Origin of the sequence: Pseudomonas sp. BIGb0278, from assembly GCF_024809895.1 — a bacterium.
GTDB classification, from domain to species: domain Bacteria; phylum Pseudomonadota; class Gammaproteobacteria; order Pseudomonadales; family Pseudomonadaceae; genus Aquipseudomonas; species Aquipseudomonas shirazensis.
Genome location: NZ_JANUEL010000004.1, coordinates 171666 through 378989, shown reverse-complemented (window position 1 = coordinate 378989; position 207324 = coordinate 171666). Strand labels below are relative to the sequence as shown.

At 61.9% G+C, this 207324-nt stretch carries 189 protein-coding genes, 1 tRNA gene and 2 pseudogenes (1 of these 192 cut by a window edge); 105 read left to right on the top strand and 87 right to left on the bottom strand.

Annotation, left to right across the window (positions count from 1 at the left end; all coding sequences use genetic code 11):
• The first annotated feature begins 289 nt into the window (after window positions 1-289).
• Window positions 290-1183, top strand: a complete 894-nt coding sequence (locus M2396_RS17125) for a formate/nitrite transporter family protein (protein ID WP_101321787.1) — start codon at window positions 290-292, stop codon at window positions 1181-1183.
• Window positions 1184-1186: 3 nt separating this feature from the next.
• Here the strand turns inward: M2396_RS17125 and M2396_RS17120 are convergent, their stop codons facing one another.
• Window positions 1187-2281, bottom strand: coding sequence for an MBL fold metallo-hydrolase (locus tag M2396_RS17120; RefSeq protein ID WP_188035411.1), 1095 nt, complete (start codon window positions 2279-2281; stop codon window positions 1187-1189).
• 125 nt (window positions 2282-2406) lie between these two features.
• On the opposite strand from M2396_RS17120, the gene M2396_RS17115 reads away from it, so the two are divergent.
• Window positions 2407-3483 carry a diguanylate cyclase gene (locus M2396_RS17115; RefSeq protein WP_150573607.1) on the top strand — a complete coding sequence of 359 codons (1077 nt, stop codon included), beginning with the start codon at window positions 2407-2409 and terminating at the stop codon, window positions 3481-3483.
• Between the two features lie 12 nt (window positions 3484-3495).
• Here M2396_RS17115 and M2396_RS17110 read toward each other — a convergent pair whose 3' ends face one another.
• Window positions 3496-3816 (bottom strand): DUF2025 family protein, encoded by a 321-nt coding sequence (locus tag M2396_RS17110; RefSeq protein WP_101321790.1) that lies wholly within the window; start codon window positions 3814-3816, stop codon window positions 3496-3498.
• A 185-nt stretch (window positions 3817-4001) separates the two neighbouring features.
• Here M2396_RS17110 and M2396_RS17105 point away from each other — a divergent pair, with 185 nt between their 5' ends.
• On the top strand, window positions 4002-5219 hold the full coding sequence (locus tag M2396_RS17105) for an ATP-binding protein (RefSeq protein ID WP_188035410.1): 1218 nt from the start codon (window positions 4002-4004) through the stop codon (window positions 5217-5219).
• Between the two features lie 89 nt (window positions 5220-5308).
• Here the strand turns inward: M2396_RS17105 and ccoM are convergent, their stop codons facing one another.
• From ccoM to M2396_RS17090, 4 genes are all read right to left on the bottom strand, one after another.
• The gene (ccoM, locus tag M2396_RS24195) at window positions 5309-5425 is read right to left on the bottom strand and encodes a cytochrome c oxidase subunit CcoM (protein ID WP_275967712.1); all 117 of its coding nucleotides are present in this window, start codon (window positions 5423-5425) and stop codon (window positions 5309-5311) included.
• A 136-nt stretch (window positions 5426-5561) separates the two neighbouring features.
• The gene (locus tag M2396_RS17100) at window positions 5562-5723 is read right to left on the bottom strand and encodes a hypothetical protein (protein ID WP_188035409.1); all 162 of its coding nucleotides are present in this window, start codon (window positions 5721-5723) and stop codon (window positions 5562-5564) included.
• A gap of 60 nt (window positions 5724-5783) precedes the next feature.
• On the bottom strand, window positions 5784-6110 hold the full coding sequence (locus M2396_RS17095; RefSeq protein WP_101321792.1) for an aspartate-semialdehyde dehydrogenase: 327 nt from the start codon (window positions 6108-6110) through the stop codon (window positions 5784-5786).
• Between the two features lie 89 nt (window positions 6111-6199).
• Window positions 6200-6895: a M949_RS01915 family surface polysaccharide biosynthesis protein gene (locus M2396_RS17090; RefSeq protein WP_259076204.1), complete on the bottom strand. Its 696-nt coding sequence runs from the start codon at window positions 6893-6895 to the stop codon at window positions 6200-6202.
• 122 nt (window positions 6896-7017) lie between these two features.
• Here M2396_RS17090 and rapA point away from each other — a divergent pair, with 122 nt between their 5' ends.
• Window positions 7018-9864 carry an RNA polymerase-associated protein RapA gene (rapA, locus tag M2396_RS17085; protein WP_101321794.1) on the top strand — a complete coding sequence of 949 codons (2847 nt, stop codon included), beginning with the start codon at window positions 7018-7020 and terminating at the stop codon, window positions 9862-9864.
• A gap of 199 nt (window positions 9865-10063) precedes the next feature.
• Entirely contained in the window at window positions 10064-12328 is a 2265-nt protein-coding gene (locus M2396_RS17080) for a bifunctional diguanylate cyclase/phosphodiesterase (RefSeq protein WP_259076201.1), read from the top strand.
• Here M2396_RS17080 and M2396_RS17075 read toward each other — a convergent pair.
• Both M2396_RS17075 and M2396_RS17070 read right to left on the bottom strand, forming a co-directional pair.
• Window positions 12228-13115 (bottom strand): NAD(P)-dependent oxidoreductase, encoded by an 888-nt coding sequence (locus M2396_RS17075; RefSeq protein ID WP_259076198.1) that lies wholly within the window; start codon window positions 13113-13115, stop codon window positions 12228-12230. The two genes, M2396_RS17080 and M2396_RS17075, sit on opposite strands and share 101 nt — an antisense overlap.
• Before the next feature lie 222 nt (window positions 13116-13337).
• On the bottom strand, window positions 13338-13649 hold the full coding sequence (locus M2396_RS17070) for a DUF2288 domain-containing protein (RefSeq protein WP_101321797.1): 312 nt from the start codon (window positions 13647-13649) through the stop codon (window positions 13338-13340).
• A 356-nt stretch (window positions 13650-14005) separates the two neighbouring features.
• Here M2396_RS17070 and M2396_RS17065 point away from each other — a divergent pair, with 356 nt between their 5' ends.
• The 7 genes from M2396_RS17065 (at window position 14006) to M2396_RS17035 (ending at window position 21496) form a co-directional block, all read left to right on the top strand.
• Window positions 14006-15121 carry a branched-chain amino acid ABC transporter substrate-binding protein gene (locus tag M2396_RS17065; protein WP_150571553.1) on the top strand — a complete coding sequence of 372 codons (1116 nt, stop codon included), beginning with the start codon at window positions 14006-14008 and terminating at the stop codon, window positions 15119-15121.
• Window positions 15122-15345: 224 nt separating this feature from the next.
• Window positions 15346-16269, top strand: a complete 924-nt coding sequence (gene livH, locus M2396_RS17060) for a high-affinity branched-chain amino acid ABC transporter permease LivH (RefSeq protein ID WP_101321800.1) — start codon at window positions 15346-15348, stop codon at window positions 16267-16269.
• On the top strand, window positions 16266-17522 hold the full coding sequence (locus tag M2396_RS17055) for a high-affinity branched-chain amino acid ABC transporter permease LivM (protein ID WP_101321801.1): 1257 nt from the start codon (window positions 16266-16268) through the stop codon (window positions 17520-17522). Before livH ends, M2396_RS17055 begins: the two co-directional genes overlap by 4 nt.
• The gene (gene livG / locus M2396_RS17050; RefSeq protein WP_259076194.1) at window positions 17519-18286 is read left to right on the top strand and encodes a high-affinity branched-chain amino acid ABC transporter ATP-binding protein LivG; all 768 of its coding nucleotides are present in this window, start codon (window positions 17519-17521) and stop codon (window positions 18284-18286) included. The genes M2396_RS17055 and livG overlap by 4 nt, the downstream gene beginning before the upstream one ends.
• Window positions 18286-18987: an ABC transporter ATP-binding protein gene (locus M2396_RS17045; protein ID WP_101321803.1), complete on the top strand. Its 702-nt coding sequence runs from the start codon at window positions 18286-18288 to the stop codon at window positions 18985-18987. Before livG ends, M2396_RS17045 begins: the two co-directional genes overlap by 1 nt.
• A gap of 119 nt (window positions 18988-19106) precedes the next feature.
• Complete coding sequence (locus M2396_RS17040; RefSeq protein ID WP_101321804.1) at window positions 19107-19781, top strand: COG3650 family protein; 675 nt, start codon at window positions 19107-19109, stop codon at window positions 19779-19781.
• A gap of 104 nt (window positions 19782-19885) precedes the next feature.
• Complete coding sequence (locus M2396_RS17035) at window positions 19886-21496, top strand: NAD(P)/FAD-dependent oxidoreductase (RefSeq protein WP_259076191.1); 1611 nt, start codon at window positions 19886-19888, stop codon at window positions 21494-21496.
• 69 nt (window positions 21497-21565) lie between these two features.
• Here M2396_RS17035 and M2396_RS17030 read toward each other — a convergent pair whose 3' ends face one another.
• From M2396_RS17030 to dinG, 6 genes are all read right to left on the bottom strand, one after another.
• Window positions 21566-22027: a glycine zipper 2TM domain-containing protein gene (locus M2396_RS17030; protein ID WP_150573613.1), complete on the bottom strand. Its 462-nt coding sequence runs from the start codon at window positions 22025-22027 to the stop codon at window positions 21566-21568.
• 975 nt (window positions 22028-23002) lie between these two features.
• A complete protein-coding gene (gene pdxH, locus M2396_RS17025) occupies window positions 23003-23650 on the bottom strand; it encodes a pyridoxamine 5'-phosphate oxidase (protein ID WP_259076188.1) in 648 nt (215 codons plus the stop codon).
• 19 nt (window positions 23651-23669) lie between these two features.
• Entirely contained in the window at window positions 23670-24659 is a 990-nt protein-coding gene (locus M2396_RS17020) for an OmpA family protein (protein WP_150570555.1), read from the bottom strand.
• Window positions 24660-24757: 98 nt separating this feature from the next.
• Complete coding sequence (locus M2396_RS17015; RefSeq protein WP_259076186.1) at window positions 24758-25903, bottom strand: serine hydrolase domain-containing protein; 1146 nt, start codon at window positions 25901-25903, stop codon at window positions 24758-24760.
• A 133-nt stretch (window positions 25904-26036) separates the two neighbouring features.
• A complete protein-coding gene (locus M2396_RS17010) occupies window positions 26037-28274 on the bottom strand; it encodes a beta-agarase (RefSeq protein WP_259076184.1) in 2238 nt (745 codons plus the stop codon).
• Window positions 28275-28355: 81 nt separating this feature from the next.
• The gene (gene dinG / locus M2396_RS17005) at window positions 28356-30500 is read right to left on the bottom strand and encodes an ATP-dependent DNA helicase DinG (protein ID WP_101321811.1); all 2145 of its coding nucleotides are present in this window, start codon (window positions 30498-30500) and stop codon (window positions 28356-28358) included.
• A gap of 97 nt (window positions 30501-30597) precedes the next feature.
• Here dinG and M2396_RS17000 point away from each other — a divergent pair, with 97 nt between their 5' ends.
• Window positions 30598-31062, top strand: a complete 465-nt coding sequence (locus M2396_RS17000; protein WP_101321812.1) for a CopD family protein — start codon at window positions 30598-30600, stop codon at window positions 31060-31062.
• 41 nt (window positions 31063-31103) lie between these two features.
• On the opposite strand, the gene M2396_RS16995 is transcribed toward M2396_RS17000, so the two are convergent.
• From M2396_RS16995 to M2396_RS16985, 3 genes are all read right to left on the bottom strand, one after another.
• Window positions 31104-31862 (bottom strand): collagen-like protein, encoded by a 759-nt coding sequence (locus M2396_RS16995; RefSeq protein ID WP_259076180.1) that lies wholly within the window; start codon window positions 31860-31862, stop codon window positions 31104-31106.
• Window positions 31855-32130 (bottom strand): DUF1145 domain-containing protein, encoded by a 276-nt coding sequence (locus tag M2396_RS16990; protein ID WP_101321814.1) that lies wholly within the window; start codon window positions 32128-32130, stop codon window positions 31855-31857. Before M2396_RS16990 ends, M2396_RS16995 begins: the two co-directional genes overlap by 8 nt.
• A gap of 228 nt (window positions 32131-32358) precedes the next feature.
• Window positions 32359-33051: an OmpA family protein gene (locus M2396_RS16985; RefSeq protein WP_103438335.1), complete on the bottom strand. Its 693-nt coding sequence runs from the start codon at window positions 33049-33051 to the stop codon at window positions 32359-32361.
• Between the two features lie 158 nt (window positions 33052-33209).
• On the opposite strand from M2396_RS16985, the gene M2396_RS16980 reads away from it, so the two are divergent.
• The 10 genes from M2396_RS16980 to pdeM all read left to right on the top strand — a co-directional run bounded on the left by M2396_RS16980 (window position 33210) and on the right by pdeM (window position 44646).
• Window positions 33210-33704, top strand: a complete 495-nt coding sequence (locus M2396_RS16980; protein WP_101321816.1) for a DUF6231 family protein — start codon at window positions 33210-33212, stop codon at window positions 33702-33704.
• Between the two features lie 4 nt (window positions 33705-33708).
• A complete protein-coding gene (locus tag M2396_RS16975) occupies window positions 33709-34185 on the top strand; it encodes a YchJ family protein (protein ID WP_188036554.1) in 477 nt (158 codons plus the stop codon).
• 2 nt (window positions 34186-34187) lie between these two features.
• Window positions 34188-34661, top strand: a complete 474-nt coding sequence (locus M2396_RS16970; protein WP_101321818.1) for an LEA type 2 family protein — start codon at window positions 34188-34190, stop codon at window positions 34659-34661.
• A 6-nt stretch (window positions 34662-34667) separates the two neighbouring features.
• A complete protein-coding gene (locus M2396_RS16965; protein WP_101321819.1) occupies window positions 34668-34871 on the top strand; it encodes an SEC-C metal-binding domain-containing protein in 204 nt (67 codons plus the stop codon).
• Window positions 34872-34989: 118 nt separating this feature from the next.
• Window positions 34990-37428, top strand: coding sequence for a penicillin acylase family protein (locus M2396_RS16960; protein WP_220632450.1), 2439 nt, complete (start codon window positions 34990-34992; stop codon window positions 37426-37428).
• A 115-nt stretch (window positions 37429-37543) separates the two neighbouring features.
• Window positions 37544-38554 carry a ligase-associated DNA damage response exonuclease gene (locus M2396_RS16955; RefSeq protein ID WP_103438348.1) on the top strand — a complete coding sequence of 337 codons (1011 nt, stop codon included), beginning with the start codon at window positions 37544-37546 and terminating at the stop codon, window positions 38552-38554.
• Window positions 38551-40209 (top strand): ATP-dependent DNA ligase, encoded by a 1659-nt coding sequence (locus M2396_RS16950; protein WP_150570559.1) that lies wholly within the window; start codon window positions 38551-38553, stop codon window positions 40207-40209. The genes M2396_RS16955 and M2396_RS16950 overlap by 4 nt, the downstream gene beginning before the upstream one ends.
• Before the next feature lie 99 nt (window positions 40210-40308).
• The gene (locus tag M2396_RS16945; protein ID WP_259076175.1) at window positions 40309-41424 is read left to right on the top strand and encodes a succinylglutamate desuccinylase/aspartoacylase family protein; all 1116 of its coding nucleotides are present in this window, start codon (window positions 40309-40311) and stop codon (window positions 41422-41424) included.
• Window positions 41425-41485: 61 nt separating this feature from the next.
• Window positions 41486-43963, top strand: coding sequence for a ligase-associated DNA damage response DEXH box helicase (locus M2396_RS16940; RefSeq protein ID WP_259076174.1), 2478 nt, complete (start codon window positions 41486-41488; stop codon window positions 43961-43963).
• 26 nt (window positions 43964-43989) lie between these two features.
• On the top strand, window positions 43990-44646 hold the full coding sequence (gene pdeM / locus M2396_RS16935; protein WP_150572235.1) for a ligase-associated DNA damage response endonuclease PdeM: 657 nt from the start codon (window positions 43990-43992) through the stop codon (window positions 44644-44646).
• Here the strand turns inward: pdeM and M2396_RS16930 are convergent, their stop codons facing one another.
• Window positions 44647-44877: a hypothetical protein gene (locus M2396_RS16930; protein WP_101321826.1), complete on the bottom strand. Its 231-nt coding sequence runs from the start codon at window positions 44875-44877 to the stop codon at window positions 44647-44649.
• 97 nt (window positions 44878-44974) lie between these two features.
• Entirely contained in the window at window positions 44975-45541 is a 567-nt protein-coding gene (gene dcd, locus M2396_RS16925; protein ID WP_101321827.1) for a dCTP deaminase, read from the bottom strand.
• A 325-nt stretch (window positions 45542-45866) separates the two neighbouring features.
• Here dcd and M2396_RS16920 point away from each other — a divergent pair, with 325 nt between their 5' ends.
• Window positions 45867-46076, top strand: a complete 210-nt coding sequence (locus M2396_RS16920; RefSeq protein WP_101321828.1) for a cold-shock protein — start codon at window positions 45867-45869, stop codon at window positions 46074-46076.
• A 108-nt stretch (window positions 46077-46184) separates the two neighbouring features.
• On the opposite strand, the gene apbC is transcribed toward M2396_RS16920, so the two are convergent.
• The gene (gene apbC / locus M2396_RS16915; protein ID WP_101321829.1) at window positions 46185-47279 is read right to left on the bottom strand and encodes an iron-sulfur cluster carrier protein ApbC; all 1095 of its coding nucleotides are present in this window, start codon (window positions 47277-47279) and stop codon (window positions 46185-46187) included.
• Window positions 47280-47437: 158 nt separating this feature from the next.
• Here apbC and metG point away from each other — a divergent pair, with 158 nt between their 5' ends.
• From metG to M2396_RS16900, 3 genes are all read left to right on the top strand, one after another.
• Window positions 47438-49480 (top strand): methionine--tRNA ligase, encoded by a 2043-nt coding sequence (metG, locus tag M2396_RS16910; protein ID WP_259076168.1) that lies wholly within the window; start codon window positions 47438-47440, stop codon window positions 49478-49480.
• A 97-nt stretch (window positions 49481-49577) separates the two neighbouring features.
• Window positions 49578-50216 carry an endonuclease III gene (nth, locus tag M2396_RS16905; protein ID WP_259076165.1) on the top strand — a complete coding sequence of 213 codons (639 nt, stop codon included), beginning with the start codon at window positions 49578-49580 and terminating at the stop codon, window positions 50214-50216.
• A 104-nt stretch (window positions 50217-50320) separates the two neighbouring features.
• The gene (locus M2396_RS16900; protein ID WP_101321832.1) at window positions 50321-50500 is read left to right on the top strand and encodes a PA3496 family putative envelope integrity protein; all 180 of its coding nucleotides are present in this window, start codon (window positions 50321-50323) and stop codon (window positions 50498-50500) included.
• A 36-nt stretch (window positions 50501-50536) separates the two neighbouring features.
• Here the strand turns inward: M2396_RS16900 and M2396_RS16895 are convergent, their stop codons facing one another.
• Window positions 50537-51163: a response regulator transcription factor gene (locus M2396_RS16895; RefSeq protein ID WP_101321833.1), complete on the bottom strand. Its 627-nt coding sequence runs from the start codon at window positions 51161-51163 to the stop codon at window positions 50537-50539.
• 369 nt (window positions 51164-51532) lie between these two features.
• Between M2396_RS16895 and M2396_RS16890 the strand changes: the two genes are divergently transcribed.
• Window positions 51533-52015 (top strand): hypothetical protein, encoded by a 483-nt coding sequence (locus tag M2396_RS16890; RefSeq protein WP_259076161.1) that lies wholly within the window; start codon window positions 51533-51535, stop codon window positions 52013-52015.
• Window positions 52016-52046: 31 nt separating this feature from the next.
• On the opposite strand, the gene M2396_RS16885 is transcribed toward M2396_RS16890, so the two are convergent.
• Window positions 52047-53264 carry an argininosuccinate synthase gene (locus M2396_RS16885; protein ID WP_101321835.1) on the bottom strand — a complete coding sequence of 406 codons (1218 nt, stop codon included), beginning with the start codon at window positions 53262-53264 and terminating at the stop codon, window positions 52047-52049.
• Between the two features lie 137 nt (window positions 53265-53401).
• Window positions 53402-54337, bottom strand: coding sequence for an OmpA family protein (locus M2396_RS16880; protein ID WP_220632455.1), 936 nt, complete (start codon window positions 54335-54337; stop codon window positions 53402-53404).
• A gap of 130 nt (window positions 54338-54467) precedes the next feature.
• Between M2396_RS16880 and pyrC the strand changes: the two genes are divergently transcribed.
• Window positions 54468-55514, top strand: a complete 1047-nt coding sequence (gene pyrC / locus M2396_RS16875; RefSeq protein ID WP_101321837.1) for a dihydroorotase — start codon at window positions 54468-54470, stop codon at window positions 55512-55514.
• 56 nt (window positions 55515-55570) lie between these two features.
• Window positions 55571-56173 carry a ribonuclease T gene (gene rnt / locus M2396_RS16870; protein WP_189691781.1) on the top strand — a complete coding sequence of 201 codons (603 nt, stop codon included), beginning with the start codon at window positions 55571-55573 and terminating at the stop codon, window positions 56171-56173.
• Between the two features lie 86 nt (window positions 56174-56259).
• Here rnt and M2396_RS16865 read toward each other — a convergent pair whose 3' ends face one another.
• Window positions 56260-56862 carry a peroxiredoxin gene (locus M2396_RS16865; protein WP_101321839.1) on the bottom strand — a complete coding sequence of 201 codons (603 nt, stop codon included), beginning with the start codon at window positions 56860-56862 and terminating at the stop codon, window positions 56260-56262.
• 210 nt (window positions 56863-57072) lie between these two features.
• Between M2396_RS16865 and M2396_RS16860 the strand changes: the two genes are divergently transcribed.
• Window positions 57073-57294 (top strand): bacterioferritin-associated ferredoxin, encoded by a 222-nt coding sequence (locus tag M2396_RS16860; protein ID WP_101321840.1) that lies wholly within the window; start codon window positions 57073-57075, stop codon window positions 57292-57294.
• Window positions 57295-57496: 202 nt separating this feature from the next.
• On the top strand, window positions 57497-57970 hold the full coding sequence (gene bfr / locus M2396_RS16855) for a bacterioferritin (protein ID WP_103438360.1): 474 nt from the start codon (window positions 57497-57499) through the stop codon (window positions 57968-57970).
• A gap of 89 nt (window positions 57971-58059) precedes the next feature.
• Here bfr and grxD read toward each other — a convergent pair whose 3' ends face one another.
• Both grxD and M2396_RS16845 read right to left on the bottom strand, forming a co-directional pair.
• Complete coding sequence (grxD, locus tag M2396_RS16850; protein WP_101321842.1) at window positions 58060-58398, bottom strand: Grx4 family monothiol glutaredoxin; 339 nt, start codon at window positions 58396-58398, stop codon at window positions 58060-58062.
• Window positions 58399-58506: 108 nt separating this feature from the next.
• Window positions 58507-60615: a molybdopterin oxidoreductase family protein gene (locus tag M2396_RS16845; protein ID WP_259076140.1), complete on the bottom strand. Its 2109-nt coding sequence runs from the start codon at window positions 60613-60615 to the stop codon at window positions 58507-58509.
• 361 nt (window positions 60616-60976) lie between these two features.
• Here M2396_RS16845 and argF point away from each other — a divergent pair, with 361 nt between their 5' ends.
• Window positions 60977-61897 carry an ornithine carbamoyltransferase gene (gene argF / locus M2396_RS16840; RefSeq protein ID WP_101321844.1) on the top strand — a complete coding sequence of 307 codons (921 nt, stop codon included), beginning with the start codon at window positions 60977-60979 and terminating at the stop codon, window positions 61895-61897.
• Window positions 61894-63003: an ABC transporter ATP-binding protein gene (locus M2396_RS16835; RefSeq protein ID WP_101321845.1), complete on the top strand. Its 1110-nt coding sequence runs from the start codon at window positions 61894-61896 to the stop codon at window positions 63001-63003. The genes argF and M2396_RS16835 overlap by 4 nt, the downstream gene beginning before the upstream one ends.
• Window positions 63004-63052: 49 nt before the next feature.
• On the opposite strand, the gene ybaK is transcribed toward M2396_RS16835, so the two are convergent.
• Entirely contained in the window at window positions 63053-63523 is a 471-nt protein-coding gene (gene ybaK, locus M2396_RS16830; RefSeq protein ID WP_259076137.1) for a Cys-tRNA(Pro) deacylase, read from the bottom strand.
• 304 nt (window positions 63524-63827) lie between these two features.
• Here ybaK and M2396_RS16825 point away from each other — a divergent pair, with 304 nt between their 5' ends.
• The 11 genes from M2396_RS16825 (at window position 63828) to M2396_RS16775 (ending at window position 76090) form a co-directional block, all read left to right on the top strand.
• Window positions 63828-64679 (top strand): MIP/aquaporin family protein, encoded by an 852-nt coding sequence (locus M2396_RS16825; RefSeq protein WP_103438365.1) that lies wholly within the window; start codon window positions 63828-63830, stop codon window positions 64677-64679.
• Between the two features lie 68 nt (window positions 64680-64747).
• Window positions 64748-66247, top strand: a complete 1500-nt coding sequence (gene glpK / locus M2396_RS16820; protein WP_150572229.1) for a glycerol kinase GlpK — start codon at window positions 64748-64750, stop codon at window positions 66245-66247.
• Window positions 66248-66394: 147 nt separating this feature from the next.
• A complete protein-coding gene (glpR, locus tag M2396_RS16815; protein WP_101321849.1) occupies window positions 66395-67150 on the top strand; it encodes a DNA-binding transcriptional repressor GlpR in 756 nt (251 codons plus the stop codon).
• Between the two features lie 175 nt (window positions 67151-67325).
• The gene (glpD, locus tag M2396_RS16810; protein ID WP_150570568.1) at window positions 67326-68864 is read left to right on the top strand and encodes a glycerol-3-phosphate dehydrogenase; all 1539 of its coding nucleotides are present in this window, start codon (window positions 67326-67328) and stop codon (window positions 68862-68864) included.
• Window positions 68865-69254: 390 nt separating this feature from the next.
• Complete coding sequence (locus tag M2396_RS16805) at window positions 69255-70169, top strand: glutamate/aspartate ABC transporter substrate-binding protein (protein WP_101321852.1); 915 nt, start codon at window positions 69255-69257, stop codon at window positions 70167-70169.
• 97 nt (window positions 70170-70266) lie between these two features.
• Window positions 70267-71013, top strand: coding sequence for an amino acid ABC transporter permease (locus M2396_RS16800; protein ID WP_101321853.1), 747 nt, complete (start codon window positions 70267-70269; stop codon window positions 71011-71013).
• Window positions 71013-71684, top strand: coding sequence for an amino acid ABC transporter permease (locus M2396_RS16795; RefSeq protein ID WP_101321854.1), 672 nt, complete (start codon window positions 71013-71015; stop codon window positions 71682-71684). The genes M2396_RS16800 and M2396_RS16795 overlap by 1 nt, the downstream gene beginning before the upstream one ends.
• Window positions 71681-72415, top strand: coding sequence for an amino acid ABC transporter ATP-binding protein (locus M2396_RS16790; protein WP_101321855.1), 735 nt, complete (start codon window positions 71681-71683; stop codon window positions 72413-72415). The genes M2396_RS16795 and M2396_RS16790 overlap by 4 nt, the downstream gene beginning before the upstream one ends.
• A 68-nt stretch (window positions 72416-72483) precedes the next feature.
• A complete protein-coding gene (locus tag M2396_RS16785; protein WP_101321856.1) occupies window positions 72484-74388 on the top strand; it encodes an ATP-binding protein in 1905 nt (634 codons plus the stop codon).
• Between the two features lie 13 nt (window positions 74389-74401).
• Window positions 74402-75730 (top strand): sigma-54 dependent transcriptional regulator, encoded by a 1329-nt coding sequence (locus M2396_RS16780; protein WP_101321857.1) that lies wholly within the window; start codon window positions 74402-74404, stop codon window positions 75728-75730.
• Window positions 75731-75763: 33 nt separating this feature from the next.
• A complete protein-coding gene (locus tag M2396_RS16775) occupies window positions 75764-76090 on the top strand; it encodes a GlpM family protein (protein WP_259076237.1) in 327 nt (108 codons plus the stop codon).
• 13 nt (window positions 76091-76103) lie between these two features.
• On the opposite strand, the gene M2396_RS16770 is transcribed toward M2396_RS16775, so the two are convergent.
• The gene (locus M2396_RS16770; protein ID WP_150570569.1) at window positions 76104-77102 is read right to left on the bottom strand and encodes an alpha/beta fold hydrolase; all 999 of its coding nucleotides are present in this window, start codon (window positions 77100-77102) and stop codon (window positions 76104-76106) included.
• 207 nt (window positions 77103-77309) lie between these two features.
• Here M2396_RS16770 and metR point away from each other — a divergent pair, with 207 nt between their 5' ends.
• Window positions 77310-78227 (top strand): transcriptional regulator MetR, encoded by a 918-nt coding sequence (gene metR, locus M2396_RS16765; protein WP_101321860.1) that lies wholly within the window; start codon window positions 77310-77312, stop codon window positions 78225-78227.
• Here metR and M2396_RS16760 read toward each other — a convergent pair.
• Window positions 78211-78624, bottom strand: a complete 414-nt coding sequence (locus M2396_RS16760; RefSeq protein WP_188036567.1) for an NUDIX domain-containing protein — start codon at window positions 78622-78624, stop codon at window positions 78211-78213. The two genes, metR and M2396_RS16760, sit on opposite strands and share 17 nt — an antisense overlap.
• Window positions 78625-78746: 122 nt before the next feature.
• Here M2396_RS16760 and M2396_RS16755 point away from each other — a divergent pair, with 122 nt between their 5' ends.
• The 5 genes from M2396_RS16755 to M2396_RS16735 all read left to right on the top strand — a co-directional run bounded on the left by M2396_RS16755 (window position 78747) and on the right by M2396_RS16735 (window position 89412).
• On the top strand, window positions 78747-83027 hold the full coding sequence (locus M2396_RS16755; protein WP_259076123.1) for a DEAD/DEAH box helicase: 4281 nt from the start codon (window positions 78747-78749) through the stop codon (window positions 83025-83027).
• A gap of 87 nt (window positions 83028-83114) precedes the next feature.
• The gene (locus M2396_RS16750; protein ID WP_259076121.1) at window positions 83115-84734 is read left to right on the top strand and encodes an FMN-binding glutamate synthase family protein; all 1620 of its coding nucleotides are present in this window, start codon (window positions 83115-83117) and stop codon (window positions 84732-84734) included.
• Window positions 84735-84864: 130 nt separating this feature from the next.
• The gene (locus M2396_RS16745) at window positions 84865-87984 is read left to right on the top strand and encodes a transglycosylase domain-containing protein (protein ID WP_259076119.1); all 3120 of its coding nucleotides are present in this window, start codon (window positions 84865-84867) and stop codon (window positions 87982-87984) included.
• A gap of 136 nt (window positions 87985-88120) precedes the next feature.
• Window positions 88121-88651: a PadR family transcriptional regulator gene (locus M2396_RS16740; RefSeq protein WP_259076117.1), complete on the top strand. Its 531-nt coding sequence runs from the start codon at window positions 88121-88123 to the stop codon at window positions 88649-88651.
• The gene (locus tag M2396_RS16735; protein ID WP_259076116.1) at window positions 88651-89412 is read left to right on the top strand and encodes a siderophore-interacting protein; all 762 of its coding nucleotides are present in this window, start codon (window positions 88651-88653) and stop codon (window positions 89410-89412) included. The genes M2396_RS16740 and M2396_RS16735 overlap by 1 nt, the downstream gene beginning before the upstream one ends.
• A gap of 175 nt (window positions 89413-89587) precedes the next feature.
• Here the strand turns inward: M2396_RS16735 and M2396_RS16730 are convergent, their stop codons facing one another.
• Window positions 89588-90232, bottom strand: a complete 645-nt coding sequence (locus M2396_RS16730) for a Pr6Pr family membrane protein (protein ID WP_101321867.1) — start codon at window positions 90230-90232, stop codon at window positions 89588-89590.
• Window positions 90233-90454, bottom strand: coding sequence for a VF530 family DNA-binding protein (locus M2396_RS16725; protein ID WP_101321868.1), 222 nt, complete (start codon window positions 90452-90454; stop codon window positions 90233-90235). It lies immediately after the preceding gene.
• Window positions 90455-90582: 128 nt separating this feature from the next.
• Here M2396_RS16725 and M2396_RS16720 point away from each other — a divergent pair, with 128 nt between their 5' ends.
• The 5 genes from M2396_RS16720 to M2396_RS16700 all read left to right on the top strand — a co-directional run bounded on the left by M2396_RS16720 (window position 90583) and on the right by M2396_RS16700 (window position 99773).
• Window positions 90583-92637, top strand: a complete 2055-nt coding sequence (locus M2396_RS16720; protein ID WP_259076112.1) for a TonB-dependent receptor — start codon at window positions 90583-90585, stop codon at window positions 92635-92637.
• 254 nt (window positions 92638-92891) lie between these two features.
• The gene (locus tag M2396_RS16715) at window positions 92892-94238 is read left to right on the top strand and encodes a carbohydrate porin (RefSeq protein ID WP_259076109.1); all 1347 of its coding nucleotides are present in this window, start codon (window positions 92892-92894) and stop codon (window positions 94236-94238) included.
• Between the two features lie 25 nt (window positions 94239-94263).
• Complete coding sequence (locus M2396_RS16710; RefSeq protein WP_259076106.1) at window positions 94264-96675, top strand: glucose/quinate/shikimate family membrane-bound PQQ-dependent dehydrogenase; 2412 nt, start codon at window positions 94264-94266, stop codon at window positions 96673-96675.
• 163 nt (window positions 96676-96838) lie between these two features.
• Window positions 96839-99259, top strand: coding sequence for an endopeptidase La (gene lon / locus M2396_RS16705; protein WP_259076104.1), 2421 nt, complete (start codon window positions 96839-96841; stop codon window positions 99257-99259).
• A 121-nt stretch (window positions 99260-99380) separates the two neighbouring features.
• Window positions 99381-99773, top strand: coding sequence for a protease inhibitor I42 family protein (locus tag M2396_RS16700; protein ID WP_150570578.1), 393 nt, complete (start codon window positions 99381-99383; stop codon window positions 99771-99773).
• 6 nt (window positions 99774-99779) lie between these two features.
• Here M2396_RS16700 and M2396_RS16695 read toward each other — a convergent pair whose 3' ends face one another.
• Together M2396_RS16695 and M2396_RS16690 are read right to left on the bottom strand one after the other, a co-directional pair.
• Entirely contained in the window at window positions 99780-100718 is a 939-nt protein-coding gene (locus tag M2396_RS16695) for an alpha-xenorhabdolysin family binary toxin subunit B (RefSeq protein ID WP_259076101.1), read from the bottom strand.
• Between the two features lie 14 nt (window positions 100719-100732).
• Window positions 100733-101929, bottom strand: a complete 1197-nt coding sequence (locus tag M2396_RS16690) for an alpha-xenorhabdolysin family binary toxin subunit A (protein ID WP_259076099.1) — start codon at window positions 101927-101929, stop codon at window positions 100733-100735.
• A 258-nt stretch (window positions 101930-102187) separates the two neighbouring features.
• On the opposite strand from M2396_RS16690, the gene cmoA reads away from it, so the two are divergent.
• From cmoA to M2396_RS16670, 4 genes are all read left to right on the top strand, one after another.
• On the top strand, window positions 102188-102931 hold the full coding sequence (gene cmoA / locus M2396_RS16685) for a carboxy-S-adenosyl-L-methionine synthase CmoA (RefSeq protein ID WP_259076098.1): 744 nt from the start codon (window positions 102188-102190) through the stop codon (window positions 102929-102931).
• Window positions 102928-103884, top strand: a complete 957-nt coding sequence (cmoB, locus tag M2396_RS16680) for a tRNA 5-methoxyuridine(34)/uridine 5-oxyacetic acid(34) synthase CmoB (RefSeq protein WP_150570582.1) — start codon at window positions 102928-102930, stop codon at window positions 103882-103884. The genes cmoA and cmoB overlap by 4 nt, the downstream gene beginning before the upstream one ends.
• Before the next feature lie 180 nt (window positions 103885-104064).
• On the top strand, window positions 104065-104739 hold the full coding sequence (locus tag M2396_RS16675) for a heavy metal response regulator transcription factor (protein WP_101321878.1): 675 nt from the start codon (window positions 104065-104067) through the stop codon (window positions 104737-104739).
• Window positions 104736-106121: a heavy metal sensor histidine kinase gene (locus M2396_RS16670; RefSeq protein ID WP_150572215.1), complete on the top strand. Its 1386-nt coding sequence runs from the start codon at window positions 104736-104738 to the stop codon at window positions 106119-106121. The genes M2396_RS16675 and M2396_RS16670 overlap by 4 nt, the downstream gene beginning before the upstream one ends.
• A gap of 6 nt (window positions 106122-106127) precedes the next feature.
• Here the strand turns inward: M2396_RS16670 and pdxJ are convergent, their stop codons facing one another.
• The 10 genes from pdxJ to rpoE form a co-directional block, all read right to left on the bottom strand.
• A complete protein-coding gene (gene pdxJ, locus M2396_RS16665; RefSeq protein WP_409035106.1) occupies window positions 106128-106850 on the bottom strand; it encodes a pyridoxine 5'-phosphate synthase in 723 nt (240 codons plus the stop codon).
• A gap of 61 nt (window positions 106851-106911) precedes the next feature.
• Window positions 106912-107595: a DNA repair protein RecO gene (gene recO / locus M2396_RS16660; protein ID WP_259076091.1), complete on the bottom strand. Its 684-nt coding sequence runs from the start codon at window positions 107593-107595 to the stop codon at window positions 106912-106914.
• A 54-nt stretch (window positions 107596-107649) separates the two neighbouring features.
• Window positions 107650-108552 (bottom strand): GTPase Era, encoded by a 903-nt coding sequence (gene era / locus M2396_RS16655; RefSeq protein WP_101321882.1) that lies wholly within the window; start codon window positions 108550-108552, stop codon window positions 107650-107652.
• Entirely contained in the window at window positions 108545-109234 is a 690-nt protein-coding gene (gene rnc, locus M2396_RS16650) for a ribonuclease III (protein ID WP_101321883.1), read from the bottom strand. The genes era and rnc overlap by 8 nt, the downstream gene beginning before the upstream one ends.
• A 176-nt stretch (window positions 109235-109410) precedes the next feature.
• Complete coding sequence (gene lepB, locus M2396_RS16645) at window positions 109411-110265, bottom strand: signal peptidase I (RefSeq protein ID WP_101321884.1); 855 nt, start codon at window positions 110263-110265, stop codon at window positions 109411-109413.
• Window positions 110266-110270: 5 nt separating this feature from the next.
• Window positions 110271-112070, bottom strand: a complete 1800-nt coding sequence (lepA, locus tag M2396_RS16640) for a translation elongation factor 4 (protein ID WP_103438390.1) — start codon at window positions 112068-112070, stop codon at window positions 110271-110273.
• Between the two features lie 192 nt (window positions 112071-112262).
• On the bottom strand, window positions 112263-113663 hold the full coding sequence (locus M2396_RS16635) for a DegQ family serine endoprotease (RefSeq protein ID WP_371918946.1): 1401 nt from the start codon (window positions 113661-113663) through the stop codon (window positions 112263-112265).
• Between the two features lie 202 nt (window positions 113664-113865).
• A complete protein-coding gene (locus M2396_RS16630) occupies window positions 113866-114831 on the bottom strand; it encodes a MucB/RseB C-terminal domain-containing protein (protein ID WP_259076083.1) in 966 nt (321 codons plus the stop codon).
• 12 nt (window positions 114832-114843) lie between these two features.
• A complete protein-coding gene (locus M2396_RS16625) occupies window positions 114844-115434 on the bottom strand; it encodes an RseA family anti-sigma factor (RefSeq protein WP_101321888.1) in 591 nt (196 codons plus the stop codon).
• Window positions 115435-115465: 31 nt separating this feature from the next.
• A complete protein-coding gene (gene rpoE, locus M2396_RS16620; RefSeq protein WP_011535354.1) occupies window positions 115466-116047 on the bottom strand; it encodes an RNA polymerase sigma factor RpoE in 582 nt (193 codons plus the stop codon).
• Window positions 116048-116485: 438 nt separating this feature from the next.
• On the opposite strand from rpoE, the gene nadB reads away from it, so the two are divergent.
• Window positions 116486-118090, top strand: a complete 1605-nt coding sequence (gene nadB / locus M2396_RS16615; protein WP_259076072.1) for an L-aspartate oxidase — start codon at window positions 116486-116488, stop codon at window positions 118088-118090.
• Between the two features lie 6 nt (window positions 118091-118096).
• On the opposite strand, the gene M2396_RS16610 is transcribed toward nadB, so the two are convergent.
• Together M2396_RS16610 and M2396_RS16605 are read right to left on the bottom strand one after the other, a co-directional pair.
• Entirely contained in the window at window positions 118097-118546 is a 450-nt protein-coding gene (locus tag M2396_RS16610) for a protein YgfX (RefSeq protein ID WP_259076069.1), read from the bottom strand.
• Entirely contained in the window at window positions 118530-118784 is a 255-nt protein-coding gene (locus tag M2396_RS16605) for a succinate dehydrogenase assembly factor 2 (RefSeq protein WP_101321895.1), read from the bottom strand. The genes M2396_RS16610 and M2396_RS16605 overlap by 17 nt, the downstream gene beginning before the upstream one ends.
• A gap of 133 nt (window positions 118785-118917) precedes the next feature.
• On the opposite strand from M2396_RS16605, the gene M2396_RS16600 reads away from it, so the two are divergent.
• A complete protein-coding gene (locus M2396_RS16600) occupies window positions 118918-119859 on the top strand; it encodes a folate-binding protein YgfZ (protein WP_259076064.1) in 942 nt (313 codons plus the stop codon).
• Window positions 119860-119910: 51 nt separating this feature from the next.
• Window positions 119911-120717 (top strand): HDOD domain-containing protein, encoded by an 807-nt coding sequence (locus tag M2396_RS16595; RefSeq protein ID WP_101321897.1) that lies wholly within the window; start codon window positions 119911-119913, stop codon window positions 120715-120717.
• Between the two features lie 21 nt (window positions 120718-120738).
• On the opposite strand, the gene M2396_RS16590 is transcribed toward M2396_RS16595, so the two are convergent.
• Both M2396_RS16590 and M2396_RS16585 read right to left on the bottom strand, forming a co-directional pair.
• Window positions 120739-122142 (bottom strand): sensor histidine kinase, encoded by a 1404-nt coding sequence (locus M2396_RS16590; RefSeq protein WP_188036584.1) that lies wholly within the window; start codon window positions 122140-122142, stop codon window positions 120739-120741.
• Window positions 122135-122806 carry a response regulator gene (locus M2396_RS16585; RefSeq protein WP_101321899.1) on the bottom strand — a complete coding sequence of 224 codons (672 nt, stop codon included), beginning with the start codon at window positions 122804-122806 and terminating at the stop codon, window positions 122135-122137. Before M2396_RS16585 ends, M2396_RS16590 begins: the two co-directional genes overlap by 8 nt.
• 210 nt (window positions 122807-123016) lie before the next feature.
• Here M2396_RS16585 and M2396_RS16580 point away from each other — a divergent pair, with 210 nt between their 5' ends.
• From M2396_RS16580 to M2396_RS16560, 5 genes are all read left to right on the top strand, one after another.
• A complete protein-coding gene (locus tag M2396_RS16580; protein ID WP_101321900.1) occupies window positions 123017-124306 on the top strand; it encodes an OprD family porin in 1290 nt (429 codons plus the stop codon).
• Between the two features lie 31 nt (window positions 124307-124337).
• On the top strand, window positions 124338-125318 hold the full coding sequence (locus tag M2396_RS16575; RefSeq protein ID WP_259076059.1) for a tripartite tricarboxylate transporter substrate binding protein: 981 nt from the start codon (window positions 124338-124340) through the stop codon (window positions 125316-125318).
• Window positions 125319-125448: 130 nt separating this feature from the next.
• On the top strand, window positions 125449-125907 hold the full coding sequence (locus tag M2396_RS16570; protein ID WP_259076056.1) for a tripartite tricarboxylate transporter TctB family protein: 459 nt from the start codon (window positions 125449-125451) through the stop codon (window positions 125905-125907).
• A 3-nt stretch (window positions 125908-125910) separates the two neighbouring features.
• Window positions 125911-127425, top strand: coding sequence for a tripartite tricarboxylate transporter permease (locus M2396_RS16565; RefSeq protein WP_101321903.1), 1515 nt, complete (start codon window positions 125911-125913; stop codon window positions 127423-127425).
• Window positions 127418-128455, top strand: coding sequence for an AbrB family transcriptional regulator (locus M2396_RS16560; protein WP_259076054.1), 1038 nt, complete (start codon window positions 127418-127420; stop codon window positions 128453-128455). The genes M2396_RS16565 and M2396_RS16560 overlap by 8 nt, the downstream gene beginning before the upstream one ends.
• A gap of 42 nt (window positions 128456-128497) precedes the next feature.
• Here M2396_RS16560 and ung read toward each other — a convergent pair whose 3' ends face one another.
• Window positions 128498-129187 carry a uracil-DNA glycosylase gene (gene ung, locus M2396_RS16555; RefSeq protein WP_103438403.1) on the bottom strand — a complete coding sequence of 230 codons (690 nt, stop codon included), beginning with the start codon at window positions 129185-129187 and terminating at the stop codon, window positions 128498-128500.
• A 130-nt stretch (window positions 129188-129317) separates the two neighbouring features.
• On the opposite strand from ung, the gene M2396_RS16550 reads away from it, so the two are divergent.
• Window positions 129318-130424, top strand: coding sequence for an enoyl-CoA hydratase/isomerase family protein (locus M2396_RS16550; protein ID WP_259076050.1), 1107 nt, complete (start codon window positions 129318-129320; stop codon window positions 130422-130424).
• A 9-nt stretch (window positions 130425-130433) separates the two neighbouring features.
• Here the strand turns inward: M2396_RS16550 and M2396_RS16545 are convergent, their stop codons facing one another.
• Window positions 130434-130877 carry a hypothetical protein gene (locus M2396_RS16545; RefSeq protein WP_259076048.1) on the bottom strand — a complete coding sequence of 148 codons (444 nt, stop codon included), beginning with the start codon at window positions 130875-130877 and terminating at the stop codon, window positions 130434-130436.
• Window positions 130878-131089: 212 nt separating this feature from the next.
• Between M2396_RS16545 and M2396_RS16540 the strand changes: the two genes are divergently transcribed.
• The 5 genes from M2396_RS16540 (at window position 131090) to M2396_RS16520 (ending at window position 134964) form a co-directional block, all read left to right on the top strand.
• Entirely contained in the window at window positions 131090-132580 is a 1491-nt protein-coding gene (locus M2396_RS16540; RefSeq protein ID WP_259076045.1) for a diguanylate cyclase, read from the top strand.
• A complete protein-coding gene (locus tag M2396_RS16535) occupies window positions 132573-132794 on the top strand; it encodes a cysteine-rich CWC family protein (protein ID WP_101321909.1) in 222 nt (73 codons plus the stop codon). Before M2396_RS16540 ends, M2396_RS16535 begins: the two co-directional genes overlap by 8 nt.
• A 32-nt stretch (window positions 132795-132826) precedes the next feature.
• On the top strand, window positions 132827-133516 hold the full coding sequence (locus tag M2396_RS16530; RefSeq protein ID WP_188036589.1) for a 16S rRNA pseudouridine(516) synthase: 690 nt from the start codon (window positions 132827-132829) through the stop codon (window positions 133514-133516).
• A gap of 335 nt (window positions 133517-133851) precedes the next feature.
• Entirely contained in the window at window positions 133852-134736 is an 885-nt protein-coding gene (locus tag M2396_RS16525) for an alpha/beta fold hydrolase (RefSeq protein ID WP_150570596.1), read from the top strand.
• A gap of 154 nt (window positions 134737-134890) precedes the next feature.
• Window positions 134891-134964: transfer RNA gene (locus M2396_RS16520), tRNA-Gly, on the top strand.
• Window positions 134965-135013: 49 nt separating this feature from the next.
• Here the strand turns inward: M2396_RS16520 and M2396_RS16515 are convergent.
• Window positions 135014-135181 carry a hypothetical protein gene (locus M2396_RS16515; protein ID WP_259076037.1) on the bottom strand — a complete coding sequence of 56 codons (168 nt, stop codon included), beginning with the start codon at window positions 135179-135181 and terminating at the stop codon, window positions 135014-135016.
• Between M2396_RS16515 and M2396_RS16510 the strand changes: the two genes are divergently transcribed.
• The 3 genes from M2396_RS16510 (at window position 135180) to M2396_RS16500 (ending at window position 138471) form a co-directional block, all read left to right on the top strand.
• Window positions 135180-136883: a SulP family inorganic anion transporter gene (locus M2396_RS16510; protein WP_101321912.1), complete on the top strand. Its 1704-nt coding sequence runs from the start codon at window positions 135180-135182 to the stop codon at window positions 136881-136883. The genes M2396_RS16515 and M2396_RS16510 overlap by 2 nt on opposite strands.
• Before the next feature lie 154 nt (window positions 136884-137037).
• On the top strand, window positions 137038-138054 hold the full coding sequence (locus M2396_RS16505) for a DUF4917 family protein (protein ID WP_101321913.1): 1017 nt from the start codon (window positions 137038-137040) through the stop codon (window positions 138052-138054).
• A 51-nt stretch (window positions 138055-138105) separates the two neighbouring features.
• Window positions 138106-138471: a DUF4880 domain-containing protein gene (locus M2396_RS16500; protein ID WP_259076031.1), complete on the top strand. Its 366-nt coding sequence runs from the start codon at window positions 138106-138108 to the stop codon at window positions 138469-138471.
• On the opposite strand, the gene M2396_RS16495 is transcribed toward M2396_RS16500, so the two are convergent.
• From M2396_RS16495 to M2396_RS16480, 4 genes are all read right to left on the bottom strand, one after another.
• Window positions 138460-138924, bottom strand: a complete 465-nt coding sequence (locus tag M2396_RS16495; RefSeq protein WP_181107740.1) for an AlpA family transcriptional regulator — start codon at window positions 138922-138924, stop codon at window positions 138460-138462. The genes M2396_RS16500 and M2396_RS16495 overlap by 12 nt on opposite strands.
• 47 nt (window positions 138925-138971) lie before the next feature.
• Window positions 138972-139247: a hypothetical protein gene (locus tag M2396_RS16490; RefSeq protein WP_259076029.1), complete on the bottom strand. Its 276-nt coding sequence runs from the start codon at window positions 139245-139247 to the stop codon at window positions 138972-138974.
• A gap of 175 nt (window positions 139248-139422) precedes the next feature.
• Complete coding sequence (locus tag M2396_RS16485; protein WP_259076026.1) at window positions 139423-140649, bottom strand: SAM-dependent methyltransferase; 1227 nt, start codon at window positions 140647-140649, stop codon at window positions 139423-139425.
• A gap of 97 nt (window positions 140650-140746) precedes the next feature.
• Entirely contained in the window at window positions 140747-141364 is a 618-nt protein-coding gene (locus M2396_RS16480) for a hypothetical protein (RefSeq protein ID WP_101321917.1), read from the bottom strand.
• A gap of 219 nt (window positions 141365-141583) precedes the next feature.
• On the opposite strand from M2396_RS16480, the gene bglX reads away from it, so the two are divergent.
• From bglX to M2396_RS16450, 6 genes are all read left to right on the top strand, one after another.
• Entirely contained in the window at window positions 141584-143875 is a 2292-nt protein-coding gene (gene bglX / locus M2396_RS16475; protein WP_220634190.1) for a beta-glucosidase BglX, read from the top strand.
• A 102-nt stretch (window positions 143876-143977) separates the two neighbouring features.
• The gene (locus tag M2396_RS16470; protein WP_259076021.1) at window positions 143978-145735 is read left to right on the top strand and encodes an ATP-binding protein; all 1758 of its coding nucleotides are present in this window, start codon (window positions 143978-143980) and stop codon (window positions 145733-145735) included.
• A complete protein-coding gene (locus tag M2396_RS16465) occupies window positions 145729-147063 on the top strand; it encodes a sigma-54 dependent transcriptional regulator (protein WP_101321919.1) in 1335 nt (444 codons plus the stop codon). Before M2396_RS16470 ends, M2396_RS16465 begins: the two co-directional genes overlap by 7 nt.
• A gap of 269 nt (window positions 147064-147332) precedes the next feature.
• A complete protein-coding gene (locus M2396_RS16460) occupies window positions 147333-148652 on the top strand; it encodes an MFS transporter (RefSeq protein WP_150570604.1) in 1320 nt (439 codons plus the stop codon).
• Window positions 148653-148961: 309 nt separating this feature from the next.
• On the top strand, window positions 148962-149366 hold the full coding sequence (locus tag M2396_RS16455; protein WP_259076016.1) for a heme utilization protein: 405 nt from the start codon (window positions 148962-148964) through the stop codon (window positions 149364-149366).
• Window positions 149367-149473: 107 nt separating this feature from the next.
• Window positions 149474-150085 (top strand): flavin reductase family protein, encoded by a 612-nt coding sequence (locus M2396_RS16450; RefSeq protein WP_101321922.1) that lies wholly within the window; start codon window positions 149474-149476, stop codon window positions 150083-150085.
• Here the strand turns inward: M2396_RS16450 and M2396_RS16445 are convergent, their stop codons facing one another.
• Both M2396_RS16445 and M2396_RS16440 read right to left on the bottom strand, forming a co-directional pair.
• Window positions 150086-150319, bottom strand: a complete 234-nt coding sequence (locus M2396_RS16445; RefSeq protein ID WP_101321923.1) for a hypothetical protein — start codon at window positions 150317-150319, stop codon at window positions 150086-150088.
• Window positions 150320-150361: 42 nt separating this feature from the next.
• Window positions 150362-150658 carry an antibiotic biosynthesis monooxygenase family protein gene (locus tag M2396_RS16440; RefSeq protein ID WP_101321924.1) on the bottom strand — a complete coding sequence of 99 codons (297 nt, stop codon included), beginning with the start codon at window positions 150656-150658 and terminating at the stop codon, window positions 150362-150364.
• A 201-nt stretch (window positions 150659-150859) separates the two neighbouring features.
• Here M2396_RS16440 and M2396_RS16435 point away from each other — a divergent pair, with 201 nt between their 5' ends.
• Window positions 150860-151771, top strand: a complete 912-nt coding sequence (locus M2396_RS16435) for an AraC family transcriptional regulator (protein WP_101321925.1) — start codon at window positions 150860-150862, stop codon at window positions 151769-151771.
• A 12-nt stretch (window positions 151772-151783) separates the two neighbouring features.
• Here the strand turns inward: M2396_RS16435 and M2396_RS16430 are convergent, their stop codons facing one another.
• The gene (locus M2396_RS16430) at window positions 151784-153421 is read right to left on the bottom strand and encodes a 5-guanidino-2-oxopentanoate decarboxylase (RefSeq protein ID WP_259076012.1); all 1638 of its coding nucleotides are present in this window, start codon (window positions 153419-153421) and stop codon (window positions 151784-151786) included.
• Between the two features lie 114 nt (window positions 153422-153535).
• On the opposite strand from M2396_RS16430, the gene M2396_RS16425 reads away from it, so the two are divergent.
• Window positions 153536-154408 carry a LysR substrate-binding domain-containing protein gene (locus M2396_RS16425; RefSeq protein ID WP_259076010.1) on the top strand — a complete coding sequence of 291 codons (873 nt, stop codon included), beginning with the start codon at window positions 153536-153538 and terminating at the stop codon, window positions 154406-154408.
• 6 nt (window positions 154409-154414) lie between these two features.
• On the opposite strand, the gene M2396_RS16420 is transcribed toward M2396_RS16425, so the two are convergent.
• The gene (locus M2396_RS16420) at window positions 154415-155284 is read right to left on the bottom strand and encodes an oxaloacetate decarboxylase (RefSeq protein WP_101321928.1); all 870 of its coding nucleotides are present in this window, start codon (window positions 155282-155284) and stop codon (window positions 154415-154417) included.
• Window positions 155285-155652: 368 nt separating this feature from the next.
• Here M2396_RS16420 and M2396_RS16415 point away from each other — a divergent pair, with 368 nt between their 5' ends.
• Complete coding sequence (locus M2396_RS16415; RefSeq protein WP_259076008.1) at window positions 155653-157104, top strand: MDR family MFS transporter; 1452 nt, start codon at window positions 155653-155655, stop codon at window positions 157102-157104.
• Between the two features lie 70 nt (window positions 157105-157174).
• Here M2396_RS16415 and M2396_RS16410 read toward each other — a convergent pair whose 3' ends face one another.
• Window positions 157175-157807: a TetR family transcriptional regulator gene (locus M2396_RS16410; protein WP_101321929.1), complete on the bottom strand. Its 633-nt coding sequence runs from the start codon at window positions 157805-157807 to the stop codon at window positions 157175-157177.
• Between the two features lie 256 nt (window positions 157808-158063).
• On the opposite strand from M2396_RS16410, the gene M2396_RS16405 reads away from it, so the two are divergent.
• The 6 genes from M2396_RS16405 (at window position 158064) to M2396_RS16380 (ending at window position 167053) form a co-directional block, all read left to right on the top strand.
• On the top strand, window positions 158064-159218 hold the full coding sequence (locus M2396_RS16405) for an efflux RND transporter periplasmic adaptor subunit (RefSeq protein WP_101321930.1): 1155 nt from the start codon (window positions 158064-158066) through the stop codon (window positions 159216-159218).
• Between the two features lie 3 nt (window positions 159219-159221).
• Complete coding sequence (ttgB, locus tag M2396_RS16400; RefSeq protein WP_259076004.1) at window positions 159222-162374, top strand: multidrug efflux RND transporter permease subunit TtgB; 3153 nt, start codon at window positions 159222-159224, stop codon at window positions 162372-162374.
• A complete protein-coding gene (locus M2396_RS16395; protein ID WP_101321932.1) occupies window positions 162371-163825 on the top strand; it encodes an AdeC/AdeK/OprM family multidrug efflux complex outer membrane factor in 1455 nt (484 codons plus the stop codon). Before ttgB ends, M2396_RS16395 begins: the two co-directional genes overlap by 4 nt.
• 233 nt (window positions 163826-164058) lie before the next feature.
• Window positions 164059-165312 carry an OprD family porin gene (locus tag M2396_RS16390; protein WP_101321933.1) on the top strand — a complete coding sequence of 418 codons (1254 nt, stop codon included), beginning with the start codon at window positions 164059-164061 and terminating at the stop codon, window positions 165310-165312.
• A gap of 154 nt (window positions 165313-165466) precedes the next feature.
• Window positions 165467-166426 (top strand): LysR family transcriptional regulator, encoded by a 960-nt coding sequence (locus M2396_RS16385; RefSeq protein WP_101321934.1) that lies wholly within the window; start codon window positions 165467-165469, stop codon window positions 166424-166426.
• 102 nt (window positions 166427-166528) lie between these two features.
• Entirely contained in the window at window positions 166529-167053 is a 525-nt protein-coding gene (locus M2396_RS16380; RefSeq protein ID WP_259075998.1) for a DUF962 domain-containing protein, read from the top strand.
• A gap of 51 nt (window positions 167054-167104) precedes the next feature.
• Here the strand turns inward: M2396_RS16380 and pcaC are convergent, their stop codons facing one another.
• The 9 genes and pseudogenes from pcaC to pcaR all read right to left on the bottom strand — a co-directional run bounded on the left by pcaC (window position 167105) and on the right by pcaR (window position 176690).
• Complete coding sequence (pcaC, locus tag M2396_RS16375; protein WP_101321936.1) at window positions 167105-167497, bottom strand: 4-carboxymuconolactone decarboxylase; 393 nt, start codon at window positions 167495-167497, stop codon at window positions 167105-167107.
• A 10-nt stretch (window positions 167498-167507) separates the two neighbouring features.
• Window positions 167508-168299, bottom strand: a complete 792-nt coding sequence (pcaD, locus tag M2396_RS16370) for a 3-oxoadipate enol-lactonase (RefSeq protein WP_259075995.1) — start codon at window positions 168297-168299, stop codon at window positions 167508-167510.
• A gap of 10 nt (window positions 168300-168309) precedes the next feature.
• Window positions 168310-169674, bottom strand: coding sequence for a 3-carboxy-cis,cis-muconate cycloisomerase (locus M2396_RS16365; RefSeq protein ID WP_181107724.1), 1365 nt, complete (start codon window positions 169672-169674; stop codon window positions 168310-168312).
• A gap of 9 nt (window positions 169675-169683) precedes the next feature.
• Window positions 169684-170973 (bottom strand): MFS family transporter, encoded by a 1290-nt coding sequence (locus M2396_RS16360; protein WP_101321939.1) that lies wholly within the window; start codon window positions 170971-170973, stop codon window positions 169684-169686.
• Window positions 170974-171169: 196 nt separating this feature from the next.
• Window positions 171170-172375 (bottom strand): 3-oxoadipyl-CoA thiolase, encoded by a 1206-nt coding sequence (pcaF, locus tag M2396_RS16355; protein ID WP_181107725.1) that lies wholly within the window; start codon window positions 172373-172375, stop codon window positions 171170-171172.
• Window positions 172372-173151 (bottom strand): CoA-transferase subunit beta, encoded by a 780-nt coding sequence (locus tag M2396_RS16350; protein WP_259075993.1) that lies wholly within the window; start codon window positions 173149-173151, stop codon window positions 172372-172374. Before M2396_RS16350 ends, pcaF begins: the two co-directional genes overlap by 4 nt.
• Window positions 173148-174008 carry a CoA transferase subunit A gene (locus tag M2396_RS16345; RefSeq protein ID WP_259075991.1) on the bottom strand — a complete coding sequence of 287 codons (861 nt, stop codon included), beginning with the start codon at window positions 174006-174008 and terminating at the stop codon, window positions 173148-173150. Before M2396_RS16345 ends, M2396_RS16350 begins: the two co-directional genes overlap by 4 nt.
• Window positions 174009-174185: 177 nt before the next feature.
• Window positions 174186-175534: pseudogene (locus M2396_RS16340) on the bottom strand (MFS transporter).
• Between the two features lie 286 nt (window positions 175535-175820).
• Window positions 175821-176690, bottom strand: a complete 870-nt coding sequence (gene pcaR, locus M2396_RS16335) for a pca regulon transcriptional regulator PcaR (RefSeq protein WP_101321944.1) — start codon at window positions 176688-176690, stop codon at window positions 175821-175823.
• Between the two features lie 552 nt (window positions 176691-177242).
• Here pcaR and M2396_RS16330 point away from each other — a divergent pair.
• Window positions 177243-177443, top strand: coding sequence for a hypothetical protein (locus tag M2396_RS16330; protein WP_101321945.1), 201 nt, complete (start codon window positions 177243-177245; stop codon window positions 177441-177443).
• 299 nt (window positions 177444-177742) lie between these two features.
• Complete coding sequence (locus M2396_RS16325; RefSeq protein ID WP_101321946.1) at window positions 177743-179215, top strand: inorganic phosphate transporter; 1473 nt, start codon at window positions 177743-177745, stop codon at window positions 179213-179215.
• Window positions 179216-179285: 70 nt separating this feature from the next.
• Here M2396_RS16325 and M2396_RS16320 read toward each other — a convergent pair whose 3' ends face one another.
• A complete protein-coding gene (locus M2396_RS16320) occupies window positions 179286-180761 on the bottom strand; it encodes a helicase HerA-like domain-containing protein (RefSeq protein WP_101321947.1) in 1476 nt (491 codons plus the stop codon).
• Between the two features lie 166 nt (window positions 180762-180927).
• On the opposite strand from M2396_RS16320, the pseudogene M2396_RS24395 reads away from it, so the two are divergent.
• The 5 genes and pseudogenes from M2396_RS24395 to M2396_RS16300 form a co-directional block, all read left to right on the top strand.
• Window positions 180928-181944 (top strand): annotated as a pseudogene (locus M2396_RS24395) (cache domain-containing protein); the annotation flags it as partial.
• A 93-nt stretch (window positions 181945-182037) separates the two neighbouring features.
• Complete coding sequence (locus tag M2396_RS24390) at window positions 182038-182802, top strand: methyl-accepting chemotaxis protein (protein WP_371411621.1); 765 nt, start codon at window positions 182038-182040, stop codon at window positions 182800-182802.
• Window positions 182803-183000: 198 nt separating this feature from the next.
• The gene (locus tag M2396_RS16310) at window positions 183001-184122 is read left to right on the top strand and encodes a glycosyltransferase family 1 protein (RefSeq protein WP_259076231.1); all 1122 of its coding nucleotides are present in this window, start codon (window positions 183001-183003) and stop codon (window positions 184120-184122) included.
• Window positions 184115-184879, top strand: a complete 765-nt coding sequence (locus M2396_RS16305; RefSeq protein ID WP_101321950.1) for a DUF2334 domain-containing protein — start codon at window positions 184115-184117, stop codon at window positions 184877-184879. Before M2396_RS16310 ends, M2396_RS16305 begins: the two co-directional genes overlap by 8 nt.
• Entirely contained in the window at window positions 184876-185871 is a 996-nt protein-coding gene (locus tag M2396_RS16300; protein ID WP_101321951.1) for a lysylphosphatidylglycerol synthase transmembrane domain-containing protein, read from the top strand. The genes M2396_RS16305 and M2396_RS16300 overlap by 4 nt, the downstream gene beginning before the upstream one ends.
• On the opposite strand, the gene M2396_RS16295 is transcribed toward M2396_RS16300, so the two are convergent.
• On the bottom strand, window positions 185774-186013 hold the full coding sequence (locus M2396_RS16295; RefSeq protein ID WP_101321952.1) for a hypothetical protein: 240 nt from the start codon (window positions 186011-186013) through the stop codon (window positions 185774-185776). The two genes, M2396_RS16300 and M2396_RS16295, sit on opposite strands and share 98 nt — an antisense overlap.
• 15 nt (window positions 186014-186028) lie before the next feature.
• Window positions 186029-186880: a formyltetrahydrofolate deformylase gene (gene purU, locus M2396_RS16290; protein WP_101321953.1), complete on the bottom strand. Its 852-nt coding sequence runs from the start codon at window positions 186878-186880 to the stop codon at window positions 186029-186031.
• Between the two features lie 300 nt (window positions 186881-187180).
• On the opposite strand from purU, the gene mvaT reads away from it, so the two are divergent.
• Complete coding sequence (gene mvaT, locus M2396_RS16285; RefSeq protein ID WP_101321954.1) at window positions 187181-187558, top strand: histone-like nucleoid-structuring protein MvaT; 378 nt, start codon at window positions 187181-187183, stop codon at window positions 187556-187558.
• 66 nt (window positions 187559-187624) lie between these two features.
• Here the strand turns inward: mvaT and sbcB are convergent, their stop codons facing one another.
• From sbcB to M2396_RS16270, 3 genes are all read right to left on the bottom strand, one after another.
• Window positions 187625-189055, bottom strand: coding sequence for an exodeoxyribonuclease I (gene sbcB, locus M2396_RS16280; protein WP_188036609.1), 1431 nt, complete (start codon window positions 189053-189055; stop codon window positions 187625-187627).
• Window positions 189056-189144: 89 nt separating this feature from the next.
• Window positions 189145-189507, bottom strand: coding sequence for a PilZ domain-containing protein (locus M2396_RS16275; RefSeq protein WP_101321956.1), 363 nt, complete (start codon window positions 189505-189507; stop codon window positions 189145-189147).
• Between the two features lie 124 nt (window positions 189508-189631).
• Entirely contained in the window at window positions 189632-190012 is a 381-nt protein-coding gene (locus tag M2396_RS16270) for a hypothetical protein (RefSeq protein ID WP_101321957.1), read from the bottom strand.
• 181 nt (window positions 190013-190193) lie between these two features.
• Here M2396_RS16270 and pyk point away from each other — a divergent pair, with 181 nt between their 5' ends.
• Window positions 190194-191648, top strand: a complete 1455-nt coding sequence (gene pyk, locus M2396_RS16265) for a pyruvate kinase (protein ID WP_101321958.1) — start codon at window positions 190194-190196, stop codon at window positions 191646-191648.
• A gap of 134 nt (window positions 191649-191782) precedes the next feature.
• On the opposite strand, the gene M2396_RS16260 is transcribed toward pyk, so the two are convergent.
• On the bottom strand, window positions 191783-192706 hold the full coding sequence (locus M2396_RS16260) for an iron-sulfur-binding ferredoxin reductase (RefSeq protein WP_259075979.1): 924 nt from the start codon (window positions 192704-192706) through the stop codon (window positions 191783-191785).
• Between the two features lie 236 nt (window positions 192707-192942).
• Between M2396_RS16260 and M2396_RS16255 the strand changes: the two genes are divergently transcribed.
• Entirely contained in the window at window positions 192943-194466 is a 1524-nt protein-coding gene (locus tag M2396_RS16255; RefSeq protein WP_220632496.1) for a fumarate hydratase, read from the top strand.
• A 123-nt stretch (window positions 194467-194589) separates the two neighbouring features.
• On the opposite strand, the gene M2396_RS16250 is transcribed toward M2396_RS16255, so the two are convergent.
• The 6 genes from M2396_RS16250 to colR all read right to left on the bottom strand — a co-directional run bounded on the left by M2396_RS16250 (window position 194590) and on the right by colR (window position 199019).
• The gene (locus M2396_RS16250) at window positions 194590-195180 is read right to left on the bottom strand and encodes a GNAT family acetyltransferase (RefSeq protein WP_150570620.1); all 591 of its coding nucleotides are present in this window, start codon (window positions 195178-195180) and stop codon (window positions 194590-194592) included.
• Between the two features lie 131 nt (window positions 195181-195311).
• Entirely contained in the window at window positions 195312-195539 is a 228-nt protein-coding gene (locus tag M2396_RS16245) for a hypothetical protein (protein ID WP_101321962.1), read from the bottom strand.
• Window positions 195539-196237 carry a lipopolysaccharide kinase InaA family protein gene (locus M2396_RS16240; RefSeq protein WP_259075975.1) on the bottom strand — a complete coding sequence of 233 codons (699 nt, stop codon included), beginning with the start codon at window positions 196235-196237 and terminating at the stop codon, window positions 195539-195541. Before M2396_RS16240 ends, M2396_RS16245 begins: the two co-directional genes overlap by 1 nt.
• A gap of 5 nt (window positions 196238-196242) precedes the next feature.
• Complete coding sequence (locus tag M2396_RS16235) at window positions 196243-196923, bottom strand: class I SAM-dependent methyltransferase (RefSeq protein WP_220632497.1); 681 nt, start codon at window positions 196921-196923, stop codon at window positions 196243-196245.
• A 115-nt stretch (window positions 196924-197038) separates the two neighbouring features.
• A complete protein-coding gene (locus M2396_RS16230; RefSeq protein ID WP_101321965.1) occupies window positions 197039-198346 on the bottom strand; it encodes a HAMP domain-containing sensor histidine kinase in 1308 nt (435 codons plus the stop codon).
• Entirely contained in the window at window positions 198336-199019 is a 684-nt protein-coding gene (gene colR / locus M2396_RS16225) for a two-component system response regulator ColR (protein WP_101321966.1), read from the bottom strand. The genes M2396_RS16230 and colR overlap by 11 nt, the downstream gene beginning before the upstream one ends.
• Window positions 199020-199197: 178 nt before the next feature.
• Here colR and M2396_RS16220 point away from each other — a divergent pair, with 178 nt between their 5' ends.
• Window positions 199198-199914: a phosphatase PAP2 family protein gene (locus M2396_RS16220; RefSeq protein ID WP_259075972.1), complete on the top strand. Its 717-nt coding sequence runs from the start codon at window positions 199198-199200 to the stop codon at window positions 199912-199914.
• A gap of 191 nt (window positions 199915-200105) precedes the next feature.
• On the opposite strand, the gene groL is transcribed toward M2396_RS16220, so the two are convergent.
• The 5 genes from groL to M2396_RS16195 form a co-directional block, all read right to left on the bottom strand.
• The gene (gene groL / locus M2396_RS16215; RefSeq protein ID WP_101321968.1) at window positions 200106-201749 is read right to left on the bottom strand and encodes a chaperonin GroEL; all 1644 of its coding nucleotides are present in this window, start codon (window positions 201747-201749) and stop codon (window positions 200106-200108) included.
• 47 nt (window positions 201750-201796) lie between these two features.
• Entirely contained in the window at window positions 201797-202090 is a 294-nt protein-coding gene (locus M2396_RS16210) for a co-chaperone GroES (protein ID WP_053280666.1), read from the bottom strand.
• 263 nt (window positions 202091-202353) lie between these two features.
• Window positions 202354-202815: an FxsA family protein gene (locus tag M2396_RS16205; protein ID WP_101321969.1), complete on the bottom strand. Its 462-nt coding sequence runs from the start codon at window positions 202813-202815 to the stop codon at window positions 202354-202356.
• A 65-nt stretch (window positions 202816-202880) separates the two neighbouring features.
• On the bottom strand, window positions 202881-203624 hold the full coding sequence (locus M2396_RS16200) for a HugZ family protein (RefSeq protein ID WP_259075966.1): 744 nt from the start codon (window positions 203622-203624) through the stop codon (window positions 202881-202883).
• Between the two features lie 89 nt (window positions 203625-203713).
• Window positions 203714-204721, bottom strand: a complete 1008-nt coding sequence (locus tag M2396_RS16195) for a DUF481 domain-containing protein (RefSeq protein WP_150570625.1) — start codon at window positions 204719-204721, stop codon at window positions 203714-203716.
• A gap of 153 nt (window positions 204722-204874) precedes the next feature.
• On the opposite strand from M2396_RS16195, the gene M2396_RS16190 reads away from it, so the two are divergent.
• The gene (locus M2396_RS16190) at window positions 204875-205228 is read left to right on the top strand and encodes an MGMT family protein (protein WP_101321972.1); all 354 of its coding nucleotides are present in this window, start codon (window positions 204875-204877) and stop codon (window positions 205226-205228) included.
• A 43-nt stretch (window positions 205229-205271) separates the two neighbouring features.
• The gene (locus M2396_RS16185) at window positions 205272-206819 is read left to right on the top strand and encodes an AmpG family muropeptide MFS transporter (protein ID WP_259075964.1); all 1548 of its coding nucleotides are present in this window, start codon (window positions 205272-205274) and stop codon (window positions 206817-206819) included.
• Between the two features lie 47 nt (window positions 206820-206866).
• Here the strand turns inward: M2396_RS16185 and M2396_RS16180 are convergent, their stop codons facing one another.
• Window positions 206867-207324, bottom strand: partial view of an MFS transporter gene (locus tag M2396_RS16180; RefSeq protein WP_150570626.1) — the end only. Its footprint extends 787 nt past the window's final position; the window shows 458 of its 1245 coding nt (coding positions 788-1245); its start codon lies off the right edge, out of view; the stop codon is at window positions 206867-206869.

Here is a 207324-nt window from a genome sequence, read left to right as displayed (position 1 = left end):
AAACTCGTTCAACTTCAAACACTTGACTCGCTTGCGATCTCTCGTAGCGGGAGGCGAATTCTACAGCGTTACAACCTGCTGTCAACTGCCTTTTTGCTACTAACAACCTTAAGCGTTTAACACTTGCCTCGCTGCGACTGCCTCGCTGCGAGGTGGCGAATAATACGCGATCTGAATTTGGAGTCAACACCTTGATCTGAAAAAACTTTCGCGCTGATAACGGCCTTCCCGGCAACTAAACGGCAGCGCAATTGATCTGTAGAGAAACACCCTGAGGAGCACAGCGGTAATGAGCGATGCGCACAGCGACAAAACCCCTGGCCTGTCGGCGGATGAAGAACAGGAAATCAGCCATAACCAACCGCCCCGGGCCGCGGTGCTGCACGAGATCATCCGCGCCCAAGGCGACCAGGAGCTGGAGCGAACCCTCGCCGCGCTGTGGTGGTCGGCACTTGCCGCCGGCCTGAGCATGGGCCTGTCGTTGATGGCTATGGGCTTGTTCTATGCCCGCCTGCCAGAGGGTGATAGTGCACAGGTCATCGCCAGCCTTGGCTACTGCGCCGGGTTTCTCGCTGTGATCCTGGCGCGCCAGCAGTTGTTTACCGAAAACACGCTGACTGCCGTGCTGCCAGTGATGACTACCCCGACCCTGGGCAACCTCGGCCGCTTGTTGCGTTTATGGAGCGTGGTGCTGCTGGGCAATATGGCCGGCACGCTGCTGGTGTCCTGGGTCATGCTCGAGCTGCCGATTTTCGACAGCAAGGCAGACGTGGCATTCCTGGAGATAGGCCGCAAGGTCATGCAAAACGACATCAGCCAGATGTTTGCCAAAGGCATCATATCGGGCTGGATGATCGCAACCATGGTCTGGATGATCCCGGCAATGGAGAACGCCAAGATCTGGATCATCCTGCTGATCACCTACATGATGGCCCTCGGCGACTTCACCCATATCGTGGTGGGCTCGGTTGAGGTTTCCTACCTGGTCTGGGCTGGCGATGAAACCTGGCAGGCTTTTGTGTTCGAGTTTGCCCTGCCTACCTTGGCCGGCAACATCATCGGTGGCAGCTTCATCTTTGCCTTGATCAGCCACGCCCAGGTGCGCAGCGACAGCGGCAAGCCACCGTCCAAGCTATTAAAGGAAGCCAACCAAAATAACGATCGCCAAGAGCCGCGTCTTTAATAGCTAACGCGAGACAACTGAACTGGGTTGCGCCCTGCCCTGCTGACGCAGGGGGCGCGGTTGCCACCAGTTCTGCCCGGGGTGGGGTGAGTCGAGGCTGACACGCTCGCCCATCTGCGGCGTGCTCAGCTTGACGTGAGCAGCGCCGGCCAGCGCGAGAATACGTTCGAACGGCTCCTGCCAGGTATGGGTAGACAAATCAAAGGTGCCATTGTGGATAGGCAGCATCCAACGCCCACGCAGATCCAGGTGTGCTTGCAAGCTTTGCTCGGGCTGCATGTGCACGCTGGGCCAGGCCAGGTTGTAGGCGCCGGTTTCAATCAGCGTGAGGTCGAACGGACCGTAGCGCTCGCCTATCTGACGAAAGCCATCGAAGTAACCGGTATCGCCACTGAAAAACAGCCGCAGCCCGTCATCGATGATCACCCAGGACGCCCACAACGTCTGATTGCTGTCGAACAGACCGCGCCCGGAGAAGTGCTGCGCAGGTGTGGCGGCAAAGCGCACGCCCGCCACCTCCGCCTCCTGCCACCAATCGAGTTGGCGCACCTTGCCAGCTGGCACTCCCCACCCGATCAGGCGGTCACCAACTCCTAGCGGCACCAGGAAAACATCCGTGCGCGGCGCCAACTGGCGAATGGCATGCTCGTCGAGGTGATCGAAGTGATCATGGGACAGGATCACGGCTGCCAACGGCGGAATCTCGTTGGTCGCCAACGGCGAAGGGTGAAAGCGCTGCGGCCCGGCCCACTGCACCGGCGAGGCGCGCTCGGCAAACACCGGGTCGGTGAGGAAAAAGCGCCCACGCAGCTTGAGCAGTATCGTCGAGTGCCCCAGCCGCCACAGACTGTGGTCTGGCGAATCAAGCAACTGCTGCCGGCTCATCGGCTGCAAGGTAATAGCCGTCGCTGGCCGCGTTTGCGGTGGTTTGCGCAAGAACAGGTATTTGAGACCAATGCGCAGTTTTTTCAGCATGCCGTCCTGTGGCAGGGCCGCCTGGTTGTGAAAGCGCCCATCCTGATAACGCGCCGGTTCACCGGCAGGGGAGTCCGTGGGCAGCATGAACAGGAGCACTCCGTAGAGAAACAAGGCCTTCATATTACCCCACAGCGTTGGATCAACCGTGAAATGGCTTGTAAGGTCATTTTTCGCTGAGGTGAGTCTGTTGAACAATATTCACCCGATTTATGCGATAAACGGCGCCCCACGGAAGAACCACGATCATGATCGACAACAGAAGCGGCAAGGGACTCTCATTCGTCAGGCGCATCTACCTGCCCAGGATTCTCGGCATGGGCATCGGCCTGTTCAGCGTGATGGCCGCCATGGCACCGCTGCATCCTCCCGGCTGGATCTGGGCGTTGATGCTGGTTAATGGCTTGCTGTGGCCACACGTTGCTTATCTATGGGCCAAGCATTCCACTGCGCCCTACCGCGCCGAACAACGTAACCTGCTGCTGGACTCACTGATGGGCGGCTTCTGGGTGGCGGCCATGCACTTCAATCCTCTGCCCACGGTGACCATCCTGTCGATGATGACCATGAACAATGTTGCCGCCGGCGGCAAATCCCTGCTGGCGCGCGGGCTGCTCGGGCAATTGGCCGGGATGCTGCTCGCCAGCGCGATGCTGGGCAGCGGCCTGCAGTTGCAGACCAGCGCCCTGCAGGTCTGGGCATGCCTGCCAATGCTGGCCCTGTATCCCGTAGCACTTGGATGGGTGTGTTATCGCCTGGCGATCAACCTGGCCGACCATAAACGTCAGCTCAGCGCACTGAGCCGTACCGACAGCCTGACTGGTTTGCTCAATCACGGTTCATGGAAGGACCTGCTCCTGCTCAAGTTCCAGATCAGCCGCCAACAGCGCCTGCCGGCAATGATCGCCCTGATCGACATCGACCATTTCAAGGCCATCAATGACACTTATGGTCACGTCGTCGGCGACTGCGTGCTGCGCCACTTGAGCCAGGAACTGCAGCGCAGCCTTGGCCCGGATGATCAGGCCGGGCGCTACGGTGGCGACGAGTTCTGCGTGATATTCCCAGGGGCTGACCAAGCCCGGGCTGGGCTGGCGATGGAAGCGCTGCGTGAGCGGGTCAATGCCTACCGCAACCCGCAACTACCCATGTTACGGATCAGTCTGAGCATTGGTCTGGCAGCCTATGATGAGCTTTTGAAGTCGCCGGAGCACTGGCTGGAACACGCCGACAAAGCACTCTATGCCGCCAAACATCAGGGCCGCGACCAGGTCAGCTTCAATCATGGGCCTGCTGCCCCGCTCAGGCTGGCATACCCAGACTGAGGGGGGCCACATTCAACGCAGACGGCGCTCGGCAACGATCTCCGGCAGATCGCTGCGCTGCAGATAGATGCGCAACGGCTCGGCGATATTCAGGCGGTCGTCCACATGCTGGCCGAGCAGCAGGGCCAGGCGCTCACGGCACAACGCCATGCGCTGCCCGGACTCGGCACGCCAGACGAATTCGCTACACGGTGTAATGCTGTCGTCCGCTACATCCATGCCAAACGCATCTTCGGAAAAGCGCACGATATGACTGCCGCGCTTGGCGTGATAACCGACAAAGCCATTGAGCTGGTCGGCGGCGCTGCAGATGTCTTGAGAAGTAATGGCCATGGCGTACCTCGCTAGTTAAGAGAGTGACGCACGCAAAGCCTGCGGCGGCCTCTGGCGGGCCACGCGCAGCTTTCAGCCTAGCGCAACTGGCCAGCGCTTCGCCAAGCTTTTTGATCTGCTCCTGGCAAGCCCGCTAGAATACCCGGCAAATCATTGATGTGGCCCAAGGGGCCGTGGAACCCTGCATGAACAACGCGGTAAGTTCCGACATCGCCACCATTGGTCGCATCAGTGCCGTGCCGGCGATTCTTCAGGTTATCTGCCAGAGCACCGGTATGCGCTTTGCTGCAGTGGCGCGGGTCACCGAGCACAGCTGGACCGCCTGTGCGGTGCTGGACGGCCTCGGATTCGGCATGGATGTAGGCGGCGAGCTGGACATCGCCACTACCTTTTGCAATGTAATCCGCAGCTCACATCAGGCGATCGTGATCGACAAGGCCAGTGAAGACCAGCTCTACTGCCAGCACCCCACCCCCAAGCAATACAAGTTCGAGAGTTACATCTCTGTGCCGGTGTACCGGCAGGACGGCAGTTTCTTCGGCACCATCTGCGCGCTTGATCCCGAGCCGTTTGCGCTGAAAAACAGCGCAGTACAGCCAATGGTCGAGGGCTTTGCCCGCCTGCTGTCGGTGCAGATAGAACATGAAGAACAGGCGCAGCGTACCGAACACGCCCTGCAGCAGGAGCGAGCGATGGCAGAGGTGCGCGAGCAGTTCATTGCCGTGCTGGGCCACGACCTGCGCAACCCGCTGTTCGCCATCACCGCCGGCGCAGAGCTGCTGGTGCAGCGCCTGACCGAGCAAAAACACCAGGCACTGGCCAAGCACATCCTCACCTGCGGTCAACGGGCGAGCAATCTTGTGCGTGATGTGCTGGACTTCGCCCGCGGCCGCCTGGGCAGCGGTATCGCCCTTGCGCAGCAGCCGTGCCATGACCTGGCTGAGGTACTGCGGCACGTAGCCTCGGAACTGCAACGCGTCCACCCACAGCGCCGATTGCAGCTGCAACTTGGTGAGATCGGCGGCTTGTATTGTGACCCTGAGCGGATTGCCCAGTTGTTATCCAACCTGATCGCCAACGCCTTGGTGCATGGTGACCCGCAGGGTGTGGTGACGGTCGGTGCAAATATTCATGAAGGCCACTTCCTGCTGAGCGTACATAACCTGGGCGAGCCGATCCCCGCGCAGACCCTCGCTCAGCTGTTTCAGCCCTTTACCCGAACACGCGCCACAGCCCATCAACAAGGGCTGGGCCTCGGCCTGTACATTGCCAACCAGATCGCCCTCGCCCACGGCGGGCACATGCAAGTGGCATCAAGCCTTGCGGGCGGAACTGTGTTCAGCTTTCACCTGGCCGTTGATCGGCCTGAGACGGCTGTTCAAGCACTGTTGCCGGAACAGTAAGCCGCGCTGCGCCAGCAAGAAAATCCAGACAAAAAAATGGGCGACCGAAGTCGCCCTAAATGCCTTGCGTGCTCATGAATCGGGAAGGATCAGCGCTGTTTGCGCTTGTGCGAATCCTTCCAGATGAAAATGCCCAGACCGGCGAAGAAGACCAGCATCAGTCCGACCGTCACAACACCTGCGATAACCACATTGTCGAAGAACATGTCGGCGCTCCCTGTTTATCTGCCGTCGTCCGATGGATGTAAGGTAGCGAATAGGAGCAGGGAGGAAATTGACCGGTGTCAATAGTGCCCGGGACCGGGCACTGGAGGCGGGCGCAGGGTTGACCTGCGTCAAGTTTCAGCGCTTTTTGGGTTTGTTCTTGGGCTTTTTCTTTTTACCAGCCGTCAGCGGCATGGCTTGCTCGAAGGCCTGGCGCATTTCATCGAGGCGCTTGTCCTTGAGGTCATGGATACGTTTGGCGCGCTCGGCGCCGAAGTCGATCAGGTTGTCTTCACTCATGGGCGGGCCCGGCTGTCAGCAGATAAGTGCATGATGCCGCCAGGCGTCGATGTTGGCCAGTCAGACTTCGATATCGACCAGCAAACCCTGGCGCGGACGTTCGCCCAGTGGCGCTACAGGCACGGTGTTGTCGGCGTTGAGTTCCTCTCCGGCGAGTGCCTCGTAACGCTCGTCATCCTCATCGTGGCGGCGCTGATGCTGGCGGCGCTGCTCTTCACGCAGGAGCAAGGCCTGCTCGTTGGGGTCGCGCTGCTGCTTGAGGTTGATCGAGCTGTCGTCGGGAGCTGGCTGCGCAGGGACAACCGGGCGGATGTCCGGTGTCTGTTTGACCGGGTCGTGCTGGGTGGTCACGGGCATGGCACTGAGTGGAATGATCGGCGGCAGCATTGAGGTTCTCCTGTCACTACTGTATCGGCCGGTGTGAACCGGCCTTGAGTGCCTCACTACGGGAAGCGTGCGCCGCCAGCCAGGCTTGCTTAATCGGGTAGATCGTCATCTGCATCACCCGGCTCGGGGCTGACTTCGCTCCACGGCCGTTTGTAGACCTTCTGCCACACCGCAGCCAGATGATCACGCAGGACCTGCGCGGTATTCTTCAGTGAAGCGCTATCAACCCGCTCACCGCCGATAGGTTGCTCTCCTGCCGGGCTGATCAAGGACTGACCGGTGATGCTGTAGACCGAAGCACCTTCACGCAGTTCGATTGCAATGTCGTGCGGGTCAATACCACCGCCGCAGAATGCGTGGCTGGCCACTGTCACTTCGGCGACACCGTCGCCATTCAGATCGCTGACGTCACTGACATCGGTATAGAAGTCGACATCCAGGTCCAGCCCCGGGCAGGTGGTCTCTTGCTCGATCTGCCAGCGCGGCTTGAACGCTTCGCTGCCGGCAGTGCGCCCGTACAGGGTGGCTTTGAGCACCACCTTGTCGACTTCCTGCTCGCTCTCGGGGTCACTGGCCTGGCCATCGGTACGGCTCAGCACCAACAGCCCCTCGCCGTCGCGGTCGCGAAAATGCACGCTCTTGATCGGTGTACGCACACCCAGCACCTCGAGCTGCTCGGCGGCGATCGGCGCCAAGGACTGGAAATTGTTCTGCTCGCAACCGGCCATCAGCAGCAAGCTGCCCAGGCCCACGGAAGCGGTCAACCAACGGTACTTGGCAGGCATTGGGCTGGGTATCCTCGTCGCTGCGGGTGGGCGTCGATGAAACGGCTAGTCTGTTAACTCTTTGGTCTGCCCGGTCTATCCGTTAACATAGCCGGCTTTTCATCGGCGGGAGTTCAGGCAGTATGGCGCAGCAGTATCAACCGGGGCAACGCTGGATCAGCGACAGCGAAGCCGAGCTCGGCCTGGGTACCATCCTGGCACAGGATGGCCGCTTGCTGACCGTGCTGTACCCGGCCACTGGCGACACCCGTCAATATTCCCTGCGCAATGCGCCGCTGACCCGCGTGCGCTTCTCGCCGGGCGACCAGATCACTCATTTCGAAGGCTGGAAGCTGACCGTGCGCGAGGTCGATGACGTCGACGGCTTGATGGTCTACCACGGCCTCGACGCACAGAACCAGCCGCGCACCCTGCCGGAAACCCAGCTGTCCAACTTCATCCAGTTCCGCCTGGCCAGCGACCGCCTGTTCGCCGGGCAGATCGACCAGCTGGCGTGGTTCTCGCTGCGTTACAACACCCTGCAGCACAACAGCAAACAGATGCTGTCGAGCCTGTGGGGGCTGGGCGGCTGCCGCGCGCAACCGATCGCGCACCAGCTGCATATCGCCCGTGAGGTCGCTGACCGGATCGCCCCGCGCGTTCTGCTGGCCGATGAAGTAGGCCTGGGCAAGACCATCGAAGCAGGCCTGGTGATTCACCGCCAACTGCTCACCGGCCGCGCCAACCGGGTGCTGATCCTCGTTCCAGAAAATCTCCAGCACCAGTGGCTGGTAGAGATGCGCCGGCGCTTCAACCTGCAGGTAGCGCTGTTCGACGCCGAACGTTTCATTGAAAGCGATGCCAGCAACCCGTTCGAAGACGCCCAGCTGGCGTTGGTCGCGCTGGAGTGGCTGGTCGAAGACGAGAAGGCTCAGGACGCGCTGTTCGCCGCCGGCTGGGACCTGATGGTGGTCGATGAAGCGCATCACCTGGTCTGGCACGAAGAAAACGCCAGCGCGGAATATTCCCTGGTCGAGCAACTTGCCGAGGTCATCCCTGGCGTGCTGCTGCTGACCGCGACCCCCGAGCAACTTGGCCAGGACAGCCACTTCGCGCGCCTGCGTCTGCTCGACCCGCATCGCTTCCACGACCTGGCAGCCTTCCGCGCCGAGAGCGAGAACTACCGCCCGGTCGCCGAAGCAGTGCAGGAGCTGCTCGAACAAGGCCGCCTGTCGCCCAAGGCCCACGCCACTATCCACGGTTTCCTCGGTGCCGAAGGCGAAGCCTTGTTGACTGCGGTCAACGATGGCGACAGCGAAGCCAGCGCACGCTTGATCCGCGAGCTGCTCGATCGCCACGGTACCGGCCGCGTGCTGTTCCGTAACACCCGTGCTGCCGTGCAAGGCTTCCCCGAGCGTCATCTGCATCCCTACCCGCTGCCTAACCCTGAGCAGTACAGCGCACTGCCGGCTGGCGAGCGCGCCGAGCTGTATCCGGAAGTGGCCTTCCAGGCCCAGGGCCCAGGCGATGACGAGCAACGCTGGTGGCGCTTCGACCCACGGGTCGACTGGCTGATCGACACGCTGAAAATGCTCAAGCGCACCAAGGTCCTGGTGATCTGCGCCCACGCCGAAACCGCGATGGACCTGGAAGACGCCCTGCGCGTGCGCTCCGGTATCCCGACCACGGTATTCCATGAAGGAATGAGCATCCTCGAACGGGATCGCGCGGCAGCCTACTTCGCCGATGAAGAGTTCGGCGCTCAAGTACTGATCTGCTCGGAAATCGGCAGTGAGGGCCGCAACTTCCAGTTCGCTCATCACCTGGTGATGTTCGACCTGCCAGCCCACCCCGACCTGCTCGAGCAGCGCATTGGCCGTCTTGACCGGATCGGCCAGAAGCACACCATCGAGCTGCATATCCCGTACCTGCAGGACAGCCCGCAAGAGCGCCTGTTCCAGTGGTACCACCTGGCACTGAATGCGTTCCTCGCCACTTGCCCGACCGGCAACGCCCTGCAACATCGCCACGGTTCGCGCTTGCTTTCGCTGCTCGGCGATGGCGAAGCCAGCGCCTGGAACACCCTGGTGGACGAAGCCCGCGCTGACCGCGAGCGCCTCGAGTCCGAACTGCACAGCGGCCGCGACCGCTTGCTCGAGCTCAACTCCGGCGGTGCTGGCGAAGGTCAGGCACTGGTCGAGGCGATCTTGGAGCAGGACGACCAGTTCGCCCTGCCTATTTATATGGAAACCCTGTTCGATGCCTTTGGTATCGACAGCGAGGACCATTCGGAAAACGCCCTGATCCTCAAGCCGAGCGAAAAGATGCTCGACGCCAGCTTCCCTTTGGGTGACGACGAAGGCGTGACCATCACCTACGACCGGGCCCAGGCATTGTCGCGCGAAGACATGCAATTCCTGACCTGGGAACACCCAATGGTACAGGGTGGCATGGACCTGGTGCTGTCCGGGTCGATGGGCAACACCGCCGTAGCGTTGATCAAGAACAAGGCGCTCAAGCCAGGCACCGTCCTGCTCGAACTGCTCTACGTAAGTGAAGTGGTCGCGCCTCGCAGCCTGCAACTTGGCCGGTACCTGCCGACCGCTGCCCTGCGCTGTTTGCTCGATGCCAACGGCAACGACCTGGCCGCACGGGTGGCCTTCGAGACGCTCAACGAGCAGCTCGAAAGCGTGCCGCGGGCCAGCGCCAACAAGTTCATCCAGGCGCAGCGCGATGTATTGGCCCAGCGCATCAGTGGTGCCGAAGCCAAGATCGAGCCAGTGCACGTCGAGCGCGTGGCCGAGGCGCAGCGTCGCCTGGCTGCCGAAGCGGATGAGGAGTTGGCACGTCTGACCGCACTCAAGGCCGTCAACCCGACGGTACGTGACAGCGAAATCGATGCGCTGCGTGCACAGCGTGAGCAGGGCTTGGCCATGCTCGACAAGGCGGCTTTGCGTCTGGAAGCGATTCGGGTGCTGGTCGCGGGCTGAGTAGTCTAGGCACGACTGCCAAGCAGTAAAAACCAGGGCGCCTTACGGCGCCCTTTTTTATTTCCGCCCGCTATCAGCCTGATAACCAAATCGTAGCAACCAAATTGCCATTAATCAGGAAGGCTTAACTACCTTTTCCTATACTGCGTGTTCATGAGTCTCCTTCGGGGACGGATGCAGGGCACCACGGAGAGGCGCGATGGAGTGGCTGGGACTGCAATTGTTCGCCGAGCTACCGGCAACCGGACAGATCGTTATCGACTGCCGTCATGAGCCATTGCTGATCATTCTGGCCTATATCGTCGTCAGCGCTGCGGCGTTTGCCACCCTGGACATGGCTGAGCGCCAATGCCACAGCGAGAACGACAATGCTCGCCGGCAATGGCGGATCCTCGGCGCATGCTGCCTGGCAGGCGGTATCTGGGCCTTGCATTTCATCAGCATGCTGGCCTTTCACGCGCCGCTGGAAACCCACTATGACGCCGCGCTGACAGGGTTGTCGTTGCTGCTTGCCCTACTCGCCTCGTGGTTCGCCATGCACAGCCTTGAGCGCCATGTGATGAGCCCGCGTCATTACCTGCAAGCAGCCACATTCATCGGCCTCGGTGTGACCTTGATGCACTACATCGGCATGGCGGCAATGAAAACCAGCGCCGTGCAGTACTACCAGACCAGCCTGCTGCTGGCCTCGTTACTGATTGCCATTGTCGCCAGCCTGCTGGCGCTGGTCATGGCGCGTTACTTTCGCAACGGCAGCGGCACCCTGCATCTGGCCATGAAGTACGGCGCCAGCCTGCTGATGGCCGGCGGTATCGTGGCTACCCATTTTACCGGCATGGCGGCCATGACCCTGGTGATCCCGGCAGACGCTGCGCTGAGCCCGCCATCCACTGACAACAGCCTGCAGTTGGGCCTGACCGTTGCCTGCATCACCCTGCTGATCAGCGCCAGCAGCATCAGTGCGGCGCTTGCCGACAAAAAACTGCAAAGCAAGGAGCACGACCTGCGCCGGGTCAGTGTGCTGCTCAGCCAGCTTGACCAGGCCCGGGTGTCGCTGCAGCAGGCCGCGCACTACGATGCACTGACCAACCTGATCAACCGCCGCGGTTTCAACCAGGTGTTTGCCGAACGTCTCGCCGAGCACGCCGCAAATGAAGGCATGCTGGCGGTGATGTTCCTCGACATCGACCACTTCAAGCGGATCAACGACAGCCTCGGCCACGCCGCCGGCGATGATCTGCTCAAGGTCATCGCCGACCACATCAAAGCCGCAACCCGCAGCCAGGATCTGGTGGCGCGGTTTGGCGGCGACGAATTCTGCATCGTCACCAGCCTGCACAGCCGCGACGAGGCCCGTCACCTGGCGCAGCGGATCATGCAGCGGATGAAAGAGCCGATCGACCTGGGCGGACGGCGTATGGTCATGACCACCAGCATCGGCATCAGCATCTATCCGGACGACGGCCGCAATGCCGAAGAATTGCTGAAAAACGCCGACCTGGCGCTTTATCAGTCCAAAGGCTGCGGACGCAACAACCTCAACTTCTTCAATAGCAGTCTGCGTGTTCGCGCGACCCTGGAACTGCAGTTGGAGGAAGAACTGCGGGTTGCCTTGCTCGAAGAACGCGGCCTGTGCGTGCACTACCAACCGATTTTCGACGTACGCAGCGGTCAAGTTGCCAAACTGGAAGCGCTGGTGCGCTGGCAACACCCGCAGCACGGTCTGCTCGGGCCCGACCGCTTCATCAGCATCGCCGAAGCCAACGGGCTGATCGCCGAGCTGGATCTGTGGGTGCTGCGCCGCGCCTGCGCCGACCTTGCCCGGCTCAATCAGCATGGTTACGCCAGCCTCAAGGTCACGGTCAATTGCTCGGCGCTGACCCTGGCCCGCGAAGAGCTCCCAGATGACGTCGAACAGGCCTTGTTCCAGGCTGGCCTGGCGCCGCGACAACTGGAACTGGAGGTCACCGAAAACGCCCTGATGGGCGACATTCAGCAGGTCATCAACCTGCTCAAGCGGATTCGCGGGCAAGGCGTGGCGCTGTCGATCGATGACTTCGGCACTGGCTATTCGTCGCTGGCTTACCTCAAACGCCTGCCGCTGGACGTACTGAAGATCGATCGTTCATTTATCCAGGAAGTCCCGGTCAGCCAGAAAGACCGTGAGATCGTCCAGGCAATCATCATGATGGCCCACACCCTGCACCTGCAGGTAGTCACCGAAGGCGTCGAAACCGTGGAGCAGCAGCAGTTTCTGGTCAGCCATAGCTGTGATTACCTGCAAGGCTACCTGCTCAGCCGACCGGTGCCGTTGACCGAACTGTACCCGGTACTGGAGCGCCTCGACCGCCAGCAACCGGCGCTCACGGCAGATGCCGATACAGCTCAACCAGAGTTGCCGGATCTTTTTCCAGGCAGCCCTGGCTACCGTGCAAGCGCATCAGTTGCGCGGCGAGGCCACTGATCGGTGCGGCCGAGCCCTGCTCGTGGGACAGTTTGACGGCGCCATCGAGGTCCTTGAGCAGCGTGCGTACATGCCACTTGACCGGTTCGAACTCGCTCGCTGCCATCTGCGGCGCAAGTATCTGCAGCGGCTTGGAATCGGCAAAGCCACCGGCCAGCGCTTCGGCGATCAAACTGGCATCGACGCCGGAGCGCTCGGCGAGGGCGACCACTTCGGCAATCACCAAGGCATTGCAGGCAACGATCATCTGGTTGCAGGCTTTGGTGACCTGGCCCGCGCCTACCGCGCCCATGTGAGTCACGCGCTGACCGAGCTGCATCAGCACCGGCCGTGCCCGGGCCAGATCCTGCGCTGCGCCGCCAACCATGATCGCCAGGCTACCGGCGGTAGCCCCGGCTGTGCCGCCAGACACTGGCGCATCCAGCCAGGCCATGCCACAACGCGCTGCCAGCTCGGCTGCCATTGCCCGCGTCGCACTGGGCTCAAGGCTGGACAGGTCGACCAACAACTGCCCGTGCCGACCGCCTGCGGCCACCCCCTGTTCACCAAACACCACCTCGCGGACCACGCTGGTGTCCGCCAGGCACAACAGCACCATATCGCTGTACTGGCTCAGCTCTGCAGGGCTCGCCGCCAGCCGGGCGCCGGCAGCGACCAACTCGGCGCACTTGTGCGGGCTGCGGTTCCATACCGTCAATGGATAACCGGCAGCCAACAGGCGACGGCACATCGGCAGGCCCATCAAGCCAATCCCAGCGAAACCCAACGCAGGCAATGCAGTACTCATAGCAACTCCATCAACGGTGTGTGCAACAGCAACCAGCAAGTGACAGTGCCACCCTGGCCTCGACTTGAGCGCAGTGGCGAGCGCCCTGCACCTTTATTACGCATTCCGTAAACTGTTACCGCTGTGCCGAACGAGGCTCGCGGTGTTACTTACTTCTACCTTACGTGCACGTCAACGCGCACCATAAGCAGCCGCCTGCCTGTTTCTACGCACCAAAAAAGCTCACTGATTTGTAGCGGGCTTTGTCTGCATGAGCACGAATGGCGAAACCACCACAGCCCAGATTTGCGGATCACGGGCCTGCATGTCTAGCGCCTGCTCTGCCGATACCGGGCCGACAGTGCCATCCGCCCGCCATTTGGCGAACATTTCACCTTGGTTTTCGGCCATCGCCGCAGCAACGGTAATCAGGTCCAGATCGGGGTCGACCCAAATCAGGTCACCCTTTGCCCAGAAACGCTCCAGCGCCTTCCACTCAATGATTGCAGTCTCACCAAGCAATTTGGCATAGAGGGTGCTTGTTTGATCAGTCATGGGTTCCTACCAGCAAGAATCGGCCAACTCAAAGGCCGCTATTTTTGCAGAAAAACCCGGTTGCAAATATGTAATTTGCTCGACGGCTCCCGAGTATGGGGGATGCATCGCTGAATAGAGGCTATTTGATGGCGCTATTCTGTATGTTTATGTCGATCACGCGACACCCCGCGAAACAGACGCTTTTTGATGGCTTTTCAAGCGTCGAGCCAGCGCTCTACACTGTACCGGTACAGTTCCGGGACATGTTCCGGGGGAAGGTGGGCGTGCATATGGCGTGGCCATTGCACATCCCGCCCGGTCTGTAGCCCTGACCGCCAGGACTATAAGAATTACAACAGAATGAGTGGAGCACTATGATCAAGATTTCCAAGCTGTTCGCTGCAATGGTACTGGCCGGCGTAGCCAGCCATTCGTTTGCTGCCGATACCATCAAGATCGGTATCGCCGGCCCGAAAACCGGTCCCGTCACCCAGTACGGCGACATGCAGTTCATCGGCGCCAAGCAAGCTATCAAGGACATCAACGCCAAGGGCGGCGTCGATGGCAAGATGCTTGAGGCCAAGGAATATGACGACGCTTGCGACCCTAAACAAGCAGTGGCCGTAGCCAACAAAGTGGTCAACGATGGCGTCAAGTACGTAATCGGTCACCTGTGCTCCAGCTCCACCCAGCCTGCATCCGACATCTACGAAGACGAAGGCGTGATCATGATCACCCCGGCTGCCACCAGCCCGGAAATCACCGCCCGTGGCTACAAGATGATCTTCCGCACCATCGGCCTGGACAGCGCGCAAGGCCCGGCTGCTGGCAACTACATCGCCGACCACGTCAAGCCTAAGGTCGTTGCAGTACTGCACGACAAGCAGCAATACGGTGAAGGCATCGCTACCGCGGTCAAACAGACCCTGGAAAGCAAAGGCACCAAAGTTGCCGTGTTCGAAGGCCTGAACGCGGGTGACAAGGACTTCTCCTCGATCATCCAGAAGCTCAAGCAGAACAACGTCGACTTCGTTTACTACGGCGGCTACCACCCAGAACTGGGCCTGATCCTGCGCCAGGCGCAAGAAAAAGGCCTGAAAGCCAAGTTCATGGGCCCGGAAGGTGTCGGCAACGACTCCATCTCGCAGATCGCCCAAGGCGCTTCGGAAGGCCTGCTGGTGACCCTGCCGAAGTCCTTCGACGCTGACCCTGCGAACAAGGCCATTGCCGATGCCATCAAGGCTGACGGCAAGGACCCAAGCGGCCCATTCGTGTTCCCGGCCTACTCCGCTGTGCAGTTGATCGCTGACGGTATCGTTGCGGCCAAGTCCGAAGACGCCGACAAAGTGGCTGCAGCGATCCACGCTGGCACCTTCAAGACCCCGACCGGCGACCTGTCGTATGACGCCAAGGGCGACCTGAAAGACTTCAAGTTCGTGGTTTACGAATGGCACTTCGGCAAGCCGAAGACCGAAGTCTCCCCGCAGTAACTGCGTGATCAATAGCTGACCGAAAAGCCCACTGTGCGAGCAGTGGGCTTTGTTTTACGAGGTTCATGAGAACGATTGCCGTGATCCGGCAGCCGCCTCACCTGAAAATCTTAAAACCGTCACCCGCGGTTCACTGGCCGAGCCCTGCCATCGTCGCACAGACCACGAGGCGCGCCGGGTTACCCCCCGCCAGCGAATGCAATCAGGTTTTTAGGAGCGCTGTAATGCCTGAGATCTACCATTTCTTCCAACAACTGGTTAATGGATTGACCATCGGCAGCACCTATGCCTTGATCGCCATCGGTTACACGATGGTGTACGGCATCATTGGCATGATCAACTTCGCCCACGGCGAGGTGTACATGATCGGGTCCTACGTGGCATTCATTGCACTCGCCGGGCTGGCCATGATGGGCATCCATTCCCTGCCGATACTGATGACCGTGGCCTTTATCGCCACGATCTGCGTAACCAGTGCCTATGGCTACAGCATCGAGCGCGTTGCCTACCGCCCGTTGCGCAACAGTAACCGTCTGATCCCGCTGATCTCTGCCATCGGCATGTCGATCTTCCTGCAGAACACTGTGCTGCTGTCACAGGATTCCAAGGACAAGTCGATCCCCAACCTGATCCCTGGGAGCTTCTCCTTCGGCCCGGGCGGCGCAGAGGAAGTGCTGATTTCCTACATGCAGGTACTGGTGTTCGTCGTCACCCTGGTGGCCATGACCCTGTTGACCCTGTTCATCTCCCGTTCCCGCCTGGGCCGCGCCTGCCGCGCCTGTGCCGAGGACATCAAGATGGCCAACCTGCTCGGTATCAACACCAACAACATCATTGCCCTGACCTTCGTCATTGGCGCCGCACTGGCGGCAGTGGCAGCCGTGTTGCTGAGCATGCAATACGGGGTGATCAACCCCAACGCCGGCTTCCTGGTGGGCTTGAAAGCCTTCACCGCGGCAGTCCTGGGCGGCATCGGCAGTATTCCGGGCGCCATGCTCGGTGGCCTGGTGCTGGGTGTGGCCGAAGCCTTTGGCGCCGATATCTTCGGTGACCAGTACAAGGACGTCGTGGCGTTCGGGCTGTTGGTTCTGGTGCTGTTGTTCCGGCCGACCGGCATTCTGGGCCGTCCGGAGGTTGAGAAAGTATGAACAAGAATATCAAACAAGCGTTTTTCAGCGCCCTGCTGGTCTGGGCCGTGGCCTTCCCGGTACTTGGCCTGAAGCTGAGCATCGACGGCATCAACCTGATCGTGCATAGCCAGGGGCCGTTCACCATCACCGTGATTGCGGTGTGTTCGGTGTTGATGTTCCTGCGGGTGTTGTTCGACAAGCAGTGGAGCGCAGTGACTGCCCGTGGCTCGGACCGCAAGTTGATCTCGCCAGCGGTGAGCAACTTCCTGACCTTGCCCAAGACCCAGCGCTGGATCATCCTCGGCCTGATCGTGGTGGCATTGGTCTGGCCGTTCTTCGGCTCGCGCGGCGCGGTCGACATTGCTACGTTGATCCTGATCTACGTGATGCTCGGTCTGGGGCTGAACATCGTCGTCGGCCTGGCCGGCCTGCTCGACCTGGGTTATGTCGGCTTTTACGCAGTGGGTGCCTACAGTTACGCCATGCTGTCGCACTACTATGGGCTGAGCTTCTGGATCTGCCTGCCGATTGCCGGCTTGATGGCAGCCACCTTCGGCTTCTTGCTGGGCTTCCCGGTATTGCGCTTGCGCGGTGACTATCTGGCGATCGTGACCCTCGGTTTCGGTGAGATCATTCGGCTGTTCCTGCGTAACCTGACCGACCTCACCGGCGGCCCCAACGGCATCAGCAACATCCCCAAGCCAACCTTCTTCGGGCTGTCGTTCGAGCGTCGCGCGGCTGAAGGCATGCAAACCTTCCACGAGTACTTCGGCATCGAGTACAACTCGATCAACAAGGTCATCTTCCTCTACCTGGTAGCGTTGTTGCTGGCCTTGCTGGCCTTGTTCGTGATCAACCGGCTGCTGCGCATGCCAATCGGGCGGGCGTGGGAGGCACTGCGTGAAGACGAGATCGCCTGCCGTGCGTTGGGCCTCAACCCCACCGTGATCAAGCTCTCGGCATTTACTCTGGGCGCCTGCTTCGCCGGTTTTGCCGGCAGCTTCTTCGCCGCACGGCAAGGGCTGGTGACACCGGAGTCGTTCACCTTCATCGAGTCGGCAATCATCCTCGCCATCGTTGTGCTGGGCGGTATGGGTTCGCAGTTGGGCGTGATTCTCGCGGCCATCGTGATGATCCTGCTGCCGGAGCTGATGCGTGAATTCAGCGAGTACCGCATGTTGATGTTCGGTGCGCTGATGGTGTTGATGATGATCTGGCGTCCGCAGGGCTTGCTGCCTATGCAACGACCACATATGGAGCTGCGTCGATGAGCCGCGAAATTCTGCAAGTCAGCGGCCTGAGCATGCGCTTCGGCGGCTTGTTGGCGGTCAACGGCGTGGCCCTGACCGTCAAGGAAAAACAAGTGGTGGCGCTGATCGGCCCGAACGGCGCCGGCAAGACCACGGTGTTCAACTGCCTGACCGGCTTCTACAAGCCAAGTGGCGGCACCATTCTGCTCGACGGCCAGCCGATTCAGGGCCTGGCCGGCCATCAGATCGCCCGCAAGGGTGTGGTGCGGACCTTCCAGAACGTGCGTCTGTTCAAAGAGATGACCGCGCTGGAAAACCTCCTGATCGCCCAGCACCGGCACTTGAACACCAACTTCTTTGCCGGCCTGTTCAAGACCCCGAGCTTTCGCCGCAGCGAACACGAAGCCATGGAGCGCGCGCAGTACTGGCTGGACAAGGTCAACCTGACCGAGTTCGCCAACCGCACTGCCGGCACCCTCGCTTACGGCCAGCAGCGCCGCCTGGAGATCGCCCGCTGCATGATGACCCAACCGCGGATCATCATGCTCGACGAACCTGCCGCCGGCTTGAACCCCAAGGAAACCGAAGACCTCAAGGCATTGATCGGCTACCTGCGCGAATCCCACAACGTGACTGTGCTGCTGATCGAGCACGACATGAAACTGGTGATGAGCATCTCCGACCATATCGTCGTGATCAACCAGGGCTCGCCCCTGGCCGATGGTACCCCGGAGCAGATCCGTGACAATCCTGATGTGATCAAGGCCTATCTGGGGGAAGCGTAATGCTCAAGTTCGAAAACGTTTCCACTTTCTACGGCAAGATCCAGGCGCTGCATGGCGTCAATGTCGAGATCAACCAGGGCGAGATCGTCACCTTGATCGGCGCCAACGGTGCCGGCAAGTCGACCTTGCTGATGACCCTGTGCGGCTCGCCGCAGGCGCACAGCGGCAGCATCAAATACCTTGGGGAAGAGCTGGTCGGCCAGCCGTCTTCGCACATCATGCGCAAAAGCATCGCCGTGGTCCCCGAAGGACGCCGCGTGTTTGCCCGTCTGACTGTCGAAGAGAACCTGGCCATGGGCGGTTTCTTCACCGACAAGGGCGATTACCAGGAACAACTGGACAAGGTCCTGCAGCTGTTTCCGCGCTTGAAAGAGCGCTACTCACAGCGTGGCGGCACCATGTCCGGTGGCGAACAGCAGATGCTGGCGATTGGTCGTGCGCTGATGAGCAAGCCCAAGTTGCTGCTGCTCGACGAACCGTCGCTGGGGCTGGCGCCGATCATCATCCAGCAGATCTTCGATATCATCGAACAACTGCGCCGTGATGGTGTGACGGTATTCCTGGTCGAGCAAAACGCCAACCAGGCACTCAAGATCGCTGACCGTGCCTATGTATTGGAGAACGGTCACGTGGTCATGCAGGGCACTGGCGAAGCATTGTTGAGTGACCCGAAGGTGCGAGACGCTTACCTCGGCGGTTGATCCTTCGTGTAATCCATTGGGGCCGCCTTGCGGCCCCAATCGTTTCACCACCCCTTGTGATCCCGGGTACTGCTCGGTAACGTGCGCACTTCACCCGCCGCGTCCCCGGAGCCTCACCCATGCGTTGCACCCCTCCTCTGCTGCTCGCCACCCTGCTGCCACTGTTCGCCGGCTGCCAGATGCTGGCCGACAAACCGGTCGACCCTGACCTTGGCACCACGCGCATGCAGGGCGAACTGAGCGCCAGCGGCGGTCATCTGCTGTTCAAACCTTGCAGCGAAAGCCGCTCGTTCGTGGTCAATGATGCCGGCGCCACGGGCATCCTGCAGGAAGCCTCGAGCCTGGCCCACGGCGCTGGCGACAAGCTGTTTGCCGATGTCCGCGGGCGCCTTGCCGGCAGCAAGCAGGCCAACAGCGACGGCCAGCTGGATGTGCGCCGGCTGTATCGCCTGGAGCCTTCGGCCAGTGCCTGCGACGACCCCAACTTCAAGCAACTGACCCTGCGCGCCGGCGGCCATGCGCCGGAATGGGACATCAAGGCCAGCGGCAAGGGCATGGTCCTCAACCGCGCCGGCCAGCCGCCGCTGCCACTGCCGTTCCTTGAAGAGCAGATGCCCGGCGGTGGCCTCAACCTGTCCAGCGAAGCCAATGGCCAGCGCATCGAACTGTGGCTCGCTCCGCAGCGCTGCGTCGACAGCGTCACCGGCGCCGTGCGCCACCTGCGTGCCGAGCTGCGCGTCGATGGCCAGACCGTGCACGGCTGCGCTTACTACGGCGGCGCCCGCGACAACTGATCGCCTAGTGGTTTTTATCCTGCCTTTGAGCCCGGCGAACAGCTTATACTTGGCGGTTTGTGTAAAGCCGCCGGCCGCCAGAGGCCGGGATACTGGATCCTGCCATGCTACGAATCACTGAACTGAAGCTGCCCCTGGACCATCCTGACGAAGCCCTGCGCGAGGCCATCCTCCAGCGCCTGGGTATTGCCGATGACCAGTTGCTGAGCTTCACCCTGTTCAAGCGCAGCTACGATGCTCGCAAGAAGAACAGCGAACTGCTGTTCATCTACACCATCGACCTGCACGCCAGCAACGAAGCCGAACTGCTGCAAAAATTCGCCGACGATCACAACATCAGCGTTGCCCCCGACGTCAGCTACAAGTACGTCGGCCAATCTCCTGCCGAGCTGCAGGAGCGGCCTCTGGTAGTCGGCTTCGGCCCGTGCGGGATCTTTGCCGGGCTGTTGCTGGCGCAGATGGGCTTCAAGCCGATCGTGCTCGAGCGCGGCAAGGAAGTCCGCCAGCGAACCAAGGACACCTGGGGCCTGTGGCGCAAAAGCGTGCTCAACCCCGAGTCCAACGTTCAGTTTGGCGAAGGCGGCGCCGGGACCTTCTCCGACGGCAAGCTGTACAGCCAGATCAAGGACCCGCTGCACCACGGCCGCAAAGTGCTGGAAGAGTTCGTCAAGGCCGGTGCGCCAGACGAGATCCTGTTCATCAACAAGCCGCACATCGGTACCTTCCGCCTGACCGGCATGGTCGAGAACATGCGCGAGCAGATCATCGCCCTCGGTGGCGAAGTGCGCTTCGAGCAAAAAGTCAGCGACTTGCTCCTCGACGGCGAACAGCTCACCGGTGTGGTCCTCGACAGCGGCGAACAGCTGCACGCGCGGCACGTGGTGCTGGCTCTGGGCCACAGCGCGCGTGACACCTTCCGCATGCTGCACGCGAAGGGTGTGTTCATGGAAGCCAAGCCGTTCTCGGTCGGTTTCCGCATCGAGCACCCACAGACCTTGATCGACAAGGCGCGCCTGGGCAAATACGCCGGCCACCCGAAACTCGGCGCCGCTGACTACAAGCTGGTCTATCACGCCAAGAACGGTCGCTCGGTGTACAGCTTCTGCATGTGCCCGGGCGGCACTGTGGTTGCGGCAACCAGCGAGCCTGGCCGAGTTGTGACCAATGGCATGAGCCAGTACTCGCGTAACGAGCGCAATGCCAACTCGGGCATCGTCGTCGGCATCGACCCAGAACGGGATTACCCGGGCGGGCCGCTTGCCGGCATCGAGTTGCAGGAGCGGCTTGAGACACTCGCCTATGAGCTGGGCGGCAGCAACTACCAGGCGCCGGCGCAACTGGTTGGCGACTTTGTCGCCGGTCGGCCTTCGACCGCGCTGGGCAGTGTCGAGCCTTCGTACAAGCCGGGCGTGACCTTGGGTGACCTGGCGCTGAGCCTGCCCGATTTCGCAATCGAGGCCATCCGCGAGGCACTGCCGGCGTTCGATCGGCAGATCAAGGGCTACAACCTGCACGACGCAGTACTGACCGGGCTCGAGACGCGGACTTCCTCGCCGCTGCGCATCACCCGTGATGCCAGCTTCCAGAGCATCAACGTCAAGGGCCTGTTCCCGGCCGGTGAAGGTGCAGGTTACGCGGGTGGTATTCTGTCGGCAGGTGTCGACGGCATTCGCATCGCTGAAGCCGTAGCGCGGGATATTCTCGGGCTGCAGTGAGCTGAAACCCAGGCGTAAAAAAACCCCGGTCGGCACTGCCGATCGGGGTTTTTACATTCAGCGCGGCTGTCAGTGGGTGACGCGGCTGGTGCCATCTACAGTCATGATGCGGACACGCTCGCCCACGCGGAAGATTTCATTCTCCTGCACGGCCTGTACGTAAGCACGGGTGCTGCCGTCATCTTCACGTACGGTGACTTCGACGCCCTGGGTGCGGGTGATGCCTTCTTCAGCAGCCGAACCTGCCAAGCCACCGGCTACAGCACCGATCACAGCGGCAACGATGCTGCCGCGACCGCCGCCAATGGCGCTACCGGCCACGCCGCCGACCACAGCACCGGCGCCGCCGCCGATTGGGGTCTTGGTGCCTTCGATTTTCACCGGACGCAGGGCTTCGATGGTACCCATGCGTACGGTCTGCACGCGGCGGGCTTCATCACGGGAGTAGCTGTCACCGGTCAGGCTCGAGGCACAACCGCCGAGCAGCAGCGACATGGTGGTGAACGCCACCACCAGAACAGATTTACGCATGGGTTGTATCTCCATAAGACAGGTGACCATTAGACGCTGCAGGTTGACGGCTGTCACGGTGCATACGTAACAAAAATGCATTCATTCAGCGTCGGTACAGGGTGTGTGCTGACGCTTGATTGTCAGACCTTGGATCGGCTTGGATTACTGCATTGGGTTTGGGATTGGTTGGGGCGATTTTTGGGGGATTGGGGCTTATCCATTTTGTGTGGTGGCAGTGATGGCCCCTTTCGCCCTTACGGCGAGTCACTTTTTTGGCAAACGCCCCAAAAAAGTAACCAAAAAAGGGCTCGCTCCTACATACGGCCCCTTCGCTGCGCTACGGGGTTCCCTCGCTCCGGCCTTGCTCCCGGGAGGACCGCGCTGTACGGGCCATCCTGGCCCGCAGCGCTTGACGGCCATCCATGGCCGTCACCTCCCTCCGCAAGACCTGCGCTCGGCCTCCTGAAGTCGCAGGTAGATCAAGATCAAGAGCACGCCTCGCTGCGCTGGCGCAAAGCGGCATCGGCGTGACCGCTGGTTTTGGGTCGGATTGAGATTGCCGACGCTGCTGCACGGCCCAAGTTTTTGACTTTGACTTTGCTCTGACTCTTGATCTGCGCCAGCGCAGCGAGGCGTGCCTTTGATCTTGATCTGCTTTTGATCTTGATCCACCGGCGACTCAGGAGGCCGAGCGCAGGTCTTGCGAAGGGAGGTGACGGCCATGGATGGCCGTCAAGCGCTGCGGGCCAGGAGGCCCGTACAGCGCGGTCCGCCCGGGAGCAAGGCCGGAGCGAGGGAACCCCGCAGCGCAGCGAAGGGGCCGGATGTGGAGCCAAGCCCTTTTTTGGTTACTTTTTTGGGGCGTTTGCCAAAAAAGTGACTCGCCGTAAGGGCGAAAGGGGCCCAATCAGCCACCACAAAAAACGGATAAGCCCACAGTAACCGCGAACAACCCCGAGCTGCCAAAGCACCCCAGGCCGCCGCCTACCAACCTCAGGGAGCCAACCGCTCCCGAGCCCAATGCCCCGCCCCCAGACGATAATTCAGTCGATCATGCAACCGGCTAGCCCTACCCTGCCAAAACTCAACCCGCTCCGGCAGCAAACGATACCCCCCCCAATGCTCAGGACAATGCGGCTGAGTCTGCGAAAACCGCTCTTCAGTAGCCTTGACCAAAGCCTCCAGCTCTTCACGCCCAGCAATCACCCGACTCTGCGGCGAAGCCCAAGCCCCAAGACGACTCCCCAGCGGGCGCACCTGGTAATAGTCATCGGACTCCTGCGCAGTAACCTTCTCAACCCGCCCCTCAATCCGCACCTGACGCTCCAGCGCCGGCCAGAAGAAGGTCATCGCCGCAAACGGGTTAGCCTGCAAATGCTGCCCCTTCGCGCTGTCATAGTTGCTGAAAAAGGTGAATCCCTGAGCATCCAGGCCCTTCAACAGCAACACCCGGCAATGCGGACGTCCATCGGCATCGACCGTAGCCAGCGTCATGGCATTGGCCTCGACCGGCGCCTGTTCGGTTTTTACAGCATCGGCAAACCACTGGTGGAACAGCGCAAACGGCTCATCCGGCGCCTGGCTTTCGGCCAGGCCATCACGGGTGTAGTCGCGGCGCATATCGGCCAGAGATTGAGTCATGACAGCACTTCCTTGACGATCAGTTGGTCTTCGCAGGGCTGTTGGCAGCGACTTTCTTGTCGGCCGTGGTTTTTTTCGCGGCCGGCTTGGCGGCCGGCTTCTTGGCAGCAGTCTTGGCTGCGGCCTTCTTGACCGGGGCTTTGGCCACGGCTTTCTTCGCCGCAGGCTTGGCAGCGGCCTTGGCTGCAGGCTTGCTGGCTGCAGGCTTGGCCACCGGGGCCTTGCTGTCTTGAGTGGCGACCACAGCGGCCGGGGCCGGCGCCAGGTTCGGCTGCTGGTATTTGGCCAACAGGGCCAGCATGGTGTTCTGCGGCGTCATCAGCAATTCGACGCGGCGGTTCAAGGCGCGGCCTTCGAGGCTGTCGTTGGCGGCGCGTGGCATCACCGAGCCCATACCTTTGAGGCTCAAACGGTCGCGTTGCAGACCACTCAGGCGGAAGATAGCCGAGACCGAGGCAGCGCGCTCAAGGCTGAGCTTCTGGTTAACGGCAGCGGCACCGCTGCTGTCGGCGTGACCGAGAATCAGCACGGCAGTTTTCGGGTCGACTTCAATGGCCTTGGCCAGACGGGTGATCGGCCCCAAACTCGCCGGCAACAGCATGTTCGGGCGGTCCGGGTTGTACGAGCTGTCGACCGGAATGGTCACGGCCAACAGGTCTTCGCGGCGCTCCACTTCAAACTTGCTGTCCTTGACCGCTTCACGCAGCTTTGGCTCGTACTGGTCAAGCCAGGCCTGGGTGGCCTTGTGATCAATCTTGGGAACGACCGGCCCCTTGGCCTGGGTCTCTTCAGAGCCGAACGGCCACCACCAGCGGCTGCTGCTTTCGGACTTGGCGTCGGCTTTGGCAACTTTCTCGGTCACCGCCTGCTTCACTTCCTGATCGGCAACCTTGTCCGAGCCAAACGGCCACCAGCTGTGTCCGCTAGTCGAGGAGGCATCCTGCGATTGGCTGGCACAACCGGTCATGGCCAGGCACAGGGCGAGTGCTAAGGTTTTTTGTGAAGACATCAGCGATACACCATGAAATTGAAGGAAATTTTGCCTGCAGTAGCAGGCATTGGCATTGAGCATAGTCAAACCGCACGGGCATTACCCGCACTAGCCGATCAAAGGCAACTGGCGAGCACCCGCACCAGCTTCTGCGCTCTTGGGTCCATCAGCACGTAAGGGCCGAGGGTATTGGTGACGAAGCCAAAGGCAACATCGTGCTCGGGGTCGGCGAAACCGACCGAACCACCGGCGCCCGGGTGACCGAATGCGCCAGCACCGAGGCCGAAGGTGGCGTTGGCTACGGTTGGCTGGTCCAGCATGCAACCCAGGCCGAAGCGGGTCTGGATCAGCAAGGTACGGTCTTCACCGAGACTGTGCTCGCGGGTCAGTTCATCCAGCAACTCGGATTCGAGCAAGCTGCCGTCGAGCAGGCCGGCATAAAAACCGGCGAGGCTGCGCGCGTTGCCGTGGCCGTTGGCCGCAGGCTGCTGCATGCGTCGCCATTCGGGCTTGTTGGTACTGGTCAGGATTGCTGGTGGGTTGGTGAACGCTCGGGTTGAAAGCGCCTCTGGCTCGCGCATGGTGACCTGCAGCAGGCGCTGCGCAGCCGCATCGCCTGAATTGCCCTTGCCGCGGGCTATATGCGCCACACGGTGGAATTCTTCATCTGCCAGGCCAATGTGAAAATCCAGCCCCAACGGCTTGGCCGTGCGGGCGACGATCGACTCACCCGGACCGCGGCCGTCAGCTCGGCGAATAAGCTCGCCGATCAGCCAGCCATAGGTGATTGCCGCGTAGCCATGCTCGGTGCCTGGGGTCCACCACGGCGTTTCTGCGGCCAGCGCGGCAGTCATCGCTTCCCAGTCGTACAACGCCTCGGCGGGGAGCAGCTCACGGATTGCCGGCAGGCCAGCGCGGTGGCTCAGTAACTGACGCAGGGTCACGGCTTCTTTGCCGGCTTGAGCGAACTCCGGCCAGTAGCGTGCTACCGGGGCATCCAGCGCCAGCTTGCCCTCGCCCACCAGTTGCAGGGCAGTCACGGCGGTGAACGTCTTGGTGCAGGAGAACAGATTGGCGATGGTGTCGCTATGCCAAGCCTGCTGCCCATCCTTGTCGGCACTGCCGGCCCACAGGTCGATCACGGTGTCGCCACCGACCTGGATGCACAACGCCGCACCGCGCTCCTGGGAATCCTCGAACAAGGCGGCGAATGCTTCACGCACCGCCTCGAACTTCAGCTCATAGTGACCCTGAATCTGCACCGCCAGCTCTCCGTACGACTCGAGTTTGCAAAGGCGTGCATTGTTTCAGTAGTTGACCATTTTGCCTACTGAATGTGGCCGGATGGTTGTCAGGAAACGTCGCCAAACAGCTCTGCAACCAGCCCCATGCGCCTCATGGCACCGGCTTGCTGACCACCGTGCGCAGCTCGTCGATTACCTGCTGATTACTCCGGCGCACCGCCTCGACAAAGCCCGGATAGGCCACATCGGTGATCGCCACCAACCCAAGATGGCCGTTTTCGCCATCGAGCAGGCGGCCACTGGCAGGCTGATCCAGATACTGGAACCAATGCGCACCGACGATCATCGGCTGGGCCATGGCGGCCTTGAGGAAGTTGGCATACGCCGGGCCACGGTCCTCCTCGCGCGCCAGTTCCACCGGCCCCGGCCAGAACGGCCCACGGTCGCGCGAACCGAACTGGAATTCGGACACCAGCACCGGCTTATCCAGCTCGGCCAGGCGAGCAAAGTCGTAGCCGTCGTCAGGCTTGAGGGTATAGAAGTTGAAACTGAGCACATCGCAGAACTCGGCGCAGGCCTTGACCGCCTGTGGGCTGCTCAGGGCAAAGCGGCCTCCGAGCAACAGGTGGTTGGGCGCATGCCAGTTGAGCGAATCGGCGATGGTCTTGAAATAGGTGTCGGCGAACACCTGTTGGAAGTACTGGTAATCGCGTTCGATTTCCGGGTGCTCGGGGTTGGGCAGCGGTGCTTCGAAGCCTGGGTCTTCCATTAGCTCCCACGCCTGCAGCTCGATGCCCCAGGCCTTGGACAGCCCTTCCTGATTGCGGTACTTGTCGCGCAGCTGCTTGAGGAACGCGCGCTTGGCCGGCACGTCGGTGGTCAGGCGCAGGGTGCCGAAAGCGAGGCCATAGCGGGCCCGCGGATCATCACCGGGTGCGGCCCAGGCCAGCTCGTTGTCGGCAAAGTAACCGATCAGCCACGGGTCATCGCGGTGATCACGGGCAGCAATCGCTACAGCACGTTCGGTGGCCATGGCAAAGCGTGGGTCGAACGGATCGGGCATGCGCCCCCACCAGTCCATGCCCGTGCTGATGCTGGCGTAGTCGCCAACGATCGACAACGGCAGGGTGTAAGGCACCCGTTTGGCCAGGCCCAGTTCAGGATCGCTCCAGTTGCCGAGGGTATTGAAGCCCCACGCCTGCAAGCGATTCAGAGCATGCGCCTGCCAGCGGCCGGCATCGATCGCCATCGGCGGGCACGCCTGGCTGGTCGGTTCGGCGGCGGCCGGGGCACAGCTGTGGCCATGGCTGCGTTGCAGGTTGGCTGCGTAGAAGTCGAACCAGCGGCCCTGCTTGAATGCGCGCCCCTGCGAAGACGCATTGCCATCATCATTGTTGCCTTCCCCGTAGAACGCGGCGAAGGGCTCGTTGACGCCGGGCAACGCGGTGAACATGCCCTCGCGACCAGCAACATAGGTACGCCCGCCATCAGCGGCCACAGCGTTTACGCCCAACGAGAAGAACGGATGGCCGTCAGGCGTCACCAGGAACCAGCGGCCATCGCGTTTCTCTGTACGGAAGAAGCCCTGAGCCTCGAACGCAGGCCCGGCCAGCAGCCCACCGTACGGGTCAAGCGCTTGCTTGCCGCGCTCTGCCAGCCAGACCTTGAGCTGCGCCTGCTCGCGGCTATCGGCAGCTTTGAGCTGGTCATCGCTGACGATTCGCTCCGGCCAGCGGCCCCGCGTCGACTGGCCATAAGCGTCGATCAGGCCGGCATAGGCTGCCTTGAAGGCGAGATCGTCATCTTGTAGGCCGACCCTCTCGATCAGCAGGCTTTGCGCCACGTTGGGCTTGGGGATGCTCAGAGTCACCGAGCTGATCTGCTTCAGGTCCACCTCGCCGACGCTGCTGGTCAGCAGCAAGCGCTGGCCGTCGTAGGTCCATGGCATCGGTGGGCCGGCACGCATGCCTTGGCTCAGCGGCGAGCTGGCGGTAAGCGGCACCATTACCGTTTGCGCAGGCCCGGCCGGCAGGTCGATGCGGCTGGTGAGGGTGCGGCCATCGCTGCTCTGCACTGTGACGTCGACCGTCAGCGCCCAATCCATCGCACTTTGCAGGCGCAAGGTGAGGGCCTTGCCGGCCGACCAGTCCCACGCCCCACCTTGCGGGCTCAGGCCCAGGCTTGGGCGTTCGACCGGATTGAACACGACGCGGCGCAGTACCTCGCCCTCTGCGGTCTGTTCGGCGTTGTATTGCGGCATGCCGGCGTCGGCGGTGATGACATTGACCACCGAGGCCGGCCGCACGAAGCTGAACAGCGTCTGCTGCCCAGCCAGCAAGGGTGAGCAGAACAGCAGCGTGAAGACTGCGGGCAAGGTGCGTCGAATCATAGAACTGGAGCTCTCCTTCAGGGCCGCGGGGAGCCCGTGACTGAGTAATGGACAATAGGCCGGAGCTGCACGCTCCAGCCGTCAGGAAATTTCCCGCCGGAACGGCGGTAGCGCATTGAGGATAGCCTTGCCGTAGCGCTGAGTGACCAGGCGCCGATCGAGCAAGGTGATCACGCCGCGGTCCTGTTCGGTGCGCAGCAGGCGACCACAAGCCTGGATCAGCTTAAGCGAGGCGTCGGGTACGGCGATTTCCATGAATGGATTACCTCCGCGCGCTTCGATCCACTCGGCCAGAGCGGCTTCGACCGGGTCATCCGGCACCGAGAACGGGATCTTTGCGATCACCACGTGCTCGCAATATGCGCCAGGCAGGTCGACCCCTTCGGAGAAACTGGCCAGACCGAACAGCACGCTGTGCTGGCCGTCGTCGACCCGCGCCTTGTGCTTGTTCAGGGTTTCTTGCTTGGACAGGTTGCCCTGAATCAGCACCAGCTTGCGCCAGTCACGATCAAGGCCATCGAATACGTCCTGCATCTGCTTGCGCGACGAGAACAGTACCAGCGCACCCCGCGCCTCTTCGAGCATCGCCGGCAGTTCGCGGATGATCGCGGCGGTGTGCCCGGCAGCATCGCGCGGATCGGCGCCCAGATCAGGCACCCGCAGCAACCCGGCATCGCCGTGCACGAACGGGCTCGGCACCACACAGGTTACTGCGTCCCTTGGCAGGCCGGAGCGCATGCGGAAGCGGTCGAACTTGCCCAGCGCGGTCAGCGTTGCCGACGTCACCAAGGCGCCGTGGGCAACGCTCCACAAGCTGCGCCGGAGCATCTCAGCTGCGAGGATCGGGCTGGCGTTTACCTCGATGTCGAACAGCGCACCGGTCTCGGCCAGGGTCAGCCAACGCGCCATCGGCGGGCTATCCTCCGGGTCCTCGGCGGTGAACGCCGTCCACAGCTCCCAGTTGCCCTGAGCCCGAGTCACCAGGCTGCCGAACAGCGGGTACCACTCTTCGGCCTGGTGGCTGGCGATACCGATGTTCTTCTCGCCATCCATGCCTTCCTTGAGCAGGTCTGCCAGGCGCGTGAACAGGTCATTGAGCTGGGAAAAACCCTTTTTCAGCTCGATGCCGACTTCGCGGATATGCTCCGGCACCACCCCGCCCTCAAAGCGGTAGCGTGGCCGCTCGCGGCCTTCGGTGTCTTCACCGGGCTTGAAGTCTGCAATCTGCTCGCAAAGGGTAAACATGAACTGCTGCTGGGTGCGGATTTCACGCGCCAGCTCCGGCACCTGTTCGATGTACTTGCCCAGATCGCCCGGCAGCGGGTGCTGGGCGAGCAGCTTGGTCAGGTTCTTGGCCGTCTGCTCAAGCCAGTCGGCGGTCGAGCGCAGCCGCGAATAATGGGCAAAATGACCAATCGCCTTGTCCGGGAGGTGATGGCCTTCGTCGAACACATAAATGGTGTCGCGTGGGTCAGGCAGCACCGCGCCGCCGCCCAGGGCCAGGTCAGCCAGGACCATGTCGTGGTTGGTGACGATCACATCGACCTTGCCCATGCCTTCTCGGGCCTTGTAGAACACGCACTGCTGGAAGTTCGGGCAGTGACGGCCGGTACATTGGCTGTGGTCGGTGGTCAGGCGCGCCCAGTCCGGGTCTTCGATGGTTTCCGACCAGCTGTCACGGTCGCCATCCCAGCGGTTGCCGGCGAGCTTCTCGATCATGCTGTTGAACAGCTTCTGGCTGCGCTCGTCGACTTCGATATGGAAGCCTTCTTCCTCGAACAGCTGCGCAGTGGCCGACTGGGCGTGGCCTTCCTGCAACAGTACGTCGAGCTTGGACAGGCACAGATAGCGGCCACGGCCCTTGGCCAGGGCAAAGCTGAAGTTAAGACCACTGTTGCGCATCAGGTCAGGCAGATCCTTGAAGACGATCTGCTCCTGCAGCGCCACGGTGGCGGTGGCAATCACCAGGCGCTTGCCGGCGACCTTGGCGGCGGGGATGGCCGCCAGGGCGTAGGCGACCGTCTTGCCGGTACCAGTGCCCGCCTCGACGGCAACCACGGCGGGGTCACCCGAGCGTCGACCTTCGTCGTCGCAGGCAATATCGCCGAGCACTTTCGCTACTTCGGCAATCATCAGGCGCTGGCCGTAACGTGGCTTAAGGCTCTTGGCTTCGAGAAAACGCGAATAGGCGCCCTGGATGGTGGCTTTGAGTTCGTTGCTGATCATGGTCTGCAGGCGCCCGAAGGGCTGGATATATTTTCAGTGTTTTGCATGGCCGGCTATCATACCCCGCTCGCGCCCTTTATGCCGCATGGAGATCCCGATGCTGAGCTTTACCCTACCCTACACCCTGCATGTGCTAGCCGCCCTGGTCTGGGTCGGCGGGATGTTTTTCGCCTGGCTGATCCTGCGCCCGGCAACGGTTGCAGCCCTGGAGGGGCCGGCACGGTTGCGCTTGTGGCTGGAAGTTTTCCGACGCTTCTTTGTCTGGGTCTGGGTCGCTGTGGCGATTTTGGCGATCAGTGGTATCGGCATGTTGCACATGCGCTTCAGCGGTTTCGAAACTGCGCCCAAGTACGTGCAACTGATGATGGGCGGGGCGATCGTGATGTTTGCCTTGTTCCTGCGCGTGCAGGCCTTGCTGCTGCCTGACTTGCGTGCCGCGGTGCAGGCCGAGGATTGGCCGGCAGGTGCTGCTGCGCTGGGGCGGATTCGCCGCCTGGTGGGCATCAACCTGCTGCTGGGGCTCGCCGTGGTAGCGGTTGCCAGCCTGCGTCTGCCGCTCTGAACGGTGCGCCGCGCAGGCAAACTGCGCGGCGGCAAGCCCGGTTACAGGCGTCGCAGAATCAACTCACCCTCTGCGCCCGCCAGGCCAGCCTGGCCTTCAACGCCCGGCCGGCCCTTGGCCCCAGCGTCGGTGCTATACACCAGGCAACCCTTGCTGGCGCCGCCTGCGCCAGGTTTGCCCGCTGCGCCAGGTTTGCCCGGCAGGCCCCCATCCAGGCGTACGACAATGCGCTGCTCGGGATAGTCAGCCGGCACCGCCAGACGAATCCGCCCACCCGCTGCACCGTCATGGCCGTTGCCACCATTGTCGCCATCAGCGCCGCGGCTGGCCTGGCCCCAGGTGCAGCCACCGGCCTTGCCATTGGCGCCATCCAGGCCCACATAGCCCGGCGCACCGGCACCACCACGGGCGTCGATCGACAACTGCTCGGCGTCCAGTGCATGCAACTGCAGGTCAAGGCTGCGGCCGCTGCGCGCGGCGCGTTCATAGCTACCCGGCGCGCCATTGGCGCTGATCTCGCTGCCGCTGGCGAAGCGCGCCGAGGCTGCTTCGATGGTCAATTCCGTGTCGGCCGGAGCGACGGCAATGCGCGCATCTTGGCCAAGTTCCAGTTGCTCGACCTTGAGCGAGGTGAGTGACGCCGGCAACAGCAAGGTTGCCGAATCCGCCACCCGCAGGTGTTGCAGATGAACAGTGCCGGCCTTGTTGGCCAGGCGCATCACCGAGTTGGCAGCAACATCCAGGCTGTCTGCCTGGGCCCATGGGCTGGCCAAGGCCACCAACAACATCAATTTACGCACGGCGGGGCGCCTCCTGAGGCTTGGGAATCGACATCACGTGAAAAATTCCTGTCAGCAAAATCTGCAGACGATCGAACCAGCGGTGGCTACGGTTGCGCAGGCTGGCGTTGAAAAACAGTACTTCGAGCATATGCAGGCCAAGCAAAAGGATGCCCGCCGCATTGATCAGGAGATTGAACGGCAGCGGCTGCGGCATTAGCAGATTGACCAGCACCACCCACCAGAACACGACCGTCAGGGCCTTGCCCAGCCCCAGGATAAATTTCATACCCCGCCCTCCTTTGCCAGTCAGTTAAGCCTGTTGGGGCCGCTGTGCGGCCCTTCGCGGGTGAACCCGCTCCCACAGGTACAGTTGCGCAATCCTGTGGGAGCGGGTTCACCCGCGAAGACCGCACAGCGGTCCACTGGCAAGCCGACATCTTCGTCCACAGTAACTTCATTGATGGGCGCCCGCCAAGCATTGCCTCAGGCCCGGCACCCAGTTGCACACCGACGGTCAACGCTCGATCTTGATCTCGGTCCGGCGGTTCATGGCACGCCCCTCAGCAGTAGCGTTGTCGGCCACTGGCTGGGTTTCGCCGGCACCGACTACCGACACCACGCTGCTGCGCGGCACGCCGCTTTCGACCAGATAGTCAGTAACCGAATGCGCGCGGCGCTCGGACAACTTCTGGTTGTACGTGTCGGAACCAACGCTGTCGGTGTGCCCGGTGACACTCAGACGGGTGCTCGCCGCTTCCTGCTTGAGGCGGGTGGCGATGGTATTGAGGCGTTCCTTGTCGGCCGCAGTCAGCCGCGCAGAGTCGAACTCGAAGTGCACGTCACGGATGACGATGACTTCTTCCTTGACCACGACCACCTCTTCTACCACTGCTACCGGTTCAGGTGGGCAGCCATTGGCATCGACCTGTACCCCACGCGGGGTGCCCGGGCACTTGTCGCGGCTGTCCGGCACGCCATCGCCGTCTTCGTCACCGTCGCCATTGGCCCAGCAGTAGCCGGCGGCCAGGCCACCGCCAAGCAGCGCGCCCCAGCCGGCCCAGCTCGAGCTTTCGATAGCGCCAAGGGCGGCGCCGCCCACACCCCCGACGGCAGCACATGTCGGCCAGTCGGTTTTCTGCAAACCTGCACAACCAGTCAACACACTGGTCAGCAGCACCAAGGGTATCGCCGTGCGAACTATGCTCATCTGTTGCATCTCCTAGGGGGAATCGGCATAAGGCCGATCTGTGCCAGTAAAGACCGCGCATTCCCGATCTGCCAGCAATGAGCCATGCTGGTGTGCCACAGCCCTTTGCCGGCAAGCTCTAGCCAGCTAGGCTTGGTGACCCTGAACGGAGATAGGCAATGACCGACGGTTTTTCCCAACGCACGCCGCAACAAGCCCTCGCCGCCTTGCTCGAGCGCGTGCAACCGCAGCGCCTGCTGCTGGTGGGCACGCGCTTCCCGGCGCTGGATGCCTTTGCCCAGGCGCACCCACAGGTGGTTATCGAAGTGGCAGCGCCAGGCGTGCTGCCGGGGCCGCTTGCCGCCCAGCGTTTCGACCTGGCGGTGCTGGTCGACTGCCTCGAGCACTTGCCCAAGCGCACCGGCCTGGAACTGCTGGCAGGCATCCGCAATCTGAATGCCAGCCGCCTGGCGGTGCTGGCCGACTTGAGCGCCTGCGGCTGGCAGGACACCGAGTTTTTCTCGCTGGCGATGTCGGCCAGCGAGAAATTCGGCCGCGAGCAGCAGGTGTTGAGCCTGTTCACCTATGATCTACATGACTACAAGCAGGTCCCTGACTGGCTCAACGCCAGGTTCTGGGCCAACCCTGAAAACTTTGGCAAGTACTGGTGGTGATGTGATGAGTGTTTCGGTTTGCCCTTGCGGCAGTGGCAACCTGCTCGACGCCTGCTGCGGGCATTATCATGCCGGCACCCCGGCGCCAGACGCCCAGGCATTGATGCGCTCGCGCTACAGCGCTTACGTGCTGGGCCTGATCGAGTACCTGGTCGCAACCACCCTGCCGGCTCAGCAAGATGGCCTGGACCGCGCTGCAATTGCTGCCTGGAGCGCGCAAAGCACCTGGCTGGGGCTTGAGGTGGAAAGCGCCGAGGTGCTTGGCGGTCAGCCTGAGCATGCGTTTGTCACCTTCATCGCGCGCTGGCACGACGCTCAAGGCGAACACGCCCACCGTGAGCGTTCGGCATTCGTCCAGCGCGATGGCCGTTGGTACTTCATTGACCCAACGGTCGGCCTCAAGGCCACGCGCAACGACCCCTGCCCCTGTGCCAGCGGGCAGAAGTTCAAGAAGTGCTGTTCCAGTTACGTCGGTACTTGACCGTGAACGCCCTCGCCCGCCTGCTCCTGACCAGCTGCGTCCTGCTGCTGACCGGCTGCGCAGGCTGGAGCGGCGAGCAATGGCGCGAACCACAGGTGCATCTGGTCAGGGTCGAAACAGTCAAGGCGCGCCTGCTGCAACAGGAGTTCGTCATTCACCTGCGGGTCGACAACCCCAATGACAGCCGCCTGTTCATCCGCAACCTGAATTACTCGGTGCGGCTCAACCAGTTGCTGCTGGTCGACGATGAGGCGAGCATCTGGCGCAGCGTCGCCGCCCATGAGGGGCGGACCTTCAAGATCACCGCCCGCACCAACCTGTGGAAGCAGCTCAAACCGTTGGCCAAGCTGCTCAAGAGCAGGCAGCCGCTGCGCTATTCACTGCAGGCCGAGCTGAATACCGGGCTGATCATCTGGCGGGGCCTGCACTTGTCGCGCAGTGATGAGATAATGCCCGGCGATTTCTTACCGGAGTAACCTGCAATGACTCAGCAACCGCATGTTCATGGCCCTGACTGCAACCACGATCACGATCATCAGCATGATCATGACCACGGCCATGTGCACGGTCCACACTGCAACCACGGCCACCAGGAGCCGGTGCGCAACGCTTTGAAAGACGTTGGCCGCAACGACCCGTGCCCGTGCGGCAGCGACAAGAAGTTCAAGAAGTGCCACGGCGCCTGATCTTCGCTCGCTGACCGCTGCCGCAAGCAACTGCAGCCTTTGGCCGTGATTGCTTGCGGTTGATGCTTTCCGATCCAGCCAAATCCCTTTTTTGTCACACCTTGCAGGAGCCTCTTCAATGGCCGCCCCCGCTTTTCCTCCTTTGCGTCCCCGCTTCGCCAGCCTGGCGCTGCTAGGTCTGCTTGGTCTTGGCGGCTGCCAGATGAGCGCCGTGCAAGACAGCGTGCCGCCGACCACCGGCGTGCAACCGCTCAAAGGCCTCGCGCAGAACGTTTCGCTGCGGCGCAATGCCATGGGCGCACCGCTGATCGAAAGCAGCAGCTTCCACGATGCGCTGTTCACGCTGGGTTACGTGCACGCCGGCGACCGCATCGAGCAGATGCTCGGCATGCGCCTGCTGGCTCAGGGCCGCCTGGCGGAACTGGCCGGGCCAGAAGCGCTGGATATCGACCGTTTGATGCGTGCAGCCAATCTCAAGCAGAGTGCCAATGCCCTGTACGCCGACGCTTCGCCGCGGCTCAAGCGCTTCTTTGAAGTGTACGCGCGTGGGGTCAACGCCTACCTGTACCGCTACCGCGACAAGCTGCCGGGTGAGCTCGCCCGTAGCGGTTATCGCCCTGAATACTGGAAGGCCGAAGACAGCGCGCTGATCTTCAGCCTGTATGCCTTCAGCCAGTCAGTCAATCTGCAGGAAGAACTCAGCGCCCTGACCCTCGCGCAAAAAGTCGGCAGCGACAAGCTCGCCTGGCTGCTGCCAGGTGCGCCTGACGAGCCGCTGGCCGAAGGCGAAGTCGACAAACTCAAGGGCATCAACCTGGCCAGCCAACTGCCTGCCCTGCCTGCCCTGGCCAGTGCCAGCCAGAAGCTCGCCGACCTGGGCCTGCTTGGCAGCCCGGGCTCGGTCAACCTGGCCCTCGGCCCACAGCGCAGCCGCAGCGGCAAAAGCCTGCTGGCCAGTGACAGCCGCGCCGCCTGGGCCTTGAGCCCGGTACAGATCCACACCGGCAAGTACCAGGTTGCCGGGCTGTCGTTGCCGGGCCTGCCGATCGTGCTGGCCGGCTACAACGGCAAACTGGCCTGGAGCAGCAGCGCGGTCATGGCCGACAACCAGGATTTGTACCTTGAGCAACTGCGCCGCCAAGGCAGCCAGCTGACTTACCTTGCCGATGGCAAATGGCTGCCAACGCGTGCCCGCAGCGAGACCTTCTTCGCCCGCGGCCAGCAGCCACTGCGCGAAGTGCTTTACGACACTCGCCATGGCACCCTGCTCGGCCAGCCTGTCGGCAACGGCCTCGGCCTGGCCCTGAGCCTGCCGCAGCTGAAGGGTGATCGCAGCCTCGACGCCTTGTTCGACCTGACACGCGCCACCTCGGTGGAGCGCGCCTTCGACAGCACCCGCGAGGTCGGCGCAGCGGCGCTCAACTTCGTCTTTGCTGAGCCGCAGCACATCGGTTGGCAGGTCAGTGGGCGCTACCCGAACCGCCGCGAAGGCCAGGGCTTGCTGCCCTCGCCAGGCTGGGATGGGCGCTATGACTGGGACGGCTATGCCGACGCCATGCTCCACCCGTACGACCAGGACCCACCGTCCGGCTGGCTCGGCCATGCCAACGAGCGCAGCCTGGCCAAGGGTTACGGCATGCAGTTGTCCAACACCTGGTACTACCCCGAGCGCGCCGAACGTCTCGGTCAGCTGGCTGCCAATGGCCGCCACGACAGCCGCAGCGTGATGGCCCTGCAAAACGATCAGGTCAGCTTGTTTGCCGACAAGCTCAAGCAGATGTTCAGCGCACCCGGCATGGCCCAGCCGCTCAAGCAGGCGATCGCGGCACTGCCACCGGCCCAGCGCGACAAGGCCAATGCCGCGCTGGCTCGGCTGCAAGCTTTCGATGGTCGCCTGAGCCCAGTGTCGGCAGATGCCGCGCTGTATCAGCTGTTCCTCCAGGAAGTGGCCCGGCAGACCTTCCTCGACGATCTTGGGCCTGAATCCGGCCCTGCTTGGCAAGCCTTTGTCAGCAACGCGCAGTTGTCCTACTCGGCGCAGGCTGATCACCTGCTGGGCCGCGATGACAGCCCGTTCTGGGATGACCGCACCACCGCGCAAAAGGAAGACAAACCGGCGATCCTGGCCCGCAGCCTGGCCGCCGCGATCGACACTGGCACGGCGCTGCTCGGCGCCGACCGCAAGGCCTGGCAGTGGGGCAAGCTGCACCAGTACCGCTGGCCAGCACCGGCCTATCACGGCCTGGGTGACGCTATCAGCCGCGCGCCAATGGCGGCTGGCGGCGACTTCAGCACCCTGGCCCTGACGCCATATGCCTGGGGCAGCAACTTCGACACGCAACTGCCAGCCTCGGCGCGGATGATCGTCGACTTTGGCCAGGCCGAACCGCTGCAACTGCTGACCAGCAGTGGTCAGTCCGGCAACCCGGCCAGCCGTCACCACAGCGATGGCCTGGACGCCTGGTTCAAAGGCCGCTTCATGAGCCTGCCGCTGCAACCGCAGAACTTCGCCCGTGCCTACGGTAGCCAGCGCCTGACCCTGGTACCGGGCAAGTAAGCCCACGTCCGACTGCCCGCACAGCCCTGGCTGTGCGGGCAACCTCAGCCAGACAATCCGAACTTCGTCGCGCCAGCAACGCTCCTAGCTATAACTCCCTAGCCAGCGGCCTGCCATGGACCTTGTGATTGCTCGCCCCGAAGGCCTGTACTGCCCACCCGGTGATTTCTACATCGACCCGTGGCGCCCGGTTGATCGCGCGGTGATCACCCACGGTCACGGTGATCACTCACGCTCGGGCAACAATCACTACCTGACCGCGGCGCCCGGTGCCGGCATCCTGCGCAGCCGGCTCGGCCAGCACATCAATCTGCAGACCCTGCCCTACGGTGAACGCCTGGAACACCACGGCGTGAGCTTGAGCTTCCACCCGGCCGGGCATGTGCTCGGCTCGGCGCAGGTGCGCCTTGAGTACCAGGGCGAGGTATGGGTCGCCTCTGGTGACTACAAAGTCGAGCCCGACGGCACCTGCGCGCCGTTCGAGCCGGTGCGTTGCCACACCTTCATCACCGAATCGACATTCGGCCTGCCGATCTACCGCTGGCCGCCGCAAGCGGTGATTTTCGCCGAGATCAACCAGTGGTGGCGGGCCAATCGCGAACAAGGCAAGGCCAGCGTGTTGTTCTGTTATGCCTTCGGCAAGGCCCAGCGCATCCTCTATGGCCTCGACGCCAGCATCGGGCCGATCCTGGTGCATGGCGCGGTCGAGCCGTTGAATCGGGTCTATCGCGAAGCTGGCGTGGCCCTGCCAGAGACCCATTACGCCGGCGACTTTGCCCGCAACGACCCGCTACTGCGCGAGGCATTGATCATGGCGCCGCCGTCGGCTGGCGGCAGCAGCTGGATGAAGCGCTTCGGCGAGTACAGCGATGCCTTCGCCAGCGGCTGGATGCGCCTGCGCGGCACCCGCCGGCGGCGCGGGGTCGATCGCGGTTTTGTGCTGTCTGATCACGCTGATTGGCCGGGGCTGTTGTGGGCCATCGCCCAGACCGGCGCCGAGCGGGTCATGGTCACCCATGGTTCGGTCAATGTGCTGGTGCGCTATTTATCCGAGCAAGGCCTGGACGCGCGGGCCTTCGTTACCGAATACGGCGAAGAAGACGACACCCGCGAGGTTCAGCCATGAAGGCTTTTGCCGAGCTTTACCTGCGCCTGGACGGCACTACCTCGAGCAACGCCAAGTTGCTGGCCTTGCGCGAATACTTCAGCCAGGCGCCAGCGCAGGATGCTGCCTGGGCGGTGTACTTTCTTGCCGGCGGCCGGCCGCGGCAACTGGTGCCAACCCGCTTGTTGCGCGAGCTGGCCATTGAATTGTCAGGCCTGCCCGACTGGCTGTTCGAAGAGAGCTATCAGTCAGTGGGCGACCTGGCCGAAACCATCTCGTTGCTGCTCCCCGACAGCGCCCATGCCAGTGATCAAGGCCTGGCTGAGTGGATCGAGCAGCATCTGCTGCCATTGCGCGGCCAGCCCCAGGAAGAGGTACGCGCGCGCCTGCCAGTGCTGTGGGCGCAACTTGACCGGCAGAGCCTGATGCTCTGCCTGAAACTGATCACCGGCAGTTTCCGCGTGGGCGTGTCGAAACTGCTGGTCACCCGCGCACTGGCGCAGTTGGCCGACCTCGACGCCAAGCGCGTGGCCCAGCGCATGGTCGGCTATACCGACCTCAGCCATAAACCGAGCCCCGCCAGCTACCTCAAGCTGATCGCCGCCGAGTCGGCCGACGAGCACAGCCAGCGCGGCGGCCAGCCGTATCCGTTCTTTCTGGCCCATGCGCTGCAAGCGCCGACCGAACAATTCGACGCCCTGCTGGGCCCGGTCAGCGACTGGCAGGCGGAGTGGAAGTGGGACGGCATCCGCGCGCAGGTGGTCAAACGCGAGGGCCAGTTGTGGATCTGGTCACGAGGCGAAGAGCTGGTGACCGATCGCTTCCCCGAGCTGCACAGCTTGGCCAGCAGCCTGCCGGACGGCACCGTGCTGGATGGCGAGATTCTGGTGTGGAAACCGGGCTCCAGCAGCGACGATGTCGCCGTGCAGCCCTTCGCCCTGCTGCAACAACGGCTCGGCCGCAAGACCTTGGGCAAGAAGCTGCTCGGCGATGCTCCGGTGGTGCTGCAGGCCTACGACCTGCTCGAATGGCAGGACCATGACTGGCGCAGCCGCCCGCAGCACGAACGGCGCGCCCAGCTGGAACGGGTAGTCGCCGAGTACCCGCAGGTGCCGCTGCTGCTGTCACCACTACTGACCGGCGACAGTTGGGCCGACCTCGCCGAGCAGCGCGAACAGTCGCGCAACCTCGGTGTAGAGGGGCTGATGCTCAAGCAGCGCGATGCGCTCTACGGGGTTGGCCGGACCAAGGACATGGGCCTGTGGTGGAAGTGGAAGATTGACCCGTTCAGCGTCGATGCCGTGCTGATCTATGCCCAGCGTGGCCATGGCCGGCGCGCGAGCCTGTACAGCGATTACACCTTTGCCGTGTGGGACGCACCGGCAGGCACGCCTGGACGTGCGCTGGTGCCATTCGCCAAGGCCTACTCAGGCCTCAGCGATGCAGAAATGCGCAAGGTCGATGCAATCGTGCGCAAAACCACCGTGGAAACCTTCGGCCCGGTGCGCAGCGTCACCCCGACGCTGGTGTTCGAACTGGGCTTTGAAGGCATCGCGCTGTCCAAGCGGCACAAGAGCGGCATCGCCGTGCGCTTCCCACGGATGCTGCGCTGGCGCCTGGACAAGCCGGTCGAGGAAGCCGACGACCTGGCCACCTTGCAGGCCCTGCTGAGCTGAAAACCGTGATCGGGATCTGCCTGCGCGCATGCGCAACGCCGAAGTTTGTGCTTCTATCTTCAGTCGCAGCCCGATCATCAACCAGCGCCCAGGACCCCCATGCACCACTCGACCCACAGCTTGCTCAGCCCCGCGCCCGGCATCAGCCGGCACCTGCACAGCTTCCAGTTCGGCCCAGCCGGCGCTGGCAAAGTCTACATACAGGCCTCGCTGCACGCCGACGAACTGCCGGGCATGCTGGTCGCCTGGCACCTCAAGCAGCGCCTGCTCGAACTGGAACAGCAAGGCCTGTTGCGTCAGCAGGTCCTGCTGGTGCCAGTGGCCAACCCATTGGGCATCGAGCAAGTGCTGCTGGATGCACCCATGGGCCGCTTCGAGCTGCACAGCGGGGAGAACTTCAACCGCAACTTCGTCGACCTTTCGGACACCATCGGCGACCAGCTCAAAGGCCAATTGACGCAGGACCCGCACCACAACCTTGAGCTGATCCGCGAGCACCTGCGCCGGGGCCTGGACGCGCACCCGGTACGTACCGCGCTGCAGTCCCAGCGCTTGTGCCTGCAAAGACTGGCGTGCGATGCCGACATGGTCCTCGACCTGCACTGCGACTTCGAAGCGGTCGAACACCTGTACACTACGCCGCAGGCCTGGCCGCGGGTCGAGCCGCTGGCGCGCTACCTCGGGGCGCAAGCCAGCCTGCTCGCGACCGACTCGGGCGGGCAGTCGTTCGATGAGTGCTTCAGTCTGGTCTGGTGGCAATTGCAGCAGCGCTTCGGCAAGCGCTACCCGATCCCCGACGGTGGCATTTCGGTCACGCTGGAGCTGCGCGGGCAAGCCGACGTCTGTCACGCGCTGGCGGCCAAGGACTGCCAGGCGATCATCGACTTTCTGACCCACGCGGGCGTTATCGAAGGGCAACCGGCCGAATTACCGGCGCTGCTCCATCCGGCCACGCCACTGGCCGCAGTGGAACCCGTCAGCACCCCCCAGGGCGGGCTGCTGGTATTCCACGCAAAACCCGGCCAATACCTGCAAGCCGGGCAACTGATTGCCGAGGTGATCGACCCACTCACCGATCAGGTCAGTTCGCTGCGCAATCAACAGGCCGGGCTGCTGTATGCCCGTAGCGTTCGGCGCATGGCAACCAGCGGCATGGTCGTCGCCCATGTCGCGGGCGAGCAGATTTGCCGCAGTGGTTACCTGTTGGGCAACTAACAGGTAAACCAATCGGCACGCACGGCGGTCTGTAGAAACACAGCCTTTGACGGATCCACGCATGCCCGCCACAACCGACCTTGCCAACGCCTGGTTTGCCACGCGTGGATTCAAACCCTTCGCCTTTCAGCGCCAGGTCTGGGCCGCCGTCGAGCGTGGCGAGTCGGGACTGGTGCATGCCAGCACCGGCTCTGGCAAAACCTACGCGGTATGGCTGGCCGCCCTGCGCGCCTATGCGCGCACGGCCAACCCGAGCGGTAAGCCGGCGCCGCTGCAGGTGCTGTGGATCACGCCGATGCGTGCGCTGGCAGCGGATACAGCACGTGCCCTGCAGGCACCGCTGGATGACCTGGAACTGAACTGGAACGTCGGCGTGCGCAGTGGTGATACCAGCTCTGCCGAGCGCGCCCGCCAAGCCCGGCGACTGCCCAGCACGCTGGTGACCACTCCAGAAAGCCTGACCCTGTTGCTGACCCGCGCCCAGGCCAATGAAGACTTTGCGCAGCTGCGCATGGTGGTGGTCGACGAATGGCACGAGTTGCTTGGCAACAAGCGTGGCGTGCAGCTCCAGTTGGCGTTGGCGCGCTTGCGCCGCTGGCATCCCGGGCTGGTGGTGTGGGGGCTGTCGGCAACCTTGGGCAATCTTGAGCACGCCCGCGATGTGCTGTTGCCCGCCGGTGGCTCACTGGTCAAAGGGCGTCAGGACAAACGTTTTGTCGTCGACACGTTATTGCCGGCGGCAATCGAGCGTTTCCCTTGGGCCGGCCACATGGGCCTGAAAATGCTCAAGCAGGTCAGTGCCGAAATCGACGCCAGTGAAAGCTGCCTGGTCTTCACCAATACCCGCGCGCAAGCCGAGCTGTGGTATCAGGCACTTCTCGAGCACCGCCCTGACTGGGCCGGCTTGATCGCCCTGCACCATGCCTCGTTGGCTCGGCAGACCCGCGACTGGGTAGAGCGCAGTCTCAAGCAAGGCTCGCTCAAGGCGGTGATCTGCACGTCAAGCCTGGACCTTGGGGTGGATTTTCTGCCAGTAGAGCGGGTACTGCAGATTGGCTCGGCCAAGGGTATCGCGCGTTTGATGCAGCGTGCGGGTCGATCCGGGCATGCGCCCGGGCGCGCCTCGCGGATTACCCTGGTGCCGACCCACAGCCTCGAGCTGGTAGAGGCCGCCGCTGCTCGCCATGCCCTGGCCGCCGGCCAGATCGAGGCACGCCAGTCGCCGCGGCTAAGCATGGATGTGCTGGTGCAGCATCTGGTCAGCATGGCGCTGGGCAGCGGCTTTCGCCCGGCAGAACTGCTTGAGGAAGTGCGCAGCACCTGGGCCTTTCGCGAACTGCGCGACAGCCAATGGCAATGGGCACTGGATTTTGTCTGCCATGGCGGCAGCTCGCTGACGGCCTACCCTGACTACCAGCGCGTCGAAGCCCACGCCGACGGCATCTGGCGGGTGGCCAACGAGCGCCTGGCGCGGCGCCATCGGATGGGCATCGGCACCATCGTCAGCGATGCCAGTATTCAGCTCAAATACTGGAGCAAGGGCGGCGGCGGCAAACAGCTGGGCAGCGTCGAGGAATCATTTATCGCGCGCCTCAAACCCGGCGATACGCTGGTGTTTGCCGGCCGCGTGCTGGAGCTGGTGCGGGTCGAGAACATGACCGCCTATGTACGCCGCAGTACCGCTCGCAAGGCGGCGATTGCCCGCTGGAATGGCGGCCGTATGCCGCTGTCGAGCGAACTGGCGGACGCCTTGGTGGAGCGCCTGGATGCCGCAGCCCATGACCACTTCGACGGCCCGGAAATGCGCGCCGTGCGACCTCTGCTGGAGTTGCAGGCGACTTGGTCGGCGCTGCCCACCCAGCACACCCTGCTGGCCGAGACATTCACTTCAAGACAAGGCTCGCATCTGTTTCTGTACCCATTCGCCGGACGCATGGCCAACCTGGGCCTGGCCAATCTGATAGCGTGGCGCGTGAGCCGGGTGCAGCCATTGTCGGTGTCCATTGCGGTCAATGATTACGGCTTCGAGCTGGTCAGCCCCAGCACGGTCGACTGGGCCACGTATCTGCCGCGGGCGTTGAGCACGGATGATCTGCTCGAAGATGCACTGGCCAGCTTGAATGCGGGCGAAATGGCGCTGCGGCGCTTTCGCGAAATCGCGCAGATTTCCGGGCTGGTGTTCGGCGGCTACCCGGCCGCGCAGAAGAGCACTCGACAGATTCAGGCCTCCAGCGGATTGTTCTACGAGGTATTTCGCAAGCACGACGCCGACAATCTGTTGCTCGGCCAAGCGCGGGATGAGGTGCTGCGCGAAGAACTGGAAATCGAGCGGCTGCATCGGCAGTTGCTCAAATTGAGTACGCTGCATCTGGATCTGCACGACCTGCGTCGCCCCGGACCATTGGCTTTCGCGCTGTTGGTAGAAGGCATGCGCGAGACCCTGAGCACAGAAAAACTGGCCGACCGCATTGCACGGATGGTGGCTGATCTGGAAAAAGTCGCCGACGCACCCAAGGGGCGAACGCGGCGCGGGAGCTGAGCCTCGCCCTGAGTACAAGGACTTCTATGCAGCACCTGGAAATCGAACACTGCGGCGAAACACTCTGGCTGCTGCCGGACAAGGCCATGTACTGGCCAGCGCGGCGGGCCTTGTTGGTCGCTGATGTGCACATCGGCAAGGCGGCAAGCTATCGCGCATTGAATCAGCCAGTGCCGCGCGGCACCACCGATGCCACCCTCGCCCGCCTTGATGCGTTGCTTACCGAGCACGCTTGCGAGCAATTGATTGTACTCGGCGATTTCTTGCACGCCCGCCACGCTCAGGCGCCAGCGATCATCGCCAAGCTCAAGGCCTGGCGCGAGCGGCATGCTCAGGTGCAGATGATTCTGGTGCGCGGCAACCATGACCGCCATGCCGGCGACCCACCGACGGAACTGAACATCGAGATCAAGGAAGAACCGTGGCTATACGGCCCGTTTGCCCTGCAGCACGAGCCCACGGCAAACCCTCCGCACACGGTGCTGGCAGGGCACGTACATCCGGTTTACGTACTCCGTGGCAGAGCCCGGCAGCGGTTGCGCTTGCCGTGCTTTCTAATCAACAAGGAGGTCTGCCTGTTGCCCGCATTCGGCGAATTCACCGGGGGCTGGACGGTCGAACCCGACGCAGCCACCCGCGTGTTTCTGGCGGGGGCTGAGCGGGTCTGGGCAGTGCAGCGTTAATTACGCAACAGGAGTAGGCGGTATGTCGTCCGGCAAGGTCGGTACACCCGGCTCGGTCGGTTGATGCTCACCCGGCTGAGGCGGCTGCGGGCTGTCCGGGTCCGGCTGGCCGGGCACTCCTCCTGCCTGCACAGGCAGTGGTGGCTGCGCCAACAGCGACCAGGCCAGCAGGCCGATCTGGTTAGGCTGGAGATGAGCCAGCTGGGCACTGACAGTGGTATGGAGTTTCATAGGCAGCTCCTCACGGGGGCCGGCGTACGTCATGCACGCCGCAACTGTTACCCCGTTGGAGTGCCTTGCGGGCAACTAATTCCCCGCGCTCGTCGGCTCAGGTCCGCGGCAGGGTGACCCCACGCTGGCCCTGGTACTTGCCGCCACGGTCTTTATAAGAGACTTCGCACTCTTCATCGGACTCGAGGAACAGCATCTGCGCCACGCCTTCGTTGGCGTAAATCTTTGCCGGCAAGGTGGTGGTGTTGGAGAACTCCAGGGTCACGTGGCCTTCCCACTCTGGCTCGAGCGGCGTGACGTTGACGATGATGCCGCAGCGCGCGTAGGTGCTTTTGCCCAGGCAGATGGTCAGGACGTTGCGCGGTATGCGGAAGTACTCGACGGTGCGCGCCAGGGCGAACGAGTTCGGCGGGATGATGCAGACGTCGCTTTTGACGTCGACAAAGCTGCCGGCGTCGAAGTTTTTCGGGTCGACCGTGGCCGAATTGATGTTGGTGAAGACCTTGAATTCGTCTGCGCAGCGCACGTCGTAGCCGTAGCTGGAAACGCCGAAGGAAATCACCCGGCTGGCTTCGTCACCGCGCACCTGGCGCTCGACGAAGGGTTCGATCATGCCGTGTTCCTGCGCCATGCGGCGAATCCACTTGTCTGATTTGATGCTCATGGCGGGTGTCCTGAAGGCTGCAAGGTAAAAAACGAGAAGCGCATCTTACCGGTCCCGGCCTCCGGGTTAAAGTTCCCCGGCCGTATCCCACGCCGGACGGGGCTTGCAGCCGCCGCCGATCCGATTTTGAGCAAAGCCGCGTTTGACCATTGGCAGGCTGAAGAAAGTGGGGTATGGTGACGTCACTGTGCTGCACGTGACACCGAGAACTCTAGTTAGATGCACGATCCCAATCTGCCCATCGCTGAATTTTCCGACTCTTTGCACTCAGTCCGGCCAGGGCATTTCCTGCGCCGATAATTACTTTGTCCAAGGAGACAGACACATGTCCAACCGTCAAAACGGTACCGTCAAGTGGTTCAACGATGAAAAAGGCTACGGCTTCATCACCCCTCAATCGGGTGACGACCTGTTCGTGCACTTCAAAGCCATCCAAGCTGACGGCTTCAAAACTCTGAAAGAAGGCCAAGCCGTAACTTTCGTCGCTACCCGCGGCCAGAAAGGTATGCAGGCTGAAGAAGTTCAACTGGGTTAATTCCAGCTGGCTTCAAAAAAACCCGCTTCGGCGGGTTTTTTTATGCCTGCAATTTAGCTATCAGACCAGCGCGAACGGCATCCCCACTTACGCAGGGATGCCGAGATATCAGTCTTCGCTGATGGTGATGCTCGGCATGGCCGGAGCGGCTGCTTCCTGCAGCACGATACGTGCACCGACCTGCCGCGCCAGTTCCTGGTAGACCATGGCAATCTGACTTTCCGGCTCGGCAATCGCAGTCGGCTTGCCGCTGTCAGCCTGCTCGCGAATCAGCATCGACAGCGGCAGCGACGCCAGCAAGTCGACACCGTATTGCGAGGCCAGCTTGGCACCGCCGCCCTCACCGAACAGGTGCTCGGCATGGCCACAGTTAGAGCAGATATGCACGGCCATGTTCTCCACCACGCCAAGTACCGGGATGTTGACCTTGCGGAACATCTCCACACCCTTGCGCGCGTCAAGCAGGGCCAGGTCCTGCGGCGTGGTCACGATCACCGAACCGGCCACCGGGACTTTCTGCGCCAGGGTCAGCTGGATATCGCCAGTGCCCGGCGGCATGTCGATCACCAGGTAGTCCAGATCATCCCAGGCCGTCTGGGTCACCAGTTGCAGCAGGGCGCCGGAGACCATCGGCCCGCGCCAGACCATCGGCGTGTTGTCGTCGGTCAGAAATGCCATCGACATCACTTCGACGCCGTGCGCCTTGATCGGCACAAACCACTTCTGCTCACGAATCTGCGGTCGAGTACCTTCGGCGATACCGAACATCACGCCCTGGCTTGGGCCATAGATATCGGCATCGAGAATACCCACCCGCGCCCCTTCGCGCGCCAACGCCAAGGCCAGGTTGGCCGAAGTGGTCGACTTGCCTACGCCACCTTTGCCCGAGGCAACAGCGATGATGTTCTTCACGTTGGCCATGCCGGGCACTTGCGCCTGGGCCTTGTGTGCGCTGATCACACAATCGATCGAGACGTTGGCGGCAGTTACGCCCTCTATGTTCTCGACAGCGGTCTGCAATACCTGCGCCCAGCCATTCTTGAACAGCCCGGCAGCATAGCCCAACTGCAGCTGCACGCTGACCTGGCTACCCTGGATGTCGATCGCGCGTACGCAACCGGCGCTGACCGGGTCCTGGTTCAGGTAGGGATCGGTGTACTGGCGAAGCGCGGCTTCGACATCGGCACGTGTGACGGCACTCATGGAGGCTCCCATAGGCAAGATCTGAAGGTGAGACAGGCGCCTATGCTAACCCGTCAATCGTCAGCAGGTACGTCGATGGGGTGAAATATATTCGCTGTCGCTTTATAGTGGCCGATCAACTTTGTATCCCGTCTAGCCAGAGTAATAGCCGAGCCACCATGTCCGAGCCACGTCAGATTCTCGTCACCAGCGCCCTGCCCTATGCCAACGGTTCCATTCACCTTGGCCATATGCTCGAGTACATCCAGACGGACATGTGGGTTCGCTTCCAGAAGCTGCGCGGCAACCAGTGCACCTATGTCTGCGCCGACGACGCCCACGGCTCGGCGATCATGCTGCGTGCCGAAAAAGAAGGCATCACCCCCGAGCAGTTGATCGCCGACGTGCAGGCCGAGCACAGCAGTGACTTTGCCGAATTCCTGGTCGACTTCGACAACTTCCACTCGACCCACAGCGATGAAAACCGCGAACTGTCGAGCATGATCTACACCCGCCTGCGCGACGCCGGGCACATCGCCAACCGCTCGGTCACGCAGTACTTCGACCCGGAAAAAGGGATGTTCCTGGCCGACCGCTTCATCAAGGGCACCTGCCCCAAGTGCGCGGCTGAAGATCAGTACGGCGACAACTGCGAGAAGTGCGGCGCAACTTACGCCCCGACCGAACTGAAGAACCCCAAGTCAGCGATCTCTGGCGCCACGCCAGTACTCAAGGACTCCAAGCACTTCTTCTTCAAGCTGCCTGACTTCCAGGCCATGCTGCAGCAGTGGACCCGCAGTGGCACCCTGCAGGACGCCGTTGCCAACAAACTCGCCGAGTGGCTCGACTCCGGTCTGCAGGAGTGGGACATCTCCCGCGACGCACCGTATTTCGGCTTCGAAATCCCGGATGAGCCAGGCAAGTACTTCTACGTCTGGCTGGACGCGCCCATCGGCTACATGGCCAGCTTCAAGAACCTCTGCGCACGCCGCCCGGAGCTGGACTTCGATGCGTACTGGAAGGCCGACTCGACCACCGAGCTGTATCACTTCATCGGCAAGGACATCGTCAACTTCCACGCCCTGTTCTGGCCGGCCATGCTCGAAGGCGCAGGCCTGCGCAAGCCGACTGCAATCAACGTGCACGGCTACCTGACGGTCAACGGCGCGAAGATGTCGAAGTCGCGTGGCACCTTCATCAAGGCGCGTACTTACCTCGACCACCTGGCGCCGGAATACCTGCGTTATTACTACGCCGCCAAACTTGGCCGCGGCGTCGATGACCTCGACCTGAACCTGGAAGACTTCATCCAGAAGGTCAACTCCGACCTGGTCGGCAAAGTGGTGAACATTGCCAGCCGTTGCGCAGGCTTCATCCACAAAGGCAATGCCGGTGTGATGGTCGGCGGTGATGCCGAGCCTGAGCTGACCGAAGCCTTTGCCGCCGCCGCGCCATCGATCGCCGAAGCCTACGAGGCACGCGACTTTGCCCGCGCCATGCGCGAAATCATGGCCCTGGCCGACCGCGCCAACGCCTGGATTGCCGACAAGGCGCCGTGGTCGCTGGCCAAACAGGAAGGCAAGCAGGACGAGGTTCATGCCATCTGCGCCCAAGGCATCAACCTGTTCCGCCAGCTGGTGATCTTCCTCAAACCGGTATTGCCAGTGCTGGCAGCAGACGCCGAGGCCTTCCTCAACGTCGCCCCGCTGCGCTGGGACGATCACCAGTCACGCCTGGAAAACCATCAGCTGAATGCGTTCAAGCCACTGATGAGCCGCATCGAACCGGCCAAGGTCGAAGCCATGATCGCCGCCAGCAAGGAAGACCTGCTCGCCTCCCAGGCGCCCAGCGCCCCTGCTGGCAATGGCGAGCTGAGCAAGGATCCGCTGGCTGCGGAAATCGAATTCGACACCTTCGCCGCCGTCGACCTGCGCGTGGCCCTGATCGTCAAAGCCGAAGCAGTACCGGGTGCCGACAAGCTGCTGCAACTGACCCTGGACATCGGCGACGAGCGTCGCAACGTGTTCTCCGGGATCAAGTCGGCCTACCCTGACCCGTCGTTGCTGGAAGGCCGCCTGACCATGATGGTGGCCAACCTCAAGCCCCGCAAGATGCGCTTCGGCATCTCCGAGGGCATGGTCATGGCAGCCGGCCCTGGCGGCGAAGAGATCTACCTGCTCAGCCCTGACAGCGGCGCCAAGCCAGGCCAGCGCATCAAGTAACCGAGCAACAACGCCCCGGCCAAGTGCCGGGGCGTTGTTTTGGCCAACGTGGCCAGCGACCATCGCCTCCCCGCCTCAAACGAGAGCCTAGCCTTTCATGAATGCCGCCAAACGCCTGGAGATCTTTCGTCGGCTGCACGAAGACAACCCAGAGCCCAAGACCGAACTCGCCTACACCACACCATTTGAATTGCTGATTGCGGTGATCCTGTCAGCCCAGGCCACCGATGTCGGCGTCAACAAGGCCACGGCGCGCCTGTATCCGGTTGCCAATACGCCCGAGGCGATCTACGCCCTCGGCGTCGACGGGCTAAGCGCCTACATCCGCACCATCGGCTTGTACAACAGCAAGGCGAAAAACGTCATCGAAACCTGCAGGCTGCTGATTGAGCTGCATGGCAGCGTAGTCCCCGACAACCGCGAAGCACTCGAGGCGCTGCCAGGCGTGGGCCGCAAGACCGCCAACGTGGTGCTCAATACGGCGTTCAGGCAACCCACCATGGCCGTCGACACGCATATTTTCCGCGTCAGCAACCGCACCGGGATCGCCCCTGGCAAGACCGTGCTGGAAGTGGAAAAAAAGCTGATGCGCTTTGTTCCCAAGGATTACCTGCTCGATGCTCATCACTGGCTGATCCTCCACGGCCGCTACGTATGCCAGGCGCGCAAGCCGCGCTGCGGCAGCTGCCGCATCGAGGATTTGTGCGAATACCGACTAAAAACCTCGGACGATTGAGCCGATAGCCAGAACACCCCCTCCCTGATTGAAAAAATCTTTTTTACCAGACCAGAGATTCTCGTTATAAGGTCGGCCAATGGCCCCTTGGCTTGGAGTAACTCATGAGCACTGACAAAGAAGACCTGGTGATCGATGACGATCTGGTACTGAGCACCGATGACGAGCCGGAGCCGCGGGTAGAAGTTGCCAAGACCAACCTGGACAAGCGTCGCACCATTGACAACTTGCTGGAGGAGCGACGCCTGCAGCGGCAACTCGCCGATTACGACTACGACCTGTAAAACCACGATCTGTAAACAGGCCGGCACCAAGCCTGCTCAGGCCAGCCCATGACGCTGGGCAAGCTCGATCAGATCGACCAGTGAGCGAGCATTGAGCTTGAGCAGCAGCCGGGTTTTATAGGTGCTGACGGTCTTGTTGCTGAGGAACATGCTTTCGGCGATATCCTTGTTGCTCTTGCCCCTGGCCAATTGCTGCAGCACCATCATCTCACGCGCAGAAAGGCGCTCGACCATTTCGGTCTCGGTCCCACGACTGATGGCGCTGCGAGCCTTGTGCAGGGCTTGATTGGGGAAATAGCTGTAGCCCGAGAGCACCGCCTTGATTGCACTGAGCAATTCGGTCAGTTCCTGCTGCTTGCAGACATAGCCGGCCGCGCCGGCCTGCATGCAGCGCATGGAGAAATGCCCTGGCGCCTGCGACGTCAACACCAGTACCTTGCTGCTGGGGCTGGCGAGGCCGATGCGGCCAATCACCTCAAGCCCATCGAGCTTGGGTATACCGATGTCCAGGACCACGATATCTGGCAGGTAGTCCCGGGTCAGCTGCAGCGCATCTACGCCGTTGTCGGTTTCTGCCACAACGTCATAACCATGCCGCTCCATCAGCATGCGCACAGCAAGGCGAATGACCGGGTGATCATCCACGATAAGCACTTTATTCATGCGACATCCATTGATTTATTTTTTTATCCAGCCGCCACCATAACCGAGCGCAACGGCAAATAGCGCGGGGGGTGGGGCCCGTAGGACACGCAGAGATGAAACCTACATTAATCAAGGAAATTTCCTACAAACAGGCATCTTAGGAAATCATGCCCCCTGCCCTCTATTCCAGACGGCAGCCTGGCGACACGAGCGCTCTTCAAGCCAGCATCATCGCTGACGCATGCAGGATCAATCAGCCCACAACGCAGGACTCGACATCAATGCTCTGATGACGCGGCGGCACTCTAACCAAGCGAGGAACTCGGCTACCTTTTCGGCGCACGCTGCGACGGGTAAACAGGAGCTATATCGACGGGGGCTGCCAACATGAAAAATGAAAAAAGTCTGAGTCCTTTGACACTCATAGCGATTTTTGCAGGCATCGTCGAGGCATCGGCGTTGGCCTCGCTGCCGTTCCTGAGCGAGGCCAGCCAGATGATCTACACATGGTTTCTGGTCGGCTTTCCATTTTTTCTCACGGTACTGTTCTTTCTGACCCTGAACTTCAATCACCAGACCCTTTACCAGCCCGCTGCACATGAAGCGGCGCAGCAGCAGCCAGCAATCGAGGCGGAGCGAATGCATGGGCAGGCCTCGGCGACCATTGCGTTTTCCGGTCCGGACGCAGGTGTTCTGATAGAACAGCATATCCACCGCACGCTGGCCGACCCAGAGCCGAGCGCGCGCAGCTGGACGCTGTACAACCTGGACGCGCACAAGCAGATCTATCTGGCTGTCGAGGCGCTCGCCGACACCCCTCAGTCAGTGCTGTTCGAGGTCGCTGGCGGGCAAAAAAAACCCCGGCGCTAGGCCGGGGTTGATCACGCCATCTGGCAGTCGATCACAGCAGCGAACGACCTTTGTTAGCGGCGATCCTCATACGCAGTGCGTTGAGCTTGATGAAGCCAGCCGCGTCAGCCTGATTGTACGCACCGCCATCTTCCTCGAAGGTAGCGATGTTGGCATCGAACAACGAATCGTCGGATTTGCGCCCGACTACGGTGACGTTGCCTTTGTACAGCTTCAAGCGCACTACGCCGTTCACGTTGACCTGCGAAGCGTCGATCATCTGCTGCAGCATGATCCGCTCCGGGCTCCACCAGTAGCCGGTGTAGATCAGGCTGGCGTACTTGGGCATCAGCTCGTCTTTCAGGTGAGCCACTTCACGGTCGAGGGTGATCGACTCGATGGCGCGGTGAGCGCGCAGCATGATGGTGCCGCCAGGGGTCTCGTAGCAGCCACGCGACTTCATGCCGACGTAACGGTTCTCGACGATGTCCAGACGGCCGATGCCGTTGGCGCCGCCGATGCGGTTGAGGTCGGCCAGCACGGTAGCTGGCGACTTGTCGACGCCGTCGATGGCAACGATGTCGCCATTGCGGAAGGTCAGCTCGAGGTAGGTCGCCTGGTCAGGGGCGTTCTCCGGGGAGACGCTCCACTTCCACATGTCTTCTTCGTGCTCGGTCCAGGTGTCTTCCAGCACGCCGCCTTCATAGGAGATGTGCAGCAGGTTGGCGTCCATCGAGTACGGCGACTTCTTCTTGCCGTGGCGCTCGATCGGGATGCCGTGCTTCTCGGCGTAATCCATCAGCTTCTCGCGGGACAGCAGGTCCCACTCGCGCCATGGTGCAATGACCTTGACGCCTGGCTTGAGCGCGTAGGCGCCGAGCTCGAAACGAACCTGGTCGTTGCCCTTGCCGGTCGCACCGTGGGAAATGGCGTCAGCGCCAGTTTCGTTGGCGATCTCGATCAGACGTTTGGCGATCAGCGGACGCGCGATGGAAGTACCCAGCAGGTACTCGCCTTCGTAGACGGTGTTGGCGCGGAACATCGGGAACACGAAGTCACGCACGAATTCTTCGCGCAGGTCATCGATGTAGATTTCTTTCACGCCCATCGCCTGAGCCTTGGCGCGGGCCGGTTCGACCTCTTCGCCCTGGCCGAGGTCAGCGGTGAAGGTCACCACTTCGCAGTTGTAGGTGTCCTGCAGCCACTTGAGAATCACCGAAGTATCAAGGCCGCCGGAATACGCCAGTACGACCTTATTTACGTCCGCCATGCCATCACTCCACGGGGTTTACGGAAAGCCGTCGATTCTACCGACCTCGCGGGCAAATTTACAGTGGGGCGACAGCTTCTGACGACAAAGCGACAAGAACTTTCGATACAGCGACCAACGGTCGCGGATCTGGCTGTTTACAGTTGCTTGGCCGCAGGCGCAGGGGCCACAGGAGCGCCAGCCGGGGAAGGCTCGAGCGCTCTTTCCGCCGGTTTGGCCACTGGCGTTACGCGATCCAGTTCGATGTTGACGCGACGGTTACGCGCCCGATTGGCCGCGCTGTTGTTCTTCGCCAGCGGGTAGCGCTCGCCATGGAAGCGCACGATGATCTGCGTTTCAGGCACACCATGTGCTACCAGGTACTCGGCAACCGCCAGCGCCCGGCGCCGCGAGTCCTCGCGATTGGCCAGACGATTGCCGCCGTTGTCGGAATGACCGTTGAGTTCGATGTGATTGACCGTCGGATCGGCCTTCAGGTAATCGAGAATCACGTCCAGCCGAGCCCGGCCATTACTGTCCAGTTCAACCCCACGCGGGAAGGCGACCTGCGTCTGGCGAATCTGGTCGTAGTTCATCGGCAATAGCTTGCTCGCGCACAGCTGATAGTCGTTGAACGCCTTGGCAAAGCTGACGGGCAACACTCGCACTTCCATTGCTCGACCACCCTCGCCGGCATGGTTGCGCACGACCGTGCTGCGCCCATCCATCAGGCCGTTGATCAAGCGACTGGCCTGGCCTTGCGAGGACGTGAACAACACCCCACTGCGGGCCAGGCGTACGGCACCGAGACTGACATCACTGCGCCCCGGCTGCCATGGCGCAGCGGCGGCGAGCAAGGTGGCAGAGCCGGCGCCGAGCAGGTTGGTGTCCGAGCGCAGGCGGAAGGTTGGTTGCTCGCCTGCGCGACGCACGAACTCGCCACTGCCAAAGCCGTCTATCGGCTGGACCAGGCGGCACTCGAACTGATCGCCTTCGACCGTCCAGGCGATGTTCTCCATCCGGGTCTGGAAGGTCAATGCGCCTGCCGGCAGGCTGGCAAACAAGGTGAACAGGGCTAGGTAACGCTGGCGCACGGGCGGCTCCACAAATTCTGACGGCTTACCTGCAGGCTATCGGTCGCGCGCCGGAAAACTTGATAGCCGTGCTCGACCAAGGGTTTTCCGGTAGCATTCGCACTTGAGTTCGACCCGCCTGGAATCCCCAATGTCCGACCGCCTGACCCTCCTGCGTCCCGATGACTGGCATATCCATCTGCGCGATGGTGCTGTCCTGCCCCACACCGTTGGCGACGTAGCGCGTACCTTCGCCCGCGCCATTGTCATGCCCAACACGGTTCCGCCGGTGCGCGATGCCGCCGAAGCGGGTGCCTACCGCGAGCGGATCCTTGCCGCGCGCCCAGTTGGCAGCCGCTTCGAGCCGCTGATGGTGCTGTACCTTACCGACCGTACCAGTGCCGATGACATCCGCGCGGCCAAGGCCAGTGGTTTTGTCTACGCCGCCAAGCTGTACCCGGCTGGCGCCACGACCAACTCCGATTCCGGCGTGACCAGCATCGACAAGATCTTCCCGGCCATCGAAGCCCTTGCCGAAACCGGCATGCCGCTGCTGGTGCACGGTGAAGTGACGCATGCCGATGTCGATGTGTTCGACCGCGAAAAACGCTTTATCGACGAGCACATGCGCCGTCTGGTCGACCGCTTCCCGACGCTCAAGGTGGTGTTCGAACACATCACCACGGCCGATGCCGCGCAGTTTGTCAGTGAAGCACCGGCCAATGTCGGTGCGACCATCACCGCTCAGCACTTGCTGTACAACCGCAATCACATGCTGGTCGGCGGTATTCGCCCGCACTTCTATTGCCTGCCGATCCTCAAGCGCAACACCCACCAGGTGGCGCTGCTGGACGCGGCTACCAGCGGCAATCGCAAGTTCTTCCTTGGCACCGACTCGGCGCCCCACGCCCAGCACGCCAAGGAAGCCGCCTGCGGCTGCGCCGGTTGCTACACCGCGTATGCGGCGATCGAGATGTACGCCGAAGCGTTCGAGCAGCGCAACGCGCTGGACAAGCTGGAAGGTTTTGCCAGCCTGCATGGCCCAGCGTTCTATGGCCTGCCGGCAAACACCGACCGGATTACCCTGGTCCGTGAAGAATGGACTGCGCCAAGCAGCCTGCCGTTTGGCGACAACCTTGTGATTCCGCTGCGCGCCGGTGAAAAACTGCGCTGGCGCCTGCTGGAGGAAAACGCGTGAGCGAAGATCTGTACGAAGACGACCAGGAAGCTTCCAGCGGTGGCCCACGCCACCCGATGGCCGAGCGCTTCCGCGGTTACCTGCCGGTTGTTATCGATGTCGAGACCGGTGGCTTCAACAGCGCTACCGATGCCCTGCTGGAGATCGCTGCGGTCACCATCGGCATGGACGAGAAGGGTTTCCTGTTCCCTGAGCACACGCACTTCTTCCGCGTCGAGCCGTTTGAAGGCGCCAACATCGAGGCGGCGGCACTGGAGTTCACCGGGATCAAGCTTGACCACCCACTGCGCATGGCAGTGAGTGAAGAGAGCGCGCTGACCGAAATCTTCCGCAGCGTTCGCAAGTCGCTCAAGTCCAACGGCTGCAAGCGGGCGATCCTGGTCGGCCACAACAGCAGCTTTGACCTGGGCTTCCTCAATGCTGCGGTTGCGCGCAATGACCTCAAGCGCAATCCGTTCCACCCGTTCTCCAGCTTCGACACTGCTACCCTGGCCGGGCTAGCCTACGGGCAGACCGTACTGGCGCGAGCATGCCAGAGCGCCGACATCGATTTCGACGGCCGTGAGGCGCATTCGGCGCGTTATGACACCGAGAAGACTGCCGAGCTGTTCTGCGGCATCGTCAACCGCTGGAAGGATCTGGGCGGCTGGCGCGATTGATGATCAGCTTACCGCTGCTGCGTCCCGAGACGCGCAGCGGATATAAAAAAACCGGCCACCAGGGCCGGTTTTTTTATGCGTGGCGATTACAGCTTGCCGGCATTCTCGCTCAGGTAGGCAGCAACGCCTTCTGGCGAAGCGTTCATGCCCTTGTCGCCTTTTTTCCAGTTGGCAGGGCAGACTTCGCCGTGCTCTTCGTGGAATTGCAGAGCGTCAACCAGACGCAGCAGCTCATCCATGTTACGGCCCAGCGGCAGGTCGTTGATGATCTGCGAGCGGACAACGCCGTTCAGGTCGATCAGGAAGGCGCCACGGAAGGCTACGCCGCCTTCGGACTCAACGTCGTAGGCCTTGCAGATTTCGTGGGTGATGTCAGCCGCCAGGGTGTACTTGACCTGGCCGATGCCGCCGTTGTTGACCGGAGTGTTACGCCAGGCGTTGTGAGTGAAGTGCGAGTCGATCGACACGCCGATCACTTCGACGTTGCGCGCAGCGAAGTCCGGAATGCGGTTGTCCAACGCGATCAGCTCGGACGGGCAGACGAAGGTGAAGTCCAGCGGGTAGAAGAATACCAGGCCGTACTTGCCCTTGATCGCCGAAGCGAGGTTGAAGCTGTCGACGATTTCGCCGTTGCCCAGCACAGCTGGAACGGTGAAGTCGGGGGCTTGTTTACCAACGAGTACGCTCATCGTTATCTCCTGATGAAGGTGAAAAAACGTTGCCCGGCGGCAAACCCGCCAAGCATCCAGCAAAGGCTGACCATCATACACAGGTTAAGGTGACAGGCAGAATCCAACCGCCGGTCGCCCTTGCGCATTTAGTTTCAGAAACCGCTTTGACAAGCATTCTCATTACTATTACTCTCCAACGCATCGACTCAACGACGATGGTCAGCCTCTATGTATGTGTGTCTTTGTGTCGGCGTCACCGACGGACAGATTCGCGATGCGATCTACGAGGGATGCTGTAGCTACAAGGAAGTCCGTGCGGCCACCAACGTGGCGAGCCAATGCGGCAAGTGCGCGTGCCTTGCCAAGCAGGTGGTGCGTGAGACGTTGACCGACCTCCAGGTCAGCCAGCAGCCCGCCCTGCCCTACCCCGTCGAATTTAATGCAGTCTGATTTCCCCCGTATTTTGAAGAACCGGACCTTGTGTCCGGTTTTTTTATGCCTTTAATTCAATAAGTTAGCGTGCCAACGCGGTTCACAAACATTCTTATTCCGATTAAATTTCATTTATTATTCAACAACTTAGGTTTGACACTGGAAGTTGTCCGGCTCAGACTTCGGGTATTGACACACTCAACACGGCAGGAATACGGACATGAAAGGCGACGTCAGCGTCATCCAGCATCTCAACAAGATCCTCGGGAACGAGCTGGTCGCTATCAACCAGTACTTCCTGCACGCGCGTATGTATGAAGACTGGGGCCTCAACGCCCTGGGCAAGCGCGAGTACAAAGAGTCCATCGAGGCGATGAAGGACGCAGACAAGCTGATCAAGCGCATCCTGTTCCTCGAAGGCCTGCCTAACGTGCAGGACCTGGGTAAGCTGCTGATCGGCGAGCACTCCAAAGAGATGCTGGAATGCGACCTGAAGATCGAGCAAAGCGGTCTGATCGATCTCAAGGCAGCTATTGCGCACTGCGAAACTTCTGGCGACTTCGGCTCGCGGGAAATGCTGGAAGACATCCTTGAATCCAAGGAAGAGCACATCGACTGGCTGGAAACCCAGCTGAGCCTGATCGACAAGATCAGCATCGAGAACTACCTGCAGTCGCAGATGGGCGAAGAGTAACGCTCAAGCCCATACGAAAAAGCCCCGCCAAGTGCGGGGCTTTTTCATGCCTGGGCAAACAACTTTGGCTGCTTGCCCAGCAAGGTCAATCAGGCTTCGGAAGCCTTGGCAGCATTGGCAGCCGCTTCCTTGACCAGCTTTTGCAGCTCACCGTTCTCGAACATCTCGATCATGATGTCGCTGCCGCCGACCAGTTCACCGGCAACCCACAGCTGTGGGAAGGTCGGCCAGTTGGCGTACTTGGGCAGGTTGGCGCGAATTTCCGGGTTCTGCAGGATGTCGACATAGGCGAATTTCTCGCCACAGCCCATGACAGCCTGGGCCGCCTTGGACGAGAAGCCGCACTGAGGCGCGTTCGGCGAGCCTTTCATGTAAAGCAGAATGGTGTTGTTGGCAATCTGCTCTTTGATTGTTTCGATGATATCCATGAAGCACCTCGTCTGAACTTTCCGACTCGATGGTCGGCACGGTCAGCCATTGTATCGGAAAGCCCGGCCGTGGGTCGACCTGCACGCGGTCGGATCAGCAGTGCGCGTTCAAACGGCCGCGACCCGCACCGGCACACCATTCAACGCTGCATTACCCGACACGGCGTCACGCTGCAGCTCGTCGGTAAGATCATTGGCACTGACCCCTGGCTGCTCAGCGGCGATCTGCAATTGCGCGCCCTGGCGGCGATGGCCGAAGCCATGGGGCAGGCTGACCACGCCGGGCATGATCTCGCTGCTGGCCTGCACGTCCACCTCGACCACGCCCGTGCGCGATTGAATGCTCACGCGCTGGCCATCACTCAACTGACGCTGCTGCATATCATCGGGATGCATCAGCAACTGATGGCGCGGCTTGCCTTTTACCAGCCGATGAAAGTTATGCATCCACGAATTGTTGCTGCGCACGTGCCGGCGACCGATCAACAGCAGCTCGTCCGGCGCTGCCGGGGCCTGTCTGGCAAGGCGCTGCAAGTCTTCAAGCAGTTGCGTCGGCGCTGCCTCGACCACTTTGCCGGGGGTAGCCAGGCGTGCTGCCAGGTTGGCGCGCAAGGGCCCCAGGTCCAGGCCGTGTGGATGCTGATCCAGGGCGTCCAGTGACAACGCCCACGGCGACGCCTGGCCATAGAGGCCGTGGCGCAAGGCCAGGTCGATCATCTGCGCCGGGGGCATGGTCGGCTTCAGTTCCTTCTGCGCACGCCTGGCGAACGCCTTGGCCAGACCAACGAAGATCTCCCAGTCGTGCAGTGCACCGGCAGGCTTGGCCAGCACTGCCCGATTGAAACGGGTGACATTGCGCACCGCCAGCAGGTTGAAGGTGGTGTCGTAGTGGTCGTTTTCCAGTGCCGTGGTCGACGGCAAGATCAGGTCAGCGTGGCGCGTGGTTTCGTTGAGGTACAGGTCGATGCTGAGCATGAACTCAAGGCCGCCCAAGGCCTGGTCCAGTTGACGGCCATTGGGCGTCGACAGTACCGGATTGCCCGCCACGGTGATCAGCGCCCGCACCTGGTCAGCACCGGGCACGAGCATCTCCTCGGCCAAAGCGGCCACGGGTAGCTCGCCGGCGTATTCCGGCAACCCGGAGACGCGGCTCTGCCAGGCATTGAAATGGCCGCCTGAGGTTGTAGCGACCAGATCCACCGCAGGCTCGGTGCACAACGCCCCACCGACCCGATCAAGATTGCCGGTCACCAGATTGATCAGCTGGATCAGCCAATGGCAAAGGCTGCCGAAGGCCTGGGTCGAGACGCCCATGCGGCCATAACAGACCGCCCGTTCGGCTGCAGCGAAATCCCGCGCCAGTTGCCGAATCTGCTCGGCAGGCACCCCGCACACTGCGCTCATGCGCTCAACATCGAACGGCGCAATCGCTGCGCGGACCTGCTCCAGGCCATTGACCGGCAGGTGCGAGCTCTTGGCCAGATCCTCTGCAAACAGGGTATTGAGCAAGCCACACAACAATGCAGCGTCAGTGCCCGGGCGAATGAACAGGTGCTGATCGGCAATGGCGGCCGTTTCGCTGCGGCGCGGATCGATCACCACCAGTTGCCCGCCACGGGCGTGCAGTGCTTTGAGGCGCTTGTGCACGTCCGGTACGGTCATGATACTGCCATTGGAGGCCAGCGGATTGCCGCCCAGAATCAGCATGAAGTCGGTGTGATCGATGTCCGGGATCGGCAGCAACAGGCCGTGGCCATACATCAGATGGCTGGTCAGGTGCTGCGGAAGTTGGTCCACCGAGGTTGCCGAAAAGCGGTTGCGGGTCTTTAGCAGGCCAAGGAAGTAGTTGCTGTGGGTCATCAGCCCGTAGTTGTGCACGCTGGGGTTGCCCTGATACACCGCCACCGCGTTGCGCCCGTGCGCCTGCTGAATGCTCCAGAGTTTCTCTGCAGCCAGTTCGAATGCAGTCTCCCAGGCGATCGGCTGCCAGCGCTCGCCAACCCGTTGCAGCGGTTGTCGGAGGCGATCCGGATCGTCCTGTATATCCTCCAACGCGACAGCCTTGGGGCAAATATGGCCGCGGCTGAACGTATCGAGCGGATCACCTTTGATCGAGACGATGCGCGCAGCCGCGCCGACAGGCTGGTCGATCTCGATATTCAGGCCACAGATGGCCTCGCACAGGTGACACGCGCGATGATGCACAGTGGTGGCCATGGTCGACTCGCTCCGCTCAAGGGAAGCAGCCACTATGGGCCGGGCTGAGAGCGCTCGCCAGCGCACTTCGCCGGCTGAATCTTGCGCCATCAGGCAGGCGATTAACGACAGCAGGTTTGCCAAGCCCCTCACCCGCCGTGTAAAACCTCTGTAATGAATAAAAAACGGCGCCGGGCCATAGGCTTAGGACATCCGTTGATACAGGCGCACGGTGAACCCCCTTTGTTTCACGCGACATTTAATTATAGTATTGCGCCTTTCCCTATTTCGTCCGCTCCGTGCGGCTTACGCCGCAGGTCTCTCCCGTTGTCAATTAAAGCCAACGCAGGCCTGCGAACCGTTGCAATTAAGGTAGTCAATCATGAGCGCAAGGCACTTTCTCTCCCTGATGGATTTCACTGCTGACGAATTGCTCGGCGTGATCCGTCGCGGCATCGAGCTGAAGGACCTGCGTAACCGCGGCGTGCTGTTCGAGCCACTGAAGAACCGGGTGCTGGGGATGATCTTCGAGAAAGCCTCGACCCGGACCCGCCTGTCGTTCGAAGCCGGCATGATCCAGCTTGGTGGCCAGGCGATCTTCCTGTCGCCGCGCGACACTCAGCTGGGCCGTGGTGAACCGATCGCCGACAGCGCCATCGTCATGTCGCGCATGCTCGATGCGGTGATGATCCGTACCCACCACCACAGCATCCTCACCGAATTTGCGGCCAACTCGCGGGTGCCGGTGATCAACGCCCTGTCCGATGAGTCGCACCCGTGCCAGCTGCTGGCCGACATGCAGACCTTCCTCGAACACCGTGGCTCGATCCAGGGCAAGACCGTGGCCTGGATCGGCGACGGCTACAACATGTGCAACTCCTACATCGAAGCCGCCCAGCAGTTCGACTTCCAGCTGCGCATCGCCTGCCCGGAAGGCTACGAGCCTGATCCACGCTTCCTCGCCCTTGCCGGTGAGCGGGTGCAGATCGTGCGCGACCCCAAGCAAGCGATTGCCGGCGCGCACCTGGTTACCACCGATGTCTGGACTTCCATGGGCCAGGAAGAGGAAACTGCACGGCGCCTGGCGCATTTCGCACCGTATCAGGTCACCCGCGAACTGCTCGACCTGGCTGCACCCGACGCCTTGTTCATGCACTGCCTGCCCGCCCACCGTGGCGAGGAAATCAGCCTGGACCTGCTCGACGACCCACGTTCGGTCGCCTGGGACCAAGCTGAAAACCGCCTGCATGCACAAAAGGCCCTTCTCGAATTTCTTGTCGAACCGGCTTACCACCACGCATGAGTCATCCGTTATTGCTCAACCTGCGCAACCTCGCCTGCGGCTATGGCGAGCAGCGCATCGTCCAGAACCTCAATCTGCACCTCAACGCAGGCGACATCGGTTGTCTGCTCGGGTCATCGGGTTGCGGCAAGACCACCACACTGCGGGCGATTGCCGGCTTCGAGCCGGTGCACGACGGTGAAATCCAGCTCGCTGGCGAAGTCATCTCGCGGGCGGGTTTTACCCTGTCACCAGAGAAGCGCCGGATCGGCATGGTGTTCCAGGACTACGCGCTGTTTCCGCACCTGACCGTCGCGCAAAACATTGCCTTCGGCATCAGCAAGCACCCACGCCAGGCAGCTGTGGTTGAAGAGATGCTCGAGCTGGTCAAGCTCGTCGGGCTCGGTGGGCGTTACCCGCACGAGCTGTCCGGCGGCCAGCAACAGCGCGTTGCCCTGGCCCGAGCACTGGCGCCGGAGCCGCAACTGCTGTTGCTCGACGAGCCGTTCTCCAACCTTGACGTGGAACTGCGCAGGCGCCTCAGCCATGAGGTGCGCGACATCCTCAAAAGCCGTGGCACCAGCGCCATTCTGGTTACGCATGATCAGGAAGAGGCGTTTGCCGTCAGCGATCATGTCGGCGTGTTCAAAGAAGGTCGGCTGGAGCAGTGGGATACCCCCTACAACCTGTATCACGAACCGCAGACGCCGTTTGTGGCCAGCTTCATCGGGCAGGGCTATTTCATTCGTGGGCAGATGAGCAGCCATGAAGCGGTGACCACCGAGCTCGGCGAGCTGCGTGGCAATCGCGCCTACACCATGGCCGTTGGCAGTTCGGTTGACGTGTTGCTGCGCCCGGACGACATCGTCCATGCGCCAGACAGCCCCCTGCGCGCCAGCGTGGTTGGCAAGAGCTTCCTCGGTGCCTCAACGTTGTATCGCCTGCAGCTGGCGACCGGCAGCCAGCTGGAAGCGATCTTCGCCAGCCACATCGATCATCAGGTCGGCCAGGACGTCGGCATTGCAGTGAAGGCCGATCACCTCGTGCTGTTCCCGGTGCCGGGCAGCGTCGCCACCCAGCACGCTCGTCAGGAAAACGGCGTTCGCCGTTACAGCTCGGCGAACTGAGACACGGCTTGGGACACGATAACGGGTGACGGCAGCATCACCCGGCTTCTCAGCCCCGGCCGATCTCGGCAAATTTCCCTTGGGTATGCTCGGCCAATACCGCAGCAGCCAATTCGACCTCAAGTCCGCGCCGGCCAGCACTTACGTGAATGGTTGCGAACTGCTGCGCTGATTGATCGATAAAGGTGCGCAGGCGCTTCTTTTGCCCCAGTGGGCTGATCCCGCCGACCAGATACCCCGTGGCCCGCTGCGCCGCTGCGGGGTCAGCCATTTCACACTTCTTGACCCCCGCCGCGTGGGCCAGAGCCTTCAGGTCGAGCGTGCCCACCACCGGCACTACGGCCACCAACAACTCGCCCTTTTCACTGCTGGCGAGCAGCGTCTTGAACACCTGCACAGGATCGATGCCGAGCTTTTCAGCGGCTTCCAGGCCATATGAGGCCGACTTCGGATCATGTTCGTAACTGTGCACGCGGTGTACGGCGCGGGCTTTTTTCAGCAGGTCGAGAGCGGGGGTCATGCGGGGCTCCGAGCAGAGAAGTTCGGCGGCTACTTTAGGTGAAAAGCCGCGAGCCAGCCAGCTTGTCGCCAAATCGCTAAATGCTGTCGGAATAGTCAAAGAACTCGATGCGGGTCAAATTGTGGCTGAGCGTTCACTTTCGACCTTTGACATGAGCGTTTCTTGCCTATATTTTTTCGTTTCTGAATAAATGGTGCACCCTTAAAGTGCGCTTTCGCTTATCCGCCCAGGGTCAATGGGGATCGACTCTGGGCCTTGCTGTCGAGCGCTCCGCGCCTCACAACAACAAGAACCGAGGTCTTACATGACGACTGCACTACGCGAGCCCACCCTTCGGGGCCAATGCATGGCCGAGTTTTTCGGCACTGCGCTACTGATATTCTTCGGCACCGGTTGCGTCGCCGCGCTCAAGGTCGCGGGCGCCAGCTTCGGCCTGTGGGAAATCAGCATTATCTGGGGGGTCGGCGTGAGCATGGCGATCTACCTCACTGCCGGTGTATCCGGCGCCCATCTGAACCCGGCAGTGAGCATCGCCCTGAGCCTGTTCGCCGGTTTCGAAAAGCGCAAACTGCCGTTCTACATCCTCGCCCAGGTAGCTGGCGCCTTCTGTGCCGCCGCGCTGGTGTACAGCCTGTACAGCACGCTGTTCTTCGATTACGAACAATCCCACGCCATGGTCCGCGGCAGCCAGGCCAGCCTGGAGCTGGCGTCGGTGTTTTCCACCTATGCGCACCCGGCGCTGTCGATCGGCCAGGCGTTTCTGGTTGAAATGATCATCACCGCGATCCTGATGGCAGTGATCATGGCCTTGACCGACGACAACAATGGCCTGCCGCGCGGAGCCATGGCACCGCTGCTGATCGGCTTGCTGATCGCGGTGATTGGCAGCGCCATGGGCCCGCTGACCGGCTTTGCGATGAACCCTGCCCGAGATTTTGGTCCAAAGCTGATGACGTTCCTGGCAGGCTGGGGTGATATCGCCTTCACTGGCGGACGTGACATTCCGTATTTCCTGATTCCGATATTCGCGCCCATTGTGGGTGCATGCCTGGGCGCCGCCGCCTACCGTGGCCTGATCGCCCGCAACTTGCCCACCGCGCAGGTTGCACTCGGGCAAACAGACGATAATTCCCAGAGCGATGCGCGGGCCTCCTGACCGGAGAGCCGCTGCCGACAGCCAGGCACAGCGCCTGGCCTCCCCCTATTTTGTGCAAGGCCACTGACATGAAAGACACCCAGGACAAGAACTACATCATCGCCCTGGACCAGGGCACCACCAGTTCGCGAGCGATAATCTTCGACCGTGACGCAAACGTGGTGGGCACCTCCCAGCGTGAGTTCGTCCAGCATTATCCGCAGGCTGGCTGGGTCGAGCACGACCCGATGGAAATCTTCGCCACCCAGAGCGCGACCATGGTCGAGGCCCTGGCCCAGGCCAGCATCAGCCACGCCCAGGTCGCCGCCATCGGCATCACCAACCAACGTGAAACCACGGTGGTGTGGGACAAGGAAAGCGGCCGCCCGGTGTACAACGCCATCGTCTGGCAGTGCCGGCGCAGTACCGAGATCTGTGCCCAGCTCAAGCGCGATGGCCATGAAGACTACATCCGCGAAACCACCGGCCTGGTCACCGACCCGTACTTCTCCGGGACCAAGCTGAAGTGGATCCTGGACAACGTCGAAGGTGTCCGCGAGCGCGCCGAGCGCGGCGAACTGCTGTTCGGCACCATCGATACCTGGCTGATCTGGAAATTCACCGGCGGCAAGGTACATGTCACCGACTACACCAACGCCTCGCGTACCTTGATGTTCAACATCCACACGTTGCAGTGGGATGAAAAGATGCTCGAGCTGCTCGGTGTGCCACGCCAGATGCTGCCAGAGGTGCGCGGCTCCTCCGAGGTATATGGCCAGACCAAGAGCGGCATCGACATCGCCGGTATCGCCGGCGACCAGCAATCGGCGCTGTTCGGCCAGATGTGCGTCGAGCCAGGCCAGGCCAAGAACACCTATGGCACCGGCTGCTTCCTGCTGATGAACACCGGCGACAAGGCGGTCAGCTCCTCCCACGGCCTGCTCACCACCATCGCTTGCGGCCCCCGTGGCGAAGTCGCCTACGCGCTGGAAGGCGCAGTGTTCAACGGCGGCTCGACCGTGCAGTGGCTGCGCGATGAACTGAAGATCGTCAATGATGCGCTCGACACCGAGTACTTCGCCAGCAAGGTCAAGGACAGCAACGGTGTCTATCTGGTGCCGGCCTTCACCGGGCTGGGCGCGCCCTACTGGGACCCGTACGCACGCGGCGCACTGTTCGGCCTGACCCGCGGGGTCAAGGTCGATCACATCATCCGCGCGGCACTGGAGTCGATCGCCTACCAGACCCGCGACGTCCTCGATGCCATGCAGCAGGACTGCGGCCAGCGCCTGAGCGAACTGCGCGTGGATGGCGGCGCGGTGGCCAACAACTTCCTCATGCAGTTCCAGGCCGACATCCTCGGCAGCTGTGTCGAGCGGCCAAAGATGCGCGAAACCACCGCCCTCGGCGCTGCCTACCTGGCCGGACTGGCCAGCGGCTTCTGGAGCAGCCTGGATGAGCTGCGCGACAAGGCTATCATCGAGCGCGAGTTCAGCCCGCAGCTGGATGAAGCGCAGAAAGAGAAGCTCTATGCCGGCTGGCAGAAAGCGGTCGAGCGTACCCGTGACTGGGAAGATCACGAGGCCTGATTGAAACTGTAGCGTTTCAGGCCCTGCCCGCTTCGGTCGCCATGTTCAGCACATGGCGACCGACTTGTTTGTACTGTGCGCACTGGCTGTCATCCCTTTCCTACGGCATCATTGCAGCATTTGTCCGGCAGCCCCCAAGGACCGCCCATGAATCTGCCCCCGCGCCAACAACAAATCCTCGAACTGGTGCGCGAACGCGGCTACGTCAGTATCGAAGAAATGGCCCAGCTGTTCGTCGTTACCCCGCAAACCATTCGCCGCGATATCAACCAGCTTGCCGAGAGCAACCTGCTGCGGCGCTACCATGGCGGCGCGGCGTATGACTCGAGCATCGAAAACACCGCCTACGCCATGCGCGCCGACCAGATGCGCGACGAGAAACAGCGCATCGCCGAAGCCGTGGCCCGGCAGATCCCGGACCATGCCTCGGTATTCATCAACATTGGCACCACCACCGAGTCGATTGCCCGCGCCCTGCTCAATCACAATCACCTCAAGGTCATTACCAACAACCTGCACGTCGCGTCGATCCTCAGTGCCAAGGATGACTTCGAAGTGCTGGTCGCTGGCGGCACGGTGCGCCGTGACGGCGGCGTGGTCGGCCAGGCGAGTGTCGACTTCATCAGCCAGTTCAAGGTCGATTTCGCCCTGGTCGGCATCAGCGGCATCGATGAAGACGGCAGCCTGCTGGATTTCGATTATCAGGAAGTGCGTGTTTCCCAGGCGATCATTGCCAATGCGCGGCAGGTCATCCTCGCTGCCGACTCGAGCAAGTACGGGCGCAACGCGATGGTTCGGCTCGGCTCGATCAATCTGGTCGATTGCCTGGTGACCGATCAGCCGCCCTCGCCCGCCTTGAACCAACTGCTCAACGACAACAAGGTCCGCCTGGAAGTGGTGTGACCTGCGCGCGGCGTCGCACTGAGCGCCGCGCCATGTTCGCTATTGTTCATTTCGCCGCGCCTATTGAAGTTTTCTATGAAGACTCGCTGGCGAATGCTTGCTTGTTGCGCTAGTATTTTCGCAAACGAACATCGATGTTCATTTTCGATGGTAGCAGCCTCAGGAGGCCTTGCCCGTGTCCCAGCCCGTTTCCTCCCAGCCCGTCCCTGCCGATTGCTACGATGTTGCCGTGATTGGCGGCGGTATCAATGGTGTGGGCATTGCCGCTGACGCTGCCGGGCGCGGCCTCAAGGTGTTTCTTTGTGAAAAGGACGACCTGGCGCAACACACCTCCTCGGCCAGCAGCAAGCTGATCCACGGCGGCCTGCGTTACCTCGAGCACTACGAATTCCGCCTGGTCCGCGAAGCACTGGCCGAGCGTGAAGTGCTCCTGGCGAAAGCACCGCATATCGTCAAACCGATGCGTTTCGTGTTGCCCCATCGGCCGCACCTGCGCCCGGCGTGGATGATCCGCGCCGGTCTGTTCCTCTATGATCACCTCGGCAAACGCAAGCGCCTGGGCGCCTCGCGCAGCCTGCGCTTTGGCCCGAACAGCCCATTGCAGGCTTCGATCAGCCGCGGTTTCGAATATGCCGACTGCGCCGTCGACGATGCGCGCCTGGTAGTGGTCAATGCGATGGCCGCCCGCGAACATGGCGCGCAGATCGCGACCCGTACCCGTTGCCTGCGGGCCGAACGCGTCGACGGTATCTGGCAGGTGCTGTTGCAGCATGCCGATGGCAGCCAACAGACCATCCACACCCGGGCGCTGGTCAATGCGGCCGGCCCATGGGTCGCCAGCTTTATCAAGGATGACCTAAAGCTCGATGCGCCGTATGGCATCCGCTTGATCCAAGGCAGCCATATCATCGTGCCACGCATGTACGAAGGCGAGCATGCCTACATTCTGCAGAACGAAGACCAGCGCATCGTCTTTGCAATTCCGTATCTGGAGCGCTTCACCCTGATCGGCACAACTGACCGGGAGTGGAGCGGCGACCCGTCCCAGGTCAGTATCAGTGAGGCAGAGACCGATTACCTGCTGAATGTGGTCAACCAGCATTTCAAACAGCAGCTCGGCCGCGCCGATATCCTGCACACCTATTCCGGTGTGCGGCCATTGTGCAACGATGAGTCCGACAACCCTTCAGCGGTCACCCGCGACTACACCCTGGCCCTGTCTGCCGACCACGGCCAGGCACCGCTGCTGTCGGTGTTTGGTGGCAAGCTCACCACCTACCGCAAGCTGGCCGAATCCGCCATGGCCGAACTGAAACCGTTCTTTAGCCAGATGGGCTCCAGCTGGACCGCGTCGGCGACATTGCCGGGCGGCGAGAACATGACAACAGTGCAAGCACTGGTCGACGCGCTCCGAGTCCGCCACCCGTGGCTGGCGGTAGATATCGCCAGGCGCTGGGCAGTGACCTATGGCGACCGTGTCTGGCGCCTGCTCGAAGCCGTACATGGCCCGGAAGATCTCGGCAAGGCGATCGGCGGCGGGTTGTTCGGCTGCGAAATTGATTACCTGCGCGCACAAGAGTGGGCCGTCAGTGCCGACGACATCCTCTGGCGGCGCACCAAGTTGGGCCTGTTCATCAACGCCGTCGAACAGCAAGCATTGGTGAATTACCTGCAGCAGGCCAGGCCGACCTCGGGCCAATCAGACGCCGCCTGATTCGGCAGGTACCTGCGGTCGGGTAGCCACTCCTCAAAGTGGCTGCCCGCTGTATCCACGCCTGTTGCCCTTACCCCTCGTATGCACGCTCCTGTGCACTGATCTGCTCCAGTCTGCGCTCTCATCCCACCAGGATTCTCAATATCCGCTCCATTCGGATTTCCGAACAGCCTCGCCTCACTCATTCGGTAACCCGTCGGTAGCCTCGGGAAAATCTCGCATCACAAAAGATTAATACCCAGGCTTTTCGGGACGTTATGATCAATTACAGGGCTTGGCACGAGTCATGCTCTACACTTGGTAGCCGAATGCACTGCTTTTGCAGTATTCGTGGAACGAAGAGTCCGCCAACGGCTCCATAAAAAAAACAAACATGTCGAGGAAAATTTGATGCGTATCGTTCGTCAATTGCTGGGCGCCGCCATCGCGGCTGCTGTTATCGCTTCGCCGGCCATGGCTGCAGAGCTGACCGGCACCCTGAAGAAGATCAATGACTCGGGCACCATCACCCTGGGCCACCGCGACGGTTCCATTCCGTTTTCCTACATTGCCGATGCCTCGGGCAAACCGGTCGGCTACTCTCACGACATTCAACTGGCCATCGTCGAGCACCTGAAAAAAGAGCTCAACAAGCCGGACCTGAAAGCCAGGTACAACCTGGTTACTTCCCAGACCCGTATCCCGCTGGTGCAGAACGGCACCGTCGATGTCGAGTGTGGCTCGACCACCAACAACGTCGAGCGCCAGCAGCAGGTCGACTTCTCGGTAGGCATCTTCGAGGTGGGCACCCGTCTGCTGTCGAAGAAAGATTCCTCCTATAAGGATTTCGCTGACCTGAAAGGCAAGAACGTGGTGACCACCGCGGGTACCACTTCCGAACGCATCCTCAAGGCAATGAACGCCGACAAGCAGATGGGCATGAACGTGATTTCCGCGAAGGATCACGGCGAAGCCTTCCAGATGCTCGAATCCGGCCGTGCAGTCGCCTTCATGATGGATGACGCGCTGCTCGCCGGTGAAATGGCCAAGGCCAAGAATCCAAACCTCTGGGCCGTGACCGGCACCCCGCAATCCTACGAAATCTACGGCTGCATGGTGCGCAAGGGTGATGCACCGTTCAAGAAAGCCGTCGATGACGCGATCGTTGCGCTGTACAAGTCGGGCGAGATCAACAAGATCTACGACAAATGGTTCACCCAGCCAGTCCCACCAAAAGGCCTGAACCTGAACTTCCCGATGAGCGATGAGCTGAAAGAGCTGATTGCCAATCCTACCGATAAAGCGGCAGACGAAAAGAAGTCCTGACCCGCAGCTAGTTAGTGTCTAACCTTTCATCCGAGGGCGCTCGCGCCCTTGGATGTTCGAAGGTGCCCGTGAAACAACGATCCGAGGGGAAATCCCGATGAATTACAACTGGGACTGGGGCGTGTTCTTCAAGTCCACTGGCGTCGGCAGCGAAACTTACCTGGACTGGTACATCACCGGCCTGGGCTGGACCATCGCCATTGCCATCTGCGCCTGGATCATTGCCTTGCTGCTGGGCTCGCTGCTCGGCGTCATGCGCACCGTACCGAACAGGCTGGTATCAGGGATCGCTACCGCCTACGTCGAATTGTTCCGCAACGTGCCGCTGCTGGTGCAGCTGTTCATCTGGTACTTCCTGATCCCTGACCTGTTGCCCGAAGGCTTGCAGGAATGGTTCAAGCAAGACCTCAACCCGACTACCTCGGCATTGATCAGTGTGATCATCTGCCTTGGCCTGTTCACCGCAGCGCGAGTCTGCGAACAGGTGCGTACCGGTATCCAGGCACTGCCACGCGGGCAGGAATCTGCCGCTCGGGCAATGGGCTTCAGCCTGGCCCAGATCTATCGCAACGTACTGCTGCCGCAAGCGTACCGGATCATCATTCCGCCGCTTACCTCTGAATTTCTCAACGTCTTCAAGAACTCCTCGGTCGCCTCATTGATCGGCCTGATGGAGCTGTTGGCGCAAACCAAACAGACCGCTGAATTCTCGGCCAACCTGTTTGAGGCCTTCACCCTGGCCACCTTGATCTACTTCACCCTGAACATGGGCCTGATGCTGCTGATGCGCATGGTCGAGAAGAAAGTGGCCGTACCTGGCCTGATTTCCGTAGGAGGCAAGTGATGGAACTGGACTTCTCGGACATCATCCCCGCGCTGCCGGGCCTGTGGAACGGCATGCTGATGACCCTGCAACTGATGGTCATGGGTGTGGTCGGCGGTATTGCCTTGGGCACCGTGCTGGCGCTGATGCGGTTGTCATCGAGCAAGCTGATGGCAAATATTGCGGGCGCTTACGTCAACTACTTCCGCTCGATCCCGCTGCTGCTGGTGATCACCTGGTTCTACCTGGCAGTGCCGTTCGTGCTGCGCTGGATCACCGGCGAAGACACACCAATCGGTGCGTTCACCTCGTGCGTCGTGGCCTTCATGATGTTCGAAGCGGCATACTTCTGCGAAATCGTCCGCGCCGGTGTGCAGTCGATTGCCAAAGGCCAGATGGGCGCTGCCCAGGCGCTGGGCATGACCTATGGCCAGACCATGCGCCTGATCATCCTGCCGCAGGCGTTTCGCAAGATGACCCCACTGCTGCTGCAGCAGAGCATCATCCTGTTCCAGGACACTTCGCTGGTTTACACCGTGGGCCTGGTCGACTTCCTCAACTCGGCCCGTGCCAGTGGCGACATTGTCGGCCGCGCGAATGAATTCCTGCTCTTCGCCGGTCTCGTCTACTTCATTATCAGCTTCTCCGCTTCATGGCTGGTCAAGCGCCTGCAAAAAAGGATCACCGTATGATTTCCATCAAGAACGTCAACAAGTGGTACGGCGACTTCCAGGTGCTCACCGACTGCACCACCGATGTCAAAAAGGGTGAAGTGGTCGTGGTCTGCGGGCCTTCCGGCTCGGGCAAGTCGACCCTGATCAAGTGCGTCAATGCGCTGGAGCCGTTCCAGAAGGGTGACATCGTCGTCGATGGCACCTCGATCTCCGACCCGAAGACCAACCTGCCCAAGCTGCGCTCGCGAGTCGGCATGGTGTTCCAGCACTTCGAGCTGTTCCCGCACCTGACCATTACCGAGAACCTGACCATCGCGCAGATCAAGGTGCTTGGCCGCAGCAAGGAAGAAGCCACCAAGAAAGGCCTGGCCCTGCTTGAGCGCGTTGGCCTGTCAGCCCACGCCCACAAGCACCCTGGCCAGCTCTCCGGCGGTCAGCAGCAACGTGTGGCGATTGCCCGCGCCCTGTCGATGGACCCGATCGTCATGCTGTTCGACGAACCAACCTCGGCACTTGACCCGGAAATGGTCAGCGAAGTGCTCGACGTAATGGTCCAGCTTGCCCACGAAGGCATGACCATGATGTGCGTGACCCACGAGATGGGCTTTGCTCGCAAAGTGGCCGATCGGGTGATCTTCATGGACAAGGGCAACATCGTCGAAGACTGCACCAAAGACGAATTCTTCGGTGATCAGACCGCCCGCGACCAGCGCACTCAGCACTTCCTCAGTAAAATTCTGCAACACTAAGCCGGCCGCAGCGCCCCTGGTTCGGTCCGATCCGGGCTGGGGGTGCTGGTCGTGACAAGGCCACTGTGATGAAATGCGACCCCTCGCTCCTGCGCCCTGCCCTGCCTGCCGTGAAATCCCGTCTGATCCGCCAACTGCTGTTACCACCTCTGATCATCCTGCTGATGGTCGGCCTGGGCCTGATCGGCTACGTACTCAGTGACAACAGCGGTATTCGTATCCTCAGCGAAAACGGCGAACGGCAACTCGAGCTGCACGCGCGCACAGTCGAGAGTGAAATCAGCAAGTACACCTATCTGCCGAGCCTGCTTGAGCTGGAAGACAGCGTATCGCAACTGCTCAGCGAGCCTGAGGGCGGTGCGCGGCAGAGCGTCAACGAATACCTTGAAGGGCTCAACCGTCGTAGCCGCAGCCGGGCCATCTTCGTCCTCGATACCAGTGGCCGAGTCCAGGCGACCAGCAACTGGCGCGACGCTGATTCATTTCTGGGTGAAGACCTGTCTTTCCGTGCCTATTTCCAGGACGCGGTGCGGGGCGAGCCTGGGCGTTTCTACGGCATCGGCAGCACCACCGGCGAAGCCGGCTACTACCTGGCTCACGGCCTGGAAGAGCACGGCAAGATCATCGGCGTGGCCGTGATCAAGGTCCGCCTGGACACCCTCGAAGAGCGCTGGCAGCGTGCCCGCCTCGAGGCTTTTGTCAGTGATGAAAACGGCATCATCATCCTTTCCAGCGACCCAGCGAGGCGGCTCAAGGCAGTCCGTGCACTGAGTCCGCAGACTAAAGAACGCCTGGCGCGCAGCCTGCAATACTACTGGTGGCCACTGAACGAGCTGGAGCCGCTGGCCCGCGAAACCCTCGCCGATGGCGTCGAGAAACTGACCTTCCCGGCCAATAGCGAAACCGCCCAGGGCAAACTGCACGAGGTCACCTACCTGGCGCAGACCCGTCGCCTGGCTGATACGCCGTGGCACTTCACCCTGCTCACGCCACTGCAGGACCTGCGCCGCGAGTCGATGATCCAGGGCGTGCTGGTCGCGGTGGCCTTCGCCTTGCTGACCATCCTTGGCATTGCCTGGAACGAACGGCGCAAGGTCATCGCCACGCGCCTGGCCGCACGTGAGGCGCTGGAAGAAGCCAACAGCCACCTTGAACGCAAGATTGCCGAGCGCACGGCGGACCTGCGCGCCAGCAACGAACGCCTCAAGGGCCAGATTCGCGAGCGCCGGCATGCCGAACAGACCCTGCGCCAGGCGCAGGACGAGCTGGTCCAGGCCGGCAAGCTGGCGGCCATCGGGCAGATGTCGACCAGCATCGCCCACGAACTCAACCAACCGCTGGCAGCGCTGCGCACGCTGTCGGGCAATACCGTGCGTTTCCTTGAACGCGGCGCACTGGAAACTGCCAGTGCCAACCTGCAGACCATCAACGGCCTGATCGACCGCATGGGGCGGATCACCGCCAGCCTGCGCTCGTTCGCCCGCCGCGCCGATGACGGTGGCCAGGCTTCGCTGGCACAGGCCGTGGAGGCCAGCCTGCAGGTCTTGGCCAACCGGATTGCCGGCAGCCATGTGCAGTTGCACAATCTGTACGAGGATCAGTTGCTGGCCATCGATCAGACCCGCCTCGAGCAGATTCTGGTCAACCTAATCGGCAACGCGCTGGACGCCATGGCCAGCCAGCCGCAGCCGCAGCTGTGGCTGGAAGGTGAACTCCAGGCAGACAAATACCGGTTGCTGGTGCGCGACAATGGTCACGGTATCGATGACGATACGCGCAAGCACCTGTTCGAGCCGTTTTTCACGACCAAACCGGGCGAACACGGCCTGGGCCTGGGTCTGACCTTGTCGGCAAGCCTCGCAGCTGCCGCCAAAGGTTCACTCAGCGTCGAGCACCCCGCCAGCGGCGGTACGGCGTTCGTCCTCGCCCTGCCGCTGGTCAACGCCCCCACACAACCGCCACAGCAGCCATGAGCGAAGGGTCCCCATGAACCAAGCACCCTTGACCGTCCTGATCGTCGAAGATGACCCGCATGTACTGCTCGGCTGCCAGCAGGCGCTGGCTCTGGAAGACATCGCCTGCGAAGGCGTGGGCAGCGCCGAGCTTGCCCTGGAGCGCATCGGCGACGACTTCGCCGGCATCGTGGTCAGCGACATTCGCCTGCCCGGCATCGATGGCCTGGAGCTGCTGAGCCGGCTCAAGGCCCGTGACCGTGGCCTGCCGGTGGTGCTGATCACCGGCCACGGCGACATCGACATGGCTGTCGGCGCAATGCGCAACGGCGCCTACGACTTCATGGAGAAACCGTTCTCGCCCGAGCGTCTGGTCGAAGTGGTACGCAGGGCCCTGGAACAACGCGGCCTGGCCCGCGAGGTGGTGTCACTGCGCCGCCAGTTGGCAAGCCAGAGTACGCTGGAGGGCCGCATCATCGGCCGCTCGCCGGCCATGCAGGAGCTGCGCGAACTCATCGCCAATGTCGCCGATACCTCGGCCAATGTGTTGATCGAAGGTGAGACCGGCACCGGCAAGGAACTGGTCGCCCGCTGCCTGCACGACTTCAGCCGGCGCCAGGCGCAACCGTTCGTCGCGCTCAACTGCGGCGGGTTGCCGGAGAACCTCTTCGAAAGTGAAATTTTCGGCCACGAGGCCAATGCCTTCACCGGTGCTGGCAAGCGCCGCATTGGCAAGATCGAGCATGCCAACGGCGGTACGTTGTTCCTCGACGAAGTCGAGAGCATGCCGATCAACCTGCAGATCAAGCTGCTGCGCGTGCTGCAGGAGCGGACCCTGGAGCGGCTGGGCTCGAACCAGAGCATTGCAGTGGATTGCCGCCTGATTGCCGCGACCAAGTCTGATCTGAATGCGTTAGGCCAGAGCGGCCAGTTCCGCAGCGACCTGTATTACCGGCTCAATGTGGTTACCCTTGAGCTGCCGCCGCTGCGCGAACGACGTGAGGATATCCTGCAGTTGTTCGAGCACTTTCTACAGCAATCGGCGCTGCGCTTTGACCGCGAAACACCTGAGCTGGACAGCCACACCCTGTCGCGGTTGATGTCCCACGACTGGCCAGGCAACGTTCGCGAGCTGCGCAACGTCGCCGAACGCTATGCGCTTGGCTTGCCGGCATTCAAGAAAACCGCCAGCGGCGGCGCCAGCCAGGGCCTGGGTTTTGCCGAAGCGGTGGAGGCATTCGAGCGCAACCTGCTCAGTGATGCGCTGCAACGCAGCGGCGGCAACTTGAGCCAGGCCAGCCTGGAGCTGGGCATGGCCAAGACCACGCTGTTCGACAAGGTGAAAAAATACGGCCTCGGCTGACCTCAATCGCTACGGGAAAATTCTGTGGACCTGATATTGAAAGCGGCACTCGGCGCGGGTGTGGTGATTCTTCTGGCAATCCTGTCAAAGACCCGCAATTACTACATTGCCGGGCTGGTGCCGCTGTTTCCGACCTTTGCCCTGATCGCTCACTACATTGTCGGCAAGGGCCGCTCGATCGAGGACCTGAAAACCACCATCGTGTTCGGCATGTGGTCGATCATCCCCTACTTCATCTATCTGCTGACGCTGTATGTGCTGGTCGAGCGCATGCGCCTGGAGGCATCGCTGGCGCTGGCCACGCTGGCCTGGCTGATCGCCGCGACCTTGCTGGTGACCGTATGGGTGCGCCTGCACTGAGCACTCCCCGCTATTACAGTGTGGCGAGGTGAGAGGGTTTCTCACGCTGGGCTTTCAGGTATGGCAAGACCGCGCCCAGCAGTGGCGCCTTGAACGGCGCTTGAAAACGATGCGCAAGCCCCGGAATCAAGCGCAACTGGCTGCCCTGGATATGCGCCGCCAGGTGCACTCCGTGCATCACCGGTAGCAGCGGGTCTGCGGTACCGTGCACCACCAACGTCGGCACGCGCAGCTGATTGAGCAGCTCGACTCGGCTCGGCTCAGCCAGAATTGCCAGAATCTGGCGCTTGGCGCCTTGCGGATTGAATGCCCGATCATAGGCCTGCGCCGCCTGTTGAATCAGCTCCTGGCGCTCATCCTGCACCTGCGGGCTGCCCAATGCGGCGAGCATGTCAGCCTGCTGCTCAATGGCCACAGCACGGCTCGGAGCACTGCGCCGCGCCAGCAACTGCAGCAACGCTGCGCTGGGTTGCGGTAGGCCAGCGGCGCCGGAGCTGGACATCACCAGGGTCAGGCTGCGCACCCGCTGCGGCTGCATGGCGGCCATATGCTGGGCAATCATGCCGCCCATGCTCACCCCCAGTACATGAAACTGCTCGATGTGCAGTGCGTCCATCAGTTGCACGCCATCCTCGGCCATATCGGTCAAGCTGTAAGGCGCCGATACGCTCAGACCAAGTTTGTAGCGCAGCGCCTCGAACGTCAGGTTGGCCGAGGCCGGCGCTGTATTCCAGCGGGTCAGACCAACGTCGCGATTATCGTAGCGGATCACCCGAAAGCCCTGTCGGCACAGGGCTTCCACGACATCGTCGGGCCAGTGGATCAGTTGACCGCCCAGCCCCATGACGAGCAACAGCGCAGGATCTGACGGCGCGCCGACGCTTTGATAGACCATGCTCAGCGCCCCCAGGTCAGCGCGCTGCAGTGCCACACTGGCATCGCAGCGCGCCATGGCAATGGTGCTCGGCGCAGCGCCCCATAGCATCAACACAAACAATAAAAAACGCATCAAGCAACACCAGCACGCAAAGCCCCATTAGTCCGCCAGTCTGATCAACTTGATTGAAAAGCGCTGCCACACTTGCGTGACAATTTGATGAACCCTGCCAGGCGGCCACTCAGGCAACATTAAGACCGCCTGGGCCACACCCACAGATCGACAAACCGCGCCAACATGAGCCAAACTCACGCACTATCGCGTTTAGCTCCGGAGTTGTTCGTGCTTGAAATTCGTCACCTGAAAACCCTTCATGCACTGCGCGAATCAGACAGCCTGGTCGAGGCCGCCGAGCGCTTGCACCTGACCCAGTCGGCACTCTCGCATCAGTTCAAGGAACTTGAAGAGCGCCTGGGCATGCCGCTGTTCGCGCGCAAGACCAAGCCGATTCGCTTTACCAGCGCTGGCCTACGCCTGCTGCAACTGGCGGACGCCACTCTACCCTTGCTGCGCGGTGCCGAACGCGACATCGCGCGGCTGGCCGGTGGTACTGCAGGGCGCCTGCACATGGCGATCGAATGCCACAGCTGCTTCCAATGGTTGATGCCGACCATCGACCAGTTCCGCGATGCCTGGCCGGAAGTCGAACTGGACCTGGCCTCTGGCTTTGCCTTTGCCCCGCTGCCGGCGTTGGCCCGTGGCGATCTCGACCTGGTGGTGACCTCCGACCCGCTCGACCTGGCCGGGATCACTTACGTGCCGCTGTTCACCTACGAGGCAATGCTGGCGGTAGCCAACCAGCATGCGCTGGCGAGCAAGCCGTACATCGTGCCGCAGGATCTGGTCGACCAGACCCTGATCACCTACCCGGTGGAACGTGACCGTCTCGACATCTTTACCCGCTTTCTCGAACCCGCCGACATCGAGCCCGCCGCCATCCGCACCTCGGAGCTGACGGTGATGATGATGCAGCTGGTGGCCAGCGGTCGTGGCGTCTGCGGCATGCCGCATTGGGCCCTGCACGAATACAGCTCGCGCGGCTATGTAAAGGGCAAGCGCTTGGGCGAAAAGGGACTGTTTGCCACGCTCTACGCCGGGGTGCGTACCGACATGCTCGATGCGCCGTACATGCGTGACTTCCTGCTAACCGCCAAGGACACCTCGTTCGCCACCCTTGATGGGGTCAGCGCGGTGCGTTGAGCAACCGGCGGTACAGCGGCAGAATCAGGTCGCGGGTCAGCGGCGCCAGCAGTGGTGCCGACGGTTGCTCGGCGGTCATCCACAGCACTTCTTCGATCTCCGCTGCGGGCGCTACGGTGGTGGCACAGTCGACGCGAAACAGCTCGCACTGAACCTCGAAGCCCGGTTCGTTCGCCGCCGGCGCGCTGAACTGGCCCAGGTACTCGGCCGCAGCGACATCGATGCGCAGGCCGAGCTCTTCTTCCAGCTCACGGCCCAATGCTGCCAGCGGCGTCTCCCCTGCATCGATCTTGCCGCCTGGCTGCATGAACGCCTGAGTGCCGCGCTTGCGCACCAGCAGCGTGCGCCCTTGCGGGTCGATGAGCAGAGCGGCGGCGATGCGGATGATGTTCGGCATGGATAACTCGGGGCAGGATTAAGCCGGCGAGGATAGCCGATCCAACCTCCCCGCGTATCAAGCAAACGCCGCTAGACGAACGGCCCCTTGCCAAGTGCGCGTTCGAGCGCCATAACCAGAACATGAACCTGCCTACCTCGCAGCACCCTGCCCTCGCGCTGTTTCATCCCGCCGTCAGCAGCTGGTTCCGCCAGCGCTTCGCCACGGTTACCGACGCCCAGGCCCGCGCCTGGCCGCTGATTCATGCCGGCCAATCGGTACTGCTGACAGCGCCGACCGGCTCGGGCAAGACCCTCAGCGCCTTTTTGGCGGTACTCGACGAGCTGTTCCGCGAGGGTCTGGCCAATGACGGTCAATTGGCTGAGCAGACTCAGGTCATCTACGTGTCGCCACTCAAGGCACTGTCCAACGACATCCGCCTGAATCTGCAGGCGCCGCTCGAAGGCATCAGCCAGGTGATTCAGGCGCAGGGGCTACAGGCGCCGCAGATCACCACCGCGGTACGCACCGGCGACACCCCGCAAAAAGAGCGCGCAGCGATGCGCCGGCGCGCGCCGCATATTCTGGTGACCACGCCTGAATCGCTTTATGTGCTGCTCGGCTCGGCGTCCGGGCGCGCAGGTCTGGGCAGCGTGCATACGGTCATCGTCGACGAGATCCACGCCGTGGCCGGCAACAAGCGCGGCTGCCATCTGGCGCTGACGCTGGAGCGCCTGCAAGCCCTGACCGGCAAGCCATTACGCCGCATCGGCTTATCAGCTACGCAGCGCCCGGTCGAACGCGTGGCGCAATTTCTGGTCGGCCAGCAGCGGCCCTGCGCCATCGTCGATGTCGGCCACGCGCGCCAGCGCGACCTGGCCATAGAGGTGCCGCCGGTGCCGCTCGGCGCGGTGATGGCCAGTGATGCCTGGAACCTGGTCTACGACCGCCTGGCCGACCTGGCCCGCGCCCACCGCACGACTCTGGTGTTCGTCAATACTCGCCGACTGGCCGAGCGCCTGACTCGCCACCTTGGCGAGCGGCTTGGCCAGCAGGTGGTTGCCGCGCACCACGGCAGCCTGGCCAAGGAGCACCGCCTGCTGGCCGAGCAGCGCCTGAAGGCTGGCGAGCTGCAGGTGCTGGTCGCCACCGCATCGCTGGAACTGGGCATCGATATCGGCGAGGTCGAGCTGGTCTGCCAGATCGCGTCGCCGGGTTCGATCGCGGCGTTCATCCAGCGCGTTGGCCGCTCTGGCCACCAGGTCGACGGCACGCCCAAGGGGCGCCTGTTCGCCACCTCGCGCGACGACTTGATCGAATGCGTGGCGCTGCTGGAATGCGTGCGCCGCGGCGAACTGGATGAGTTGCACATACCCAAGGCACCGTTGGATGTGCTGGCTCAGCAGATCGTGGCCGAAGTCAGCAACCAGCCATGGTCGGAGCAGGCTCTGTTCGACTGTCTACGCAAGGCCACTCCCTTTGCCGCGCTCGAGTATGAACACTACCAGGCGCTGCTGCGCTTGCTTGCCGAGGGCTACAACGGCCGCCTCGGCGTGCGCGGTGCGTATGTTCACCGTGATGCGGTCAGCGGCATGTTGCGCGGCCGCCGCGGCAGCCAGCTGACGGCCTTGACCAGTGGCGGCACCATCCCCGAGAACGCCGACTACAGCGTGCTGCTCGAGCCCCAGGCGCTGAACATCGGCAGCGTCAACGAAGACTTCGCAGTCGAGAGCATCACCGGCGATATCTTCCAGCTCGGCAATGCCTCCTACCGCATCCTGCGGGTCGAGGCCGGCAAGGTGCGAGTAGAGGATGCGCGCGGGCTCCCGCCGACCATCCCGTTCTGGCTTGGTGAGGCGCCCGGGCGCAGCAATGAACTGTCGGCGGCAGTTGCACGCCTGCAAAGCCAACTCGATCAGCAGTTGCAAGCCAGCCAGGGTGCGTTTGAACCGGTCAGTCAGTGGCTGGCAACTACGTACCAGCTAGATGACGCCTGCGTCAGCCAACTGATCGATTACCTGGGGCGCACCTGGCAGGTGCTGGGCGCTTTACCGTCCCAGCAGACGCTGATCATGGAGCGCTTTTTCGATGAGTCCGGCGGGACTCAGCTGATCATCCACTCGCCCTACGGCAGTCGCATCAATCGCGCCTGGGGGCTGGCCCTGCGCAAGCGCTTTTGCCGCACTTTCAACTTCGAGCTGCAGGCGGCGGCCAGTGAAGACGCGATCGTGCTGTCGCTGTCTGCTGGCCACAGCTTCGAGCTGGATGAAGTGTGGCGCTATCTCTCGAGCAACAGCGCCGAGGCGATCCTGATCCAGGCGGTGCTCGACGCACCCCTGTTTGGCGTGCGCTGGCGCTGGATTGCCTCGGTCGCGCTGGCCTTGCCGCGCTTTGTCGGCGGGCGCAAGGTGGCCCCGCAAATCCAGCGGATGAAGAGCGAAGACCTGGTCGCAGCAGTATTCCCCGACCAACTGGCCTGCCTGGAAAACATCGCCGGCGAGCGGCAGATTCCTGAGCATCCGCTGGTTGCCCAGACCTTGCACGACTGCCTGCACGAAGCCTTGGACAGCGACGCCTGGCTGGCCCTGCTCAAACGCATGGAAGGCGGCCAGTTACGCCTGATCAGCCGCGACCTGCCGGCACCTTCGCCGTTGGCAGCGGCCATTCTCAATGCCCGGCCCTATGCGTTTCTGGACGATGCACCGCTGGAAGAACGGCGCACTCAGGCGGTGCTCAACCGGCGCTGGAGCGAGGTCGACAGCGCCGATGATCTCGGCGCGCTGGATGCCGACGCCATCACCGCGGTGGCCCAGGAAGCATGGCCGCAACCGAGCAACAGCGACGAGATGCACGAGGCGCTGATGAGCCTGGGTTGCATCAGCCAGGCCGAGGCAGCGGCCAATCCGGGCTGGCTGGCGCTGCTGCAGCGGCTGGCCAAGAGCGGTCGCAGCAGCCGTCTGGACGGCCCCGAGCAGCCGCTGTGGGTGGCCCGTGAGCGCTTGAACCTGTTCAACGCGCTGTACCCGCAGGCACTGTTGGAGCCGGCCGTGACCTTGTTACCGGGCTTCGATACACCGGTCGATGCCGACAGCGCCCTAGGCGAGCTGCTGCGCTCTCGCCTGAGCGGATGCGGCCCGCAAAGCCGTGAGCAGATAGCCGCATCACTGGGCCTGCCGCCGGCGCAGATCGAGCAGGCCCTGGCCGCCCTTGAACAACAAGGTGTGCTGTTGCGCGGCTATTTCAGCCCAGGCGCGCAGGCGCTGCAGTGGTGTGAGCGGCATCTACTGGCGCGCATCCATCGCTACACGGTCAAGCGGCTGCGCCGGGAGATCGAACCGGTCAGCCTGCAGGACTACATGCGCTTCCTGTTCGACTGGCAACACCTGGCGCAGGACCAGCGTATGCGCGGCCGCGAGGCGCTCGGCGAAATACTCGGCCAACTGCAAGGGTTCCCCGGCGGCGCCGGTGCCTGGGAGGCCGACCTGCTACCGGCGCGCATCAGCGATTACAGCCCGCAATGGCTGGATCACGCCTGCCGCAGCGGCCAATGGGCCTGGAGCAGGCTGGCGTCGACTGCGGCCAGCAGCACCTTGGCGAGTACGCCACTGGCACTGTTGCCACGCGAGCATCTGAGTCTATGGCGCAGCCTGACCAGCACACCTGAGGTCGCCAGCCTCGGGCCGCGGGCGCAGCGTGTGCATGCCGCACTGCAGGCGCAAGGGGCGTTGTTTTTCGAGGAGCTCTCACAGGAGGCGCATCTGCTGCCCAGTGAGCTGGAAACCGCATTGCAGGAATTGGTCGGGGCCGGCCTGGTCGGCGCCGACAGTTTCATCGGCTTGCGCTGCCTGATCACCCCCGCTGCCAAGCGCAAACCGCGTATCAGCCGGCGTGGTCGGCCAGCGTTGTTCAGCGACATGGCCCATGCCGGGCGCTGGGCACTGCTCCGGCGCACCAGCGACGAACCCGATCACGACCTGCGCCTCGAATACATCGCGCGGGCGCTGCTGCGCCGCTACGGGGTGATCTGCTGGCGTCTGCTGACGCGTGAATCGGACGCGCTGCCAAGCTGGCGTGAGCTACTGCGCTGCTACCAGCGCCTGGAGGCCCGCGGCGAAATCCGCGGCGGGCGGTTTATTGCCGGGCTGGCCGGCGAACAATTTGCCCTGCCGGACGCAGTCGGGCTGCTGCGCCAGGTCAGGCGCAGGCCGCTGGATGGCGAGCTGGTGCTGATCAGCGGCAGCGATCCACTGAATCTGCTTGGCACCCTGCTGCCAGGCGGAAAACTGCCGGCAGTGGCCGGTAATCGGCTGCTGTACAAGGACGGTGTGCCCGTGGCAACGCGGGTCGGCGGGCGCTATGTGGTTCTGCTCGAGGCAGCTGCCGAGGAGCAGGATGGCTGGCGGCAAAAGCTGCTGCGCGGCTGACTGCGCTGGCCATGTGCCGGGCGTTAGCGCTATGGTCGTGGTTTGCCCCAGGCCCTGAGCCTGACCGAGCCATCGCAAGGATTTCGTATGAGCCTGTCACTTCTCAGCCGCTATGCATTTTTCGCCGCATGCGTCCTCTTCACCCTCGCCAGCCTGCCGTTCATCCATCATGAATGGCTCTGGCCGCTCACCCTGACCAGCGCCTTACTGAGCCTGATCGGCGTGTTCGACCTGCTGCAAAAGCGCCACGCGGTGCGCCGCAACTACCCGATCCTGGGCAATATTCGCTACCTGGTCGAGGCCATTCGCCCGGAAATCCGCCAGTACCTGCTGGAATCCGACAGCGACGCCCTGCCGTTCTCCCGCGCGCAGCGCTCGCTGGTTTATGCGCGGGCCAAGAACGAGGCTTCGGACAAACCCTTCGGCACCCTGATCGACGTTTACCAGTCGGGCTTCGAGTTCATCGGCCATTCGATGCGCCCGGCGCCGCTGGCGGACCCTGCGAGCTTTCGGATCATCATCGGCGGCCCGCAGTGCATCCAGCCGTACTCGGCATCGATCTTCAACATCTCGGCGATGAGCTTTGGCTCGCTTAGCGCCAACGCCATTCGCGCGCTCAACCAGGGCGCCAAGCTGGGCAACTTTGCCCATGACACCGGCGAGGGCAGCATCAGCCCGTATCACCGCGAACACGGCGGCGACCTGACCTGGGAGCTGGGCAGTGGCTACTTCGGTTGCCGCACCGCCGATGGCCGTTTCGACCCCGAGCGCTTTGCCGAGCAGGCGCGCAATCCGCAGGTGCGGATGATCGAGATCAAGATGAGCCAAGGCGCCAAGCCGGGCCATGGCGGGATCCTGCCCAAGCACAAGGTCACCGCCGAAATTGCCGAAACCCGCGGCATTCTGATGGGTGAAGACTGCATTTCACCGTCCCGTCACAGCGCCTTCTCGACGCCTATCGAGTTGATGCAGTTCATTGCCCAACTGCGCCAGTTGTCCGGCGGCAAGCCGGTTGGTTTCAAGTTCTGCCTGGGGCACCCGTGGGAATTCATGGGCATCGCCAAGGCCATGCTCGAGACCGGCATCCTGCCCGACTTCATCGTCGTCGACGGCAAGGAAGGCGGCACCGGCGCCGCGCCGGTGGAATTCACCGACCATATCGGCGTGCCCCTGCGTGAGGGGCTGCTGTTCGTGCACAACACCCTGGTCGGGCTGAACCTGCGAGACAAGATCAAGCTCGGCGCCAGCGGCAAGATCGTCAGCGCCTTCGACATCGCCAGCGTGCTGGCCATCGGTGCCGACTGGGCCAACTCGGCGCGTGGCTTCATGTTTGCCATCGGCTGCATTCAGTCGCAAAGCTGCCACACCAACAAGTGCCCGACCGGAGTCGCCACCCAGGACCCACTGCGCCAGCGGGCGCTGGTGGTGCCGGACAAAGCCAACCGCGTCCTCAACTTCCACCACAATACCCTGCGCGCGCTGGCCGAAATGCTCGCGGCGGCAGGCCTGGAGCACCCGGCGCAGTTGGAGGCCAAGCACTTGGTACGGCGGATTTCGGCAACCGAAATCAAGCTGTTCTCGCAGATGCACGTGTTTCTCAAACCGGGCGAGCTGCTCACCGGCGAGGTCGATGGGCAGTTCTATTCGCGGATGTGGCAACTGGCTCGGGCCGACAGCTTCGAGCCCCACAGCGAGCAGGCCGCCTAAGCGTTTGCAGCAGGTGTCGGCAGTGTCAGCGCGGCATGCCGCCGATGCCGCTCACAAAATTTTCACCTGCTGCGGTCAGCGTCTAAGCTTCAGACACGCAAGACGAAATTACTTGGCCGGATAGATGACTATGGGCGCACAGTGGCAATCGGAACCCTCCAGCACCCAAGCACCTGAAGCAGGTCTGGATAATGCTCCGCAGCCAAAACCACCTCGTCAGCGCAGGTTGTGGTGGCGATTGATCATTCTCGTCGTGCTGCTGGCGATGATTGCCATCGGCTTTGCGGCCTATGACGAAATGCAGACCTCGAACCTGCAATCGCGCGAGTTCAGCCGCCTGGCCGCGACCTTGACCTACAGCTTGGAGCCAGGCCCCAGCGATGCCATCGTCTACCCCGGTGAAGGGCCTTTCGACAAGCGCCTGGGCTACAGCGCGCTGGGTGAGTTTCTGCCGCGTCTGCTCAAGCGCGATTACCTGATCAGCGAGCAGGTCCGGTTTTCTCCGGCATTGATGGACTATGTCGACCACGGCCTGTTCGTGCCTTTTGTCGAGAAAATCCAGGCGGGTTTGACCATCACCGATTGTCGCGGCGACATGCTCTACCAGTACAACTACCCGCAGCACCTGTACCCGGACTTTGCCGCGATCCCGCCGGTGATGGTCAAGAGCCTGCTGTTTATCGAGAACCGCGACCTGCTCGACCCGGCCGACCCGCGCAACAACCCGGCAGTGGACTGGCCACGCTTCGCCAAGGCCGCCTACAGCCAGATTGCCAAGTACTTCGCCCTGCCCGGCCAGTCGGCCGGCGGCAGCACGCTGGCCACCCAGCTGGAGAAATACCGCCACTCACCGGACGGCCTGACCGTTTCGGGGAGCGAAAAACTGCGCCAGATGCTCTCGGCCAGCGTGCGCGCGTACAAGGGCGGCCCTGATACCACCGAGTCGCGCCAGCGCATCGTGCGTGATTACCTCAACAGCGTGCCGCTGTCGGCAGTACCTGGACACGGCGAAGTGCACGGCATGGCCGAAGGTTTGCGCGTCTGGTATGGCGCGGACTTCGATCAGGTCAACCGCGCCCTCGCCTCGACTGCCACCGATGCCGACAGCCTTGCCGAGCGGGGCTTGGCCTTGCGCCAGGTGCTGTCGTTGATGATCGCCCAGCGCCGCCCTTCGCATTACCTGTCCAAAGGCCGCATCGAGCTGGCCGAACTGACCGACTCGCATATTCGCGTGCTGACTGCGGCGAATATCATCGAGCGGCCACTGGCGGATGCCGCGTTGGCCAGCAAAGCGCGCTATCGCGATTGGGTAGCGCAGCCGACCATCGTCCCGATCATCACCAACAAGGGCATCAGCCTGGCCCGCAACCGCCTGGCCGGTATGCTCAACCGGCCTCTCTATGACCTCGACCGCCTCGACCTGTCGGCCACCAGCACCCTGCAGGGTGATCTGCAGAACCAGGTCAGCGACTATCTGAAAAAACTCTCCGACCCAGCTTTTGCCGGGGAGATGGGCCTGATCGGCGAGCGCCTGCTGACCAGCAAGACTACCGATCAGGTGCGCTACAGCTTCACCCTGTTCGAACGTACCGCCGATGGCTCGCGGGTTCGTGTGCAAACCGACAGCACCGACCAGGCCTTCGATATCAACGAGGGCAGCAAGCTCGAGCTGGGCTCCACCGCCAAGCTGCGGGTACTCACCACCTACCTGCAGATCATCGCCGAGCTGCACGACAAGTATGCCGGCAAGCCAGTCAGCGAGCTGAAGAAGGTGGATGTCGCAGAGCTGGACCGGTTGACCCAATGGTCGCTGGAATGGCTGACCCTCAACAGCAAGAATCAAAACCTCGATGCGATGCTCGACGCAGCGCTCGAGCGCAAATACTCGGCCAGTACCGGTGAGGCATTCTTTACCGGCGGTGGCATGCATGTGTTCAACAACTTCCGCAAGGAAGACAACGGTCGCAACCCGACCCTCAAGGACGCACTGCGCGAGTCGATCAACCTGCCGTTCATTCGCCTGATGCGCGACATCGTCCGCTATGTCACCTACCAGCAACCGTTCAACCGGGCGATGCTGCTCAAAGACGATGGCGACCCGCGCCGGCAGGAATACCTGGCACGCTTTGCTGATCGCGAAGGCAGCAACTACCTCATGCGCTTCTGGAAAAAGTACCAGCGCAAGACCTCGCAACAGCGCCTGGATACCTTCCTCGACAGCATGCGGGTCACCCCGCAGCGGCTGGCAGCGGTGCACCGCTATCTGTTCCCGGAAGCCTCCCAGGAAACCTTCAACGCCTTCGTCCGCGCGCACAGCAAGGGCGACAAAAAAGCCTTGGCCAAGCTCGACGATGGTCGCCTGTCGCAGATGTACGACAGTTACGGCCCCGGCAAATACGACCTGCCCGACCAGGGCTTTATCGCCAAGGTGCACCCGCTTGACCTGTGGCTGCTCGGTTACCTGCTGAAAAACCCCGGCGCGAGCCTGAGCGAGATGCTCAATGCCGGTCGGTTCGAGCGCCAGGAAGTCTATGGCTGGTTGTTCAAGAGCCGCCACCAGGGTGCCCGTGACAGTCGTATCCGGACCATGGTCGAGATCGAGGCGTTTCTCGATATACATCAACGCTGGAAGCAGGTCGGCTACCCGTTCGATCATCTGGTGCCATCCCTGGCCACCGCCATCGGCAGCTCGGGCGATCGTCCGGCAGCGCTGTCCGAGCTGGTCGGGATCATCCAGAACGACGGTGTGCGCTTGCCGACACTGCGCCTCGACACCCTGCACTTTGCCGCCAATACGCCGTATGAGACCAAGCTGATCAGCGATCCGGACCGCGGCAAGCGGATTCTGCCGGTTGAAGTCGCACGCGCGCTTAAAGGCGCCATGTCGCAAGTGGTAGACGCCGGTACGGCAAGGCGTATCTCCGGCAGCTTCAAGCTGCACGATGGCACGCCACTGGTGATGGGCGGCAAGACCGGTACCGGCGACAACCGCATCGAGAGCTTTGGCGCTGGCGGTCGGCTGATCGGTTCGCGCTCGCTGAACCGCACCGCAACCTTCGTGTTCTTCCTGGGCGACAACCACTTCGGCACCCTCACCGCCTTTGTGCCTGGGCGCACGGCAGAGGCCTTCACCTTCACTTCGGCATTGCCAGTGCAGGCGCTGAAAGGGATGGCACCGATCCTGATGCCGTATCTCGAACCAGGCAGTAGCACCGAGTGCAAACCACCTCAGTTAGCGGCCAACCACTGACAGCACAGTCACCGCCCGGACAGCCCGGGTGGTGACTGATCGAATAACCAAATGAGAATCATCACTATCTTTGGCTTGTCTTAAGATATATCTTGAGTAGTATCTAACGATATATCGCAGACGGAGCCTTTAGACCATGCGTGATCACGATCCCTTCGACCGCCGCCCCGCCCGCGGCGAACGCGGCCCGCGGGTATTTGCCCCCGGCGACCTGAAATTGCTGCTGCTGGCCATGCTTGCCGAACAGGCCGGCCATGGCTACGACCTGATTCGCCAGATCGAGACGTTGTTCGAGGGCAGCTACAGCCCGAGCCCCGGCGTGATCTATCCAACCCTGAATTTCCTTGAAGAAGCCGAACTGATCAGCGGCCAGGTCCAGGGCAGCAAACGCCTTTACGCCATTACCGATGCCGGGCGCACTGCCCTGACCGAGCAAGCCGTCGCCGTCGATGGTGTGCGCATGCGCATCGAAGTCAGCAAGCGAGCACTGCGTGGCCATGATCGCCCACCGGAAATTCATGAGGCCGTGGGCAACCTGCGCCATGCCCTGCATATGCACAGCGGCCGCTGGAACAGCGCCGAGATCGAGCGGGTCAGCAATCTGCTCAACGACACCGCCAAGGCCATTGCCGCCGGCCCGACCGATTCCGTCACGGAGAACACTTGATGAACAACAGCATTCACCGCGTCAATCACGAAATCAAACAGCGTCGGCTGCAGGTACTGCGGGTGACCGATCTGACTCCGCGCATGCGCCGCATCACTCTTGGCGGGCCGGAGCTGGCAGGCTTTGTCAGCCTGGGCAGCGACGACCATATCAAGCTGTTGTTCGGCGTGACTGCTGCCGAACAGGCGGCCATCGACGCGCGCCAGTCGGGCCGCGACGGTGGCGCTCGGCCGACCATGCGCGAGTACACCCCGCGCCGCTATAACCTGGCCAGCGGCGAGCTGGATATCGACTTCGTCCTGCATGGCGACGGCCCTGCTTCGACCTGGGCAGCTCAGGCTCAACCGGGCCAGGTGTTGAACATCGCCGGGCCAAGGGCTTCGCTGGTGGTGCCGGACATTTTTGACAGCTACCTGCTGATTGGCGACGAGACGGCGATCCCGGCCATCGCCCGGCGCTTGCACGAGTTGCCGGCAGGTCGCCGGGTGCTCGCGCTGATTCAGATTGCCGACGACCAGGAACGCCAGCCGTTGCCGAGCCAGGCTGAGGTCGAGGTGATCTGGGTGCAACGAGACAAGCAGGACCTGCTGGCAGTGATCAGCGAGTTGCCTTTGCCGGAGGGCGAGCTGTACAGCTGGGTCGCGCTGGAGAAGTCTTTGACTCGACAGGCCAAGACCTTGCTGCTGGAAAAAGGCGTTCACGAGGATGCCTTGAAAGCCGCCGCCTACTGGCGTGCCGATGGGAGTACTGACGACGAGTAATCTCAGTCGAGATACGGGGCTGCGGCCCTGTAGGAGCGGCCTTTTGTCGCGATAGGCCAGCGAAGCTGGCCCGGCGATATCAGCGGCGAAGCGGAAAATGTGGGGCCGCTTCGCAGCCCTTTCGCGACACAAGGCCGCTCCTACAGGAACCGCGCATGACCCAGGAATAACGTGGTCAGGGTAGCGGCTGCGTCCTTCGCCGCCCCTGCCAGCGATCCAGCGCCAGCAATACCAGCCCGATCGCCCAGAACGCGACCAACACCACCAGCGCATTGATCATCACCTGCCCATAACCAAGGCTGGCGACATCAATGAACGGATAGGGATAAACCCCGATCTGCTGCCCACGCCACAACGTATAGGCGAAATACACCGCCGGATACAGGCTCCACCAGCCCAGGTCAGACAGGCGCAGCTGCCCCTTGGGCACCACTCGCCACCAATACACTACAAACAGCAGCGGCATCACATCGTGCAGCAACTCGTCCGCAAGCCATTGCCAGCCCTGGGGATGCCACAAGTGGCGCAGCAGCAAGCTGTAGGCAATCGACACCAGCACAATGCTGGCAGCAATGCCTGAGCTGACCCGCGCAGACAAGAACCAACGCCGTGCCGCCGCGGCGTGGCCAAACGCCGCGTAGCTCAGCACGGTCGCCACCAGCGTATTGCTTAAGACGGTGAAAAAGCCGAACAGATTGATCAACCCGCCAATCAGGCTGGCCTGCTCCTGCCAGCGCGCCAGCAACACCAGGTACAGCTGCACACTCAAGCCGAACCAGCCCAGCAGCGCAGCCAGGCTCAGCCATGGATGACGAGCCATTCAGCCTTTGCGCTGCAGCTTGATGTACAGGTACTCGACCTTCTCTCGTGCCCACGGCGTCTTGCGCAAAAAGGCCAGGCTCGACTTGATCGACGGGTCGCTCTTGAAGCAGCGCACATCGATGCGTTCGGCCAGGCCTTGCCACTGGTAGTGAGCGACCAGCTCGGTGAGGATCTGCTCGAGCGTCTTGCCGTGCAATGCGTTGTGGTTGGCCGTGCTCATGCGGAGCTCCTGCGGTGAAAAGAGGCGCAGATTACACGAGTGTAGAAGCAAAAACCTCTGGCCAGCACTCAGCCAAGCAATGTTATAGTGTAACAATACTAATACCTTGCCAAGGAACGCTTGATCTCATGTTGCCGCTACCGCTGCGCCTTTCCCCGCTTGCCGCTGCCCTTTGGCTGGCCTCCCCCGCCAGCCACGCCGTTGAACTGCAGCCACAGGTTATTACTGCCAATCCGCTGGGCAACGCTCAACTTGCCGCGCCAAGTACAGTGCTCGAAGGCGACGCGTTGCTGCACCAGCAGCACGCCAGCCTCGGTGAAACCCTCAACAAGCAGCCCGGGGTCGCCTCAACCTGGTTTGGCCCGGGCGCCAGCCGCCCGGTGATCCGCGGCCTGGACGGTGATCGCATTCGTATCCTGCGCAATGGCGTCGGCGCGCTGGATGCTTCGTCGCTGTCGTATGACCATGCGGTGCCACTGGACCCGGTCACCGTCGAGCGGGTTGAAATCATCCGCGGCCCAGCGGCGCTGCTGTATGGCGGCAATGCCATCGGCGGCGTGGTCAACACCTTCGACAACCGCATCCCCGATGCCCCTATCGACGGCATTCACGGTGCGGGTGAGCTGCGCTACGGCGGCGCCGACACCACCCGCAGCAGCGCCGGCAAGCTCGAAGCCGGTGACGGCAACTTCGCCTTGCACCTGGATGCCAACAGCCGCCAGTTCAATGACCTGCGCATTCCTGGCTATGCGCGCAGCGGCAAGGTCCGCGACAGTGCCGAGCCGGGCAGCAAACACCGCCTGGAGAACAGCGACGGTCGCCAGGACGGCGGCGCTATTGGCGGCGCCTATCACTGGGAGCACGGTTACAGCGGGTTCTCCTACAGCCGTTACGACAGCAACTACGGCTCGGTTGCCGAGCCCGGCGTGCGCCTGGACATGCAGCAGGACCACTACGGTTTCGCCTCTGAACTGCGCGATCTGGACGGCCCGTTCAGCTCGGTCAAGGTCGACGCTGGCTACACCGATTACCAGCACCGCGAGATCGAAAGCGGCGAAGTGCACACCACCTTCAAGAACAAAGGCTACGAGGCGCGCATCGAGGCCAGGCATCAACCGCTGGGGCCAGTGGAAGGGGTGATCGGCGCGCAGGTCAGCCGCAATCAGTTCTCCGCGTTGGGTGAAGAAGCCTTCGTGCCCTACACCGACACCGACAGCCTAGCGCTGTTTCTGTTAGAGCAGTGGCAGGCCAGCGAGCGCCTGAACCTGAGCTTCGGTGCACGTCTGGAACACACCCGGGTCGACCCGGATGCCAAGGGCAACGAGGACTTCGCCGCCGCTGACAGCACCAGTACCTTCAATGCCGTGAGCCTGTCTGCAGGCGCGGTGTATCAGCTTGACCCGATCTGGTCGCTGGCGGCCAACCTCGGCTACACCGAGCGCGCGCCGACCTTCTATGAGCTGTATGCCAATGGTGCGCACGTGGCGACCGGCGCCTATGAAGTGGGTGATGCCAGCCTGAACAAGGAAAAAGCGATCGCCGCCGACCTGGCCCTGCGGTTTGACAATGGCACGCACAAGGGCAGTGTCGGCGTGTTCTATAGCCACTTTCGCAATTACATTGGCCTTATCAGCAGCGGCAATTTGCGTGAAGGGCATCATCATGATGGCGACGATGATCACGATCATGACCATGACCATGACCATGACCACGGTGATATTCCCGAATACCTGTACCAAGGTGTGCCTGCGCGCTTCTATGGCATCGAGGCGCAGGATCGCTGGCAGTTGCTGGAAAACCGCTACGGCAGCTTTGCCCTGGAACTGTCAGGCGACTACACCCGCGCCAATAACCTCGACACGGGTGAGCCGCTGCCACGGATTGCGCCGCTACGCCTCAACAGCGGCCTGCTCTGGTCGCTGGACCGCTGGCAGGCGCGCGTCGATGTACAGCATGCAGCCTCGCAGCAACGCAAGCCGTCCAACGAAACCAGCACTGACGGCTACACCACCTTGGGCGCAAGCGTCGGCTACCGCTTCGATGTCGGCCAGAGCCAATGGCTGGCGTTTGTCCGCGGCGAGAACCTGACCAATCAGACGGTGCGCTACGCCAGTTCGATCTTGCGCGACATTGCCCCAGCGCCTGGGCGTAGTGTCGAGGTTGGCCTGCGTACAAGCTTCTGAGGAACTGCACTGGGGCCATTATGGCTGGCTCGATTGAGCTGGCCATGGTGACCACAGCCATAGCGCTAGGCCCATTGTTGCTGCAGTAGTAACAATCAAGTGCGACATTTTGTCTTTTTTTATTACCCCTTCCGCTATATCCTGCCGCCGCACTGAATCGCTTCAGCCCATATTCCCCCAGCCATACGCCATCGAAGAGCGTGCTTTTCGATGCGATTGGGTATTTTTCGTCAATCCAAAGATAGCGCTATCTCATGTTCCAGCTACCCCGTAGTCGTTATGCCGCCTTAGGCCTGTCCACACTCCTCTGTGGCGTTACGCCCGCCACGCTTGCCGGTGAAATGTTCGCCAGTGACTCGCCGTGGATGCTTGGCGACTGGAACGGCAGCCGCAGTGACCTGCGCGAGCGCGGCTACGACTTCACCCTCGGCTACACGGGTGAAATGGGCAGCAACCTGCATGGCGGCTACGACCATGACCGCAGCGCGCGCTACAGCGACCAGTTCACCTTTGGCAGCCACCTTGACCTGCAGAAGATCCTCGGCTGGAACGCCACCGAGGTGCAGTTGACCGTGACCGAGCGCCACGGCCAGAACATCAGCAATGACCGCATCAACGACCCGCGCGTAGGGGGGTTTACCTCCGCCCAGGAAGTCTGGGGTCGCGGCCAGACCTGGCGCCTGACTCAGCTGTGGATCAAGCAAAAGTACCTCGATGGCGTCCTCGACGTGAAATTCGGCCGCTTCGGCGAAGGCGAAGACTTCAACAGCTTCCCCTGCGACTTCCAGAACCTGGCGTTCTGCGGCTCGCAGGTCGGCAACTGGGTTGGCGGCATCTGGTACAACTGGCCGGTCAGCCAATGGGCCCTGCGCGTGCGTTACAACCTGAGCGATACGCTGTACGCCCAGGTCGGCGTGTTCGAGCAGAACCCTTCCAACCTCGAGTCGGGCAATGGCTTCAAGCTCAGCGGCAGCGGTACCCAGGGCGCGGTGATGCCGATCGAACTGGTCTGGAGCCCACAGGTCAATGGACTTGCAGGGGAATATCGCGCCGGCTACTACTACAGTAATGCCAAGGCTCAGGACGTACTGCGCGACAGCAGTGGCCAACCCGCCGCCATCAGCGGCGCTGCCTACCGCAGCCGCTCGAGCAAACACGGTTTCTGGCTCGGCGCGCAGCAGCAGGTGACCTCGCAGGCGTCCGACCAGTCACGCGGCCTGAGCTTTTTTGCCAATGCCACATTGCACGACAAGAAAACCAATGCCATCGACAACTACGTTCAGGCAGGTGTGCTGTACAAGGGGCCATTCGATGCCCGGGCCAAGGACGACATCGGTTTCGCCCTCGCCCGCGTGCACGTCAACCCCGGCTACCGCAAGAACGCCCGCCTGGCCAATCAGGCGGCCGGCATCAGTGATTACGACAACCCAGGCTACCTGCCTGTGCAAGACACCGAATACAGCGCCGAGCTCTACTACGGCGTGCACCTGGCCGACTGGCTCACCGTGCGTCCCAACCTGCAGTACATCCGCCATCCAGGCGGGGTATCGGCAGTCGACGACGCACTGATCGCCGGCCTGAAGATTCAAAGCAGTTTCTGACCTCAACTTTCACGGAGTACCTTTGATGAGCACTGACGGTGCCAAAACCGGAACCCGCTGGCTACCGCGCCTGCTAGGCGTGCTGCTGGTGCTGATGGGCCTGGCCCTGCTGGCCGGCGGTATCAAGCTCAGCCAGCTGGGCGGATCGCTTTACTACCTGCTGGCCGGCATCGGCTTTGCCGTCAGCGGCATCCTGCTGTTGGCCAAACGGCAGATCGCCCTTGGTGTCTACGGCGTGGTGCTGCTGGCCAGCACCGCCTGGGCGCTGTGGGAAGTTGGCCTGGACTGGTGGCAACTGGTGCCGCGCCTGGCGATCTGGTTCGCCCTTGGCGTAGTCCTGCTGCTGCCGTGGGCACGCCGCCCGCTGCTTGGCCCGGCCTCCCGAGCCAACACCGCGCTGCTCAGCGTTGCAGTAGTTGCCGCCGGCGCCACCGCTCTGGCCAGCCAGTTCACTCACCCGGGCGAGATCCGCGGCGAGTTCAACCGCGACAGCAGCGAAATGGCCAGCACCGCCCCGGCCATGCCTGACGGCGACTGGCAGGCGTATGGCCGTACCGAGCACGGCGACCGCTACTCGCCGCTGCGCCAGATCACCGCGCAGAATGCCTACCGCCTGGAAGAAGCCTGGCGCATCCGCACCGGCGACCTGCCCACTGAAAACGACCCGGTCGAACTGACCAACCAGAACACGCCGCTGAAGGTCAACGGCATGCTCTACGCCTGTACTGCGCACAGCAAGCTGCTGGCGCTGGACCCGGACACCGGTGCCGAAATCTGGCGCTTCGACCCGCAAGTAAAGAGTCCGGTGGGTACCTTCAAGGGCTTCGCCCACATGACCTGCCGGGGTGCGTCCTACTATGACGAGAACCGCTACGTCAGCCGTGACGGCAGCCCGGCGCCGAAAATTTCCGATGCTGGCCAGGTCGTTGCCCAGGCATGCCCGCGCCGCCTGTACCTGCCGACCGCCGATGCGCGCCTGATCGCCATCAACGCCGACACCGGCAAGGTCTGCGAAGGCTTCGCCAACCAGGGCGTCATCGATCTGACTACCGGCATTGGCCCGTTCACCGCAGGTGGTTACTACTCGACGTCGCCTGCAGCGATTACCCGCGATCTGGTGATCATCGGCGGCCATGTCACCGATAACGAGTCGACCAACGAACCGTCCGGGGTGATTCGCGCCTATGACGTGCACGATGGTCATCTGGTATGGAACTGGGACAGCAACAACCCGGATGACACCAAGCCACTGGCACCTGGCAAGACCTACAGCCGCAACTCGGCCAACATGTGGTCGATCGCCAGCGTCGATGAAGACCTGGGCATGATCTACCTGCCACTGGGCAACCAGACCCCTGACCAGTGGGGCGCGGATCGCACCCCGGGCGCCGAGAAGTACAGCGCCGGTATCGTTGCCCTGGACCTGGCCACCGGCAAGGCCCGTTGGAACTACCAGTTCACTCACCACGACCTGTGGGACATGGACGTCGGCAGCCAGCCGACCCTGATGCACCTGAAGACCGATGACGGCGTCAAGCCAGCGGTGATCGTGCCAACCAAGCAGGGCAGCCTGTATGTACTTGACCGTCGCGACGGCACGCCGATTGTGCCGATCCGCGAGATCCCGGTGCCGCAGGGCGCGGTCAAGGGTGACCACACCGCCCCGACCCAGGCCCGCTCCGACCTCAACCTGCTGGGCCCGGACCTGACCGAACAGGCCATGTGGGGCGCCACCCCGTTTGACCAGATGCTCTGCCGCATCCAGTTCCGTGAACTACGCTACGAAGGCCAATACACCCCGCCGTCGGAACAGGGCAGCCTGATCTACCCCGGCAACGTCGGTGTGTTCAACTGGGGCAGCGTGTCGATCGACCCGGTGCGCCAATTGATGTTCACCTCGCCCAACTACATGGCCTTCGTGTCGAAGATGGTGCCGCGCGAGCAAGTCGCTGCCGACAGCAAGCGCGAAAGTGAAACCAGCGGCGTGCAGCCCAACAGCGGTGCTCCGTACGCCGTAATCATGCACCCCTTCATGTCGCCACTGGGCGTGCCATGCCAGGCACCGGCCTGGGGTTATGTAGCCGCCATCGACCTGTTCACCAACAAGGTGGTGTGGAAGCACAAGAACGGCACCACCCGTGACAGCACGCCGATCCCGATCGGTATGCCGGTCGGTGTGCCGAGCATGGGCGGCTCGATGGTCACTGCGGGCGGTGTCGGCTTCCTCAGCGGCACCCTCGACCAGTACCTGCGTGCCTATGACGTGCACAACGGCGCCGAACTGTGGAAGGCGCGCCTGCCAGCAGGTGGCCAGGCCACGCCGATGACCTACACCGGCAAGGACGGCAAGCAGTATGTGCTGGTCACCGCCGGCGGCCACGGCTCGCTGGGCACCAAGATGGGTGATTACATCATCGCTTACAAACTGGCCGACTAATCCTCGCGCCAGTGCATCACCTGCATAAAAGAAGCGGAACCTGTACGGTTCCGCTTTTTTTTGGCCCCTTATAAATAGCGCGCTAACCTCTTCATCTACGCTGGCTTGAAACCCATTGGCCTTTACCCCATCTAAGCACCATAGTCATTAACTCAGGTGCCTCATGAGCGACCAGCAGGATCATTCGGAACAGCCCGACGAACATAGCGAAATCGAACACCTCGAAGGCGCCGCAATCCCTGGCCATGCCCTGGCCCTGCCCGGCCAACAGCTGCCAGACAAGGTCTACGTCATCCCGATTCACAACCGCCCATTCTTCCCGGCCCAGGTGCTGCCGGTGATCGTCAACGAAGAGCCATGGGCAGAAACCCTCGACCTGGTGGCCAAGACCGATCACCACTCGCTGGCGCTGTTCTTCATGGATACGCCGCCCGAAGATCACCGTCACTTCGACACTTCGGCATTGCCCGAGTACGGCACCCTGGTCAAGGTCCACCACGCCAGCCGCGAGAACGGCAAGCTGCAGTTCGTTGCCCAGGGCCTGACCCGGGTGCGCATCCGTACCTGGCTCAAACACCATCGCCCACCTTATCTGGTCGAAGTCGAGTACCCGCGCCAGTCGACCGAGCCGACCGATGAGGTCAAGGCGTACGGCATGGCCTTGATCAACGCGATCAAGGAGTTGCTGCCGCTCAACCCGTTGTACAGCGAAGAGCTGAAGAACTATCTCAACCGCTTCAGCCCCAACGACCCGTCGCCGCTGACCGACTTCGCTGCGGCACTGACCTCGGCCACCGGCAAGCAGCTGCAGGAAGTGCTCGACTGCGTGCCCATGCTCAAACGCATGGAAAAAGTCTTGCCGATGCTGCGCAAGGAAGTGGAAGTCGCCCACCTGCAGAACGAGATCTCGGCAGAGGTCAACCGGCAGATCGGCGAGCACCAGCGCGAGTTCTTCCTCAAGGAACAGCTCAAGGTCATCCAGCAGGAACTTGGCCTGACCAAGGACGACCGCAGCGCTGACCTTGAGCAGTTCAAGCAGCGCCTGGAGGGCAAGACCCTGCCTGCCACCGCGAAAAAACGCCTTGATGAAGAGCTGGGCAAGCTGGCGATCCTGGAAACCGGCTCGCCGGAATACGCCGTTACCCGCAACTATCTGGAATGGGCCAGCGCCCTGCCCTGGGGCGTTTACGGCAAGGACAAGCTCGACCTCAAGCATGCACGCAAGGTGCTTGATCAGCATCACGCCGGGCTGGATGACATCAAGGAGCGGATTCTCGAGTTCCTCGCCGTCGGCGCCTGGAAAGGCGAGATCAGTGGCTCGATCGTGTTGCTGGTTGGCCCGCCCGGGGTGGGCAAGACCAGCATCGGCAAGTCCATCGCCGAATCGCTCGGCCGGCCGTTCTACCGCTTCAGTGTCGGCGGCATGCGCGACGAGGCCGAGATCAAGGGCCACCGCCGCACCTACATTGGCGCCCAGCCGGGCAAGCTGGTGCAGGCGCTGAAAGATGTTGAGGTGATGAACCCGGTGATCATGCTCGACGAGATCGACAAGATGGGCCAGAGCTATCAGGGCGACCCGGCCTCGGCGCTGCTGGAAACCCTCGACCCGGAGCAAAACGTCGATTTCCTTGATCACTATCTGGACTTGCGCCTGGACCTGTCCAAGGTGTTGTTCGTGTGTACCGCCAACACCCTCGACTCGATTCCGGGGCCTCTGCTCGACCGCATGGAAGTGATCCGCCTGTCTGGTTACATCTCCGAAGAGAAGCTGGCCATCGCCAAGCGTCACCTGTGGCCCAAGCAGCTGGAGAAAGCCGGTGTCGCCAAGACCAGCCTGACCATCAGCGACAGTGCGCTGCGACTGGTGATCGACGGCTATGCGCGGGAAGCTGGCGTGCGGCAACTGGAGAAGCAACTGGGCAAGCTGGTGCGCAAGGCCGTGATGAAATTGCTCGAAGAACCAACGGCCAAGCTCAAGATCGCCCCCAAGGACCTCGAAGCCGCACTGGGCATGCCGGTATTTCGCAGCGAACAAGTGCTGGCAGGCAAAGGCGTGATCACTGGCCTGGCCTGGACCAGCATGGGCGGTGCCACGCTGCCGATCGAAGCCACGCGCATTCATACGCTCAACCGCGGCTTCAAGCTGACCGGCAAACTGGGTGATGTCATGAAGGAATCTGCTGAAATTGCCTACAGCTACGTCAGCGCCAATCTTAAGCAGTTTGGCGGCGACCCCGGTTTCTTCAACGAGGCCTTCATTCACCTGCATGTGCCTGAGGGTGCCACGCCCAAGGACGGTCCGAGTGCCGGCGTAACCATGGCCAGCGCACTGTTGTCGCTGGCTCGCGATCAGGCGCCGAAAAAAGGCGTGGCCATGACTGGCGAGCTGACCCTGACCGGCCAGGTCCTGCCGATCGGCGGTGTGCGCGAGAAGATCATCGCCGCCAAGCGGCAAAAACTCTTCGAGCTGATCCTCCCCGAAGCCAACCGCGGCGACTTCGAGGAACTGCCGGAGTACCTGCGCGAAGGGCTTACGGTGCATTTCGCCAAGCGCTTTACCGACGTGGCCAAGGTATTATTCTGATCTGAGGGCGTTCGACCCCGTGCTGCCAGTCACGGGGTCGAACAGCCGAAAACACCAGCAGGCTGGACAGACCTGCAAGTGCTTCGGTTATGCTCGGTCATCGCCCGTTTCCGGAGCCAACATGACAGCCACCCGCCTCCTTGTCGCCTCAAGCCTGACCCTGATCACCGCCTGCGCCCAGCAGCCCCCGCAGAACGTCGACCTGGACGCGAAACATGAATGTCCGGTCCGCCTGCAACTGGGTCAGAGCCTGACGTTGAGCCTCCCGAGCAACCCGACCACCGGCTACCGCTGGCGGGTCGACAACGCTGCACCTGAAGTCCTCCGAGCGCTGAGCCCGGAGGTGTACAGCCAGCCGGAAGCGGCCGGCCTGGTCGGCAGCGCTGGCGTCTCGACCTGGCGCTTCCAGGCCAAGGCTGTCGGAGCAGCCCAGCTGACTCTGGTCTACCAGCAGCCCTGGGCACCAGAAGTACGGCCAGTGCAAACCTTCGATTGCGCCATCTCGGTCAGGTGATACTGATCACCCGCCCTCGAATTGCCGGCGCACCTGCAACAGGTAGTCGTGGATGTTGCGCAACGCCGTCAGCAGCTCACGTCGCTCGACGGTATTGATTGCCAGTTGTTCCAGAGGCTGCCAACCGCTGGTGAGTTTGGCCGCCTCCTGCAACCATTGACCGTGCAGCGTGCCCAGTTCATCCAGCCCGTCGTACTGCGCAAGTTCCTCCTGACTCCTGGCCAGACGCGCCTGAGTCTGCGCGAGACTCTCGTGCTGTTCCTTCAGACGTTTGTCCAGGACACCCACCGCCTTGACCAGATCGGCAAACTTGCGTGCGCCAGCCAGTTCGTCGATCCCTTCGTTGAGTCTGCGAATGCCGGCCTTGATCACGGCTGGATCGAGGCTCGGGTCCTTGAACAGAGCCAGGGCGGCATCAACATCCTGCTCTTTGGGAATAAGGCCTTTGAACGCTTTGCTCATCGAGGGCTTTTCCAAGGCATTAATGAGCTGGTGAATGTCGTGCAGGCGCTGCTGCTGTTTCGCCAGCGTTTCTTCAAGACCACTGATCGCTAATTGTTGCGCGCTGATCGACGACCTGAGTTCCCCCCGTACCACTGCAGCGTCAGGTGACGGGTGACTGCAGACGTCGGCGATGGCGCCGCTTGCCTGGGCCATCGCCTGCTGCACAGTACCTCGCGCCCGCAGCAACTCCTGCCCGTTCTCTTCACTTTCATCCTCCTGGGCGTCCTCCAGCGGCTCCTTTAATGCAACCCACGCCGCGAGGATTTTTGTCCGAAGTACCTTGTTAGCGTGTTCGATACGTTTCGACAGATCGCCAATCTGCTCGCGCAGGGCGGGCAGCATCAATGTGGCTTCACCGTGAGCGATATCGTTGACTCGCGTCTCAACCTTCAGCATGTTCGCAATATCGGGCAACAGCGACGCCGTGTTTTTCATGTCCATAACCCAACCTTCCCTTAAGAGACTATCGTTTCATTGAACAACTTTGAAATTGTCTTGGAGATTCCCAGGATGTCTTTCCAAGGACTGATCACTCGCTGAAACTGCCGCACAAATTTTTTCAGCATTACCTGGGTGTCAACTTTTTCGAGCTGCGCCAACGATTGCTCAACGTAGACTTCCAGCAACACCCAGACATCTTCGAGATTCTTGACGGCGGTCCTGACCTCGACCAGACGGAACTGCAAGTCCATGATCAGTCTCTTGGTCAATTCAAAGCTTTCAGACTGCGCGAGCAACTTGCTCTTACGAACAGCCGACGCTTCCCGTCTGGCGATCAGCGTATTCTTCTCGGCCCGCACTTCCTCGGCTTGAGCACCGTAGATGCCACCGGTAATCAAGAGCCCTACCGGCCCGAAAACAAGGCCATAAAAGGAAGCGCCGACCAGACCGTTATACTCGTCAAGCTTGCGCTCGATCGCGTTATCCAGCTCCGTCAACTCCAGGTCGATTTTCTGCACTTCAAGGGAAACGTCTTTCTTGTTCATCGCCTTGAGCAAACCGTCCGCAGTCGGCTTAAGGTGACTGCCAATGACATCTGCAAACCTATCGGTGAGCGCTTTGACATGCCGGATCGACTTCAATCGCTCCTTGATCTGCGATTCAATGTCTTTCAGGTAACTGTCCACGCCCTCCTTAAAGGTCGCCGTGTCCTTGCGGGACAGCGGAACAGGCGGTGCTTTTTCCAGATCAATATCATTGAGTGACGTGTTTTCCAACGATGCCCACGCGTCAGTCGATTTCAACTCGGCAATAAAAGCTACCCCTTCAGTGAACAAGGTCTCGGCGAATACCTGCAGTTCGCTGCCCATCTTCTTGCACGCATCTTCGATGTCATCCCATCCGTTGACATGCGTGCGCAGGTCATCGTAGAAACGGTGCACGTCTTCAATCTCTAACCCCACGGCGGCAAAATCCAGCGTACCGGCCAGTTCCTCGCGAGAGGAGGGCAATCGGCGCACGGCCGCTTCGTAACGCTTTATCATCAGCAGGTTGTCCTTGCTGAAAATGAAAGCCGGTTCGTCTTTCTTCAAATCGAAGATCTGTTGGGGAATCCGCTCAGCCCGCTCACTCGGCGTCAGTTCTTCAAACGTCGGGGGGCGAACCGCGTCTGCTGCGCCAGACTTCACCGGGGTTTCAGTGTTCTCACTCATCGCTGCTCTCCACGCAATGTCAATTGGCAACACGGGATCATGGCCTTGACTGCGACTAAGAGCCTAAGCCTGTGACCACCCGACCGAAGTCGGCACAACGTTGAAGCACTGACAGAAATGTCAACGTTCGACGCCAGAACGCTGAGAAATGGAATCGTTGCCACCGGTCCCCGATTTGCGCTGTCTGGCCCTGCTACATAGGCAGCGACGACCGCGTTAGCTAGAATACTGCCCCACCTTTTTTCCCAAGAGCCCGCAGTGAGCCAGACACCCGACCGCCTGTTTGCAAGGCCCCTGGACCAGGTGCCCGACTTCGCCTTCAACGAGGACGTGGTGCGGGTGTTCCCGGACATGATCAAGCGCTCGGTGCCCGGTTACCCGACCATCGTCGAAAACCTTGGCGTGCTGGCCGCGCGTTTTGCCCAGCCACACTCCGCGCTGTATGACCTCGGCGCCTCGCTGGGTGCGGTTACCCAGTCGTTGCGCCGCCACGTGCGCAGCGACGGCTGCCGGGTGATCGCCGTGGACAACTCGGCAGCCATGGTCGAACGCTGTCGCCAGTACCTCACCGCGCAAGACTCGATGTTCCAGGAACTGCTCCCGGTCCAGGTGCTCGAGGCGGATATTCTGGCCCTGCCATTCGAGCCAGCCTCGGTGGTGGCGATGAATTTCACCCTGCAGTTCATCGCCCCCACCCAGCGCTTCGAACTGCTCAGCCGCATCCGCCAGACACTGCTGCCGGGCGGGGCGTTGATCCTCTCGGAAAAACTCTGCTTCGCCGATGACCAGGAACAGGCACTCCTGAACGAACTGCACCTGGACTTCAAACGCGCCAACGGCTACAGCGAACTGGAAATTGCCCAGAAGCGCAGCGCCATCGAACACGTAATGAAACCCGACACCCTCGAGACCCACAAGGCGCGCCTGCATGCGGCCGGTTTCAGCAAGGTCGTGCCGTGGTTCCAATGCCTAAACTTCGCCTCACTGATAGCCCTGCCATGATCGATTTGTCCCCCCTGGTCCGCCGTCTGGCGGGCACCCCCCTGGCCACCTGGTCACAAGGCCTGCAAGCCCAACTGGCCAGCAAGATGGAAAAAGGCCACGGTGACCTTGAGCGCTGGCATGGCGCCCTCGAGGCGCTGCCTGAGCTGGTGCCGAGTGAAGTTGACCTGGTCAATGGCCTGAGTCTGCACAGCCCCTGCGATGAGGCGACGCGCGCTCAGCTGCAGCAGGCCTTGATGGGCCTGTCGCCTTGGCGCAAGGGCCCGTTCGAGTTGTTTGGCGTCCATGTCGACACCGAATGGCATTCGGACTGGAAGTGGGCGCGGGTCAGCCCGCACCTGGACCTGACCGGCAAGCGTGTGCTGGATGTCGGCTGCGGCAACGGCTACTACCAATGGCGCATGCTCGGCGCCGGCGCTGACATGGTGGTCGGAGTCGACCCCAACTGGCTGTTCTTCTGCCAGTTCCAGGCGGTGCACAAGTACCTGCCCGAGCTGCCGGCGTGGCACCTGCCATTCGCCCTTGAGGAACTGCCGGCCAACCTCGAAGGCTTCGACACGGTGTTTTCGATGGGTGTGTTCTATCATCGTCGTTCGCCCATCGAGCACTTGCTGGCGCTCAAGGACTGCCTGGTAAAAGGCGGTGAGCTGGTGCTGGAAACTCTGGTCATCGAAGGCGACGAGAATCAAGTGCTGGTTCCCGAAGACCGCTATGCGCAGATGCGCAATGTCTGGTTCTTGCCTTCGGTAGCGGCACTGGAGCGCCTGCTGCGGCGCGCCGGTTTCAGTGACGTGCGCTGCGTCGACGTCAGTGTCACCAGTGTCGAGGAGCAGCGCAGCACCGAGTGGATGCGCTATCAGTCTCTGAGCGACTTTCTCGACCCGCAGGACCACAGCCGCACCATCGAAGGCCTGCCCGCCCCGCGGCGGGCGACGATCCTGGCGCGCAAGTAAACCCGGCCGCAACCATCCTGTCTGCTCAGCGCGTCGTCTGGCTAACCGCCAGATGACGCGCTGATGACAAATCCGTTATTCACGCCGATCCACCCCAGGCTTGGCGTACTATCGCGCGCTTGACCTTGATCCAGCTTCAGGGTCGACAATCCCTCTCCCGAATTCTGCCTGAGCCCGAGCATGCGCCTACTGATCATCGAGGACGAACTGCGGACTGCCGATTACCTTCAGCAAGGACTGCGCGAAAACGGCTATGTCGTGGATTGTGCACACACTGGCATCGACGGCCTGCACATGGCCCGCCAGCAGGCCTATGACCTGGTCATTCTGGACGTCAACCTGCCGGAACTGGACGGCTGGGCCGTACTGCAACGGCTACGCGCCGAGTCGGCCACGCGAATCATGATGCTCACCGCTCACGGTCGCCTGTCTGACCGGGTCAAGGGCCTGGATCTGGGCGCGGATGACTACCTGCTCAAGCCATTCGAATTTCCCGAATTGCTGGCGCGGATCCGCAGCCTGTTGCGGCGCAACGATCAGCAGGTACAGCCGAGCACATTGCGCGTCGCCGACCTGGAGCTGGACCCTGGCCGCCACCGGGCCTGGCGTGGCAGCACACGTATCGACCTCACTGCCAAGGAGTTCTCGCTGCTGCACCTGCTGATGCGCCAGAGCGGCGAGGTGCTGTCACGCACGCAGATCATCTCGCTGGTGTGGGACATGAACTTCGATTGCGACACCAACGTTGTCGAGGTGTCGATCCGGCGCTTGCGGGCCAAGATCGACGATCCCTTCGAAGACAAACTGATCCACACCCTGCGCGGTGTTGGCTACGTGCTCGAGGCGCGCCGTTGAAACCCGCCAGCCTGTCTCTGCGGCTTGGTCTGAGCGTGACCCTGATGGGCGCCGCGCTGGTGCTGCTGTTGGCCTGCCTGGCGGTCTTTGCCCTCGACCATGAACTGGACAGCCGCGCGCGCAAGGACCTCGCGCGCAAGATGCTGCAGGTAGAACACAACCTGCGGGTCGACCTGCGTAGCGCTGACCTGGCCAGCCGCGCCCACCCACTGCTCGACCTGGTCATGGGCCATGACAACCTAAGCCTCAGCGTGATGGCTCTGAATGGCCGCCATGCAGCCCTGCTCAGCCTGGGCCCGGCGCTGCAGTCACAGCGCCTGCGCGAGCTGCCGTGGAGCGACGGCCAGACCTTTCAGGAATGGAAGGACAGCAGCGGAGCGCAGTTTCTCAGCGTGACGCAGGCGATGCGGCTGCGCGATGACACCCCGGTGCGGGTAATGATGACCCTCAATCGCGCCGACGATCACTACCTGTTGCACGCCTACCTGCGCTCGACTCTGCTGGCCTTGCCGTTGTTACTGCTGCTGATTGGCGTCTGTGCCTGGAAGCTGGTGCAGCGCAGTTTGAAACCACTGAGGCGGTTTCGCCGGATCGCCGGCCAGGTGTCTGCGCAAGCGCTCGACCATCGACTGCCCTCCAGCGGCCTGCCGCAGGAACTGGCCGACCTCGCCCGCTCGATCAATGTGATGCTTGATCGGCTCGATCAGGGTGTGCGCCAGTTGTCGCAGTTTTCCGACGACCTCGCGCATGAGCTACGGACGCCCCTGAGCAACCTGATGGGCAAGGCCCAGGTTACCCTCGCCCGCCCACGCGACAGCGGCGATTATCGCGAGGTGCTGGAAGACAGCATCGAAGAACTGACTCGGCTCAACCGCATCATCAACGACATGTTGTTTCTCGCGCAGGTCAGCCAGCCGCAGGCCCAGGTCGAGTTCAAACCGCTGGCGCTGGCCGACGAAGTCGTGCGCGTCAGCGAGCTGTTTGCCATCAGCGCCGAAGTGAAGGATATCGAGATCAGGCATCAAGGCTGGGCCACCGCCCTGGGCGACCGGCTGATGTGCCAACGGGCCTTGTCCAACCTGCTCAGCAACGCACTAAGACATGGCCCCGAGGGCAGCGTCGTAACCATTGGCATTGGCCGCCATGCACAGCAGGCCTGGGTATGGGTTGAGAACCACGGGCCGGGGATCGCTGACGAGCACCTGCCACACCTGTTCGAAAGGTTCTACCGGGCCGACAGCGGTCGCTCGCGGCTCGATGGCGGCACTGGCCTGGGGCTGGCGATCGTGCAGTCGATCATGCAACTGCACGGCGGCCGGGTCGAGGTCAGCAGCCAGGCGCATGGGCCAACCCGGTTTACCTTGCTGTTTCGTGCCGAGTGACGCCGATCAGCGCGAGGCCTGCAGGATCAACGCTTTCATTTCAGCCACGGCGGCCTTGAAGCCGACAAACAGCGCATGCGCCACCAACGCGTGACCGATGTTCAGCTCGTTGATGCCCTTGATCGCCGCGACCGCCTCGACGTTGTGGTAATGCAGGCCGTGGCCGGCGTTGACGATCAGGCCCTGGCCGACGCCAAACGCGACGCCGTCGGCGATGCGCTTGAGCTCATCGGCCACCTCGGTTGGGGTCAGCGCATCGGCGTAGCGACCGGTGTGCAGCTCGATGGCCGGCGCGCCGACCCGTCGCGAAGCTTCGATCTGGCGCTCGTCGGCATCGATGAACAACGACACTTCAGCGCCGGTGCGGGCCAGGCGCTCGACGGCCGCCTTGATCCGCGCTTCCTGACCGGCCACATCGAGGCCGCCTTCGGTGGTCAGTTCCTGACGGGTTTCCGGGACCAGGCAGATGTGCGCCGGGCGAATCTGCTCAGCGAACAGCATCATCTCTTCGGTAATGCCCATCTCGAAGTTCATCCGCGTCTGCAGCACGTCCTTGAGCAACAGTACATCGCGCTCCTGGATATGCCGGCGGTCTTCACGCAGGTGTACGGTAATGCCGTCGGCGCCCGCTTCTTCGGCGTCCAGCGCGGCCTTGACCGGATCTGGATAGCGGGTGCCGCGGGCCTGGCGCAAGGTCGCCACGTGGTCGATGTTGACGCCGAGAAGCATGCGGTTGCTATGAGTCACGAAAGGCTCTCCTGAAGATGTAGCCGCACAGCATACGACGTGCTCAGCGCTTGCGAAACAACTCCCGACTCACCAGCGGCTTTGGCCCCAGGTGGACGGCCAGGGCCTGGCGCATCAGTCGCTTGGCTGCCAGCAATGCGCCAGGCGCTTCCCACTCGGCGTGAGCCAGTGCGAGCAGTTCATCGCCCCTGAACAACCCGGGCTGGAACAGCTCCACCCGCTCAAGCCCGGCGTCGACCTGCAGGCGGTACAGACCAGTGGCGGCGATAGGCTCGGCGTTGACGTCGTGATCCAGGGCAAAGGCGTAACCGAGCTGCTCCAGCAGGCGCCATTCAAAGGCCCGCAGCAACGGCTCCAATGGCCGGCCCTGGCCCAACGCCTGCAGGGTCAGGGCATAGTGCTCGAACAGCGCTGGGTATGGCGCCTCGGCCGGCAGCAGGCGCATCAGCAGTTCATTCAGGTACAAGCCGCTGAACAGTGCATTACCATTGAGCCAGGCGGCAATTCCGGCGCTGTCGAGGCGGTTGACGTTCTTCAACTCGCCGCGTCCACGCAGCTCGACTTCCAACGGCACGAACGAGCGCACCAGGCTGCCACCCTTGCCCCGCGCCCGGCGCAGCACCGCACGCACGCGACCTTGCGGCGTGAAAAAGTCCACCAGCGCGCTGGTCTCGCGGTACGCACGGCTGTGCAGCACGTACGCCGGCTGACCTTGAGGTTGTTCCATGGGGAAGGCCCGGATGCAGAACGGCCCGGAACAATCCGGGCCGTTGGGGGTGTGTTACAGGTCGCCGTAGCCCAGCGAGCGCAGGGCGCGCTCATCATCGGACCAACCGCCTTTGACCTTGACCCAAAGGTTGAGCATGACCTTGGCGTCGAACAGCGTTTCCATGTCCTTGCGCGCGTCGGAGCCGATGCGCTTGATACGCTCGCCTTTGTCGCCAATGATGATCTTCTTCTGGCCATCACGCTCGACGAGGATCAGGGCATGGATGTGCAGCACATGGCCTTGCTGCTTGAACTCTTCGATCTCGACAGTGATCTGGTACGGCAGCTCGGCACCCAGTTGGCGCATGATCTTCTCGCGGACCAGTTCGGCGGCGAGGAAGCGGCTGCTGCGGTCGGTGATCTGGTCTTCCGGGAAGAAGTGATCGTTCTCCGGCAGCTGCTTGGCGATCAGTGCTTCCAGCGCTTCGAGGTTGTGCCCCTGCTGGGCGGAGATCGGCACGACTTCGGCGTTCGGCAGTTGCTCCTGCAGCCATTTCAGGTGCGGGATCAATTCGGCCTTCTCGTCCATCCGGTCGGTCTTGTTGACCGCGATGATCAGCGGACCGGTAACGTACTGGACACGCTCGAGCACCAGTTGGTCCTCGTCGGTCCAGCGGGTACGGTCAACCACGAAGATCACCACGTCGACGTCCTTGAGGGCGGCCGAAGCGGTGCGGTTCATGTAGCGGTTGAGCGCCTTGTCGTTGGCCTTGTGCATGCCTGGGGTATCGACGTAGATCGCCTGCACGTCACCCTCGGTCTTGATCCCGAGCATGTTGTGGCGGGTGGTCTGCGGCTTGCGCGAGGTGATCGCCAGCTTTTGCCCGAGGATATGGTTGAGCAAGGTCGACTTGCCCACGTTGGGGCGGCCGACGATGGCTACGTAGCCGCAACGGGTTGGGTTGTTCTCAGTCATTACCATTCTCCACGCCCAGGGCGATCAGTGCAGCGGCGGCGGCGACTTGCTCGGCAATACGCCGGCTTACGCCCTGGCCACGGCTCTTGTTGTTCAGCAGGACCACTTCGCACTCGACGAAGAAGGTCCGGCAATGAGGTTCGCCCTGGATATCGACCACTTCATAACGCGGCAAATCGCAACCACGCGACTGCAGAAACTCCTGCAGGCGGGTTTTCGGGTCTTTATTGGTGTCGACCAGTGTCAGGCTCTCGAACTCATCGGTCAGCCAGGCCAGAATGCGCTCGCGCGCGGTCTGCATGTCGGCATCCAGATAGATGGCGCCAATCAGCGCCTCGAGGGCATCGGCGAGGATCGATTCGCGGCGAAAACCACCGCTTTTCAGCTCACCCGAACCCAGTCGGAGGAATTCTCCCAGGTCGAATCCACGCGCCAGCCGCGCCAGAGTTTCACCCTTGACCAGGCGTGCGCGCAGGCGCGACAGCTGGCCTTCGCGGGCCTGCGGGAAGCGCTCGAACAGCGCCTCGCCGGCGACGAAATTGAGGATGGCGTCGCCAAGAAACTCCAGGCGCTCGTTATTGCGCCCGGCATAGCTGCGATGGGTCAGGGCCAGCAACATCTGGTCCTGATCCTTGAAGGTATAGCCGAGCTTGCGCTCCAGGCGTGCAAGGGAAGCAGTCATGCGGCCACCCGTTTGTTGTTCAACGCGTTGTTCAAATCAACATCCTGAAAAGACGGTATGGCTGTGAATCGCTGCCAGTTGGTAGCGCCCCCGTGTTTCAAGACGCTCTCGACCTTGATTACACAGCCTATGTCAGAAAAGCATTCGGCGCTGTCTGCAGACAGCGCCGATGGGTATCAATGGATCAGGCCGACCCGCGACAGGTTGGGCAGGTGGCTGAGCTTGGGCTCTGGCCAGCTCATCCAGACTGCAAACGCCTTGCCGACGATATTGCGGTCCGGAACCATGCCATGCAGTTCCTTGGGAATGTTTGGATCATCCCAGAAACGGCTGTCGTTGGAGTTGTCGCGGTTGTCACCCATCATGAAGTAATGGCCGGCGGGTACCGTCCATTGCTGGTCAGGCGGCATGCGGTAGCGGCTCATTTCCTTGCGGATCATGTGCTCGGCCGCGCCCAATTGCTCCTTGTACAGCTCAGCGCTGCCCAAGGTGCCTGGTTCGCTACCGACCAACTGCTCGGCGACCTGCTTGCCATTGACGAACAGGCGCTTGTCGCTGGTGTAGCCGATCTGGTCGCCCGGCAGGCCAACCACACGCTTGATGTAGTTGACGTTGGGGTCGCTCGGATAGCGGAACACCATCACGTCGCCCCGCTGCGGCTGACCAATCTCGATGACCTTCTTGTCGATCACCGGCAGGCGAATGCCGTAGGAGAACTTGTTCACCAGGATGAAGTCGCCCACTTCCAGCGTCGGTTTCATCGACCCGGAAGGAATCTGGAACGGCTCTACCAGGAACGAACGCAGCACCAGCACGATGAACAGCACCGGGAAGAACGACTTGCCGTACTCAACCAGCAACGGCTCCTTGTTCAGCTTCTCGACCACGGCCATTTCTGGCTGGCTGACGCTGCCCTGATAGGTGGCAATCGCCGCCCGCCGGCGCGGAGCCAGGAACAGCAGATCGATCAGAGCCAACAAGCCACAGACGGCAACGGCGATGACGAGCAACAGCGGGAAATTTAGCGACATAGGACCTAGCTATCCAACCTGAGCACGGCGAGGAAGGCTTCTTGTGGAATTTCCACGTTACCGACCTGTTTCATGCGTTTCTTACCGGCTTTCTGCTTTTCGAGCAGTTTGCGTTTACGGCTGACGTCGCCGCCATAACACTTGGCCAGTACGTTCTTTCTGAGCGCCTTGACAGTGGTCCGGGCGACGATCTGCCCGCCGATGGCGGCCTGGATCGCGACGTCGAACATCTGCCGAGGAATCAGTTCTTTCATTTTCTCGGTCAGCGCGCGCCCTTTGTAGTGGGCGTTGTCGCGGTGCACGATCAGCGCCAGCGCATCAACCTTGTCGCCGTTGATCAACACGTCCAGCTTGACCAGGTTGGCCGACTGGTAACGATCGAAATGGTAGTCCAGCGACGCGTAACCGCGGCTGGTCGACTTCAAACGGTCGAAGAAGTCCAGTACCACCTCGTTCATTGGCAGATCGTAGCTTACCTGCACCTGAGTACCGAGGAACTGCATGTCACGCTGAACACCGCGCTTCTCGATGCACAGGGTAATGACGTTACCCAGGTGTTCTTGCGGCACCAGGATATTGGCGCGCACGATTGGCTCACGGAAGTCTTCGACTGCTGATACATCCGGCAGTTTCGACGGGTTGTCGACGTGAATGGTTTCACCGGTCTTGAGCTTGATCTCAAAGATCACGCTCGGCGCCGTGGTGATCAGGTCCAGGTCATATTCGCGCTCGAGGCGCTCCTGGATGATCTCCATGTGCAGCATGCCGAGGAAGCCACAACGGAAGCCAAAGCCCAGTGCATCCGAGCTCTCAGGCGCGTACTGCAGCGACGAGTCGTTCAGGGTCAGCTTTTGCAGCGCATCGCGGAAGTCTTCGAAATCATCGGAAGACACCGGAAACAGGCCAGCGTAGACCTGTGGCTGAATACGTTTGAAGCCTGGCAGCACTTCCACCTCGGGGGTGGAGCTCAAGGTCAGGGTGTCGCCGACCGGCGCGCCGAGAATTTCCTTGATGCTGGCAATGATGAAGCCCACTTCGCCTGCTTTGAGATCGGCGGTCTGAGTGTGCTTTGGCGTGAACACGCCGACGCTGTCGACCAGGTGAACCTTGCCGGTCGACTTGACCAGAATCTTGTCGCCCTTTTTCACGCGGCCGTGGCGCACGCGAACCAGGGACACGACGCCCAGGTAGTTGTCGAACCAAGAGTCGATGATCAGCGCTTGCAGCGGTGCATCGATGTCACCAGTTGGCGCCGGGATCTGCTGCACAAGGCGCTCGAGCACCTCGTCCACGCCCATGCCGCTCTTCGCGCTGCAGGCTACGGCGTCGGCCGCGTCGATACCGATGATCTTCTCGATTTCGTCCTTGACGCGGTCCGGATCGGCCTGGGGCAGGTCCATCTTGTTCAGTACCGGCATGACCTCAAGGCCCTGCTCGATAGCGGTGTAGCAGTTGGCCACGGACTGGGCTTCGACACCCTGGCCAGCATCGACCACCAACAACGCGCCTTCACAGGCGGCCAGCGACCGGCTGACTTCATAGGTGAAGTCTACGTGGCCGGGAGTGTCGATGAAGTTCAGCTGGTAGGTCTTGCCGTCCTGCGCCTTGTAATGCAGCGTGACGCTATGGGCTTTGATGGTGATGCCGCGCTCGCGCTCCAGATCCATCGAATCGAGCACCTGGGCTTCCATTTCGCGCGCCGAGAGGCCACCGCACATCTGAATGAAACGGTCGGCCAGCGTCGACTTGCCGTGGTCGATGTGGGCGATGATGGAGAAATTGCGGATATGACTCAAATCACTCACGGGTCACTACTCGAAATGGCTGCGAGCCGGACGCCCGCCGAAAAATAGCCGGGAATTGTACCTTAAGCCGCAGCCTTGTGGGAGATTCCTGATCGGCTGCAATCCCGCGTGGCTTGGCAGGCCGCCATGAAATTTTCATCCGTTTACAAAAAAGGGCAGCCGAAGCTGCCCTGTATCGCGCTGCCGCTATGCTTATTCAGCCAGCTTGAAGGTGATGAAGCTGGCGCGCCCTTGGCGCAGCACTCGCATCGACACCGAGCGATTCTTCGGCAGGTCCTTGGCGATCTCGGTGAACTCTTTGGCCGAGCCAATGGCCTGGTTGTTGAGGTGGCTGATGACGTCACCCGGACGCAGACCGATCAACGCCGCCGGACCATCCAGCACTTCCTTGATGACCACGCCCCCCTTGAGTTCGAGAGCTTTTTTCTGCTCGGCGGTCAGGTCCGAAACCGCTACACCGAGGCGGTTGCTGCTGCGCTCGGCACTGCCCTGGCCAGGTGTGGTGATATCGGCATCTTCATCAGGCAAAGCGCCGACAGTTACGTCGAGGTTCTGCCGCTTGCCGTTGCGGATGATCTCAAGCTTGGCCTTGGCGCCATCCTTGAGGCTGCCGACCAGGTGCGGCAGGTCTGCCGACATGACGATCGGCTGGCCATTCATGCTGAGGATGACATCACCGACCTGCAAACCGCCTTTGGCCGCTGGACCGTCTTCCAGCACCTGAGCTACCAGGGCGCCGGCAGGCTTGTCCAGACCGAACGACTCGGCCAGGTCCTTGTTGACCTCCTGGATCACCACACCCAACCAACCGCGATTGACCTTGCCGTCTTTCTTGAGCTGATTGGAGACATCCAGCGCCACGTCGATCGGGATCGCGAACGACAGGCCCATGAAGCCGCCAGAGCGGGTGAAGATCTGCGAGTTGATGCCGACCACTTCGCCTTTCATGTTGAACAGCGGGCCGCCGGAGTTACCCGGGTTGATCGCCACGTCGGTCTGGATGAACGGCACGTAGGTGTCGTTGGGCAGGGTCCGGCCTTTGGCGCTGACGATGCCTTTGGTTACCGAGTGATCAAAGCCGAACGGCGAGCCGATAGCCAGTACCCATTCGCCGACTTTGAGTTTCTCCGAATCGCCCAGCTTGACGATCGGCAGATCCTTGCCTTCAACCTTGAGCAAAGCGACGTCGGTGCGCGGGTCGGTGCCGACCAGCTTGGCCTGCAGCTCGCTGCGGTCGGACAGGCGCACGATGATCTCGTCAGCGTCGGCGACCACATGGTTGTTGGTCAGCACATAACCATCGCTGGAAATGATGAAGCCCGAACCCAGCGATTGCGCTTCCCGCTGGCGGTCGCCGCGCGGCGAACGCGGCTGTTGTGGCATGTTGCGCTCGAAGAATTCACGGAACATCGGCGGCAGGCCTTCAAGATCAGGCATCTGCCCGGCAGCAATGCGCCGATCAGGCAGCTTCTGCTTGGTACTGATGTTCACCACCGCCGGCGAAGCCTGCTCGACCAGCGTAGTGAAGTCCGGCAGTGCTTCTTCAGCCTGGGCCGTCAGCACCTGGCCGAGCATCAGCACGGCGGCGAACATGGAGAGATAGGGTTTCAAGCGTGGTATTGACATACGGCTCCCGTCACAACGAGCGTAAATTGCATTAAGACCCCTGCAGATGCAGGAAAGGCCAGACCCCGAGGACTCTGACCTATAGAAAATTTACGAAGGGATTGCAAATGACATTGCGTTAATTTCATTTCAGCCGATTACGTGAAGGGCTGCAAACGCAGGCGCGCCGCTACTGGCTGGCCTGGGCATCCTGAGCACGCATGGACAATGCAACGCGCTCGGCAGTACCCAACGGGATCTCGCCAACCACCGTGACGATGACCTTGCCCTTGGGAGTATTGAGGTAGCGCGAGACAGCCACGGTCGGACCAAGCTGCACGCGGGTATCGTTACCTGAATCATCCTTGACCGGCTCCAGAAATACCGAAAAACGAGTCAGCCCATCGTCATACATCAGACTGCTGACAGTGGTCTTGCGCGAAACATCACTGCGTACCGAGCTGTTGACCAACTCGAAACCGGGCGGCAACCAATCGGAGCGCCAACCACCTACTGCCGGCAACGGCGAAGCTGCAACTGCATGCTCTACAGGCTTGCACGCATCACTTGGGCGCATCGCTTGCTCGGTTGGCGGTGTGGTATCCAGACGAGTCATCTGGAAACGCTCCAGCAATTGACCCTTGTCGTTGAGCATCAACGAACGCAGGGGCAATGCGGTCTGGCGGTCCAGATGCAATTCGAAGGCATAGCGATGCTGGTCACGGGGGGTCAGGGTGATAATCACCGCATCGCGCCCGGCAACCCGCGACTTGCCGGCAACACTCAAGTCGTACCAGCTCATCAGTTTGAGGGGGTCCAGCACTCGCGGGGCAGAGCTGGGCGGCGTCGAAACGCCACTCACCAGATCGCCACTGACGCACTGCACATGACCGTCCACGCGGACGATCTCCTGAGCCGTACCATCGAGCTGCAACAGCCGCTCGCTGACCGATCCATTGGCGACGCGGTGCCAGATGTCGTGGGAAGAGAAGCTGCCGTTGCGTTCGTAAACGAACGAACCCTGGTAGCTCTGGGATTGCTCAGCTCGTGCCAGCTTGTTCAGCCACTCATTCGCCTGAGGCGAAGAGTTGGCTGCCAACGCTGGCACCATCATGCAACTGCCTACCAGCAGTGACAGAAGAGGTAGCGCGCGCATGATGCTCCTTAACTAGCGGTTTTCCAGGCTAGCGGCGCGGGCGTATGGCAGGGCGGTTTCAGTGCCCTTGAGCGCTGATTCCTGAGCGTGCTGCTTCAAGTAGCCCGGCAGACGCTTGTCCCAGCCTTCCTGGCTCTGCAAGACACCATTGGCCATCGGCCCGGTGGTCTGCTCGCTGCTCTCGCTGTAGCCAGCCAGAACTGCCGGACCTTGCGTTTGCGGCATGGTCAGACCTTGCTGAGCAGGCTGTTGCGCAGCCAGTTCGCTACCGGTGATTTCGTCCTGGTTATACAGACGCACGCCGGCCAGTACTGCAACGGTTACCGAGGCAGCTACGGCCAAACGGCCGATGCTACGCCAAGGGCCTTGCTTGACCTTGGCTGGCACAGCCTCATCGGCCAGGGCAGCAGAGACCGCCGCAGCGATGTCCAGCTTGGGCAGCAGCAGTTCCTTGTGCATGGCTGCACGGGCAACCTGGTAACGCGACCAGGTAGCACGGGTGTCGGCGTCATCAGTGGCGCTCAAAACACGACGCAGCTCCAATTCATCCGCTTCGTTGTCCATTACGGCGGACAGCGATTCCTGCAAAGCTTCACGACTCATGGCGGTTCCTCTCTTGGCTGTAGCCGCTGTCTCAGGATTCCTGCAGCAACGGCTGCAAGGCTTTATCAATGGCCTCCCGAGCGCGGAAAATCCTTGAGCGCACGGTCCCCACCGGACATTGCATGACGCTCGCAATGTCCTCATAACTCAGACCATCAAATTCGCGCAAAGTTAGTGCCGTGCGCAGATCTTCTGGCAGTTGCTGGATGGTCCGATGGACGGTACCTTCGATCTCATCCCGCAACAACGAGCGTTCTGGGGACTCGAGATCCTTGAGACCATGATCGCCGTCATAGAACTCCGCATCCTCGGAGCTCACATCACTGTCGGGTGGCCTTCTACCGCGGGACACCAGATAGTTTTTCGCCGTGTTGATGGCGATGCGGTACAGCCAGGTATAAAAGGCGCTGTCACCGCGGAAATTGCCTAGCGCTCGGTAGGCCTTGATGAAGGCTTCCTGCGCCACATCCTGGGCTTCATGGGTGTCGTGTACAAAGCGCACGATCAACCCGAGAATCTTGTGCTGATACTTCAGCACCAACAGATCGAACGCTCGCCTGTCGCCGCGCTGCACGCGCTCGACAAGCTGCTGATCCTCTTCCTGGGTTAGCATGAATACTCCTCAGTGAACTTGAAGGAGCATTGCAACAGCCACCGTTCAGGCTTGCAAACATAGACTCGGGCTTTGCGCAAAAGTTCTCCCCTCCAAGCAAGTTTCCTGCGGCCTCTGGTCGGCTCGCACGAAAAAGACGCAGTACGGTCACGGCCGGCCGCGTCATTGATCTGGTCTTGATTTACGCAGGTATCAGCCCATTTCGAGCTACTGCCCTGCGTCGCCTTGGCATTCGTGGCATATGGGCAGCCTTCATAGGATTTCCAGCCAGACTGGAAAGTTCCCGGAAGATCGCCGTTGCGTGACAAGCGCCATTGGAAATCAGGCACCCGGGGCTGCTATAAAGGCATCCCGGCAACGTTTTCACGATAGTTTCACAATGCCATCTGCGCATCGCTATTGTGCCGTTCCCCTCCCCTAGATTACTAGTGCCCCGACATGAGCAAACAATTCCAATACGATGTCCTGGTGATCGGCAGTGGGGCCGCAGGCCTCAGCCTGGCACTCAACCTTCCGGATCACCTGCGCATCGCTGTGCTGAGCAAGGGTGACCTGGCCAATGGCTCGACCTTTTGGGCCCAGGGCGGCGTTGCCGCCGTGCTTGACGACACCGACACTGTGCAGTCGCATGTCGAGGACACCCTCAATGCCGGCGGCGGACTGTGCTCGGAAGAAGCGGTGCGGTTTACCGTTGAGCATAGTCGCGAAGCGATTGAGTGGCTGATCGAACAAGGCGTGCCATTTACTCGCGACGAACACCCACCGGGTGATGACCGCAGTTTCGAATTTCACCTGACCCGCGAAGGCGGCCACAGCCACCGGCGCATCATCCATGCGGCCGACGCTACCGGTGCGGCGATCTTTACCACCCTGCTGCAGCGCGCCCGGCAACGGTCCAACATCACCCTGCTGGAGCAGCGCGTCGCCGTCGACCTGATCACCGAGCGCCGCCTTGGCCTGGACGGCGAGCGCTGCCTCGGCGCCTACGTACTGGACCGCAACAGCGGCGAGGTGGATACCTTCGGCGCACGCTTCACCGTGCTGGCAACCGGCGGTGCAGCCAAGGTCTACCTCTATACCAGCAACCCCGACGGCGCCTGCGGCGATGGCATTGCCATGGCCTGGCGCGCGGGCTGCCGGGTCGCCAACCTTGAATTCAACCAGTTTCACCCGACCTGCCTGTACCACCCGCAGGCCAAGAGCTTCCTGGTCACCGAGGCCCTGCGCGGCGAGGGCGCCCTGCTGCGCCTGCCCAATGGCGAGCGCTTCATGCCGCGCTTCGACCCACGCGAAGAACTGGCACCACGGGATATCGTCGCGCGCGCTATCGACCATGAAATGAAGCGCCTGGGGGTGGACTGCGTCTACCTGGACATCACCCACAAGCCAGCCGAGTTCATCAAAAGCCACTTCCCGACCGTGTACGAGCGCTGTCTGACCTTCGGCATCGACATCACGCGCCAGCCGATTCCGGTGGTCCCGGCTGCGCACTACACCTGCGGCGGGGTGATGGTCGACGATCGCGGTCACACCGACGTGCCCGGCTTGTATGCCATTGGCGAGACCAGCTTCACTGGCTTGCACGGCGCCAACCGGATGGCCAGCAACTCGCTGCTGGAGTGCTTTGTTTATGGCCGCTCGGCGGCTGCCGACATCGAAGCGAGCCTTGACCGGGTCGAAATGCCGCAGACTCTGCCTTGCTGGGATGCCAGCCAGGTTACCGATTCGGACGAAGACGTGATCATTGCGCACAACTGGGACGAGCTGCGGCGTTTCATGTGGGACTACGTCGGGATCGTGCGCACCAGCAAGCGCCTGCAACGGGCTGAACACCGTGTACGCCTGCTGCTGGATGAGATCGACGAGTTCTACAGCAACTACAAGGTCAGCCGCGATTTGATTGAGCTGCGCAATCTGGCCCAGGTCGCCGAATTGATGATTCGCTCGGCGATGCAGCGCAAGGAAAGCCGCGGCCTGCACTACACCCTGGACTATCCGGCGATGCTGCCCGAAGCGCGCGATACCATTCTCAGCCCGCTCTGAGCGGGCTCAAGAAGGCTGCGCCCAGCGCCTGCGACTGAACTTCAAGCGCAGGCGCAGGCGCCGGTGTTGCTCCAGCGCCAGCGCGTCAGGACAAACGCACTGACTTTCGCTGAGGCGCCGCCCCGCTCGCACGAAACGCAATACCACCAGCCCCGGCAGGGCCATGCTGTCCGGCAGCAGGCGCACCGCCTGCCAGCCCTGGCTGCGGCTGTACAGCTGCCAGCCTTGGCTGTCGCGGCGCAGGCCGGTGATGGCGTCAGGATGAGTAAGCAGGATGCGCCGGGGAATGACCCAGCAGGCGTGGCTAAGGCAGCCCGCGGCGAGTGGCAGCAGCCACCAGCGCGGCTCGCTCAGCCAAAGCGCCAGCAATGCCAGCGCCAGACTCGCCAGATAGGCCATCAGCAGCCGACGTGAGCCCTGCCAACGGCACTGGAACTGCTCACTTGGGCTGGACACGGTCCAGAATGATCCGAACCATGCGCTGCAGCTCAGGGTCTTCAGACTCGCTGCGCTCCATGAACCAGCCGAACATGTCCTGGTCTTCACAAGCCAGCAAGCGCACGTAAAGCTCGCGGTCCGCTTCGTTCAGGGTGGCGTAGACTTCCTGGGTGAAGGGCACCAGCAGCACGTCGAGCTCCAGCATGCCGCGGCGGCTGTGCCAGAAAAGCCGGTTGATTTCAGTTTGTTCGACCATGGGACCCTCCTCGAATGGGCGGCGAGTATACCGCGCCGGGCACACGGCGGCACAAGGCGTTGGTCTAGTCACCTACCTATTTTGTTACCAGCGTTCTATGATGGCTACCAGTCTCAAGCAACCGCGATGACCCATGGCCGACTCTGCTTTCTATTGCTCCCTTGCCCACGAGGGCATCCTCGCCGTTCGCGGCTCCGACGCTGGCAAGTTTCTGCAAGGCCAGCTGACCTGTAATCTCAACTACCTAAGCCAGGAGCAATCGAGCCTGGGCGCGCGCTGCATGGTCAAAGGCCGTATGCAGTCGAGCTTCCGTATCGTGCCCGAGGGCAACGGCTTGCTGCTGGCGATGGCCCGCGGCCTGATCGATGCACAGCTGGCCGACCTGAAAAAATACGCGGTATTTTCCAAGGCCACGCTGACCGACGAAAGCGCCAGCTGGGTCCGCTTTGGGCTGGAGCACGCTGAGCAGGCCTTGCTCGCACTTGGCCTGGATGTGCCCGCTGAAGATGGCGCAACGGTCCGTGAACATGGCCTGATCGCTATCCGCGTTTCGCCCGGCCGCGTCGAACTGTGGGTCCCGGCTGAACAGGCCCACAACGTGCAGCAGCAACTCGCTGGTACGCTCAGCGAAGGCAGCCTCAACGATTGGCTACTGGGGCAGATCCGCGCTGGCATTGGCCAGGTTTTCGAGCAGACCCGTGAACTGTTCATTCCGCAGATGATCAATCTGCAGGCGGTGGGCGGCGTGAGTTTCAAGAAAGGCTGTTATACCGGCCAGGAAATCGTCGCGCGCATGCAGTACCTGGGCAAGCTCAAACGCCGTCAGTACCGACTGGCTCTGGCCGTCGCCGATGCGCCTGCGCCCGGCAGCCAGATCTTTTCGCCCACCCACGGTTCTGCGGTTGGCGAAGTCGTGCTGGCAGCTGCCTGTGAACAAGGCTGCGAACTGCTCGCAGTGATCAGCGCCGACGCGGTAGAAGATGACAACCTGCACCTGCTCAGCCTCGAAGGGCCACGCCTGACCTTGCTGAGCCTGCCTTACGAACTGGACCGCGACCGGGAAATCCAGCGCTGACCAGCCTGCCCCGCACAGTGCGGGGCTGCCACACTGCGGTAGAGAATCTCCATGAACAGACTGGCCGAGATGGTCCAGGCGCAATTACTCACTGCCATCGCCAATGACGACCTGGTCCTGCCGACCCTGCCGGAAGTGGCACTGAGCATCCGCGAGGCTGCTGAAGACAGCGAGATCAGCGTTTCGGCCCTGAGCAGGGTGATCGGCCGCGATGCCGCGCTATCTGCGCGCTTGATCAAAGTGGTCAACAGCCCCCTGTTGCGCGCCGCCGTCGAAGTCACCGATCTGCACACGGCGATTACCCGGCTGGGCATCAACTACAGCTGCAACCTGTCGATCGGGCTGGTAATCGAGCAGATCTTCCATGCCCGCTCGCCTGCGGTGGAGCAAAAGTTGCGCGATATCTGGGCCACCAGCCTGGAAGTTGCCGGCATCAGCTATGAGCTGTGTCGCCGCTACACTGACCTCAAGCCCGATCAGGCGACCCTCGGCGGCCTTGTCCATCAGATCGGCGCGCTGCCGGTGCTGATCTATGCCGAAGAGCACAACGAGTTGCTGTCCGACCCGGTCTGCCTGAACTATGTGATCGAGCAGATCCAGCCGGTTCTGGGTGACAAGATCCTCAGTGACTGGGAGTTCCCCGAACAACTGGTCAAGCTGCCTGGGCTAATCCAGGATCTGGATCGGCGCACCGACAAGGTCGATTACATCGACGTGGTGCAAATCGCCCGCTGCCTGAGCCAGCGCGGTCGCAGCCGGCCCCTGGCGGCACTGCCCGCCTATCGGCACCTCGGCCTGCCGCAGGGCACGGAACTGGAAGTAGCAGAGCTGCTCGAAGCGCGAAGCATGTTGCGCTGAGGGCTAGTGGCCGGGAAAGGGCTAAAGGTTCACGCGATCCAAGCCCTGGTCAGCAATAAAGCTGACCCTGACCTTCAAACCTCCATTTTCGCCGTCATGCAAACTGATCTGGGCCAGATGCGCCCGACAGATTTCCCCGACAATCGCCAACCCCAGCCCACTGCCTTGAGCACTACGCCGGTAAAAGCGCTCGAACACCCGCTCACGCTCAGCTTCAGGAATGCCCGGGCCATCATCTTCGACCTCGAGCACCGCCGGCGCCAACACACGCAAGATCACATTGCCGCCAACCGGCGTGTGCGCCAGCGCGTTATCGATCAGGTTGCTGAGCAGCTCGTTGAGCAAAGTCGGCTCGCCCTTGAGCCAGACCGGCGACTCAGCTTCCAGCGCCAACAACACACCACGGGCATGCGCCAACGGCGCCATGGCCATCCCCAACTCCCGGCTCAGCTGGCTCAGATCAAGCCGCTGCGCCCCGCCCTCGGCAATCGCCCGCGCGCCGTTTTCAACGCGCGCCAACGACAGCAACTGGTTGGCCAAATGGGTCAGCCGGTCAGTACCTTGGGCAGCCGACTCAAGGGTCTGCCGCCACTCCTGCGGGTCCTGCGAACGCAGGCCCAACTCGACCCGCGCCTTGAGCGCTGCCAGCGGCGTACGCAGTTCATGCGCGGCATCGGCAATAAACTGCGCCTGGCGCTCGAACTGTGCGCGCAGCCGCTCGGTAAAGTGATTAAGCGCACGCACCAATGGCCCCAGCTCATGCTGCACCTGTACTGTTGGCAAGGCGCGCAGGTCGTCCGGCTGGCGCTCCTCTACCGCACTGCGCAAGCGCTCGAGCGGGCGCAGCGCTGCACTGACCGCGAACCAGACCATGACCAGCGCCGCCAGCGCCAGCATCCCCAGCCGCAACAGGGTATCGGCCATCAGCCCACGGGCCATGCTCACCCGCGCCTCTTCGGTTTCGGCCACGCGAATCTCGGCCATGCCGTTCATGTTCGGCTCGCTGACCGCCTTGAGCAGGCTGACCACACGTACATCCTGGCCAAGGTAGGAGGCATTGTAGAAACGCGCCAAGGCCGGATAGTCGTCAGTGCGAGGCGTGCCGGGCGGTGGTGGTGGCAGCTTTTCGTACCCCGAGATCAAGCGCTGGTTGATGTCCAACACCTGGTAGTAAATGCGTCCGGCACTGTCGTAGGCGAAGGTGTCCAGCGCCACATAGGGCACATCGGCACTCAGTGTGCCATCGCGCTGGGACAAGCCCGCAGCAATGGTCCGCGCCGACGCCAGCAGCGTACGGTCATAGGCAGTGTCCGCGGCCTCGCGGCCGTTCCAGTAGGCGCTCAGGCCGCTGGCCAGCATCAGTACCACCAGCAGCAGCGCAAGATTGCCCAGCAGCCGCCCGCGCAGGCTGGCGCCATCACGCATCACGGTGCTCCAGCAGGTAGCCAAGACCGCGGAAGGTGACGATGGCAACCGCATGGCCGTCGAGTTTCTTGCGCAGCCGGTGCACGTAGATTTCGATGGCATCAGGGCTGGCTTCTTCGTCGAGGCCAAACACCTGCGCCGCCAGTTGCTCCTTGCTCATCACTCGTCCGGGCCGGGCAATCATTGCCTGCAGCACACTTTGCTCGCGCGAGGTCAGGGTCAGGTGCTCGTCACCCAGGCTGAAACGGCGGGTGTCGAGGTCGTAGACCAGCGGACCACAGCGCTGCTGGCGTTCGCCACCAAGCACACTGCGCCGCAGCAGGGCCTTGACCCGCGCCTCCAGCTCAGTCAACTCGAACGGCTTGGCCAGGTAATCGTCGGCGCCCAGGTTGAGCCCGTGCACACGATCCTTGACGTCACTGCGGGCAGTCAGCATCAGCACCGGCAAGGTCTTGCCGCGGCCGCGCAGCCGCGCCAGCACTTCAAAACCGTCCATCCGCGGCAGGCCGACATCGAGCACCGCCACCGCGTATTCCTCGCTGGTCAGCGCCAAGTCAGCGGCGATGCCGTCGTGTAGCACGTCCACAGTCAGGCCCTGACTCTTGAGCGCCTGAGCCACGCTTTCGGCCAGTTGCAGGTGGTCTTCAACCAGCAGCACTCGCATCGGTTTCTCCCTTCGGTGAAGTGGGGGCGCGTTAGTTGGCGCGGAGTGTACCGCCGTCGGCACACCTGTGAAGCCCCAATATGACAAACCTTTCATGTTGAAAGGTTAGCGAAAGGTTGGCCGCCTAGCATCGGATCAAGAATGCCCCGAGCGTTCATAAGCACCAGCAAGGTGCAGACCAATAAAAACAATAAACGGAGTCACTCGACGATGCTGTCATCACAGCCGCAGGCGTTCGCGCCTACCCGTTCCATTCGTCCACGCCCCACTGCCATTGCCAGCGCCCTTGCGCTCGCCGGTATCGCGCCTGTCAGCCAGGCGGCCTTCTTCGAAGACAGCAGCGCCACCTTCGAAACCCGCAACATGTACTTCAACCGTGATTTCCGTGACGGCACCAGCAGCCAGCAGTCCAAACGTGACGAGTGGGCGCAGGGCTTCATGCTCAATTTCGAATCCGGGTACACCGAAGGCACTGTCGGCTTTGGCCTGGACGCACTGGGCATGGTCGGGATCAAGCTCGACTCCAGCGAAGACCGCACCGGCACCGGGCTGTTGCCGACCCATGATGACGGCAAGGCTGCCGACGAGTACTCCAAGCTCGGTCTGACCGGCAAGGTGAAGATTTCCAAGACCGAGCTCAAAGTGGGTTCGCTGATTCCTGAACTGCCGACCCTGCAGCCCAACGACGGGCGGATTCTGCCGCAGACCTTCGAGGGTGGCTTGCTGACCTCCAACGAAATCAGCAACCTGACCGTTACCGCCGGACGTCTGGAAAAAGCCAAGGACCGCAACGACACCAACTGGGAAGACATCGCCCTCAACAACAAGAACGGCCGTTTCGGCGGAACCTTCGCCGCCGACAACTATGACCTGGCCGGCCTTGACTACAAATTCACCGACCGCATCACCGGCAGCTATCACGTTGCCCAACTTGACGACATCTACCGTCAGCACTTCGTTGGCATGGTCGCGACCCAGCCCTGGGGCCCGGGCACCTTTGGCGCCGACCTGCGCCTGGCGATAAGTGACGACCAGGGCCAGGCCCGCGCCGGCAAGATCGACAACACCACCGCCAACGGCATGCTCAGCTACGCCCTCGATGGCCACAAGCTCAGCGGCGCCTATCAGCACGTCTCGGGCGACAGCGCCTTCCCCTACGTCGATGGCGCCGACCCGTATCTGGTCAACTTCGTCCAGATCAACGACTTTGCCGGTGCCGACGAGCACTCCTGGCAGCTGCGTTACGACTACAACTTCGCCTCTCTGGGCATTCCCGGCCTGACCTTCATGACCCGCTACCTCAGTGGCGACAACGTCAGCCGCGCCGATGGCAGCGAGGGCAAGGAGTGGGAACGCAACACTGAGTTCAAATACGTAGTACAAACCGGACCGTTGAAAAACGTCGCGGTGCGTCTGCGTAACGCCACCTTCCGCTCGAATTTTGCCCGCGACGCCGACGAAGTGCGGCTGCTGGTGAGCTACAGCGTGGCCCTGTGGTAACCCATAACAACAATATTTACGGAGATAGACGATGACCTTTTCCCTGCGCCGCCTCGTCCTCGCTACCGGTTGCCTGCTGTTGGCCGGTCAAGCCCTGGCTGCTGAACCGAAACGCCCTGAATGTATCGCTCCAGCATCGCCCGGCGGCGGCTTCGACCTGACCTGCAAGCTGGTGCAAAGCGCCCTGGTCAACGAGAAGATTCTCAGTAAACCGATGCGCGTCACCTACATGCCTGGCGGCGTTGGTGCGGTTGCCTACAACGCCGTGGTTGCCCAGCGCCCGGGCGATGCCGGCACCCTGGTGGCCTGGTCCAGTGGCTCGCTGCTGAACCTGGGCCAGGGCAAGTTCGGCCGTTTCGATGAAAACGCAGTGAAGTGGCTGGCGGCCGTGGGCACCAGCTATGGCGCGATCGCGGTGAACAAGGACTCGCCTTACAAAAACCTGGCTGACCTGGTTGCTGCGCTGAAAAAAGACCCGAGCAAAGTGGTGATCGGCTCCGGCGGCACCGTCGGCAGCCAGGACTGGATGCAGACCGCGCTGATCGCCAAGGCCGCCGGGATCAACCCGCGTGACCTGCGCTACGTCGCCCTGGAAGGCGGCGGCGAAATCGCCACTGCACTGCTCGGCGGGCACATTCAGGTCGGCTCCACCGATATCTCCGACTCCATGCCGCACATCCAGAGCGGCAACATGCGCATCCTTGCCGTATTCGCCGAGAACCGTCTCGATGAGCCGGAAATGAAGGACATCCCGACTGCCAAGGAACAGGGCTACGACATCGTCTGGCCAGTGGTACGTGGCTTCTACCTCGGGCCAAAAGTCAGCGACGAAGACTACGCCTGGTGGAAAGCCGCGTTCGACAAGCTGCTGACCTCCGAGGAGTTCGCCAAGCTGCGTGACCAGCGCGAGCTGTTCCCGTTCGCCCTGACCGGGCCGGAGCTGGACGCCTACGTCAAGAAACAGGTTGCCGACTACAAGACCCTGGCCCGGGAATTCGGCCTGATTCAGTAACAACGTACAGCTGCAGCACCTGTTGAAGCAGGTCAGCCCGCGCAAGCGTCGGTGTCATCACCAACGCCTGCGCGGGTAGAACCGCTCGCGCAATAAACTGCAGCAAGGCAGCCCTCTCGAGGATTTCCCCATGATCCTGCAACGCTTTTTTGCCCTGATCCTGCTGGCGGTGTGCGCCGTCCTGGCAGTGATGGCCTGGCCTTACCAGGCCGCGTTTTCCTACGAACCGGTGGGCCCGCGCGCCTTCCCGTTGTTGATGCTTGGCCTGATGGGCCTGGCGTTGCTGTACCTGGCGATTCGGCCGACGCCGATCGTGCATAAAGAGGACGAGCCGCCGCTGGATCGCCCGACCCTGATCAAGATTGCGATCTGCACCGGTCTGTTGATCCTGTTCGCCGCCACCTTCGAAAGCCTGGGCTTCATCGTCAGTGCGGTATTGATCGGCGTGCCAATGGCGCGCCTGTATGGCGGCCGCTGGCTGCACAGCGCAGTGGTGGTGGTGGCGATGAGCGTGCTGCTGTACTGGCTGTTCGATCGCGTGATGGACGTACCCCTGCCCCTTGGCCTGCTTGACGTGCTGGAGAACTGACAGATGGATACTTTAGGCTATCTCAGCCAGGGCTTCGGCGTCGCCTTGAGCCCGTACAACCTGGTTACCGCCCTGTGCGGCACCCTGATCGGCACCGTGGTCGGCCTGCTGCCGGGCCTGGGCCCGATCAACGGCGTGGCGTTGCTGATCCCGATCGCCTTTGCCCTCGGCCTGCCGCCTGAATCTGCCTTGATTCTGCTGGCCGCGGTGTACCTGGGTTGTGAATACGGCGGCCGGATCAGCTCGATCCTGCTCAACATCCCGGGCGAAGCTTCGACCGTGATGACCACCCTCGACGGTTACCCAATGGCTCGCCAGGGTCTGGCTGGGGTCGCGCTGTCGCTTTCGGCGTGGAGCTCGTTCATCGGTGCCTTCATCGCCACCTGCGGCATGGTCCTGTTCGCGCCGTTGCTGGCGAAGTGGGCGATTGCCTTCGGACCCGCTGAATACTTCGTGCTGATGGTGTTCGCCATTGTCTGCCTCGGCGGTATGGCCGGCGACAAGCCACTGAAGACATTTATCGCGGCGTTGATCGGTCTGTTCCTGTCGGCAGTCGGTATCGATGCCAACAGCGGCGTTTACCGCTTCACCGGCGACAGCGTGCACATGGCCGACGGCATTCAGTTCGTGGTGCTGGTGCTGGGCCTGTTCTCGATCAGCGAGATCCTCCTGCTGCTGGAGAAAACCCATCATGGCCACCAGGCGGTAAAAGCCACCGGGCGCATGCTGTTCAACTTCAAGGAAGCGGCTTCGGTATTCGCGGTGAACATCCGTTGCGGCCTACTCGGCTTCATCATGGGCGTACTGCCCGGCGCCGGTGCCACCCTGGCCAGCGCGGTTGCCTATATGACCGAGAAGAAAATCGCTGGCACCAGCGGCAAGTTCGGCAAGGGCGATGCACGTGGCCTGGCAGCACCGGAAACCGCCATCGGCGCTTCCTGCTGTGGCGCACTGGTGCCAATGCTGACCCTCGGCGTACCCGGTTCGGGCACCACTGCGGTAATGATCGGTGCACTGACCCTGTACAACATCACCCCTGGGCCGATGCTGTTCGAACAGCAACCCGACATCGTCTGGGGTCTGATCGCCTCGTTGTTCATCGCCAACATCATGCTGGTGATCCTCAACATCCCGATGATCCGCATCTTCACCCGCATCCTCGCCGTGCCGAACTGGGCGCTGGTGCCGGTAATCGCCATCATCACCGCGATCGGCGTGTACGCCGTGCATGCGACCACCTTTGACCTGTTCCTGATGGTCGGTATCGGCATCATGGGTTACATCCTGCGCAAGCTGGACTTCCCGCTGTCGCCGATCCTGCTCGGGTTCATCCTCGGCGGGCTGATGGAGCAGAACCTGCGCCGCGCCTTGTCCATCTCCAACGGTGAGCTGGGCATTCTCTACTCGAGCCCGATCAGCATGAGCGTATGGGGCCTGACCATCTGCATGATGTGCCTGCCGCTGCTGCGCAGCTGGCGCCGCCGCAGCCTGCAACGTCGGGCTGTTGCGGATGCCTGATCGATCGTTGCCGCTGTTCTGGGCAACCGGGCTGGTCGGCCTTGTTGGCGGATTTCTCGCCAGCAAGGTCGGCTGGCCTTTGCCGTGGATGGTCGGCTCGTTGCTGGCGATCATCCTGGTGCGTTGCCTGACCCCCTGGCAGTTGCCGGAAATCCCCAACGGACGTAAATGCGGCCAGTGGATCATCGGCGTCGGTATCGGCCTGCACTTCACCCCGGCGATCCTCGAACAAGTGTCCGGGCATTTCGGCTTGATTCTGTTTGGTGCGCTGTTCACCACCGCTTCCAGTGTCATCAGTGTATGGCTGCTACGGCGCAGCGGTGAGGATCGCGCCACCGCCTTTTTCGCCAGTATGCCGGGCGGTTCCGGCGAAATGGTCAACCTCGGCGCACGCAATGGCGCGGTGCTCAGCCAGGTCGCCGCGGCGCAGAGTCTGCGTGTGCTGGCGGTGGTGCTGTGCGTGCCGGCACTGTTCAAGTTGCTGCTCGGTGATGGCGTGCCGGTCAGCCATGCCAGCAGTGTCAGCTGGGGCTGGCTGGCGTTGATCACGCCGCTGGCGGTGTTGGTCGGTTATGGCTGGCAGCGCTTGCGCCAACCCAACCCATGGTTGTTCGGGCCATTGCTGGTGGCGGCAACGGTAAGCCTGGCGGCTGATTTGCAGATCACCCTGCCGGAGGGCGCCAGCCAAATGGGCCAGTGGTTGATCGGCAGTGGCCTTGCCTGCCACTTCAACCGGGCATTCTTCCGCCGCGCGCCGTCGTTTCTCGGCCGCACCTTGCTGGCTACCGCCTTGAGCATGGTGATTGCAGCGCTTGCGGCGTGGGGTTTGAGCAACCTGAGCCAGCTGGACTTGCGTTCACTGACGTTGGGCATGATGCCTGGGGGGATCGCCGAGATGAGCCTTACGGCGGAGACCCTGCAGTTGTCGGTGCCGTTGGTGACAGCGATGCAGGTAATGCGCTTGTTGTTTGTGCTGTTTCTGGCAGAGCCATTGTTTCGGCTGTGGAGTGCGCGGGATCAAAACCAGTAAGGGGGCGCAGCACACGCCCCCAACCAAAGCCCCTCAAGAGAGTCACTCAGGCAGCGCCCACTCCACAGGTTTCATGCCGTGCTGCTGCAGGAAGCGGTTGGCATGGCTGAAATGCCCGCAGCCGATAAAGCCCCGGTAGGCCGACAACGGCGACGGATGCACCGACTTGAGCACCAGGTGCTTGGTGCCGTCGATCAACTTCTGCTTGCTCTGGGCATGTGCGCCCCACAGCAGAAAGACCACATTCGATTGCCGCTCGCTGACTAGTTGAATGATCCGGTCAGTGAACGACTCCCAGCCCTTCTTGGCATGCGATGCGGCATTGCCCCGCTGCACGGTCATGGTCGTGTTGAGCAGCAGCACGCCCTGCTCTGCCCAGCTCTGCAGATAGCCATGGGCAGGAATCGGCAGGTTCAGGTCACGCTGCAACTCTTTGTAGATATTCACCAGCGATGGCGGTGTCGGAACGCCCGGCTGTACCGAGAAGCACAGGCCATGCGCCTGACCTGGGCCGTGGTAGGGGTCCTGGCCGAGGATGACCACTTTGACCTGGTCCAGCGGCGTGCTGTTAAGGGCGTTGAAGATCAGCGGGCCAGGTGGATAAATCTCTTTGCCGGCGGCGTACTCCTGGCGCAGGAACTCGCGCAGCTGCTGCATGTAGGGCTGTTCGAACTCGGCGCGCAGCGCCTCCTTCCAGCTGGGCTCAAGCTTGATGCGGTCGTCGTCGGTCATCGGTGTGGTCCTGAAACTGAGGGGCGCGACACTAGGAAAGCTGCCCGAGCTTGTCAATCGATCCGACCGACGACCGGCAGCCTGCGGCAGAGCCGACCATACTGAGCGGATGATCTGTGCGAGGTAGTTCATGGCCGTAACCAGCGAAGTACTTACCGGAGTGGACGGTGCGCGAATCGGCATCGCCACACTGGATGCAGCGAAATCCCTCAACGCGTTGAGCCTGGCGATGATCGAGCAGCTCGAGGCTCTGCTCCAGGCGTGGGCGAGGGATCCTGGTGTCGTCTGCGTGCTCTTGCGGGGCAGCGGTGCCAAGGCATTTTGCGCGGGTGGCGATGTTCGCGCGCTGGTCGACCAATGCCGCGCACAACCCGGCCAGGTGCCAGCAATGGCCAGACAGTTCTTCGCTGCCGAGTACCGCCTGGACTATGCCCTGCACTGTTATCCCAAGCCTTTGCTGTGTTGGGGTCATGGCCATGTGCTGGGCGGCGGCATGGGCCTGCTACAGGGCGCTGGGGTACGCATCGTGACCCCGAGCAGTCGGCTGGCCATGCCGGAGATCAGCATAGGCTTGTACCCGGACGTAGGCGCCAGTTGGTTCCTCAGCCGTCTGCCAGGCAAGCTGGGGTTGTTTCTCGGCCTGACAGGGTCGCCGATCAACGCCCGTGATGCGCTGGACCTGGGTCTGGCGGATCGTTTTCTTGGCGAGCAGCAGCAGACGGCATTGATTGATGAACTACTGCAGTTGAACTGGCAGGAACAGACCATCCTGCAGTTGAACAGCCTGCTCAAGTGTCAGCAGCACCGCGCCCTTGCAGATCTCCCACAGGCCCAATGGCTGCCGCGGCGAGCGTTGATCGACGAGGTGCTGGATGTGGCCGACCCTATTGCTGCCTGGCGTGCGATCGCCAGCCTGCGCCAGCACGGCGACCCGTTGTTGGCGGCTGCAGGGCAGCGCCTGCACGACGGTTGCCCGCTCAGCGCACATCTAGTGTGGGAGCAATTGCAGCGAGCCCGGCACATGTCGCTGTTGCAGGCGCTGCAGATGGAATATGCGATGAGCCTGAATTGCTGCCGGCATCCTGAATTCAGCGAGGGCGTGCGTGCGCGGTTGATTGAAAAAGACAACACGCCGCGCTGGCACTGGCCTGATGTGGCTCAGGTGCCAGCGGCGGTGGTTGAGGCGCACTTTGCCAAAGCCTGGGAGGGCCGCCATCCGCTGGCCGATCAAGTTTAGGACAGGACCTCAGCGATGCCGATTGCGATCATCGCGCCCGCCATCCGGGCGGCGATCACGGTCGCCATGGCCCCTTGAATGCCAACGCCCTTCCTGCGATCGGCGGTTATCGTTGCGGTAATCATGCCGCTCTCGATCACGACGGTATTCGTAGCGCTGCCGATTACCGTAATCGTTGCGTGGATTGCCATACCACTGCTGGTTCATCCCTGGATGCGGCTGCGGCCGATAGTGCGGCGCCGGTGCCGGGCGGTAGTAGCGCGGTGCAGGCTGATAGTAGTAACGGGGCTGCGGCACCACGTAATAGTCACGCTCATAGCGCTGATAGCCGGGATACCCGTAACGCTCGCCACTGTAGTACTGCGAGCGAGAATACCCGCCACCGGCGTAATAAGGGGTACAGGCACTGGCCAACATTGCGAGCAGGACGATGATTGGGATTCGATAGGACATGGCGGCCTCCTGGACCGCTGGGGTGCCCGGCACAGCGGCGCTGGCGGGCGTCGATCGGCAAACGAATATCGACATGGGTTAAGACACTCGCCAGCCGATCCAGTGCCGTATGTGTAAAGATTTGCAACAACTCAGGTAACCCTGAAAAACATGCAGTTATTTTCCCGCCAGCTCTCTAGAATGTCGCCACTGGCACACATCACGGGAAGATCATGCCGTCACGTTCCGCCCTGTTCTCGCAGCGCTCGCTGATCATCGCGCTGCTGATCCTGCTGGCCTGCGGTTTTCTTGCCACGTCTCTGCTCGGCTACTTTTCTTCGCGTGGCGCAATCCGTGATGGCATCGTCAATACCGAACTGCCGCTGACCTCAGACACCGTCTACTCGGAAATCCAGAAGGATCTGATCCGCCCGGTGCTGATCTCATCGATGATCGCGCAGGACACCTTTCTGCGCGACTGGGTGCTGGCCGGCGAGCAGGAGCCAGAGCGGATCACTCGCTATCTGGATGAAATCCTCAGCCAGCAGAACACCTGCACCGCGTTTTTCATCTCCGAGCGCAGCCATACCTATTACCAGGCCAAGGGCGTGCTCAAGCAAGTCAAGCCGGATGCCTGGCGCGATGCCTGGTATTACCGCGTGCGCGAGTCGCAGGCGCCGTACGAGATCAACGTCGATCTGGACATGGCCAACCATGACAGGCTCACGGTGTTCATCAATTACCGCGTGCTCGATTATGACCAGCGCTTCATCGGCGCAGCCGGGGTCGGCCTGAGTGTCGAGTCGGTGGTCAAATTGATCGACGCTTATCAGCAACGCTATCACCGCGCCGTGTTGTTCACCGATGCCAACGGCAAAGTCATCCTGACCGGCTCGGACGGCAGCATGCATGGCCTGCGCGCAGGCCAGCAACTGGCCGACAGCAAAGCGTTCGAGACGCTGCTGGCGCGCATGCCGGTACCCTCGCCTGGCAGCCACGAATATCAGGACGAGGCAGGCCACAGCCACTTTCTCAACGTGCGGCCCATCCCCGAACTGGACTGGTACCTGTTGGTCGACAAACGTGAGAGCGGCGCGCTGGACCGGGTGCGCCAGTCGCTGTACCTGAACCTGGCGATCTGCGCCATGATCACCCTGGTGGTGTTGTCGCTGCTGCATGCGATGGTCAAGCGCCATCAGCAAAGCATCGAGTCGCTGGCCACGCTGGACAGCCTGACCGGCCTGCCCAACCGCCGCAGCTTTGACCTTTTGGCCGGGCAGGCACTGCAGCAAGCCAAACGCGAGAATGCGCCACTGGTTGCCCTGCTGATCGACCTTGATCACTTCAAGCTGCTCAATGACACCCATGGTCACCTGGCCGGCGATGAAGTGCTGCGCCAGTTTGCCAACGTACTGCAAGGCAGCCTGCGCCAGTCGGATATCCTTTGCCGCTGGGGCGGTGAAGAGTTTATCGTGCTGCTGCGCGAGACCGAGGGCCGCCAGGCCATCGATGTCGCCGAGAAGGTCCGCCGCCGCACCGAGCAGTTGATCTTCAGCTACAACGACCAACCGCTGCGCCTGACCACCAGCATCGGGCTCAGTGCACTGCAACCCGACGACAGTTTGCACAGCTTGCTGACCCGTGCCGACCATGCCCTTTATCGAGCCAAGCAGGGCGGACGCAATCGAGTCTGCAGCGAGATGCCCGGAGCAGTCCATGCCTGACCCACAATCCTGCCCCGCCTGCGGCGCAAGCAACGGCTGCAGCCTGGCTGATCCACGCAGCGCCACGCAGAACTGCTGGTGCTTCAGCGTCAGCATCGACCCGGCGGTACTCGCCGCCCTGCCCGCCGAACTGCGCAACAAAGCCTGCCTGTGCCCCCGCTGCGCAGCCGTGGACGACCAGCTCAAAGCGGCGCAACAGCCGCCAATTGGGTAAACTGCGCGGCCAATTCCTCTGCTGTTGCCGCCATGCGCCTTGATCGCTTCCTCGCCAATCTGCCCTGCTACAACCGCCAGCAGGTGCGCCTGCTGCTGGCCCTGCAGCGTGTGCGCGTGGATGGCCAGGTCAGCACCGACCCACTGCACGAGGTTCGCGAGTTCAGCCGGGTCGAGGTCGATCAGCAGGTGCATCAGGTCGGTCGCTCGGCGCGCTACCTGATGCTGCACAAGCCGGCCGGCTGTGTCAGCGCCACTCATGACCCGCAGCACCGGACCGTGCTCGACCTGCTCCCGGCCGAGCTGCGCGCTGACCTGCATATTGCCGGGCGGCTGGACTTCAACACCACCGGGCTGCTCCTGCTGACCAATGACGGCCAGTGGTCACGGCGCTTGACGCAACCAAGCACAAAACTGGCAAAGGTCTATCGCGTCGAAACCGAAGACGAGATCGGCGCGCACTACCCGGCCAAGTTCAGCGAGGGCTTCTACTTCGCCTTCGAAGACCTTACCACCCTACCCGCCCAGCTGGATGTGCTCGGCCCTCGACTGGCCAGGCTGGCGATTGTCGAAGGTCGCTATCACCAGGTGAAGCGCATGTTTGGCTATTTCCAGAACAAGGTCGTTGGCCTGCATCGCGAGTCGATGGGCGGCATCCATCTCGACCCCACGCTGGCCCCTGGCGAATTCCGGCCACTGACAGCCGATGAAATCGCTCTGTAAACAGCAAGCATCTCCAGCGCAGACCGCCGAGCGATTTTATTCACCAATTGCTCAATGGCACTTGCGGGAATGACGTCGGGCTGCTTGAATCGAAATCGTCAGTCCGCATGTGACTCACCAGTCACACCTGCAGTCCAAGACACCTTTTTGCTGGCCACCCCAGGTCTCGCTATCTTGGGGGTACGGCAGATTGCCCCGCCTACAACAACAGCGTCGACACGTGTGCGAAGGATCGACACCGGGCTCTGCAACCTCTTCAGGCGTATGCCTACCTGTCATAAAGAACGTGCACCCTAGGTGACGCGAATACCCTTTTTGCGCCAGGAGTCGATGACATGAGGCCAGAAATCGCTGTACTTGATATCCAAGGTCAGTATCGGGTTTACACGGAGTTGCATCGCGCCGACGGCGCCGAGAAGACGATCATCCTGATCAATGGATCGCTGGCGACCACGGCTTCGTTCGCCCAGACAGTGCGCAGCCTGCACCCGCAATTCAATGTGGTGCTGTATGACCAGCCCTATGCCGGCAAGTCCAAACCGCATAATCACCACGAGCGGCTGCTGACCAAAGAAACCGAGGCACACATCCTGCTGGAGCTGATCGAGCACTTCCAGGCCGACCATGTCGCTTCGTTTTCCTGGGGTGGCGCCTGCACCCTGCTCGCCTTGGCGCACCAGCCCCGACCGGTGAAGAAGGCCATCGTCAGCTCGTTCTCGCCGGTGATCAACGAACCGATGCGCGAATATCTCGAGCGCGGCTGCGAATACCTCGCCGCCTGCGATCGCTACCAGGTCGGCAACCTGGTCAACGACACCATCGGCAAGCACCTGCCGTCGCTGTTCAAACGCTTCAATTACCGGCACGTCAGCAGCCTCGACAGCCACGAATATGCGCAGATGCTGTTTCACATCAATCAAGTGCTGCAGCATGACCTGGAGCGGGCACTGAAGAGCGCGGCCAACATTGCCATCCCGGTGCTGTTCATCAACGGAGATCGCGATGAGTACACCACCGCCGATGACGCCCGCCAGTTTGGCCGTCATGTCGACCAGAGCCACTTCAGCGTGATCAACGGCGCCGGGCATTTCCTCGACATGGAACACAAGACCGCCAGCGATGCACAACGCAGCGCCATGCTTGGTTTCCTCAAACCGAGTCAACGCGAGCCGCGCCCGCGCAGTCACTATGTGCAGGGCCAGCATGCATTGGCGATCTGAGCCTGCCGGCGTGCTTTTGCCCGTGCCAAAGCCACGCGCAACAAGCCGCCGGACAGCTAAATTTCAAGGCTGGGCTTTTATTCACCAGAGGGTTCTGGTACAAAGTCGAGCTGCAAAGCGCACGCCGCTTCGCTGGCAAGGATGTACGCGTAAAGCGGGTATAGTTTAATGGTAGAACAGTAGCTTCCCAAGCTTCCGACGAGGGTTCGATTCCCTCTACCCGCTCCACCTCGTCCACCGTTGCACCGCATGACATTTGCGCAATGTCATCGCCTGTCTAAAGGAGCCCCGGCTCCTTTTTTCGTTTCTGCCCTTCCATCGATTTGCTGCAGACCACGCCGGCCCTTGGCGGCTGCAACGCGCTGCGCGCAAAAAGCTTGCACACCAAACGCAGCAGGCGGATAAGCTCGTGCATTGTGTGAAACATTTCCAAAGGACTGCGCATGTTTCTCTCCCGCTGGCTCCCGGGCCTGGCCAACCTGCTGCACTATCGCCGCGAGTGGCTGCACGCCGACATACAGGCTGGCTTGTCGGTCGCTGCGATCCAGATCCCGATCGCTATCGCCTATGCGCAGATCGTCGGCCTGCCGCCGCAGTACGGGTTGTATGCCTGTGTGCTGCCAATGATCGTCTACGCCCTGATCGGCAGCTCTCGGCAGTTGATGGTCGGCCCCGACGCCGCCACCTGCGCCATGATCGCCGGGGCCGTGGCGCCGTTGGCGCTGGGTGATCCCCAGCGCATTGCCGAGCTGTCGGTGATCGTCACCGTGCTGGTCGGGGTCATGTTGATTGCCGCCGGGGTGGCGCGCGCAGGGTTCATTGCCAGTTTCTTCTCGCGACCGATCCTGATCGGCTACCTCAATGGTATCGGCCTGAGCCTGATCGCCGGGCAGCTGAGCAAAGTGGTTGGCTTCAAGATCGAAGGTGACGGATTTATCCTCAGCCTGATCAACTTCGCCCAGCGCCTGGGTGAAATCCACTGGCTGACACTGGTGATTGGCCTGGCCGGGTTGGGCCTGCTGATCGGGTTGCCACGGCGCTACCCGCGCCTGCCGGCAGCGCTGGTGACCGTAGTGCTGTTCACCTTGATTGCGGGGGTGTTTGGCCTGGACCATTTTGGCGTCGCCATCCTCGGCCCGGTGCCCGGCGGCATGCCCCAACTGGCTTGGCCGCAGAGCTCTCTGGCAGAAACCAAGAGCCTGCTGCGCGATGCCCTCGGGATCGCCACCGTGAGCTTTTGCAGTGCCATGCTCACGGCACGCAGCTTCGCCGCGCGGCATGGCTATGCGATCAATGCCAATCACGAGTTCGTTGCCTTGGGTGTGAGCAATCTGGCTGCCGGGTTCTCCCAAGGCTTTGCCATCAGCGGCGCCGACTCGCGCACGGCGGTCAACGACATGGTCGGTGGCAAAAGCCAGCTGGTTGGCATCATCGCCGCGCTGGTGATTGCATTGATTTTGCTGTTCTTCACTGCGCCCATGGCCTGGATTCCGCAGGCGGTGCTCGGCGCCGTGCTGCTGATGGCCGGCTGGGGGCTGATCGATGTGCGTTCGCTGGGCAAGATCTACCGGCTCAGCCGCTTCGAGTTCTGGCTGTGCCTGCTGACCACGATTGGTGTGCTTGGCCTGGGCGTGCTGCCCGGGATCATCTTCGCGGTGACCTTGGCCATCCTGCGCTTGCTCTACAGCATCTATCAACCCACCGATGCCGTGCTGGGCTGGGCACCGGGGATCGAAGGCCAGGTCGACGTGCGCCAACACCCCGACGCGCGCACGGTAGCGGGCCTGGTGGTGTATCGCTTCGATGACGCGATCCTGTTCTTCAACGCCGACTACTTCAAGATGCGCCTGCTTGAGGCAGTGCAACGCGACAGCCAGCCGCGCGCGGTGCTGTTCGATGCCGAAGCGGTGAGCAGCATCGATGTCAGCGGTATCGCCGCTCTGCGTGAAGTACGCGACACCCTCGCCGCGCAAGGTATTCATTTCGCCATTGCGCGGGCACGTGGGACGTTTTTGCGCATGCTGGTGCGCTCAGGCATGGCCCGGGAAATGGAAGACAAGCTGCTGTTTGGCTCAGTGCGCGCCGGTATTCGTGCTTATCGCGTGTGGAGCAACCGCGAACGTCAGGCCACCGCGCAGCAGCCCTAGCCGGTGACGCAGCGTTAACTGCTGCAACCGGCGGTGCACTGGGAAGCTGCAATACCCTCACAGTTGCGCAGCGCACGGTGCCGCAGGGCGAATACAGCACATCGCCGGAGCATGCTAAAGTCGCGGCGTTTCCCTGCCAAACCACGGACCCCGCATGCCCCCAGTTGACGCCCACCTGACTTCCTGGCCCGAGCTCGAGCAACGCCAGCCGTGCCAGGCCCTGCTCCTGGGCAACGGCGCCAGCCGTGCACTGTGGAAGCCGTTTGGTTATTTTTCGTTGTTCGAGCAGGCACAGAAGGTACGTCACAAAGGCCTGGGCGTCAGTGACCAGGCCTTGTTCAAAGCCTTGGCCAGCGAGCTGTTCGAGCCGCTGCTGAGCACGCTCAATACTACCGTGCGGGCCAACGCCGCGCTGGCGATCAATTCGACTGCGCCGCTCAATCGCTATTACTCGATCAAGGAAGCATTGATTCACGCGATCCGCTCGGTGCACATCCCGTGGCCGCTGCTGCCCAGCGCCAACCTGAGTGCGATCAATCAGGCGCTCAGGGCCTACCGCAGCGTCTACACCAGTAACTACGATCTGCTTGTGCCTTGGGCAGTACGACAGGCGCCCGAAGGATTTGCTGCGCTGTTCGACGAAGAAGGTTTTTTCGATGTCCGCCGCACTCACGCGGAGGGCACCCGGGTATTGCATCTGCACGGCGGCCTGCACCTGCTCAAGCTGCCAGACGGCAGCACGCGCCAGCGCAGCGCCGAAAACGGTGAGTTGCTTGACGGCTTTGCCGTAAATATTCCCGGCGAGGTGCCGCTGTTCATCAACGAAGACCGCAGCGAGCACAAGCTGCGCGCCATTCGCAGTTCGGATTACCTGAGCTGGGGCCTTGGCCAGCTGGCAAGCGAACGAGAGGGCCTGTGCCTGTTCGGCCAGCATCTGGACAGCACGGATCAACACCTGCTCGATGCCATCCGCCAGGCCCGCCCGGCTCATCTGTGCATTGCCATTCGGCCATTGAGCGAGGCGTCGATCATCAACCAGAAGCAGCACTTTCTGCAGCGTTTCGGCGATATGCACGAGACCTCGTTGCATTTCTTCGACGCCAGCAGTCATCCGCTCGGCGCCCCAGACCTGGCAGTCGAAGTGCCTGCCGACTTTGCCCGCCGGCGCTGACCGGCGAGCGCACGGTAGCAGTAAACAGTAACGAGCGCAGGAACCCGGCAGATGAACCCGCTAGACGATTTCGAGGCAGACTCGATCGATGCTCAGGCCGCAGGCTGGCTGGTGCGCAATCGCTATGACTCATCAAGGCATAATCGCAAGGCGTTCAAGCAGTGGCTGCGCGACCCAGAGCATGCCCGCGCCTATCGCCAGCTCGAACACCTGTGGCAGGACCTGGAAGCGCTCAAGCAGGCCGCCAACCCACTCGCGCCTGTGGCGCAGCGATCACCACGGCGGCTGGTGATGATTGCTGCAGTGGGCATGGCCTGTGCCGTTATGACCGCAAGCCCGGAAGCCCACGGGCTCTTTCTACAGAGCGCAGACCACCGGGCAAGTCAGTTGCCCGCAGTGGCTAGTTCAGCTGATTAAATGGCTAGGCGCTTTGACCATAATTCGCTCATGAGCGCGGACCACGTTGAGCCTCATCGCTACTTTCGCTACGTCGACGATTTCCTGAGCGAAAGAGTACGTTTGCCGCGCCTGCATCCAGGAAAGAACTTCGGCCAAGTGCCAGATTGATGGGTTTCCTTCGTGGACTGGTGCAGGAAAACTCAAATAGTGCACCAACATGAGTTTGCGCATGTTCTGCCGAGACACGCCGACAACCTCCGCGACATCGGTTAATCCAACCAGGTCGGGAGTTACTTCCACAAGATGGGCTTGAGGGACGGCTCGCTGCACGTCCGCAAGGGCGCTATGCACTGCATCCTGAGCGGATCCCGCCTCGCGTGCGAACTCCAGCGCCAGCCGGCCTGGCTGGCCGACTCCGACAATAGCGTCATCACATCCCGACGCGCCTAGACGCTCCAGCAGACCATCCATGTCCTGATCGTGGGTTAACTGGTATCTGAGCGTGAAGATATATTCCGTCACTTTGACTCTCTCCCTGCGTGATCAATGCTGCGACGATGAGCAACGCAGTTGTCGACGATTCGTCGTATCTGACGCGCAAACGTGTCTGGATTCTTGGGTGTGCTCCAGATACTTGCCACGCAGAATTCACCGCACCGACACTCATCGCTGTTGTAAGGACAGTAGATTTTGCCCCAGCAATGGCCGCCACCCGCTACCACTCTCCAGCCTTGCGCCTCTGCGTATCTGAGAGCCTGCTCAATCTCTTTCTTGGAATGCGCGTGGCGAGGCATCAGTTGATCTCCAGTATGTGAACATGCACCTTGGTTGTCAACCGACAACCAAGGTGCTCGGCAATCATTGCCGTGATCACATTACAGTGAGAAAAACCGAAGCAGGGTCGTAGCAAGTCAGCTTAGGAACGGTCTTACGCAGTGTCAGGATGCTTCGGACACAGCCAATTGTTGGTTATTCCCCCACAACAGCAATCAACCCATCCGCCTGCAACAAAGTCTCCAGGCAGTGCTCCTTGACCCCATAAAAGCGCTTGAGCTCGGCAATTTTCTCCAGCAACACCGTGGCATCCACCGGCTGCTTGCGCTTGACCGCAAGGATCATCTTGTTCTTGTTGGTGTGTTCCAACGAGATGAACTCGAACACCTTGGTCTCGTAGCCGCAGGCTTCCAGGTACAGCGCGCGCAGGCTGTCGGTGAGCATCTCGGCCTGCTGGCCGAGGTGCAGGCCGTATTGCAGCATCGGCTGCAGCAAGCCGGGGCTTTGCAGTTGTGGGCGGATCTGTTTGTGGCAGCACGGCGAGCACATGATGATCGCGGCGTTGCAGCGGATGCCAGTATGAATGGCGTAGTCGGTGGCGATGTCGCAGGCATGCAGGGCGATCATCACGTCGATGGCGGCGGGCACCACGCTGCGCACGTCACCGCACTCGAACACCAGGCCCGAATGCTCCAGGCGTGCCGCTGCGGCGTTGCACAGCTCGACCATGTCCGGGCGCAACTCGACGCCGGTCACCTGCGCCTGGCGGCCAAGGGTGTTGCTCAGGTAGTCGTGCATGGCGAAGGTCAGGTAGCCCTTCCCTGAACCAAAGTCGGCGACTTTCAGCGGCTGCTCGGCAGCCAGTGGTGCGCTGGTGAGCGCGTGGTCGAAGACTTCGATGAACTTGTTGATCTGCTTCCACTTGCGCGACATCGACGGGATCAACGCGGACTGCGCGTCGGTAACGCCCAGATCACGCAAAAACGGCCGGGTCAGTTGCAGGTAGCGTTTCTTCTCGCGGTCATGCCCTGCCGAGGCTGCCTCGCGTGCTGGCTGCGCGAGATGGCGCTGCAGCATCGGCTTGCCCTTCTTGCTGAAGGCCAACTGCACTTCACCTTCGCTGGTGAACAGGTGGGCGTTGCGAAAGCTCGCCGGCAGCAGCTCGGCGACCAGCGCCTGAACCTGCTCGTTGGGCAGATTGCGGGTGATGTCGCGGGTCTCATAGCGATAGACCAGGGACAGACTGGGCTGGCCTTTGATCAGCAGCGGCTTGGCAATGATCCGCTGCAGGCTTTGCTCGGCGCCAACATGCTTGGCCAGCACCAGCTTGGCCAGGCTGCCGGCCTCCAGCGAGTCGGCCAGCAGACGCAGAAACTGGGCAAGCGGATCAGCCGCAGACGAAGTGGAAGGCGTGGCAGGCATGGGACGGTGGGGCCTCGAATAACCGGGAGCGCAGTGCGCAGTGGCCGGCATTCTACGTTGCCGCCCGGCCTTCGCGAAGTTTTCTCGACAGCCGTGGTTAGTCCAGGATCACCAATCGATTGGGCAGTTGGTTACGTCGCTGGGTGGCCGGCAATGGTCGACTGAGCTGCTCGGCACAGGCGTCGATGCACTCGACAAAGCCCTGTAGGGTCTGACCCTGGCGCACCTGCTCGGTAAAGCGGGCGATCAACGCGGCGCGTACACGCGGGTCGAAGTGCTGTTCAATGCCGCGGTCGGTCAGAATCGTGACAAAGTTCTCGGCCTGACTGACAAAGATCAGCAAGCTGCTGGTGCCGTGATCACGTTGCCGTTCAAGGGCTCGAAATTGCTGGCGCGCAAGGCTCAGCGCAGTGCGCTGACACAAGCACCTGGGCATCAGCCGATGCCCCAGCCGTGGGTGGCGCAGCAGCAGGCACAGGGCGACGAAGATCACCAGTTGCGCCACCAGCAGGCCGCGCACGCTTGGCCAGCCCAGCAGCAGGTGCAGCAGCCCCGGCACCAGCAATGCCAACAGCGCCGCACAAAACAGCGGCAGGTAGGCAAACTCGTCCGCCCGCCGCGCCAGCACGCTGACCAGCTCGGCGTCGGTACGCCGTTCGGCTCGGGCTATCGCTTCGGCGACCAGCCGTTGCTCATATTCGGTAAACACACTCATGCCGTTGGTCTCTCGATCGTTCTTATAGTTGTTGTCCCGGCACCGGGCTGGCGCGAGTGTATCTCAACAACTACCAGACATCAGGCATAATCCACCGCAGCCGCCAATGCTGTAGGGCAGATCAATAAACGATCGCCTTTGGCCAAGAACAATAGCCGCCTGAACCCTTCGGCCACACGCATTCGTGTGGCCATGACCCAGGCCTCTAATACGGAATTGATGATGAAACTGTCCATGCTCGGCCTGGCCATGGCCTTCGCCAGTCAGGCAACGTTTGCCGCCACTGCTGCCCCGCCCCTGCAGGACAAGCAGGCATTCATCGAGCACTTGATCAGCCAGATGAGCGTCGACGAAAAAATTGGCCAGTTGCGCCTGATCAGCATCGGCCCGGAAATGCCACGCGAGAAGATCCGCGAAGAGATTGCTGCCGGGCGCATCGGCGGCACCTTCAACTCGATCACCCGCGACGAGAACCGGCCGATGCAGGACGCCGCCATGCGCAGCCGCCTGAAGATCCCGATGTTCTTTGCCTATGACGTGATTCACGGCCATCGCACCACCTTTCCGATCAGCCTGGGCCTGGCGGCCACCTGGGACATGCAGGCCATCGCCAAGGTCGGCCGCACCTCGGCCGCTGAAGCGGCTGCCGACAGCATCGACATGACCTTTGCACCGATGGTCGACATCGCCCGTGACCCGCGCTGGGGCCGCACCAGCGAAGGCTTTGGCGAAGACACCTACCTGACCTCGCGGATCGGCCAGGTCATGGTCGAATCGTTGCAGGGCAGCAGCCCGGCAAACCCGGACAGCATCATGGCCATCGTCAAGCACTTCGCCTTGTACGGCGCGGTGGAAGGCGGGCGCGACTACAACACGGTCGATATGAGCCTGCCGAAAATGTACAACGACTATCTGCCGCCGTACCGCGCCGGCCTCGATGCCGGCGCAGGCGGCGTGATGGTCGCGCTGAACTCGATCAACGGCGTGCCGGCCACCTCCAATACCTGGCTGATGAACGATCTGCTGCGCAAGGACTGGGGCTTCAAGGGCGTCACCATCAGTGACCACGGCGCGATTCAGGAACTGATCCGCCACGGCGTGGCCCAGGACGGCCGCGAAGCGGCCAAGCTGGCGATCAAGGCCGGCATCGACATGAGCATGAATGACTCGCTGTATGCCGAAGAACTGCCGGGTCTGGTGAAATCGGGCGAAGTGACCCAGGCCGAACTGGACCAGGCCGTGCGCGAAGTGCTTGGTGCCAAGTACGAGATGGGCCTGTTCAAAGACCCGTACCTGCGTATCGGCCAGGCCAAGGATGACCCCAAGGACGTGTATGCCGACCAGCGCCTGCACCGTGACGCGGCTCGGGATGTGGCCCGACGGAGCCTGGTGCTGCTGGAAAACCGCGAGCAGACCCTGCCGCTGCGCAAGGCCGGCACCATTGCCGTGGTCGGCCCACTGGCCGATGCACCGATCGACATGATGGGCAGCTGGGCCGCCGCTGGCCGGCCAAACCGCTCGGTCACCGTGCGCGAAGGCCTGCGCCGCGCCGTTGGCGATCAGGCCAAGTTGATCTACGCCAAAGGCGCCAACGTCAGCGGCGACAAGGCGATGGTCGATTACCTCAACTTCCTCAATTTCGATGCTCCGGAAATCGTCGACGACCTGCGCCCTGCTGCGGTGTTGATCGACGAAGCGGTCAAGGCCGCACAACAGGCTGACGTGGTCGTGGCGGTAGTCGGTGAATCGCGCGGCATGTCGCACGAGTCGTCAAGCCGCACCACCCTGGAAATCCCGGCGGTGCAGCGTGACCTCATCAAGGCGCTGAAAGCCACCGGCAAGCCACTGGTGCTGGTCCTGATGAACGGCCGGCCGTTGTCGATTGACTGGGAGCGGGAACAGGCCGACGCCGTGCTGGAAACCTGGTTCAGCGGCACCGAGGGCGGCAACGCCATCGCTGACGTGTTGTTTGGCGACTACAATCCGTCGGGCAAACTGGCGATCACCTTCCCGCGTTCGGTCGGGCAGATCCCGATGTACTACAACCACCTGCGCATCGGTCGGCCGTACACACCAGGCAAGCCGGGCAATTACACCTCGCAATACTTCGAAGAGCCCAATGGCCCGCTGTACCCGTTCGGTTACGGCTTGAGCTACACCAGCTTCGAACTGTCCGGGTTGAGCCTGAACAGCAAAACCCTCAAGCGTGGCGACACCTTGCAGGCCAAGGTCACCGTGAAAAACACCGGCAAGCGTGACGGCGAGACTGTGGTACAGCTGTATCTGCAGGACGTCAGCGCGTCGATGAGCCGCCCGGTCAAAGAGCTGAAGAATTTCCACAAGTTGCTGCTCAAGGCGGGTGAGTCGCGCACTGTCAGCTTCAACATCAGTGAGGATGACCTGAAGTTCTACAACAGTCAGTTGCAGCGGGTCGCCGAGCCCGGCCAGTTCAACGTTCAGGTCGGCCTGGACTCTGAAGCGGTGCAGCAGCAGAGCTTCGAACTGCTGTAACCCGGCCCCTGGCGCCGCGGCACCTTCACTGCATGATTACACCGCAATGAAGGCCGCCAGCGGCGACCTCTGGCTCAGCTGAACCTCTCAGGAACCGCCCCCATGCCTTCTTCGTTTCGAGCCTTGCGTCTGGGCCTGGTCGTGCTGCTGATCCTGTTCGGCACTGCTCTGAGCGCTGGCTGGGCGATGCATCAGGCCAAGCGCCAGTCGATGCAGACCGACGCCCAGCGCGCAGCGCAGCAACTGGGCCTGTATGCCAACTCGCTGCACACCCTGATCGAACGCTATCGCGCCCTGCCGGCAGTGCTGGCATTGGACCCGGAGCTGATCGCCGCGCTGGCAGGGCCGGTCGAGCCGGCGGTTCAGCATGCGCTCAATATCAAGCTGGAGCGGATCAACGGCGCGGCCGATTCCTCGACCCTGGAGCTGCTCGATCACACCGGTCTCGCCGTCGCCGCCAGCAACTGGCGCCTGCCGAGTACCTATGTAGGCTCCAACTACGGCTTCAGGCCTTACTTCAAACAGACTCGCAGCCAAGGCAGCGGGCGCTTCTATGCTGTCGGCGTCACCAGTGGTATCCCGGGCTATTTCCTCTCCAGCGCGGTCAAGGACCTGCAAGGACGTTTCCTCGGGGCGATGGTGGTCAAGCTGGAATTCCCCGAACTTGAGCGCGAGTGGCGTCAGGGCAGTGATGTGCTGCTGGTCAGCGATGCCCGCGGGATCATCTTCATTGCCAATCAGGACGGCTGGCGCTACCGCGAACTGAGCCCGCTGTCCGGGGCTGACCGAGCCGAACTGGCTGCCACCCGCCAGTACGACAAGCAGCCACTGCTGGCGCTGCAACACCAGGCACTGACCCGCTTCGACGAGCACAGCCAACTGAGCCGGGTGCAAGGCCCTGACGGCCCGGTCGAATACCTGTGGCAGAGCCTGCCATTGCCCAGCGAGGGCTGGACCCTGCATTTGCTGCGCAAGCCGCAGGTCAGCGAAGACGTGCGCAATGCCGGGCTGGCCGCTGCAGCCATCTGGTTGAGTCTGGTGTTCGCGATCCTGTTCGTCAGCCAGCGTATGCGTCTGGCCCGCTTGCGTCAGCGCAGCCGCGAGGCGCTCAAGCGCCAGGTCGAAGAACGCACCCGGCAATTGCGCACGGCCCAGGAGGGCCTGGTGCAGGCGGCCAAGCTGGCCGCGCTGGGGCAGATGTCGGCGGCGCTGGCGCACGAGATCAACCAGCCGTTGACCACCCAGCGCATGCAACTGGAGACCCTGCGGCTGTTGCTCGACCACGGTCGCCATGACGAAGCGCGTCAGGCGCTGGAGCCACTGGAGCAGATGCTCACGCGTATGGCGGCGCTCACCAGCCACCTGAAAACCTTCGCCCGCAACAGCCCTGGCGGCCTGCGCGAGCGTCTTGATCTGGCCACGGTCGTCGATCAGGCCCTGCACTTGCTGGACACCCGCATCCGCAGCGAAGAGGTCGAAGTAGCGCTGTACCTGGCCCGCCCGGCGTGGGTGCGCGGCGATGCCATTCGCCTGGAGCAGGTACTGATCAATCTGCTCCACAACGCCCTCGACGCGATGGCCGACAAACGCTACAAACGGCTGGAGATTCGCATCGAGAACCACGCCAATGACTGGCACCTGAGCGTGCTCGATTCCGGCGGTGGGATCGACTCGGCCGACCTGGGCAAAGTCTTCGACCCCTTCTTCACCACCAAGCCGGTGGGCGAAGGGCTGGGCCTGGGCCTGGCCATTTCCTATGGCATCGTCCGCGAAGCCGGCGGCCAGTTGCAGGTCGACAACCTGCCCGGCGGCGCTCGTTTCAGCCTAAGCCTGCCACGCGATCTGGAGCCTGCATGTTGAATTCAGTGATTGTCGTCGATGACGAAGCCAGCATCCGCACTGCGGTGGAACAATGGCTGGGCCTGTCAGGCTTTGCCGTGCAACTGTTCGCCCGCGCGGATGAGTGCCTGGCGCAACTGCCCGAGCACTTCCCCGGGGTGATCATCAGCGATGTACGCATGCCCGGCATGGACGGCCTGCAACTGCTGGCCGAGCTGCAGGCACGCGACCCGGACTTGCCGGTGATTCTCCTGACCGGCCACGGTGATGTACCAATGGCGGTCGAGGCCATGCGCAGCGGCGCCTATGACTTTCTGGAAAAACCGTTCACACCGCAGCATCTGCTCGGCAGCCTGCGCCGCGCCCTGGAAAAACGCCAGTTGGTGCTGGAGAACCGCCGCCTGCATGAGCAGGCCGACCTCAAGGCGCGCCTGGAAACCACCCTGCTGGGGATGTCTCAAGGCCTGCAGCAGCTGCGCCGACAAGTACTCGACCTGGCCAACCTGCCGGTCAACGTGCTGCTGCGCGGCGAAACCGGCAGCGGCAAGGAGCGGGTTGCCCGCTGCCTGCATGATTTTGGCCCGCGCGCGGCCAAGCCATTTGTCGCGCTCAACTGCGCGGCAATCCCCGAAGCGTTGTTTGAGGCCGAGTTGTTCGGCCATGAGAGCGGCGCCTTCACCGGCGCTCAAGGCAAACGCATCGGCAAGCTGGAATATGCCAACGGCGGCACGTTATTTCTCGACGAGATCGAAAGCATGCCGCTGGCCCAGCAGGCCAAGCTGTTGCGGGTGATCCAGGAGCAGAAACTCGAACGCCTGGGCGCCAACCAGAGCATCAGCGTCGACCTGCGCATCATTGCCGCAACCAAGCCGGATCTGCTCGCAGAAGCCCGCGCCGGGCGTTTTCGCGAAGACCTTGCCTACCGCCTGAACGTGGCTGAACTGCGCCTGGCGCCGCTGCGCGAGCGGCGTGAAGATATTCCGCTGCTGTTCGATTTCTTCGCTCGCACAACGGCTGAGCGTCTGCAACGTAGTGTGCCGCCGTTGACCGGTGCGCAGTTGGCGCAGCTGCTCAGCCATGACTGGCCAGGCAATGTCCGCGAGCTGGCCAACGCTGCTGAACGGCATGCCCTGGGGCTGGGGTCGAGCGGGCCTGAAGGCGATGCCGTTGGCCCGTCGCTGGCTGAGCAGATAGAGGCATTCGAGGCACAGTGTTTGCGGGCGGCGCTGCGCCAGTCTGGGGGTGAGATCAAGGCAGTGATGGAGGCGTTGCAACTGCCGCGACGCACGCTCAACGAGAAGATGCAGCGGCATGGGCTGGTGCGGGAGGATTTTCTCGAGCGGGGATAGGCGGAATCTTGCTTATTGGCTGCTATGGCTAGGCGTGAATCTGCCTATTCCGAGTGAGACCGGGGGCTGCTCTGCAGCCCTTTCGCGACGCAAGGCCGCTCCTACAGAAAAGCCACAAGCCTTCTGGCGCCGCCGTCTGTAGGAGCGGCCTTGCGTCGCGAAGGGGCTGCAAAGCAGCCCGAAAATTCTAACTGGCACACCTCCTGCACTACCCCTTCTCAAGCAGCGCTCCGGCGCGCTCCACAAAAACAACGAGAAGGTTACCTCTGATGGATAACGCCACCTCCCTGCCAACCGGGGCGGCCACAGCGCCAGCCGCCGAAAAAACCACCTCCAGCCGCCTCAAGTCGATCTTCAGCGGATCGATCGGCAACATGGTCGAGTGGTATGACTGGTACGTATACGCCGCATTCTCGCTGTACTTCGCCAAGGCTTTCTTCCCTGCCGGCGACACAACCGCACAATTGCTCAATACCGCTGCGATCTTCGCCGTGGGCTTCCTCATGCGCCCGATCGGCGGCTGGTTGATGGGCATCTACGCCGATCGCAAGGGCCGCAAGGCGGCGCTGATGGCGTCGGTACTGCTGATGTGCGCAGGTTCGCTGGTGATTGCGCTGACCCCAGGCTATGAAACCATCGGCGTCGCTGCCCCCATCCTGTTGGTAATCGCGCGCTTGATGCAGGGCCTGTCGGTAGGCGGTGAATACGGCACCTCGGCAACGTATCTGAGCGAGATGGCGAGCAAGGAGCGGCGCGGCTTCTTCTCCAGCTTCCAGTACGTGACGTTGATTTCCGGCCAGTTGATTGCCCTGGCGGTGTTGATCGTCCTGCAGCAGACCCTGACCACCGAGCAACTGTACTCATGGGGCTGGCGTGTGCCGTTCGTGATCGGCGCGCTGTGTGCAGTGGTTGCGCTGTACCTGCGTCGCGGCATGGAAGAAACCGCCTCGTTCACCAAGAAAGAGAAGTCCAAAGAGAGCCTGATGCGCACTCTGATGCGCCACCCCAAGGAACTGTTGACCGTAGTCGGCCTGACCATGGGCGGCACCCTGGCCTTCTACACTTACACCACCTACATGCAGAAGTACCTGGTCAACACCGTGGGCATGAGCATCAGCGACTCGACCACCATCTCGGCCGCTACGCTGTTCCTGTTCATGTGCCTGCAACCCGTGATCGGCGCGCTGTCGGACAAGATCGGCCGACGTCCGATCCTGATCGCCTTCGGCGTGCTCGGCACGATCTTCACCGTACCGATCCTGACCACCCTGCACACCATTCAGACCTGGTGGGGCGCGTTCTTCCTGATCATGGCAGCGCTGATCATCGTCAGTGGCTACACCTCGATCAACGCCGTGGTCAAAGCCGAGCTGTTCCCGACCGAAATTCGTGCTCTGGGCGTTGGTCTGCCGTATGCGCTGACCGTATCGATCTTCGGCGGCACCGCTGAATACGTCGCGCTGTGGTTCAAGAGCGCCGGCATGGAAAGCGGCTACTACTGGTACGTCACCGCCTGTATCGCCTGCTCGCTGCTGGTGTACGCGACCATGAAAGACACCAAGACCCACTCGCGGATCACTACTGACTGATCCCGCAGCGGCAATACAGAAAGGGCGCACCGGTAATCGGTGCGCCCTTTTTCATGTTCACCGCTCAATGTCTTCGCGCCAGTTTCAGCCTGTTAATTCCTCATTAATCTCAGACACCTAGTCTGCACAAGCTGACCAATCACTCGAACCTGCTAGGGCCACAAGCCTGCAGGCGGTGCAAGTCGCACAAATATACATCGATTAATACGATTCAAATGTGCATATTTTTGCGATTTTTAATCAAATTAATCGGAGTAGGATTTGATTCATGGAAACAAAACAACCTGAAACCTACCGGAGCAACCAACCATGAAAAACAAACTGATTCTCGCCGTCGCCCTCTCCGTCCTGGCTACCGGCGCTTTCGCTGAAGATGGCTTCGACCGTACCAGTGCTCATTCCTTTGCTGCCGCCAGCACTCAATCGGCAGCGTACGCAGAGGATGGTTTTGACCGCACCAACGGCGCACGCTTCGCTGAAGACGGCTTCGACCGCACCAACGGCGCACGCTTCGCCGAAGACGGCTTCGACCGCACCAACGGCGCACGCTTCGCAGAAGACGGCTTCGACCGCACCAACGGCGCACGCTTTGCAGAAGACGGCTTCGACCGCACCAACGGCGCACGCTTTGCCGAAGACGGCTTCGACCGCACCAACGGCGCACGCTTCGCAGAAGACGGCTTCGACAACACCAAAGGTCATCGCTTCAGCTAAGCCCTGCTGCGGGCACCCAGCCCGGCCTTGCCGGGCTTGATCATTTGCAGCAGCGCGCAGAACCGGCACACTAGGCATCTTGTCCATCCCAGAGCGGCCCTGATCAGATGTACTACTACGAACCTGCCAAAGGCCACGGCCTGCCCCACGATCCCTTCAACGCCATCGTCGGCCCGCGGCCGATTGGCTGGATCTCCTCGCACGATAGCGAGGGCCGGCTCAACCTGGCGCCCTACAGCTTCTTTAACGCCTTCAACTACATTCCGCCGATCATCGGCTTCTGCAGTGTTGGCCGCAAAGACAGCCTGAACAACATCGAACAGACCGGCGAATTCGTCTGGAACCTGGCCACCCGACCGTTGGCCGAGCAGATGAACCAGAGCTGCGCTGCGGTTGCAGCCGATGTCGACGAGTTTGTCCTGAGCGGGCTGACGCCGACGGCATCGCGCATTGTCGGTGTACCGCGAGTGGGCGAAAGCCCGGTGGCGTTCGAGTGCAAGGTAAGCCAGATCATCCAGCTCAAGCGCGCCGATCAGGAACTGGTACCCAGCTGGCTGATCCTTGGCGAGGTGGTGGCTGTACACATCGCCGAGCACCTGCTCAAGGACGGCATCTACGACACGGCTGCCGGTGAGCCGATTCTGCGCGGTGGTGGCCCGCAGGATTACTTCGAGCTGGGCAATCTGTTCAAGATGGCGCGGCCGCGCAACGACGGCTGATCACCAGATCAGCTCGCCCTCTTCGCTCACGCCCTGCAAGCGTTCGAGCTCGGCGCAAGCGGCCTCATCGGCCGCGATTGCGCCCTTGAACAGCTGGCCATCAAGCACCTTGTGAAAACGCGGCGTACCCATCCCGGCGAGTGCCTTGACTGCGATGGCAGCGTGATAACCACCGCCCTCAACCGGGACCATCGCTGAAACCGCTTCAAACTGGGCAAATTCTCTACGTGCCATGCTGCGTTTCCTTGTCGAAAAGGCGGCATTGTAACCTGCTGATCACTCGCTGAAGGTATGCAGATCCAGGCTTGCCAGCACCTGCGCCTGCACCAGTTCGCCGAGCAGGTCGAGATTGGCCGAGGCGAAGTAGCCAGTCATTGCCTGCTGATCGTGCCAGCTGCCGCTGAGCAGCCACAGGTCGTCATCGGCCTGCGAGCGCTGCACGCTGAAGCTCAGGCAGCCGGGCATGCGCAGCGACGGTTCGAGCAGGTCCCGCAGACGCGCGCCAAGCTCGGACGAGCGGCCGTTGCTGGCACGGATAAAAGCCAAGTGGGTGACCGGTTGACGTGGTGTCATGAATGCGCTCCTTGAAACAGGCCAGACGGAAGATCCAGGCGACCAAGGTTATGCCCCGCTTGACCTGCGCCGTTAGGCCATTACTGCGAGCCGCTTGCCTGATCCTGCGCCGCGGCAGGATCAGGCAAGCGACCGACAGCATTCGACTAGCGCCCAAGCTTGCCCAAACCTATCCTGCCCCCTCAGCAGAGGAAACCCGTCATGACCACCCCATCGCCACTGGACCCCACGCTTGAAGCCCGCCGCGAGGAACTCGCCGGGTTGATCCTGCGCCATGCCGGAGGCGGGCCGTCGGCGATCGACGCGCTATACCTCAGTCGTTACGAGGAAAACCTGCGCGCAATGCCGACCCTGGCGCAGCCTGCATTGTGCATTCTGGCCCAAGGCAGCAAGACGCTGTTTCTGGGTGATGAAAGCTACACCTACGACCCTCTGCATTACATGGTGGTGTCGGTAACCCTGCCAATCACCGGCGCCAGCCTGGATGCCAGCCCGGACAATCCTTGCCTGGGCCTGCGCCTGGACCTGGACCCTGCCGAGATCAGCCAGTTGATTGCCGAGAGCGGGCCGATGCTGGTGCCCAGCCAACCGTCGGGCCGTGGCCTGTTCGTCGAGCGCAGCGATGGCGAGCTGCTCGATGCCCTGCTGCGGCTGGTGCGGCTGCTCGATTCACCACGCGATATTGCAGTACTGGCGCCGCTGGTGCGGCGCGAGCTGCTGTATCGAGTATTGCGCGGCCCGCAGGGCTATCGGCTGTATGAAATCGCCCTGTCCAACAGCCAGACCCATCGCGTGTGCCAGGCCATCGCCTGGCTCAACCGGCATTATCAGCAGCCGCTGCGTATCGAAGAGCTGGCCCGCGAGGTCAACCTGAGCACCTCGACACTGCACCACCGCTTCAAGGCCGTGACCTCGATGAGCCCGCTGCAATATCAAAAACAGCTGCGCCTGCAGGAGGCGCGCCGGCTGATGCTCAATGATGGTGTCGAGGCGGCGGTGGCGGGCTACCGTGTCGGCTATGAAAGCCCATCGCAGTTCAGCCGCGAATACAGCCGGCTGTATGGTGCGCCGCCGATTCGCGATGTCGCCCGCTTACGCGCCAGTGCCAGCTGAGCACTGCCCGAATCAATCGTGCACGGCCTGTTGCCATTGCGCCTGATCGACCTGCAGCAGCGTGGGCTTGTTGCGCTCGACGGCGCGGGCCAACGCCGTCTGCAACTGCGCGAGGTCGTTGACCTGCTCGGCGGCCGCGCCCAGGCCCTGCGCCACGGCGATGAAGTCTGGGGTATGGATATCCACCCCGACCGGCTTGATATCGCGGTTGAGCATGTACTTCTTGATCTCTTCATAGCCGTGGTTATTCCACAGCAGAACAATCAGCGGCACCTGCGCCTCCACCGCGCTGGCCAGTTCCGGCAGGGTGAACTGCAGGCCACCATCGCCAATCAGGCAGACCACTGGCGCGCGTTGTTTGATCACCGCCGAGCTGCCCAGCCAGGCCCCCATCGCTGCTGGCAACGCATAGCCAAGCGTGCCGTAGCCGGTCGAGGCATTGAACCAGCGGCGCGGCGCAGGCATGTCGAGAGTCAGATTACCGGTGTAAACCGGCTGGGTTGAGTCACCGACCAGCACCACCTCTGGCAGCGTCTGCAGCAATGTCTTGAGCAAGCGGGTCTGGCTCAGGCTGGGCTGGTCCCAGCTGGCCGCCAGGGCCTGGCGCAGTCGCGCGGCCCGAGCGGTGCCCCAACTGGCCTGACGCTGCGCTGCTGGCTGCAGCCGCACTGCAGCCAGCAAGGCCTGCGCGGCCTGCTCGGCATCGGCCACCAGGGCAAGCTCCGGCAAATAGTTGCGTACAGTCTGGTCCGGATCGATGTCGATCCGCAGCAGGCTGCCGGGAATCTTGAAACCACCCTGGAAGGTCACGTCGTAGTCGGTTTCTGCCAGCTCAGTGCCAATCGCCAGCACAACATCGGCTTCGCCGATCAGTTCACGGGTAACGGGCAGCGAATGGGTCGAACCAATCTGCAAGGGATGATCTGCCGGCACTAGACCTTTGGCATTGATGGTCAAAGCTACCGGCGCCTGCAGATGTTCCGCCAATGCGGCCAATGCCGCGCCGGCCGCGAGCGCACCGCCGCCGGCAAGGATCAATGGCCGTTGCGCCTGGGCCAGGCGTGTTGCCATCTGCGCAACGGTGGTCGGCGCCGCTGCTGCGCGGCTGACCCGGATCGGTCGGCCTGGCAACAAATGATCGGCCGGCTCGACCAGCACATCCAGCGGGATCTCGATATGCACAGGCCGTGGCCGGGCGCCATCGAACACGGCGAACGCACGCGCCAGCACCTGCGGCAAGTCATCGGCGCTCATCAGGGTTTGCGAAAATGCGCTGACTCCAGCGACCAGCCCGCGCTGATCGGGCAACTCGTGCAGCTTGCCGCGCCCGCCACCCAGGGCATTGCGCGACTGCACACTGGAGATTACCAGCATTGGAATCGAGTCGGCATATGCCTGGCCCATGGCGGTGGTGATGTTGGTCATGCCTGGGCCAGTGATGATAAAGCACACGCCAGGCACGCCGCGCGTGCGTGCATAACCGTCGGCCATGAACCCGGCGCCTTGCTCATGGCGCGGGGTGATGTGGCGAATCGTGGAGCCCGCCAGGCCGCGGTAAAGCTCGACGGTATGTACGCCGGGGATGCCGAAGACATGGTCGACGCCATAGCCTTCGAGGAGTTTGACCAGTACTTCGCCACAGGTTGCCATCGTCCGATACCCGCTTGTTGTTCAAATAATGAGCGTATTGAACCCGCGGGGCCGCTATCGTCACAATGCAAAAAAACACATACTAGCCATGACCTCAGAACATGGCTGCACACGATGAATCGACTCCCTCCCCTGTCAGCCCTGCAGACTTTTCTGATCACCGCGCAGCACTGCAACTTCACCCACGCCGGCCAGCAGTTGAATATCAGTCAAGGTGCGGTGAGTCGGCAGATCGCCGGGCTCGAGGCGAATTTGGGCTACGCCTTGTTCGTTCGTCAGGCACGCGGCCTGCGCCTGACCCGCGAGGGCCAGGACTGGTTGCCGCGGGTACAGCAGATGTTCGCGCTGCTCGAACAGGGGGTGCGCGAAGTCGCCGTGCGCAGTGCAGTGCTGCAGATCAAGGCGCCGACCTGTGTAATGCGCTGGCTGTTGCCGCGCTTGATCGAGTGGCAGGCGCTGCGCCCGGACATCCCGGTCGAAGTCACCAGTTCGGTCCAGCACGGGGTCGACTTTCAGCATGAACAGTTCGATGCTGCGGTGCTCTACGGGCCTGCACCCGAGCCTGGCCCGCACACGCGAAAGCTGTTTGATGAGCAACTTACGCCGGTCTGCGCGCCTTCGCTGTTGAACGGTAATTTGCCCCTGCAGCAACTTGCCGACCTGCCTGCACACATGCTGCTGCACCCGTCCCGCGACGAGCACGACTGGCGCCTGTGGCTAGCAACGGCAGGCTCGACTGAGGTGCATGGCCGACGCCAGCATTTCGAGACGCTGGACATGGCCGTGGCGATGGCTGCGCAAGGTACCGGGGTGGCGATTGGCGACTGGGCATTGATTGCCGATGATCTGCGCGAAGGGCGCTTGTGCATGCCGTTTGCCCTGAAGGTGAGCACCGGCAGCAGCTATTATCTGACCAGCCCGGACAGGCCAATGCCTGCGGGACTGATCGAGTTGCTGGAGTGGCTGCAAACACGCGCCAGGCAATAGCCGCGGTTACTCCTCGACGCTCATGTATTCCTTGGCCCAGCGGATATAGTCCTCAGGCTGGGTATAGGTGTGCGAGAGCTCGGTAGCGCTGAGGTTTTCCGACTTGTTCTGCTGGCCACGCTGCAGGCGCAGGCAATCGTAGGTGGCCTTGATCGCAGCAAAGTAGGCGGCATGGCCATCGACCACGATGCGCACGCCCAAGCGCGCCAGACGCTCGTCATCGCCCAGATTCGGGTTGCCGTAAGTCACCAGCATCAACGGCACGCTGAGGTGCTCGGAGATCTGCTCGAGGTGGTCGAAGTCCTTGACCCCGACCATGCAGATCGCGTCGGCACCGGCCTTCTGGTAGCTCTGGGTACGGACGATGATCTCTTCGGTGCTGAGTACGCCGGCGTTGGTCCGCGCGATGATCGACAGCGACGAATCGACCCGGGCTTCGAGGGCCGCGCGGATCTTGCCGACGCCTTCGTCGACCGAGATCAGGTCGGTGGACTTGCGCCCGAATTGAGCTGGCAGCAGCGTGTCTTCAATGGTCAGTGCCGCCACGCCCGCGCGCTCGAGTTCGATCACGGTGCGCATGACGTTGAGGGCATTGCCATAACCATGGTCGGCGTCGGCCATGACCGGCAGTTGCGCAACGCGGCCGATGCGGGTGGCTTGCTCGACGAACTCGCTCAGGGTGATCAAGGCAAAGTCAGGCGCAGCCAGTACCTGCAGGGAGGCGACCGAACCACCGAGAATACCCACCTCAAAGCCCAGGTCTGCCGCGATGCGCGCCGACATGGGGTCAAACACGGAAGCTGTGTGGAAGCACGAACCGGAAGCGAGCAGCTCGCGGAAGGCAAAACGTAAATCCTGGTGGGAAGCCCTGGGCATGATCACTCCGCAATAAAGTTGTAATTGAACTGGCTGAAAACCGACCCTTGAATGTGGGGTCTACCTGACCCGTTCCAACCGTCGCCATCTGGGCGGTCATGCTCGACATGCAGGCAGAGGAATAAAAGGCGTGGGCTACAGCGGCGCGGAATACTGCGACTATTTGCTGCACCATGCTGGTGCAAAGCCCCGTATTCAGCCACTGCGGCTCCGCCACGATATCACGCAGCCACTTCGGTTCGGTCGAAAGCGCGTATGCCGATCGTGCATAGGTGATGCACATACTGGATAGGAAGCTACCTAAGTCAGGTTACACTTGGCTTGCGCCTGATGGCCCTGACCTGGACATTTTCATACAAGGTATGACCGTGACTGCCGCACTCCCTCCTGCTGCCCTGCGCCGCGTGCTGACCGCCCTGATGCTGGCGATCTTTCTTGGTGCCCTCGACCAGACCATCGTTGCCGTGTCGCTGCCGGCGATCTCGGCGCAGTTCAATGACGTCGAGCTGCTGGCCTGGGTGATTGCCGGGTATATGGTAGCGATGACCGTTGCGGTGCCGATCTACGGCAAGCTGGGTGACCTGTACGGGCGCCGCAGAATGATCCTCACCGGCACCGCGCTGTTTACTCTGGCCTCGGTGTTCTGTGCACTCGCGCAGAACATCGAGCAGTTGATCCTGGCCAGGGTGCTGCAGGGCATCGGCGCCGGCGGCATGGTCTCGGTAAGCCAGGCGATCATTGGTGATTACGTGGCACCGCGCGATCGCGGCAAGTATCAAGGTTATTTCAGCAGCATGTACGCCCTGGCCAGCGTGGCCGGGCCGGTCCTGGGCGGCGGCTTGACCGCTTACTTGTCGTGGCACTGGGTGTTCTGGATCAATCTGCCGCTGGGGCTGCTGGCGCTGTGGGTCATCGGTCGAGCGCTGAACGGCATGCCGAGCCGCCATCGCGCGGCGAAGGTGGATTATCTGGGGGCACTGCTGCTGATCGTCGGCCTGGGCAGCCTGCTGTTGGGCATCACCCTGATCGGCCAAGGGCACGCCTGGCTGTCGACGCCGGTAGTGGCTTTGTTCGGCTGCGCCAGCCTGGGTCTGCTGCTGTTGATTGTTCAGGAACGCCGCTGCGCCGAGCCGCTGCTGCCGCTCAAACTGTTCGGAAACCGCGTCGCGCTGGCCAGTTGGGGGGTGATCTTCTTTGCCAGCTTCCAGTCGATCTCGCTGACCATGCTGATGCCGCTGCGCTTTCAGAGCATTACTGGCGCCAGCGCCGACAGCGCTGCGCTACACCTCTTGCCGCTGGCTATCGGCCTGCCGCTGGGGGCATTTTGCGGCGGTCGGCTGACCAGCCGTACTGGTCGCTACAAGCCGCAGATCCTCGCCGGCGCCGTGTTGATGCCAATGGCAATCCTGGTAATGGCGCTGACTCCACCTGACTCAGCGCTGCTCAGTGCGCTGGCGATGATCCTGGTCGGGGTTGCTGGCGGCCTGCAGTTTCCGACATCGCTGGTGGCCAGCCAGAGTGCAGTGCAAGCGCAGGATATCGGCGTGGTGACCAGCACTACCAACCTGTTCCGCTCGTTGGGCGGCGCGGTGGGTGTGGCGTGCATGTCCAGCGTGCTGCTGGCATTGCTGCATATGGGTGGGATTGAGTTGCTCGGCAATCCATTGCTGGCGAATGTGCAGACGGGAACGGCCGACCCGCTGCACCAGTCACAGCTGCTGCAGACCTTCAGCTATCTGCTGACGGGCAGTGCCGCCGTTGCGCTGCTGGGTTTGATTGCTGCAGTGGCATTGCCCGACCGACAACTGCGCGGGCATTGAACCCGCGCCCGGCTGTTAATCGCCGGTTAATCCGTGCCTCACAAGCTCGCGCACAATCCTTCACAAAGTCTCATTTGCGCAAGGCCGGGCTCAGGCGCAGCATGTCCAGGCCCGTGTCGACCCAGCGTTCGGCATTGCCCAGCAGATCGAAGCTGTCTGGCAGCAACAACCAGCGGCCGATCAGACCGTCGATGTAGGCAAAAATCGCTACCGCAGCATGGTCGACCAATAGGTCGGCAGGCAACTGTTCGCGCCGTACTGCATTGCCCAGCGCCAGCACGATACTTTGGTGGCAATCGGCAATGGCCCCTTGGCGCTGCTGGCGGATTTCACACATCTCATCGGTGAACTCGCACTTGTGATGCAGGATCTCATTGATACGCCGGGTCCGCGCGTCCAGCACCAGGTCGTTGAGCACCTGCAACAGCAGTGTGCGCATGCAGCCGAGCGGATCGAGCTCATCCTCGCTCTCGCTGGCGCGAGCCAGATGGTCGTGGCTCTCGTGGACACTGTCGAGCAGCGCCTGGACCAGCTCGGCCTTGTTGCTGAAGTGCCAATAGATAGCGCCACGGGTGACCCCCGCCTGCTGCGCAATATCAGCCAGGGTAGTGCGCGCAACCCCGCGCTTGTAGAAAGCCCGCTCCGCAGCCGCAACAATCTGGGCGCGGGTTTCCTGGGCTTCCTCTTTGGTTCGACGGACCATGGCAGCTCAACCTCATCAAAACCCCAGCGCATGATCTGTGCCAGGGTGGCCAGCGTGGAACACCTCTGGATGGGCGTTTCTCAACACGATTCTGGTCTGTGCTGTGGCAACAGACCGCTACAAATGACTATTTACAAACAACCATGAATGTAAGTATATTCGTTAGTAAGCTACTTATCCAGCCGAATGATTTATTCTGACAAGACTCTTCCATTACTCTTGAGCATCTCCCAGCTCTAGCGACCCGAGGATCCTCATGCAATTCAAGCCAGCTGTCACAGCCCTGGTTTCCGCCGTCGCCCTGGCAACCCTGCTCAGTGGCTGCAAGAAAGAAGAAGCCGCGCCTGCACCGCAGGCTCCTCAGGTCGGCGTTGTAACCCTGCAACCGCAAGCCTTCACCCTGACCTCGGAACTGCCGGGCCGCACCACTGCATTCCGCGTTGCCGAAGTGCGCCCGCAGGTCAATGGCATCATCCTCAAGCGCCTGTTCAAAGAAGGCAGTGACGTCAAGGAAGGCCAGCAGCTCTATCAGATCGACCCTTCTGTTTACGAAGCGACCCTGGCCAACGCCCAGGCCAACGTGCAAGCGACCCGCTCGCTGGCCGATCGCTACAAGCAGCTGATCGATGAGCAGGCCGTATCCAAGCAGGAATACGACGATGCCAATGCCAAACGATTGCAGGCTGAAGCAACGCTCAAGAGTGCCCAGATCGACCTGCGCTACACCAAGGTGCTGGCGCCGATCAGCGGCCGTATCGGTCGCTCGGCGTTCACCGAAGGTGCATTGGTGAGCAACGGCCAGACCGACGCCATGGCCACTATTCAACAGCTTGATCCGGTCTATGTCGACGTCACCCAGTCCACCGCCGAGCTGCTCAAGCTGCGCCGCGAGCTGGCCAGTGGGCAACTGCAGAAATCCGGTGAGAATTCCGCTCAGGTCGAGCTGATTCTGGAAGATGGCAGCACCTTCGCGCAAAAAGGCCGCCTGGAGTTCTCCGAGGTGTCGGTCGATGAAACCACCGGTTCCGTGGTGCTGCGTGCCGTGTTCCCCAACCCCGACCACACCCTGCTGCCGGGCATGTTCGTCCACGCTCGCCTGCAGTCCGGGGTCAATGCCAATGCCATCCTGGCGCCGCAGCAAGGCGTCACCCGCGACCTCAAAGGCACGCCTACGGCACTGGTCGTGAACAAGGACAACAAGGTCGAACTGCGCGAGCTCAAGGCCAGCCGGACTCTGGGCAGCGACTGGCTGATCGAGGAAGGCCTCAACCCGGGCGACCGTCTGATCACCGAGGGCCTGCAGTACGTGCGCCCTGGCGTCGAGGTCAAGGTCAGCGAAGCGACCAACGTCAAGTCTGCGGCTAACCCCAACCAGGCCAACGCGGCGAAAGCTGACGCCAAAGCGGAGTAAACCATGTCGAAGTTCTTTATCGATCGCCCGATCTTCGCATGGGTGATTGCCCTGGTGATCATGCTGGTCGGCGCCTTGTCGATCCTCAAGCTGCCGATCAACCAGTACCCAAGCATTGCCCCGCCTGCCATCGCGATTGCCGTGAGCTACCCGGGTGCCTCGGCGCAAACCGTGCAGGACACCGTGGTCCAGGTGATCGAGCAGCAGCTCAACGGTATCGACAACCTGCGCTATGTGCAGTCGGAGAGCAACTCCGACGGCAGCATGACCATTACCGCCACCTTCGAGCAGGGCACCAACGCTGATACTGCGCAGGTGCAAGTGCAGAACAAGCTCAACCTGGCCACCCCACTGCTGCCGCAAGAAGTGCAGCAACAGGGTATCCGCGTGACCAAGGCAGTGAAGAACTTCCTGATGGTGATCGGCTTGGTGTCCGAGGACGGCAGCATGACCAAGGATGACTTGGCCAACTACATCGTCTCGAACATGCAGGATCCGGTTTCGCGCACCGCGGGTGTGGGTGACTTCCAGGTGTTCGGCGCCCAGTACGCCATGCGTATCTGGCTCGATCCGGCCAAGCTGAACAAATTCCAGCTGACCCCGGTCGATGTGCGCACCGCAGTCACCGCGCAGAACGTGCAGGTTTCCAGCGGTCAGCTGGGCGGCCTGCCAGCACTGCCGGGCACCCAGCTCAACGCCACCATCATCGGCAAGACCCGCCTGCAGACTGCCGAGCAGTTCGAGAAGATCCTGCTCAAGGTCAACAAGGACGGCTCCCAGGTGCGCCTGGGCGATGTAGCCAAGGTCGGTCTGGGCGGCGAGAACTATTCGGTAAGCGCCCAGTTCAACGGCAAGCCGGCTTCGGGCCTAGCGGTCAAACTGGCTACCGGCGCCAACGCCCTGGATACCGCCAAGGCGCTGCGCAAGACCATCAGCGACCTCGAGCCGTTCTTCCCGCCTGGGATGAAAGCGGTGTTCCCGTATGACACCACGCCGGTGGTGACAGAGTCGATCAGCGGGGTTATCCACACCCTGATCGAAGCGGTGGTGCTGGTGTTCCTGGTGATGTACCTGTTCCTGCAGAACTTCCGCGCCACAGTGATCACCACCATGACGGTGCCGGTGGTATTGCTCGGCACCTTCGGCATCCTTGCCGCAGCCGGCTTCAGCATCAACACCCTGACCATGTTCGCCATGGTTCTGGCCATCGGCTTGCTGGTGGACGACGCCATCGTTGTGGTGGAGAACGTCGAGCGGGTGATGTCCGAAGAGGGACTACCGCCTAAAGAGGCGACCAAACGCTCGATGGAGCAGATTCAGGGCGCGCTGGTCGGTATTGCCCTGGTGCTGTCGGCGGTACTGCTGCCAATGGCCTTCTTCGGCGGTTCGACCGGTGTGATCTACCGGCAGTTCTCGATCACCATCGTCTCGGCCATGGGCCTGTCGGTACTGGTCGCGTTGATCTTCACCCCGGCCCTGTGCGCCACCATGCTCAAGCCGGTGAAAAAGGGCGAACACCATGTCGCCAAGCGTGGCTTCTTCGGCTGGTTCAACCGCAACTTCGACCGCAGTGTGCAGGGCTACGAGCGTAGCGTCGCCACCATTCTGCGCAACAAGGCGCCATTCCTGCTCGCTTACGCCCTGATCATCGTCGGCATGATCTACCTGTTCATGCGCATCCCGACGGCGTTCCTGCCTGAAGAAGACCAGGGCGTATTGTTTGCCCAGGTACAAACCCCGGCGGGTTCCAGTGCCGAGCGCACCCAGGCCGTTGTCGACCAGATGCGTGAGTACCTGCTCAAGGACGAGGCCGACACCGTGTCGTCGGTGTTCACCGTTACCGGCTTCAACTTCGCCGGCCGTGGGCAGAGCTCGGGTATGGCCTTCATCATGCTCAAACCATGGGGTGAGCGTACGGCTGAAAACAGCGTGTTCGGCCTCGCTGGCCGGGCTCAGCAGCACTTCTTCACCTTCCGTGATGCGATGGTGTTTGCCTTTGCCCCGCCTGCGGTACTGGAGCTGGGTAACGCCACCGGCTTTGACGTGTTCCTGCAGGACCGTGCCGGTCTTGGCCACGAAAAACTCATGGAAGCGCGCAACCAGTTCCTGGCCAAGGCGTCGCAGAGCAAGATCCTCACCCAGGTACGCCCTAACGGCCTGAACGATGAGCCGCAGTATCAGCTGATTATCGATGACGAGCGCGCCAGCGCGTTGGGCGTGACCATCTCTGATATCAACAGCACCTTGTCGATCGCTCTGGGCGGCAGCTACGTCAACGACTTCATCGACCGCGGTCGGGTCAAGAAGGTCTATATCCAGGGCGACGCGAGTGCGCGGATGAACCCTGAGGACCTGAAGAAGTGGTACGTGCGCAACAGCCAGGGTGAGATGGTACCGTTCTCCTCCTTCGCCTCCGGCGAATGGTCATTCGGCTCGCCAAAACTGTCGCGTTACAACGGCGTGGAAGCGGTCGAAGTTCTGGGTGCACCGGCACCTGGCTACAGTACCGGTGAAGCCATGGCTGAGGTCGAGCGGATTGCCGGCGAACTGCCTACCGGCATTGGCTACTCGTGGACGGGCATGTCCTACGAGGAGAAACTCTCCGGTTCGCAGATGCCAGCCTTGTTCGCCCTGTCGCTGCTGTTCGTGTTCCTCTGCCTGGCAGCGTTGTACGAAAGCTGGTCGATCCCAATCGCGGTCGTGCTGGTAGTACCGCTGGGTATCATCGGTGCACTGGTTGCCACCAGCCTGCGCGGGTTGTCCAACGATGTGTACTTCCTGGTTGGCCTGTTGACCACCATTGGCCTGGCGGCGAAGAACGCGATCCTCATCGTCGAATTCGCCAAAGAGCTACATGAACAAGGCAAAAGCCTGTACGACGCGACCATCGAAGCGTGCCGCATGCGTCTGCGCCCGATCATCATGACCTCGCTGGCGTTCATCCTCGGCGTGGTACCGTTGACCATCGCCAGCGGCGCAGGCTCGGGTAGCCAGCACGCCATTGGTACCGGTGTGATCGGCGGCATGATCAGTGCGACCGTGCTGGCCATCTTCTGGGTACCGTTGTTCTTCGTCGCAGTGTCGTCGCTGTTCGGCAGCAAAAAGCCGGAAGCCGATGCCACCCCTGAAACTCCACGTATCGAGGCTGGGCAATGACCAAGTCTTTGCTGTCCCTGGCGGTCACCGCGCTGATTCTCAGCGGCTGCTCGCTGATTCCTGATTATGAAACCCCGGATGCTCCGGTGGCAGCGCAGTGGCCGCAAGGCCCTGCCTACTCGCCGACCGAGTCGGCAGAAGTGGCAGCAGCCGAGCAAGGCTGGCGCCAGTTCTACACCGATCCGGCGCTGCAACAGCTGATCCAGACGTCGCTGGTGAACAACCGTGACCTGCGTGTGGCGGCGTTGAATATCGACGCCTACCGCGCCCAGTACCGCATCCAGCGTGCTGACCTGTTCCCGGCAGTTTCGGCAACCGGCAGCGGCAGCCGTCAGCGCGTCCCTGCCGACATGTCGCAAACCGGCCAGGCCGGCATTACCAGCCAGTACTCGGCCACCGTCGGCGTCAGCGCCTACGAGCTGGACTTGTTTGGCCGCGTGCGCAGTCTCAGCGAGCAGGCCTTGGAGACTTACCTCTCCAGCGAGCAGGCGCGGCGCTCGACGCAAATCGCGCTGGTCGCCAGCGTGGCCAATGCCTATTACACCTGGCAGGCCGATCAGGCGCTGCTGAAGCTGACCGAAGAAACCCTCAAGACCTACGACCAGAGCTTCAACCTGACCCGTCGCAGTAATGAGGTTGGCGTGGCTTCGGCGCTCGATCTGAGCCAGGCGCGCACTGCTGTAGAAGGCGCCCGGGTCAAGCTTGCGCAGTACCAACGCCTGGTCGCGCAGGACCTCAACAGCCTGACCGTGCTGCTCGGTACCGGCATCCCGGCCAACCTGCCGACACCGCTCAAGCTCGACGCCGACCAGTTGGCCGAAGTGCCAGCGGGCCTGCCGTCCGACTTGCTGCAGCGCCGGCCGGACATCCAGGAAGCCGAGCATCTGCTCAAGGCGGCCAACGCCAATATCGGCGCCGCCCGTGCAGCGTTCTTCCCGAGCATCAGCCTGACCGCCAATGCCGGCACCCTCAGCCCGGACATGAGCGGGCTGTTCAGCGGTGGTTCGGGTACCTGGCTGTTCCAGCCGCAGATCAACCTGCCGATCTTCAACGCCGGCAGCCTGCGCGCCAGCCTGGATTACTCGAAAATCCAGAAGGACATCAACATCGCGCGTTACGAAAAGACCATCCAGACCGCCTTCCAGGAAGTCTCCGATGGCCTGGCCGCACGCAAGACGTTTGAAGAGCAGTTGCAGGCGCAGCGCGATCTGGTTGCAGCCAACCAGGATTACTACCGCCTGGCCGAACGCCGCTACCGCATCGGGATCGACAGCAACCTGACCTTCCTCGATGCCCAACGCAACCTGTTCAGCGCCCAGCAGGCGTTGATCAGCGATCGGCTGTCGCAGCTGACCAGTGAGGTCAACCTGTACAAGGCACTGGGAGGCGGCTGGTACGAGCGCACCGGCGAGGCCAACCAGCAGGCGTCGCTGCAATCGCCTAAAGGCTGATCGCCAAGGCACTGCAACAAGCCCACCCTCGCGGTGGGCTTTTTTGTGGCCGCTGCCAACTCACTTCGGCATTATGCGAAAATTAACTAGCTGGAACATTCCGTTCGATAACCGCCCAATACCGCCTGCGACGAATTGCCCCGGCCCTGACATGCGCCGCAACATCTTCCCCGTACCCGGACACGATGTTTCCAAGCACCGGCTCAACCATAAAAACAAGAGATCTCCAACAGATGAGCACTTCGCACTCCGCACGCCAGCTGCTGCCCGGCCTGTTGGCCATGACCTGCGCCCTGCCCGCCTTCGCCGCCGAAAGCGGTTTTCTGGAAGACGCCAAGGCCAGCCTCAACCTGCGCAACTTCTACATCAACCGCAATTTCGTCGACCCTGCCAACCCGCAAGGCAAGGCCGAGGAGTGGACGCAGAGCTTCATCCTCGATGCGCGCTCCGGCTTCACCCAAGGCACGATCGGCTTCGGCGTCGACGTCCTCGGTCTGTATTCGGTCAAACTCGACGGCGGCAAGGGCACCGGCAACACTGCCCTTCTGCCGATCCACGACGACGGCCGTCCAGCAGATGACTTCGGCCGCCTCGGAGTTGCCTTCAAGGCGCGTCTGTCGCAAACCGAGCTGAAAGTCGGCGAGTGGATGCCGGTACTGCCGATCCTGCGTTCGGACGATGGCCGCTCACTGCCGCAAACCTTCCGCGGTGGCCAGATCACCTCCAAGGAAATCGACGGCCTGACCCTGTACGGCGGCCAGTTCCGCGGCAACAGCCCGCGTAACGACGCCAGCATGGAAGACATGTCGCTGAACGGCCGCGGGGCGTTTGTCTCCGACCGCTTCAACTTCGCTGGCGGTGAGTACACCTTCAACGACAAACGCACGATGATCGGTCTGTGGGATGCCCAGCTCAAGGACATCTACCGCCAGCAATACCTGAACCTGAGCCACAGCCAGCCCATCGGCGAATGGACCCTCGGTGCCAATCTGGGTTACTTCATCGGCAAGGAAGATGGCGCCGAACGTGCCGGCGAACTGGACAACCGCACCGCCTCGGCCATGCTCTCGGCGCGTTACAAAGGCAACACCTTCTACGTCGGCCTGCAGAAGGTCAGCGGCGATGATGGCTGGATGCGGGTCAACGGCACCAGCGGCGGCACCCTCGCCAACGACAGCTACAACTCAAGCTTTGACCAGGCCAAGGAGCGCTCCTGGCAGGTGCGTCACGACTTCAACTTCACCAGCGTCGGCGTGCCTGGCCTGACCTTGATGAACCGCTATATCAAGGGTGACAACGTGCACACCGCAACCGTCGATGACGGCAAGGAATGGGCCCGTGAGAGCGAACTGGCCTATGTAGTCCAATCGGGAACCTTCAAGGACCTGACCATGAAGTGGCGCAACTCGACCATGCGCCGCGACTACAGCACCAATACCTTTGACGAGAACCGGGTGATCGTCAGCTATCCGCTGAACCTGCTGTAAAGCCGCACGCGGCCTCTGCGTGATCAACAGCATCGCGCAGAGGCCGTAGCGCTTATCTATAGAACGCAAAGATCTATATATCAGCGCCGACCATCATTGACGGAATATGTAACAAAAGCTAAAAAGATCCATCCCGCCCGCCGCAGAGCTCGACATGGATCTTCGCCAACTGCGCTACTTCATTGCCCTCAACGAATACCGCAGTTTCGTCCGTGCCGCCGAAGCCATGGGCATTACCCAACCTGCATTCAGCCGGGCCATTCAAGGCCTTGAGCAAACCCTCGGTTGCCCATTGGTTGACCGCGCCAGCAAGGCGCTGCAGCCAACCCCGCAAGGCCTGGTGGTACTGCAACATGCCCGCCGGCTGGTCCAGGGCGCTGCCCAACTAAGCATCGATGTCTCACAGATGACCAAGCTCGACGCGGGTGAGCTGCAGTTTGGCTGTGGCTCGGCACTGGCTGTGCAACTGGTGCCCGACGCCTTGCAGCAGTTCATCAAGTTGCATCCCGGTATTCGCACCGCGCTGCAGGTCGACAACGGCGAGCGCCTGGGGCAGGCCTTGCGCCGCGAGCAGATCGAGTTTTTTATCGATGATGTACGCCCATTCGAGGCCGATCCGTACTTTCATACCGAACCTCTCAAACCACGCCCGGGGCTGTTCTTCTGCCGTGCCGGCCACCCCTTGCTGAGCAAGGACAGCTTGTCTACCAACGACCTGTTCGCCTACCCGCTGGCCAGCGCCCTGCTCGCTCCCGGTGTGCGCAAGCGTCTGGCCAACCTCAGCGGGCGCAGTGACTTCAGCGCGCATTTGCAGACAGAGCATCTACCGGTGCTGCGCAGCGTAGTGCTGGGCAGCGACACGATTGGCGCGGCCAGCGAGGAGGCAGTGGCTGAAGACCTCAGTGCGGGGCGCCTGGTGCGGCTGCACTGGCGCAACCTGCCACCGGGTCTGGAGGTGCTCAGCGTGCGTTGCGGTATCGTCAGCCGCAGTGGCTACCGGCTGTCAGCTGCAGCCAGGGCGATGATCGATATGCTGATCAGTCTGGATCAACCAGAGCTGCCTGCCCAGCGGGCACCTGACGTCGGTCTGCGCGCCACTCATTCGCCGCACTGATAGCAGCGCATCACCCATACTCGGTTCCGGCGTTCAGCTTCAGGGGCTATGCTGGCAGACACTGATTGACCATCAGCAAGGCGCCGCCACGGAGCGATAACAATGAAAAGCCTCGTCGAACACCTCAGCCAGTACGCCAACTACCATCGCGACCCGCGCAACATCGCTACCCATTTCGTCGGTATCCCGCTGATCGTGCTGGCGGTGACCGTGCTGCTGTCGCGGCCCGGTTGGGAGCTGGCGGGCGTGTGGCTGTCACCGGCTTTGCTGGCAGCGGCGGCGTCGGTGTGGTTCTACCTGCGTCTGGACCTGCGCTTCGGCCTGGCGATGGGGCTGCTGCTGGGCTTGTGCCTTTGGCTCGGTCAGGCGCTGGCGGTGCAGAGCACCGGCGTGTGGCTGAGCGCCGGGCTGGGCACGTTCGTGCTGGGCTGGATCATCCAGTTCGTCGGGCATTACTACGAGGGGCGCAAGCCGGCGTTTGTCGATGACCTCAGCGGCTTGATCATCGGGCCATTGTTCGTGGTAGCGGAAGCGGCGTTCATGCTCGGGCTGTGCCCGCAATTGAAACAGGCCGTGGAGGCGAATGCCGGGCCAGTCGCAATCCGCCAGAAAAAGGCGGCGGCGTAACAGCCGGTGCAGCTTGCCTCAGGGTGAGGCAAGCCAGTTCAGGTCAGGCGTTTACTGACGCGACTCGACGCCCAGCTCATCCCACACCGACTCGGCCAGGTGGAAAGTGGCATTGGCCGCCGGAATCCCGCAATAGATCGCGCTCTGCATCAGCACTTCCTTGATTTCTTCACGGGTCACACCGTTGCTCGCAGCGGCACGCAGGTGCAGCTTGAGCTCGTCGGTGCGGTTCATGCCGATCAGCATGGCGATGGTGATCAGGCTGCGGGTGTGCCGTGGCAAACCAGGACGGGTCCAGATATCACCCCAGGCGTGGCGGGTGATCATCTCCTGGAACTCGCCGTTGAAGTCGTTGAGTTTCTCCAGGCTGCGGTCCACATGGGCATCGCCGAGGACGGCGCGCCGCACCTGCATGCCAGCGTCGTAACGTTGTTTTTCGTCCATGGTGCGCTCCTCAGCGGGCCAGCAGAAAGTCGAGTACACGGGCCGTGAACGGCGCGCCAATTTCGACGTTGGAAAGGTGTGCCGCGGGGAATTCGACGTACTCCGCGCCGGCGATGGCGTTCTGCATGAAGCGGCCGTGCTCAGGCGTGGTGACCACATCGGCAGTGCCGGCAATGATCAGGGTCGGCACCTTCACCGCCGTCAGTTGCTCGCGGTAATCGGCATCGCGCACAGCGGCGCAGTTGGCGGCGTAGCCTTGCGGCGAGGTCTGCGCGAGCATCTCGGTGATGCGCTGCGCCTGCGCTGGCTGGGTCTGGGCGAAATCTGCAGTGAACCAGCGGGCGATCGACGCATCACGCAGGTCGAGCATGGCCTGACGGCCCTGCTTGAGGACCATTTCGATACGGGGATTCCACACTTCATCGCTGCCGATCTTGGCCGCAGTGTTGCACAGGGTCAGGCTGAGCAGACGCTCGCCGGCATTGATCCCCAGCCACTGGCCGATCAGCCCGCCCATCGACAGGCCGACAAAGTGCGCCTGGCGGACGTCCAGTGCATCCAGCAGCGCCAGTACATCGGCGCCCAGTTGCTCGATGCGGTACGGGCCGTCTGTCACCAGCGAGCCACCGTGGCCGCGAGTGTCATAGCGCAGCACCCGGAAATGCTCGCTCCAGGCCGGGATCTGCGTGTCCCACATGCCCAGGTCGGTGCCCAGCGAATTGGACAGCACCAGCACCGGAGCGCCTTCGGGGCCATCGAGTTGGTAGTTCAGTACGCCATCAGCCAATTGCAAATGCGCCACAGCGGTCTCCTCAGGCAATGAATTGTTGGTGTTCAGCCACGGCACGCGCCACCCAGACGCGGGCCTGACCAAGGTAATGAGCGGGGTCGAGCAGGCGGTCGAGCTCTTCGCCGGACAACTCGGCGCTGATCTGCGCTTCGTCGCCGAGCACGGCGCGCAAGTGGCGCTGTTCGGCAACCGCACGCTGGCAGCACTGTTCGAGCAGATGATGCGCGCGGTCACGGCCCAGGCGCTGCGCCAACACAATACTCACCGCCTCGGCCAGCACCAGGCCTTGGGTCAGGTCGAGGTTGCGGCGCATGCGCTCGGCATCGACCTGCATGCCGTCGGCAATCACTTGGGCCTGGCGCAGGGCGCCAGACACCAGGCAGCAGATATCCGGCAAGGTCTCCCATTCGGCGTGCCACAAGCCGAGGCTGCGCTCGTGCTCTTGCGGCATGGCAGCAAACAGCGTGCTGAGCAGGCCCGGCACGCGTGTGGCCGCGCCGATCAGCACCGCGGCGCCGACCGGATTGCGCTTGTGCGGCATGGTCGACGAGCCGCCTTTGCCAGGCGCCGAGGGTTCGAACACCTCGCCGGCCTCGGTCTGCATCAGCAGGCTGATATCACGGCCAAACTTGCCCAGGCTGCCAGCCACCAGGCCTAGCACCGAGGCGAACTCGACCAGCCGATCACGCTGGGTATGCCACGGCTGCTCAGGCAGGGTCAGCTTGAGCTGCTCGGCCAGCGCTTCGGCCACCGGCAGCGCTTTGCTGCCCAATGCCGCAAGGCTGCCCGAGGCGCCGCCGAACTGCAGGCACAGCAAGCGCGGACGCAGCTCCTTGAGCCGTTGCCGATGGCGGGTCAGTGCGCCGAGCACCCCGGCCAGCTTCATGCCCAGAGTGACCGGCGTGGCGTGCTGCAGCCAGGTTCGGCCAACCAGCGGCGTGTCGGCATGCTGCAGCGCCTGGCGAGCTAGGCTGTCGGCCAGGCGGGCCAGATCGGCCTCGATCAACGTCAATGCATCGCGCAGTTGCAGGACCAGACCGGTGTCCATGGCGTCCTGGCTGGTGGCGCCAAGGTGCACATAACGCTCGGCCTCGGGTACGCCGCTGGCGACCACCTTGCCCAATGCCTTGACCAGCGGAATCGCCGAATTGCCCGCAGTGGCGATGGCATCGGCCAGCGCATGGGCATCGTAGCGTTCCGCCTTGCACGCCGCCTCGATCGCCGGCACCGCCGTGTGCGGCACCAGCCCGGCGCTGGCCTCGGCGCGCGCCAGGGCTGCTTCGAAGTCGAGCATGCCCTGCAGACGGCCACGGTCAGAGAAGATCTCGCGCATGGCCGGCGCGGTGAAGTAGGCGTCGAACAGCTGGTTGTCCGCTCGGTGGGTCATTATCGATCCTTAGTCATCGTGGTGCAGGTACGCCGCTTGCTTGGGCAGGCGCAGGCTGAACAGGAAGGCAATCGCCATCATTGCCGTGACGTACCAGTAGAAGGTGTTTTCCATGCCCAGAGTCTTCAAGCCCAGGGCAACGTACTCGGCCGAGCCGCCAAACAGCGCGTTGGCCACCGCATACGCCAGGCCGACGCCAAGGGCGCGTACCTGCGGCGGGAACATCTCGGCCTTCACCAGGCCACTGATGGAGGTGTAGAAGCTGACGATACACAACGCCAGGGTAATCAGCACGAAGGCCATGAACGGGCTGGTGACGGTTTTCAGCGCCATCAGCAGCGGCACGGTGAACACGGTGCCCAGGGCGCCGAACAGCAGCATCGAGTTGCGCCGGCCGATCCGGTCGGAGAGCATGCCGAACACCGGCTGCAGGATCATGAACAGGAACAGCGCCCCGGTCATGACGAAGCTTGCGCTCTTGGCGTTCATCCCGGCGGTGTTGACCAGGTACTTTTGCATGTAAGTGGTGAAGGTGTAGAAGATCAGCGAGCCACCGGCGGTATAACCGAGCACGGTGATGAACGCCGCAGCGTGGTTGCGGAACAGGCCTTTGACGCTACCTGCATCCTTGTCCTGACGCGCCTCGGCAGTGCTGGTCTCGTGCAGCGAGCGGCGCAGCATGAGCGAGATCAAAGCCGCAACGGCACCGACCACAAACGGGATGCGCCAGCCCCAGGCACGCAGCTCATCTTCGCTGAGCAACTGCTGCAGGATTACCACCACCAGCACTGCCAGCAACTGGCCGCCGATCAGGGTCACGTACTGGAACGAGGCAAAGAAGCCGCGCTGGCCGCGCAATGCCACTTCGCTCATGTAGGTAGCCGTAGTGCCGTATTCACCGCCTACCGACAGGCCCTGGATCAAGCGCGCCAGCAACAGCAGCGCCGGCGCCCAGGCGCCGATACTGGCGTAGGTAGGCAGGCAGGCAATGATCAACGAGCCGAAGCACATCATCAGCACAGAGATCATCAATGAATGCTTGCGGCCTTTGCGGTCGGCCAGCCGACCGAAGATCCAGCCACCGATTGGCCGCATCAAGAAGCCCGCAGCGAATACCCCGGCCGTGTTCAGCAGCTGCACCGTGGGGTCATCGGAGGGGAAGAAGGCTGGCGCAAAATAGATTGCGCAGAAGGCGTAGACGTAGAAGTCGAACCACTCCACCAGGTTGCCTGATGATGCACCGACAATGGCGAAAATGCGCTTGCTGCGCTCTTCACCGGTGTAATGAATTGAGGTCATGGTGGGATTACTCCTGAGGGTTACCGTTAAATCTAGACATACTCAGTAACACTCATGTTCCGCCAGCCCGGCTTTGGTCGGGGTTGAAAGGCAGTCTGGCCGCGTTGCGAACCCAGACCAGCAGTGCTCAGGTTGCGTGGACCTGAGCACTGCTGGCACGCTGGCACAAAACGGCCAGGCTGCATGTTGCGCTTGCTCAGACCCGCTCGATAGCCAACGCCAGGCCTTGGCCGACGCCTACACACATGGTCGCCAGGCCTTTGCGCCCGCCGGTTTTTTCCAGCTGATGCAGCGCTGTCAGCACCAGGCGTGCGCCGCTCATGCCCAGTGGGTGTCCAAGGGCGATAGCACCACCGTTCGGGTTGACCTGCGGCGCGTCATCCGCCACACCCAGCTCACGCAGGACCGCCAGGCCCTGGCTGGCAAAGGCTTCATTGAGCTCGATGACATCAAAATCTGCCACGGCGATGCCCAGGCGCTCGGTCAGCTTGCGTACCGCAGGCACCGGGCCGATGCCCATTACCCGCGGGGCAACGCCAGCGCTGGCCATGCCGAGCACGCGCGCGCGTGGGGTCAGGCCGTGCTTCTTAACCGCTTCGGCCGAGGCCAGAATCAGCGCCGCAGCACCGTCGTTGACGCCCGAGGCGTTGCCGGCGGTGACGGTCTTGTCCGGGCCGTTGACCGGTTTCAGCCGGGTCAGCGCTTCAAGGGTGGTGTCGGGGCGCAGGTGTTCATCCTGCTCGACCACGGTCTCGCCCTTCTTGTGGGCGATGCGCACCGGCACGATCTCTTCAGCGAAGAAACCCGCTGCCTGTGCGGCACCGGCCTTCTGCTGGCTGCGCACGGCGAAGGCGTCCTGATCGGCACGCGATACCTGATAATCGTCGGCAACGTTGTCGGCTGTCTCGGGCATCGAATCGACGCCGTACTGGCTCTTCATCAGTGGATTGACGAAGCGCCAGCCGATGGTGGTGTCTTCCAGCTTCATGTTGCGCGAGTAACCGCTCTCGGCCTTGCCCATGACGAACGGCGCACGCGACATCGACTCGACGCCGCCGGCAATCGCCAGCTCCATTTCGCCGCTGGCGATGGCGCGGAAGGCAGTGCCGATGGCGTCCATGCCCGACGCGCACAGGCGGTTCAGGGTTACCCCGGGAATGCTCGCCGGCAAACCGGCCAGCAGCAGCGCCATGCGCGCAACGTTACGGTTGTCTTCACCGGCCTGGTTGGCGCAGCCGAAGAACACCTCGTCGACCTGATCCCATTGCACCGACGGGTTGCGCTCGATCAGCGCCTTGAGCGGCACTGCCGCGAGGTCGTCGGCACGCACGCTGGCCAGGGCGCCGCCGAAGCGGCCGATGGGGGTGCGGATGGCGTCGCAGATGAATACTTCACGCATCACGCTTCTCCTGGCTTCTGGCCGTGGGCGGCAGCGGTGCGCTCTTCCAGATCACGCAGCGCGGTCAGTTCCAGCTCGGTCGGCGCAGCAGTAGTCTGCGCGTCGTCGGCAAAACGAATGGCCCAGCCGGTGGCGGCGATGATCTGCTCGCGGGTCACACCTGGGTGAATCGAGGTGACCACGAATTCGTTACTGCCAGCTTCCGGCTCCATGATGCACAGGTCGGTGATGATCCCGACCGGGCCGTCACCGGGCAGGCCGAGACGCTTGCGCGAGTCGCCGCCTTCACCGTGGCCGACCGAGGTGATGAAGTCGAGCTTGTCGACGAATGCACGCGGCGACTGCTTGAGGATGATCAGCACCTGTTTGGCGGAACCGGCGATTTCCGGTGCGCCGCCGGCACCTGGCAAGCGCGTGCGCGGGGCGTGGTAGTCACCGACGACGGTGGTGTTGATGTTGCCGAAGCGGTCGACCTGAGCAGCGCCAAGGAAGCCCACGTCAATGCGCCCGCCCTGCAGCCAGTAGCGGAAGATCTCGCCAGTCGGCACCACGGTGTCGGCCGTTTCGGCCAGCTCGCCATCACCAATCGACAGCGGCAGTACGGTTGGCTTGGCGCCAATCGGGCCAGATTCGTAGATCAGCACCACGTCAGGCGACGAGGTCAGGCGCGCCAGGTTGGCGGCCTTGGACGGCAGGCCGATACCGACGAAGCACACCGCGCCATTGCGCAGCCGGCGGGCGGCGGCGACGGTCATCATTTCGGAAGTGGAGTAGCTCATTGTGCGGCCTCCGTGGTGCTGGCCAGCTTGGCCTTGAATTCGCTGAAGTCGGCGGTGCCGCGGATGTATTGGTCGATCCAGGCGGTAAATGTCGCGCGGTCACGGGCGATCGGGTCCCAGGCCTGGTAGAAGCGGTTGTCGCGCTCGTAGTAACCGTGGGCGTAGGACGGATGCGCGCCACCTGGCACCAGGCACACGGCAGACAGCGCCCAGGTCGGCAGCACGCAGGCGTTCATCGGCGCCTGCAGGTCGTCGACGATTTCTTCGACGGTGACGATGCAACGCTTGGCGGCGAGGGCTGCTTCTTTCTGTACGCCGAGGATACCCCACAGCAGGACGTTGCCCTTGCGGTCGGCCTTCTGCGCGTGAATCACGGTGACGTCAGGGCGCACCGAAGGCACCGCTGCCAGGACTTCGCCGGTGAACGGGCAGGTAACGCTCTGGATCAGCGGGTTGACCTTGGGCAGGTCGGAACCGGCATAAGCACGCAGTACAGCAAAGGGCAGGCCCGAAGCGCCGGCGACGTAGGCGTTGGCCAGGTCGGCGTGGCTGTGCTCTTCGATCTCGATCGCGTGCGGCCATTGTTTTTCCACGGCGTCACGCAGGCGGTGCAGCGAACCGACACCTGGGTTACCGCCCCAGGAGAAGATCAGCTTGCTGGCGCAACCGGCGCCGATCAACTGATCGTAGATCAGGTCCGGGGTCATCCGCACCAGGGTCAGGTCATGTTTGCCCTGGCGAATGATCTCGTGGCCCGCGGCGGTCGGGATCAGGTGGGTGAAGCCTTCGAGAGCGACGGTGTCGCCGTCCTGGATGAACTGCTTCACGGCCTCGTGAAGCGAGAGGATTGCTGCCATTGGAGACTCCTGGTCAGGATGCTGCGTTGAGCTCAGATTAAGCAAGCAGGACACGTCGCACAATCCGATAATCGATTACTCGTTCGATTATCGAACATTTTGTTGTTGTGCTATCCATTGCTGTTCAATGCCGCAAAGCCGCTGTACGAGCGGCCTGCGGTCGTTGCCCAAGCTGCATCAGGTTGCGTCGGCGTGGCTTACCAAGCCTTTGATGATCACAGCGACCGTGGCCAGCGCCGCAGGCACCAGCAGCGCAGTCAGCACCTGCTCGAAGTTCCAGCCCAAGCCGAGCAAGGTCGCCCCGCTCCATGCCCCGAGAATCGCCCCGAAGCGGCCGATGCCGAGCATCCACGATACCCCGGTAGCCCGCGCCTGGGTCGGATAGAAGCGCGCGGCGAGGGACGGCATGGCCGATTGCGCGCCGTTGACACACATACCCGCGACCAGCACCAGCGTTGCCAGAATGGTGATGTTGCCCAGGCTCTGGCCAACCGCGTAGGCAAACACCCCGGCCAGCAGGTAGAACACGCCGATGACCTTGTGCGGGTTGTAACGGTCCATCGCCCAACCGACACCGACCGCACTGAGCACACCGCCAAACTGGAACAGCGCGCCGATGAACGCCGCCTGCTCCAAGCTCGCGCCACTGTCGCGCATCAGCGTCGGCAGCCAGCTGGTCAGCAGGTAGACGATGACCAGACCCATGAAGTAGGTCATCCACAACAGCATGGTGCCCACCCCATAGGTGCCGGAGAAGATCACCGCAAACACGCTACGCGCGGCGACCACTTTCTGTTCCGGCACACTGAAGCTGGCAGCCTTGGCGACGATTGCCGGCGCAATCGGCGCCAGGGTCTTGCGGATCTTGTCGATACTGCGGTTGCGCACTACCAGAAAAAACGCGCCGACTCCGGCAGCCAGAACAGCAACACCACTGCCAGAATCAGCGGCAGCACGCCGCCAACAACCAGCAGGCTGTGCCAGCCATAGGCCGGGATCAGTTTCGCCGACATGAAGCCGCCCCCGGCCATGCCCAGGTTGAAACCGCAGAACATGCTGGTCACCAGCAGCGACTTGAGCCGTTCCGGGGTGTATTCAGACAGCAGCGTGGTCGCGTTGGGCATGCCAGCGCCGAGGCCAATGCCGGTCAGAAAGCGCAGGATCAGCAACTGGTCGACATTGGTCGCGTAGGCCGAAGCCAGGCTGAAGCCGCCGAACACCAACACGGCAGCGACCAGCACACCCTTGCGGCCGAAGCGGTCAGCCAACGGGCCTGAGCCCAGCGCGCCGAATACCATGCCGATCAGCGCGGCGCTCATGACCGGCCCGAGGCTGGCCCGGTCGATACCCCACTCTTGTGACAGCGCCGGAGCGATAAAGCCCATGGCGGCAGTATCAAGGCCATCGAGGAAGACAATCAGGAAGCACAGGATCACTACCCGCCATTGATAGCGCGACAGCGGCTGCTGATTGATAAAGGACTGAACGTCGAGGCAGCTGCCGACGTTGGTTTGCGGTTTGTTCATTGTTGTTATCCAGAAAATCGGCGCAAGCAAAACCCTGGCGCACTGTTGCCGCGGGTTGCGAAGAGACGGTTACGGCCTGGCGTCAGCCTGGATACAACGACACTGGATGCGGGTACGCCCGCAGCTCAGAAAAGACAGTGATCATGGTGTTGCCTCGCATGTTGTTCTTGTTCGGTCGGCACAGCCGACCGTTGCGAGAAACATTAATCAGCACGCGATGGCTGCGCAATTCGTTGGCCGCAAGTATGGGCGTTTATCGAACAGTAGATTGCGCAGCACTCGCGGTTCAGCCAAACAGTTGGGTGCACAGATCCCGACTCGAGGCGAGCAGGATCGGCAAGAACCGCTGCTCAAGCTCGCTGCGGGTGACCCGGCCGACATGCGTACTGACGTTGAGCGCCGCGAGTACCTGCCCCGAGGCATCGTAGATAGGCACGGCAATCGAACGCAGGCCCTGCTCCAGCTCCTGATCAACCACACACCAGCCCTGCGCGCGAACCTGCTGGATGCAGGCAAGCAGCGACTCCTTGTCATGCAACGTGCGGCTGGTACGGGCCTTGAGATCGGCGCGATCGAAGTATTCGTGCAGGCTGGCGTCGTCCAGCGCGGCCAGCAGAATCCGCCCCATCGAGGTGCAATAGGCGGGCAGCCGGCCACCCACCGAGAGGTCGACCGAGATCAACCGCTCGACCGTGGCCGAGCGGGCGATATAGAGGATGTCATCGCCTTCGAGGGTGGCCATGTTGGCGGCTTCGTGCAGTTGGTCGCTGATGCGGTCCAGATAAGGCTGGGCCGACATCGCCAGCGGCGTCGAAGACAAATAGGCATGGCCAAGCGTGAGCACCTTGGGCAGCAAGGAATAGGTCCGCCCATTGGTGGTGGCGTAACCCAGCTTCATCAGCGTGTGCAGGCAGCGACGCACCGCTGCACGGGGGATCTCGGTACGGTGGCTGATCTGCGCGATGGTCAGGTGCCGTTTGCGCTCCTGGAACGCCTGAATCACCGCCAGGCCGCGCGCCAGTGAGGTCATGAAGTCCGGATCGCCGGTGAAGGCCTGAATGCGTTTGGCCGGTGAGGCAACGATGGGCGGCGCCATCGCTGCAGAGCCAGTGCGCTCGGGCATCGGGGAAACGGTGGGCAAGCTTTCGTCGCTCATGGCTGACCTCGAAAAATAATGGGCGCTTCGTGCGATTATCGAACGAACGGCCGATAATCGCAATTGACCGCTGACACTTTTGCTTATACCTTTCCCCTGCCACATGTGGCTTCTTTGGAGAGACTGGTCAGGTACCCACCGTAGAAGTCCCCAGGCACGGCCTCGCTGACGCGGGGCCGTTTATTATTCCTTCTGTGCTGCAATACGAACTTAATCGTTTCTCTCCACTCCAAGTTCTTGCAGTACAAATGATGAGATCACCTGCTACTTGCTCATCGTCAAAGTCTTGCTTCACTATCAGTGAAGACCGATGATCAAACTTCAGCCGGTTGCTACAATTGAATCATTTGAATCACTGCTCGAGCATGCCAGATCGGCGATAGCCGGCTCCCCGCCTCCCTATATAGCCTTGATCCTAAAATCGTATGCTCTGATGCCCTGCTTGCTTGAACCCTGTCGCTGCGACAGCACACTCGCTCTGGTTGCGTGGCCGCATGCCCGATACTGCATGTCGAAGCCGGAGTCTTTACTCTAACTAGTCAGGTATTTACTGTGACGAAAGATGAACTGCGCGCCGAGCTCGAGCGCCAGGCCGAACGCTTCAAGGATGTGTACGGTGGTGAAGTCACCACCTACGCCGCTCAATCCGAACCCGAGCGCAAACCGTGGCGCAAACGCGCGACTGTCCAGGACCAGGTATTCGCCCAGGAACTGGAAAAGATGGAAAAGGACCTGCGCGGCGACGAGGCCTGAGCATTCAGGCCAGGCATTGACTGTGTCGAGTAGCGCCAAGGCAGCGTCCTAGCCGCCCATGAAATGGAATTACACAAATTTCATACAGACGTTTGAATGAGCGTGAAGGTACGCGCTTTGCGTAAATTCGCCGGCGTTTAGAGCACTTGGCGGAATTTACGCCAAAAAATATCGCTCCTTGTGCAGCGCACTGGTAACCGTACCGGGCTTTTTTTGCTGCCATCGGTCTGCCGGGGGTGCATCGGCTGCCATGGTTTTCTGGCATAATCCGGCCCCCCTACGACCGCCAGAAAACCTTCATGATCGATTTATTCAGCGGATTGGATGCCTGGGTAGTAGTGAGCCTGGTGCTCGCGCTCACCTTTGTACTCGCATTCGAGTTCATCAATGGCTTTCATGACACCGCCAACGCGGTAGCTACTGTCATCTATACCAAAGCCATGCCCCCGCACCTCGCCGTGTTCTTCTCTGGCGTGTTCAACTTCCTCGGCGTGCTGCTTGGCGGCGTTGGCGTGGCCTATGCCATCGTCCACCTGTTGCCGGTGGAACTGCTGATCAATGTGAACACCGGTCACGGCCTGGCCATGGTCTTCTCGTTGCTGGCCGCGGCCATCGCCTGGAACCTGGGCACCTGGTACTTCGGTATCCCGGCCTCGAGTTCGCACACCCTGATCGGCTCGATCCTCGGTGTCGGCCTGGCCAACGCGCTGATCAGCGACATCCCGCTGGGTGATGGCGTCAACTGGCAGAAGGCAATCGACATCGGTATGTCGCTGGTGCTCTCGCCACTGGCCGGCTTTGCCGTGGCGGCGCTGGTTCTGCTGGGGCTGAAGTGGTGGCGCCCGCTGTCGAAGATGCACAAGACACCGGAGCAGCGCCGCAAGCTCGACGACAAGAAGCATCCACCGTTCTGGAACCGCCTGGTACTGGTGATCTCGGCCATGGGCGTGAGCTTTGTGCATGGCTCCAACGACGGCCAGAAAGGCATCGGCCTGATCATGCTGGTGCTGATCGGCATCGTCCCGGACAAGTTCGTACTCGACCTGAACAGCACCACCTACCAGATCGAACGCACCCGGGATGCAACCCTGCACCTGAGCCAGTTCTACCAGCGCAATGAAGCGATGCTGGGCGAGTTCCTGGCCCTGGGCAAAGCCCAGGCGGGCGATCTGCCGGAGAAGTTCAGCTGCAACCCGCAGCAAACCGAACCGACCATTGCCGCGCTGCAATCGTCGCTGCAAGGCGTGACCGACTACCGCGCGCTGGGCGCCGAGCAGCGCGTCGAAGTGCGCCGCTACCTGCTGTGCCTGGACGACACCGCGAAAAAGGTCGGCAAGCTGCCGGGCCTTGAGCCGCGTGAGAAGTCCGACCTGGAAAAACTGCGCAAAGACCTCACCGCCACCACGGAATATGCACCGTTCTGGGTGATCGTCGCGGTTGCGCTGGCCTTGGGCCTGGGCACCATGGTCGGCTGGAAACGCGTGGTACTGACTGTCGGCGAGAAGATCGGCAAGCAGGGCATGACCTATGCCCAAGGCATGTCGGCGCAGATCACCGCGGCCTGTGCGATCGGCATGGCCAACGTGTTCAGCCTGCCGGTATCGACCACCCATGTATTGTCTTCGGGCGTAGCCGGGACCATGGTCGCCAACAAGAGCGGCCTGCAAGGCGGCACCGTCAAGACCATCCTGCTGGCGTGGGTACTGACCCTGCCGGCAACGGTCGGTCTGGCTGCCGGGCTGTTCTGGCTGGCCACCAAGGCGATCAGCTGAAGCACATTGCGATGATCTGAAAAAGGCGCCTGCGGGCGCCTTTTTCGTTGTTGCCGACCGCAAGCGAGGATCAACGCCGCTTGTTGCCCAGCAACGAGCCCATCAGCCCACGCATCAGCTGCCGGCCTAGTTGGTTGGCCGCCTGACGCACTGCCGACTTGATCGCCTGTCCCGCCGCACCTTGCAAAAACTCCCCTGCCTTATCGGCGAAGCTGTCCTGCTCAGGCTTGGCCTGCGGCACCGGCTCGGCCGGCTCACCTTTACGCTGGGTGAGCATTTCATAGGCAGACTCACGGTCAATCGGCTGGTCGTAACGGCCCCGCAGGCTGGAGGCTGCGAGCAATGCATCGCGCTCGGCACTGCTCAACGGCCCGATCCGCGACTGTGGTGGGGCGACCAGCACGCGCTGGACCATCGCCGGCGTGCCCTTGTCCTCCAAGGTGCCGACCAGCGCCTCGCCTATGCCCAACTCGGTGAGCACGCCAAGGGTGGAAAAAGCGGGATTCGCTCGAAAGCCATCGGCAACCGCCTTCAACGACTTCTGCTCCTTGGCGGTGAATGCTCGCAGGCCATGCTGAATACGCAAGCCGAGCTGGGCCAGCACTGCATCAGGCAGGTCCGCGGGCGACTGGGTGACAAAGTACACCCCAACGCCCTTCGAGCGAATCAGCCTCACCACCTGCTCCAAGCGATCCTGCAGCGCCTTGGGTGTGCCATTGAACAGCAAGTGCGCCTCATCGAAGAACAGCGCCAGCAGTGGTTTTTCCGCATCCCCGCGCTCGGGCAACTGCTCGAACAGCTCAGCCAGCAGCCACAGCAGGAAGGTCGCGTAGACCTTGGGCGCTTCATGCACCAAGCGGCTGGCGTCAAGTAGATGAATGCGCCCACGGCCATCAGCCGTCGGCTGCAGCAGGTCTTCAAGCTGCAAGGCCGGCTCGCCGAACAATGCCTCGGCGCCCTGCTGCTCAAGGGTCGCCAGGCGCCGTAACAACGCCTGGGTAGAGCTGCTGGTCATCAGCGCACTGTCGTCACCAAGCACCTGCGGATTGTCCTTGAGGTGATTGAGCAGGGCTTTGAGGTCTTTCAGATCGAGCAATAGCAAACCATCCCGATCTGCCACCTTGAACGCTGCGTACAAGGCAGCCTGTTGGCTGTCGCTCAGCTCCAGCAGGTTGCCCAGCAGCAGGGGACCCATTTCACTGAGCGTGGTACGCAACGGATGGCCAGACTTGCCGGCAATGTCCCACAGGGTCACCGGATACGCCTTCGGGCTGTGCCCCAGCCATGGCATCCCGGCAATGCGTTCGGCAACCTTGCCCTGCGGCGTCGCGGCGGCACCGAGGCCGCACAGGTCACCCTTCACGTCGGCAGCGAATACGGCCACGCCCGCGTCACTGAAGACTTCTGCCAGGCGCTGCAGGGTTACGGTCTTGCCTGTGCCGGTGGCACCGGCCACCAGACCGTGGCGGTTGGCCAGGCGCATGGCCTGGCTGACAGGCTGGCCGTCAGCTCCCGCCCCTACAACGATTTGCGAAGAATCTGACATGTTGTTTCATCCTCTCCTCAAGCTTTGCCGAATAACGGCCGATATGTCTTGGTGATAATTGCCTTAAAGACAGGAACATCCCCAAAGTGACTTGCGGGACTAGTTGCACTGTTTTCAGCGCTTTGTGCGAACGACCCGATATCACCTTAGCGGAACCGATCACGCCATGAACAAAAGCCTTCGTTTCAGCCACAAGATCCTTATTGCCGCATCGCTTATCGTGATACTCGCGTTCAGCTTGTTCACCCTTTACAACGATTACCTGCAGCGTAATGCGATTCGCCAGGATCTGGAAAACTATCTGACAGAGATGGGCGCATCGACCTCGACCAACGTGCGCAATCTATTCGATGGCCGGATCAAGCTGGTAGAAAACCTGGCGCAGAACATCGCCCAGGCGCCCGCCGACGCAGAGATCTTGCTCGGCCAGAATGCCCTGATCTCAAGCTTCCTCACAGTCTATGTGGGCAAGGTCGATGGCGGTTTCAGCGTGCGCCCCGACTCGCCGATGCCGGCTGGGTACGATCCGCGTGTGCGGCCCTGGTACAAGGATGGCATGGCTGCTAACGGCGCGATCCTGACCGAGCCGTACATCGACATGGCCACCCAGAAGATGGTCATCGGCATCATCAGCAAGGTTTCGACCAGCGTTGGCGTGGTTGGCGGAGACCTGGCGCTCGACGGCCTGGTCGAGATCATCAACTCGCTGAACTTCGGCGGCATGGGTTACGCCTTCCTGGTCAACGACCAAGGCAAGATTCTGGTTCATCCGGACAAAGACCTGGTCATGAAGCCGCTGTCGGATCTGTTCCCGCAGAACACACCACGGCTTTCCGCTGAACTGACCGAAGTCAGCGCTGACGGCAAGGACCGCCTGGTCACCTTCACCCCAATCAAAGGCCTGCCTGCGGCCAACTGGTACATCGGCTTGTCGGTCGACAAAGACAAAGCCTTCGCCATGCTCAGCACCTTCCGCACATCGGCGGTGATCGCCACGCTCGTCGCGGTTGTGATCATCATTGCCCTGCTCGGCCTGCTGATTCGGGTGCTGCTGCAGCCACTGCACACCATGACCCGCGCCATGGAAGACATTGCCCAGGGCGAAGGCGACCTGACCAAGCGCCTGACCATTCACAGCCAGGATGAATTCGGCGTACTCGGCAGCGCCTTTAACCGCTTTGTCGAACGTATTCACAGCTCGATCCGCGAGGTGTCCTCGGCGACGGAACAGGTCAACGAAGTGGCATTGCGGGTGATCAGCGCCTCCAACTCGTCGATGACCAACTCCGACGAGCAGTCCAACCGCACCAACAGCGTTGCCGCCGCCATCAACGAGCTGGGCGCTGCCGCCCAGGAAATCGCCGGCAATGCTGCCCAGGCCTCGCAGCACGCGACCTCGGCGCGGCATCTTGCCGAAGAAGGTCAGCAGGTGGTCGACCGCAACATTGCCGCGATGAACCGCCTGTCGGAGTTGATCGTTGGCTCCAGCGCGCAGATCGAAACGCTGAACAGCAAGACCGTCAACATCGGCCAGATCCTCGAAGTGATCACCAGCATTTCGCAGCAGACCAACCTGCTCGCGCTCAACGCCGCCATCGAGGCTGCCCGCGCGGGCGAAGCCGGCCGCGGCTTTGCCGTCGTCGCCGATGAGGTGCGCAACCTCGCCCACCGCACCCAGGAGTCGGCGCAGCAAGTTCAGGGCATGATCGAAGAGCTGCAGGTCGGCGCCCGAGAGTCGGTCGAGACCATGGGCCAGAGCCAGCGTCACAGCCAGGACAGTGTGCAGATTGCCAACCAGGCCGGGGAGCGCCTGGAAAGCGTGACTGTGCGCATCGGCGAGATCGACGGCATGAACCAGTCGGTGGCCACGGCAACCGAGGAGCAGACGGCGGTGGTCGATTCGATCAACATGGACATCAGCGAAATCAACATGCTTAACCAGGAAGGTGTGGAAAACCTGCAGGCTACTCTGCGCGCCTGCTCGGATCTGGAGCAGCAAGCCAGCCGCTTGAAACAGCTGGTGGGCAGCTTCCGCATCTGACCTCCGGGTGCAACCCTCCCCGCCGCCATTTCGATACTGGCGGCGGGGGCCTTGGCCACGGGCTTGCCGGCAATAATGCCGATGCGCGCCCGGGCCAACCTCGATCGAACAAACTATTCTTCCAGGAGGTCAACCTCTAGGCATGTCATCGCCGCTTTGTTACCGCGCATGACAGACCTGAAGTCGATCCCCGGAGGGATGCTGATCGTGCACATTGCCGACATCACCATGTTCTACGCACCCGCCAGTGGTGGCGTGCGTACCTATCTTGATGCCAAACACCGCCGTCTCGACGCCATGACTGGCGTTCACCACAGCCTGCTGATCCCTGGCGCCAGCGCCAGCCACGCCGATGGCGTCTACCGGGTGCCGTCCCCGCCACTGCCGTTCGGCAAGGGCTATCGCTTCCCGGTCCGCCTGGCGCCGTGGTGCAAGGTGTTGCGCGAGCTGCAGCCTGATCTGATCGAAGTCGGCGACCCGTATCTGACTGCCTGGGCAGCGCTGGAAGCGCGGCGCAAGCTAGATGTGCCGGTAATCGGCTTCTATCACTCCGACCTGCCGCTGCTGGTGGGCAATCGCATGGGCAACTGGTTCACGCCCAACGTCGAGGCCTACGTCAGCAAGCTCTATGGCAACTTCGACCGGGTCCTGGCGCCAAGCCAGGTGATGGCCGACAAACTGCGTCGGCTGGGCGTGCGCGACGTGCATGTGCAGCGGCTGGGCGTAGACTTGAGCACGTTCAACCCGGAGCAGCGCGACAACCGCCTGCGGGCGGAACTGGGGATCCCCGACACCACCCGCCTGCTAGTGTTTGCCGGGCGCGGCTCGCGCGAGAAGAACCTGCCGGTATTGCTCGACTGCATGCGTCACCTCGGCCCTCACTATCACCTGCTGCTGGTGGGTTCGGCCATGCCCAGCAACGTGCCTGCCAACGTCAGCGTGATCAATCACTTCTGCCCATTGGCGGAAGTCGCGCGGCTGATGGCCAGTGCCGACCTGCTGGTGCATGCCGGTGATCAGGAAACCTTTGGCCTGGTCATTCTCGAAGCCATGGCCTGTGCCACCCCGGTTGTCGCAGTGCGCGCCGGCGCGTTCAGCGAAATAGTCACCGAGCAATGTGGCCGCCTGTGCCCGCCAAACGACGGCCAGGCCATGGCCGCCACCGTACGCGAGGTATTCGAGGACGGCGTGCGCCGGCTTGGCCAGCAGGCACGCCGGCATGTCGAGCAGCATTACTCTTGGGACAACGTGGTCAACGGCCTGCTGCAGCACTACCAAGCCGTGCTCGGCCATCAGCCACTGGTGCGTGCACATGCTTGAAGAGACTACCGGGCAGCGCAGCGTGATGCTGGTGCTGCACGACGTGGCGCCGGAGACCTGGCCCGACTACCAGCCGTTTGTCGAGGCGGTCGACCAGCTGGGCAACGTGCCGATGACTTGGCTGGTGGTGCCCGACTTTCATCAGCGCAATGCTCTCGAGCGCTCGCCGACCTTCTGCCGTCTGCTAGATTGGCGCCTGCAGCAGGGCGACGAGCTGGCGCTACATGGCTATTACCACGCCGACCTCGGGCCGACGCCACGCACGCCGCGGGACTTCTTCATGCGCCGGATCTATACGCATGAAGGTGAATTTTATGCGCTGGAACAAGCTCAGGCGTTGCAGCGCCTGCAAGCGGGCCTGCAGCTGTTCAATAGCCAGGGCTGGCCGGTGGCGGGCTTCGTCGCCCCGGCCTGGCTGATGAGTGAGGGCACCCGCCAGGCCCTGCGCCAGTTGCCATTGCGCTACACCAGCACGCCTCAGCACCTCTATCGGCTACCAGAATTCACCGCGATAGACGCACCTGGCCTGGTCTGGAGCGCCCGCAGTGCCTGGCGTCGGGGCTTGTCGCGGGCACTGTGCAATTCGCAGCTGCAACGCTGGCAAAGTGCGCCAACCTTGCGCCTGGGCCTGCACCCAGTCGACATGCGCCATCGCAGCTCTCGCGATTACTGGCTGCAAACGTTGAAAACGCTCATCGAACAAGGCCGCGAGCCTCTGACCAAGTCAGCCTGGCTGGACCGCCAGGTCGCGGCATGAAGCGCTATGCCTGGCTTGGGCTGGCCCTGGTGCTGGCCCTGCTGGTGCCGGCATTGCTCGGCGGCGCCGAGCTACTGCCCAGACTGCAGAGCTTCTCCCCGAGCCTGATGGCGACCCTGCTGGGGATGATCCTGCTGTGCTGGATCATCAATGCGGCACGTCTGCGCCTGCTGCTGGGTGAGCAAGGTGCGCAATTGGGGCGTTGGCGCAGTCTTGGGGTGATCATGGCCACCGAGTTTGCCATCTGCACCACCCCAGGCGGTAGCGGTGGGCCATTGGCGCTGATGGCGCTGTTGGCGCGCGAGCGCATCGGTGCGGCCCGCAGCGGCGCGGTGTTCGCTATCGATCAATTGAACGATCTGCTGTTTTTCTTCTGCGCCATGCTCGCCGTTGCCGGCTACGCGCTCAGCCACAGCCTGGGCCGCAGCCAACAAGGCATGCTCATGGGCAGCGCAATGATGCTGTGTGCAGCCTTGGTGCTGATCGTACTGTTGCTGCGCTATCGGCGGCAGATCATGCGGCTCAATGGCCGCCTGCTGCGCAGGGTCGGCATGGGCGAAAAACGTCGGCGCCGCTGGGCGCGCAAGCTGCTGAGCTTCATCAAGGCTTTGGCGCAGACCTGGCGGCTGCCAAAACGTACGTTAGCGCTGGTATTCAGCCTGACGTGCCTGCACTGGAGCCTGCGCTTCAGCGTGCTGTATCTGGTGATTCGCGGGCTTGGCGTGGAGCTGGCGTGGATACCCAGCTTTCTGGTGCAGATGCTGGCGCTGAGTGCTGGTCAGTTCAGCCTGTTGCCGGGCGGGGCCGGCGCTGCCGAACTGACATCGGCGAGCTTGTTGACACCACTGGTGGGCAGCTCGACGGCGGCAGCGGCGATCTTGCTCTGGCGCGCTGTTACTTATTACTTTTACCTACTGGCCGGGGGGCCGGTGTTTGTCTGCCTGCTGGGGCGACCGCTACTCCAGCGCTGGCGCCGTCAGCAAATGGATTGAGCAGCTGCCGCCAGAGTTCGGCGGCACCGACAAACTCGGTGCCGTGCTCGTCGCTCATGGCGTCAGGATCGAAGCGAGCCAGGCAGCCCTCACCCAGCGTCGGCAGCGCACTGGCCGCGGCCTTGTCGAGTGGATCCGCCATTGGCCCGCCCTCCTCTCAGTCGAACACCACGGTCTTGTTGCCGTGCACCAACACACGGTCTTCGAGGTGATGACGCAAGCCACGGGCAAGCACCATCTTCTCCACGTCGCGACCGAAACGCACCATGTCTTCGATGCTGTCGGCATGGCTGACGCGGACCACATCCTGTTCGATGATCGGGCCGGCATCCAGCTCTTCGGTGACGTAGTGACAGGTCGCACCGATCAGCTTGACGCCACGCAGGGCGGCCTGGTGGTAAGGCTTGGCACCGACGAACGAAGGCAGGAAGCTGTGATGAATGTTGATCACTTTTTCAGCATAGGCCTGGCACAGCTGTGGCGGCAGGATCTGCATGTAGCGCGCCAGCACTACGACATCGGCACCATGGCTTTCGACCAGACGCGAGACTTCGGCAAACGCCGGCTGCTTGTCTTTCGGGTCGACCGGCACATGGTAGAACGGGATGCCATGCCATTCGACCATGCTGCGCAGGTCATCATGGTTGGAAATCACGCAAGGGATATCACAGTCCAGCTCATCGGTATGCCAGCGATGCAGCAGATCCGCCAGGCAGTGCGACTCGCGGCTGGCCATCAGCACCACACGCTTCTTTTGCGCCGAGTCGGTGACCCGCCAGATCATCGAGAATTCTTCGGCAATCGGCGTGAATGCTTCACGGAAGGCCTCGATCCCAAACGGCAATGACTCGGCGCGGATCTCATGGCGCATGAAGAACCAACCGCTCTGCTCGTCCGAGTGGTGGCTGGCTTCGTTAATCCAGCCGTTGTACAGAGCCAGGAAATTACTGACTTTTGCCACGATGCCGACACGGTCGGGGCAGGCAATCACCAGTCGATAGGTGCGCATGAATGAGACTCCAGGAACTTCGCAAAGGCGCATATTCTAGCGAGCTGGCAGAAAAAACACAGTAATCATCAGCAGCTGCCGCACGGGCCGCGCCGCTCGGCAATTGTTCAGCCATCGCTGCGGCGCCGAGCATGACAGCGGCGGACGCCGCCAGTGATATGTAAATTTTTCTTAACCTGAATACATTGTTAACACTCGCCTATTTAAGCGAGCGTGCCTTGATTATTGTTTACTTGAGACTAGCGGCTGTCTATTATTAGCCCACTGACTCCCTGTACATGCACTATTAAGGAACACTTCATGTCTCTGATCAACGAATACCGCGCCACAGAAGAAGCCATCAAAGAACTTCAAGCTCGTCTGGCCAACCTGTCGCAAGACGACAAGCTGAAGAAAGAGCTGGAATTCGAAGGCAAGCTGCGCACCCTGATGGGCGAATATTCCAAATCGCTGCGTGATGTGATCGCCCTGCTCGACCCGGAATCGAAACTGAGCAAGGCCCCACGTGGCGGCGTCAAGACCACCACTACCAAGCGTGCGCGCAAGGTCAAGCAATACAAGAACCCGCACAATGGTGAAGTTATCGAAACCAAAGGCGGCAACCACAAGACCCTGAAAGAATGGAAAGCCAAATGGGGTGGCGATGTGGTTGAAGGCTGGGCAACCCTGCTGGACTGATAAGTCCGCTTTGCTGCCTTGAATAAAACGCCGGCTATTGCCGGCGTTTTTTATTGTCTGGACACATTACAGTACAAACGACTGCTGCAGTTTCTCGGCATGCTGCTGCCAGGCAAGCAGTACCTGCCGCCCGCCTTCGTCAGCTGTTGCCCATGCGCTTTGCAGGGCCTTTTCGAAACCCTCCAGGGTAATCGGCGCGCCCGCCGCAGGGTCGCCAAGACGTTGCTGGCAGAACTGCAGCCAGCGCTGTCGCTCTGGCTCATCCAGGGTCTCGGGGAAGTTTCGCGCCCGGTAGCGGAATAACAGTTCAGGCAGCCGTGGATCATCGAACATCCATTGTGATCGGCCAAGTTGCGCCGGGTCGACCACGCGCACCTGTTCGCACAGACGGCGGTCACGGTCGCCAATAAAGCCTGCATATAACTGCTGCTCGGGGTCGTCGCTTGCGCCAAATTCTTCGGCGCTGTAAATCGCGGCGAGTTTGTCTTGCCAGACGTTTTGTTGCTGTGCCAGTTGCTCGCCGCGTGCTTGCAGCAGGGACAGATCAATCCCTAATCGTTGTTGGTCAACCGGGCGCAATACCGACAGCGGTGCCAGTACCGGGCAGCGGTTGACTTGCACCAACTTGAGCGGCACCGGTAATTGCATGTCGGACAATTCGTCACGCCGAGTGTACAAACGCTTGCGTAATGTTTCGGCGCTTTCATGCAGTAGCGGAGAGGTTTCCAACTGCAGGTCGCACACAATCAGTGCGTTGCGGTTACGTGGATGCCAGGCCAGCGGCAGTACCACGCCGAGGTAATTTCGCTCAGCGGAGAAACGCCCGGAAATATGTACCAATGGCTGCAATAGCCGAATCTGCTCCATGACTTTATGCTTGCTGCGCAACTGAAATAACCAGTCATACAACTTTGGCTGTTTATCCCGAATCAATCGGGCCAGAGCGATGGTCGCCCGCACGTCGGAAAGCGCTTCGTGAGCATGCCCATGATCGATGCCATTGGCTTTGCTGAGCAATTCCAGACGCAGGCTGGTGCGCCCGTCCTGCTGCGGCCAGACGATGCCTTCAGGGCGCAGGGCATAGGCCGTGCGCACCACATCGATCAGATCCCAGCGGCTGTTGCCGCCCTGCCACTCGCGAGCATAGGGGTCAAAGAAGTTGCGATAGAGGCTGTAACGGGTCACCTCGTCGTCAAAGCGCAGGGTGTTGTAGCCGGCGCCGCAGGTGCCAGGGCGCACCAGTTGCTGATGCACACGGGTCATGAACTCGGCTTCGCACAGGCCATTGCTGGCCAGTTGCTCAGGAGTGATGCCGGTGACCAGGCAGGCCATCGGATGCGGCAAAATATCTGCCGACGGTTGGCAGAACAGATTGACCGGTTCTTCGATCTCATTGAGGTCGAAATCGGTGCGCAGCCCCGCCAGTTGCAACGGCCGGTCGCAACGCGGGTTGATACCAGTGGTTTCGTAGTCGTGCCAGAAGATGCTGGAGCTCACGGGTTCGTCCTGTAGCTAGGTCGACCGTGAGTCTAGCGGCCCGGGCGGGCAGTTCGCACCTCTAATGCAGGCAGAATGTGTCGCCAGGGTCAGGCAGAAGCGTTGGCGGCAGGGCGGAAGCTGAAGAAGTCACGCAATGAATGCACGAACTCATCGTACTCGCGCGGTGCCTGTAGCAGCATGAAGCCTGAGTCGTAATGCATGGGCGTCTGGTCTTCGCGGCACCACAGGCAGCTTGCCGACAGGTTGATAAACTGCCAGGCGCCGCCGGGCAAGGGCACGCGCAGCTGCAGTTCGTAGTCGGGCCCGACCAGCACCGGCAGCGAGCTGATCAGCATCAAACCGTCTTCGGAGGCATTGCCAAGGTAGCCGATCTGCTGATCGGTAAAGCGGTTGTAGACCTTGAGTACACAAGGCAACTGGTGACGCTGGATGTGGCGCTGGATAAACATGATGACAGGTAGTGTCCCGTTTCCGCGGCCAGGAATACGAGGTACTGGCGGTTGCTGTTACAGCTAAGATACAGCTTAGCCCAGCCGCTGTGGCGAATCTCGTGAAATCAATGACACCTTGGTGTTAGCGCCAAGGCGTGGTATGCACCGGACTGGCCACGGCAGGCTGGCGATAGTGGCCGAGCTTTTCCAGCGTCAGCAGACGCGCACGGGCGCGGTAGGCGTACTCGTTTTGCGGGTAGCGCTGAACCAGGTACTCGTAGGTCTGCGCAGCATCGACGTAGAGCTTCTGCCGCTCCAGGCATTGGCCACGCAGCAGAGCCACTTCAGGATGGATGAACGGCCGCGCGCGGCTGGTCCGATCGACCTGGGACAGCTCGAGCATCACCCGCTGGCAATCGCCACGATCATAGGCGCGGTAGGCGTTGTTCAGGTGATGGTCCATCGACCAACGGGTGCAGCCAACGACGCTGGCGGCAATCGCCAGAACGATCAGGGTTCGCATGGGGATTCTCCTTTGATAGGCAGTGTATCGGCCCGACGCGGCAAATCTTCACACGCTTTTGCAAGCATAGCGCGACCGTACAAATGCCACCCCCGCAACACGCAAGGTAGTGCAACGGAACAATGACTACAGCGCAATTGAGGAGTAGCCTCTCGCTGCGCTTCACTACAGGAGTCTATGCATGACCATCCGCCGTACCAAAATCGTTGCCACCCTTGGCCCTGCCAGCAACTCGCCAGAAGTGATCGAACAACTGATCCTTGCCGGCCTCGACGTTGCCCGCCTGAACTTCTCCCACGGCACGCCGGACGAGCACAAGGCTCGCGCCCGCCTGATCCGTGAGATCGCCGCCAAGAACGGCCGTCACGTCGCACTGCTGGGCGACCTGCAGGGTCCGAAGATCCGCATCGCCAAGTTCAGCAACAAGCGCATTGAATTGAAGATCGGTGACAAGTTCACCTTCTCCACCGTGCACCCGCTGACCGAAGGCAACCAGGATATCGTCGGCATCGACTACCCCGACCTGGTCAAGGATTGCGGCGTGAACGACGAGCTGCTGCTCGACGATGGCCGTGTGGTCATGCGCGTCGAGACCGCTACCGCCGACTCCCTGCACTGTGTGGTGTTGGTTGGCGGCCCGCTGTCTGACCACAAAGGTATCAACCGCAAAGGTGGCGGTCTGACCGCACCGGCCCTGACCGAGAAAGACAAGGCCGACATCAAGCTGGCTGCCGAGATGGACCTGGACTACCTGGCCGTGTCCTTCCCGCGTGATGCCAAGGACATGGAATACGCACGCAAACTGCGTGACGAGTCCGGCGGCAGCGCCTGGCTGGTGGCCAAGATCGAACGCGCCGAAGCGGTTGCCGACGACGAAACCCTCGACGCCCTGATTGCTGCCTCCGACGCCGTGATGGTTGCCCGTGGCGACCTCGGCGTGGAAATCGGCGATGCCGAGCTGATCGGTATCCAGAAGAAGATCATCCAGCACGCCCGCCGCAACAACAAAGCGGTGATCGTCGCGACCCAGATGATGGAGTCGATGATCCAGAACCCGATGCCGACCCGCGCCGAAGTTTCCGACGTGGCCAACGCCGTGCTGGATAACACCGATGCGGTGATGCTGTCGGCTGAAAGTGCTGCCGGTGCTTATCCGATCGAAGCCGTACAGGCCATGGCGCGGATTTGTCAGGGCGCTGAAAAGCACCCGACCAACCAGCGCTCTAGCCACCGTCTGCACACCACCTTCGAGCGTTGCGACGAGAGCATCGCCCTGGCGGCGATGTACACCGCCAACCACTTCCCCGGCGTCAAGGCGATCATCGCCCTCACCGAAAGTGGCTACACCCCGCTGATCATGTCGCGCCTGCGCTCGCATGTGCCGATCTACGCGCTGTCTCCGCACCGCGCGACCCAGGCACGTGCCTCGATGTTCCGTGGCGTCTACCCGATCGCGTTCGACCCGGCCTCGCTGCCGGCCGACAAGGTCAGCCAGGCGGCCGTCGACGAGCTGCTGCAGCGCGGTTTGGTTGAGCAAGGCGACTGGGTGATCCTGACCAAAGGCGACAGCTACCACACCATCGGTGGCACCAATGGCATGAAGATCCTGCACGTCGGTGATCCGCTGGTCGGCTGAACCCCGCCAACACGCCGCTCCCTGTAGGGGCGGCCTTGTGTCGCGAGAGGCCAGCAAAGCTGGCCCGGCAATATCGGCGGCGAAGCTGAAAATGTGGGCCCGCTCCGCGCGCCTCTCGCGACACAAGGCCGCTCCTACAAAAACACATCGGCATACAGCTGATTACGCGGCAAGCCGGCGATGAACAAGCGTCGTGCGAACCGCTCGACGCTGGCCGGCGCACCGCACACCAGCGCCACCGTCTGCCGCGACGCCAGACGCAACCCAGCCAACGCCTCCTGCACTCGATCCTCAAGCACCCACTCCACGCTCACTTCAGTGTGCAGTTGGGCCAGGGCAATCACTGTGTCTTTCAGGTAATGCCCCTCCTCTGCATGAGCCACCTGTAGCAGCTTGATCTCACCGTTGTGTCCTGCGCGCAACGCCTCGCGCAATATCCCTATCAGCGGCGCCAGACCAGTGCCTGCAGCCAATAGCCAGAGCGGCTTGTGCTGCCAGTCCGGGTCGTAATGCAATGCGCCACCGCGCAACTCGCCAAGCCTCAGCTCATCACCAACCCGCAACGCACGTGCACGGTCACAAAATGCGCCCGGGCGTCGGCAGTCGATATGAAACTCGAGAAAGTCATCCTCGCCCGGCAGGCTGGCCAGTGAATACGGGCGCGCCACCTCCCCGGCCCACAGCAACAGGTGCTGCCCGGCCTGATAGCGCAACAGCCGCTGCGGGCGCAAGCGCAGGCGCAGCACATCGGCAAACCAGTCAAGCTGGCACACTTGCGCCGGCAAGCCATCATGCAGTGGGTCGAACAACGCCAGGCGCAAGTCGCCCGTGACCTGGCACTGACAGGCCAACCGCCAGCCCTGCTCGCGCTGGGCCGGGCTCAGAGCCTCTGGTTTCAGGTCATCAGGCTGGCCGTCAAGACACCGCACCATGCATGCATGGCAACTGCCGGCGCGGCAACTATAGGGCACGTTGAAGCCTGCGCCATTGAGGGCATCGAGCAAATTGCTGGCGGCAGGCACGCTGATTCGCTGCGCGCCTACGTAGACATCGGGCATGGTTCAGAGGCCTCCGGGGTTATACGGGTATTGTACAGAACACACGCAACATCACTGCCAACCCGCTTCAGACCTTGGTCCCGCGCATGCGGTGGTGTGTCGCACCGGTATGCGCGCTATACTGCCGCGCCTTTTTTGCGTCGGCCTGACCTGCCGCCGCGTTGCCAGGCGTTTCGCCACGCTGGTGGTCGAAAAGCCTTTTACCGATGTTCCCGTCTTCAAGAGGAGCGCGCTGCATGACCGTGATCAAGCAAGACGACCTGATTCAGAGCGTCGCCGATGCCCTGCAATTCATTTCGTACTACCACCCCGTTGACTTCATCCAGGCGATGCACGAAGCCTACCTGCGTGAAGAATCGCCGGCTGCCCGTGACTCGATCGCGCAGATCCTGATCAACTCGCGCATGTGTGCCACAGGCCACCGCCCGATCTGCCAGGACACCGGTATTGTCACCGTGTTCGTGCGCGTGGGTATGGACGTGCGCTGGGATGGCGCCACCATGAGCGTCGACGACATGATCAACGAGGGCGTGCGCCGCGCCTATAACCTGCCGGAGAACGTCCTGCGGGCTTCGATCCTGGCCGACCCGGCCGGGGCGCGCAAGAACACCAAGGACAACACCCCAGCCGTCATCCACTACTCGGTAGTGCCAGGCGACAAGCTGGAAGTCGACGTCGCAGCCAAGGGCGGCGGCTCCGAGAACAAGTCGAAGATGGCCATGCTCAACCCGTCCGATTCGATCGTCGACTGGGTGCTCAAGACCGTGCCGACGATGGGCGCTGGCTGGTGCCCGCCTGGCATGCTCGGCATCGGCATCGGCGGTACTGCCGAAAAAGCTGCGGTCATGGCCAAGGAAGTGTTGATGGAATCCATCGACATCCATGAGCTCAAGGCCCGTGGCCCGCAGAACCGCATCGAAGAGATCCGCCTGGAGCTGTTCGACAAGGTCAACCAGCTGGGCATCGGCGCCCAGGGCCTGGGCGGTCTGACCACCGTGCTCGACGTCAAGATCATGGACTACCCGACCCACGCCGCTTCGCTGCCGGTGTGCATGATCCCCAACTGCGCGGCTACCCGTCACGCCCACTTCGTGCTTGACGGCTCCGGTCCTGCAGAGCTTGAAGCGCCGTCGCTGGACGCCTACCCGGAAATCGTCTGGGAAGCCGGCCCGAGCGCGCGCCGCGTCAACCTCGACGAGATCACCCCGGAAGAAGTCGCCAGCTGGCAGCCAGGCGAAACCATCCTGCTCAACGGCAAGATGCTCACCGGCCGCGACGCCGCGCACAAGCGCATGGTCGAGATGCTCAACCGCGGTGAAGAGCTGCCGGTCGATCTGAAAGGCCGCTTCATCTACTACGTCGGCCCGGTCGATCCGGTCGGTGACGAAGTGGTCGGCCCGGCCGGCCCGACCACCGCCACGCGGATGGACAAGTTCACCCGGCAGATTCTCGAGCAGACCGGCCTGTTGGGGATGATCGGCAAATCCGAGCGCGGCCCGACTGCGATCGAAGCGATCAAGGACAACAAGGCGGTGTACCTGATGGCCGTGGGTGGCGCTGCCTACCTGGTCGCTCAGGCGATTCGTAAATCGAAAGTGCTGGCCTTTGCCGAACTGGGCATGGAAGCGATCTACGAGTTCGAGGTCAAAGACATGCCGGTTACCGTTGCGGTCGACAGCAATGGTGAGTCAGTGCATATCACTGGGCCTGCGTTGTGGCAGAGCAAGATTGCCCAGAGCCTGGCGGTTGAAGTGAAGTAACCTTCACTGCGTCAATAAAACGCCCGGCATTTGCCGGGCGTTTTGTTTTCACATGTCAGGCCTTGGCGCAGCCTGGGTTGCCGAAGGTATTGCTGACGCTCTACAGAGCCTCATAGAAACACTTCACTTCAACAATGCCTTGAGCCAGAACGCCATGATCTTTTCACTCGTCTGCTGCTCATCCAGGTCACGCCAGACGCAGCCTGAGCGCAATGACGGATCTCGCAAAAAGCCGCGGTTGCGCCAGAAGCCATGCAACGGTCGGTAGTCGGCGGGCCGCAATGGATGAACGCCCGGCCGCTCCACGCTGCAGAACGCGCAGAAATCGAAATCGGCCAGCTTATGGGCGTAGGACTCGCGCTCGATAAAAAACCGCACACCCAGGCCTTGTCCGCGATAGGCCGGCAACACCAACGATTGAGCGAAGTAGAAGATTTTGGCCGGATCCTGGCCGCGCGTCACAAATGGCTCCTGTAGCGCTTGCGCCGCATCGGCCAGAGGCAGGCCAATGGATGCACCCACTACCTGCCCATGCGCTTGAGCGAGTACCAACAAGCTGCGCTCGGAACGGGTAAGGTCTGCCAGATAGTCAGCGTCTTCTTCTGCGGTCCCGTCATACAGAAAGGGGTACTCTCGCAACACCTCCAGGCGTAATTGCCCAAGCTCTGCGATAAAGGGTGCGATAGCGGCGCCGTGCAGCAGGCGGATTTCCATAGTGAGTGCTTCGTCCTGACGTTAGGGATAGGCACACGGACGGACCGGGCTCGAAGCAAGACCGTATCACCCCTCCCCCGTGTGCGCCTTTCCCCTGCACGACAGTTACATCACCAACACCGCAGTATGTTTCAACCGAACGGTCGCACGCCCTGGCGCAGGCCAAACAACAGCAGCAACAAGTCCTGATCCGGCTGTACCGTGACCTGGGCTTTCACATTGCGCGGTGGCGGGCATTGGCTGAGTAGATCCGATTTGCTGAAAACCGTAGGCCGCGGCTGCTCCCAAGCGGCGAACGCAACCGTGGTCACTACCAGCGACGACACCAGGAACAAAGTTCGAGCGATTTCTAGTTTCATTACCCTAAACCTTTGACTGCGCTGCCAAACGCCGTCTGATAAAAGTAGAGCAATGTTTGCCATTCAGTATCGTTGAGTGACGAATGGCGCCGTAGCTGACCGAGGTCGTTGAGTGCTGCGCGCTGACGACTGATCCGTCGGCGGCACTTTTCCAGGTCAAGCAAGGCGACTTCGGCGGTGGCCTGCTCGCCTTCGCCATTGACCTTGATGAATACATGCTTGCCATACAGGCAACCGTGCTGCCAATGGCCGTGGTGCATGCGCGCGAGGTTCTCGGCCAGGTCCTTGAGCATGCGTTCGTGGAGGACTGCTGGATACGCTTGGCGAGCGCCGTTGGCGTACCAGGTCTCCATGTCGACAAAACCATCCAGCGCTTCGCTGACCAGCAATGCCCGCCATTGGTGCTCGCCATCGCGCTGTGCACCGCAGTAGACGATACGTGGCACGCGCACGCCAAGCTGCTCGAAGCTGTGCAGCGCATCCAGCTCACGCAGCACTGTCGGCCGGCCAAACGGGTGCAGCAGGCTGCGGTAGGTATGGCCGATCTGGCGCTTGGCATACAGCAGTTGGCCGCTGGCGTCGTTCAGACGCTGCACTCCGCTTTCGCCACCGCGGCGCTGATTGGGCTCCTCGACCCACTCGCCCTGCTGCTGCCAGTAGAAATCGAATTGCGATTCACGGCCCTGAGTCACCACCATATTCTCTACCCCTTGCGTAACACGTAGACCCGCCACATGGCGTAGAGCGGCAGGAAATCCAGGCGCTCCTGGATACGAAAGCCGGCCGCAAGAAACTCCTGCTCAACTGTGTCAGCAGGTAACACGAAACGATTCTGGTAACTGTCCTTGTCGGCTATGTTGTTGCGGCGCTTTTCCAGCTTTTTGCGCCGCCAAGCCTTGAAGTTGCCATCCACCCACAACGAAACGATCACGCTGTCGCGACTAACCCGATGAAATTCCGAGAGAATCGTGCGCCGATGGCTGGCTTCACCGATGTGGTGAAACAGCCGCATGCAGAAAATGCTGTCTACTGCGTTGTCCGGCAGATCAATGGCGAAAGCAGAAGTCTGCAAGGGCCGTACCCGCGCCACTACGGCTGGCGGTTGCGCGGCACAGGCTGTCTCGATCATCGCCTTGGAGTTGTCTGCACCGATGATCACCCGATTGGCTTTTTCGGCCAGCAATGGCCAGAAGCGCCCTGCCCCGCTCGGCAGATCCAGCACCAGACCAGGGTCGCCAGCCAGTGTCAGCGCACGCCGAGCCAACTGCTCGTCGCGCAGATGGGACAGCCGCCGGGCAAAACCGTTCTGGTGCTTGTAAAGGTAATCCTGCGCGTGTTGTTGGTCGTACTTTTCGGAAAACTCGAGTTTTATCGGGCTGCGCATCGGGCATCTCCTGAGCTGATGCGCGCAATTTAGAAAGACGCGCGTCGGGCTCAGGTGATGCAGATGTGAAAAACTTGTAAGCCTTTTCCTACATCATTACAAGCGATTACCGATATCAGGCGATGTCGTCGGGCGGCGTATCTACACCACCGGGGCTAAGATCGACCTGGAAGCGGCAGCCATGTGGCGCCGTCGCCGTCAGCGTCACCTGCCAGCCCTGGTCGTCACAAATACGCTGCACCAGCGACAGGCCCAAGCCCAGGCCTTCGCCACGACGTTCACCGCCGCGCACGAACGGCTTGAACATTTCTTCGCGCTGTTCTTCGGGGATGCCCACACCGCTATCCTCGACGCTGAAACCCTGGGCGTCGAGCGTCAAGCGGATGTAACCAGAATCGGTGTAGTGCGCTGCGTTGCGCAACAGGTTACCCATCACTGATTGCAGGAAGGTAGCGTTGTACAAGACCGGGCTGGCGTTGGCACGCCCGTCGTAGTGCAGGGTCAGGCCCTTTTGCTCGATAGTGTCGCGCCAGACACCGATCAAGTCATCGCCGACTTCGCGCAGGCTGGCCCGCGAGGCCACGGCGCCCTCGTCATGCTGCGCCCGGGCGAGCATGAGGAAAGTCTTGACCAGCTCCTGCATCTCTTCGGTGGCGCGGGCGATGCGTTCCACTTGGGCCCGCGAACGGGTGTCCAGGCTCGGGTTCTCGATCAGCAGTTCACAGGAGGTCGCCAGGACCATCAATGGCGTGCGCAATTCATGACTGACGTCACTGGTGAACAGCCGCTCGCGGTTGAGGGCATCGCGCAGACGGCCAAGGGTATCGTCGAACGCCACTGCCAGCTGCCCTACCTCATCGGCGGCATAGTCCGGCGCCAGCGGCGGGGCCAGGCCCAGCAACTGGTCACGATGGCGCACCTGCCGTGCCAGGCGGATGACCGGCGCCATCACTCGGCGCGCCAGCAGCCAGCCGAGGAATACTGCCAGTACCAGGCTGAGCACAAAACCTACCACCACCACTGCAAACAGCAGTCGCTCGCGCTCTTCGAAATCGCTCTGGTCCTGCAGCAGTACATAACGGCGGCCGTCTACAACCTCGACCATCGCATGGTAGGAAAGCTGATCGCGAAATACTTCATGAAAGCCAGGTTCGAGGTGATGCAGGTCCTTGGGTAGCTCGAAGTCATCGCGCCCGCCGCTGAAATAGAACAGCTGGTCGGGCCGTGGTCGATGGCTCCAGTCACTGACGCTGTCCATGCGCAGCAGGCGCTGCAGGTCACCGCCGAGCACGGTTGAAATCAGCCGCTCCTCGACCAGATGGACCGTCGCCACGATGCCGAAGGCGAAGGCGCCTGCGACTAATGCACTCATCAAGGCAAAGGCGATGATGATGCGCTGGGCGAGGCTTTGCTTAAACTCCATCGCGACCCTCGGCGAGGCGGTAGCCAACGCCATGCACGGTGTGCAGCAGGGGCTTTTCGAACGGTTTATCGATCACTTGGCGCAACTGGTGCACATGGCTGCGCAGGCTGTCACTATCAGGACAGTCATCGCCCCACAGGGCTTCTTCGAGAACTTCCCGGCGCAGTACGTGGGGGCTCTTCTGCATCAGTACCGCGAGCAGCTTGAGGCCGACCGGGTTGAGTTTGAGCAGCTTGCCCTCGCGGGTGACCTCAAGGGTGTCGAGGTCGTAACTGAGGTCTGCCACCTGCAGCGTACGCCGGCCACCGCCCTGCGCGCGGCGCAGCACTGCTTCGATACGCGCCGCCAGCTCCGACAGCGCGAACGGCTTGAGCAGGTAGTCGTCGGCGCCCGAGCGAAAGCCCTGCAGACGATCATCGAGCTGATCGCGAGCCGTGAGCATTATCACCGGGGTATCGCGCCGGGCATCTTCGCGCAGGCGCTTGCACAGGGTGTAGCCATCGATGCCGGGCAGCATGATGTCGAGCACAATCAGGTCATAGTGCTCAGTTGCGGCCAGGTGCAAACCGGACAGACCGTCCTGGGCGCAATCGACCGTGTAGCCTTTCATACCCAGATAGTCAGCCAGGTTGGCGAGGATATCGCGGTTGTCTTCAACCAAAAGAATGCGCATCGGTTTCTCCTGTGCGGCGCTTTCGCAGTGCGCGGCAGGCGCAGCTTACGGACATCGCTGGCGCGGCGCCAGCCTTGCCGGCTGATGACTGCTGCTGACATATTTTTCACCAAAACTTCACAGCGCAAATATAGCCCCAGGCAGACAATCGCCGCCTTTTTCTGCGCCTGGAGTCACCATGCCCCCCGCCGTCCGCCCGCGTCCGCTGAATCTGTGGTTATACCTGGGGATCCCCTTGGGCTGCGCACTCGCACTGCTGCTGCTCGAATCGACATCACTGGATATGTCCCTGGCCGCCCTCGCCTTTGATCCGGGCGCCGGGCAGTTCATCGGTCGCCACAGCTATGTCCTGGAAAACATCCTCCATGATGGGGTCAAGCAGGTGGTCATTGGCTTGGCGCTGGTGGCGGTGCTGGCGTTTTTTGCCAGCCTGTTCTGGCAGCGGCTGTTTGCCTGGCGCAGAGAGCTGGGCTGCCTGGTACTGTCGCTGGCCCTGTCGACCAGTTTTGTCACCCCGCTCAAGGTTGCCACGGCGGTACAGTGCCCGTGGAGCCTTAGCCAGTTTGGCGGTGAGCAGACCTACAGCAAATTGCTCGAAGCCAGGCCGCAAACCGACAAACCCGGACGCTGCTGGCCCGGAGGCCATGCGGCGACCGGTTTTAGCCTGTTTGCGTTGTTTTTTGCATTGCGTGATCGCCGACCGCGGTTGGCCCGAGGCGCTTTGCTGCTGGTGTTTACCCTCGGCAGCGTGCTGTCGCTTGGGCGGATGCTGCAGGGCGCGCATTTCTTTTCACACAATGCCTGGACAGCGGTGTTCTGCTGGTTGATTGGCTTGGCGTGTTACTACCTGGTGCTCTACCGTCCAAGCCTCTCCAGGCAAACGCGCTCTGTGTAGGAGCGGCCTTGTGTCGCGAAAGGCCAGCAGAGCTGGCCCGGCAATTTCAGCGGCGAAGCTGGGAATCTGGGGCCGCTACGCGACCCTTTCGCGACACAAGGCCGCTCCTACAGTCCGGTGCCGTTCTAAGTACCCACAAAAAAGCCCCGCACTAGGCGGGGCTTTTTGGTACAGCAGGCGCTAAGGCAGGCTTACATCATGCCGCCCATGCCACCCATGCCGCCCATGTCTGGCATACCACCGCCAGCTGGCTTGTCTTCCGGAGCATCAGCAATCATCGCTTCGGTAGTGATCATCAGACCACCGATCGAAGCAGCAGCTTGCAGTGCCGAACGGGTGACTTTAGCTGGGTCGAGGATACCCATTTCGATCATGTCGCCGTATTCACCGGAAGCGGCGTTGTAACCGTAGTTGCCCGAACCCTGCTTGACCTTGTCGGCCACGACGCTTGGCTCGTCACCGGCGTTGGCAACGATCTGACGCAGTGGCGATTCAACCGCACGGCGCAGCAGAGCGATACCGACGTTCTGGTCTTCGTTGTCGCCTTTGAGGTCGATGATAGCGCTCAGGGCACGGACCAGAGCAACACCACCGCCAGGTACCACGCCTTCTTCAACGGCTGCACGGGTAGCGTGCAGGGCGTCTTCAACGCGGGCTTTCTTCTCTTTCATTTCAACTTCGGTGCCAGCACCGACCTTGATCACGGCAACACCGCCAGCCAGCTTGGCCAGACGCTCTTGCAGTTTTTCACGATCGTAGTCGGACGAAGTCTCTTCGATTTGAGCGCGGATTTGCTTAACGCGAGCCTGAATGTCGTCTTCAACACCAGCGCCATCGATGATGGTGGTGTTTTCTTTCGACAGGATGACGCGCTTGGCGTTACCCAGGTTTTCCAGGGTAGCCGATTCCAGCGACAGGCCGATCTCTTCGGAGATGACGGTACCGCCAGTCAGGACAGCGATGTCCTGCAGCATGGCTTTGCGACGGTCGCCGAAGCCTGGTGCCTTGACCGCTGCAACCTTGACGATGCCGCGCATGTTGTTGACTACCAGGGTAGCCAGGGCTTCGCCTTCAACGTCTTCAGCAACGATCAGCAGTGGACGGCCGGCCTTGGCAACGGCTTCCAGAACTGGCAGCAGCTCACGGATGTTGGAGATCTTCTTGTCGACCAGCAGCAGCAGTGGGCCGTCGAGCTCGGCGACCATGGTGTCCGGCTTGTTGACGAAGTACGGCGACAGGTAGCCACGGTCGAACTGCATGCCTTCGACAACCGACAGTTCGTTTTCCAGGCCCGAGCCTTCTTCAACGGTGATGACGCCTTCTTTACCGACTTTTTCCATGGCTTCGGCGATGATTTCACCGATGGAGCTGTCGGAGTTGGCAGAGATGGTACCGACCTGAGCGATGGCCTTGGAATCGGAGCAAGGCTTGGACAGGTTCTTCAGTTCGGCAACGACGGCGATGGTGGCCTTGTCGATGCCGCGCTTCAGGTCCATCGGGTTCATGCCGGCAGCGACGGCTTTCAGGCCTTCGTTGACGATGGCTTGAGCCAGAACGGTCGCAGTGGTGGTGCCGTCACCGGCAGCGTCGTTGGCCTTGGAAGCAACTTCCTTGACCAGCTGAGCGCCCATGTTTTCGAAAGCGTCTTTCAGTTCGATTTCTTTGGCAACCGATACACCGTCTTTGGTGATGGTTGGCGCGCCGAAGCTCTTGGCCAGGACAACGTTACGGCCTTTCGGGCCGAGGGTGGCTTTGACAGCGTCAGCCAGAACGTTGACACCAACGAGCATTTTCTTGCGGGCGGAATCGCCGAATTTTACGTCTTTAGCAGCCATGATCGTTTAATCCTTGAAATACTTTGGAGTAACGGGAAGTCGGGAAATCAGCCTTCGACGACAGCGAGAATCTCGTTCTCAGCCATCACCAGCAGATCTTCGCCATCGACTTTCACGGTGTTGCTGCCCGAGTACGGGCCGAAGACCACTTTGTCACCCACTTTCACGGCCAGCGCGCGAACTTCGCCGTTGTCCAGGATGCGACCGGTACCGACGGCAACGATTTCACCGCGGTTTGGTTTTTCAGCGGCCGAACCTGGCAGAACGATACCGCCAGCGGTTTTCGATTCTTCTTCGCTGCGGCGGATTACGACGCGGTCATGCAGAGGACGAAGCTTCATTGTCGATCTCTCCCAATTAGTGGTTTTCATCGGCCGGTGTCGAGACCGGCGGGTTGATGCATTCCGGCGTTGCCGGTAGGGGCCCGCATTCGGCGAACCCCTTTGTCTTGTCTGGCGTTGCCACCAGAAACCTTGCGGTGACCACATAGATGAGGCCGAGCGAAACGATTACAAGGGCTTACCTGTGAAATTTTTTTCAACAGCTACCCGCGCAAATGCAAACGGCCCCTCACGGGGCCGCTTTGCACACAAACTGCACACGGTTACTGATCGCGACGCTGGTACTCGCCTTCGATCACGTTTGGCCGGTGGCCACCTTCGGGCGGCCGTGCTGCGAATGGATCATCCTGGAATGCACGCTGCCGCATTGCCTGCGCCTCGGCCCGCTGACGCAACTTGCGCGCGGCAAAATGACGGGTGAACGGCATCAGGCAGATCAGGCCGAGCACGTCACTGATGAAGCCCGGAATCAGCAACAGCACGCCTGCCACTGCCAGCATCAGGCCCTGGAACATGTCTTCAGCGGGCAACTCGCCTCGCTGCAGACTCTCACGGGCACGCAGTGCGGTGGCGATACCGGCCACCCGCATCACCAGCAAGCCCAACGCGGAGCCGCCGATAATCAGCAGCAACGCCGGAAAGAAACCGATCGCAGCGCTGACTTTGACGAACACGAACAGCTCAAGCACCGGAAACAGCAGCAACAACAATAAAAAAACACGCATCAAGGGTTCCTCGACGGAAGACAACCTTCCACTAGGACAACAGATGGATGCGCAAGGTCGCTATTTCAACCCTGAGTTTCATCCACAGCCGGCCATTTGTCGGCGCGGGCCAGTAATACCAAGGCCTCGCGCACTTGTGTCGGCGTATTGCAAGTCTTCGGGAATGGGAGCCAATAGATAGCCTGACCAATGCGCAGATGCAGCCCTTCGCTGTCGATACCTGCCAATTCAGCGGCAGGCGTATCTGGCAGATCGCTCAGGGCGACATAGTGAGCGATGGCCGCTGCGTGGTCGCTGTTCATGTGTTCGACCATGCTGGCCTCGGCGGCGCCGGCAAACGGGTTGGCCATCGTCACCTGATCGAGCCAGTGAATCGCACCAAAACCGCCAATGTAGCGATGGCGTACCGGCCGCAGGCACCAGAAGTCGAAGTCATGGGCCTTGTGGTAATTGGCGGCGTCCGGGAAGTAGCGATAGTAGCGAGCCGCCGCCGCTTCGATGGCTTCGCCGTCGATCAGCTTGTGCGCCTCAGCCATCACCGTCAGCCGGCCGACTGCCTGCACATCGAGCGCCTCGCGCTCGCCCACCAGCAACGAACACTTGGGGTCTTTCTGCAGATTGTGGGTGTGCTGGGCGATGCGGCTGATCAGGATCAGCGGCTGACCCTCGGCATCCAAGCAGTACGGCACAACGGAGCCGAACGGGAAGCCGGGCATCGACTTGGAATGGGTCGAGAGGACGCCGCGGTATTCCTTGAGCAGGAGTTCGCGGGCGGGACGAAGGGCGGTGTTGGTAACGACGTTACTCACAACAGATGCTCCTGGCGGCAGGCGGGTCAGCTGACAAGATAAGCATTTATCAGCCGTGACCGCCACGCCAGAAGTGCAACAGAGCGGTTTTACCAGGCGACGCCAAAGCCCGCTGTGTAGCGGGTCTTGTCCAGGTCACTGTTGCTGGTGCCCTGGATCATTTCCTTCTCGGCCTTGAGATTGAGCGAGGCCCACTCGGTGACCTTGTAGCGCAGGCCGACTTCGGCATCCAGCGAGTAATCGGCAACCCCACCCAGCGGTTTGCCCAGTTCACCATTGGTGAACAGCTGGACGTTCTTGCCGATCAGGTAGCGGGTGTAATCCCACTTCATGGCAGCCGAGTAGAAATTGTCCTTGCCGCCATCGCGGTACTGATAGTCGGTGCGGTTGAGCAGCGAGCCGAGCGAGAACGCCCCCAACTCGTCGTCCCAGAACTGGTAGCCCGGGCCGGTACCGACCGTGCGCTGGCGGGCCAGGTCTTCAATATGATCACGCTTGTATTCGAGACGCCCCTGCCAAAACCACTTGTCGGTGATGAAGCGGTCAAGCGCGTATTCACCACTCCAGTTGTTGGTGGTGGTGACGTCGTCCTTGCTCTCGCGGTTGTATTCGCCCTGGGCATTGTGCCGCCAGCGGCCATGACGCGCCGAGGTCTTGAAACCGACATCGTAATCGTCGGTGTCGTTTTCGGCGCGCTTGAAGTCCATGGCCAGGTCGACGTTACCTTTCCAGACCAGATCCTCAACTACTGGCCGCGGCTTCATGATCTGCTCGATGCTGGCCAGCTCGACGGTTTTCGGCGCCTCGCCATTGGCCAGGGTCACCTTGCCCGGCTCGGCTGCCTGCAGCGACTTGGCTTTTTCGCCGGTGTAGGCATCCTGTTTGACCAGCAGCTCCTGATCGCTTTCGAGGGTCTGTACCTGTTTCCAGTCCAGCGCGATGGAGCCACCATAGGGCGTTTCCAGCAGCAGCTTGCCGCCATCGAAGACTTTGATCTTGCCACTGAGCTTGTCACCGTTCTTCATCCAGACGGTGTCGGCGAACGCTGGGGTACACAGGGAAGCGGCGAGAAGGCAGAGCAAGGTTCTAGAATACATAAGCTGACTACGGGCTCGGTTTGCGGAAAAAAGCCGGGCATTATCCAGATACGCGCGACCAGAGCAAGGACAGACCAAACCGATGCCAATGAGTTCAACTCTCATCTATAAGCCACTTCGCCGGCAATCTCGCCGATCGCCGGGCTGCGCCTGATGTCTGGCGCTGCACGCCTTTCGGCAGAGGATGCCGAAGCCCGACGAACGGCGCTCTATACCGCCCTCGGCCAAGTGCCCGAGGGTAAGGTCGTCAGTTATGGCCAGTTGGCGGATTTGGCTGGCCTTGGCCGAGCCGCGCGCTGGGTCGGGCGCACGCTGGGCCAACTGCCGCAGGGCAGCCGCCTGCCCTGGCACAGAGTGATCGGCGCGAGTGGTCGACTGAGCCTGCAGCCGGGCACACCTTCAGGCGACGAACAACGCGCTCGGCTACGCGCCGAAGGCGTCAATGTAGCCAATAATCGTGTGGATATGTTGCGCCATGGCTGGCGCCCGATGGAGCACAGCGGTTAGAGTGCGCGCTTTGTTTTCGTAACCTTGAGGCAGATGTTGGCCCATGCCCCGTAAAACCTGGCGCGCTGCGCTCGCTGCCTATGCCAGCCCGTCAACTCTGGTGCTGTTGCTGCTGGGCTTCGCTGCCGGCCTGCCCTACATGCTGGTGTTCTCAACCCTTTCAGTGTGGCTGCGCGAGGCCGGTGTGGCCCGCGAGACAATTGGCTATGCCAGCCTGATCGGCCTGGCCTATGCCTTCAAGTGGGTCTGGTCGCCACTGCTCGACCAATGGCGCCTGCCGCTGCTCGGCGGGCTTGGCCGACGTCGCTCCTGGCTGCTGTTGTCGCAAGTACTGGTGGTCATCGGCTTGGTCGGCATGGGCCTGTGCGATCCGCAAAAACACCTGTCCTGGCTGATCGCCCTGGCGGTGCTGGTGGCCTTCGCCTCGGCAACCCAGGACATCGCCGTCGACGCCTACCGCCTGGAAATCGCCGATGACCAGCGCCAGGCTGCGCTTGCCGCCAGCTACATGGCCGGCTACCGGGTTGCCGCCCTGCTGGCCACGGCCGGCGCGCTGTTCTTCGCTGAATGGTTCGGCTCCACTGGCTTCAGTTATCTGCACCAGGCCTGGACCGGCACCTATGTGCTGTTCGGCGTGATCATGCTACCGGCCGTGTTCACCACGCTGATCATGCGCGAACCGCCAGTGCCGCTGCGCACGCAGCTGTCGGCTGCTCGCTATGGCTTGAGCCATCAGTTGGCGTCAGTGTTCGTGCTGATCATTCTGCTGGTGTCGGTGCCGGCCAGCTTCACCCAGCTGTACAACACCGACTGGGCCAGCGTGGTGTTTGGCGACTCGACCGTGGTGCAACTGGTGCTGGAGGACCGCGCCTTCATGCGCCTGGTCCTCTACGCACTGTTGACCTGGGCCTGCCTGTCATCGCTCGGCCGCCGTGGCCTGGCGCCGGTGCTGACGCCGGTAAACGACTTCATCGCCCGCTATCGCTGGCAGGCGTTGCTGCTGCTCGGGCTGATCGCTACCTATCGCATGTCCGATACGGTCATGGGCGTGATGGCCAACGTGTTCTACATCGACATGGGCTTCACCAAGGACCAGATCGCCAGCGTCAGCAAGATCTTCGGCCTGATCATGACCCTGCTTGGCGCCGGCGCCGGCGGTTTGCTGATCGTGCGTTTCGGCATCATGCCGATCCTGTTCATCGGCGGCGTCGCCTCGGCCAGCACCAACATCCTGTTCCTGATGCTGGCCGACATGGGACCGAACGTGGAGATGCTGGTGGTCACCATCTCGCTGGACAACTTCAGTTCCGGGATGGCCACTTCGGCGTTCGTTGCCTACCTGTCGAGCCTGACCAACCTGAAGTTCTCGGCCACCCAATACGCCCTGCTGAGCTCGATCATGCTGCTGTTGCCGCGGCTGATCGGGGGTTACTCAGGTGTAATCGTGGAGAAGTTTGGCTACCACGACTTCTTCCTGATTACCGCGCTGCTGGGCGTGCCTACGTTGATCCTGATCCTCCTGCAGTGGCGCCAGGAGGCACGGCGCGGCAAGTTGGAGCCGGTGCCTGGCCCTACCCCGGACCAGCCCTGACAAAGCGTTGCGCCGCTGTCGCCTGCACCGGCACAGCGGCGCTCGCTTCACTGCGCGACGGTCGCGCCAGCGCCCTTGCCACCCACCACAAACCACAGCGGCACCAGCGCCAGCGCCCCGGCTATGCCGGCGAGGACGGCGAAGTGCAGCAAGCTGGCGCCAGCGCCAATCATCGCCAGCAGCGCGCCACCCAGACCCAATACGGCAATGGTGATCATGCCGAGCATGGCTGAAACCAGGCCCTTGCTCTGCTCGCTGGCGAACAAGGTCATGCGGTACAGCACAGCATTGGCCACGCCCAGCCCCAGCGCATACAGGGTCATGCCCGCAACCACGCTGGTAACTGACGGCCACAGCCACGTAGCCAGCATCATCAGGCCCAACCCCGCCAGATACGGCCACAGTGCGCCGCGCACCAGCGCAGGCAATGGGTAGCGCTCAGCGATGCTGTTGATGATCAGGTTGCCCGCGATCAAACCACCGAACACCGGCAGTTGCCACAAGG

What these genes read in the sequence shown, in the direction of transcription:
- apbC (WP_101321829.1), bottom strand. Translation starts at nt 47,279, where the DNA reads ATGAGTGCCGTCACACGTGCCGATGTCGAAGCCGCGCTTCGCCAGTAC.
- M2396_RS16210 (WP_053280666.1), bottom strand. Translation starts at nt 202,090, where the DNA reads ATGAAGCTTCGTCCTCTGCATGACCGCGTCGTAATCCGCCGCAGCGAA.
- pyrC (WP_101321837.1), top strand. Translation starts at nt 54,468, where the DNA reads ATGTCCGACCGCCTGACCCTCCTGCGTCCCGATGACTGGCATATCCAT.
- recO (WP_259076091.1), bottom strand. Translation starts at nt 107,595, where the DNA reads ATGGAACAACCTCAAGGTCAGCCGGCGTACGTGCTGCACAGCCGTGCG.
- M2396_RS17055 (WP_101321801.1), top strand. Translation starts at nt 16,266, where the DNA reads ATGAACAAGAATATCAAACAAGCGTTTTTCAGCGCCCTGCTGGTCTGG.
- M2396_RS16525 (WP_150570596.1), top strand. Translation starts at nt 133,852, where the DNA reads ATGAGGCCAGAAATCGCTGTACTTGATATCCAAGGTCAGTATCGGGTT.
- M2396_RS16835 (WP_101321845.1), top strand. Translation starts at nt 61,894, where the DNA reads ATGAGTCATCCGTTATTGCTCAACCTGCGCAACCTCGCCTGCGGCTAT.
- M2396_RS16805 (WP_101321852.1), top strand. Translation starts at nt 69,255, where the DNA reads ATGCGTATCGTTCGTCAATTGCTGGGCGCCGCCATCGCGGCTGCTGTT.
- cmoB (WP_150570582.1), top strand. Translation starts at nt 102,928, where the DNA reads ATGATCGATTTGTCCCCCCTGGTCCGCCGTCTGGCGGGCACCCCCCTG.
- M2396_RS17000 (WP_101321812.1), top strand. Translation starts at nt 30,598, where the DNA reads ATGCTGAGCTTTACCCTACCCTACACCCTGCATGTGCTAGCCGCCCTG.
- pdxH (WP_259076188.1), bottom strand. Translation starts at nt 23,650, where the DNA reads ATGACTCAATCTCTGGCCGATATGCGCCGCGACTACACCCGTGATGGC.
- M2396_RS16720 (WP_259076112.1), top strand. Translation starts at nt 90,583, where the DNA reads ATGTTGCCGCTACCGCTGCGCCTTTCCCCGCTTGCCGCTGCCCTTTGG.
- M2396_RS16205 (WP_101321969.1), bottom strand. Translation starts at nt 202,815, where the DNA reads ATGCGTGTTTTTTTATTGTTGTTGCTGCTGTTTCCGGTGCTTGAGCTG.
- M2396_RS16445 (WP_101321923.1), bottom strand. Translation starts at nt 150,319, where the DNA reads ATGGCACGTAGAGAATTTGCCCAGTTTGAAGCGGTTTCAGCGATGGTC.
- M2396_RS16585 (WP_101321899.1), bottom strand. Translation starts at nt 122,806, where the DNA reads ATGCGAGTGCTGCTGGTTGAAGACCACCTGCAACTGGCCGAAAGCGTG.
- M2396_RS16735 (WP_259076116.1), top strand. Translation starts at nt 88,651, where the DNA reads ATGAACAACAGCATTCACCGCGTCAATCACGAAATCAAACAGCGTCGG.
- M2396_RS16310 (WP_259076231.1), top strand. Translation starts at nt 183,001, where the DNA reads ATGCTGATCGTGCACATTGCCGACATCACCATGTTCTACGCACCCGCC.
- bglX (WP_220634190.1), top strand. Translation starts at nt 141,584, where the DNA reads ATGATGAAACTGTCCATGCTCGGCCTGGCCATGGCCTTCGCCAGTCAG.
- M2396_RS17080 (WP_259076201.1), top strand. Translation starts at nt 10,064, where the DNA reads ATGGAGTGGCTGGGACTGCAATTGTTCGCCGAGCTACCGGCAACCGGA.
- M2396_RS16715 (WP_259076109.1), top strand. Translation starts at nt 92,892, where the DNA reads ATGTTCCAGCTACCCCGTAGTCGTTATGCCGCCTTAGGCCTGTCCACA.
- M2396_RS16740 (WP_259076117.1), top strand. Translation starts at nt 88,121, where the DNA reads ATGCGTGATCACGATCCCTTCGACCGCCGCCCCGCCCGCGGCGAACGC.
- M2396_RS16625 (WP_101321888.1), bottom strand. Translation starts at nt 115,434, where the DNA reads ATGAGTCGTGAAGCTTTGCAGGAATCGCTGTCCGCCGTAATGGACAAC.
- M2396_RS16560 (WP_259076054.1), top strand. Translation starts at nt 127,418, where the DNA reads ATGCCTGATCGATCGTTGCCGCTGTTCTGGGCAACCGGGCTGGTCGGC.
- rnt (WP_189691781.1), top strand. Translation starts at nt 55,571, where the DNA reads ATGGCCGAGCGCTTCCGCGGTTACCTGCCGGTTGTTATCGATGTCGAG.
- M2396_RS16710 (WP_259076106.1), top strand. Translation starts at nt 94,264, where the DNA reads ATGAGCACTGACGGTGCCAAAACCGGAACCCGCTGGCTACCGCGCCTG.
- glpR (WP_101321849.1), top strand. Translation starts at nt 66,395, where the DNA reads ATGAATCTGCCCCCGCGCCAACAACAAATCCTCGAACTGGTGCGCGAA.
- ttgB (WP_259076004.1), top strand. Translation starts at nt 159,222, where the DNA reads ATGTCGAAGTTCTTTATCGATCGCCCGATCTTCGCATGGGTGATTGCC.
- M2396_RS16695 (WP_259076101.1), bottom strand. Translation starts at nt 100,718, where the DNA reads ATGGACATGAAAAACACGGCGTCGCTGTTGCCCGATATTGCGAACATG.
- M2396_RS16365 (WP_181107724.1), bottom strand. Translation starts at nt 169,674, where the DNA reads ATGACCCACCGAGCGGACAACCAGCTGTTCGACGCCTACTTCACCGCG.
- M2396_RS16570 (WP_259076056.1), top strand. Translation starts at nt 125,449, where the DNA reads ATGATCCTGCAACGCTTTTTTGCCCTGATCCTGCTGGCGGTGTGCGCC.
- M2396_RS16235 (WP_220632497.1), bottom strand. Translation starts at nt 196,923, where the DNA reads ATGCGCAGCCCGATAAAACTCGAGTTTTCCGAAAAGTACGACCAACAA.
- M2396_RS16195 (WP_150570625.1), bottom strand. Translation starts at nt 204,721, where the DNA reads ATGTATTCTAGAACCTTGCTCTGCCTTCTCGCCGCTTCCCTGTGTACC.
- groL (WP_101321968.1), bottom strand. Translation starts at nt 201,749, where the DNA reads ATGGCTGCTAAAGACGTAAAATTCGGCGATTCCGCCCGCAAGAAAATG.
- pdeM (WP_150572235.1), top strand. Translation starts at nt 43,990, where the DNA reads ATGCAGCACCTGGAAATCGAACACTGCGGCGAAACACTCTGGCTGCTG.
- purU (WP_101321953.1), bottom strand. Translation starts at nt 186,880, where the DNA reads ATGCGCACCTATCGACTGGTGATTGCCTGCCCCGACCGTGTCGGCATC.
- M2396_RS16990 (WP_101321814.1), bottom strand. Translation starts at nt 32,130, where the DNA reads ATGAAATTTATCCTGGGGCTGGGCAAGGCCCTGACGGTCGTGTTCTGG.
- M2396_RS16550 (WP_259076050.1), top strand. Translation starts at nt 129,318, where the DNA reads ATGGCCGTAACCAGCGAAGTACTTACCGGAGTGGACGGTGCGCGAATC.
- rnc (WP_101321883.1), bottom strand. Translation starts at nt 109,234, where the DNA reads ATGACTGCTTCCCTTGCACGCCTGGAGCGCAAGCTCGGCTATACCTTC.
- M2396_RS17010 (WP_259076184.1), bottom strand. Translation starts at nt 28,274, where the DNA reads ATGATTCGACGCACCTTGCCCGCAGTCTTCACGCTGCTGTTCTGCTCA.
- M2396_RS16490 (WP_259076029.1), bottom strand. Translation starts at nt 139,247, where the DNA reads ATGCCTCGCCACGCGCATTCCAAGAAAGAGATTGAGCAGGCTCTCAGA.
- M2396_RS16945 (WP_259076175.1), top strand. Translation starts at nt 40,309, where the DNA reads ATGCACCACTCGACCCACAGCTTGCTCAGCCCCGCGCCCGGCATCAGC.
- M2396_RS16405 (WP_101321930.1), top strand. Translation starts at nt 158,064, where the DNA reads ATGCAATTCAAGCCAGCTGTCACAGCCCTGGTTTCCGCCGTCGCCCTG.
- M2396_RS16270 (WP_101321957.1), bottom strand. Translation starts at nt 190,012, where the DNA reads ATGCGAACCCTGATCGTTCTGGCGATTGCCGCCAGCGTCGTTGGCTGC.
- M2396_RS16600 (WP_259076064.1), top strand. Translation starts at nt 118,918, where the DNA reads ATGGCCGACTCTGCTTTCTATTGCTCCCTTGCCCACGAGGGCATCCTC.
- M2396_RS16940 (WP_259076174.1), top strand. Translation starts at nt 41,486, where the DNA reads ATGCCCGCCACAACCGACCTTGCCAACGCCTGGTTTGCCACGCGTGGA.
- M2396_RS16725 (WP_101321868.1), bottom strand. Translation starts at nt 90,454, where the DNA reads ATGAGCACGGCCAACCACAACGCATTGCACGGCAAGACGCTCGAGCAG.
- M2396_RS17115 (WP_150573607.1), top strand. Translation starts at nt 2,407, where the DNA reads ATGATCGACAACAGAAGCGGCAAGGGACTCTCATTCGTCAGGCGCATC.
- bfr (WP_103438360.1), top strand. Translation starts at nt 57,497, where the DNA reads ATGAAAGGCGACGTCAGCGTCATCCAGCATCTCAACAAGATCCTCGGG.
- M2396_RS16950 (WP_150570559.1), top strand. Translation starts at nt 38,551, where the DNA reads ATGAAGGCTTTTGCCGAGCTTTACCTGCGCCTGGACGGCACTACCTCG.
- M2396_RS16605 (WP_101321895.1), bottom strand. Translation starts at nt 118,784, where the DNA reads ATGGTCGAACAAACTGAAATCAACCGGCTTTTCTGGCACAGCCGCCGC.
- M2396_RS16890 (WP_259076161.1), top strand. Translation starts at nt 51,533, where the DNA reads ATGAAAAATGAAAAAAGTCTGAGTCCTTTGACACTCATAGCGATTTTT.
- M2396_RS16845 (WP_259076140.1), bottom strand. Translation starts at nt 60,615, where the DNA reads ATGGCCACCACTGTGCATCATCGCGCGTGTCACCTGTGCGAGGCCATC.
- pdxJ (WP_409035106.1), bottom strand. Translation starts at nt 106,850, where the DNA reads ATGCTTCTCGGCGTCAACATCGACCACGTGGCGACCTTGCGCCAGGCC.
- livH (WP_101321800.1), top strand. Translation starts at nt 15,346, where the DNA reads ATGCCTGAGATCTACCATTTCTTCCAACAACTGGTTAATGGATTGACC.
- M2396_RS16730 (WP_101321867.1), bottom strand. Translation starts at nt 90,232, where the DNA reads ATGGCTCGTCATCCATGGCTGAGCCTGGCTGCGCTGCTGGGCTGGTTC.
- nth (WP_259076165.1), top strand. Translation starts at nt 49,578, where the DNA reads ATGAATGCCGCCAAACGCCTGGAGATCTTTCGTCGGCTGCACGAAGAC.
- M2396_RS16395 (WP_101321932.1), top strand. Translation starts at nt 162,371, where the DNA reads ATGACCAAGTCTTTGCTGTCCCTGGCGGTCACCGCGCTGATTCTCAGC.
- M2396_RS16540 (WP_259076045.1), top strand. Translation starts at nt 131,090, where the DNA reads ATGCCGTCACGTTCCGCCCTGTTCTCGCAGCGCTCGCTGATCATCGCG.
- M2396_RS16545 (WP_259076048.1), bottom strand. Translation starts at nt 130,877, where the DNA reads ATGTCCTATCGAATCCCAATCATCGTCCTGCTCGCAATGTTGGCCAGT.
- M2396_RS16470 (WP_259076021.1), top strand. Translation starts at nt 143,978, where the DNA reads ATGCCTTCTTCGTTTCGAGCCTTGCGTCTGGGCCTGGTCGTGCTGCTG.
- M2396_RS16300 (WP_101321951.1), top strand. Translation starts at nt 184,876, where the DNA reads ATGAAGCGCTATGCCTGGCTTGGGCTGGCCCTGGTGCTGGCCCTGCTG.
- M2396_RS16565 (WP_101321903.1), top strand. Translation starts at nt 125,911, where the DNA reads ATGGATACTTTAGGCTATCTCAGCCAGGGCTTCGGCGTCGCCTTGAGC.
- M2396_RS16860 (WP_101321840.1), top strand. Translation starts at nt 57,073, where the DNA reads ATGTATGTGTGTCTTTGTGTCGGCGTCACCGACGGACAGATTCGCGAT.
- M2396_RS17075 (WP_259076198.1), bottom strand. Translation starts at nt 13,115, where the DNA reads ATGAGTACTGCATTGCCTGCGTTGGGTTTCGCTGGGATTGGCTTGATG.
- dcd (WP_101321827.1), bottom strand. Translation starts at nt 45,541, where the DNA reads ATGAGCATCAAATCAGACAAGTGGATTCGCCGCATGGCGCAGGAACAC.
- nadB (WP_259076072.1), top strand. Translation starts at nt 116,486, where the DNA reads ATGAGCAAACAATTCCAATACGATGTCCTGGTGATCGGCAGTGGGGCC.
- M2396_RS16825 (WP_103438365.1), top strand. Translation starts at nt 63,828, where the DNA reads ATGACGACTGCACTACGCGAGCCCACCCTTCGGGGCCAATGCATGGCC.
- mvaT (WP_101321954.1), top strand. Translation starts at nt 187,181, where the DNA reads ATGTCTCTGATCAACGAATACCGCGCCACAGAAGAAGCCATCAAAGAA.
- M2396_RS16245 (WP_101321962.1), bottom strand. Translation starts at nt 195,539, where the DNA reads ATGAAACTAGAAATCGCTCGAACTTTGTTCCTGGTGTCGTCGCTGGTA.
- M2396_RS16260 (WP_259075979.1), bottom strand. Translation starts at nt 192,706, where the DNA reads ATGCCCGATGTCTACGTAGGCGCGCAGCGAATCAGCGTGCCTGCCGCC.
- pyk (WP_101321958.1), top strand. Translation starts at nt 190,194, where the DNA reads ATGACCATCCGCCGTACCAAAATCGTTGCCACCCTTGGCCCTGCCAGC.
- M2396_RS17065 (WP_150571553.1), top strand. Translation starts at nt 14,006, where the DNA reads ATGATCAAGATTTCCAAGCTGTTCGCTGCAATGGTACTGGCCGGCGTA.
- M2396_RS16505 (WP_101321913.1), top strand. Translation starts at nt 137,038, where the DNA reads ATGCCCCCAGTTGACGCCCACCTGACTTCCTGGCCCGAGCTCGAGCAA.
- M2396_RS16785 (WP_101321856.1), top strand. Translation starts at nt 72,484, where the DNA reads ATGAAATGCGACCCCTCGCTCCTGCGCCCTGCCCTGCCTGCCGTGAAA.
- dinG (WP_101321811.1), bottom strand. Translation starts at nt 30,500, where the DNA reads ATGATCAGCAACGAACTCAAAGCCACCATCCAGGGCGCCTATTCGCGT.
- M2396_RS16230 (WP_101321965.1), bottom strand. Translation starts at nt 198,346, where the DNA reads ATGGAGTTTAAGCAAAGCCTCGCCCAGCGCATCATCATCGCCTTTGCC.
- pcaR (WP_101321944.1), bottom strand. Translation starts at nt 176,690, where the DNA reads ATGAGCGACGAAAGCTTGCCCACCGTTTCCCCGATGCCCGAGCGCACT.
- M2396_RS16465 (WP_101321919.1), top strand. Translation starts at nt 145,729, where the DNA reads ATGTTGAATTCAGTGATTGTCGTCGATGACGAAGCCAGCATCCGCACT.
- M2396_RS16385 (WP_101321934.1), top strand. Translation starts at nt 165,467, where the DNA reads ATGGATCTTCGCCAACTGCGCTACTTCATTGCCCTCAACGAATACCGC.
- M2396_RS24390 (WP_371411621.1), top strand. Translation starts at nt 182,038, where the DNA reads ATGACCAACTCCGACGAGCAGTCCAACCGCACCAACAGCGTTGCCGCC.
- ybaK (WP_259076137.1), bottom strand. Translation starts at nt 63,523, where the DNA reads ATGACCCCCGCTCTCGACCTGCTGAAAAAAGCCCGCGCCGTACACCGC.
- M2396_RS17125 (WP_101321787.1), top strand. Translation starts at nt 290, where the DNA reads ATGAGCGATGCGCACAGCGACAAAACCCCTGGCCTGTCGGCGGATGAA.
- M2396_RS16630 (WP_259076083.1), bottom strand. Translation starts at nt 114,831, where the DNA reads ATGCGCGCGCTACCTCTTCTGTCACTGCTGGTAGGCAGTTGCATGATG.
- M2396_RS16900 (WP_101321832.1), top strand. Translation starts at nt 50,321, where the DNA reads ATGAGCACTGACAAAGAAGACCTGGTGATCGATGACGATCTGGTACTG.
- M2396_RS17095 (WP_101321792.1), bottom strand. Translation starts at nt 6,110, where the DNA reads ATGCTGCCGCCGATCATTCCACTCAGTGCCATGCCCGTGACCACCCAG.
- M2396_RS16380 (WP_259075998.1), top strand. Translation starts at nt 166,529, where the DNA reads ATGAAAAGCCTCGTCGAACACCTCAGCCAGTACGCCAACTACCATCGC.
- M2396_RS16440 (WP_101321924.1), bottom strand. Translation starts at nt 150,658, where the DNA reads ATGACACCACGTCAACCGGTCACCCACTTGGCTTTTATCCGTGCCAGC.
- ung (WP_103438403.1), bottom strand. Translation starts at nt 129,187, where the DNA reads ATGACCGACGACGACCGCATCAAGCTTGAGCCCAGCTGGAAGGAGGCG.
- pcaC (WP_101321936.1), bottom strand. Translation starts at nt 167,497, where the DNA reads ATGGACGAAAAACAACGTTACGACGCTGGCATGCAGGTGCGGCGCGCC.
- lepB (WP_101321884.1), bottom strand. Translation starts at nt 110,265, where the DNA reads ATGTCGCTAAATTTCCCGCTGTTGCTCGTCATCGCCGTTGCCGTCTGT.
- M2396_RS16535 (WP_101321909.1), top strand. Translation starts at nt 132,573, where the DNA reads ATGCCTGACCCACAATCCTGCCCCGCCTGCGGCGCAAGCAACGGCTGC.
- M2396_RS16690 (WP_259076099.1), bottom strand. Translation starts at nt 101,929, where the DNA reads ATGAGTGAGAACACTGAAACCCCGGTGAAGTCTGGCGCAGCAGACGCG.
- M2396_RS16930 (WP_101321826.1), bottom strand. Translation starts at nt 44,877, where the DNA reads ATGAAACTCCATACCACTGTCAGTGCCCAGCTGGCTCATCTCCAGCCT.
- rpoE (WP_011535354.1), bottom strand. Translation starts at nt 116,047, where the DNA reads ATGCTAACCCAGGAAGAGGATCAGCAGCTTGTCGAGCGCGTGCAGCGC.
- M2396_RS16960 (WP_220632450.1), top strand. Translation starts at nt 34,990, where the DNA reads ATGGCCGCCCCCGCTTTTCCTCCTTTGCGTCCCCGCTTCGCCAGCCTG.
- M2396_RS16580 (WP_101321900.1), top strand. Translation starts at nt 123,017, where the DNA reads ATGCTGTCATCACAGCCGCAGGCGTTCGCGCCTACCCGTTCCATTCGT.
- M2396_RS16185 (WP_259075964.1), top strand. Translation starts at nt 205,272, where the DNA reads ATGCCCCGTAAAACCTGGCGCGCTGCGCTCGCTGCCTATGCCAGCCCG.
- M2396_RS16350 (WP_259075993.1), bottom strand. Translation starts at nt 173,151, where the DNA reads ATGAGCTACTCCACTTCCGAAATGATGACCGTCGCCGCCGCCCGCCGG.
- metG (WP_259076168.1), top strand. Translation starts at nt 47,438, where the DNA reads ATGTCCGAGCCACGTCAGATTCTCGTCACCAGCGCCCTGCCCTATGCC.
- M2396_RS16530 (WP_188036589.1), top strand. Translation starts at nt 132,827, where the DNA reads ATGCGCCTTGATCGCTTCCTCGCCAATCTGCCCTGCTACAACCGCCAG.
- M2396_RS16955 (WP_103438348.1), top strand. Translation starts at nt 37,544, where the DNA reads ATGGACCTTGTGATTGCTCGCCCCGAAGGCCTGTACTGCCCACCCGGT.
- grxD (WP_101321842.1), bottom strand. Translation starts at nt 58,398, where the DNA reads ATGGATATCATCGAAACAATCAAAGAGCAGATTGCCAACAACACCATT.
- M2396_RS17040 (WP_101321804.1), top strand. Translation starts at nt 19,107, where the DNA reads ATGCGTTGCACCCCTCCTCTGCTGCTCGCCACCCTGCTGCCACTGTTC.
- M2396_RS16885 (WP_101321835.1), bottom strand. Translation starts at nt 53,264, where the DNA reads ATGGCGGACGTAAATAAGGTCGTACTGGCGTATTCCGGCGGCCTTGAT.
- M2396_RS17105 (WP_188035410.1), top strand. Translation starts at nt 4,002, where the DNA reads ATGAACAACGCGGTAAGTTCCGACATCGCCACCATTGGTCGCATCAGT.
- M2396_RS16760 (WP_188036567.1), bottom strand. Translation starts at nt 78,624, where the DNA reads ATGCCGAACATCATCCGCATCGCCGCCGCTCTGCTCATCGACCCGCAA.
- M2396_RS16980 (WP_101321816.1), top strand. Translation starts at nt 33,210, where the DNA reads ATGACCGACGGTTTTTCCCAACGCACGCCGCAACAAGCCCTCGCCGCC.
- livG (WP_259076194.1), top strand. Translation starts at nt 17,519, where the DNA reads ATGAGCCGCGAAATTCTGCAAGTCAGCGGCCTGAGCATGCGCTTCGGC.
- M2396_RS16275 (WP_101321956.1), bottom strand. Translation starts at nt 189,507, where the DNA reads ATGTTTATCCAGCGCCACATCCAGCGTCACCAGTTGCCTTGTGTACTC.
- M2396_RS16250 (WP_150570620.1), bottom strand. Translation starts at nt 195,180, where the DNA reads ATGGAAATCCGCCTGCTGCACGGCGCCGCTATCGCACCCTTTATCGCA.
- M2396_RS16515 (WP_259076037.1), bottom strand. Translation starts at nt 135,181, where the DNA reads ATGCGCAGTCCTTTGGAAATGTTTCACACAATGCACGAGCTTATCCGC.
- M2396_RS17110 (WP_101321790.1), bottom strand. Translation starts at nt 3,816, where the DNA reads ATGGCCATTACTTCTCAAGACATCTGCAGCGCCGCCGACCAGCTCAAT.
- M2396_RS17120 (WP_188035411.1), bottom strand. Translation starts at nt 2,281, where the DNA reads ATGAAGGCCTTGTTTCTCTACGGAGTGCTCCTGTTCATGCTGCCCACG.
- M2396_RS17070 (WP_101321797.1), bottom strand. Translation starts at nt 13,649, where the DNA reads ATGACTGATCAAACAAGCACCCTCTATGCCAAATTGCTTGGTGAGACT.
- M2396_RS16450 (WP_101321922.1), top strand. Translation starts at nt 149,474, where the DNA reads ATGTACTACTACGAACCTGCCAAAGGCCACGGCCTGCCCCACGATCCC.
- M2396_RS16975 (WP_188036554.1), top strand. Translation starts at nt 33,709, where the DNA reads ATGAGTGTTTCGGTTTGCCCTTGCGGCAGTGGCAACCTGCTCGACGCC.
- argF (WP_101321844.1), top strand. Translation starts at nt 60,977, where the DNA reads ATGAGCGCAAGGCACTTTCTCTCCCTGATGGATTTCACTGCTGACGAA.
- M2396_RS17045 (WP_101321803.1), top strand. Translation starts at nt 18,286, where the DNA reads ATGCTCAAGTTCGAAAACGTTTCCACTTTCTACGGCAAGATCCAGGCG.
- M2396_RS17100 (WP_188035409.1), bottom strand. Translation starts at nt 5,723, where the DNA reads ATGAGTGAAGACAACCTGATCGACTTCGGCGCCGAGCGCGCCAAACGT.
- M2396_RS16240 (WP_259075975.1), bottom strand. Translation starts at nt 196,237, where the DNA reads ATGGTGGTGACTCAGGGCCGTGAATCGCAATTCGATTTCTACTGGCAG.
- M2396_RS16780 (WP_101321857.1), top strand. Translation starts at nt 74,402, where the DNA reads ATGAACCAAGCACCCTTGACCGTCCTGATCGTCGAAGATGACCCGCAT.
- M2396_RS16675 (WP_101321878.1), top strand. Translation starts at nt 104,065, where the DNA reads ATGCGCCTACTGATCATCGAGGACGAACTGCGGACTGCCGATTACCTT.
- M2396_RS16755 (WP_259076123.1), top strand. Translation starts at nt 78,747, where the DNA reads ATGAACCTGCCTACCTCGCAGCACCCTGCCCTCGCGCTGTTTCATCCC.
- M2396_RS16430 (WP_259076012.1), bottom strand. Translation starts at nt 153,421, where the DNA reads ATGGCAACCTGTGGCGAAGTACTGGTCAAACTCCTCGAAGGCTATGGC.
- M2396_RS16500 (WP_259076031.1), top strand. Translation starts at nt 138,106, where the DNA reads ATGAACCCGCTAGACGATTTCGAGGCAGACTCGATCGATGCTCAGGCC.
- M2396_RS16635 (WP_371918946.1), bottom strand. Translation starts at nt 113,663, where the DNA reads ATGTTCGCCGCCGTGCTGATGCTCGGCCAGGTGCTGACGGCCCAGGCT.
- M2396_RS16700 (WP_150570578.1), top strand. Translation starts at nt 99,381, where the DNA reads ATGACAGCCACCCGCCTCCTTGTCGCCTCAAGCCTGACCCTGATCACC.
- M2396_RS16360 (WP_101321939.1), bottom strand. Translation starts at nt 170,973, where the DNA reads ATGACCTCAATTCATTACACCGGTGAAGAGCGCAGCAAGCGCATTTTC.
- M2396_RS16985 (WP_103438335.1), bottom strand. Translation starts at nt 33,051, where the DNA reads ATGAGCATAGTTCGCACGGCGATACCCTTGGTGCTGCTGACCAGTGTG.
- M2396_RS16345 (WP_259075991.1), bottom strand. Translation starts at nt 174,008, where the DNA reads ATGGCAGCAATCCTCTCGCTTCACGAGGCCGTGAAGCAGTTCATCCAG.
- M2396_RS16410 (WP_101321929.1), bottom strand. Translation starts at nt 157,807, where the DNA reads ATGGTCCGTCGAACCAAAGAGGAAGCCCAGGAAACCCGCGCCCAGATT.
- M2396_RS16420 (WP_101321928.1), bottom strand. Translation starts at nt 155,284, where the DNA reads ATGCCCAGGGCTTCCCACCAGGATTTACGTTTTGCCTTCCGCGAGCTG.
- M2396_RS16800 (WP_101321853.1), top strand. Translation starts at nt 70,267, where the DNA reads ATGAATTACAACTGGGACTGGGGCGTGTTCTTCAAGTCCACTGGCGTC.
- glpK (WP_150572229.1), top strand. Translation starts at nt 64,748, where the DNA reads ATGAAAGACACCCAGGACAAGAACTACATCATCGCCCTGGACCAGGGC.
- M2396_RS17035 (WP_259076191.1), top strand. Translation starts at nt 19,886, where the DNA reads ATGCTACGAATCACTGAACTGAAGCTGCCCCTGGACCATCCTGACGAA.
- M2396_RS16895 (WP_101321833.1), bottom strand. Translation starts at nt 51,163, where the DNA reads ATGAATAAAGTGCTTATCGTGGATGATCACCCGGTCATTCGCCTTGCT.
- M2396_RS16435 (WP_101321925.1), top strand. Translation starts at nt 150,860, where the DNA reads ATGACCACCCCATCGCCACTGGACCCCACGCTTGAAGCCCGCCGCGAG.
- ccoM (WP_275967712.1), bottom strand. Translation starts at nt 5,425, where the DNA reads ATGTTCTTCGACAATGTGGTTATCGCAGGTGTTGTGACGGTCGGACTG.
- M2396_RS16480 (WP_101321917.1), bottom strand. Translation starts at nt 141,364, where the DNA reads ATGAGTGTGTTTACCGAATATGAGCAACGGCTGGTCGCCGAAGCGATA.
- M2396_RS16595 (WP_101321897.1), top strand. Translation starts at nt 119,911, where the DNA reads ATGAACAGACTGGCCGAGATGGTCCAGGCGCAATTACTCACTGCCATC.
- era (WP_101321882.1), bottom strand. Translation starts at nt 108,552, where the DNA reads ATGACTGAGAACAACCCAACCCGTTGCGGCTACGTAGCCATCGTCGGC.
- M2396_RS17030 (WP_150573613.1), bottom strand. Translation starts at nt 22,027, where the DNA reads ATGCGTAAATCTGTTCTGGTGGTGGCGTTCACCACCATGTCGCTGCTG.
- M2396_RS16495 (WP_181107740.1), bottom strand. Translation starts at nt 138,924, where the DNA reads ATGGATGGTCTGCTGGAGCGTCTAGGCGCGTCGGGATGTGATGACGCT.
- M2396_RS16510 (WP_101321912.1), top strand. Translation starts at nt 135,180, where the DNA reads ATGTTTCTCTCCCGCTGGCTCCCGGGCCTGGCCAACCTGCTGCACTAT.
- M2396_RS16790 (WP_101321855.1), top strand. Translation starts at nt 71,681, where the DNA reads ATGATTTCCATCAAGAACGTCAACAAGTGGTACGGCGACTTCCAGGTG.
- M2396_RS17090 (WP_259076204.1), bottom strand. Translation starts at nt 6,895, where the DNA reads ATGCCTGCCAAGTACCGTTGGTTGACCGCTTCCGTGGGCCTGGGCAGC.
- M2396_RS16965 (WP_101321819.1), top strand. Translation starts at nt 34,668, where the DNA reads ATGACTCAGCAACCGCATGTTCATGGCCCTGACTGCAACCACGATCAC.
- M2396_RS16295 (WP_101321952.1), bottom strand. Translation starts at nt 186,013, where the DNA reads ATGGCGGATCCACTCGACAAGGCCGCGGCCAGTGCGCTGCCGACGCTG.
- M2396_RS16390 (WP_101321933.1), top strand. Translation starts at nt 164,059, where the DNA reads ATGAGCACTTCGCACTCCGCACGCCAGCTGCTGCCCGGCCTGTTGGCC.
- M2396_RS16190 (WP_101321972.1), top strand. Translation starts at nt 204,875, where the DNA reads ATGTCTGGCGCTGCACGCCTTTCGGCAGAGGATGCCGAAGCCCGACGA.
- M2396_RS16460 (WP_150570604.1), top strand. Translation starts at nt 147,333, where the DNA reads ATGGATAACGCCACCTCCCTGCCAACCGGGGCGGCCACAGCGCCAGCC.
- M2396_RS16920 (WP_101321828.1), top strand. Translation starts at nt 45,867, where the DNA reads ATGTCCAACCGTCAAAACGGTACCGTCAAGTGGTTCAACGATGAAAAA.
- M2396_RS16590 (WP_188036584.1), bottom strand. Translation starts at nt 122,142, where the DNA reads ATGCGTGATGGCGCCAGCCTGCGCGGGCGGCTGCTGGGCAATCTTGCG.
- M2396_RS16255 (WP_220632496.1), top strand. Translation starts at nt 192,943, where the DNA reads ATGACCGTGATCAAGCAAGACGACCTGATTCAGAGCGTCGCCGATGCC.
- M2396_RS16455 (WP_259076016.1), top strand. Translation starts at nt 148,962, where the DNA reads ATGAAAAACAAACTGATTCTCGCCGTCGCCCTCTCCGTCCTGGCTACC.
- M2396_RS16575 (WP_259076059.1), top strand. Translation starts at nt 124,338, where the DNA reads ATGACCTTTTCCCTGCGCCGCCTCGTCCTCGCTACCGGTTGCCTGCTG.
- M2396_RS16305 (WP_101321950.1), top strand. Translation starts at nt 184,115, where the DNA reads ATGCTTGAAGAGACTACCGGGCAGCGCAGCGTGATGCTGGTGCTGCAC.
- M2396_RS17020 (WP_150570555.1), bottom strand. Translation starts at nt 24,659, where the DNA reads ATGTCTTCACAAAAAACCTTAGCACTCGCCCTGTGCCTGGCCATGACC.
- M2396_RS16865 (WP_101321839.1), bottom strand. Translation starts at nt 56,862, where the DNA reads ATGAGCGTACTCGTTGGTAAACAAGCCCCCGACTTCACCGTTCCAGCT.
- M2396_RS16485 (WP_259076026.1), bottom strand. Translation starts at nt 140,649, where the DNA reads ATGCCTGCCACGCCTTCCACTTCGTCTGCGGCTGATCCGCTTGCCCAG.
- M2396_RS16220 (WP_259075972.1), top strand. Translation starts at nt 199,198, where the DNA reads ATGCCCCCCGCCGTCCGCCCGCGTCCGCTGAATCTGTGGTTATACCTG.
- M2396_RS16325 (WP_101321946.1), top strand. Translation starts at nt 177,743, where the DNA reads ATGATCGATTTATTCAGCGGATTGGATGCCTGGGTAGTAGTGAGCCTG.
- rapA (WP_101321794.1), top strand. Translation starts at nt 7,018, where the DNA reads ATGGCGCAGCAGTATCAACCGGGGCAACGCTGGATCAGCGACAGCGAA.
- M2396_RS16745 (WP_259076119.1), top strand. Translation starts at nt 84,865, where the DNA reads ATGGGCGCACAGTGGCAATCGGAACCCTCCAGCACCCAAGCACCTGAA.
- M2396_RS16425 (WP_259076010.1), top strand. Translation starts at nt 153,536, where the DNA reads ATGAATCGACTCCCTCCCCTGTCAGCCCTGCAGACTTTTCTGATCACC.
- lon (WP_259076104.1), top strand. Translation starts at nt 96,839, where the DNA reads ATGAGCGACCAGCAGGATCATTCGGAACAGCCCGACGAACATAGCGAA.
- colR (WP_101321966.1), bottom strand. Translation starts at nt 199,019, where the DNA reads ATGCGCATTCTTTTGGTTGAAGACAACCGCGATATCCTCGCCAACCTG.
- M2396_RS16795 (WP_101321854.1), top strand. Translation starts at nt 71,013, where the DNA reads ATGGAACTGGACTTCTCGGACATCATCCCCGCGCTGCCGGGCCTGTGG.
- M2396_RS16320 (WP_101321947.1), bottom strand. Translation starts at nt 180,761, where the DNA reads ATGTCAGATTCTTCGCAAATCGTTGTAGGGGCGGGAGCTGACGGCCAG.
- M2396_RS16750 (WP_259076121.1), top strand. Translation starts at nt 83,115, where the DNA reads ATGAGCCTGTCACTTCTCAGCCGCTATGCATTTTTCGCCGCATGCGTC.